This is a genomic window from Pseudomonas sp. GW821-FHT01E05 (assembly GCF_059422425.1).
Genome location: NZ_JBWKWW010000004.1, coordinates 1 through 228,553, shown reverse-complemented (window position 1 = coordinate 228,553; position 228,553 = coordinate 1). Strand labels below are relative to the sequence as shown.

General features: G+C 58.8%; 209 protein-coding genes, 2 tRNA genes and 2 pseudogenes. 121 read left to right on the top strand and 92 right to left on the bottom strand.

Translation table 11 applies throughout. The annotated features are described in order from the left end of the window. Positions 1-147 precede the first annotated feature (147 nt). Both purL and AC07W5_RS10300 read left to right on the top strand, forming a co-directional pair. Positions 148-4,044, top strand: coding sequence for a phosphoribosylformylglycinamidine synthase (purL, locus tag AC07W5_RS10305; protein WP_495023291.1), 3,897 nt, complete (start codon positions 148-150; stop codon positions 4,042-4,044). 5 nt (positions 4,045-4,049) lie between these two features. Then, positions 4,050-4,361, top strand: a complete 312-nt coding sequence (locus AC07W5_RS10300; RefSeq protein WP_495023290.1) for an NGG1p interacting factor NIF3 — start codon at positions 4,050-4,052, stop codon at positions 4,359-4,361. A 162-nt stretch (positions 4,362-4,523) separates the two neighbouring features. On the opposite strand, the gene AC07W5_RS10295 is transcribed toward AC07W5_RS10300, so the two are convergent. Both AC07W5_RS10295 and AC07W5_RS10290 read right to left on the bottom strand, forming a co-directional pair. Then, positions 4,524-5,033, bottom strand: coding sequence for a L,D-transpeptidase family protein (locus tag AC07W5_RS10295; RefSeq protein ID WP_494992495.1), 510 nt, complete (start codon positions 5,031-5,033; stop codon positions 4,524-4,526). Between the two features lie 36 nt (positions 5,034-5,069). Continuing rightward, positions 5,070-5,627 carry an NUDIX hydrolase gene (locus tag AC07W5_RS10290; RefSeq protein ID WP_494992496.1) on the bottom strand — a complete coding sequence of 186 codons (558 nt, stop codon included), beginning with the start codon at positions 5,625-5,627 and terminating at the stop codon, positions 5,070-5,072. A gap of 147 nt (positions 5,628-5,774) precedes the next feature. On the opposite strand from AC07W5_RS10290, the gene AC07W5_RS10285 reads away from it, so the two are divergent. From AC07W5_RS10285 to purT, 5 genes are all read left to right on the top strand, one after another. Next, on the top strand, positions 5,775-6,374 hold the full coding sequence (locus AC07W5_RS10285; RefSeq protein ID WP_494992497.1) for a CoA pyrophosphatase: 600 nt from the start codon (positions 5,775-5,777) through the stop codon (positions 6,372-6,374). Between the two features lie 55 nt (positions 6,375-6,429). Further along, positions 6,430-6,954: a gamma carbonic anhydrase family protein gene (locus tag AC07W5_RS10280; RefSeq protein WP_495010290.1), complete on the top strand. Its 525-nt coding sequence runs from the start codon at positions 6,430-6,432 to the stop codon at positions 6,952-6,954. Beyond that, entirely contained in the window at positions 6,951-7,166 is a 216-nt protein-coding gene (locus AC07W5_RS10275) for a DUF1289 domain-containing protein (RefSeq protein WP_494992499.1), read from the top strand. Before AC07W5_RS10280 ends, AC07W5_RS10275 begins: the two co-directional genes overlap by 4 nt. A 90-nt stretch (positions 7,167-7,256) precedes the next feature. Further along, positions 7,257-7,724 carry a preQ0 transporter gene (locus tag AC07W5_RS10270; protein ID WP_494992500.1) on the top strand — a complete coding sequence of 156 codons (468 nt, stop codon included), beginning with the start codon at positions 7,257-7,259 and terminating at the stop codon, positions 7,722-7,724. Between the two features lie 99 nt (positions 7,725-7,823). After that, entirely contained in the window at positions 7,824-9,005 is a 1,182-nt protein-coding gene (gene purT / locus AC07W5_RS10265) for a formate-dependent phosphoribosylglycinamide formyltransferase (protein ID WP_494992501.1), read from the top strand. Positions 9,006-9,091: 86 nt separating this feature from the next. Here the strand turns inward: purT and AC07W5_RS10260 are convergent, their stop codons facing one another. The 3 genes from AC07W5_RS10260 to AC07W5_RS10250 all read right to left on the bottom strand — a co-directional run bounded on the left by AC07W5_RS10260 (position 9,092) and on the right by AC07W5_RS10250 (position 12,734). Further along, positions 9,092-10,408: an MFS transporter gene (locus AC07W5_RS10260; protein ID WP_495023289.1), complete on the bottom strand. Its 1,317-nt coding sequence runs from the start codon at positions 10,406-10,408 to the stop codon at positions 9,092-9,094. A 259-nt stretch (positions 10,409-10,667) separates the two neighbouring features. Then, positions 10,668-11,909: a CNNM domain-containing protein gene (locus AC07W5_RS10255; protein WP_494992503.1), complete on the bottom strand. Its 1,242-nt coding sequence runs from the start codon at positions 11,907-11,909 to the stop codon at positions 10,668-10,670. Positions 11,910-11,921: 12 nt separating this feature from the next. Further along, on the bottom strand, positions 11,922-12,734 hold the full coding sequence (locus AC07W5_RS10250; RefSeq protein WP_494992504.1) for a cytochrome C assembly family protein: 813 nt from the start codon (positions 12,732-12,734) through the stop codon (positions 11,922-11,924). 210 nt (positions 12,735-12,944) lie between these two features. On the opposite strand from AC07W5_RS10250, the gene ffh reads away from it, so the two are divergent. From ffh to AC07W5_RS10200, 10 genes are all read left to right on the top strand, one after another. After that, positions 12,945-14,321 (top strand): signal recognition particle protein, encoded by a 1,377-nt coding sequence (gene ffh, locus AC07W5_RS10245; protein ID WP_494992505.1) that lies wholly within the window; start codon positions 12,945-12,947, stop codon positions 14,319-14,321. 250 nt (positions 14,322-14,571) lie between these two features. Beyond that, positions 14,572-14,823 (top strand): 30S ribosomal protein S16, encoded by a 252-nt coding sequence (gene rpsP, locus AC07W5_RS10240; protein WP_262114813.1) that lies wholly within the window; start codon positions 14,572-14,574, stop codon positions 14,821-14,823. Positions 14,824-14,828: 5 nt separating this feature from the next. Then, the gene (gene rimM / locus AC07W5_RS10235) at positions 14,829-15,365 is read left to right on the top strand and encodes a ribosome maturation factor RimM (RefSeq protein ID WP_494992506.1); all 537 of its coding nucleotides are present in this window, start codon (positions 14,829-14,831) and stop codon (positions 15,363-15,365) included. Further along, positions 15,347-16,120 (top strand): tRNA (guanosine(37)-N1)-methyltransferase TrmD, encoded by a 774-nt coding sequence (gene trmD / locus AC07W5_RS10230; RefSeq protein ID WP_495023288.1) that lies wholly within the window; start codon positions 15,347-15,349, stop codon positions 16,118-16,120. The genes rimM and trmD overlap by 19 nt, the downstream gene beginning before the upstream one ends. 45 nt (positions 16,121-16,165) lie before the next feature. Then, on the top strand, positions 16,166-16,516 hold the full coding sequence (gene rplS / locus AC07W5_RS10225) for a 50S ribosomal protein L19 (protein ID WP_054593850.1): 351 nt from the start codon (positions 16,166-16,168) through the stop codon (positions 16,514-16,516). Between the two features lie 208 nt (positions 16,517-16,724). Further along, positions 16,725-17,621, top strand: a complete 897-nt coding sequence (gene xerD, locus AC07W5_RS10220; RefSeq protein WP_494992508.1) for a site-specific tyrosine recombinase XerD — start codon at positions 16,725-16,727, stop codon at positions 17,619-17,621. A 274-nt stretch (positions 17,622-17,895) separates the two neighbouring features. Continuing rightward, the gene (locus AC07W5_RS10215) at positions 17,896-18,627 is read left to right on the top strand and encodes a thioredoxin fold domain-containing protein (RefSeq protein ID WP_495010294.1); all 732 of its coding nucleotides are present in this window, start codon (positions 17,896-17,898) and stop codon (positions 18,625-18,627) included. Positions 18,628-18,763: 136 nt separating this feature from the next. Then, on the top strand, positions 18,764-20,068 hold the full coding sequence (locus AC07W5_RS10210) for a homoserine dehydrogenase (RefSeq protein ID WP_494992510.1): 1,305 nt from the start codon (positions 18,764-18,766) through the stop codon (positions 20,066-20,068). A gap of 66 nt (positions 20,069-20,134) precedes the next feature. Next, entirely contained in the window at positions 20,135-21,544 is a 1,410-nt protein-coding gene (gene thrC, locus AC07W5_RS10205) for a threonine synthase (protein WP_495023287.1), read from the top strand. 254 nt (positions 21,545-21,798) lie between these two features. After that, entirely contained in the window at positions 21,799-22,086 is a 288-nt protein-coding gene (locus AC07W5_RS10200; RefSeq protein WP_495010295.1) for a DUF3509 domain-containing protein, read from the top strand. A 165-nt stretch (positions 22,087-22,251) separates the two neighbouring features. Here AC07W5_RS10200 and AC07W5_RS10195 read toward each other — a convergent pair whose 3' ends face one another. After that, the gene (locus AC07W5_RS10195) at positions 22,252-23,214 is read right to left on the bottom strand and encodes a TIGR02285 family protein (RefSeq protein ID WP_494992513.1); all 963 of its coding nucleotides are present in this window, start codon (positions 23,212-23,214) and stop codon (positions 22,252-22,254) included. After that, positions 23,195-24,394: a CaiB/BaiF CoA transferase family protein gene (locus AC07W5_RS10190; protein WP_495023286.1), complete on the bottom strand. Its 1,200-nt coding sequence runs from the start codon at positions 24,392-24,394 to the stop codon at positions 23,195-23,197. The genes AC07W5_RS10195 and AC07W5_RS10190 overlap by 20 nt, the downstream gene beginning before the upstream one ends. Positions 24,395-24,543: 149 nt before the next feature. Here AC07W5_RS10190 and AC07W5_RS10185 point away from each other — a divergent pair, with 149 nt between their 5' ends. From AC07W5_RS10185 to AC07W5_RS10175, 3 genes are all read left to right on the top strand, one after another. After that, positions 24,544-25,086, top strand: a complete 543-nt coding sequence (locus AC07W5_RS10185; RefSeq protein WP_494992515.1) for a YaeQ family protein — start codon at positions 24,544-24,546, stop codon at positions 25,084-25,086. A 66-nt stretch (positions 25,087-25,152) separates the two neighbouring features. Further along, the gene (gene recJ, locus AC07W5_RS10180; protein ID WP_495023285.1) at positions 25,153-26,862 is read left to right on the top strand and encodes a single-stranded-DNA-specific exonuclease RecJ; all 1,710 of its coding nucleotides are present in this window, start codon (positions 25,153-25,155) and stop codon (positions 26,860-26,862) included. 317 nt (positions 26,863-27,179) lie between these two features. After that, the gene (locus tag AC07W5_RS10175) at positions 27,180-28,286 is read left to right on the top strand and encodes an NADH:flavin oxidoreductase/NADH oxidase (protein ID WP_495023284.1); all 1,107 of its coding nucleotides are present in this window, start codon (positions 27,180-27,182) and stop codon (positions 28,284-28,286) included. A 192-nt stretch (positions 28,287-28,478) separates the two neighbouring features. On the opposite strand, the gene AC07W5_RS10170 is transcribed toward AC07W5_RS10175, so the two are convergent. The 12 genes from AC07W5_RS10170 to AC07W5_RS10115 form a co-directional block, all read right to left on the bottom strand. Next, complete coding sequence (locus tag AC07W5_RS10170; protein WP_495023283.1) at positions 28,479-30,098, bottom strand: glucan biosynthesis protein D; 1,620 nt, start codon at positions 30,096-30,098, stop codon at positions 28,479-28,481. Between the two features lie 180 nt (positions 30,099-30,278). After that, the gene (locus AC07W5_RS10165) at positions 30,279-30,386 is read right to left on the bottom strand and encodes a DUF418 domain-containing protein (protein ID WP_495023282.1); all 108 of its coding nucleotides are present in this window, start codon (positions 30,384-30,386) and stop codon (positions 30,279-30,281) included. A 204-nt stretch (positions 30,387-30,590) separates the two neighbouring features. Further along, on the bottom strand, positions 30,591-30,881 hold the full coding sequence (locus AC07W5_RS10160; RefSeq protein WP_495023281.1) for a type II toxin-antitoxin system RelE/ParE family toxin: 291 nt from the start codon (positions 30,879-30,881) through the stop codon (positions 30,591-30,593). Next, on the bottom strand, positions 30,844-31,107 hold the full coding sequence (locus AC07W5_RS10155; RefSeq protein WP_494992520.1) for a CopG family ribbon-helix-helix protein: 264 nt from the start codon (positions 31,105-31,107) through the stop codon (positions 30,844-30,846). Before AC07W5_RS10155 ends, AC07W5_RS10160 begins: the two co-directional genes overlap by 38 nt. A gap of 271 nt (positions 31,108-31,378) precedes the next feature. Further along, on the bottom strand, positions 31,379-32,863 hold the full coding sequence (locus AC07W5_RS10150) for an APC family permease (protein ID WP_495023280.1): 1,485 nt from the start codon (positions 32,861-32,863) through the stop codon (positions 31,379-31,381). A gap of 224 nt (positions 32,864-33,087) precedes the next feature. Then, a complete protein-coding gene (locus tag AC07W5_RS10145) occupies positions 33,088-34,512 on the bottom strand; it encodes a gamma-aminobutyraldehyde dehydrogenase (protein WP_494992522.1) in 1,425 nt (474 codons plus the stop codon). A 49-nt stretch (positions 34,513-34,561) separates the two neighbouring features. Further along, the gene (locus tag AC07W5_RS10140; protein WP_494992523.1) at positions 34,562-35,389 is read right to left on the bottom strand and encodes an ABC transporter permease; all 828 of its coding nucleotides are present in this window, start codon (positions 35,387-35,389) and stop codon (positions 34,562-34,564) included. Beyond that, entirely contained in the window at positions 35,379-36,311 is a 933-nt protein-coding gene (locus AC07W5_RS10135; protein WP_494992524.1) for an ABC transporter permease, read from the bottom strand. The genes AC07W5_RS10140 and AC07W5_RS10135 overlap by 11 nt, the downstream gene beginning before the upstream one ends. A gap of 13 nt (positions 36,312-36,324) precedes the next feature. Then, positions 36,325-37,362, bottom strand: a complete 1,038-nt coding sequence (locus AC07W5_RS10130; RefSeq protein WP_495023279.1) for an ABC transporter ATP-binding protein — start codon at positions 37,360-37,362, stop codon at positions 36,325-36,327. A 210-nt stretch (positions 37,363-37,572) separates the two neighbouring features. Further along, positions 37,573-38,724 carry a putative ABC transporter substrate-binding protein YdcS gene (gene ydcS / locus AC07W5_RS10125; RefSeq protein ID WP_494992526.1) on the bottom strand — a complete coding sequence of 384 codons (1,152 nt, stop codon included), beginning with the start codon at positions 38,722-38,724 and terminating at the stop codon, positions 37,573-37,575. Between the two features lie 87 nt (positions 38,725-38,811). Further along, on the bottom strand, positions 38,812-40,302 hold the full coding sequence (locus tag AC07W5_RS10120; protein ID WP_495010304.1) for a gamma-aminobutyraldehyde dehydrogenase: 1,491 nt from the start codon (positions 40,300-40,302) through the stop codon (positions 38,812-38,814). Between the two features lie 103 nt (positions 40,303-40,405). Next, positions 40,406-41,320 carry a LysR family transcriptional regulator gene (locus AC07W5_RS10115; protein ID WP_494992528.1) on the bottom strand — a complete coding sequence of 305 codons (915 nt, stop codon included), beginning with the start codon at positions 41,318-41,320 and terminating at the stop codon, positions 40,406-40,408. A 195-nt stretch (positions 41,321-41,515) separates the two neighbouring features. On the opposite strand from AC07W5_RS10115, the pseudogene AC07W5_RS10110 reads away from it, so the two are divergent. The 15 genes and pseudogenes from AC07W5_RS10110 to AC07W5_RS10040 all read left to right on the top strand — a co-directional run bounded on the left by AC07W5_RS10110 (position 41,516) and on the right by AC07W5_RS10040 (position 57,750). Next, positions 41,516-42,240 (top strand): annotated as a pseudogene (locus tag AC07W5_RS10110) (tellurite resistance TerB family protein). A 173-nt stretch (positions 42,241-42,413) separates the two neighbouring features. Then, on the top strand, positions 42,414-44,036 hold the full coding sequence (locus AC07W5_RS10105; RefSeq protein WP_495010305.1) for a methyl-accepting chemotaxis protein: 1,623 nt from the start codon (positions 42,414-42,416) through the stop codon (positions 44,034-44,036). After that, on the top strand, positions 44,036-44,572 hold the full coding sequence (locus tag AC07W5_RS10100) for a chemotaxis protein CheW (RefSeq protein WP_494992531.1): 537 nt from the start codon (positions 44,036-44,038) through the stop codon (positions 44,570-44,572). The genes AC07W5_RS10105 and AC07W5_RS10100 overlap by 1 nt, the downstream gene beginning before the upstream one ends. After that, positions 44,569-45,846, top strand: a complete 1,278-nt coding sequence (locus tag AC07W5_RS10095) for a CheR family methyltransferase (RefSeq protein ID WP_495023278.1) — start codon at positions 44,569-44,571, stop codon at positions 45,844-45,846. The genes AC07W5_RS10100 and AC07W5_RS10095 overlap by 4 nt, the downstream gene beginning before the upstream one ends. Continuing rightward, positions 45,843-46,523 (top strand): chemotaxis protein CheW, encoded by a 681-nt coding sequence (locus AC07W5_RS10090; protein WP_494992533.1) that lies wholly within the window; start codon positions 45,843-45,845, stop codon positions 46,521-46,523. The genes AC07W5_RS10095 and AC07W5_RS10090 overlap by 4 nt, the downstream gene beginning before the upstream one ends. After that, on the top strand, positions 46,520-48,847 hold the full coding sequence (locus AC07W5_RS10085) for a hybrid sensor histidine kinase/response regulator (RefSeq protein WP_495023277.1): 2,328 nt from the start codon (positions 46,520-46,522) through the stop codon (positions 48,845-48,847). The genes AC07W5_RS10090 and AC07W5_RS10085 overlap by 4 nt, the downstream gene beginning before the upstream one ends. Continuing rightward, positions 48,844-49,857, top strand: a complete 1,014-nt coding sequence (locus AC07W5_RS10080) for a chemotaxis response regulator protein-glutamate methylesterase (protein ID WP_495023276.1) — start codon at positions 48,844-48,846, stop codon at positions 49,855-49,857. The genes AC07W5_RS10085 and AC07W5_RS10080 overlap by 4 nt, the downstream gene beginning before the upstream one ends. Before the next feature lie 48 nt (positions 49,858-49,905). Continuing rightward, complete coding sequence (locus AC07W5_RS10075) at positions 49,906-50,907, top strand: diguanylate cyclase domain-containing protein (protein WP_494992536.1); 1,002 nt, start codon at positions 49,906-49,908, stop codon at positions 50,905-50,907. 93 nt (positions 50,908-51,000) lie between these two features. Beyond that, positions 51,001-52,096 (top strand): peptide chain release factor 2 gene (prfB, locus tag AC07W5_RS10070; protein ID WP_494992537.1). Its coding sequence is split into 2 segments (ribosomal slippage): positions 51,001-51,072 and positions 51,074-52,096, totalling 1,095 coding nucleotides; the frame shifts between segments, so codons are not numbered across the junction. Between the two features lie 126 nt (positions 52,097-52,222). After that, the gene (gene lysS, locus AC07W5_RS10065; RefSeq protein WP_494992538.1) at positions 52,223-53,725 is read left to right on the top strand and encodes a lysine--tRNA ligase; all 1,503 of its coding nucleotides are present in this window, start codon (positions 52,223-52,225) and stop codon (positions 53,723-53,725) included. A gap of 111 nt (positions 53,726-53,836) precedes the next feature. Then, positions 53,837-54,541: a TetR/AcrR family transcriptional regulator gene (locus tag AC07W5_RS10060; RefSeq protein WP_494992767.1), complete on the top strand. Its 705-nt coding sequence runs from the start codon at positions 53,837-53,839 to the stop codon at positions 54,539-54,541. Between the two features lie 27 nt (positions 54,542-54,568). Further along, on the top strand, positions 54,569-55,117 hold the full coding sequence (locus AC07W5_RS10055) for a hypothetical protein (protein ID WP_494992539.1): 549 nt from the start codon (positions 54,569-54,571) through the stop codon (positions 55,115-55,117). A 34-nt stretch (positions 55,118-55,151) separates the two neighbouring features. Then, the gene (locus AC07W5_RS10050; RefSeq protein ID WP_494992540.1) at positions 55,152-56,429 is read left to right on the top strand and encodes a flavohemoglobin expression-modulating QEGLA motif protein; all 1,278 of its coding nucleotides are present in this window, start codon (positions 55,152-55,154) and stop codon (positions 56,427-56,429) included. A gap of 83 nt (positions 56,430-56,512) precedes the next feature. Then, positions 56,513-57,427 (top strand): alpha/beta hydrolase, encoded by a 915-nt coding sequence (locus AC07W5_RS10045; protein WP_494992768.1) that lies wholly within the window; start codon positions 56,513-56,515, stop codon positions 57,425-57,427. After that, positions 57,424-57,750: a PA3694 family proteiin gene (locus AC07W5_RS10040; RefSeq protein ID WP_494992541.1), complete on the top strand. Its 327-nt coding sequence runs from the start codon at positions 57,424-57,426 to the stop codon at positions 57,748-57,750. Before AC07W5_RS10045 ends, AC07W5_RS10040 begins: the two co-directional genes overlap by 4 nt. Before the next feature lie 58 nt (positions 57,751-57,808). Here AC07W5_RS10040 and AC07W5_RS10035 read toward each other — a convergent pair whose 3' ends face one another. The 4 genes from AC07W5_RS10035 to AC07W5_RS10020 form a co-directional block, all read right to left on the bottom strand. After that, complete coding sequence (locus tag AC07W5_RS10035; protein ID WP_495010310.1) at positions 57,809-58,186, bottom strand: hypothetical protein; 378 nt, start codon at positions 58,184-58,186, stop codon at positions 57,809-57,811. 84 nt (positions 58,187-58,270) lie between these two features. Next, positions 58,271-59,080 (bottom strand): putative RNA methyltransferase, encoded by an 810-nt coding sequence (locus AC07W5_RS10030; protein WP_494992543.1) that lies wholly within the window; start codon positions 59,078-59,080, stop codon positions 58,271-58,273. Then, positions 59,080-60,231, bottom strand: coding sequence for a succinyl-diaminopimelate desuccinylase (gene dapE / locus AC07W5_RS10025; protein ID WP_494992544.1), 1,152 nt, complete (start codon positions 60,229-60,231; stop codon positions 59,080-59,082). The genes AC07W5_RS10030 and dapE overlap by 1 nt, the downstream gene beginning before the upstream one ends. Positions 60,232-60,454: 223 nt before the next feature. Beyond that, positions 60,455-63,046: a glycosyltransferase gene (locus tag AC07W5_RS10020; RefSeq protein WP_494992545.1), complete on the bottom strand. Its 2,592-nt coding sequence runs from the start codon at positions 63,044-63,046 to the stop codon at positions 60,455-60,457. A gap of 277 nt (positions 63,047-63,323) precedes the next feature. On the opposite strand from AC07W5_RS10020, the gene tcdA reads away from it, so the two are divergent. Next, positions 63,324-64,133: a tRNA cyclic N6-threonylcarbamoyladenosine(37) synthase TcdA gene (gene tcdA / locus AC07W5_RS10015; RefSeq protein WP_494992546.1), complete on the top strand. Its 810-nt coding sequence runs from the start codon at positions 63,324-63,326 to the stop codon at positions 64,131-64,133. 110 nt (positions 64,134-64,243) lie between these two features. Here tcdA and AC07W5_RS10010 read toward each other — a convergent pair whose 3' ends face one another. From AC07W5_RS10010 to map, 7 genes are all read right to left on the bottom strand, one after another. Next, entirely contained in the window at positions 64,244-64,651 is a 408-nt protein-coding gene (locus AC07W5_RS10010) for a SufE family protein (protein ID WP_494992547.1), read from the bottom strand. After that, positions 64,648-65,853 (bottom strand): aminotransferase class V-fold PLP-dependent enzyme, encoded by a 1,206-nt coding sequence (locus tag AC07W5_RS10005; RefSeq protein ID WP_495023275.1) that lies wholly within the window; start codon positions 65,851-65,853, stop codon positions 64,648-64,650. The genes AC07W5_RS10010 and AC07W5_RS10005 overlap by 4 nt, the downstream gene beginning before the upstream one ends. 77 nt (positions 65,854-65,930) lie before the next feature. After that, positions 65,931-66,965, bottom strand: a complete 1,035-nt coding sequence (gene dapD / locus AC07W5_RS10000) for a 2,3,4,5-tetrahydropyridine-2,6-dicarboxylate N-succinyltransferase (RefSeq protein WP_495023274.1) — start codon at positions 66,963-66,965, stop codon at positions 65,931-65,933. Between the two features lie 32 nt (positions 66,966-66,997). Next, positions 66,998-67,306 carry an arsenate reductase gene (locus tag AC07W5_RS09995; protein ID WP_494992550.1) on the bottom strand — a complete coding sequence of 103 codons (309 nt, stop codon included), beginning with the start codon at positions 67,304-67,306 and terminating at the stop codon, positions 66,998-67,000. A gap of 501 nt (positions 67,307-67,807) precedes the next feature. Further along, positions 67,808-69,007 carry a succinyldiaminopimelate transaminase gene (gene dapC, locus AC07W5_RS09990; protein ID WP_494992551.1) on the bottom strand — a complete coding sequence of 400 codons (1,200 nt, stop codon included), beginning with the start codon at positions 69,005-69,007 and terminating at the stop codon, positions 67,808-67,810. Between the two features lie 34 nt (positions 69,008-69,041). Continuing rightward, a complete protein-coding gene (locus AC07W5_RS09985) occupies positions 69,042-71,744 on the bottom strand; it encodes a [protein-PII] uridylyltransferase (protein ID WP_495010314.1) in 2,703 nt (900 codons plus the stop codon). A 43-nt stretch (positions 71,745-71,787) separates the two neighbouring features. Continuing rightward, complete coding sequence (gene map, locus AC07W5_RS09980) at positions 71,788-72,570, bottom strand: type I methionyl aminopeptidase (RefSeq protein ID WP_494992553.1); 783 nt, start codon at positions 72,568-72,570, stop codon at positions 71,788-71,790. A gap of 381 nt (positions 72,571-72,951) precedes the next feature. Between map and rpsB the strand changes: the two genes are divergently transcribed. From rpsB to ispD, 23 genes are all read left to right on the top strand, one after another. Next, positions 72,952-73,692, top strand: a complete 741-nt coding sequence (rpsB, locus tag AC07W5_RS09975) for a 30S ribosomal protein S2 (RefSeq protein WP_494992554.1) — start codon at positions 72,952-72,954, stop codon at positions 73,690-73,692. 203 nt (positions 73,693-73,895) lie between these two features. After that, positions 73,896-74,759 carry a translation elongation factor Ts gene (gene tsf / locus AC07W5_RS09970; protein ID WP_494992555.1) on the top strand — a complete coding sequence of 288 codons (864 nt, stop codon included), beginning with the start codon at positions 73,896-73,898 and terminating at the stop codon, positions 74,757-74,759. Between the two features lie 210 nt (positions 74,760-74,969). Continuing rightward, positions 74,970-75,713, top strand: coding sequence for a UMP kinase (pyrH, locus tag AC07W5_RS09965; protein ID WP_003172271.1), 744 nt, complete (start codon positions 74,970-74,972; stop codon positions 75,711-75,713). Beyond that, positions 75,710-76,267: a ribosome recycling factor gene (gene frr, locus AC07W5_RS09960; RefSeq protein ID WP_494992556.1), complete on the top strand. Its 558-nt coding sequence runs from the start codon at positions 75,710-75,712 to the stop codon at positions 76,265-76,267. Before pyrH ends, frr begins: the two co-directional genes overlap by 4 nt. Before the next feature lie 13 nt (positions 76,268-76,280). Then, a complete protein-coding gene (gene uppS / locus AC07W5_RS09955; RefSeq protein ID WP_494992557.1) occupies positions 76,281-77,036 on the top strand; it encodes a polyprenyl diphosphate synthase in 756 nt (251 codons plus the stop codon). Beyond that, the gene (locus tag AC07W5_RS09950; RefSeq protein WP_494992558.1) at positions 77,036-77,842 is read left to right on the top strand and encodes a phosphatidate cytidylyltransferase; all 807 of its coding nucleotides are present in this window, start codon (positions 77,036-77,038) and stop codon (positions 77,840-77,842) included. The genes uppS and AC07W5_RS09950 overlap by 1 nt, the downstream gene beginning before the upstream one ends. Further along, positions 77,839-79,029, top strand: a complete 1,191-nt coding sequence (gene ispC / locus AC07W5_RS09945) for a 1-deoxy-D-xylulose-5-phosphate reductoisomerase (protein ID WP_494992559.1) — start codon at positions 77,839-77,841, stop codon at positions 79,027-79,029. Before AC07W5_RS09950 ends, ispC begins: the two co-directional genes overlap by 4 nt. 54 nt (positions 79,030-79,083) lie before the next feature. Next, positions 79,084-80,436 carry an RIP metalloprotease RseP gene (gene rseP, locus AC07W5_RS09940; RefSeq protein WP_495023273.1) on the top strand — a complete coding sequence of 451 codons (1,353 nt, stop codon included), beginning with the start codon at positions 79,084-79,086 and terminating at the stop codon, positions 80,434-80,436. A gap of 74 nt (positions 80,437-80,510) precedes the next feature. After that, a complete protein-coding gene (bamA, locus tag AC07W5_RS09935; protein ID WP_495023272.1) occupies positions 80,511-82,889 on the top strand; it encodes an outer membrane protein assembly factor BamA in 2,379 nt (792 codons plus the stop codon). 45 nt (positions 82,890-82,934) lie between these two features. Further along, the gene (locus AC07W5_RS09930; protein WP_017130863.1) at positions 82,935-83,438 is read left to right on the top strand and encodes an OmpH/Skp family outer membrane protein; all 504 of its coding nucleotides are present in this window, start codon (positions 82,935-82,937) and stop codon (positions 83,436-83,438) included. A 3-nt stretch (positions 83,439-83,441) separates the two neighbouring features. Then, positions 83,442-84,497 carry a UDP-3-O-(3-hydroxymyristoyl)glucosamine N-acyltransferase gene (gene lpxD / locus AC07W5_RS09925; RefSeq protein WP_494992562.1) on the top strand — a complete coding sequence of 352 codons (1,056 nt, stop codon included), beginning with the start codon at positions 83,442-83,444 and terminating at the stop codon, positions 84,495-84,497. Between the two features lie 109 nt (positions 84,498-84,606). Further along, positions 84,607-85,047, top strand: coding sequence for a 3-hydroxyacyl-ACP dehydratase FabZ (gene fabZ / locus AC07W5_RS09920; protein WP_494992563.1), 441 nt, complete (start codon positions 84,607-84,609; stop codon positions 85,045-85,047). Continuing rightward, positions 85,044-85,820, top strand: a complete 777-nt coding sequence (gene lpxA / locus AC07W5_RS09915; protein ID WP_494992564.1) for an acyl-ACP--UDP-N-acetylglucosamine O-acyltransferase — start codon at positions 85,044-85,046, stop codon at positions 85,818-85,820. The genes fabZ and lpxA overlap by 4 nt, the downstream gene beginning before the upstream one ends. A 2-nt stretch (positions 85,821-85,822) precedes the next feature. Then, entirely contained in the window at positions 85,823-86,953 is a 1,131-nt protein-coding gene (gene lpxB / locus AC07W5_RS09910; RefSeq protein WP_494992565.1) for a lipid-A-disaccharide synthase, read from the top strand. An 11-nt stretch (positions 86,954-86,964) separates the two neighbouring features. Next, positions 86,965-87,591 (top strand): ribonuclease HII, encoded by a 627-nt coding sequence (rnhB, locus tag AC07W5_RS09905; RefSeq protein WP_494992769.1) that lies wholly within the window; start codon positions 86,965-86,967, stop codon positions 87,589-87,591. A 75-nt stretch (positions 87,592-87,666) separates the two neighbouring features. Next, positions 87,667-91,188 (top strand): DNA polymerase III subunit alpha, encoded by a 3,522-nt coding sequence (dnaE, locus tag AC07W5_RS09900; protein WP_494992566.1) that lies wholly within the window; start codon positions 87,667-87,669, stop codon positions 91,186-91,188. Between the two features lie 151 nt (positions 91,189-91,339). Next, complete coding sequence (locus AC07W5_RS09895) at positions 91,340-92,287, top strand: acetyl-CoA carboxylase carboxyltransferase subunit alpha (RefSeq protein WP_494992567.1); 948 nt, start codon at positions 91,340-91,342, stop codon at positions 92,285-92,287. 136 nt (positions 92,288-92,423) lie between these two features. Further along, a complete protein-coding gene (tilS, locus tag AC07W5_RS09890) occupies positions 92,424-93,737 on the top strand; it encodes a tRNA lysidine(34) synthetase TilS (RefSeq protein ID WP_495023271.1) in 1,314 nt (437 codons plus the stop codon). Between the two features lie 273 nt (positions 93,738-94,010). Next, a complete protein-coding gene (pyrG, locus tag AC07W5_RS09885; RefSeq protein WP_494992569.1) occupies positions 94,011-95,642 on the top strand; it encodes a CTP synthase in 1,632 nt (543 codons plus the stop codon). 17 nt (positions 95,643-95,659) lie between these two features. Beyond that, on the top strand, positions 95,660-96,505 hold the full coding sequence (gene kdsA, locus AC07W5_RS09880; RefSeq protein ID WP_494992570.1) for a 3-deoxy-8-phosphooctulonate synthase: 846 nt from the start codon (positions 95,660-95,662) through the stop codon (positions 96,503-96,505). Positions 96,506-96,668: 163 nt separating this feature from the next. Further along, the gene (gene eno, locus AC07W5_RS09875) at positions 96,669-97,958 is read left to right on the top strand and encodes a phosphopyruvate hydratase (protein ID WP_494992571.1); all 1,290 of its coding nucleotides are present in this window, start codon (positions 96,669-96,671) and stop codon (positions 97,956-97,958) included. 289 nt (positions 97,959-98,247) lie between these two features. Then, entirely contained in the window at positions 98,248-98,526 is a 279-nt protein-coding gene (gene ftsB, locus AC07W5_RS09870) for a cell division protein FtsB (protein WP_494992572.1), read from the top strand. After that, entirely contained in the window at positions 98,523-99,230 is a 708-nt protein-coding gene (ispD, locus tag AC07W5_RS09865) for a 2-C-methyl-D-erythritol 4-phosphate cytidylyltransferase (protein WP_494992573.1), read from the top strand. The genes ftsB and ispD overlap by 4 nt, the downstream gene beginning before the upstream one ends. Before the next feature lie 52 nt (positions 99,231-99,282). Here the strand turns inward: ispD and AC07W5_RS09860 are convergent, their stop codons facing one another. After that, positions 99,283-100,179, bottom strand: coding sequence for a LysR substrate-binding domain-containing protein (locus AC07W5_RS09860; protein WP_494992574.1), 897 nt, complete (start codon positions 100,177-100,179; stop codon positions 99,283-99,285). Between the two features lie 106 nt (positions 100,180-100,285). On the opposite strand from AC07W5_RS09860, the gene AC07W5_RS09855 reads away from it, so the two are divergent. The 8 genes from AC07W5_RS09855 to rpoS all read left to right on the top strand — a co-directional run bounded on the left by AC07W5_RS09855 (position 100,286) and on the right by rpoS (position 107,436). Next, a complete protein-coding gene (locus AC07W5_RS09855; protein ID WP_495010317.1) occupies positions 100,286-101,398 on the top strand; it encodes an S-(hydroxymethyl)glutathione dehydrogenase/class III alcohol dehydrogenase in 1,113 nt (370 codons plus the stop codon). Between the two features lie 8 nt (positions 101,399-101,406). Further along, entirely contained in the window at positions 101,407-102,252 is an 846-nt protein-coding gene (gene fghA, locus AC07W5_RS09850) for an S-formylglutathione hydrolase (RefSeq protein ID WP_494992576.1), read from the top strand. Between the two features lie 52 nt (positions 102,253-102,304). Then, entirely contained in the window at positions 102,305-102,778 is a 474-nt protein-coding gene (ispF, locus tag AC07W5_RS09845) for a 2-C-methyl-D-erythritol 2,4-cyclodiphosphate synthase (RefSeq protein ID WP_071551620.1), read from the top strand. Next, on the top strand, positions 102,775-103,833 hold the full coding sequence (gene truD, locus AC07W5_RS09840; protein ID WP_495010319.1) for a tRNA pseudouridine(13) synthase TruD: 1,059 nt from the start codon (positions 102,775-102,777) through the stop codon (positions 103,831-103,833). Before ispF ends, truD begins: the two co-directional genes overlap by 4 nt. After that, positions 103,821-104,570: a 5'/3'-nucleotidase SurE gene (gene surE / locus AC07W5_RS09835; RefSeq protein WP_494992578.1), complete on the top strand. Its 750-nt coding sequence runs from the start codon at positions 103,821-103,823 to the stop codon at positions 104,568-104,570. The genes truD and surE overlap by 13 nt, the downstream gene beginning before the upstream one ends. A 41-nt stretch (positions 104,571-104,611) precedes the next feature. Then, complete coding sequence (locus tag AC07W5_RS09830) at positions 104,612-105,247, top strand: protein-L-isoaspartate(D-aspartate) O-methyltransferase (RefSeq protein WP_494992579.1); 636 nt, start codon at positions 104,612-104,614, stop codon at positions 105,245-105,247. Positions 105,248-105,456: 209 nt separating this feature from the next. Then, entirely contained in the window at positions 105,457-106,326 is an 870-nt protein-coding gene (locus AC07W5_RS09825; protein WP_495023270.1) for a peptidoglycan DD-metalloendopeptidase family protein, read from the top strand. Positions 106,327-106,431: 105 nt separating this feature from the next. Then, entirely contained in the window at positions 106,432-107,436 is a 1,005-nt protein-coding gene (gene rpoS / locus AC07W5_RS09820) for an RNA polymerase sigma factor RpoS (protein WP_494992581.1), read from the top strand. Positions 107,437-108,001: 565 nt separating this feature from the next. On the opposite strand, the gene fdxA is transcribed toward rpoS, so the two are convergent. Next, entirely contained in the window at positions 108,002-108,325 is a 324-nt protein-coding gene (fdxA, locus tag AC07W5_RS09815; RefSeq protein ID WP_007908827.1) for a ferredoxin FdxA, read from the bottom strand. A 190-nt stretch (positions 108,326-108,515) separates the two neighbouring features. After that, on the bottom strand, positions 108,516-111,083 hold the full coding sequence (gene mutS, locus AC07W5_RS09810; protein WP_494992770.1) for a DNA mismatch repair protein MutS: 2,568 nt from the start codon (positions 111,081-111,083) through the stop codon (positions 108,516-108,518). Positions 111,084-111,134: 51 nt separating this feature from the next. Here mutS and AC07W5_RS09805 point away from each other — a divergent pair, with 51 nt between their 5' ends. The 4 genes from AC07W5_RS09805 to recX all read left to right on the top strand — a co-directional run bounded on the left by AC07W5_RS09805 (position 111,135) and on the right by recX (position 114,232). Further along, positions 111,135-111,719 (top strand): XRE family transcriptional regulator, encoded by a 585-nt coding sequence (locus AC07W5_RS09805; RefSeq protein WP_495023269.1) that lies wholly within the window; start codon positions 111,135-111,137, stop codon positions 111,717-111,719. A 400-nt stretch (positions 111,720-112,119) separates the two neighbouring features. Further along, positions 112,120-112,620: a CinA family protein gene (locus AC07W5_RS09800; protein WP_495023268.1), complete on the top strand. Its 501-nt coding sequence runs from the start codon at positions 112,120-112,122 to the stop codon at positions 112,618-112,620. A gap of 83 nt (positions 112,621-112,703) precedes the next feature. Further along, positions 112,704-113,756, top strand: coding sequence for a recombinase RecA (gene recA / locus AC07W5_RS09795; RefSeq protein WP_494992583.1), 1,053 nt, complete (start codon positions 112,704-112,706; stop codon positions 113,754-113,756). An 8-nt stretch (positions 113,757-113,764) separates the two neighbouring features. Next, positions 113,765-114,232, top strand: a complete 468-nt coding sequence (recX, locus tag AC07W5_RS09790) for a recombination regulator RecX (RefSeq protein ID WP_494992584.1) — start codon at positions 113,765-113,767, stop codon at positions 114,230-114,232. Between the two features lie 60 nt (positions 114,233-114,292). Here the strand turns inward: recX and AC07W5_RS09785 are convergent, their stop codons facing one another. Then, positions 114,293-115,411, bottom strand: coding sequence for an LOG family protein (locus AC07W5_RS09785; protein ID WP_495010321.1), 1,119 nt, complete (start codon positions 115,409-115,411; stop codon positions 114,293-114,295). Between the two features lie 507 nt (positions 115,412-115,918). On the opposite strand from AC07W5_RS09785, the gene AC07W5_RS09780 reads away from it, so the two are divergent. Next, positions 115,919-116,113, top strand: coding sequence for a hypothetical protein (locus tag AC07W5_RS09780; RefSeq protein WP_494992586.1), 195 nt, complete (start codon positions 115,919-115,921; stop codon positions 116,111-116,113). Here AC07W5_RS09780 and AC07W5_RS09775 read toward each other — a convergent pair whose 3' ends face one another. Then, positions 116,114-116,533 carry a quorum-sensing-regulated virulence factor family protein gene (locus AC07W5_RS09775; protein ID WP_494992587.1) on the bottom strand — a complete coding sequence of 140 codons (420 nt, stop codon included), beginning with the start codon at positions 116,531-116,533 and terminating at the stop codon, positions 116,114-116,116. A gap of 191 nt (positions 116,534-116,724) precedes the next feature. Here AC07W5_RS09775 and AC07W5_RS09770 point away from each other — a divergent pair, with 191 nt between their 5' ends. Beyond that, complete coding sequence (locus AC07W5_RS09770) at positions 116,725-117,435, top strand: tRNA-uridine aminocarboxypropyltransferase (RefSeq protein ID WP_495010322.1); 711 nt, start codon at positions 116,725-116,727, stop codon at positions 117,433-117,435. Positions 117,436-117,438: 3 nt separating this feature from the next. Here the strand turns inward: AC07W5_RS09770 and AC07W5_RS09765 are convergent, their stop codons facing one another. Next, on the bottom strand, positions 117,439-118,332 hold the full coding sequence (locus AC07W5_RS09765; protein ID WP_495023267.1) for a DMT family transporter: 894 nt from the start codon (positions 118,330-118,332) through the stop codon (positions 117,439-117,441). A 238-nt stretch (positions 118,333-118,570) separates the two neighbouring features. Here AC07W5_RS09765 and erdR point away from each other — a divergent pair, with 238 nt between their 5' ends. Then, entirely contained in the window at positions 118,571-119,221 is a 651-nt protein-coding gene (erdR, locus tag AC07W5_RS09760; protein WP_494992590.1) for a response regulator transcription factor ErdR, read from the top strand. 73 nt (positions 119,222-119,294) lie between these two features. Then, positions 119,295-119,657, top strand: a complete 363-nt coding sequence (locus AC07W5_RS09755; protein WP_494992591.1) for a diacylglycerol kinase — start codon at positions 119,295-119,297, stop codon at positions 119,655-119,657. Between the two features lie 7 nt (positions 119,658-119,664). Here AC07W5_RS09755 and AC07W5_RS09750 read toward each other — a convergent pair whose 3' ends face one another. Beyond that, positions 119,665-120,591: a LysR family transcriptional regulator gene (locus tag AC07W5_RS09750; protein ID WP_494992592.1), complete on the bottom strand. Its 927-nt coding sequence runs from the start codon at positions 120,589-120,591 to the stop codon at positions 119,665-119,667. A gap of 148 nt (positions 120,592-120,739) precedes the next feature. Between AC07W5_RS09750 and fpr the strand changes: the two genes are divergently transcribed. Then, the gene (fpr, locus tag AC07W5_RS09745; RefSeq protein ID WP_494992593.1) at positions 120,740-121,519 is read left to right on the top strand and encodes a ferredoxin-NADP reductase; all 780 of its coding nucleotides are present in this window, start codon (positions 120,740-120,742) and stop codon (positions 121,517-121,519) included. 113 nt (positions 121,520-121,632) lie between these two features. On the opposite strand, the gene tsaA is transcribed toward fpr, so the two are convergent. The 6 genes and pseudogenes from tsaA to rimO all read right to left on the bottom strand — a co-directional run bounded on the left by tsaA (position 121,633) and on the right by rimO (position 125,828). Beyond that, positions 121,633-122,328 (bottom strand): tRNA (N6-threonylcarbamoyladenosine(37)-N6)-methyltransferase TrmO, encoded by a 696-nt coding sequence (gene tsaA, locus AC07W5_RS09740; protein ID WP_495023418.1) that lies wholly within the window; start codon positions 122,326-122,328, stop codon positions 121,633-121,635. Between the two features lie 96 nt (positions 122,329-122,424). Further along, positions 122,425-122,513: pseudogene (locus AC07W5_RS09735) on the bottom strand (3-oxoacyl-ACP reductase); the annotation flags it as partial. 69 nt (positions 122,514-122,582) lie between these two features. Further along, a complete protein-coding gene (locus AC07W5_RS09730) occupies positions 122,583-123,044 on the bottom strand; it encodes a YehS family protein (RefSeq protein WP_494992594.1) in 462 nt (153 codons plus the stop codon). Positions 123,045-123,111: 67 nt separating this feature from the next. Next, complete coding sequence (locus tag AC07W5_RS09725) at positions 123,112-123,822, bottom strand: rRNA pseudouridine synthase (protein WP_494992595.1); 711 nt, start codon at positions 123,820-123,822, stop codon at positions 123,112-123,114. Positions 123,823-123,904: 82 nt separating this feature from the next. Further along, positions 123,905-124,378 (bottom strand): GNAT family N-acetyltransferase, encoded by a 474-nt coding sequence (locus tag AC07W5_RS09720; protein ID WP_494992596.1) that lies wholly within the window; start codon positions 124,376-124,378, stop codon positions 123,905-123,907. 115 nt (positions 124,379-124,493) lie between these two features. Then, positions 124,494-125,828, bottom strand: a complete 1,335-nt coding sequence (gene rimO, locus AC07W5_RS09715) for a 30S ribosomal protein S12 methylthiotransferase RimO (protein WP_494992597.1) — start codon at positions 125,826-125,828, stop codon at positions 124,494-124,496. Positions 125,829-126,178: 350 nt separating this feature from the next. On the opposite strand from rimO, the gene AC07W5_RS09710 reads away from it, so the two are divergent. Further along, positions 126,179-128,020, top strand: a complete 1,842-nt coding sequence (locus AC07W5_RS09710; RefSeq protein WP_494992772.1) for a potassium transporter Kup — start codon at positions 126,179-126,181, stop codon at positions 128,018-128,020. 61 nt (positions 128,021-128,081) lie between these two features. Here AC07W5_RS09710 and AC07W5_RS09705 read toward each other — a convergent pair whose 3' ends face one another. The 4 genes from AC07W5_RS09705 to AC07W5_RS09690 all read right to left on the bottom strand — a co-directional run bounded on the left by AC07W5_RS09705 (position 128,082) and on the right by AC07W5_RS09690 (position 132,693). Further along, positions 128,082-129,377, bottom strand: a complete 1,296-nt coding sequence (locus AC07W5_RS09705; protein ID WP_495010324.1) for a virulence factor family protein — start codon at positions 129,375-129,377, stop codon at positions 128,082-128,084. Further along, entirely contained in the window at positions 129,377-132,019 is a 2,643-nt protein-coding gene (mprF, locus tag AC07W5_RS09700; RefSeq protein ID WP_495010325.1) for a bifunctional lysylphosphatidylglycerol flippase/synthetase MprF, read from the bottom strand. Before mprF ends, AC07W5_RS09705 begins: the two co-directional genes overlap by 1 nt. Before the next feature lie 280 nt (positions 132,020-132,299). Continuing rightward, positions 132,300-132,376 (bottom strand) — tRNA-Met (locus AC07W5_RS09695). 240 nt (positions 132,377-132,616) lie between these two features. Beyond that, positions 132,617-132,693 (bottom strand) — tRNA-Met (locus tag AC07W5_RS09690). Between the two features lie 302 nt (positions 132,694-132,995). Between AC07W5_RS09690 and dinB the strand changes: the two genes are divergently transcribed. Further along, on the top strand, positions 132,996-134,057 hold the full coding sequence (gene dinB, locus AC07W5_RS09685) for a DNA polymerase IV (protein WP_495010326.1): 1,062 nt from the start codon (positions 132,996-132,998) through the stop codon (positions 134,055-134,057). Positions 134,058-134,209: 152 nt separating this feature from the next. Here dinB and AC07W5_RS09680 read toward each other — a convergent pair whose 3' ends face one another. The 5 genes from AC07W5_RS09680 to AC07W5_RS09660 all read right to left on the bottom strand — a co-directional run bounded on the left by AC07W5_RS09680 (position 134,210) and on the right by AC07W5_RS09660 (position 139,637). After that, a complete protein-coding gene (locus tag AC07W5_RS09680; RefSeq protein WP_494992602.1) occupies positions 134,210-135,160 on the bottom strand; it encodes a hypothetical protein in 951 nt (316 codons plus the stop codon). A 19-nt stretch (positions 135,161-135,179) separates the two neighbouring features. Further along, on the bottom strand, positions 135,180-136,895 hold the full coding sequence (locus AC07W5_RS09675) for a proline--tRNA ligase (protein ID WP_494992603.1): 1,716 nt from the start codon (positions 136,893-136,895) through the stop codon (positions 135,180-135,182). A 131-nt stretch (positions 136,896-137,026) separates the two neighbouring features. Beyond that, positions 137,027-138,664 carry an AmpG family muropeptide MFS transporter gene (locus tag AC07W5_RS09670; RefSeq protein ID WP_495023266.1) on the bottom strand — a complete coding sequence of 546 codons (1,638 nt, stop codon included), beginning with the start codon at positions 138,662-138,664 and terminating at the stop codon, positions 137,027-137,029. 42 nt (positions 138,665-138,706) lie between these two features. Beyond that, positions 138,707-139,081, bottom strand: a complete 375-nt coding sequence (locus AC07W5_RS09665; RefSeq protein WP_494992773.1) for an MGMT family protein — start codon at positions 139,079-139,081, stop codon at positions 138,707-138,709. Positions 139,082-139,427: 346 nt separating this feature from the next. Next, positions 139,428-139,637, bottom strand: a complete 210-nt coding sequence (locus AC07W5_RS09660) for a cold-shock protein (RefSeq protein ID WP_002554837.1) — start codon at positions 139,635-139,637, stop codon at positions 139,428-139,430. A gap of 353 nt (positions 139,638-139,990) precedes the next feature. Here AC07W5_RS09660 and dcd point away from each other — a divergent pair, with 353 nt between their 5' ends. Further along, positions 139,991-140,557, top strand: coding sequence for a dCTP deaminase (gene dcd, locus AC07W5_RS09655; protein WP_419116148.1), 567 nt, complete (start codon positions 139,991-139,993; stop codon positions 140,555-140,557). A gap of 107 nt (positions 140,558-140,664) precedes the next feature. After that, complete coding sequence (locus tag AC07W5_RS09650) at positions 140,665-140,874, top strand: hypothetical protein (RefSeq protein ID WP_494992605.1); 210 nt, start codon at positions 140,665-140,667, stop codon at positions 140,872-140,874. Positions 140,875-140,997: 123 nt separating this feature from the next. Here AC07W5_RS09650 and AC07W5_RS09645 read toward each other — a convergent pair whose 3' ends face one another. The 7 genes from AC07W5_RS09645 to AC07W5_RS09615 form a co-directional block, all read right to left on the bottom strand. Beyond that, on the bottom strand, positions 140,998-141,762 hold the full coding sequence (locus tag AC07W5_RS09645; protein WP_494992606.1) for an ABC transporter ATP-binding protein: 765 nt from the start codon (positions 141,760-141,762) through the stop codon (positions 140,998-141,000). A gap of 14 nt (positions 141,763-141,776) precedes the next feature. After that, entirely contained in the window at positions 141,777-142,895 is a 1,119-nt protein-coding gene (locus AC07W5_RS09640) for a succinylglutamate desuccinylase/aspartoacylase family protein (protein WP_494992607.1), read from the bottom strand. Positions 142,896-142,922: 27 nt separating this feature from the next. After that, the gene (locus AC07W5_RS09635) at positions 142,923-143,633 is read right to left on the bottom strand and encodes an ABC transporter permease (RefSeq protein ID WP_494992608.1); all 711 of its coding nucleotides are present in this window, start codon (positions 143,631-143,633) and stop codon (positions 142,923-142,925) included. Then, on the bottom strand, positions 143,630-144,358 hold the full coding sequence (locus AC07W5_RS09630; protein ID WP_494992609.1) for an ABC transporter permease: 729 nt from the start codon (positions 144,356-144,358) through the stop codon (positions 143,630-143,632). The genes AC07W5_RS09635 and AC07W5_RS09630 overlap by 4 nt, the downstream gene beginning before the upstream one ends. Positions 144,359-144,415: 57 nt before the next feature. Next, a complete protein-coding gene (locus tag AC07W5_RS09625) occupies positions 144,416-145,195 on the bottom strand; it encodes a transporter substrate-binding domain-containing protein (RefSeq protein WP_494992610.1) in 780 nt (259 codons plus the stop codon). A gap of 280 nt (positions 145,196-145,475) precedes the next feature. Further along, positions 145,476-147,926: a penicillin acylase family protein gene (locus AC07W5_RS09620; RefSeq protein ID WP_495010329.1), complete on the bottom strand. Its 2,451-nt coding sequence runs from the start codon at positions 147,924-147,926 to the stop codon at positions 145,476-145,478. Between the two features lie 146 nt (positions 147,927-148,072). Then, positions 148,073-148,717, bottom strand: coding sequence for a glutathione binding-like protein (locus tag AC07W5_RS09615; protein WP_494992612.1), 645 nt, complete (start codon positions 148,715-148,717; stop codon positions 148,073-148,075). Between the two features lie 139 nt (positions 148,718-148,856). Between AC07W5_RS09615 and AC07W5_RS09610 the strand changes: the two genes are divergently transcribed. Continuing rightward, positions 148,857-149,405, top strand: coding sequence for a cysteine hydrolase family protein (locus AC07W5_RS09610; RefSeq protein ID WP_495023265.1), 549 nt, complete (start codon positions 148,857-148,859; stop codon positions 149,403-149,405). Between the two features lie 155 nt (positions 149,406-149,560). Here the strand turns inward: AC07W5_RS09610 and AC07W5_RS09605 are convergent, their stop codons facing one another. From AC07W5_RS09605 to AC07W5_RS09590, 4 genes are all read right to left on the bottom strand, one after another. Beyond that, complete coding sequence (locus AC07W5_RS09605) at positions 149,561-149,770, bottom strand: SEC-C metal-binding domain-containing protein (protein WP_494992614.1); 210 nt, start codon at positions 149,768-149,770, stop codon at positions 149,561-149,563. 5 nt (positions 149,771-149,775) lie between these two features. Further along, positions 149,776-150,261 (bottom strand): LEA/WHy family protein, encoded by a 486-nt coding sequence (locus AC07W5_RS09600; RefSeq protein WP_494992615.1) that lies wholly within the window; start codon positions 150,259-150,261, stop codon positions 149,776-149,778. 71 nt (positions 150,262-150,332) lie between these two features. Then, positions 150,333-150,809 carry a YchJ family protein gene (locus tag AC07W5_RS09595; protein WP_494992774.1) on the bottom strand — a complete coding sequence of 159 codons (477 nt, stop codon included), beginning with the start codon at positions 150,807-150,809 and terminating at the stop codon, positions 150,333-150,335. Positions 150,810-150,813: 4 nt separating this feature from the next. Then, positions 150,814-151,311, bottom strand: coding sequence for a DUF6231 family protein (locus AC07W5_RS09590; protein WP_494992618.1), 498 nt, complete (start codon positions 151,309-151,311; stop codon positions 150,814-150,816). Positions 151,312-151,545: 234 nt separating this feature from the next. Here AC07W5_RS09590 and AC07W5_RS09585 point away from each other — a divergent pair, with 234 nt between their 5' ends. After that, positions 151,546-151,824, top strand: coding sequence for a DUF1145 domain-containing protein (locus AC07W5_RS09585; protein ID WP_494992619.1), 279 nt, complete (start codon positions 151,546-151,548; stop codon positions 151,822-151,824). Then, complete coding sequence (locus tag AC07W5_RS09580) at positions 151,817-152,575, top strand: collagen-like protein (protein ID WP_495023264.1); 759 nt, start codon at positions 151,817-151,819, stop codon at positions 152,573-152,575. The genes AC07W5_RS09585 and AC07W5_RS09580 overlap by 8 nt, the downstream gene beginning before the upstream one ends. A gap of 70 nt (positions 152,576-152,645) precedes the next feature. On the opposite strand, the gene AC07W5_RS09575 is transcribed toward AC07W5_RS09580, so the two are convergent. Further along, positions 152,646-153,110 carry a CopD family protein gene (locus AC07W5_RS09575; protein WP_494992621.1) on the bottom strand — a complete coding sequence of 155 codons (465 nt, stop codon included), beginning with the start codon at positions 153,108-153,110 and terminating at the stop codon, positions 152,646-152,648. Positions 153,111-153,209: 99 nt separating this feature from the next. Here AC07W5_RS09575 and dinG point away from each other — a divergent pair, with 99 nt between their 5' ends. The 5 genes from dinG (at position 153,210) to pdxH (ending at position 161,035) form a co-directional block, all read left to right on the top strand. Continuing rightward, positions 153,210-155,354 carry an ATP-dependent DNA helicase DinG gene (dinG, locus tag AC07W5_RS09570; protein WP_494992622.1) on the top strand — a complete coding sequence of 715 codons (2,145 nt, stop codon included), beginning with the start codon at positions 153,210-153,212 and terminating at the stop codon, positions 155,352-155,354. 94 nt (positions 155,355-155,448) lie between these two features. Further along, complete coding sequence (locus AC07W5_RS09565) at positions 155,449-157,875, top strand: beta-agarase (protein ID WP_495023263.1); 2,427 nt, start codon at positions 155,449-155,451, stop codon at positions 157,873-157,875. A gap of 160 nt (positions 157,876-158,035) precedes the next feature. After that, positions 158,036-159,181 carry a serine hydrolase domain-containing protein gene (locus AC07W5_RS09560; RefSeq protein WP_495023262.1) on the top strand — a complete coding sequence of 382 codons (1,146 nt, stop codon included), beginning with the start codon at positions 158,036-158,038 and terminating at the stop codon, positions 159,179-159,181. Between the two features lie 144 nt (positions 159,182-159,325). Next, positions 159,326-160,363 (top strand): OmpA family protein, encoded by a 1,038-nt coding sequence (locus AC07W5_RS09555; RefSeq protein ID WP_495023261.1) that lies wholly within the window; start codon positions 159,326-159,328, stop codon positions 160,361-160,363. A gap of 24 nt (positions 160,364-160,387) precedes the next feature. After that, on the top strand, positions 160,388-161,035 hold the full coding sequence (pdxH, locus tag AC07W5_RS09550) for a pyridoxamine 5'-phosphate oxidase (protein ID WP_495010334.1): 648 nt from the start codon (positions 160,388-160,390) through the stop codon (positions 161,033-161,035). A gap of 5 nt (positions 161,036-161,040) precedes the next feature. Here the strand turns inward: pdxH and AC07W5_RS09545 are convergent, their stop codons facing one another. Continuing rightward, positions 161,041-161,277: a hypothetical protein gene (locus tag AC07W5_RS09545; protein WP_494992627.1), complete on the bottom strand. Its 237-nt coding sequence runs from the start codon at positions 161,275-161,277 to the stop codon at positions 161,041-161,043. A 168-nt stretch (positions 161,278-161,445) separates the two neighbouring features. Here AC07W5_RS09545 and AC07W5_RS09540 point away from each other — a divergent pair, with 168 nt between their 5' ends. Further along, entirely contained in the window at positions 161,446-161,910 is a 465-nt protein-coding gene (locus AC07W5_RS09540; protein WP_494992628.1) for an outer membrane lipoprotein, read from the top strand. A 79-nt stretch (positions 161,911-161,989) separates the two neighbouring features. Here AC07W5_RS09540 and nhaA read toward each other — a convergent pair whose 3' ends face one another. Continuing rightward, a complete protein-coding gene (gene nhaA / locus AC07W5_RS09535; RefSeq protein ID WP_495010335.1) occupies positions 161,990-163,177 on the bottom strand; it encodes a Na+/H+ antiporter NhaA in 1,188 nt (395 codons plus the stop codon). Positions 163,178-163,500: 323 nt separating this feature from the next. Between nhaA and AC07W5_RS09530 the strand changes: the two genes are divergently transcribed. Then, positions 163,501-164,595, top strand: coding sequence for a PLP-dependent cysteine synthase family protein (locus AC07W5_RS09530; protein ID WP_495023260.1), 1,095 nt, complete (start codon positions 163,501-163,503; stop codon positions 164,593-164,595). Between the two features lie 135 nt (positions 164,596-164,730). On the opposite strand, the gene AC07W5_RS09525 is transcribed toward AC07W5_RS09530, so the two are convergent. The 3 genes from AC07W5_RS09525 to AC07W5_RS09515 all read right to left on the bottom strand — a co-directional run bounded on the left by AC07W5_RS09525 (position 164,731) and on the right by AC07W5_RS09515 (position 167,892). Then, the gene (locus AC07W5_RS09525) at positions 164,731-166,344 is read right to left on the bottom strand and encodes an NAD(P)/FAD-dependent oxidoreductase (protein ID WP_494992631.1); all 1,614 of its coding nucleotides are present in this window, start codon (positions 166,342-166,344) and stop codon (positions 164,731-164,733) included. A gap of 110 nt (positions 166,345-166,454) precedes the next feature. Then, positions 166,455-167,129, bottom strand: a complete 675-nt coding sequence (locus AC07W5_RS09520; RefSeq protein ID WP_495023259.1) for a COG3650 family protein — start codon at positions 167,127-167,129, stop codon at positions 166,455-166,457. A 163-nt stretch (positions 167,130-167,292) separates the two neighbouring features. After that, entirely contained in the window at positions 167,293-167,892 is a 600-nt protein-coding gene (locus tag AC07W5_RS09515) for a short chain dehydrogenase (protein ID WP_494992633.1), read from the bottom strand. A gap of 104 nt (positions 167,893-167,996) precedes the next feature. Here AC07W5_RS09515 and AC07W5_RS09510 point away from each other — a divergent pair, with 104 nt between their 5' ends. Next, positions 167,997-168,911 carry a LysR family transcriptional regulator gene (locus tag AC07W5_RS09510; protein ID WP_494992634.1) on the top strand — a complete coding sequence of 305 codons (915 nt, stop codon included), beginning with the start codon at positions 167,997-167,999 and terminating at the stop codon, positions 168,909-168,911. On the opposite strand, the gene AC07W5_RS09505 is transcribed toward AC07W5_RS09510, so the two are convergent. From AC07W5_RS09505 to AC07W5_RS09465, 9 genes are all read right to left on the bottom strand, one after another. Beyond that, positions 168,902-169,405 carry a DoxX family protein gene (locus tag AC07W5_RS09505; RefSeq protein ID WP_495023258.1) on the bottom strand — a complete coding sequence of 168 codons (504 nt, stop codon included), beginning with the start codon at positions 169,403-169,405 and terminating at the stop codon, positions 168,902-168,904. The genes AC07W5_RS09510 and AC07W5_RS09505 overlap by 10 nt on opposite strands. Then, on the bottom strand, positions 169,402-170,175 hold the full coding sequence (locus tag AC07W5_RS09500; RefSeq protein ID WP_495023257.1) for an HvfC/BufC N-terminal domain-containing protein: 774 nt from the start codon (positions 170,173-170,175) through the stop codon (positions 169,402-169,404). Before AC07W5_RS09500 ends, AC07W5_RS09505 begins: the two co-directional genes overlap by 4 nt. Continuing rightward, positions 170,172-171,065: an MNIO family bufferin maturase gene (gene bufB, locus AC07W5_RS09495; protein WP_495023256.1), complete on the bottom strand. Its 894-nt coding sequence runs from the start codon at positions 171,063-171,065 to the stop codon at positions 170,172-170,174. The genes AC07W5_RS09500 and bufB overlap by 4 nt, the downstream gene beginning before the upstream one ends. A gap of 22 nt (positions 171,066-171,087) precedes the next feature. Then, positions 171,088-171,396, bottom strand: a complete 309-nt coding sequence (locus AC07W5_RS09490; RefSeq protein ID WP_123428290.1) for a BufA1 family periplasmic bufferin-type metallophore — start codon at positions 171,394-171,396, stop codon at positions 171,088-171,090. 237 nt (positions 171,397-171,633) lie between these two features. Further along, positions 171,634-172,335, bottom strand: coding sequence for an ABC transporter ATP-binding protein (locus tag AC07W5_RS09485; protein WP_494992639.1), 702 nt, complete (start codon positions 172,333-172,335; stop codon positions 171,634-171,636). Then, on the bottom strand, positions 172,336-173,103 hold the full coding sequence (gene livG, locus AC07W5_RS09480) for a high-affinity branched-chain amino acid ABC transporter ATP-binding protein LivG (protein WP_494992640.1): 768 nt from the start codon (positions 173,101-173,103) through the stop codon (positions 172,336-172,338). Next, a complete protein-coding gene (locus AC07W5_RS09475) occupies positions 173,100-174,356 on the bottom strand; it encodes a high-affinity branched-chain amino acid ABC transporter permease LivM (RefSeq protein WP_494992641.1) in 1,257 nt (418 codons plus the stop codon). Before AC07W5_RS09475 ends, livG begins: the two co-directional genes overlap by 4 nt. Continuing rightward, positions 174,353-175,276 carry a high-affinity branched-chain amino acid ABC transporter permease LivH gene (livH, locus tag AC07W5_RS09470; protein ID WP_494992642.1) on the bottom strand — a complete coding sequence of 308 codons (924 nt, stop codon included), beginning with the start codon at positions 175,274-175,276 and terminating at the stop codon, positions 174,353-174,355. Before livH ends, AC07W5_RS09475 begins: the two co-directional genes overlap by 4 nt. Positions 175,277-175,503: 227 nt before the next feature. Continuing rightward, positions 175,504-176,631 (bottom strand): branched-chain amino acid ABC transporter substrate-binding protein, encoded by a 1,128-nt coding sequence (locus AC07W5_RS09465; protein WP_495010342.1) that lies wholly within the window; start codon positions 176,629-176,631, stop codon positions 175,504-175,506. 339 nt (positions 176,632-176,970) lie between these two features. Between AC07W5_RS09465 and AC07W5_RS09460 the strand changes: the two genes are divergently transcribed. Continuing rightward, the gene (locus AC07W5_RS09460; RefSeq protein WP_494992644.1) at positions 176,971-177,276 is read left to right on the top strand and encodes a DUF2288 domain-containing protein; all 306 of its coding nucleotides are present in this window, start codon (positions 176,971-176,973) and stop codon (positions 177,274-177,276) included. Between the two features lie 576 nt (positions 177,277-177,852). On the opposite strand, the gene AC07W5_RS09455 is transcribed toward AC07W5_RS09460, so the two are convergent. Then, positions 177,853-180,033, bottom strand: a complete 2,181-nt coding sequence (locus AC07W5_RS09455) for a hypothetical protein (protein ID WP_494992645.1) — start codon at positions 180,031-180,033, stop codon at positions 177,853-177,855. A gap of 197 nt (positions 180,034-180,230) precedes the next feature. Between AC07W5_RS09455 and AC07W5_RS09450 the strand changes: the two genes are divergently transcribed. Next, a complete protein-coding gene (locus tag AC07W5_RS09450) occupies positions 180,231-181,127 on the top strand; it encodes an NAD(P)-dependent oxidoreductase (RefSeq protein WP_495023255.1) in 897 nt (298 codons plus the stop codon). Here AC07W5_RS09450 and AC07W5_RS09445 read toward each other — a convergent pair. Beyond that, positions 181,018-183,306 carry a bifunctional diguanylate cyclase/phosphodiesterase gene (locus AC07W5_RS09445; RefSeq protein ID WP_495023254.1) on the bottom strand — a complete coding sequence of 763 codons (2,289 nt, stop codon included), beginning with the start codon at positions 183,304-183,306 and terminating at the stop codon, positions 181,018-181,020. The two genes, AC07W5_RS09450 and AC07W5_RS09445, sit on opposite strands and share 110 nt — an antisense overlap. A gap of 441 nt (positions 183,307-183,747) precedes the next feature. Further along, the gene (gene rapA, locus AC07W5_RS09440; RefSeq protein ID WP_495023253.1) at positions 183,748-186,594 is read right to left on the bottom strand and encodes an RNA polymerase-associated protein RapA; all 2,847 of its coding nucleotides are present in this window, start codon (positions 186,592-186,594) and stop codon (positions 183,748-183,750) included. Between the two features lie 220 nt (positions 186,595-186,814). On the opposite strand from rapA, the gene AC07W5_RS09435 reads away from it, so the two are divergent. The 3 genes from AC07W5_RS09435 to ccoM all read left to right on the top strand — a co-directional run bounded on the left by AC07W5_RS09435 (position 186,815) and on the right by ccoM (position 187,811). Then, positions 186,815-187,156, top strand: a complete 342-nt coding sequence (locus AC07W5_RS09435; RefSeq protein WP_495023252.1) for an aspartate-semialdehyde dehydrogenase — start codon at positions 186,815-186,817, stop codon at positions 187,154-187,156. Positions 187,157-187,389: 233 nt separating this feature from the next. Next, the gene (locus AC07W5_RS09430) at positions 187,390-187,551 is read left to right on the top strand and encodes a hypothetical protein (RefSeq protein WP_392886021.1); all 162 of its coding nucleotides are present in this window, start codon (positions 187,390-187,392) and stop codon (positions 187,549-187,551) included. A 143-nt stretch (positions 187,552-187,694) separates the two neighbouring features. Beyond that, on the top strand, positions 187,695-187,811 hold the full coding sequence (gene ccoM, locus AC07W5_RS09425) for a cytochrome c oxidase subunit CcoM (protein ID WP_494992650.1): 117 nt from the start codon (positions 187,695-187,697) through the stop codon (positions 187,809-187,811). A 577-nt stretch (positions 187,812-188,388) separates the two neighbouring features. Here the strand turns inward: ccoM and AC07W5_RS09420 are convergent. Then, the gene (locus tag AC07W5_RS09420) at positions 188,389-189,864 is read right to left on the bottom strand and encodes an inorganic phosphate transporter (protein WP_495023251.1); all 1,476 of its coding nucleotides are present in this window, start codon (positions 189,862-189,864) and stop codon (positions 188,389-188,391) included. A 377-nt stretch (positions 189,865-190,241) separates the two neighbouring features. Further along, positions 190,242-190,442 (bottom strand): hypothetical protein, encoded by a 201-nt coding sequence (locus AC07W5_RS09415; RefSeq protein ID WP_494992652.1) that lies wholly within the window; start codon positions 190,440-190,442, stop codon positions 190,242-190,244. 720 nt (positions 190,443-191,162) lie between these two features. Here AC07W5_RS09415 and pcaR point away from each other — a divergent pair. From pcaR to pcaC, 11 genes are all read left to right on the top strand, one after another. Continuing rightward, positions 191,163-192,005 (top strand): pca regulon transcriptional regulator PcaR, encoded by an 843-nt coding sequence (pcaR, locus tag AC07W5_RS09410; protein WP_494992653.1) that lies wholly within the window; start codon positions 191,163-191,165, stop codon positions 192,003-192,005. 307 nt (positions 192,006-192,312) lie between these two features. Continuing rightward, positions 192,313-193,659: a 4-hydroxybenzoate transporter PcaK gene (gene pcaK, locus AC07W5_RS09405; protein ID WP_494992654.1), complete on the top strand. Its 1,347-nt coding sequence runs from the start codon at positions 192,313-192,315 to the stop codon at positions 193,657-193,659. Between the two features lie 297 nt (positions 193,660-193,956). Further along, positions 193,957-194,814, top strand: coding sequence for a CoA transferase subunit A (locus AC07W5_RS09400; protein ID WP_494992655.1), 858 nt, complete (start codon positions 193,957-193,959; stop codon positions 194,812-194,814). After that, positions 194,811-195,593, top strand: a complete 783-nt coding sequence (locus AC07W5_RS09395; protein ID WP_494992776.1) for a CoA-transferase subunit beta — start codon at positions 194,811-194,813, stop codon at positions 195,591-195,593. Before AC07W5_RS09400 ends, AC07W5_RS09395 begins: the two co-directional genes overlap by 4 nt. Then, positions 195,590-196,795, top strand: a complete 1,206-nt coding sequence (gene pcaF / locus AC07W5_RS09390; protein WP_495023417.1) for a 3-oxoadipyl-CoA thiolase — start codon at positions 195,590-195,592, stop codon at positions 196,793-196,795. Before AC07W5_RS09395 ends, pcaF begins: the two co-directional genes overlap by 4 nt. A 38-nt stretch (positions 196,796-196,833) precedes the next feature. Beyond that, on the top strand, positions 196,834-197,538 hold the full coding sequence (pcaH, locus tag AC07W5_RS09385) for a protocatechuate 3,4-dioxygenase subunit beta (RefSeq protein ID WP_494992656.1): 705 nt from the start codon (positions 196,834-196,836) through the stop codon (positions 197,536-197,538). 1 nt (position 197,539) lies between these two features. Continuing rightward, complete coding sequence (gene pcaG / locus AC07W5_RS09380; protein ID WP_495023250.1) at positions 197,540-198,106, top strand: protocatechuate 3,4-dioxygenase subunit alpha; 567 nt, start codon at positions 197,540-197,542, stop codon at positions 198,104-198,106. A 183-nt stretch (positions 198,107-198,289) separates the two neighbouring features. After that, positions 198,290-199,585, top strand: a complete 1,296-nt coding sequence (locus AC07W5_RS09375; protein WP_495023249.1) for an MFS family transporter — start codon at positions 198,290-198,292, stop codon at positions 199,583-199,585. Between the two features lie 48 nt (positions 199,586-199,633). Then, positions 199,634-200,998 carry a 3-carboxy-cis,cis-muconate cycloisomerase gene (locus AC07W5_RS09370; RefSeq protein WP_494992659.1) on the top strand — a complete coding sequence of 455 codons (1,365 nt, stop codon included), beginning with the start codon at positions 199,634-199,636 and terminating at the stop codon, positions 200,996-200,998. Positions 200,999-201,009: 11 nt separating this feature from the next. After that, the gene (gene pcaD / locus AC07W5_RS09365) at positions 201,010-201,810 is read left to right on the top strand and encodes a 3-oxoadipate enol-lactonase (protein ID WP_494992660.1); all 801 of its coding nucleotides are present in this window, start codon (positions 201,010-201,012) and stop codon (positions 201,808-201,810) included. Between the two features lie 10 nt (positions 201,811-201,820). Continuing rightward, positions 201,821-202,213 (top strand): 4-carboxymuconolactone decarboxylase, encoded by a 393-nt coding sequence (gene pcaC, locus AC07W5_RS09360; protein WP_150803589.1) that lies wholly within the window; start codon positions 201,821-201,823, stop codon positions 202,211-202,213. Positions 202,214-202,342: 129 nt separating this feature from the next. Here the strand turns inward: pcaC and AC07W5_RS09355 are convergent, their stop codons facing one another. Beyond that, positions 202,343-203,605, bottom strand: coding sequence for an OprD family porin (locus AC07W5_RS09355; RefSeq protein ID WP_494992661.1), 1,263 nt, complete (start codon positions 203,603-203,605; stop codon positions 202,343-202,345). A 354-nt stretch (positions 203,606-203,959) separates the two neighbouring features. Further along, positions 203,960-204,304: a pilin assembly protein gene (locus AC07W5_RS09350; protein ID WP_494992662.1), complete on the bottom strand. Its 345-nt coding sequence runs from the start codon at positions 204,302-204,304 to the stop codon at positions 203,960-203,962. Positions 204,305-204,506: 202 nt separating this feature from the next. Here AC07W5_RS09350 and ppc point away from each other — a divergent pair, with 202 nt between their 5' ends. From ppc to AC07W5_RS09320, 6 genes are all read left to right on the top strand, one after another. After that, a complete protein-coding gene (gene ppc / locus AC07W5_RS09345) occupies positions 204,507-207,137 on the top strand; it encodes a phosphoenolpyruvate carboxylase (protein ID WP_495023248.1) in 2,631 nt (876 codons plus the stop codon). A gap of 288 nt (positions 207,138-207,425) precedes the next feature. Continuing rightward, positions 207,426-208,076, top strand: coding sequence for an adenylate kinase (gene adk / locus AC07W5_RS09340; RefSeq protein ID WP_494992664.1), 651 nt, complete (start codon positions 207,426-207,428; stop codon positions 208,074-208,076). An 88-nt stretch (positions 208,077-208,164) separates the two neighbouring features. Further along, positions 208,165-208,839: a tRNA (adenosine(37)-N6)-threonylcarbamoyltransferase complex dimerization subunit type 1 TsaB gene (gene tsaB, locus AC07W5_RS09335; protein WP_494992665.1), complete on the top strand. Its 675-nt coding sequence runs from the start codon at positions 208,165-208,167 to the stop codon at positions 208,837-208,839. A 318-nt stretch (positions 208,840-209,157) separates the two neighbouring features. Continuing rightward, the gene (locus AC07W5_RS09330) at positions 209,158-209,457 is read left to right on the top strand and encodes a hypothetical protein (RefSeq protein WP_495023247.1); all 300 of its coding nucleotides are present in this window, start codon (positions 209,158-209,160) and stop codon (positions 209,455-209,457) included. After that, a complete protein-coding gene (locus AC07W5_RS09325; protein WP_495023246.1) occupies positions 209,457-210,317 on the top strand; it encodes a DUF72 domain-containing protein in 861 nt (286 codons plus the stop codon). Before AC07W5_RS09330 ends, AC07W5_RS09325 begins: the two co-directional genes overlap by 1 nt. 32 nt (positions 210,318-210,349) lie before the next feature. Beyond that, positions 210,350-211,171: an isocitrate lyase/PEP mutase family protein gene (locus AC07W5_RS09320; protein ID WP_494992668.1), complete on the top strand. Its 822-nt coding sequence runs from the start codon at positions 210,350-210,352 to the stop codon at positions 211,169-211,171. A 49-nt stretch (positions 211,172-211,220) separates the two neighbouring features. Here AC07W5_RS09320 and AC07W5_RS09315 read toward each other — a convergent pair whose 3' ends face one another. Next, positions 211,221-211,841 (bottom strand): energy transducer TonB, encoded by a 621-nt coding sequence (locus tag AC07W5_RS09315; RefSeq protein ID WP_495023245.1) that lies wholly within the window; start codon positions 211,839-211,841, stop codon positions 211,221-211,223. 93 nt (positions 211,842-211,934) lie between these two features. Here AC07W5_RS09315 and AC07W5_RS09310 point away from each other — a divergent pair, with 93 nt between their 5' ends. Next, positions 211,935-212,717, top strand: coding sequence for a class I SAM-dependent methyltransferase (locus AC07W5_RS09310; protein WP_495023244.1), 783 nt, complete (start codon positions 211,935-211,937; stop codon positions 212,715-212,717). A gap of 136 nt (positions 212,718-212,853) precedes the next feature. Here the strand turns inward: AC07W5_RS09310 and AC07W5_RS09305 are convergent, their stop codons facing one another. After that, the gene (locus tag AC07W5_RS09305; protein ID WP_494992671.1) at positions 212,854-213,489 is read right to left on the bottom strand and encodes a TetR/AcrR family transcriptional regulator; all 636 of its coding nucleotides are present in this window, start codon (positions 213,487-213,489) and stop codon (positions 212,854-212,856) included. 94 nt (positions 213,490-213,583) lie between these two features. Between AC07W5_RS09305 and AC07W5_RS09300 the strand changes: the two genes are divergently transcribed. The 3 genes from AC07W5_RS09300 to AC07W5_RS09290 all read left to right on the top strand — a co-directional run bounded on the left by AC07W5_RS09300 (position 213,584) and on the right by AC07W5_RS09290 (position 219,350). Continuing rightward, positions 213,584-214,684, top strand: coding sequence for an efflux RND transporter periplasmic adaptor subunit (locus tag AC07W5_RS09300; RefSeq protein WP_495023243.1), 1,101 nt, complete (start codon positions 213,584-213,586; stop codon positions 214,682-214,684). Positions 214,685-214,690: 6 nt separating this feature from the next. Next, the gene (locus AC07W5_RS09295) at positions 214,691-217,762 is read left to right on the top strand and encodes an efflux RND transporter permease subunit (RefSeq protein ID WP_495023242.1); all 3,072 of its coding nucleotides are present in this window, start codon (positions 214,691-214,693) and stop codon (positions 217,760-217,762) included. 232 nt (positions 217,763-217,994) lie between these two features. Then, positions 217,995-219,350: a Fic family protein gene (locus AC07W5_RS09290; protein ID WP_495023241.1), complete on the top strand. Its 1,356-nt coding sequence runs from the start codon at positions 217,995-217,997 to the stop codon at positions 219,348-219,350. A gap of 94 nt (positions 219,351-219,444) precedes the next feature. Here AC07W5_RS09290 and AC07W5_RS09285 read toward each other — a convergent pair whose 3' ends face one another. The 4 genes from AC07W5_RS09285 to AC07W5_RS09270 form a co-directional block, all read right to left on the bottom strand. Next, positions 219,445-220,134 (bottom strand): DUF4197 domain-containing protein, encoded by a 690-nt coding sequence (locus tag AC07W5_RS09285; protein WP_495023240.1) that lies wholly within the window; start codon positions 220,132-220,134, stop codon positions 219,445-219,447. Positions 220,135-220,161: 27 nt separating this feature from the next. After that, the gene (locus AC07W5_RS09280) at positions 220,162-220,560 is read right to left on the bottom strand and encodes a YbaY family lipoprotein (protein ID WP_495023239.1); all 399 of its coding nucleotides are present in this window, start codon (positions 220,558-220,560) and stop codon (positions 220,162-220,164) included. Positions 220,561-220,610: 50 nt separating this feature from the next. Beyond that, a complete protein-coding gene (gene plsB, locus AC07W5_RS09275) occupies positions 220,611-223,115 on the bottom strand; it encodes a glycerol-3-phosphate 1-O-acyltransferase PlsB (RefSeq protein WP_495023238.1) in 2,505 nt (834 codons plus the stop codon). A 241-nt stretch (positions 223,116-223,356) separates the two neighbouring features. Next, complete coding sequence (locus AC07W5_RS09270; RefSeq protein ID WP_494992678.1) at positions 223,357-223,734, bottom strand: hypothetical protein; 378 nt, start codon at positions 223,732-223,734, stop codon at positions 223,357-223,359. Positions 223,735-224,077: 343 nt separating this feature from the next. On the opposite strand from AC07W5_RS09270, the gene AC07W5_RS09265 reads away from it, so the two are divergent. Together AC07W5_RS09265 and def are read left to right on the top strand one after the other, a co-directional pair. Further along, positions 224,078-225,022: a YihY/virulence factor BrkB family protein gene (locus AC07W5_RS09265; RefSeq protein ID WP_494992679.1), complete on the top strand. Its 945-nt coding sequence runs from the start codon at positions 224,078-224,080 to the stop codon at positions 225,020-225,022. A 2-nt stretch (positions 225,023-225,024) separates the two neighbouring features. Next, the gene (gene def, locus AC07W5_RS09260; RefSeq protein ID WP_494992680.1) at positions 225,025-225,564 is read left to right on the top strand and encodes a peptide deformylase; all 540 of its coding nucleotides are present in this window, start codon (positions 225,025-225,027) and stop codon (positions 225,562-225,564) included. A gap of 55 nt (positions 225,565-225,619) precedes the next feature. Here the strand turns inward: def and AC07W5_RS09255 are convergent, their stop codons facing one another. Beyond that, complete coding sequence (locus tag AC07W5_RS09255; RefSeq protein ID WP_495023237.1) at positions 225,620-226,069, bottom strand: GNAT family N-acetyltransferase; 450 nt, start codon at positions 226,067-226,069, stop codon at positions 225,620-225,622. A gap of 392 nt (positions 226,070-226,461) precedes the next feature. On the opposite strand from AC07W5_RS09255, the gene AC07W5_RS09250 reads away from it, so the two are divergent. Together AC07W5_RS09250 and AC07W5_RS09245 are read left to right on the top strand one after the other, a co-directional pair. Then, complete coding sequence (locus AC07W5_RS09250; RefSeq protein ID WP_495023236.1) at positions 226,462-227,403, top strand: fatty acid desaturase; 942 nt, start codon at positions 226,462-226,464, stop codon at positions 227,401-227,403. A gap of 192 nt (positions 227,404-227,595) precedes the next feature. Next, positions 227,596-228,387, top strand: coding sequence for a phosphate/phosphite/phosphonate ABC transporter substrate-binding protein (locus AC07W5_RS09245; protein ID WP_495023235.1), 792 nt, complete (start codon positions 227,596-227,598; stop codon positions 228,385-228,387). Positions 228,388-228,553 lie beyond the last annotated feature (166 nt).

Genomic DNA, 228,553 nt, shown 5'->3' with positions numbered 1-228,553 from the left:
CGCGCCTTGATAGCCATTGGTTAAAGGCGCTGGGCCACGGGCCGACGTTCGGCCAAAGGCTGGCGTGCCGTTTCGGGTGCCGTCGCGGGCGGTTTAGGCTAGAATGCACGGCCTCAAAGCACACCCCTTCCCGAGGCTGTCCCGAAGATGTTGATCCTGCGCGGCGCTCCTGCCCTTTCTGCCTTTCGCCACAGCAAACTTCTTGAGCAACTGAGCCGATGCGTCCCGGCTGTCAGTGGCTTGTATGCTGAATTCGCTCACTTCGCCGAAGTCACCGGCGTTCTGACCGGCGACGAACAGCAGGTGCTGGCGCGCCTTCTGAAGTACGGCCCAAGTGTGCCGGTACAAGAGCCGACCGGCCGTCTGTTCCTGGTGTTGCCGCGTTTCGGCACCATTTCGCCATGGTCGAGCAAGGCCAGCGACATCGCCCGCAACTGCGGCCTGGCGAAAATCCAGCGCCTGGAGCGCGGTATCGCTTTCTACGTGGCCGGTGAATTCACCGACGCGCAAGCACAGCTGATCGCCGATGCGCTGCACGACCGCATGACCCAGATCGTGCTGGAAAACCTCGAGCAGGCTGCCGGTCTGTTCAGTCACTCCGAACCCAAGCCGCTGACTGCTATTGACGTGCTGGGTGGCGGTCGCACCGCGCTGGAGAAAGCCAACGTCGAGCTGGGCCTGGCCCTGGCGGAAGACGAAATCGATTACCTGGTCAACGCCTTCGTAGGCCTTGCGCGCAACCCGCACGACATCGAACTGATGATGTTCGCCCAGGCGAACTCTGAGCACTGCCGTCACAAGATCTTCAACGCCAGTTGGGACATCGACGGCGAGAACCAGGAAAAAAGCCTGTTCGGCATGATCAAGAACACCTACGTGATGCACAGCGAAGGCGTTCTGTCGGCTTACAAGGACAACGCTTCGGTGATTGTCGGCAACGTTGCCGGCCGTTTCTTCCCGGACCCTGAAACCCGCCAGTATGGCGCGGTGCAGGAACCGGTGCACATCCTGATGAAAGTCGAGACCCACAACCACCCGACCGCGATTGCCCCGTTTCCGGGCGCCTCCACCGGTTCCGGTGGCGAGATCCGCGACGAAGGCGCCACGGGTCGCGGTGCCAAGCCAAAGGCTGGCCTGACCGGTTTCACCGTGTCCAACTTGCAGATCCCGGGCTTCGAACAACCGTGGGAAGTGCCATACGGCAAACCCGAGCGCATCGTCACCGCGCTGGACATCATGATCGAAGGCCCATTGGGCGGCGCTGCGTTCAACAACGAATTCGGCCGTCCGGCGCTGACCGGTTATTTCCGTACCTTCGAACAATCCATCACCACCCCGCATGGCGATGAAGTGCGCGGTTACCACAAGCCGATCATGTTGGCGGGTGGTATGGGCAACATCCGTGAAGAACACGTGAAGAAAGGTGAAATCGTCGTTGGCTCCAAGCTGATCGTGCTCGGCGGCCCGGCAATGCTCATCGGCCTGGGCGGCGGCGCAGCTTCTTCCATGGCCACCGGCACCAGCTCGGCAGACCTGGACTTTGCTTCGGTACAGCGCGAAAACCCGGAAATGGAACGCCGTTGCCAGGAAGTCATTGACCGTTGCTGGCAGTTGGGTGAACACAACCCGATCAGCTTTATCCACGACGTGGGGGCGGGCGGTCTGTCCAACGCCTTCCCGGAACTGGTCAACGACGGCGACCGTGGTGGCCGCTTCGAGCTGCGCAACATTCCAAACGACGAGCCGGGCATGGCCCCGCACGAGATCTGGAGTAACGAATCCCAGGAACGCTACGTTCTGGCCGTCGGCCCGGCCGACTTCGAACGCTTCAAGGCGATCTGCGAACGTGAGCGCTGCCCATTCGCCGTGGTCGGCGAAGCCACTGCCGAGCCACAGCTGACTGTCACCGACAGCCACTTCGGCAACAGCCCGGTGGACATGCCGCTCGAAGTGCTGCTGGGCAAAGCCCCGCGCATGCACCGTTCGGTCGTTCGTGAAAGCGAGCTGGGCGACGATTTCGATCCGTCGACGCTGAACATCGCCGACTGCGTCGAGCGCGTTCTGCATCACCCGGCCGTGGCCAGCAAAAGCTTTTTGATCACCATCGGCGACCGCACCATCACCGGCCTCGTGGCCCGTGATCAGATGGTCGGTCCGTGGCAGGTTCCGGTGGCCGACGTTGCCGTCACCGCCACCAGCTTCGACGTTTACACCGGTGAAGCCATGGCCATGGGCGAGCGCACTCCGCTGGCGCTGCTGGACGCTCCGGCGTCGGGCCGCATGGCCATCGGCGAAACCCTGACCAACATCGCCGCGTCGCGCATCGGCAAGATCTCCGACATCAAACTGTCGGCGAACTGGATGTCCGCAGCCGGTCACCCGGGCGAAGACGCGCGTCTGTACGACACCGTCAAAGCGGTCGGCATGGAACTGTGCCCGGAACTGGGTATCACCATTCCGGTGGGCAAGGACTCGATGTCCATGGCCACCCGCTGGAACGATAAAGGCGTGGACAAGAGTGTAACCTCGCCAATGTCGCTGATCGTGACCGGTTTTGCACCGGTGACCGACATCCGTCAGACCCTGACCCCGCAACTGCGCATGGACAAGGGCACCACCGATCTGATCCTGATCGACCTGGGCCGTGGCCAGAACCGCATGGGCGCCTCGATCCTGGCGCAGGTTCACGGCAAGCTCGGCAAGCAGGCTCCGGACGTCGACGACGCCGAGGACCTGAAAGCCTTCTTCGCGGTGATCCAGGGCCTCAACGCCGACGGTCACCTGCTGGCCTACCACGACCGTTCCGACGGTGGTCTGCTGACCAGCGCCGTGGAAATGGCCTTCGCCGGCCACTGCGGTCTGAGCCTGAACCTCGACGGTCTGGCTGAAACCTCGGCCGATATCGCTGCGATCCTGTTCAACGAAGAGCTGGGTGCCGTGATTCAGGTTCGTCAGGACGCCACTGCGGACATCCTCGCGCAGTTCAGCGCTGCCGGCCTGGGCGACTGCGTTTCGGTGATCGGTCAGCCGCTCAACAACGGCGAAGTCACCATCAGCTTCAATGGTGAAACCGTTTTTGAAGGCCAGCGTCGTCTGCTGCAACGTCAGTGGGCCGAAACCAGCTACCAGATTCAGCGTCTGCGCGACAACGCTGATTGCGCCGAGCAAGAGTTCGACGTACTGCTGGAAGAAGACAACCCGGGTCTGAGCGTCAAGCTGAGCTACGACGTGAACCAGGACATCGCTGCGCCGTACATCAAGAAAGGCATTCGTCCTCAGGTGGCGGTACTGCGTGAGCAGGGCGTCAACGGTCAGGTGGAAATGGCTGCGGCGTTCGACCGTGCCGGCTTCAACGCGATCGACGTGCACATGAGCGACATTCTTGCCGGTCGTGTCGACCTCAACGAGTTCAAAGGTCTGGTGGCGTGCGGTGGTTTTTCCTATGGCGACGTTCTCGGCGCGGGTGAGGGCTGGGCCAAGTCGGCACTGTTCAACAGCCGTGCACGGGATGCCTTCCAGGGCTTCTTCGAACGTAACGACAGCTTCACCCTCGGTGTGTGCAACGGTTGCCAGATGATGTCCAACCTGCACGAACTGATCCCGGGCAGCGAGTTCTGGCCGCACTTCGTGCGTAACCGTTCCGAGCAGTTCGAAGCCCGTGTGGCGATGGTTCAGGTGCAGGAATCGAACTCGATCTTCCTGCAAGGCATGGCCGGTTCGCGTATGCCAATCGCCATCGCCCACGGTGAAGGCCATGCTGAGTTCGAGAGCGAAGAGGCACTGCTCCAGGCCGATCTGTCCGGTTGCGTGGCGATGCGTTTCGTCGACAACCACGGCAAGGTCACTGAAAACTACCCGGCCAACCCGAACGGCTCGCCGCGCGGGATCACCGGGCTGACCAGCCGCGACGGTCGTGTGACCATCATGATGCCGCACCCTGAGCGGGTGTTCCGTGCCGTGCAGAACTCCTGGCGCTCGGAAGACTGGAACGAAGACGCGCCATGGATGCGCATGTTCCGTAACGCTCGGGTCTGGGTTAACTAAAAGCCGTGTACAAGCTCAGCTTTTTTGTGCCGCCCAGCCACGTCGACGTGGTCAAAAGCGCCGTATTCGCCGCCGGTGGCGGGCGGATCGGTGCTTATGATCAGTGTTCGTGGCAGGTGCTGGGCCAGGGCCAGTTTCGTCCACTGGACGGCAGTCAGCCGTTTCTCGGGCAAACCGGTCTGGTTGAGCAAGTGGCGGAATGGAAGGTTGAGCTGGTGGTGGCCGATGAATTGATCCACTCGGTGGTGATGGCACTCAAGCAAAGCCATCCCTATGAGACGCCGGCTTATGAAGTGTGGCGGTTGGAAGATTTCTGATCCGACGCCGTAAAATGAAAAACCCGCTGAATCGGTAACGGTCAGCGGGTTTTTTGTTGTTCGTTCTGGCGCCTCGCGGGCAAGAACCAGGCGGCTCCTGCAGTTGATCGCATTTCCCGGTAGGAGCTGGCGCAGCCTGCGATCTTTTGATCTTCTTTTAAATTACGGACGAATTTCGATCATCGTGCCGTCCGGGACCAGGCCCCAGATTTCGCGCATGTCGATGTTGCGCAAGGCAATACAGCCGTCGGTCCAGTCCAGGGTATGGAAAAGCTGCTCCGGGTAATCCAGGGTATCCGGGGTGCCGTGGATCATGATCATGCCCCCGGGCTCTACCCCTTCACGACGCGAACGCACGGAGTCGCTGACGTTTGGGTAGGAGATGTGCATGGCCAGGTTGAAGCGGTCACTGATCTTGCGCCAGTCCACCCAATAAATACCTTCCGGCGTGCGTTTATCGCCTTCCATGAGCTTCGCGCCTCTGGGCTGTTTGCCCAGGGAGATGCGATAGGTCCTGACCGGCTTGCCGCCGTTGAGCAATTGCAGTTGGCGGGCTGATTTGAGTACCAGCACTTTTTCGATGACTTTGCCATCCAGGGTTACCACCGTGGAGGCGGTGGCCTGGGAGGCAGTAACGAACAACAGGCAGAAGAGGGCAAGCAACCAGCGCATTACAGCGATATCCCTAAGAGTACGGTGTACTTTCTATTATTTAAGTGTAATCGCAGGTTGCGCGAGTGGTGGAATCGATTCGGACCGGACCGGGTAAACCTGTGTCTGTCTGTCAGCGAAGAAGCATTCTAAAGTACGCCCGACGGTGCGGAAAGCCAGCTCGGACCAAGGGATGTCGGCTTCTTCGAAAAGTCGCACTTCCAGGCTCTCTTCGCCGGCAGCAAAGTCGAGGTCCGCCAGCTCTGCGCGAAAGAACACATGCACCTGATTGATATGCGGCACGTCGATCAAGGTGTAGATGCTCAGGTTACGTACCCGCGCGCAGGCCTCCTCGCTGGTCTCGCGAATCGCGGCTTGCTCGACGGTTTCGCCGTTCTCCATGAAGCCCGCCGGCAACGTCCAGTAACCGCGTCGCGGTTCGATGGCGCGACGGCAGAGCAGTACCTGGGTGCCCCAGGTCGGCAGGCAACCGGCGACAATATTCGGGTTCTGGTAATGAATGGTCTGGCAGTGATCACAGACAAAACGCAGGCGCGAGTCGCCTTCGGGAATGCGCTGGGTAACCGGGTTGCCGCAGTGGCTGCAGAATTTCATGCTGGGTTTCCGTAAATGCTGTGCCTATCTTGGCGTGCGGGGCCCTGTGTCGGCAAGTTGTCGTTAAGCGACATGCAGTGGATCGGGGGTTGGGCGAGGGATTTCTTTGGTGCATGATGCAAAGTAGCCAACAGATCGAGATGACTCATGCTGGACGAGCTACTTCATCGCGTAAGCAATCACATTCCGCGTACGCTGGAGACTGACCGACGTTTCCCCGAAGCCGCAGTGCTGGTGCCTATCACCCGCAGTGACGAGCCAGAGCTGGTATTGACCCTGCGCGCGAGCGGGCTCTCGACCCATGGCGGCGAAGTGGCTTTTCCGGGGGGGCGGCGCGATCCGGAAGATCCCGACCTGATCTTTACCGCCCTGCGCGAAGCCGAAGAAGAAATCGGCTTGCCGCCTGGTCTGGTAGAAGTGATCGGGCCACTCAGTCCGCTGATCTCCCTGCACGGCATCAAGGTCACACCTTACGTCGGGGTGATCCCGGATTTCGTTGAGTACCGGGCCAACGATGCCGAGATTGCCGCGGTGTTCAGCGTGCCGTTGGAGTTCTTCCGCGAGGACCCACGTGAACATACCCACCGTATCGACTATCAGGGGTGCAGTTGGTATGTGCCCAGCTATCGTTTCGGTGAGTACAAGATTTGGGGGCTGACAGCGATTATGATCGTCGAGTTGATCAACCTGCTCTATGACGCAAAAATCAGCCTGCATCACCCGCCCAAAAGCTTTATCAATATTTGAAGCCATTGCTCACATGGCCTGAACCCGTGGCACCGTAAGCCTTGAGGATAACTAGATGAAATACCGCCTGGGCGACGCCCGAGTCGAAACCCATCCACAGAGCTGGGTTGCACCCAACGCCACGCTGGTGGGCAAGGTCAAACTGGAGGAGGGCGCCAACGTCTGGTTCAATGCGGTATTGCGCGGTGACAATGAACTGATCCTGATCGGCAAGAACAGCAATGTGCAAGATGGCACCGTCATGCACACCGATATGGGGTATCCGCTGACCATCGGTACCGGTGTGACCATCGGCCATAACGCCATGCTGCATGGTTGCACCGTCGGCGATTTCAGCCTGATCGGTATTAATGCAGTGATCCTTAACGGCGCGAAAATCGGCAAGAACTGCATCATCGGCGCCAATTCGCTGATTGGCGAAGGCAAGGAAATTCCCGATGGTTCGCTGGTGATGGGCTCGCCGGGCAAGGTAGTGCGCGAGTTGACCGAATCGCAGAAGAAAATGCTCGAAGCCAGCGCCGCGCACTATGTCCACAACTCCCGGCGTTACGCCCGGGATCTCGTTGAGCAGCAAGAATGAGCACGACCGAAAGACCAGTCGTCTCGCCCTGCGTGAACATTTGCGCACTCGATGAGGATGACGTCTGCACCGGCTGTCAACGCACCGTCGATGAAATCACCCGCTGGAGCCGGATGGACAACGACGAGCGCCGTAAGGTGCTGGGGTTGTGTCATGAACGGGCGAAGTCCAGCGGGTTGGTGTGGATGATCGGGGCCAAGCCGAATATCTGAACCTCGCCACGGGTTTGGTGTGACTTCCTTGGCCCAGCCCCATCGCCTGACGTACCCTGTGTGCCTTGTTTCCAGGTTCCCCTGCGCGCCATGCTCTTCCTGATCGCTTACATCGCCAGCGTCGTGCTGATCAACTACGCCTTTTCCACCGCCCCGCAGCTGGACATTATCTGGTCGGCCTGGGGCGGGTTGGTGTTCGTGTTGCGAGACATGGTGCAAACCCGTTTTGGCCACGGCGCCATTCTTGCGATGCTGGCCGCGCTGGTGCTGTCCTACGTCACTTCGGATCCGTCGATCGCGCTGGCCAGCGCGATCGCCTTCGCAGTCTCCGAATGCATTGACTGGCTGGTGTTCAGTATCACCAGGCGGCCGTTGCACGATCGCCTGTGGATAAGTTCGGCGCTGAGCATTCCGCTGGATACCGTCATCTTTTTCGGCCTGATCGGCGCACTGACTCCGGGTGTGGTTCTCACCGCTCTGGGTTCGAAATTCGCTGGCGTGACCGTCGTTTGGCTGGCCATGGCCTGGCGTTTGCGCAAGAACGCGGTCCTGGGTTAAAGCCAAACCGCCCGGTTCATGTAAAATGCCGCGCTTTCTCCCCATGGGAAGCCCGCTCAGCGTGCGACCCTCGATGATCCGCTCCTTTGAGGACCTGAGATGACCCGTATCGGAACTCCATTGTCGCCAACCGCGACCCGCGTTTTGCTGTGTGGCTGCGGTGAGCTGGGCAAAGAGGTGGTAATCGAGCTGCAACGCCTGGGCGTTGAAGTGATTGCCGTGGATCGCTACGCCAATGCGCCGGCCATGCAAGTGGCTCACCGCAGCCATGTGATCAACATGCTCGACGGTGCGGCGCTGCGTGCAGTGATCGAAGCCGAGAAGCCGCACTTCATCGTGCCGGAAATCGAAGCCATCGCCACCGCCACCCTGGTTGAGCTCGAGGCCGAAGGTTTCACGGTGATTCCAACCGCCCGTGCCGCTCAGCTGACCATGAACCGCGAAGGCATCCGTCGCCTGGCCGCTGAAGAGCTGGACCTGCCGACCTCGCCGTACCATTTCGCCGATACCGTCGAAGACTACCGCAAGGCGGTCGAAGATCTTGGCTTCCCGTGTGTGGTCAAGCCGGTGATGAGTTCGTCGGGCAAAGGCCAGAGCCTGCTACGCAGCGTCGATGACGTGCAGAAAGCCTGGGATTACGCGCAAGAAGGCGGCCGTGCCGGCAAAGGGCGGGTGATCATCGAAGGCTTTATCGACTTCGATTACGAAATCACGTTGCTGACGGTGCGTCATATCGGCGGTACCACCTTCTGCGCGCCGGTCGGCCATCGTCAGGAGAAGGGTGACTACCAGGAGTCCTGGCAGCCGCAGGCCATGAGCCCGATCGCGCTGGCTGAGTCCGAGCGTGTTGCCAAGGCCGTGACCGAGGCCTTGGGTGGCCGTGGTCTGTTCGGTGTTGAGCTGTTCATCAAGGGCGATCAGGTCTGGTTCAGCGAAGTGTCGCCACGCCCGCACGACACTGGTTTGGTGACCCTGATTTCCCAGGATCTTTCGCAGTTCGCCCTGCATGCCCGGGCAATCCTTGGTTTGCCAATCCCGTTGATCCGTCAGTTCGGCCCATCGGCCTCGGCGGTGATCCTGGTGGAAGGGCAGTCGACCCAGACTGCATTCGCCAACCTGGGCGCTGCGTTGAGCGAACCGGATACTGCCCTGCGTTTGTTCGGCAAGCCAGAAGTGAATGGCCAGCGCCGCATGGGCGTTGCCCTGGCGCGTGACGAGTCGATCGAGGCCGCAAGGGCCAAGGCGACCCGTGCTTCGCAAGCGGTTGTTGTAGAGCTGTAACCGAGTCGCGGCCATCGCGAGCAAGCTCGCTCCCACAAGGACGATGCATTTCCCTGTAGGAGCGAGCTTGCTCGCGATGCGATCTATCAGGCGACTCGATTCAAATCATTTCCTCTGGTCTCTTTCAAGCACAGCACAGCCATCAAGCTGAGCAGCGCTGCGCCTGACACATAGCCGCCGACCCAACTCAAACCGCCCATTGCCACCAGCTTCTGCGCAAAGAACGGTGCCGCCGATGCACCGACAATGCCGCCCAAATTGTAGGCTGCTGATGCGCCGGTATAACGCACATGCGTGGGAAACAGTTCCGGCAGCAAAGCGCCCATGGGTGCGAAGGTCACGCCCATCAAAAACAGCTCGATGCACAGGAACAGCGCAACACCCCAGGTCGAGCCCTGAGTCAGCAACGGCTCCATGGTAAAACCGGAAAGAACCGCCAGTACAGCGCCGACAATCAACACCGGTTTGCGCCCGTAACGGTCGCTGGCCAAGGCTGCCAGTGGTGTGGCCGCGGCCATGAACAGTACGGCGAAGCACAGCAGGCCAAGGAAGGTTTCACGGCTATAGCCGAGGGTCGAGACACCGTAACTCAGCGAGAATACTGTCGAAATATAAAACAGTGCATAGCAGACCACCATCGCAGCCGCGCCGAGCAGCATCGGCGCCCAATGCTGGCTGAACAGTTCAACGACCGGGATCCTCACCCGCTCCTGACGGGCAATGGCGTTGGCGAAAACTGGAGTTTCATGCAGTTTCAGGCGCACATAGAGGCCGACCATTACCAGTGCTGCGCTGAGCAGGAACGGAATTCGCCAGCCCCACGAGCGGAACTGTTCGTCGTTCAGGGTCATTGCCAGGGTCAGGAACAGGCCGTTGGCGGCGAGGAAACCGATCGAGGGGCCGAGCTGAGGGAACATGCCGAACCAGGCGCGTTTGCCCTTCGGTGCGTTCTCGGTGGCGAGCAGCGCCGCGCCACCCCATTCGCCGCCCAGACCAAGCCCCTGACCGAAGCGCAGCACGCACAGCAGGATCGGGGCCCAGGCGCCGATGCTGTCATAGCCGGGCAGCACGCCGATCAGCGTGGTGCAGACGCCCATCAACAGCAAGGATGCGACCAGCGTCGATTTGCGGCCGATGCGATCACCGAAGTGACCGAACAGCGCCGAACCCAGAGGTCGGGCCAGAAAGGCGATACCGAACGTGAGGAATGCCGAAAGCATTTGCGCAGTGCCGGAGGACTGCGGGAAGAACACCGGGCCGATGACCAGCGCTGCCGCAGTGGCGTAAACGTAGAAGTCGTAGAACTCGATGGCGGTGCCGATGAAGCTGGCAGTGGCCACGCGGGTGGCGGAGTTCGTCGGTTGGGCGGGTGCAGTGTCACTATACGTGGTGCTGGTAGTCATGCGGTTATCCCTGACAGTCATGTGCTCCGTTGGAGCGAATTATTATGGTCGAACACCCAGGGATGTGGGTTTTACGCAGGCGCGACTCGGGATGGGAGTCGGCGCCGGACAGGTGCAGGCAATGCGGGGCCAGAACTCGCTGAGTGCGGGTAGCACGTGGTCCGGCGGGGCTTGGGTAAGCGGGTTCGATTATAGGAAGCCGCTTATCGATCAAACAAGGAGTAGAGCAGCCTAAATACAGCTGCTAGGGAGCTGCGTTTTATAAAGACACTGGAACGGAGCCGGTGTGCCAGATCAGTACACGGCTGACGCGATTGTCTTCGGTGGCGAGGATTTCCAGGCGATAGCGGCCAATCTTCAGGCATACCGCGCTGTCCGGGATGGTTTCCAGAGCTTCGGTGACCAGCCCGTTGAGGGTTTTCGGGCCGTCGCTGGGCAAGTGCCAGCCGAGACTCTTGTTCAGATCGCGAATCGATGCAGCACCGTCGATCACCAGGCGGCCGTCGGCCTGGGGATGAATGTGTGGATTGTCGATGCGTTGCTCGCTTTCGAACTCGCCGACGATCTCTTCGAGAATATCTTCCAGAGTGACTATGCCGAGCACTTCACCGTATTCATCAACCACCATGCCCAGACGGCGCTGCTGTTTGTGGAAATTGAGTAACTGCAGCTGTAGAGGGGTGCTTTCCGGAACGAAATAAGGTTCGTGACAGGCATCCAGCAATGCGTTCTTGGTCAGGCTCGCGTCTGGCAACAAGTGGCGAATCTGGCGGGTGTTGAGCACCGCCTCGACCTGGTTGATATCGCTGTGGAACACCGGCAGCCGAGTGCGTTTGGAGAGTCGCAGCTGTTCGATGATCTCTTCGATCGGATCGTCCAGATTGATCCCGTCGACTTCGCTGCGTGGTACCAGGATGTCGTTGACCGTGATGTTGTCCAGTGCATGAATGCCGGACAACAGGTGTGGGCGGCAGGCGGCGTGTTCGTGGTTCGGTTCGTGGTCAAGGGCTGGCGGTAACTCATCATCGCTCAGTTTGACGCTGGCGGATTTGACGCTGAGCGGGCGCAGAAGCAATCGGGCGATGCTGTTCAATAGCCATGCGGCGGGATAGAGGATCTTCAGTGGCACGCCAAGCAGGGTATTGCCCAATCCAAGGATTGCTTCGGGATAACGTGTGGCGAGGGTTCGCGGCAGGTAGTCGGCGAACACCAACAGGATCGCGGTGGCACTCAGGAAGGCCAGCAACGGCCCTTTCTCTTGCCAGTAACCTACGGCTAGCAACGTGCCGATAATCACCGCCAGCACCCGGCTCAGCGTGTTGCAAAAGATCAGGCTCTCGCGCGGGAAGCTCAGTCTGGCCAGTGGCTTGTCACCCGAACGCGACGCGGTGCGCTGGGCCAGCAGATGCTGTTGAGCGATCTCGATGGCGGTAAATAGTCCCGACCATAAAACCAGCAGGGCCAGTACCGCGAGCATAGGCCCCAAGGGCAAGTTGTCCATTATGGTTGCCCGTCAGATATGCAGGATGTATTCACGGACCAGCTTGCTGCCGAAGTACGCCAGCATCAGCAGGCAGAAACCGGCAAGGGTCCAGCGAATGGCCTTGTGTCCGCGCCAGCCGAGGCGGTTACGGCCCCACAGCAGCACACTGAAGACGATCCAGGCCAGGCACGCCAGCAGGGTCTTGTGCACCAGGTGTTGGGCGAACAGGTTCTCGACAAACAGCCATCCGGAGATCAGCGACAGCGACAGCAGCGTCCAGCCAGCCCAGAGGAAACTGAACAGAAAGCTTTCCATGGTTTGCAGTGGCGGGAAATTCTTGATCAGGCCGGAGGGGTGTTTGTGCTTGAGCTGATGATCCTGCACCAGCAGCAGCAAGGCCTGGAACACCGCGATGGTGAACATGCCATAGGCCAGGATCGACAACAGAATATGTGCAAGGATTCCTGGCTCTTCATCGATTACCTGCACGGTGCCCGAAGGTGCGAACTGCGCCAGTAACACCGTCGCCATTCCTAACGGGAATAGTAATAAAAGAAGGTTTTCCACCGGGATCCGCGAGCAAGCCAGCAGGGTCAGGGCAATTACCGCTGCGGCGATCAGGCTGGCGGCGCTGAAGAAGTCCAGGCCCAGGCCGCCCGGGGTCATCAGATGGGTGAAGAGGCTGGCGCTGTGAGCCAGCACCGCGAGGATGCCGAGCGTGACCAGCAGGCGTTTGTTTGCCTTGGCGCCGTTGGCCAGCCGGGTGCCTTGATAGATAGTCGCAGCGGCGTATAGGCAGGCGGCGGCGAGGGTGGTTAGCAAGCTGGGTGACAAGGGGAGCATAAATCCTGTTAGGCAAGCCCGAAAGGAACTGAGTTTGGCATAGAACCCACATATCACGAAAGACCACGCAACCAGACGGCGAGGTGTGCGCCGGGCCCAGTCTTCGCTATAATCCGCGACCTGCCCACGCCGCAGGCTCGCCGAGCGTTCGTTTTTCACGGGCTGGGCCGCCATTACCTCGGTCTACAATAGGGCCTGAAAGGATCGCGCATGTTTGAAAACCTAACCGACCGTCTCTCGCAGACGCTGCGCCATGTCACCGGCAAGGCCAAGCTGTCCGAAGACAATATCAAAGACACCCTGCGTGAAGTGCGCATGGCGTTGCTCGAAGCCGACGTCGCCTTGCCGGTGGTCAAAGACTTCGTCCATGCGGTCAAGGAGCGCGCTGTCGGCACAGAGGTGTCGCGCAGTCTGACGCCGGGCCAGGCCTTCGTGAAGATCGTTCAGGCCGAACTCGAAAGCCTGATGGGCGCCGCCAACGAAGACCTGAACCTGAGTGCTGTGCCGCCGGCCGTAGTGCTGATGGCCGGTCTGCAAGGTGCCGGTAAAACCACCACCGCCGGTAAACTTGCGCGCTTCCTTAAAGAGCGCAAAAAGAAGAGCGTCATGGTGGTTTCGGCGGACGTCTACCGTCCGGCGGCGATCAAACAGCTGGAAATGCTCGCCGGTGAAGTCGGCGTAACCTTCTTCCCGTCTGATCTCAGCCAGAAGCCGGTGGCGATCGCTGAGGCGGCTATTAAAGAAGCCCGACTCAAATTCATCGATGTGGTGATCGTCGATACCGCCGGTCGTCTGCACATCGACGCCGAGATGATGGGCGAGATACAGGCCCTGCATGCGGCGATCAAACCTGTAGAAACACTGTTCGTGGTCGACGCCATGACCGGTCAGGACGCCGCCAACACCGCCAAGGCCTTTGGTGATGCGCTGCCGCTGACCGGTGTGATTCTGACCAAGGTCGACGGTGACGCCCGTGGCGGTGCTGCGCTGTCTGTGCGTGCGATTACCGGCAAGCCGATCAAGTTCATCGGTATGGGCGAGAAGAGCGATGCGCTCGATCCGTTCCACCCTGAGCGGATCGCTTCGCGGATCCTCGGCATGGGCGACGTGCTCAGCCTTATCGAGCAGGCCGAGCAGACCCTTGATAAAGACAAAGCCGAAAAACTGGCGAAAAAGCTCAAGAAAGGTAAAGGTTTCGATCTCGAAGACTTCCGCGATCAACTGCAACAGATGAAGAACATGGGCGGCCTCGGCGGTCTCATGGACAAACTGCCAAATATCGGTGGTGTGAATCTGGCGCAAATGGGCAATGCCCAGGGCGCAGCAGAGAAACAGTTCAAGCAAATGGAAGCCATCATCAACTCCATGACCCCGGCCGAGCGCCGTGACCCTGAGCTGATCAGTGGTTCGCGCAAACGTCGGATCGCCATGGGTTCCGGTACGCAGGTGCAGGACATCGGTCGCTTGATCAAGCAGCACAAGCAGATGCAGAAGATGATGAAAAAATTCTCCGCCAAAGGCGGAATGGCGAAAATGATGCGCGGCATGGGCGGAATGTTGCCCGGCGGCGGCATGCCGAAAATGTAAAGTTTTCGCGCCGGCAGTTATGTCGGCGCTACCCCACACGGACGTGGGATCTCCAGCAAACCCGCACTTGGCGGGAGCTGACCCGCCGTCGTTCGCGACGGCTCTATAGCAAATCTTGATGGCATGCCGATAGGCGCCGGAAAAAGACATTTGCAAAAGTCCGGATATTCCTTAGAATATGCGGCCTTTCGGGCACCTATGCCCGCTGTGCATTTAGATTTGCAGCACCGACTACAGGAACGATGTTCACATGCTAACAATCCGTCTTGCCCTTGGCGGCTCCAAAAAGCGCCCGTTTTACCACTTGACCGTGACCGACAGCCGCAACCCACGCGACGGTTCGCACAAAGAACAAGTTGGTTTCTTCAACCCGATCGCTCGTGGTCAAGAAGTCCGCCTGTCCGTGAACCAAGAGCGCGTAGCCTACTGGCTGAGCGTTGGTGCACAACCTTCTGAGCGTGTTGCTCAGTTGCTCAAGGATGCTGCTAAGGCTGCGGCCTGAGCAATATGAACGCGACGCCAGCAATCGCTGATGATTTGATCGTTATCGGCAAGATTTATTCTGTTCACGGCGTTCGCGGCGAAGTGAAGGTGTATTCCTTTACTGATCCGATTAAAAACCTGTTGGACTACAAAACCTGGACGCTGCGGCGCGAAGGCAATGTGAAACAGGTTGAGCTGGTCAGCGGACGCGGGAACGACAAGTTCCTGGTCGCAAAGCTCAAGGATCTTGATGATCGTGAAGAAGCTCGTCTTCTGGCCGGTTACGAGATCTGCGTGCCGCGCAACCTGTTCCCTGAACTGACCGACGGCGAGTACTACTGGTACCAGCTGGAAGGTCTGAAGGTTATCGACACTCACGGGCAATTGTTCGGGAAAATCGATCATCTTCTGGAAACCGGCGCCAATGATGTAATGGTGGTCAAGCCTTGCGCTGGCAGCCTGGATGATCGCGAACGCCTGTTGCCGTATACCGGGCAATGCGTGTTGGCCGTCGACCTGGCAGCGGGCGAGATGAAGGTGGAATGGGATGCGGACTTCTAAACGTGGCTAATTTGCGCGTAGAAGTGATCAGTTTGTTTCCCGAGATGTTTTCCGCCATCAGCGACTACGGCATTACCAGCCGCGCGGTGAAACAGGGGCTCTTGCAGCTGACCTGTTGGAATCCGCGAGACTACACAACGGATCGACATCACACTGTGGATGATCGCCCATTTGGCGGTGGTCCGGGCATGGTGATGAAGATCAAGCCCCTGGAAGATGCTCTGGTTCAGGCCAGGCAGGCAGCCGGGGAGGCGGCGAAGGTAATTTACCTGTCGCCCCAAGGCCGTCGATTGACTCAGTCGGCGGTACGCGAGTTGGCGAATGAGGAAGCATTAATCCTGATTGCCGGCCGCTATGAAGGCATTGACGAGCGGTTTATTGAAGCTCATGTCGATGAAGAGTGGTCGATTGGCGACTATGTACTTTCCGGTGGCGAGCTGCCGGCGATGGTCCTGATAGATGCGGTTACACGACTGCTGCCCGGAGCTTTAGGGCATGCGGACTCCGCCGAGGAAGATTCCTTTACGGATGGTTTGCTGGATTGCCCGCATTACACCCGACCGGAGGTGTATGTGGATCAGCGTGTTCCCGACGTGTTGCTAAGTGGCAACCACGCACATATCCGGCGATGGCGTTTACAGCAGTCCCTTGGCAGGACCTTTGAACGACGCGCCGATCTTCTGGAAAGCCGCTCGCTTTCTGGAGAAGAGAAGAAGCTGCTCGAGGAATACATCCGCGAGCGGGACGATAGTTAACAACGTATCGATGGTAGATCCGACGATTTACCTTAGGAGCACAGCATGACTAACAAAATCATCCTTGCACTCGAAGCAGAGCAGATGACCAAAGAGATCCCTACCTTTGCCCCGGGCGACACCATTGTCGTTCAGGTGAAAGTGAAGGAAGGCGACCGTTCGCGTCTGCAAGCGTTCGAAGGCGTTGTAATCGCCAAGCGTAACCGTGGTGTGAACAGTGCTTTCACTGTTCGTAAAATCTCCAACGGTGTTGGCGTAGAGCGTACTTTCCAGACCTACAGCCCGCAAATCGACAGCATGGCCGTTAAACGTCGCGGTGACGTACGTAAAGCCAAGCTGTACTACCTGCGCGACCTGTCCGGTAAAGCAGCTCGCATCAAGGAAAAACTGGTTTAAGTCCAGCTTCTCCGATGCGAAAAAAGCAGCCTGCGGGCTGCTTTTTTGTTGCCTGTTTTTTGCCCCCGATCCCACTGGAGATCGGCTAAAACTGTGGACTCGCTGTTGCCCTGTTCCTTGAAATGGCGTGCTATGAAAGACTAGTGATCATCACCACTGTTCGCTATTTATTTATACGCGGCCTTGAGCTTGCGAATCCTGAGTGCTCATGCCTGCCATCGATCATCCCCTGATAGACCAGTTTCTCGATGCCCTATGGTTGGAAAAGGGTCTTGCCGAAAATACCCGTGACGCCTATCGCAGTGACTTGGCACTGTTCAACGGCTGGCTGCGCGAGCAAAGCCTGGAGCTGGTCAACGCCGGTCGCGAGCTGATTCTCGATCATCTGGCCTGGCGTCTGGAGCAGGCCTATAAACCACGTTCCACAGCGCGTTTTCTCTCGGGTGTACGTGGTTTTTATCGTTACCTGCTGCGGGAAAAATTGATTGCGGTCGACCCGACGTTGCAAATTGATATGCCGCAGCTGGGCAGGCCATTGCCCAAATCCCTGTCAGAAGCGGACGTTGAGGCGCTGCTGACGGCACCGGACCTGAGTGAGGCTATCGGTCAGCGTGATCGCGCCATGCTCGAAGTGCTGTATGCCTGTGGTTTGCGCGTGACCGAGCTGATCAGCCTGACCCTGGAGCAAGTCAATCTGCGCCAGGGCGTGCTGCGGGTGATGGGCAAAGGCAGCAAGGAGCGGCTGGTGCCGATGGGCGAGGAGGCGATTGTCTGGGTCGAGCGCTACATGCGCGACGCTCGTGGCGAGCTGCTGGGCGGGCGACCTAGCGACGTGTTGTTCCCCAGCCTGAGAGGTGAACAGATGACCCGGCAAACGTTCTGGCACCGGATCAAGCACCAGGCAAAAGTCGCCGGGATCGGAAAATCCCTGTCCCCCCACACCTTGCGCCATGCCTTTGCCACCCACTTGCTCAACCATGGCGCCGATCTGCGGGTGGTGCAGATGCTGCTCGGTCACAGCGACCTGTCGACCACGCAGATCTACACTCATGTGGCGCGAGCCCGGTTGCAAGACCTGCACGCCAAACACCACCCTCGAGGATGATTGCCGGCTCTGTGTAGGCGCGAGCTTGCTCGCGATGGTCGCGAACGATAACGCGTGTTGTCTGAGTGAGCGCGTCGTCCTTGCGTTAATCGCGAGCAATCGAGCGTCGACCGGCTGCTCCTGCAAGGGGCGATTTTGATGTGTTGTCTGAGCGGCAGTCGGCCCCGCAGGCCAACTGTGGTAGGCTTTGTCGGTTTGCACAGTGGGCGGCTAAAACCCGATGTTTCAGTACCGGCGTTGTACCCGTTCCATTTGTCCGCCTTCAGGAGTTCCCATGCGTGTGACCCAGATTATTGCCGCTGCAGCCATTGCGTTGGTCAGCACCTTTGCTGTGGCCGATGACGCCGCCGAGCAAGCGATTCGCAAGAGCCTCGAAAGCCTGCATCTCGAAGTGCCCGTCGAGACCATCACTGCCAGCCCGTTGGCCGGTCTGTACGAAATCAAACTCAAGGGCAGCCGTGTGCTGTACGCCAGTGCTGATGGCCAGTTCGTCATGCAGGGTTATCTGTTCCAGCTCAAGGATGGCAAACCGGTAAACCTGACTGAAAAAGCCGAACGTTTGGGCATTTCCAGGTTGATCAACGGCATCCCCGTCGCAGAAACTGTGGTTTATCCGGCCATCGGCGAAACCAAAACGCACATTACTGTATTCACCGACACCACGTGCCCGTACTGCCACAAGCTGCACGCCGAAGTGCCTGAGCTGAACAAAATGGGCATCGAAGTGCGCTATGTTGCTTTCCCGCGTCAGGGCCTGGGCTCGCCGGGTGACGAGCAGCTGCAAGCGGTCTGGTGCTCGAAAGACAAGAAAGCGGCCATGGACAGTATGGTCGATGGCAAGGAAATCAAGGCTGCCAAGTGCGACAACCCGGTTTCCAGGCAGTTCGCTCTCGGTCAGTCTATCGGTGTGAACGGTACACCGGCCATCGTTTTGGCCGACGGCCAAGTGATACCGGGCTATCAGCCTGCGCCACAAGTCGCCAAACTGGCGTTGGGCGCGAAATAATCCTGCGTCGTCACGGTAAGCCTTTGACGATCATGGTTCGGCGACAGCAGTCGTCGTTCCGTTAAATAGAGCGCCGCGTGCTTGCGGCTGTTTTCCACGGCCGACCTTGAGTCGGCCGTTTTATGGGGAGTTCAGAGTGAATCCGGTCAAAGTAGGCATCTGTGGGTTAGGTACCGTCGGTGGCGGCACCTTCAACGTACTTCAGCGTAACGCCGAGGAGATTGCCCGCCGTGCCGGGCGTGGAATCGAAGTGGCTCAAATTGCCATGCGTACGCCTAACCCTCAGTGTGAGATTACCGGTACCCCCATTACCAACGATGTCTTCGCTGTCGCGACCAACCCTGAAATCGATATTGTCATCGAGCTGATTGGTGGTTATACCGTGGCCCGTGAGCTGGTACTCAAGGCCATCGAGAACGGCAAGCACGTGGTCACCGCGAACAAGGCACTGATTGCCGTTCACGGCAATGAAATCTTCGCCAAGGCTCGTGAGAAGGGCGTAATCGTCGCCTTCGAAGCTGCCGTGGCCGGTGGCATCCCGGTAATCAAGGCGATCCGTGAAGGCCTGTCGGCGAACCGCATCAACTGGGTCGCGGGGATCATCAACGGCACCGGTAACTTCATCCTCACCGAAATGCGTGAAAAAGGCCGGACCTTCGAAGACGTGCTGGTCGAGGCGCAGGCCCTGGGCTACGCGGAAGCTGATCCGACCTTCGACGTTGAAGGTATCGATGCGGCGCACAAGCTGACGATTCTGGCGTCCATCGCCTTCGGTATCCCGCTGCAATTCGACAAGGCCTACACAGAAGGCATCACCAGGCTGACCACTGCTGACGTGAACTACGCCGAAGCGCTGGGCTATCGCATCAAGCACCTGGGTGTGGCACGCAGCACGCCAAGCGGCATCGAGCTGCGCGTACACCCGACGCTGATCCCGGCTGATCGTCTGATCGCCAACGTCAATGGCGTGATGAACGCCGTCATGGTCAACGGCGACGCTGCGGGTTCAACGCTGTTCTATGGTGCCGGTGCTGGCATGGAGCCAACGGCTTCGTCGGTGATCGCGGATCTGGTGGACGTGGTTCGCGCCATGACCTCGGACCCGGAAAACCGCGTACCGCACCTGGCCTTCCAGCCGGACTCGCTGTCGGCCCATCCGATCCTGCCCATCGAAGCCTGCGAAAGTGCCTACTACCTGCGTATCCAGGCCAAGGACCACCCGGGCGTGCTGGCCCAGGTTGCGAGCATCCTGTCGGAGCGTGGCATCAACATCGAATCGATCATGCAAAAAGAAGTTGAAGAGCACGACGGTCTGGTACCAATGATCCTGCTGACCCACCGTGTGCTGGAGCAGCACATGAACGATGCGATCACCGCTCTGGAAGCGTTGCAGGATGTGGTCGGTCCTGTCGTGCGGATCCGGGTCGAGCACTTGAACTAAGCCGTTATTGTTCCGAGGGCTGTTTGCCAAGCCCTCGTTTGAGAACACTTTTTAGAGGAGCCAGTCATGCGTTATATCAGTACCCGCGGCCAGGCACCGGCCCTGAATTTCGAAGATGTCCTGCTGACCGGTCTGGCCAGCGATGGCGGCCTGTACGTGCCAGAAAACCTGCCACGCTTCACTCAGGAAGAAATTGCCTCCTGGGCAGGCCTGCCGTACCACGAGCTGGCATTCCGGGTGATGCGCCCGTTTGTCAGCGGTAGCATTCCGGATGTGGACTTCAAGAACATCCTTGAAGAAACCTACGGTGCCTTCTCCCACGGCGCTGTTGCGCCGTTGCGTCAGCTCAACGGTAACGAATGGGTGCTCGAGCTGTTCCACGGCCCGACGCTGGCGTTCAAGGATTTTGCTCTGCAACTGCTCGGTCGCTTGCTCGATTACGTGCTGGAGAAGCGTGGCGAGCGCGTGGTGATCCTCGGTGCCACCTCGGGTGATACCGGTTCTGCCGCCATCGAAGGGTGCCGTCGTTGCGACAACGTCGACATCTTCATTCTGCATCCGCACAACCGCGTTTCTGAAGTTCAGCGTCGGCAGATGACGACCATCTTCGGCGAGAACATTCACAACATCGCCGTTGAAGGTAACTTCGACGATTGCCAGGAAATGGTCAAGGCCAGCTTCGCCGACCAGAGCTTCCTCAAGGGCACTCGCCTGGTGGCGGTGAACTCGATCAACTGGGCGCGGATCATGGCCCAGATCGTTTACTACTTCCATGCAGCCCTGCAGCTGGGCGGCCCGGCCCGTTCGGTATCGTTCTCGGTGCCAACCGGCAACTTCGGCGATATCTTCGCTGGCTACCTGGCGCGTAACATGGGTCTGCCGATCAATCAATTGATTGTCGCTACCAACCGCAACGACATCCTGCACCGCTTCATGAGCGGCAATCAGTACGTCAAGGAAACCCTGCACGCGACCCTGTCGCCGTCGATGGACATCATGGTCTCCTCGAACTTCGAACGTCTGTTGTTCGATATGCACGGTCGCAATGGTGCGGCGCTGGCCGGCCTGATGGAGACCTTCAAGCAGGGTGGCGGTTTCAGCGTCGACGAGGATCGCTGGACTGAAACACGCAAGCTGTTCGATTCGCTGGCGGTCGACGATGAGCAAACCTGCGAAACCATTGCCGAAGTCTTCGCACAATGTGGCGAGTTGCTGGATCCGCATACCGCCATCGGCGTCAAGGCCGCGCGTGAGTGCCGCCGCAGCCTGGATATACCGATGGTGATTCTGGGGACGGCTCACCCGGTCAAGTTCCCTGAAGCCGTGGAGAAAGCTGGTGTAGGAAAAGCGCTTGAACTGCCCTCTCATCTTTCTGATTTGTTTGAACGGGATGAACGCTGCACCGTTTTGGCAAATGACTTGAAAGCCGTGCAGGCCTTTGTCAGTCAACATGGCAACCGCGGCAAGCCACTTTGATTCGCTAGACCTGTCACATATTGAAGCCCGTCTTATGACGGGCTTTTTGTTGGTGCGCCAGCAGAATCACCGGAAGGTTGACGATTCGACGTGGCTGTTTTTTCTCTGTCATCTTTTCCATGCATGCTCCATGTACTCAGGTTGACGAGGTTCGCTCTTCGTTGACGTGAAGGGCTTTCTTCTCGGGCTGGTGGTCGTTTGCAGTGGACAGGTCCTTAGGCACTTTGTTTTCGAACTATTGAGTGGTGATCGAGATGGAAAGTATCAGCCTATTGCTGGGTGAGGCTTTGAGCCCGTATCAGGTCGCACTGGGCCCCTCGGGTGCCGGTGGCGAATGCCTGGTGACGTTGAAGAATGCGGCCGGGTCCATCGTGGTCGAGCGGGCGTTCAATCAGGCTCAGTTGACCGATAAACGTTTGCTGACAGACGTAGTCGACGGCCTGCACCGTGACGTGCTGATTGCCGAGGGGCGTCTTGAGCCCAGCGTCATCGCTGCTTTGCGTAATGCCGCGCAGGACAAGGCTTTTGCCAGCAGAAATTGATTCTATTTATTTTTGAACCTTAATACCGTCTGGTAAGTCAGACTTTGTACAACGGGACCAAGCATTGTGCTCCGGTGCTTGCAGCTTGTTGTACGGGTCTTTGTAGGCCACGTTTAACCCCGAGTCGTTTCCCCACTTCTCGGGGTTTCTTTTGCCTGGCGTTTGTCATTGCTCTTGAGGGCGCTGAAAAAATGCCCTGGCGTCCTCCAGGTAATCGCGGCGCATCTCTGGATCAAGCCAAGCGGTATAAAAATCGATCAGTGTGTTCTGACGCAGGTCGCGCAAGGCTTTGTTGATGCTGGCAATGGCCTGACGGCCCTCTGCCGTATTCGAGCAACCGACATGGATCGACTGGTACTTTTCCGTATCCTTGATCGGGTAGAACTCCAGCTCAGCGGGCGATATGCCTTGCCGTTGTGCCTGGTACCGGATTTCCGGCCAGTAGCCCAATAACGCGGTCAAGCGTCCCAGGCGCTGCATTTGCAACAAGCTACCCAGCGCGTCATTGCCATAGTGCGCAGCCAATGTGTCGACCGGAGCGTGTTGCAGTTGAGCATCGATCCGTTGGCCATAGCTGCGTTCGGCAACCACTCCGAGCTTCTGGCTGCTGGCCAGAAGTGCCGTCAGATCGACCTTGCCGCCGACGATGAACGGCTCCAGGGTGGCGCGGTCTTGATGGCGCACTGCCAGACCGTTACTCAGGATCCTCAAGGCGGGAATCGAAAACTCGATCCACTGCGTGCGCTCTTTGCTCCAGAGCAATGAAGGATCGCAGGTAAATGAGGGTTCATGGAGCATTTGCATGCCGCGCGCGCGGTTGACCCGCATGATGTTGTGCTGGTATTGCGGCATGCTGGCGATCAACAGCGGCATCAGCCGATCGATGGCGCCTTGACCTTTTTCTGGTGCTTCGAGAATCGTCAACGGTGGCAGGTCGCGCAGCAGCCAGATCAGCGTCTCCTTGGCTTGAGCCGCCCTTGGTGCGGCCAATAGCCACACCAGCATCGGCAAAATCCCCAGCATGCGAAGCGTTCGCCACCAGGCGCGACGAAGCATTGCGCTGCTTGCCAGCGTCGGCCTCCGGCGAGCCAAAGACAGTGGTTTCAGCTTAGATAGCCCCGACTTCACGTAGCCGGTTGATCTGCACGGCGTCGTAGCCAAGGTCGTTCAGCACTTGCACGTTATGTTCACCGAGCGCTGGCCCGACCCATTCGGATGTGCCCGGTGTGTCCGAAAGTTTTGGCACTATCCCCGGCATCTTGAAGGCCTTGCCATCGGGTAGCTTGGCCTGCAGGAACATTTCCCGGGCCAGAAACTGCGGATCACTGAACATGTCTTCGGCGCTGAAAATCCGGCTGGCCGGTACTTCGGCCAGGTTCAATCGCTCGATCACCGCGTCCAGCGGCAGTGAGCTGACCCAGCGATCAATCACGCCGTATATTTCATCGCGGCGGCTGTCGCGACCATCGTTGCTGCTCAGGGCCGGATCGTCAGCCAGATCCTCGCGACCGATCGCCTGCATGAAACGTTTGAAGATCGCATCGCCGTTAGCGCCGATTTGCACATGTTTCCCGTCGGCGCTGGTGTGGATGGAGGAGGGCGTGATGCCAGGCATGATGTTGCCGGTGCGCTCACGGATAAACCCGAAGACGTCGAACTCCGGGACCATGCTTTCCATCATGGCGAAGATCGCCTCATACAGCGCAACGTCCACCACTTGCCCCTGACCACCATTAACCTCGCGGTGACGTAGCGCCATGAGCCCGCCAATCACGCCCCAGAGCGCGGCGATCGAATCACCGATGGAAATGCCGGTGCGCACGGGTGGCCGGTCCTCGAAGCCGGTGATGTAGCGCAGGCCGCCCATGGACTCGCCGACCGCACCGAAGCCGGGCTGATCCTTCATCGGCCCGGTCTGACCGAAGCCGGACAGGCGCACCATCACCAGTTTCGGGTTCAATGCGTGCAAAACCTCCCAGCCGAGGCCGAGTTTTTCCAGCACGCCTGGGCGGAAATTTTCGATCAGGATGTCCGCTTCACTGAGCAACTGTTTGAGAATCGCCAGACCGTCCGGGTGTTTCAGGTTCAAAGTCAGGGATTTCTTGTTGCGCGCCTGGACGAACCACCACAGCGATGTGCCTTCATAGAGCTTGCGCCATTTGCGCAACGGGTCACCGCCATCCGGGGATTCGACCTTGATCACGTCGGCGCCGAATTCGCCGCAGATGCGTGAGGCGAAAGGGCCGGCGATCAAGGTGCCGAGTTCGATGACTTTTACCCCGGCAAGAGGTTTGGCGGTGAGCGGCATGGGAAATCCTGTAGGGCAAACGGCTGAGCGGAGAGAGCGTTTTAACATAGCCCGGCCATCTGGCTAAAGGATGATGAGTCGCGGGAGTCGTTGATTAGCCTTCGCATCGGTTAGACTTGCCGCCTTTCCTCGTATCAAGAAGCGCGTTCATGGCCCAGCCGTCCACGACCTACAAATTTGAACTGAACCTTACTGACCTCGATCGTGGGGTGTATGAAAGCGTCAAACAGACCATCGCCCGTCATCCTTCGGAGACTGAAGAGCGGATGACCGTGCGCCTGTTGGCCTATGCCTTCTGGTACAACGAGCAGCTGTCCTTTGGCCGTGGTCTGTCAGAAGTAGACGAACCTGCCTTGTGGGAAAAAAGTCTGGATGACCGTGTCCTGCACTGGATCGAAGTCGGCCAGCCGGATGCCGATCGCCTGACCTGGTGCTCGCGTCGTACTGAACGCACCAGTTTGCTGGCCTATGGCAGCCTGCGTGTCTGGGAAACCAAAGTGGTCCCAGCCGTGAAAAACCTGAAAAACGTCAACATCGCCGCCGTGCCGCAAGAGATTCTGGAAGTGCTGGCCAAGGACATGCCGCGCGCTATCAAGTGGGACGTGATGATCAGCGAAGGCACGATTTTCGTGACCGATGATCGCGGCCAGCACGAAGTCCAGCTGCAGTGGCTGACGGGCGAGCGCGGCTGATTCTTCGCCGCTCGTCTGCATCATTCTGTTTCATCCCTTTTCTTGAAGAGAAGCACCCCTCGCCCCATGCGTATCGAACCCCGCCTGCTGCCCGCTACCCTGCCGTTTCTCGGTGACCTGCCGCCGCTGCTGACCCGCCTCTACGCGGCGCGTGGTGTGCAGTCCGAGGCTGAACTGGACAAGAGCCTGGCGCGTTTGATTCCCTATCAGCAGCTCAAGGGCATTGAGGTGGCGGTGGATTTGCTGGTGGTGGCACTGGAGCAGCGCCAGCGCATCCTCATCGTCGGTGACTTCGATGCTGATGGCGCGACCGCCAGCACGGTCGGCATGCTCGGATTGCGCCTGCTGGGCGCCGCCCACGTCGATTATCTGGTGCCCAATCGCTTCGAATACGGCTACGGACTGACCCCGGAAATTGTCGCGGTGGCCTTGCAGCGCGAACCACAATTGCTGATTACCGTGGACAACGGTATCTCCAGCGTCGAAGGCGTGGCGGCGGCGAAAGCGGCGGGGCTGACCGTGTTGGTCACCGATCACCACTTGCCGGGGCACGAGTTGCCTGCCGCGGACGCCATCGTCAATCCGAATCAACCGGGTTGCGAGTTCCCGAGCAAAGCGCTGGCCGGCGTCGGGGTGATTTTTTACGTATTGATGGCACTGCGCGCTCGTCTACGCAGCCTGGGTTGGTACGAGAATAGACCGCAGCCGAACATCGGTGAGTTGCTGGATCTGGTGGCGCTGGGCAGTGTGGCCGACGTGGTGCCGCTGGACGCCAACAACCGCATTCTGGTGCATCAAGGGCTTGAGCGGATTCGCGCCGGGCGTGCACGGCCGGGACTCAAGGCAATCCTTGAAGTCGCCAAGCGCGACCATTCGCGAATTACGTCCACCGACCTTGGGTTCATTATCGGCCCGCGTCTGAACGCGGCAGGGCGGCTGGATGACATGAGTCTGGGCATCGAATGCCTGCTCAGCGAAGACAACGCTTCAGCGCGGGAAATGGCGACCCAGCTCGATGAGCTGAACCAGGATCGCAAATCCATCGAGCAAGGCATGCAGCGCGAAGCCCTGGCTCAACTCAAGGACTTGCCGCTGGAGTCGATGCCGTTCGGCTTGTGTCTGTTCGAAGCCGATTGGCACCAAGGCGTCATCGGTATCCTCGCTTCGCGTATGAAAGAGCGCTACCACCGCCCGACCATCGCCTTTGCCGATGCGGGTGAAGGCATGCTCAAAGGCTCGGCGCGTTCGGTGCCGGGGTTTCATATCCGCGACGCATTGGATGCAGTGGCGGCGAAACATCCTGAGTTGATCAGCAAGTTCGGTGGCCACGCCATGGCGGCGGGGCTGTCGCTGCCGGAGCAGAACTTCCCGGCGTTTGCCGAGGCGTTCGACACCGAGGTTCGTCGGCAACTGCGTGAGGACGATTTGACCGGGCGGCTGCTGTCTGACGGTACGCTGGCAGTCGAGGAGTTCCATCTGGAACTCGCCCGCGCCTTGCGCCACGCCGGTCCTTGGGGCCAGCACTTTCCTGAACCGTTGTTCCATGGCGTGTTTCAGTTGGTCGAGCAGCGCATCGTCGGTGAGCGGCATCTCAAAGTGGTGCTCAAAAGTGAATGCGGCTCGCTGAAACTCGATGGTATTGCATTTGGCATCGATCGCGAGATCTGGCCGAACCCGACCATTCGTTGGGTCGAGCTGGCCTACAAGCTTGACCTCAACGAGTTCCGCGGGCAGGAAACCGTGCAGTTGATGATTGCCCACATCGAACCGCGGTAGTCAGATCGCAGATCGTTCCCACGCTCCGGCGTGGGAATGCAGCCCGTGACGCTCCGCGTCACAGAGGCGGACGCAGAGCGTCCATTGAGGCATTCCCACGCGGAGCGTGGGAACGATCAAATCTCCCAAATCGGGTTCTTTAGTTTTCTGAACCCTCCCTCATTCTCGGTTGTCGACTAGGCTCTAAACACTGTCTGATTGTGCCTTGTGACGTCTTCTCATTTTTTGCCCGCGGGGGCGGGTGCTGCATCCTTCTTGTCACTCGTCGACTTTTCAAACAGAACCCTGGAGCCTGACCACTGATTGAGAGGTGCCCCATGAGTCTGCTGCTTGAACCCTATACCCTTCGTCAATTGACGCTGCTCAACCGCATCGCGGTCTCGCCAATGTGCCAATACTCCTGCGTCGATGGGCTGGCCAATGACTGGCATCTTGTTCATCTCGGCAGTCGTGCCGTGGGCGGTGCCGGTCTGGTCTTTACCGAGGCCACGGCGGTGACTGCCAACGGGCGTATCACCGCTCAAGACCTTGGTCTGTGGAACGATGATCAGATCGAACCCTTGCAACGCATCACTCGTTTTATCACCGCCCAGGGCGCTGTCGCCGGTATCCAGCTGGCTCACGCCGGGCGCAAGGCCAGCACCCATCGGCCATGGCTGGGCAAGCATGGCAGCGTGAAACCGGCCGACGGCGGCTGGACTCCGGTCGGCCCATCGCCGATTGCCTTTGACCCCGAACACAGCGCACCGATACAACTGAATGAAGGACAGATCGCCGACGTCATCCAGGCCTTCGTCGATGCCGCCAAACGCGCCTTGGTCGCCGGATTCAAAGTAGTCGAAGTGCATGCTGCACACGGTTACCTGCTGCACCAGTTTCTATCGCCCTTGAGCAACCAGCGAAGCGATCAATACGGTGGCTCTTTCGAAAACCGCATTCGTCTGGTGCTGCAAGTGACCGAAGCGGTGCGCACGGTCTGGCCTGAAGAGTTACCACTGTTTGTGCGGGTGTCGGCCACCGATTGGGTCGAAGATGGCTGGAACCCGGATGAAACCGTGGAGCTGGCGCGACGTCTGAAAGCCTTGGGTGTAGACCTGATTGATGTGTCCTCGGGCGGCACCGCGGCCAACGCGGAGATTCCAACCGGGCCGGGTTACCAGACGCGCTTTGCCGAGCGTGTGCGCAAGGAATCGGGTATCGCCACCGGGACTGTCGGTTTGATCACCGAGCCCGCTCAGGCCGAGCACATTCTGCGTACCTGTCAGGCTGACATCATCCTGCTGGCTCGGGAGCTGCTACGCGATCCTTACTGGCCGCTGCATGCCGATGACGACCTGGGCGGACACAAAGCCATCTGGCCGGCGCAATACCAACGGGCGACTCACCGCGATCAGCCGATTCATGAGTCGGATTTGCGTGAATAAACGCATTTGTAAAAAGCCAAAGCCCCGGTCGCGAGACTGGGGCTTTTGCTTATCCAGCTGAACGCTTTATGGGGCTTGTTGCCGTCATCGCGAGCAAGCTCGGCTCCTACAGGTACCGCGTCATCCTTGTGGGAGCCGAGCTTGCTCGCGATGAGGTCAGTCCAGGCACCGACGATCTCAAGGCTGACCCTGTCAGGTGTATTTGCGCTTATCCGGTGCTGGCGGGAAATACTGATACAGCCAGGTCTCGCTCAACGTCCGGTCATGGGTACGAATGAACAGCCGCAACTCCACCGCAGCTACGCTATCGTCGGTGGGGTACCAGTCGAAAGTCACTCGATAGCCTTTGATGTCCGGCAACTGCAGGACGTTGAAGTCTTTGACCTGGCCGTTCGACGCTGTGACGATCGGCTCGATGGCAGTTCCTTCGGGCAGGCGATCCAGACCGCCGCCAGTAAAGTCGACAGCAAAACGCCGCGCCCAGACCTCAGGATAATGCTCGCCCGGTGCCCATCCCTCGATGAAGCCACCCATGCCCGAGCGCGTCGCATTGACCTGCGCCAGCGGTGTGCTGACGGGTGGCAGAGCGCTCCAGTAGAGTTTGTAGCCGTAGTTCAGCGAGTCGCCTGCTGCGACGGGCTGCTTGGGTGTCCAGAAGGCCACGATATTATCGAGGGTCTCGCCCGTGGTCGGGATTTCCAGCAGATCGATAGAGCCTTCACCCCAGGCAGTGGTCGGCTCGACCCATAGACTCGGACGGCGGCTGTACCAGTCCATGGTGTCCTGATAGCTGACGAACTCGTGATCGGTCTGGACCAGACCGAAACCTTTCGGGTCTTTATCGACGAAGGCATTGAATTGCAGCGTCGCCGGGTTGTTCAGTGGCCGGCAGATCCATTCGCCGTTACCGCGCCACATGGCCAGACGGTCGGAGTCATGGATTTGCGGATGAATGGTGTCGCACATGCGCCGTTCATGGGTGCCGCAGCTGAACATGCTGGTCATCGGCGCGATGCCCAACTGCTCGATGGCGGTGCGCGCATTGATATGCGCGTCGACGGCCATCACCACCTGATTGGCCTGGCAATCGATATCGAAGCGATAAGCGCCGGTTGCGCTGGGCGAGTCGAGCAAGGCGTACACCACGAATCGCGTACTGTCCTTGTCTGGTGTTTCGAACCAGAACCTGGTGAAGTCAGGAAACTCCTCTTTGCGTTTGGCGTAAGTGTCGATCGCCAGCCCACGCGCAGACAAACCGTATTGGCCACTGGCATCCACTGCACGGAAATAGCTGGCGCCGAGGAAGGACAGCACATCGTGCTTGTCCAGCTCCGGGGCCTTGAACAGCTTGAACCCGGCGAAACCCAGGTCTCCCTTGAGCTGCGAGGTGTCGACGCTGGTCTTCCGGTAGTTGAACAGTGATGGCCGGAAGTGCACTTCCCGTGCCTGGCGGGTCTTGGGGTCGACGCTGTACATGCGCACCGGTTGCTTGAAACCCATGCCGACATGGAAAAACTGCACGTCCAGTTGGCCATTCAGCTCATTCCACAGCGAATGATTGGCGTCGTACTGGATCGCGTTGAATTGCTGCGGCGCCATGTTGGCGAGGGTCGGCGGCAACACCTGCTTGGTATCCAGGTAACGATTGCCTGCCAGTTGCCTGGCTTGGGCCTTCAACGTTTCGAAGTCGAACGTCTGAGCCTCGCCATCGGCGGTGCCGGCCCAGGCGCGAGCGGCCAGCAGGCCAGTGGCCGACAGACCGGTATAGGCGGCGATGGCCATGGAGGCTTTCAGGAGATTCCTGCGGTGCATAAATAAAACCTGTCTTGGATGATCCCGCGCCGTTACTGGCTGCGTGATGAATCAGAAATTGAGGTTCGGACATGTCTTGGGCCAAACGCAACGGACGCTTAACAGATAACAAAGAGCGCCAGCCGTTCGCAATGAATTGAAAAAAACACTGAGGGCTCAGGAGCAAGCCTGCACAAATGATCAGGCAATCCGCCGCCAGGCGGGCAAGGCCATGATAGTCACAGACCGCAGCAAGCATTCAAGCGGGCCATATGGATGGCAGCGCATCCACCATGTGCTCAACCACACTTATACGGCGTACGTTACGATCACCATCAGCATGATCACAGGCGGGCCTTTGAATCAGTTGCGGCGCTGCCGGACAGCGGTTCGCGGTCATCGTTAACGTCCTTGCAGAAGATGAACCACCAGGCGTTGCAGAATGCGGAGTGGCCTGATGCAGTTACCCGGAGCAGGGATCAAGCAGCAGGCCTTTGTTCAATTCAGCCAGCATTACCAATCCTGTATTCGCTCTGTTCTCTGATGCAAAACCCGCAATACCTGAATTTGTCCGTGCATCAGGCGATAAGGAGCAATAAACGGATACTCATTTATGACGAGTTCACGCAGATCAGGCATCACGGAAGGTCTGCCTGAGCCGGGGAACAGTTCAAGTTGACCGAATAATTCCAGAATGTTTGTTATCACATCGTTGGCTGCAGAAAAGCCAATCAAGTCGCGGTAATACTCATGGATAGCATCAAGATCACTCTCCGCTTTTTCGGTCAGTACGACTTTCGGCACGGTTTGCCCACTTAGCCTTTACGGCGTCCAGATCGGTCAGTTTGCCAGCGTTGGCATCGGCTATGCCTTCGCTGATGGCTTGTAGATGCCAGGACTCGGCTTCCACATAACGAACCAGTGCACGCTTGAGATGATACTGGCGGTCGCGATCGGTCGCGGCTGCAAGCTGATCCAGTTGCTGGGCAAGGATCTCTTCGACACGAAAGGACAAAACGGGCGAGGCCATGTTGGCTCTCCTGAAAAGGTGTATACGTTGTAGACGATGTAAACACCGTAGGCCTTGCCGAGACTTCAGTCAACCGATGCTATGTGCACTGTCGTCAGCAAACCTTAGCGGGGCTGTGTCGAAAGAGAGTGACCGATATGTTGCCAAATGCTTGGGTGGTCATTCGTTCCGCCACTACCCTCCAGGCTTCATCAATCGCTGCATGGGTAAATAGGCTCCATTGCGCATCTGAGTCACCCCGGCAACCCAAACGATACCGGGGCGAAAGGAGTTACCGGCTGATTTTCCAGGCATCGCCGGCCGGGGCGGTGCCGTGGTCGTACGGCTTGCCGAGCCACATGTAGAGCAGGCCCAGGCCGATAACGATGGCGGTGCTCAGCACCATGGCGTAGTTGATGTACCACGCAGCGTCTGGCGTACGCGGCCAGGCCATGTTGATGATTGCACCGACACCGTAGACCAGCGCACCGATGTTCACCGGCAGGCCCCAGGCCCCGAGAGTGAATTTGCCGCTGGGTCTCCAGCCGCGGGCACGGGCGTAGAGGGCGGCGAGAACGATCATCTGGAACGCCAGGTAGATACCGATGGCGGCGAAGCTGACGATGGTCGCCACTGCGTCTTGCAGGAAAAAGCCCAGAGCGATGATCAGCGCCGGCAGGATACCGGACACGAACAATGCGGCGACCGGAACCTGAGTGGTCGGCGAAATCCGTTTCAGCAGGCTGCTGCCGATGACCATTTCGTCCCGGGCGTAGGAATACAGCAGGCGACTGGCCGCCGCTTGCAGGCTGATGACGCAGGAGATGAAGGAAATCATCACCACACCCATCACTACTTTCGAACCAACAGGACCGAAGGCGTTGCTCAGGATGGTGGTGACCGGGTCTTTGTCGGTGCCATTGATCACTGCTTGCATGTCCGGCACGGCGAGGATCAGTGCCAGGCAAGCGAACATCGCCGCGATGCCGCCGATGTAGATGGTCATGCGCATGGCCACCGGGATCTGCTTGCTCGGGTTCGGGGTTTCTTCGGCCACGTCGCCGCAGGCCTCGAAGCCGTAGTAGAGAAACATCCCTGCCAACGAGGCGGTGAGGAAGGCCGGCAGGTAGGAGCCGTCAACGCGGATATCAAAGGTGTTGAACAACACGCTGAGCGGTTGATGACGCTCGAATACCAGCAGGTACACCCCGACGATCACCGCGCCCACCAGCTCGCAGAGGAAGCCGAACATGGCGATACGCGCCAGCACTTTGGTGCCGCTGAGGTTGACCAGCGTGGCGAACAACGTCAGCACCAGAGCGATGATGATGTTGGTGTTGCTGCTTGGTTCAAAGCCCATCATCGCCGCCAGATAGGGGCCGGCACCGACCGCAACGGCGGCGATGGTTACGCACAGGGCGATGGAGTAGATCCAGCCGACCATCCACGCCCAGCGCTTGCCGACCAGGCGGCGGGCCCAAGGGTAAACCCCACCGGAAATCGGGAACTGTGAAACCACTTCACCGAAGATCAGGCACACCAGCAATTGCCCGCAGCCGACCAGTAAGTAGGCCCAGAACATCGGTGGCCCGCCGGCAGCCAGACACAGGCCGAACAGGGTGTAGACGCCTACCACCGGCGACAGGTAAGTGAAGCCCAGGGCGAAGTTTTCCCACAGGCTCATGCTGCGATTGAAGTTCGAGGTGTAGCCCAGTTTGCGTAGCTGCTCGGCATCGCTGTCGGCGGCTAATGCAGAGAATTCGGGTGATGCACTCATAAGGTATTTCTCCGGAAAATCGGCAGATTTCGGATGTCCGAATCCGTGGCGGGGCCATGACGGCCCAACCCGGTTCGGTGGTTATTGTTGTGGTTTCGTTGGTGTGGAACCTGGTGGTGCGTATCGCGAAGTCGTCCTTGAACTCGCGGTGACGCCATCGCGGGCAAGCCTCGCTCCTACGGGGCTGCGCAGACCTGTAGGAGCGAAGCTTGCTCGCGATGCTTTTAGTGCTTGAACATCACATGCCGCACGGTGGTGTAATCCTCCAGCCCGTACATGGACATGTCCTTGCCATAACCGGACAGCTTCTGCCCACCGTGAGGCATTTCGCTGACCAGCATGAAGTGCGTGTTGACCCAGGTGCAGCCGTACTGCAAACGCGCCGCGAGGCGGTGGGCGCGGCCGACGTCGGCGGTCCAGACCGAAGACGCCAGGCCGTAGTCCGAAGCGTTGGCCCAGCCCAGCACCTGCGCTTCGTCTGTGAATCGGGTCACTGACACCACCGGCCCAAACACCTCGCGCCGGACGATCTCGTCGTCCTGTTGGGCGTCGGCCAGCACCGTCGGTTCGAAGAAGAAGCCGTTGCCTTCCACGGCCTTGCCGCCGGTGATCAAGCGAATGTGCGGTTGTGCCAGCGCACGCTCGACAAACCCGGCCACACGGTCGCGATGCTGAGCGGTGATCAACGGCCCCAGTTCGGTTTGCGGGTCATCCTGCAAGCCGTACTTGATGGTGCTGACGGCCGCGCCGAGCTTTTCGACGAACCTGTCGTAGATGCCTTCCTGGGCATAGACGCGGCAGGCGGCGGTGCAGTCCTGCCCGGCGTTGTAGAAACCGAAGGTCCGAATGCCTTCCACCGCGGCATCGATGTCGGCGTCGTCGAAGATGATCACCGGGGCTTTGCCACCCAGTTCCATGTGCATGCGTTTGACGCTGTCGGCGGTGCTGGAAATGATGTTCGCGCCGGTGGCAATCGAGCCGGTCAAGGAGACCATGCGCACTTTCGGGTGAGTCACCAGCGGGCTGCCGACACTGGGGCCACGGCCAAAGACCAGGTTGAGCACACCGGCCGGGAAAATCTCCGAGGCCAGTTCCGCCAGACGCAATGCGGTCAGCGGCGTTTGTTCCGACGGCTTGAGCACTACGGTATTGCCGGCGGCCAGGGCCGGGGCGATTTTCCAGGCGACCATCATCAGCGGGTAGTTCCACGGCGCGATGGAGGCGATCACGCCGACCGGGTCACGGCGGATCATCGAGGTGTGGCCGGGCAGGTATTCGCCACCGGCCGTACCGCCCATGCAACGGCTGGCGCCGGCGAAGAAGCGGAACACATCGGCAATCGCCGGGATTTCGTCGTGCAGCGCCGCGCTATAGGGTTTGCCGCAATTGTCCGATTCCAGTTTGGCCAGTTCTTCGCCGTGGGCCTGGATGGCATCGGCGAGTTTGAGCAACAGCAGCGAACGCTCTTTGGGCGGGGTCTGTGACCAACCTTCGAACGCCGCATCGGCGGCACACACGGCGGCGTCGACCTGGGCTTCGCTGGCTTCGTTGATTTCCACCAGCACACGGCCCAACGCCGGGTTGAACACGGGTTGGCTGGCGCCTTCACCTTCGACCAGTTGGCCGTTGATCAGCAGTTTGGTTTGCATGGCTATGTCCTCTCTTGCAGCGAATTCATTGTTGGATTTATAAGGCCGATCATTTGCCGCCGCTCCCGGCCACGCTTTCACCGCCACGGGTCAGGTAGTAGGCGCCAAGGATCGGGAACATGGTCACGAGCATCACCAGCATCGCCACCACGTTGGTCACCGGCACATCGCGCGGGCGGCTGAGTTGGTTGAGCAGCCACAGCGGCAGGGTGCGCTCGTGGCCGGCGGTAAAAGTGGTGACGATGATTTCGTCGAACGACAGGGCGAACGCCAGCATGCCGCCGGCCAGCAACGCCGAGCCGAGGTTCGGCAGGACGATGTAGCGAAAGGTCTGCCAGCCGTCGGCGCCCAGATCCATCGAGGCTTCGATCAAGCTGTAAGAGGTGCGGCGCAAACGGGCGATGACGTTGTTGTAGACGATCACCACACAGAAGGTCGCGTGGCCGACGATGATGGTGAACATGCCCGGCTCGATGCCCAGGGTCTTGAAGGTCGCGAGCAGGGCGATACCGGTGATGATCCCCGGTAAGGCGATTGGCAGGATCAGCATCAGCGAAATGCCTTGTTTGCCGAAGAAGTCACGCCGGTACAAAGCGGCCGAAGCGAGGGTGCCGAGGACCATGGCGATCAGCGTGGCAATAGCGGCGATCTGCAGCGACAGCTTGATCGCGTCCAGCACGTCCGGTCGCAAAAAGGCCACGCTGAACCACTTCAGGGTGAAGCCCTGGGGTGGAAAGCTGAAGGCTGCGTCTTCAGTGTTGAAGGCGTATATGAAGATGATCAGGATCGGGAAGTGCAGGAACACCAACCCGCCCCAGGCGGCCAGTCGCAGGCCCAGGGAGGCTTTTTCCCCATGCTTTTCTGAATCAGAGCGCATCGAAGGCCCCCAGACGTTTGACGATGGACAGGTAAATGGCGATCAGCACGATTGGCACCAGGGTGAAGGCGGCGGCCATCGGCATGTTGCCGATGGCACCCTGCTGGGCGTACACCATGCTGCCGACGAAGTAGCCCGGCGGGCCGACCAGTTGCGGCACGATGAAGTCACCCAGGGTCAGCGAGAAGGTGAAGATCGACCCGGCCGCAATGCCCGGGATCGACAGCGGCAGGGTCACTTGCATGAAGGTCTGTCGTGGTCTGGCCCCGAGGTCGGCGGAGGCTTGCAGCAGCGATGGCGGTAGACGTTCCAGCGAGGCCTGGATCGGCAAGATCATGAACGGCAGCCAGATGTAGACGAACACCATGAAGCGTCCCAGATGCGAGGTGGACAAGGTGCTGCCGCCGACGCCGGGAATGCCGAGCACGAACTGCAACACCGGCTCCAGCCCAAAGTGTTGAACGAACCACTGCGCGACGCCGCCCTTGGCCAGCAGCAGGGTCCAGGCGTAGGCCTTGACGATGTAGCTGGCCCACATCGGCATCATCACCGCGATGTAGAAAAACGCCTTGGTCTTGCCCGTGGTGTAGCGCGCCATGTAGTAAGCAATGGGGAACGCGACGAAGGCGCTGGCGATCGATACCACGACGGCCATGCTCAGGGTGCGGGCGATGATGTCGAAGTTCGACGGCTGGAACAGCGCCGTGAAGTTCGCCAGGGTCAGGTCGGGAGTGACCGCCATGGTGAAGTCATCGAAGGTGTAGAAACCCTGCCAGAGCAAGGTCAGTAATGAACCAAGATAGATCGCGCCGAACCAGATCAGCGGCGGCACCAATAACATCGCCAGGTACAGATTGGGTCGGCGATACAGCAGGTCGGAAAACCTGCGCAAGGGTGAACCGCTGGCGGGGGAGGAGGTCATGGCCGGGCTCATGTCACACCTCGCTCGCAACGGTGTCGGTCAGGTTGGTCATGGCTTCGCGCGCCCAGCGTGCGGTGATCCGTTGCCCGGTCTGGTGCTGGGCGCAGCTGTCCAGCCATTGATTGTTGGCCTGGCTGATGTTCAGGGTCTGGCCGTTTTCCAGTTTGAGTTCGTAACGGGTGGCGCTGCCCTGGTACTGGATGTCGTGAAGCAGGCCGCTGACTTCGATTTCGTGGCTGGCCGCAGGACCGTCAGCGAAACGCACATGTTCCGGGCGAATCGAGAAGGGCTTGGTACTGCCGCTCAACTGTTGGGCCAGCTCGCCACGGATAACGTTAGAGGTGCCGACGAACTCGGCGACAAATGTGGTGGCCGGTTTCATGTAGAGGTTGCGCGGGGTGTCGACTTGCTCGATGCGGCCCTTGTTGAATACCGCCACACGGTCGGACATTGACAGTGCTTCAGTCTGATCGTGGGTGACGAAAATAAAGGTGATGCCGAGCTGGCGTTGCAGCTTCTTCAACTCCCCCTGCATTTGTTCGCGCAACTTCAGGTCGAGGGCGCCCAGGGGTTCGTCCAGCAGCAGCACCCGAGGACGATTGACCAGTGCGCGGGCCAGGGCGACTCGCTGGCGCTGACCACCGGACAGTTGCACCGGCTTGCGTTCGCCGTAACCGCCGAGGGCGACCATGTCGAGGGCTTCTTCGGCGCGCATCAGGCGTTCGGTCTTGCCGACGCCCTTGACCTTCAAGCCATAGGCCACGTTGTCCCGTACGTTCATGTGCGGGAACAGGGCGTAATCCTGGAACACGGTATTCACGTCACGCTGATACGGCGGCAGCCCGGCGGCTTCTTCGCCATGAATGCGGATCGAGCCGGCGCTTGGTTGTTCGAAACCGGCAATCAGGCGCAGGCACGTGGTTTTGCCCGAGCCGGAAGGGCCAAGCATGGAAAAGAACTCGCCGTCCTGGATGCCGATGGAAACCCGGTCAACGGCTTTCACTTCGCCGAACTGACGGGAAACGTTGGTGAACTGGACTGCAAGCGTCATGGTGCGGTGCTCCAAAAAGGCGAAAGCCGTCGCAGCGGCCCTTGCCTGGACTTCTGAGAAATCTGAATATCGATCGATCGTTCCCACGCTCCGCGTGGGAATGCCTCACCGGACGCGCAGCAATCGCTTCGGCATGTAACGCGGAGCGTCACTGGCTGCAATCCCACGCAGAGCGTGGGAACGCGTTGTCAGTAGCTACCGGAATGACTTTTAGCGACCGCCCATGATCGCGATGTAGTCCTGGGTCCAGCGGCTGTATGGCACGAACTTGCCGCCCTCGGCTTGCGGGGTTTTCCAGAAGGCGATCTTGTCGAACTGGTCGAAACCGTTGGTCTTGCACCCTTCAGCACCGAGCAACTCGCTCTCTTTGCAGGCCGCCGGAACCGCTGGCAGCGAGCCGAACCAGGCGGCTACGTCACCCTGGACCTTGGGTTGCAGGGACCAGTCCAACCACTTGTAGGCGCAATTGGTGTGCTTGGCATCGGCGTGCATCATGGTGGTGTCGGCCCATCCAGTTGCGCCTTCCTTAGGGATGGTCGAAGCGATCGGCTGTTTCTCGTTCATCAGGCCGTTGACCTGATACGGCCAGGCGCTGGAGGCCACCACGCCTTCGTTTTTGAAGTCACTCATTTGCACGGTGGTGTCATGCCAGTAGCGGTGGATCAACGGTTGCTGGGCTCGCAACAGATCAAGCACGGCTTTGTACTGGGTTTCAGTCAGTTCATAAGGGTTCTTGATGCCCAGTTCCGGTTTGCTCGACTTGAGGTACAGCGCCGCGTCGGCGATGTAGATCGGGCCGTCATAGGCCTGCACACGACCCTTGTTGGACTTGCCGTCCGGCAGGTTCTGCGCATCGAACACTACGGCCCAACTGGTGGGCGCCTGCTTGAACACAGTGGTGTTGTACATCAGCACGTTCGGGCCCCACTGATAGGGCGCGCCGTAGGTCTGCTTGTTGACCACGTACCAAGGCCCGTCCTTGAGGCGTGGATCGATGTTCTTCCAGTTCGGGATCAGCGCGGTGTTGATCGGCTGAACACGCTTGCCAGCGATCAAGCGCAAAGAGGCGTCGCCGGAAGCGGTGACTAGGTCGTAACCGCCCTTGGCCATCAGGCTGACCATTTCATCGGAGGTGCCGGCGGTTTTGACGTTGACCTTGCAGCCGGTCTCTTTCTCGAAACCGGTCACCCAGTCGTAGTTTTTGTCACTTTCACCACGTTCGATGTAGCCCGGCCAGGCCACGATATCCAGTTGTCCTTCGCCGGCGCCAACGGCTTTCAGCGGTTCGGCGGCCTGGATGCTGGCGCTGGCCAGCAGTGCGGTGGTGATTGCACTGAGCAGTGCGGTCTTGTGCACGAACATGGGGTTCCCTCTTCTTTAATTATGGTCGGGGCAGTTGGTGAACGTGGTGAAGCCAGGCCTTTTGAGGCTATTTATTGGAGTAGTGCGTTAATTCAGGTCATTGCCGTGGCGCGCCATGATGTGCCGCACCACGCTGTAATCCTGTAGCGAATCGCTGGACAGATCCTTGCCATAGCCTGAGCGTTTCAAGCCGCCGTGGGGCATTTCGCTGACCAGCATGAAATGGCTGTTGATCCAGGTGCAGCCATACTGCAAACGCGCCGCGACCTGCATCGCCTTGTCCAGATTCTGGGTCCAGACCGACGACGCCAAGCCGTACTCGGAGTCGTTGGCCCAGTCCACTGCTTGCTCCAGTGCTTCAAAGCGGGTCACGGTGACGACTGGGCCGAACACTTCACGCTGGACGATTTCATCACTCTGTTTGCAGCCGGCGAGCAGGGTCGGCTGGTAGTAGAAACCCGCGCCGGAATGCACGGCGGCGCCGGTGACGCGCTCGATGTGCGGCTGACCAAGGGCGCGTTCGACGAAGCTGGCCACGCGGTCGCGCTGACGGGTGCTGATCAGCGGGCCGATCTCGTTATCAGTGTCGCGTTTGCCGGCAAAACGCAGGCTGCTGACGGCGGCGCCAAGCTCGGCGACCAGGCGATCATGGATCCCGGCCTGGGCGTAAATCCGGCAAGCCGCGGTGCAGTCCTGCCCCGCGTTGTAGTAGCCGTAGCTGCGCACACCTTCGACTACGGCTTGAATGTCGGCGTCATTGCAGACGATCACCGGCGCTTTACCGCCGAGCTCGAGGTGGGTGCGTTTGAGGGTTTTCGCCGCGGCCTGGAGGATTTTCTGCCCGGTGACGATATCGCCGGTCAGCGAAACCATGCGTACTTTCGGGTGGCTGACCAAATGGCTGCCGACGCCTTCACCGCCGCCGCAAATGATGTTGATCACCCCGCGTGGCAGCAATTCGGCCAGCGCCGGGGCCAAGGCCAGAATCGATAGCGGTGTGTGTTCGGATGGCTTGAACACCAGGGTGTTGCCCGCCGCCAGGGCCGGAGCGATTTTCCAGGCGGCCATCATGATGGGGTAGTTCCAGGGGGCGATCGAGGCGACCACGCCAATCGGATCGCGACGGACCATGCTGGTGTAGCCCGGCAGGTATTCACCGCTGAGCTGGCCAGTCTGACAACGCACGGCGCCGGCGAAGAAACGGAACACGTCGACCGTGGCGTTCAGGTCGTCCTGACGCGCCAGGTGCAGCGGCTTGCCGCAGTTCAGCGATTCGAGGCGGGCGAGGTGATCGGCCTGTTTTTCAACGGCGTTGGCGATGGCCAACAGAATGTTCGAGCGTTGCTGCGGGGTGGTTCGCGACCAACCGGCAAAGGCGCGATGGGCAGCCAGAACGGCGCTTTCAACTTGTTCGGTACTGGCTTCGGCGATATGCGTCAGCACTTCACCCGTGGCCGGGTTGAGAATAGGTTCGACAAAACCCTGGCCTGCGACTAATTCACCATCGATCAATAAAGCGGTGAACAACGGGGTCTGCACGCCAGCCATTTTTCGGGTTCTCTTTTCTTGTGTGGCCATGGTGCTCCCCTGGGACTGGAGCCCGGCCCTCTCTTATAGATGCACAGAGACTAGTGGCCGGAGCTACGGTCGACAAATACTAAATACTGAAGGCTACGTTCGATTAAATAGATGGCTTGCGCCCGGCGTGGGGTTGCTCGCGGGCCACGGTCAGGAATGGGTCCACCAACGCGGGGCGTGCGGTGCCGCGACGCCAGGCCAGGCCGACGTCCAGGGTCTGGCTCAGGTCCGCCAGTGGCCGCGCCTCGATGATGTCGCCCTCCAGTGACCACGGGCGGTAGGTCATGTCCGGCTGAATCGACACACCAAGACCGGCCGCCACCAGGCTTCGCACCGCTTCGGTCGAGGCTGTGCGCAAGGTGATGCGTGGCTGCAACCCCGCGCTGGACCACATGCGCTGGGCGTTGCGGTCCATTTCATCGACGTTGAGCTGTATCAGCGGTTCGCGGGCGACGTCGGCGAGGTTGATGCTGTCGTGCTCCAGCAACGGGTGCTGAGCCGGCAGCCACAGGCGATGGGGCGAGTGGGTGAGCACCTCGGTTTGCAGGGCGTGGCGGTCTTCCAGGTTAGAGAGGATCAGCACCCCGACATCGATTTCACCGCTGACCAGCAAATGCTCGATATACGGGCGCTCATCCTCCATCACGCGGATTTCCACGTTCGGGTAGGCACGCTGGAAGCGGGTGAGCAAATCGGCGAGGTAGTAACCGGCCACCAGGCTGGTCACGCCGACAATCAACTGCCCGGCCACCTGGTCGGTGCTTTGTTGCAAGCTACGCTTGGCGTTGTCGACCGTGGCCAGGATCAAGTGCGCCTGGCGCAGGAACTGGTGACCCTGGTGGGTCAGGGTCATGCCCTTGGCATGTCGATTGAACAGGTTGACGCCGATTTCCTGTTCCAGTTGCTGGATTGCCAGGGTCAGTGTCGATTGGGAAATATAGACCGCCTGGGCGGCGGCCGAGATCGAGCCGGTTTCGGCCACAGCGATGAAGTGGCGGATTTGACGCAAGGTCATCATGGGGGAATTACCGGTTAGACGGTTTTATAGATTTGCTTGAGTGTATATCTTTTTAATCGATGGCCTGGTTCAGGACCGGGGCTTCGGTCAGGGCCAAGCAACATCTGGAAGCATTCTCGCCACGTGGAGGAGGGCGCTTCGATCTACGCTGTGGGCCTCAATGATCTGGTTAACCCCCGGTTTTGGAGGTGGCAAATGAATACACGCAGTTTGCTCGATCAGTTGCTCAAGTCCGGTCAGGACATATTGCAAAACAAGGCCGGCGGCACTCAGAACAAATCGGTATCGGATAACGGCGCACTGGGCAGCTTGCTCGGCGGCAGTTCGGGCGGGCTCGGCAGAGTTTGCTCTCAGGTGTTGGTGGCGGCGCGCTGGCGGCGGGCGCGATGGGGCTGTTGCTGGGAAACAAAAAAGCCCGCAAATTTGGCGGCAAGGCACTGACCTACGGCGGTCTCGCCGCGTTGGGCGTTTTGGCCTACAAGGCATACGGCAATTGGCAGGCACAGCAGGCTGGCGCACCACAGGCTGAGCCGCAAACCGTCGACCGCTTGCCGGCAGCGCAAGTTGAATTGCACAGCCAGGCGATCCTCAAGGCGCTGGTCGCTGCCGCCAAGGCCGACGGCCATGTCGATGAACGCGAGCGAGCGCTGATCGAGGGCGAATTCACCAGGCTGGACAACGATCAGGACCTGCAACGCTGGCTGCACGCCGAACTCAACAAACCCCTGGACCCGGCCGATGTCGCCCGCGCCGCCAGCACCCCGGAAATGGCCGCCGAGATGTACATCGCCAGCGTGATGCTGGTGGATGAAGAGAACTTCATGGAGAAGTCCTATCTGGATGAACTGGCGCGCCAGCTCAAGCTTGAGCCAGGCTTGAAAGCCGAACTGGAGAAACAGGTGCGCCAGGTTTCGCTGTGATCAGAGAAAGCGGGGGAATCGAAAGGATCGTCACTTTCTGCCCCACAGTAGCCATCCAGAGCAGATGCTGACTTTCTTCACCCTGGGTGAGACGTGGTGCGCAACCCACTGCTAAATGATGAGCCGCCCTCGGCTATACTCCCCTCCATTTGAATGCCCCCCGAGGATTGACTGTGAAGAACTGGACGTTGCGCCAACGCATTTTGGCGAGCTTTGCGGTAATTATCGCCATCATGTTGCTGATGGTCATGGTCTCGTTCTCCAGTCTGCTGAAGATCGAGACCAGCGAGGAAACGGTCCGAACGGACGCTGTTCCGGGGGTGTATTACAGTTCGATGATTCGCAGCGCCTGGGTCGACAGCTACGTCCTGACCCAGCAGATCGTTGGCCTCTCCGGAAATCGGGACATCAGCGCTGCTGACCAGGCGTTGTACAAGAGCTTCGAAGAGCGCTTGAAGGCGCAGATGGATAACTATCGCAAAACCGTCTTCGACTCGGACGATCGTGCCTCTTTCGACGAGTTTGAAGTGCGTCATCAAGCGTTCGATCAAACACTGAAGAACGTCATCGATCTCTATCAGCGCAAAGAATACGAACAGGCTCGCCTCGCGCTGGAGAATGAACTGACGCCTGCGTGGATCGCTGGCCGCAAGCATTTGAACGGCATGATCGACCGCAATCGTGATCAGGCGGGTAATGCCACCGGGGCTATCGGTTCCGCGGTAACCGCAGCAAAAATCAGTATGGGCGTCTCTTTACTGATCGCGGTAATCGCTGCCGGTCTGTGCGGTCTGCTGCTGATGCGCGCAATCATGGCGCCGATGAACCGGATCGTGCAGATCCTCGACATCATGCGTACGGGGGACTTGAGCAGGCGCTTGAATCTGGAGCGCAAGGACGAATTCGGTGCCGTAGAAACCGGCTTCAACGACATGATGACCGAGCTCACTTCTCTGGTTTCCCAGGCCCAGCGCTCTTCGGTGCAGGTCACTACCTCGGTCACGGAAATTGCCGCCACCTCCAAGCAGCAGCAGGCTACTGCGACAGAGACCGCTGCCACCACCACGGAAATCGGCGCCACGTCGCGAGAAATCGCTGCGACATCGCGCGATCTGGTGCGCACCATGACCGAAGTTTCTACCGCCGCCGACCAGGCTTCGGTGCTGGCCGGTTCTGGTCAGCAAGGCCTGGCCCGCATGGAAGACACCATGCACTCGGTGATGGGGGCGGCCGATCTGGTCAACGCCAAACTGGCGATCCTCAATGAGAAGGCCGGCAACATCAATCAGGTGGTGGTGACCATCGTCAAGGTCGCCGACCAGACCAACCTGCTGTCCCTCAACGCTGCGATCGAAGCCGAGAAGGCCGGTGAATATGGCCGCGGTTTCGCGGTGGTGGCTACCGAAGTACGGCGTCTGGCGGATCAGACCGCCGTGGCCACCTATGACATCGAGCAGATGGTCCGTGAGATCCAGTCGGCGGTGTCGGCGGGTGTCATGGGCATGGACAAGTTCTCCGAAGAAGTGCGCCGTGGCATGTCCGAGGTTCAACAGGTAGGCGAGCAGCTGTCGCAGATCATTCATCAGGTTCAGGCGCTGGCGCCGCGGGTGTTGATGGTCAACGAAGGCATGCAGGCCCAGGCCACCGGTGCCGAGCAGATCAACCACGCGTTGGTGCAGCTGGGCGATGCCAGCAGCCAGACGGTAGAGTCCTTGCGTCAGGCCAGCTTCGCCATCGATGAGCTGAGCCAGGTGGCGGTGGGGCTGCGTAGCGGCGTCTCGCGTTTCAAAGTCTGATGAGCGAGTTCGCGGCGAAACGCGGCGCCGGAATGACGCCGAAACATTCGTTGTTTTTGCTGTTCCGTATCGGCAACGAACGCTATGCCCTGCAGGCCATCGAGGTGGCCGAAGTGCTGCCGCGCCTGCCACTCAAGCCGATCGCGAAAGCGCCGTCCTGGGTCGCCGGGGTGTTTGCCTACCGTGGCGCGGTGGTGCCGGTGATCGACCTCAGCGCGCTGACCTTCGGCCAGCCGGCCCAAGTGCGCACCAGCACTCGCCTGGTGCTGGTGCACTATCGAGCGCAAGCGTCTGGGCCCGGGCAATTGCTCGGGCTGATTCTTGAACAGGCCACCGATACCCTGCGCTGCAATCCAGCGGACTTTAAACCGTACGGCCTGGACAATCGCCAGGCGCCTTATCTGGGGCCGGTGCGCGAAGACCAGCAAGGCTTGCTGCAATGGATTCGGGTCGATGATTTGCTCGATGCCCAGGTCCGCGCGCTGCTGTTTCCGTCGCCGCCGCTGGATCTCGCTCTGTTTGAGGAGCGCCCGTGAGCAACGACCAGCGCTTTTTCGACTTCCTCAAAGAACGCATTGGCCTGGACGTGGCGTCCGTAGGGGCGGCGCTCATTGAGCGAGCCGTCCGCCAGCGTAGCATCGCGCAGCAAGCGCAGACCGTGAATGAGTACTGGCTCACACTGCAGCAATCGCAGGATGAGCAGCAGGCGCTGATCGAAGCCGTGATCGTGCCGGAAACCTGGTTTTTTCGTTATCCGGAATCTTTCGTCGCCCTGGCCAAGTTGGCGAAGGGCCGTCTGGCCGAGATCAAGGGCATGCGTGCCTTACGGATTCTCAGCTTGCCGTGCTCTACCGGCGAAGAACCGTATTCGATTGCCATGGCCTTGCTCGATGCCGGGTTTGCGCCCCATCAGTTCAAGGTCGAAGGGCTGGATGTCAGCGCCTTGTCGGTCGAGCGCGCCAAGCGTGCGGTGTATGGCAAGAACTCCTTTCGTGGGCAACAGACCGACTTTCGCGAGCACCACTTCAGCGCGCAGGAGGAGGGCTACGTTCTCAGTGAACGGGTGCGTGAGCAGGTGCGCTTGCAGGTGGGCAACCTGCTTGATCCTGCATTGCTGGCCAATGAATCGCCCTATGACTTTGTGTTCTGCCGCAATCTGCTGATTTACTTCGACCCGCCGACTCAGCGACAGGTGCTTGACGTCATCAAGCGCCTGACCCATGTCGACGGCGTGCTGTTTATCGGCCCGGCCGAAGGCGGCCTGCTGGGGCGATTGGGCATGCATTCGATCGGCATTGCACAGTCCTTTGCTTTCAGGCATCACCGCGAGTCTGATCCCGAGCCGTTGCCTGTCTTTAACCCGATACCGTTGCCGGTGCGTCAGCCAATAAGCGATGTGGCGCAGCCGCCGCTTCGCAGCCGACCCTTTACCAGCGTTGCGCCAGTGATCAGCCCCGGCAAACCTTGTGCGGCGGTGAATGATGCAGCGGCCTTGCTCGCCAATATCGAGGCGTTGGCCAATGAAGGCAAAAGCACTGAGGCGCGAGCGGCCTGTGAGCATTACCTGCATAACCATGAGCCGGTAGCTCAAGTGTTTTATTGGTTGGGTTTGCTCTGCGATGTCGCCGGCAGCGTATTGGAGGCTCAGGGCTTCTATCGCAAGGCGCTGTATTTGCAGCCGCAACACCCTGAAACCCTGATGCACCTGGCGGCCTTGCTGGCTTCCCAAGGCGACGCCACGGGTGCCCGCCGATTGCAGGAACGCGCCGCCCGTAGCGAGCGCACCGCTGACAGTGAGCGTAAACGATGACCGGATCTGTTTCGTTGAACGTGACCCATGAGGATGCGCAGGCCATCGATGACTGCTGGAACCGGATCGGTATCCACGGTGACAAGTCCTGCCCGCTGCTGCCCGAACATATTCATTGTCGCAACTGCGCGGTGTATTCCGCTGCCGCGACCCGCCTGCTCGATCGTTATGCGTTGCAACAAGAGGATCATCGACAGTCGATTGCAGTCGAGAATGATGTCGTCACCCGTTCACTGTTGATGTTTCGCCTGGGCGAAGAGTGGTTGGGACTGGTCACCCGCTGCCTGGCGGAGGTTGCGCCGTTGCAGCCGATCCATTCTTTGCCGCACCAGCGTTCGCGAGCGTTGCTGGGCGTGGCGAATGTGCGCGGCGCCCTGGTCGCCTGCCTGTCACTGGTGGAACTGCTGGGGCTGGACGCCACCACTGGCGTTGTCTCCGGGGCGCGGGTCATGCCGCGCATGCTGATCATTGCTGCCCACGGCGGCCCGGTGGTGGTGCCGGTGGATGAGGTGGACGGGATTCATGCCATCGATGAACGCACTTTGAGCGCCGCCTCCAGTTCCGGCTCACAAACCGCTGGCAGGTACACCCGTGGCGTATTGCAGTTCAGAGGTCGCAGCTTGCGCTGGCTGGATGAAGAACAGTTGCTGTCAGCCGTGACCCGGAGCCTCACATGACCCCCGATCAAATGCGTGACTCATCGCTGCTCGAACTCTTCAGTCTGGAGGCCGAAGCGCAGACTCAAGTGCTCAGCGCCGGCTTGCTGGCACTCGAGCGCAACCCGACTCAGGCCGATCAACTGGAAGCCTGCATGCGTGCAGCGCACTCGCTCAAGGGCGCCGCGCGGATTGTCGGTGTGGATGCCGGAGTCAGCGTGGCGCATGTGATGGAGGATTGTCTGGTCAGCGCCCAGGAGGGGCGCTTGCACCTGCAACCCGAACACATCGACGCCTTGCTGCAAGGCACAGACGTTCTGATGCGCATCGCTACACCGGGTAGCGACAATGTGGGGCCGAGCGATATCGAGGCCTACGTCGCCTTGATGGGCCAGTTGCTCGATCCCGCGGCATTGACCGTCAACGTGGCACCGCCTGCCGCGCCAATCCTTGATTCGGTCATGCTGCTGATGGCTGAGCTGCAAGTTGATTTGCCCCGTGCCGGGCTTGAGTCCGAAGCGCCGTTGCTGGAGCCGGAACCGTTGCTTGCCGCGCCCATCGAAATGTCGCCTAAAGCCACGCGCGTTACCGAAGGCGGCGAACGGGTGCTGCGGGTTACCGCTGAGCGGCTGAACAGCTTGCTCGATCTGTCGAGCAAATCCTTGGTGGAAACCCAGCGACTCAAGCCTTGGCTGGCGACCATGCAGCGTCTCAAACGCATGCAAAGCAACAGTTTGCGAGCCCTGGAAAATCTCAATGTTCATCTCAAAGAGAGCGAGTTGAGCCTGCAAGCCCAGGAAGCGCTGGGCGATGCCCGGCGCATACTCGCCGAATCCCGGCAACTGTTGGCCGAGAAAACCGCCGAGCTGGATGAGTTCGGCTGGCAGGCCAGTCAACGCGCTCAAGTGCTGTATGACACGGCGCTGGCCTGTCGCATGCGGCCGTTCGCCGATGTGTTGGCCGGGCAGGTGCGGATGGTTCGTGATCTGGGTCGTAGTCTGGGTAAGCAAGTGCGGTTGGAGATCGAAGGCGACAAGACTCAGGTCGACCGTGATGTGCTTGAAAAGCTCGAAGCGCCGCTGACCCATTTGCTGCGCAATGCGGTGGATCATGGCATCGAAATGCCGGAGCAACGGTTGTTGGCGGGTAAGCCTGCCGAAGGCTTGATCCGGCTGCGCGCCTCCCACCAGGCTGGGCTATTGGTACTGGAGCTGAGCGATGACGGTAATGGAGTAGACCTCGAACACCTGCGTCGCAGCATCGTCGAGCGCCAATTGTCTCCGGCCGAAACCGCTGCCCGGTTGAGCGAAGAAGAACTGCTGACATTCCTGTTTTTGCCGGGCTTCAGCCTGCGGGACAAGGTCACCGAAGTTTCCGGGCGCGGAGTTGGACTGGACGCGGTTCAGCATATGGTCCGACAGCTTCGTGGCGCCGTGATACTGGAACAGACAGCGGGCGAGGGCAGCCGCTTTCATCTTGAAGTGCCGTTGACCCTGTCGGTGGTGCGCAGTCTGGTAGTCGAGGTGGGTGAAGAGGCTTATGCCTTCCCGCTGGCGCACATCGAACGCATGTGCGACCTGGAGCCGGACGAGATCGTACAAGTCGAAGGGCGTCAGCATTTCTGGCACGAAGGCCGGCATGTCGGTCTGGTCGCGGCCAGCCAGCTGTTGCAGCGTCCGGCGCCTCAGAGTAACGATCAAACCCTCAAAGTGGTGGTGATCCGCGAGCGCGATGCTGTGTACGCAGTGGCCGTCGAGCGCTTTATTGGCGAGCGCACGTTGGTGGTGCTGCCGCTGGATGATCGGTTGGGCAAGGTTCAGGACATTTCCGCCGGAGCGCTGCTGGACGACGGCTCCGTGGTGCTGATCGTCGACGTCGAAGACATGCTGCGTTCGGTGGACAAACTGCTCAATACTGGCCGTCTGGAGCGCATCGCCCGGCACAACCACCAGGCTGTGGAAGTCGCGCGCAAACGCATTCTGGTGGTCGACGATTCGCTGACGGTCCGCGAGTTACAGCGCAAACTGTTGCTCAATCGCGGTTACGACGTCGCCGTCGCGGTAGACGGAATGGACGGTTGGAACGCTTTGCGTGCCGAAGACTTCGATTTGCTGATCACCGACATCGATATGCCCCGAATGGACGGCATTGAATTGGTCACCCTGTTGCGTCGCGACAATCGTTTGCAGTCGCTGCCGGTCATGGTGGTTTCCTACAAGGATCGCGAAGAAGACCGGCGTCGTGGACTGGACGCCGGAGCCGACTATTATCTAGCCAAAGCCAGTTTCCATGACGACGCTTTGCTCGATGCGGTAGAGGAACTCATTGGAGGAGCCCCGGCATGAAGATCGCTATCGTCAATGACATGCCACTGGCGGTAGAGGCCTTGCGTCGCGCGCTGGCGTTCGAACCTGAGCACGATGTGGTCTGGGTCGCGAGCAATGGTGCCGAGGCGGTAAAACTCTGCGCCGGGCTGACGCCGGACCTGATCCTGATGGACTTGATCATGCCGGTGATGGATGGCGTGGAAGCAACCCGGCGGATCATGGCCGAGAGCCCGTGCGCTATCGTGATTGTTACCGGCGACCGCCAGCAGAACGTCCATCGAGTGTTCGAGGCCATGGGCCATGGCGCGCTGGATGTGGTCGACACTCCGGCTGTCGGTGCGGGTAATGCCAAAGAAGCCGCGGCGCCATTGCTGCGCAAGATCCTCAATATCGGCTGGCTGATCGGCCAGAGCGGCGGCAGCCGGACGCGCTCGGCCCCGACGTCGCTGCGCACCATGGTGCAGCGCCAAAGCCTGGTGGCCATCGGCTCTTCCGCTGGTGGCCCGGCAGCGCTGGAAGTCTTGCTCAAGGGGCTGCCCACTGATTTTTCCGCGGCCATCGTGCTGGTTCAGCACGTTGACCAGGTGTTCGCCGCCGGTATGGCCGAATGGCTGAGCAGTGCGTCCGGATTGAAGGTGCGCCTGGCGCAAGAGGGTGAGCCGCCGCAAAGCGGTACGGTGCTGTTAGCCGGCACCAACCACCATATCCGACTCTTGAAGGACGGCACACTGGCCTACACCGCCGAGCCGGTCAACGAGATCTACCGGCCGTCGATCGACGTTTTTTTTGAGAGCGTGGCCAGCTACTGGGATGGCGATGCCGTCGGCGTATTGCTGACCGGCATGGGCCGTGATGGCGCTCAGGGGCTCAAATTGATGCGCCAGCAAGGCTTCCTGACCATCGCTCAGGACCAAAACAGCAGTGCGGTGTATGGGATGCCCAAGGCAGCAGCTGCCATCGACGCAGCCGTCGAAATCCGCCCACTGAACAAGATTGCGCCACGATTGCTGGAGATATTTGCCAAATGACTGACAAAAACAGCTTTCCTGACCAGGTAGTAATTCAGGTGACCGTACATGCATGACTTGCAGCTCGACGATTTCAAAACCGATGAAAATGCCGCGATGGTGTTGTTGGTCGATGATCAGGCAATGATCGGTGAGGCTGTGCGGCGCGGGCTGGCCCATGAAGAGAATATCGATTTCCACTTCTGCGCCGACCCGCATCAGGCCATCGCTCAGGCGATCCGCATCAAGCCGACGGTGATCCTTCAGGATCTGGTCATGCCCGGTCTGGACGGCCTGAGTCTGGTACGTGAATACCGCAACCACCCGGCGACCAAGGATATTCCGATCATCGTGCTGTCGACCAAGGAGGATCCCTTGATCAAGAGCGCGGCGTTTGCCGCAGGCGCTAACGATTACCTGGTCAAGCTGCCGGACAATATCGAACTGGTCGCGCGTATCCGCTATCACTCGCGCTCTTACATGACCCTGCTGCAACGTGATGCGGCGTATCGCGCGTTGCGGGTCAGCCAGCAGCAGTTGCTCGACACCAATCTGGTGCTGCAGCGGTTAATGAACTCCGACGGCCTGACCGGGCTGTCCAATCGCCGGCATTTCGATGAATACCTCGAGCTGGAATGGCGGCGAGCCCTGCGCGATCAGACGCAACTTTCACTGTTGATGATCGATGTCGATTACTTCAAGTCCTACAACGATAACTTCGGCCATCTGGAGGGCGATGAAGCCCTGCGCAAAGTCGCCACGACCATTCGCGACGCCAGCAGTCGACCGTCCGACCTGCCAGCCCGTTATGGCGGCGAAGAATTCGTCCTGGTGCTGCCCAATACCTCGCCGGGTGGCGCGCGGCTGGTGGCCGAGAAACTGCGTCAGACTGTGGCTGCGCTGGGAATTGTGCATATCTCCCCGACCGAAGGCTCGAGCCTGACCATCAGCATCGGCCTGTCGACCATGACCCCGCAGCAGGGCACTGATTGCCGGCAACTGATCTCGGCAGCCGACAAAGGTTTGTACCTGGCGAAAAACAATGGGCGTAATCAGGTGGGGATTGAATGAAGTAGGGCCCCATCGGCCAAGCGGGCTGCCTTGACAGCCTGATTGCGTTATACTCGTCGGCTTTCAAAAGTTCGCCAACGAGTGCTGCCCGCCATGGAAATCAACCCGATCCTTAACAGTATCAAGGACCTGTCCGAGCGCTCCGAAACTATTCGGGGGTATCTTTGACTACGATCAAAAGCATGAGCGTCTGACCGAAGTCAATCGCGAGCTTGAAGATCCGAGTGTCTGGAACAACCCTGAATACGCCCAGAATCTAGGCCGCGAGCGTTCCTTGCTGGCCCAGATCGTCGATACCCTCGATGAAATGCACAGCGGTCTGGCCGATGCCAAAGACCTGTTGCTGATGTCTGCCGAGGAAGAAGACCAGGCGGCTGTAGACGACGTTGCCGCTGAAGTGGAGCGTCTGCGCGAATCCCTCGAGAAGCTCGAATTCCGCCGGATGTTCAGTGGCGAGATGGACGCCAATAACGCGTACCTGGACATTCAATCCGGTTCCGGCGGCACCGAAGCCCAGGACTGGGCCAATATCCTGCTGCGCATGTACCTGCGCTGGGCGGATAAACGCGGTTTCGAGGCGACCATCATGGAACTGTCCGCCGGTGAAGTTGCCGGGATCAAAGGCGCGACCGTGCACATCAAGGGTGAATACGCCTTTGGCTGGCTGCGTACCGAAATCGGCGTGCACCGTCTGGTGCGCAAGAGCCCATACGACTCCGGCAACCGTCGTCACACCTCGTTCTCGGCAGTTTTCGTCTCGCCGGAAATTGATGACAACATCGAAATCGACATCAACCCGTCGGATTTGCGGATCGATACCTATCGCTCCTCCGGTGCCGGTGGTCAGCACGTAAACACCACCGACTCGGCTGTACGTATTACCCACGTACCGACCAACACCGTGGTCAGTTGCCAGAACGAACGTTCCCAGCACGCCAACAAAGACACCGCGATGAAAATGTTGCGGGCGCGCTTGTACGAGCAGGAAGTGCAGAAACGCAACGCCGCCTCGCAAGCCCTGGAAGACACCAAGTCGGACATCGGCTGGGGTCACCAGATTCGCTCGTACGTGCTCGACCAGTCGCGGATCAAGGATCTTCGTACTAGCGTCGAACGCAGCGATTGCGACAAGGTGCTTGACGGTGATATCGACGAATACCTGGTGGCAAGCCTCAAGCAAGGGCTGTAAAGCAGCCATACATGATCACTGTGCAGCTGCGGTGATCATGTAGGAGCATGGGGGGACGCCTAGTCCTTGCCCGCGAACCCTGCCGCAAGGCAGGGGCAACGAACCTGTGATGGAAAATTTAAAGACATGAGCGACCTACAACTCGACCCGCAAGCCCTGCAACAGGAAGAAAACTCCCTGATCGCCCTGCGCAAGGAAAAGCTTGCTGCCGAGCGCGCCAAGGGCCAGGCCTTCCCCAACGACTTCCGCCGCGACGCCTACTGCGAAGACTTGCAGAAGAAGTACGCGGACAAGACCAAGGAAGATCTGGCAGAGGCAGCGATCCCGGTCAAGGTGGCCGGTCGTCTCATGCTCAATCGTGGTTCCTTCATGGTGATCCAGGACATGTCCGGGCGCATCCAGGTCTACGTCAACCGTAAAACCCTGTCGGAAGAAACCCTGGCCGCGGTCAAGACCTGGGACCTGGGCGACATCATTGCCGCCGAAGGCACCCTGGCCCGTTCCGGCAAAGGCGACCTGTACGTTGAAATGACCAACGTGCGCCTGCTGACCAAGTCCCTGCGCCCGCTGCCGGACAAGCACCACGGCCTGACCGATACCGAAACCCGTTATCGCCAGCGCTACGTCGACCTTATCGTCAACGAAGACGTGCGTCAGACCTTCCGCGTGCGTTCGCAAGTGATCGCGCACATCCGCAGCTTCCTGATGAAGCGCGACTTCCTCGAAGTCGAAACGCCGATGCTGCAGACCATTCCGGGCGGCGCTGCGGCCAAACCGTTCGAAACCCACCACAACGCCCTGGACCTGGACATGTACCTGCGCATCGCGCCGGAGCTGTACCTCAAGCGTCTGGTGGTCGGCGGTTTCGAGCGTGTGTTCGAGATCAACCGCAACTTCCGTAACGAAGGCGTTTCGACCCGGCACAACCCCGAGTTCACCATGCTCGAGTTCTACCAGGCCTACGCTGACTACGAAGACAACATGGACCTGACCGAAGAACTGTTCCGTGAACTGGCGCAGCTGGTTCTGGGCAGCACCGACGTGCCTTATCAGGGCAAGGTGTTCCACTTCGGCCAGCCGTTCCAGCGCATCTCGGTGTTTGCTTCGATCCTCAAGTACAACCCGGAAATCACCGCCGCGGACCTGGAAAGCATCGACACGGCCCGTGCCATCGCCAAGAAGGCCGGCGCCGACGTCAAAGGCTTCGAAGGCCTGGGCAAGCTGCAAACCATGATTTTCGAAGAGCTGGTGGAGCACAAGCTGGAACAGCCGACCTTCATCACCGAATACCCGTTCGAAGTGTCGCCGCTGGCACGTCGCAACAACACCAACCCGAACGTCACCGACCGTTTCGAGCTGTTCATCGGAGGCCGCGAAATCGCCAACGCCTACTCCGAGTTGAACGACGCGGAAGACCAGGCGGAGCGATTCCAGGCCCAGGTGGCCGACAAGGACGCCGGTGACGACGAAGCCATGCACTACGACGCCGACTTCGTTCGTGCGCTGGAATACGGCATGCCACCAACTGCCGGTGAAGGTATCGGTATCGACCGTCTGGTGATGTTGCTCACCGACGCTCCGTCGATCCGTGACGTGATCCTGTTCCCGCATATGCGGCCGCAAGCATAAGTGTTATGAATAAGAAGCCGCCTACATCAGGCGGCTTTTTATTGTCTGTGTGGAACTGACGTACTTCTAATTCATAGTGATGTGAGAGGAATATCTGTCGTGAATGGTGCAATTGCTCTAGAAGGTGCAGCTGGAATCGCCACTGCGGTCGCTGAAAGTGTTCAGTACCAGGGCCGCAAGGCCAGCCGACAGGGAAGCGAGCAGCGCCGACAGGTTATTCTCGATGCCGCGATGCGTATCGTCGTGCGTGACGGCGTGCGTGCGGTGCGTCACCGCGCAGTGGCTGCCGAGGCCGATGTGCCGTTGTCGGCGACTACTTACTATTTCAAGGATATCGATGACCTGCTCACCGATACCTTCGCTCAATATGTGGAGCGCAGTGCAGCCTACATGGCCAAATTCTGGGCCAATAGCGAGGGCTTGCTGCGCGAGATGGTCGCTTTCGGTGACGGCAGCCGGGAGTCTCGTTCACAACTGGCTGACGACATTGCCCGGTTGACCGCCGACTATGTGCAGCGCCAATTGCACAACCGCCGTGAACACTTGATGGCCGAGCAGGCATTTCGCCAGGAGGCGCTACTCAACCCGCGTCTGGCGCTGTTGGTGCGTTCGCATCAGCAAATCCTCCTACAGGGCACTTGCCATTTTTTCCAGGTATTGGGTTCCCGTGAGCCACAACAAGATGCCAAAGTGTTGACGGCTATAATCGGACGGATGGAATATCAGGGCCTGCTCAATGACGCGGAACCAGCGGCCGAGGAAGAAATGCTCGGTATCCTTACGCGTTACATGCATTTGGTGCTGGCCTCCGTGTGACGACCGCGGTGTTCAAAGGAGTGTTGAATGAAGTCCTGGCGTGAGGTCGTGATCGCCATGTCGTTTCTGCTGCTCAGTGGCTGTCTGGTGAGTGTCAAGCAGCCACTGCCGGCTGATCAGGCGGCACCTGCCGCGTTGCTCGGCAAATGGACGAGCAAGAACGTCTGGGGCGGGGCGCTCAACCTTGAGCTGAGCCGCGTCGCGACCAATCGCTACAAGGCTGTCAGCTACCCCAAAGGCGAGCCGAAACAGCGCGAGGCTTATGACTTCACCGTTTCCCGCCATGGCAGCCGCTGGTACTTGTCGGCGGCGGTGCCGGATCAATTCGGCGGCCACTTCACTATCGCCGGTTTCGAGTTGACCGATAACCATGAATTGGTGGTCTACAACCTGGACCTGGAGCAGATTCGCCAGGCGCTGGGGCAAGAGGCCTTGAGTGGCGAGCCGTTTGAAACCAAAGAAGGCGATGGTGTTCTGATCAGCAACCCGCTGGAACAGGTGTTCGCCTATCTGGATGATCCCGCCAACTCTGACGTATTCGTCGAGGCGGCGCGCTTCCAGCGTTTGGGCAAGTAAACGCGGCATAGAACGTTATCAATAGGAGTTTCGGGTGGACGATTACCAGCAGACGATACGCACTTTGTCCGATCGCATAGTGCTGGCGCAAACACCAATCCGCGTACTGGATGCGGTCAAGTGGGACGAGAACATCCGCAAAGGATTCCTCAAGGCCAAAGGCAAGGAAATGCCTGCCGTCGACCGTGACTACTACCTCAATCGCCCACTGTCGTTCGACTCCAGTGCGGTGAAGCTGGAGTTCCAGAACATCGAGCGTGACATCACCCGTCAACTGGGTCAGTTCAACCCGGTCGGGCAGATCATGCGGCGTATGTGCAAGGAATACCGCATGGTGGTGCGCATGCTCGAAGCGCGCGGCACCGAAGATTTCGGTCTGATCTCCCAAGAGCTTTATGGCGCGGCGTCCGACGCCTTCCATGCCGGTGACCCGACCCTGGCCGACCTGGGCCTGATGCTCTCCGATTATCTGAACAACATCGACGGCCGTGGCGACCTCAAGGACGAACCCAAGACCTTGACCTCCAAAGAGGCTGTCCATCTGCTGCAATGCCGCTTGAACAAAGTCTTTGGCGAAGCCGAGGACACCATTCGGGTATTCGAGTCCGACGGGATCGTCGCTGACGCGGCAGCCGGTGCCGACTACATCAAGATCCGCACCGATGCGATGTTCAACAACCGTGACGTGCGCGCTTTGGAGGTCCATGAGGGGCTGGTACACGTCGGCACCACGCTCAATGGCCTGAACCAGCCGATCTGCACCTTCCTGTCCAAGGGCCCACCGTCCTCGACCGTGACCCAGGAAGGCCTGGCGATCCTGATGGAAATCATTACCTTTGCTTCCTATCCAAGCCGCCTGCGCAAACTGACCAACCGCACCCGCGCTATTCACATGGTGGAGGAGGGGGCGGATTTCTTGCAGATCTTCGAGTTCTTCCGCGAACAAGGCTTCGAGGCGGAGCAAAGCTATAGCAATGCCAGTCGGGTGTTCCGCGGATCAGTGCCTAATGGTCTGCCATTTACCAAAGACTTGTCCTACCTCAAGGGCTTTATCATGGTTTACAACTACATTCAGTTGGCCGTGCGTAAGGGCATGCTTGAGCAAATACCCTTGTTGTTTTGTGGCAAGACCACTCTGGAAGACATGCGCACCTTGCGCCAGTTGTTGGACGAAGGCTTGATCGTACCGCCCAAGTATTTGCCGGACCAGTTTCGTGACATGAACGCTTTGTCGGCCTGGATGTGCTTCTCCAACTTCCTCAATCACTTGAGCCTGGACCGGATCGAGGCGGACTACTCGAATATCCTGTAACAACACACCATTGCATTGATCGTTCCCACGCTCTGCGTGGGAACGATCAGATGTCCCACCATTTTTTGCGAGGTTTCAAACGGATGAGAATCCTCGGCATTTTTTGTCTGTTACTGACCTTGAACGGCTGCAGCTCCTTGCTGTTCTACCCCGAACCCGGTCTGCCGTTCACTCCGCAAAAAGCCCGACTGCAATACCGCGACGTCACCCTGACCACGGCTGATGGCATCAAACTGCACGGTTGGTGGCTGCCGGCCAAGGCTGGTGTGGCGCTCAAAGGCACAGTGCTGCATCTGCACGGCAATGGCGGCAATCTGGCCTGGCACCTGGGGGGTAGTTGGTGGCTGCCGAAGGAGGGTTATCAGGTGCTGCTGGTGGACTATCGCGGCTATGGCCTGTCTGAAGGTGAGCCGCGGCTGCCGGAGATTTATCGGGACATCGACGCAGCATTCCAATGGCTGGACAAGGCCCCTGAGGTTCAAGGCAAACCGCTGGTGCTTCTCGGTCAGAGCCTCGGTGGTGCGCTGGCCGTGCACTATTTGGTCGAACATCCCGAGCGCCAGCACCAGCTCAAGGCGCTCATTCTTGACAGCGTGCCGGCCAGTTACCGTGATGTCGGGCGCTCCGCCTTGAGCACCTCCTGGCTGACCTGGCCGTTTCAGGTGCCATTGTCCTGGCTGGTGCCGGACGCTGACAGCGCAATCAACGCCATGCCGCAACTGCGCGGTGTACCGAAATTGATCTACCACAGCATCGATGATCCGATCGTGCCTCTTTCCAGCGCTATCCGTCTGTATCAAGCTGCGCCGCCGCCCAGGGTGCTGCAATTGACCCGCGGAGGTCATGTGCAGACCTTTGCCGACCCGATCTGGCGAAAAGTCATGCTGCGCTATCTGGATGACCCGCAGCATTTCAACGGCCTGCGCCGGCTGGGCGAAATCCCGAATTACCCGCTACCCCCGAATTCAGAAGTTGAACCTCCAGAGAGTCCGCAATGAGTGAAGAACGTAACGCCATCCCCCTCATCATCACCGGTATCTGCAGCATCCTCGGCACCGTGGCATGCCTGTGGTACTACGGCTACCTGCACTTCGCCAAACCGGAAGATGCGCTGCTTTTGAACGATTTCACCATGCTCAAGACGCAGCCAGGCGAGGATTACAAAATCTCCCTGGAGCCCGCTGCTGAAGTGGCGCAATGCGTTGATGGTGTGCTGGTGCTGTTCGACACCGAGCAGAAAGGCTTGACCGGCGTGTTGGTCAATAACAAGAAGAAGGCTGTGCGCTGCATGGGCCAGGAGACGCCGCAGCTGGAGCAGTGATGTTACAGTCAGCCATAAATCCGGAATCCTTAACAGATTCCGGATTTATGGCAGTGAATTACGCCGTATGCCAGGTGATCTCTTCTTCACCATCAACGCTGATGCGAATCCAGCGATCAGCCGTTTCCTCGCCTTCATCCTCAACCCAGCTACCCGGTGCGCAACGCACCTCGACGTTCAACGCGGCGAAAGCGGCGCGAGCGCAGGCGATGTCGTCGTCCCATGGGGTCTGGTCGCTATCCAGGTGCAGGCTGTTCCACTTGCCCACAGCCTTCGGCAGCCAGGTTACCGGCACGTTGCCGGCCTTGCATTTGTAAGTCTGGCCTTTCTGCACCCAGTCGGTGCAAGGGCCCAGAGCCGTGCCGAGCCAGGCCGCAATGGCCTTGTGATCAACGTCGGCGTCTTTCAGGTAAATCTCGATATCGGGTTGGCGCATGGATGTCCTCACTGCGGGTCTGAAAAATCCATTCGCGGATTTAGTCGGCCTCAAGACTAATGCTCAAGACCATAAATTAATGGGTTATTGAAGAACGAAGTAATCGTAGCGCATTGATACGCTGACCTCGAACGGCTCGGCCTGTTCGATGACATTCGCCCGGCGTTCGGCACTGGCACGCCAGCCGTGGGGCGTCATTGCCAGCAGGTTGGCGCGGTCCTGGGGCGCGACCAGGCTGAGTTTGAAGTCCAGGGTTTCACTGTGTTGCAACTGCATGCCTTCTGGTACCAGGGCCAGATGCTTGTCGTCGGCGTAATCGCGGACTTCGTCATACAGGCGCTCGCGTAATTCCATCAAGTGACCGCTGGTCGGTCCGACGCGCATCAAGCCACCACCGGGGCTGAGCAGGCGCTTGGCTTCCTGCCAGTCCAGAGGGCTGAAGACGCTGGCGAGGAACTGGCAGCTGGCATCGGCCAAAGGTACGCGGGCCATGCTGGCGATCAACCAGGTCAGCTTCGGATTGCGCCGGCAGGCGCGTTTCACTGCTTCGCGGGAGATATCCAGGGCGTAACCGTCAGCGTTGGGCAATCCTTCGGCGATTTGTGCGGTGTAGTAACCCTCACCACAACCGATATCCAGCCAGCGCTGTGGCGCACGTTCGGCGGCCAGTTCGGCAAGGCGCCTGGCCACCGGTGCGTAATGGCCGGCGTTAAGGAAATCACGGCGCGCTTCGACCATGGCCTGGTTGTCGCCGGGATCGCGGCTGTTCTTGTGCTGCACCGGCAGCAGGTTCAGGTAACCCTGGCGCGCGCGGTCGAAGCGGTGCCCGACGGGGCAGACCACTCCATTGTCGACCGCGCTCAGCGGCGCGGTGCAGATAGGGCAGGTGAGCATCAGGCGAGCAACTTGATCAGGGTCTGGTAGTAGATTTCGGTCAGTACATCGAGGTCGCTGGCGAGCACTCGCTCATTGACCTGATGGATCGTCGCGTTGACCGGGCCCAATTCGACCACTTGGGTGCCCATGGTCGCGATGAAGCGCCCGTCGGACGTGCCGCCGCTGGTGGAAGCCTTGGTTTCACGGCCGGTAATGGCCTTGATGCTGTCCGATACGGCATCGAGCAACGCGCCCGGTTCGGTGAGAAACGGCAGACCGGACAGCGCCCACTCCACGTGCCAGTCCAGGCCATGCTTGTCGAGGATATCGGCGACCCGCTGTTGCAGGCCTTCGACGGTCGACTCGGTGGAGAAACGGAAGTTGAACACGGCAACCAGATCACCCGGGATCACGTTGGTCGCACCGGTGCCGGAGTTCAGATTGGAGATCTGGAAGCTGGTAGGCGGGAAGAAGCTGTTGCCATTGTCCCAATGCTCGGCGGCAAGTTCCGCCAGTGCCGGGGCAGCGAGATGGATCGGGTTCTTCGCCAGGTGCGGGTAGGCCACGTGACCTTGCACACCGCGTACAGTGAGCCTGGCTCCGAGGGAGCCGCGACGACCGTTTTTCACCACATCACCGACCAGGGCGGTGCTCGACGGCTCGCCGACGATGCACCAGTCCAGACGTTCCTTGCGGGCAACGAGGCGCTCGATCACCGCTTTAGTGCCGTGATGAGCCGGGCCTTCTTCGTCACTGGTGATCAGGAAGGCCACCGAGCCTTTGTGATCCGGGTAGTCGCTGACAAACCGCTCGGCCGCCACGGTCATGGCGGCCAGGCTGCCTTTCATGTCGGCCGCGCCACGGCCGCAGAGCATGCCGTGTTCGTCGATCAGTGCGTCGAATGGGTCTGTCTGCCAGGCTTGCACCGGGCCGGTCGGGACCACGTCGGTGTGGCCGGCGAAGCACAGCACCGGGCCTTCGTGTTTGCCGTGGGTCGCCCAAAAGTTATCCACATCCTCGATGCGCATTGGCTCCAGCTTGAAGCCGGCATCGCCCAGGCGCTGCATCATCTGCTTCTGGCAATCGGCGTCGACCGGCGTGACGGAGGGACGGCGGATCAGGTCGATGGCCAGTTGAAGGGTCGGCGAAAGGTCGGCGTGGGCCGTCATGTAATAACTCCGAAAGCATTTGTGTGGGAGCGGGCCGGGCGGCGTTCCGCTTGCCCGCGAAGAACGATGATGAGGTTTGTCTGTTACACCGAGTCGCTTCAATCGCGGGCAAGGGCTCGGCGCCCCCCCCTGCTCCTGCGGTCGTGGGGCTGGGCGCGCAAAATGGTGGATATCTTAAAGCAAAACGGCGACCAGAGGCCGCCGTTTAGTTGTTTGCGCAGATTTAGGCGGCAGGTGCCGGCTCTGTCTCTGGCGCAGGTTTTGGCAGTGAAGACAGGAACGCCATGATCAGCGCGGCCAGATACGGCAGCGACTGCACCAGCAGCATGGTCACCCAGAAGCGCATGTCGTTGCTCGGTATGCCCTGCACCAGGAATATCCCCAGCGCCGCGCCCCACAACAGCAGCATGATGAACATCTCTTCACGGGCTTCCGAGATCGCCACCCAAAAGCCGTGGTTGTCGGCATTTTTCGGCGTACGGAAGAACGGAATACTGCTGGTGAAGAAGCCGTACAGCACCGCCTTGGCAATGGTGTGGGACAACGCCAGACCCGCCAGTGCCGCCGCGAACGCATCCTTCATGTCGACCCCGACCGCACGACGGTAGAGGAAGATGATCTTGCCGACCTTGAACACGAACAACGCCAATGGCGGGATCGCGAAAATCAACAGCGGTGGATCGACTCGTTGCGGCACGATGATCATCGCCGCCGACCACAGCAGAGCGCCGACAGTGAAGAAGATGTTCATGCCGTCCGCGACCCACGGCAACCAACCCGCGAGGAAGTGATAGCGCTGGCCACGGGTCAGTTCGGTGTCTTTACCGCGCAACAGGCTTGCGGTGTGACGCTTGATGATCTGAATCGCTCCGTAGGCCCAGCGGAAACGCTGTTTCTTGAAATCGATAAAGGTATCGGGCATCAGGCCCTTGCCGTAGCTGGTGTGGTAATACGCCGCCGACAGACCTTTTTCGAATATCCGCAGACCCAACTCGGCGTCCTCACAGATGCACCAGTCGGCCCAGCCCAGTTCTTCGAGCACCGAACGGCGGGTCATGGTCATGGTGCCGTGCTGGATGATCGCATCACGGTCGTTACGAGTGACCATGCCGATGTGGAAGAAGCCTTTGTATTCCGAGTAGCAGAGCTTCTTGAAGGTGCTTTCGTTCTGGTCGCGATAATCCTGCGGTGACTGCACCACGGCGATTTTCGGGTCGGCGAAATGCGGCACCATGTGCTTGAGCCAGTTCGGCTCGACGCAGTAATCGGAGTCGATCACCGCGATGACTTCGGCGTCCGGCGCGGTGCGCGGAATCAGGTAATTCAGCGCGCCACCCTTGAAGCCGGCCAGTGGCGCGACGTGGAAGAACTTGAAGCGCGGGCCGAGCGTCTCGCAGTAGGCCTGTACCGGTTCCCAGACTGCCGGGTCCTTGGTGTTGTTGTCGATGATCAGGACTTCGAAGTCCGGATAGTCGAGGTTGGCCAGCGCATCGAGGGTCTGTTTGACCATCTCCGGCGGCTCGTTGTAGCAGGGCACGTGGATCGAGACTTTTGGACGGTAGTCGGAATCGCCCACCACCGGCAGGAATTCGCGCCGGCGTTTTTGGGTCCAGACCGCTTCGGCCAGTTCGTGGGCCTCAGTCAACAGCACGATAAACACCCCGAGCGCACCGAGGGCGAGCAAGAAGCCTACCGTCAGGCTGAACCAGGTGCTGTATTGCTGGCTGTAGTCGTAGCCGATCCACACCAGCACCGAACCGCAAAGGAACGCGACAAAGGTCAGGAAGGTGCGGCCACGCTGACGCAGGGCCGAACCGTCGATCATCAGCAGGGTCAAGGACAACAACGCCAGGACGACCGAGCCGATGGCCAGTACTCGCCATTGCGGAATCGCAACCACCGGGCCTTCAAAGTTGAATTTCTGCTGACGCGCGGCGTTGTAAACGCCCCAATACGCACCTACCGAACCTTCGTCGCTGGCTTTCCATGGCTGGTCAAACGCTTCGATCACGAAGTAGTTGAAGCCCTGGCGGTTGAGCTTGTTCACCAGCGTGCGCAGGTAAATAGCCTGGTCAGCCGGGGTCGCATCAGCACCACCGCGCATGCGGCCGTTGCTCGGCCAGCCCACTTCGGACAGCAGCAGCGGCTTTTTCGGGAACATCTTTTTCAGGTCACGGGCACGGTCCAGGACGAACTGACCGGCCTTGTCCATCGGGATGAACTCCCAATAAGGCAGGACGTGGGCCGCGATCAGGTCGACGTGCCTGGCCAGCTCCGGATGTTCTTCCCAGACGTGCCATTGCTCGGACGTGGTGACCGGAACCTTGACGGCCGCGCGTACGCGATCAAGCAGAACGCTCAGTTCCTTGGCGGTGATTTCCTTGCGAAAGATCGCTTCGTTGCCTACGACGACGCGCACAACACTGCGTGAGCTGTTGGCGAGTGCAATGGCACGGGTGATTTCGCGCTCGTTACGCTCTTGATCCGGGCTGATCCAGATCCCCAGGGTTACCCGCAGGCCGAACTCTTCAGCCAGCTTCGGGATGTCCTCAAGCGTGCCGTCGACCGAGTAGGTACGGATGTTGTCGGTCAGCTTGCTCATGATCTCCAGATCACGACGCATTTCATCGTCGGATGGGTACTGGTCTTTCTGTGGGTACTGCCCTTGCTGGAACGGCGAGTAAGAAAAACCGGAGATCTGTTCAGGCCAGTTGGGGGCCGTGACCGGGCGATTGATCAGCGCCCAGAAACCGGTGAATAGCGCGGCGATTGCCAGAACCACCACCAGATTGAGTCCAAATTTACGCGATGACATAGAGATTTCGGGTTCCAAAGGGTGTGGAACGAAGGAACTGTTGGCAGGTGCCAAACGGCGCGCATCCTACACTGACCTTCAACTTACCGTACAGCATGTGAAGAGAAGGTCGCCGTTGGGCAACGGCTCTTCACTTAAGTTCTTATCGGCTGTTTTTGTAGCTCAAATAACCGCGCTGATTAGCCTGTTGAAGCAGGCTTGGCCACCGTTCATAGCGCAAAGGTGCTCTTGGCCAGCATCGGCCCTATAATGCGCGCCGGTTTTTGGGGTAATGGTCATGAGTACAGAAGATCCGCGGTTTGCTGGCGTTGCCCGTTTGTACGGCATCGAAGGTCTGGAGCGCTTGCGTGCGGCCCATGTGGCGATCGTCGGGGTCGGCGGAGTTGGCTCCTGGGCGGCGGAAGCTATCGCCCGTTGCGGGGTCGGTGAGATATCGCTGTTCGATCTGGACGATGTTTGTGTCAGCAACAGTAATCGTCAGTTGCACGCATTGGACAGCACCGTCGGTCAGGCCAAGGTCGAGGTGATGGCTGAGCGCTTGCGCGGGATCAACCCAGCCTGCACGGTGCATGCCGTGGCCGACTTCGTCACTCGCGAGACCATGGCCGAGTACATCACACCAGACATCGATTGCGTAATCGACTGCATCGACAGTGTCAACGCCAAGGCGGCGCTGATCGCCTGGTGCAAACGCCGCAAGATTCAGATCATCACCACCGGCGGCGCCGGGGGGCAGATCGACCCCACGCTGATTCAGGTCTGTGACCTGAACCGTACCTTCAATGACCCTCTGGCATCCAAGGTCCGCTCCACCTTGCGCCGTGATTACGGCTTCTCCCGCACAGTGACCCGCCATTACAGCGTGCCCTGCGTGTTTTCTACGGAACAACTGCGTTACCCGAAACCAGACGGCAGTATTTGCTTGCAGAAGAGTTTTGTCGGCGACGGCGTGAAACTTGACTGCGCGGGCGGTTTTGGCGCCGTGATGATGGTAACGGCGACCTTCGGCATGGTCGCCGCGACCAAGGCTGTGGACAAGATTGTTGCCGGGGTACGGCGGCCGGCGGATCGGGTCAAACCTGCCTGATAGATCGTTCCCATGCTCCGCGTGGGAATGCAGCCCGTGACGCTCTGCGTCACAAGAGCGGACGCAGCGCGTCCATTGAGGCATTCCCACGCAGAGCGTGGGAACGATCATCAGTACCCAGCCAACTCCCGCATCCTCTGCAATACGGCATTCAAGCCATTGCTGCGCGATGGTGACAACTGCCGGGCCAGGCCCAACTGGTTGAACCAGTCCGGCAAGTCTACCTGCTGCAAATCCTCTGCAGACAAACCGTTGACCCGTACCAGCAGCAACGCCACCAAGCCACGAATCAACCGCGCATCGCTGCTGGCGGTGAATTGCCAATGGTCGTCCTGCAACGTACCCAGCAACCAAACCTGACTTTCACAGCCCTGCACCCGATTGGCCTCGGTCTTTTCCACATCGCTCAAGGTCGGTAGTCGATCGCCCCACTGCATCAGCAGGCGTGCTCGCTGTTCCCATCCGGCGGCGCTCTGAAAGGTTTCCAGTGCCGTCAGCGCTTCGGCGGGCAAACTCATCGCAACAACTCCAGGGCTTGATCCAGCGCTTCAAAGAAGCGCTCCAGGTCTTCGGAGTCGTTGTACAGTGCCAACGACACCCGAATCGCTCCCGCAAGACCCAAGCCTTTGAGCAACGGCATCGCGCAATGATGGCCGGCGCGTACGGCAATTCCTTGTTCGGTCAGCAGATGCGCGAGGTCAGAGTTGTGCACGCCCTCGACGACAAAGCTGGCCAGCGCCACCTCAGGTTTGCCCAGCAGGCGAATGCCTTTGCGCGCATGCAAACCTTGCAGCAGATAGGCATGCAATGCGGCCTCATGGGCGTTGACCGCATCCAGATCGAGCCCGCTCAGGTAATCGAGGGTCGCACCGAGGCCGATCACACTGGCAATCGGTGGTGTTCCGGCTTCGAAACCGAGCGGGGCGGGTCGGAAGGAGGCGTGCCGGTAGTCCGCGTTTTGCACCATTTCGCCACCGAACTGCCAGTGGCGCAATTGGTGCAGCGCCTCACTGCGGCCGTAGAGCACGCCGAGGCCGTCCGGTCCGTAAAGCTTGTGGCTGGAAAATACATAGAAATCGCAGCCCAAAGCCTGCACATCGTGTCGCCCATGGACAACACCTTGAGCGCCATCGACCACGGTCAAGGCACCATGGGCCTTGGCCATCGCCAAAAGCGCCGGCAACGGCTGCCAGGCGCCGAGTACGTTGGACAACTGGCTGACCGCCAGCAGGCGAGTACGCGGGCCGATCAGGCTTGCCGCGGCATCGAGATCGATCAAGCCGTCGGCGTCCAATGGCAAGACGATCAGCTCAAGGTCGCGACGCAGGGCCAGCTGTTGCCAAGGCAGCAGGTTGGCGTGGTGTTCCAGGGCGCTGATGACAATTTCATCACCGGCATTGAATTGGTGTTCCAGACCATAGGCCAGGAGGTTCAGCGCGGAGGTCGCGCCGTGGGTAAAGATGATCTGCCCGCTTTCGCCTGCACTGAGCCAATGCGCGACCTTGCTGCGGCTATCTTCGAACGCCTGAGTGGCGTGGGCGCCGGGCAGGTGTTGGGCTCGATGGACATTGGCCGCGCCATTGGCGTAGTAGTGCGTCAGGGCGTCCAGCAGGGCTTGGGGTTTTTGAGTGGTGGCGGCGTTATCCAGATAGGTCTGGTCTTGCCGTTGCAATGCGGCGATGGCCGGGAAATCGGCGCGCCAGGCAGAGGGCACAAGCATGGTGGTCAAGACTCGTTTGAGCCTGTCGGATGCTGATTATAAGCGCCCGACAGGCTCCGTTGGCATCGAGTCGCTGCTTAGTTGTGAGCGTGCAGCGCTTCGTTCAGTTCGATGGCCGACTTGTGGGTTTTGCACTCCACGGCACCGGTCTCCGAATTGCGGCGGAACAACAGGTCAGGCTGGCCAGCCAGTTCACGGGCCTTGAGCACTTTGACCAGCTTGTTGTTCTCGTCCAGCAGCGCCACTTTGGTACCAGCGGTCACGTACAGGCCGGACTCGACGGTGTTGCGATCGCCCAACGGAATGCCGATACCGGCGTTGGCGCCGATCAGGCAGCCTTCGCCGACCTTGATCACGATGTTGCCGCCGCCCGACAGGGTGCCCATGGTCGAGCAACCGCCGCCCAGGTCCGAACCCTTGCCGACGAACACGCCAGCCGAAACGCGACCTTCGATCATGCCCGGGCCTTCGGTGCCGGCGTTGAAGTTGACGAAACCCTCGTGCATCACGGTAGTGCCTTCGCCGATGTAGGCGCCCAGACGAATCCGCGCGCTGTCAGCCAGCCGCACACCGCTCGGTACCACGTAGTCGGTCATTTTCGGGAACTTGTCTACCGAGAATACTTCCAGCAACTCGCCACGCAGACGGGCTTCGAGTTGATGCTCGGCGAGTTCCGCGAGGTCGATCGCACCCTGGCTGGTCCAGGCGACGTTCGGCAGCAGCGGGAAAATGCCGGCCAGGTTCAGGCCGTGAGGCTTGACCAGACGATGGGACAGCAGGTGCAGTTTGAGGTAGGCCTCAGGGGTGGAGCTCAATTGCGCGTCTTCTGCCAGCAACGTGGCGACCAGCGGCTTGTGGCTTTCGGCCAGGCGGGTCAGCAATGCGGCTTGCGCGGCGTCGATGCCTTTGAGTGCTTCAGCCAGTTGCGAAGCCTGGGCAGTGCTGAATGCGATGGCCTGATTGCCTTCGGTGTAACCCAGAATCGGGACAATAGCGGCGACCAGTTCGGCCGACGGATTGAGCAGCGGCTGGGCGTAAAACACTTCCAGCCACGCGCCTTGACGATTCTGGGTGCCGACACCGAAGGCCAGGCTGAACAGGGTAGTGGACATGGGATTACCTCTACAAAATTGAACGGGCTGGCTTACTTGAGCGCTGCCGCGTAGATATCTGGCTTGAAGCCAATCAGGGTTCTGTCACCGAGATCGAGCACCGGGCGCTTGATCATCGAAGGTTGTGCGAGCATCAGTTCGATGGCTTTCGTCTGGTCGAGATCGGCTTTGCGTTCGTCGTCGAGTTTGCGAAAGGTCGTGCCTGCGCGGTTCAACAGCACTTGCCAGCCGTGCTCATCGCACCACTGGGTCAGGTGTTCTCGGTCAATTCCGGCCGCTTTGTAATCATGGAATTCATAGCTGGCAGCGTTTTCATCGAGCCAGGTGCGCGCTTTTTTCATGGTGTCGCAAGCTTTGATGCCGAAAAGGTGCAACGTTTTGCTTGAAGCGGTCAAGGAATTGCCCCCCTTTGGAGATGCTGGAAACGAAAGGTGACGGATTATGCCACGACCGGGCAGGTTCGGCGTCGGCTGCGGCCGAGCTTTGTCGCAATGTATTACAGATTTCCGGGCCCGTTGCGGCATTGGTGCGGCGGTCAGCCAGCAGCTTAGACGACTAATGTGGCACTTCAATGGCGAACAGTTGCCAGGCGGGTGCCATTCGCATTCGATTGATTGGCAATCGCGCTTCAGAATCGCCGGTTGCGGCACGGTACCCAGCCCTTGCAATGGCGCAGCGCGCGGCCAGCCGGAGGAAGTCTCTGATGCGCTGGTTTGGCTGCTCTAGGGCGACGTGCTGCGAGAGGTGGCAGTTCAAGTCATGCTGTGACGCTATCGCGAGCAAGCTCGCTCCTGCAAAAAGCGCGATTCATTGCAGGAGCGAGCTTGCTCGCGATCGGCCGCTTACTTGCGACGCTGAATGAAGTCGCGAATCCGCTCGGCGGCTTCAACGCATTCGGCCAGCGGCGCAACCAGTGCCAAACGTACACGTCCGGCGCCTGGGTTGAAGCCTTTGACTTCACGGGACAGATACGAGCCTGGAACTACGGTTACATGTTCTTCGGCAAACAGCTGGCGGCAGAACTCGGCGTCATCGCCCTCAACATTCGGCCACAGATAGAAGCCACCATCCGGGCACTGCACATCGAGAACCGGGCTCAGAATTTCCAGCACCGCATCGAATTTTTCCCGGTACAGCGTTCGGTTGGCGCGCACGTGCTCTTCGTCGTTCCAGGCCGCGATGCTTGCGAGCTGCGTCTGAACCGGCATGGCGCAACCGTGGTAGGTGCGGTACAGCAGGAAGGCTTTGAGGATCTCGGCGTCACCGGCAACAAAGCCGGAGCGCAGGCCAGGCAGGTTGGAACGTTTGGACAGACTGTGGAATACCACGCAGCGCTTGAAGTCCTTGCGCCCCAGTGCCACGCAGGCGCTGAGCAGGCCGGGCGGTGGCGTCTGTTCATCAAAATACAGTTCGCTGTAGCACTCGTCGGCAGCGATCACGAAGTCGTACTCGTCGGCCAGAGCGATCAGCTTTTTCAGGGTTTGCAGTGGGATCAACGCGCCGGTCGGATTGCCCGGAGAGCACAGGAACAGAATCTGGCAGCGCTGCCAGACATCGGCCGTTACCGCGTCGAAATCCGGATTGAAGCCGTTTTCGTCCAGGCAAGGCAGGTAATGCGGCTTGGCCCCGGCAAGGAAGGCTGCACCTTCATAGATTTGATAGAAGGGGTTCGGGCTGACGATCAGTGCTTCATCGCTGCGGTTGACCACCGTCTGGGTGAAGGCGAACAGCGCCTCGCGCGTACCGTTGACCGGCAGAATATTACGGGCAGGGTCGAGCCAGCCGTCGGGGACGCTGAAGCGCCGTTCGCACCAATGAGCAATTGCTTCACGCAGGGCTGCAATACCCAGAGTGGTCGGGTAGACCGCCATCTGATCCAGGTTGCTGGCCAGGGCTTGGGCGACAAAGTCAGGCGAGCGATGTTTAGGCTCGCCGATGGACAGGGCAATCGGGCGTTTACCTGCTGCGGGCTGAACAGTGCCGAGCAGGGCGCGGAGTTTTTCGAACGGGTAGGGCTGCAACTGGTTCAGAGCGTTGTTCATTGCTGGCGGATCTCACTCAGGTCATGGCGCGCGACTAGAAGCTCAGGCGCGACAGTTCGATATTCGGTTCGTGGCTGACGCTCAATTGTTCAACGATGGCGTCCTGCAAGCGGCTGCACAGCTGCGGGTCGGACAACGGTTGGTTGTTTGCGTCGGTGATGAAAAATACGTCTTCCACGCGTTCGCCGAGGGTGGCGATCTTGGCGTTCTGCAGCGACAGATCGAACTCGAGGAAGATTGTCCCGATCCGTGCCAACAAGCCGGGCCGGTCCGGAGCGCTCAGCTCTAGGACAGTCACCGGACGCTGGGCGTCGTTGTGGATGGTGACCTGTGGCGGGAAAGCGAAGTGCTTGAGCTGGCGTGGCACCCGTCGCTGAATGATGGTCGGGTAGTCAGCCGGATTGCGCAGGGCTTCGGTCAGGCCGTCACGGATCTGCTTGACGCGCAGAGGGTTGTCGCCGATGGAGTCGCCATCGGTGTCGAGGACGATATACGTGTCGAGGGTGAACTGGCTGCTGGAGGTGATGACCCGGGCGTCGTGAATGTTCAGGTTGAGCTGGTCCATTGCCGCCACGGTCACAGCGAAGAAGTCGTGCTGGTCTGGCGCGTAGATGAAGATCTGCGTTCCGCCCTCGAATTCTCGCTGTGTGGTTTCCTTGATCAGCACCAAGGGGCCGCCGTCGGCGGGCTGTTGCAGGATCGCATCGCTGTGCCAGGCCACGTCGCCAGCGGTATGGCGTAGGAAGTAATCGTCGCCCAGTTGTGCCCAGAGCTGTTCGACGTCATCCGGATCGGTGCCGCTGCGTACCAGGATGTCCAGGGCAGCGCTCTGGGTCTGGCGAATCTGCTGTTCACGATCCACCGGATTTTCCAGGCCGCGGCGCAAGGCACGCTTGGTCTCGGTGTAGAGCTGACGCAGCAGGCTCGCCCGCCAGGAGTTCCACAGGGTCGGATTGGTCGCATTGATGTCGGAGACGGTCAGCACATACAGATAGTCGAGCCGGGTCTGATCGCCAACGATTTGTGCGAAATCGTGGATAACCTGCGGATCGGACAGATCCTTGCGCTGGGCGGTGGTCGACATCACCAGGTGGTTCTGCACCAGCCAGACAATCAGTCGGCTGTCCCACTGCGGCAGCTGATGGCGTGCGCAGAACGCCTCGGCATCTACTGCGCCAATGTCCGAGTGATCGCCATGCCGACCCTTGCCGATGTCGTGATACAGGCCGGCCAGGTAGATCAACTCGGGTTTTGGCAGCTTGCCCATGAGTTTGCTGGCTAGCGGGAATTTTTCGGAAGCCTGGGTGTACTGCAGTTTACGCAGGTGTTTGATCAGGTTCAGGGTATGGGCGTCAACGGTATAGATGTGGAACAGATCGTGTTGCATCTGGCCGACGATAAAGCCGAATTCCGGTAGATAGCGCCCGAGAATGCCATAACGGTTCATTCGCCGCAGATTGCGGTGGACGCCGATCTCGCACTTGAACAATTCGATGAACAGGCTGGTATTGCGGATGTCATGGCGGAATTCGTCGTCAATCAAGTGACGGTTTTCCCTCAACAAGCGGACGGTATCGGCGCGAACTCCTTTAATCTCCGGGTGCTGAGCCATCAGCAGGAAGATCTCCAGCATCGCGAATGGCGTGCGTTTGAAGACATTGACGTTGGTGACTTCGATGTAGCCGTCATGCAGCTGGAAACGCGAGTTAAGCGGCTGCGAGGGCGCTTCATCTTCTGATGCGAGAATGATTTCCTCGAAGTGCTGGATGATCAAGTCGCTGAGCTGGGCAATGCTCATGACCACCCGGTAATACTGCTGCATGAAGCTTTCGATAGCCTGCTTGGCGTCATCCCCCGCGAAGCCCAGCAACCCGGCTATCGAGCGCTGGTGATCGAACAGCAGGCGGTCCTCGGAGCGTCCGGCCAGCATGTGCAAGGCGTAACGGACCTTCCACAGAAATTCCTGGGATGAAGCCAGCAGGGTGTTCTCGCTCTCCACCAGGAAGCCCTCGCCAGCCAGTGCACGCAAGTTCAGCGTGCCGTACTGGCGGCGGGCTACCCAGAGAATTGTCTGGATATCCCGCAGGCCACCGGGCGAGCCTTTGACGTTGGGTTCCAGGTTGTATTCGGTATCGTTGTATTTGTGGTGGCGGGCCTTTTGCTCGGCACGTTTGGCCAGAAAGAAGTCCTTGCTTGGCCACATATGAGCGGTACTGGTGACCTCCAGCATGCGCTGGCGCAAACGCTCGGGGCCAGCAATGGTGCGGCTTTCCATCAGGTTGGTGATGACCGTCAGGTCGGCGCGGGCCTCTTCGGCACATTCATCCACCGAACGCACGCTTTGCCCGACTTCCAGGCCAATATCCCACAGCAACGTCAGAAAACGTTCGATGGAATCGCGGAAAGTCTCGTGATCGGCGCTGTCGAGCAGGATCAGCAGGTCGATGTCGGAGTAAGGGTGCAGCTCGCCGCGACCATAGCCGCCGACCGCGACCAGCGCGATGTCGGCGTCTTCGTTCCAGTTGAACTGCTCCCAGGCCTTTTGCAGGATGTTATCGATGAACCAGGCGCGATCCTCGATCAGTCGACGGATATCCCGACCGGCGCGAAAGCGCTCGTCGAGCGCCTCGCGGGCCTGGCGAATAGCTTTCTTGAAGGCCGCAATCGGGCTTGCCTTCAAGGCCAGTTCAGCCTGGAACTGACCGCGGTCGAAGAGTTCGGGATCCACCTGCGGCATCGATTGGCTTTCCTTTCTTTATGTAGGGGCAGAGCAGGACGGATCAGGCCGAAACGCGAGGGATAGTGTCATCGCTGCGCAGGGTGAAGATCTCGTAACCGGTGGCGGTCACCAGCAGCGTGTGTTCCCACTGCGCGGAGAGCTTGCGGTCCTTGGTGATCGCGGTCCAGCCGTCGCCCAATACTTTGGTGTCGGCGCGGCCCTGGTTGATCATTGGCTCGATGGTGAAGGTCATGCCTTCTTTCAGTTCCATTCCGGTGCCGGCACGACCGTAGTGCAGGATCTGCGGCTCTTCGTGAAACACCTTGCCGATGCCGTGGCCACAGAACTCGCGGACCACCGAGAAACCGTTTTTCTCGGCGTGTTTCTGGATGACTTCACCGATGTCGCCAAGGCGGCAGCCAGGTTTGACCAGTTCAATGGCCTTGTACATGCATTCCTGGGTGACTTGCGACAGGCGCTCGGCCCAGACAGGCACGGTGCCAACGTGGAACATCCGGCTGGTGTCGCCGTGATAGCCATCTTTGATGACGGTGACATCGATGTTCAGGGTATCGCCATCCTTGAGTGGTTTCTCGTTCGGGATGCCGTGGCAGACCACATGGTTGATCGAGGTGCAGATCGACTTCGGGAAACCCTTGTAATTGAGAGGGGCAGGGATGGCCTTCTGTTCATTGACAATATAGTCGTGGCAGATGCGGTCCAGTTCGTCCGTGGTGACGCCGGGTTTGACGTATTCGGCGATCATTTCCAGCACGTCGGCGGCCAGTTTGCCGGCGACACGCATTTTTGCGATGTCCTCTGGGGTTTTGAGGGTGACGGTCATACAGGCTCTCTAGGCGCTCAATGGCGCTATAAACACGGGAGATGGATTGCGTGACCAAATGTTGCGTCTTCGCAGCCCTAAAACACGATTCTAACAGACGGTCGGTGCAAATCATGAACGTCTTGCCATCGCTTCTCTCTATAGTAATGGTGCATTCTGATCCGATTCCAAGGTCAGGGTAAAAGCGGACGCCTGGAACGTGTGAATCCTGGTTTCGTTTTTCCCTTTCTTGTGGTATAAAATGCGCCGCTTTCCGGGGATACCTCGAAAAGTTTAAACCCACACACGCGTCGACACGATGACCTGGGTGCCTTCAGCTTGACGCTGCTGGTTGGTCATTGGGATGCGTGGAGGCCTAACCCGACTTATTAAGGAACTATCATGTCCCAAGTCAACATGCGCGATATGCTGAAGGCCGGTGTGCACTTCGGTCACCAAACCCGTTACTGGAACCCGAAAATGGGTAAGTACATTTTCGGCGCGCGGAACAAGATTCACATCATCAACCTTGAAAAAACCCTGCCAATGTTCAACGAAGCTCTGACTTTCGTAGAGCGTCTGGCCCAGGGCAAAAACAAGATTCTGTTCGTCGGCACCAAGCGTTCCGCTGGCAAGATCGTTGCTGAAGAAGCAGCACGTTGCGGTTCGCCGTACGTCGATCACCGCTGGTTGGGCGGCATGCTGACCAACTTCAAAACCATCCGTGCTTCCATCAAGCGTCTGCGTGACCTTGAAGTTCAGGCCGAAGACGGTACTTTCGCCAAGCTGACCAAGAAAGAAGCGCTGATGCGCACTCGCGATCTTGAGAAGCTGGATCGTAGCCTGGGTGGTATCAAGGACATGGGCGGTCTGCCAGACGCACTGTTCGTTATCGACGTTGATCACGAGCGCATCGCGATCACCGAAGCCAACAAGCTGGGCATCCCGGTTATCGGCGTTGTCGATACCAACAGCAGCCCGGAAGGCGTTGACTACATCATCCCAGGCAACGATGACGCAATCCGCGCCATCCAGTTGTACATGGGTGCGATGGCTGATGCTGTGATCAAAGGTCGCAACCACGTTGCTGGCGGCACCGAAGTGTTCGTCGAAGACGCTCCAGCAGCAGTAGTTGAAGGCTGAGTAGCTAGCGCTTAGCGTTTACTCAGTACGCAAAAAGGGGGCTTGGCCCCCTTTTTGCCACCTCGAAAATCGTTTGTTGAAAAATGCCCTCTGCAGTTTTTGTCATGAGCGGCGGTTAACAAGTGTTTCGGGAGTAGCGCAAGAATTGAACGCCCGTTCGGTCGGGTGGAATGGTTGAAAACCTATCCAAGAGGAATTTTGAAATGGCAGAGATTACTGCAGCGTTGGTCAAAGAACTGCGCGAGCGTACCGGCGAAGGCATGATGGACTGCAAGAAAGCCTTGACCAAGGCTGGCGGCGACATCGAAAAAGCCATTGATGACATGCGTGCTTCGGGCGCCATCAAGGCAGCCAAAAAAGCAGGCAACGTTGCTGCTGAAGGCGCAATCGCTATCAAGGACAATGGTAAAGCCGCAGTTCTGCTGGAAGTGAACTCGCAGACCGACTTCCTGGCTCTGCAAGACGACTTCAAAGTGTTCGTTGCTGCCAGCGTCGAACAGGCTTTTGCTGACAAACTGACTGATGCTGCTCCGCTGATCGAAGCGCGTGAAGCTGATCGTCTGGTTCTGGTTGGTAAAGTCGGCGAGAACGTCAACATCCGTCGTCTGGTTCGCGTTGAAGGTGACGTGGTCGGTACTTACCTGCACGGTAACAAGATCGGTGTTGCTGTCGTCCTGAAGGGCGGTAACGTTGAACTGGCTAAAGACATCGCGATGCACGTCGCGGCCAGCAACCCTGAGTTCCTGCTGCCGTCGGAAGTTTCCGCTGAAGCCATCGAACGCGAAAAAGCCGTGTTCATGAGCCTCAACGAAGACAAGATCAAAGGCAAGCCAGCCGAAATCGTTGAAAAAATGGTTGCCGGTCGTATCAGCAAGTTCCTGGCCGAAGCCAGCCTGGTCAACCAGCAGTTCGTCAAGGACCCTGAAGTGACTGTTGGCGACCTGGCCAAGAAAGGCGGCGCTGAAATCGTTTCCTTCACTCGCTTCGCGGTAGGTGAAGGCATCGAGAAGCCAGTAGACAACTTCGCTGAAGAAGTTGCTGCTCAGCTGGCTGCTGCCAAGCAGTAAGACGGTTTTTTAAACTGTCGCCCTGAAGAGGCTGCCCGCTCACGCGCGCAGCCTCTTTTCAAATGGGATGATCAATTTATTTGGCTTCCCTTCGGAACTGGCTTACAAAGCCGTGTTCCGATGGCGTTGTGATAGCGTCCAGTTAGAGTGAACGCAGGCTGCAAACAGCTTGCAAAGAATTTTTAAAATACGCCGCAGGAGAGATTCGCAATGGCTCAGCAGGGCAGTGGTTATCAGGCTCGCTATAAACGCATTCTACTCAAGCTCAGCGGCGAGGCCCTGATGGGCTCGGAAGAGTTCGGGATCGACCCCAAGGTTCTGGATCGCATGGCGCTGGAAGTCGGCCAGCTGGTCGGTATAGGCGTTCAGGTCGGTCTGGTGATTGGCGGTGGCAACCTGTTCCGTGGTGCAGCCCTGAGTGCTGCCGGGATGGATCGGGTTACCGGCGATCACATGGGGATGCTGGCCACTGTGATGAATGCCCTGGCCATGCGTGATGCGCTGGAACGTGCGAATATCTCCGCCATCGTTATGTCGGCTATTTCCATGGTTGGCGTAACCGATCACTATGATCGCCGCAAAGCCATGCGTCACCTGAACGCCAAGGAAGTCGTTATCTTCGCAGCCGGTACCGGCAACCCGTTCTTCACCACGGATTCGGCAGCCTGCCTGCGAGCGATCGAGATCGATGCTGACGTCGTGTTGAAAGCGACCAAGGTTGATGGTGTGTACACCGCTGACCCATTCAAAGACCCGCATGCCGAGAAGTTCGATCATCTGACCTACGATGAAGTGCTGGATCGCAAGCTGGGTGTGATGGATCTGACGGCCATCTGTCTGTGCCGTGATCACAAGATGCCGTTGCGCGTCTTTAACATGAACAAGCCCGGCGCCCTGCTGAATATCGTACATGGCGGCGCTGAAGGAACCCTGATCGAGGAAGGCCAACAATGATCAACGAAATCAAGAAAGACGCTAAAGATCGCATGCAGAAATCTGTGGAATCGCTGGCGCACAACTTCGGCCGTATCCGTACTGGCCAGGCGCACCCAAGCATCCTGGAGGGCGTGATGGTGCCGTACTACGGTGCTGACACCCCGATCAAGCAAGTTGCCAACATCACCGTCAAAGACGCCCGTACCCTGCAAGTTGTTGCCTTCGAGCGCAACATGCTGGGCGCCGTCGACAAGGCAATCGGCAGCGCAGGTCTGAACCTGAACCCGACCAACCTTGGTGAGCTGCTGCTGATCAGCATGCCGGCCCTGACCGAAGAAACCCGTCGCGGTTTCACCAAGCAGGCACGCGATGTGGCTGAAGATGCCCGTGTTGCCGTACGCAACATCCGTCGCGATGCAAACAGCTCGCTGAAGGATCTGGTCAAGGAAAAGGAAATCAGCGAAGACGAAGAGCGTCGTGCCACTGGCGAGATCGACGATCTGACCAAGAAGTTCGTAGCTGAAATCGACGCTAAGTTGGCGGAGAAAGAAAAAGACCTGATGGCCGTATAAGGGTCGCGTTTTCATGGAAAAGACCAAGCAGGCTGTACCGTCTTCGGTGCCGCGTCATGTCGCGATTATCATGGACGGCAATAATCGTTGGGCAAAAAAGCGCTTTATGCCGGGTATTGCCGGGCATAAAGCGGGTGTCGATGCTGTTCGTGCTGTCATCGAGGTGTGTGCCGAGGCCAAGGTCGAAGTGCTGACCTTGTTTGCCTTCTCCAGTGAGAACTGGCAGCGTCCGGCAGACGAAGTCAGTGGCTTGATGGATCTGTTCTTCAGGGCATTGCGTCGTGAGGCCAAGCGCCTCAACGACAACAACATCAGCCTGCGCATCATTGGTGACCGCTCGCGCTTCCATCCGGAGCTGCAGGCGGCCATGCGTGAAGCTGAGGCGATGACATCGGGCAGCAATCGTTTTATCCTGCAAATCGCTGCCAATTATGGTGGTCAATGGGACATTGCCCAGGCTGCCCAGCGCCTGGCGCGCGAGGTTCAGGCCGGGCATCTGCGACCTGAAGACATTACGCCCGAGTTGTTGCAAACCTGTCTGGCGACTGGCGATCTGCCCTTGCCGGACTTGTGCATTCGTACTGGCGGTGAGCACCGCATCAGCAACTTCCTGTTGTGGCAGTTGGCGTACGCCGAGCTGTATTTCTCCGACCTGTTCTGGCCGGACTTCAAACACGATGCCATGCGTTCTGCGCTGGCCGATTACGCTTCTCGTCAGCGCCGCTTCGGTAAAACGAGCGAGCAGGTCGAGGCTGGAGCCCGGGTTTAATGCTTAAGCAACGAATCATTACTGCGCTGATCCTGCTGCCAATCGCCTTGTGCGGGTTTTTCCTGCTCGAAGGTACGGGCTTTGCTTTGTTCATCGGGCTGGTGGTGACTCTGGGTGCCTGGGAATGGGCTCGATTGGCAGGTTTCACTGCTCAGTCTGCCCGGATTGTTTACGCAACCCTGGTCGCGCTGCTGCTGTTTTTCATGCATGTACTTCCCGGTCTTGCTCCATGGGTACTGGGTGCTGCTGTTCTCTGGTGGTTACTGGCGACTTTCCTGGTGCTGACTTATCCACGGACCGGTGAGTATTGGGCTAGCGCGGCAAGCAAGTTGGTGATTGGTCTGTTGATCTTGTTGCCTGCCTGGCAAGGTTTGATCCTGATCAAGCAACAACCCTTGGGTAACTGGCTGATCATGGCGGTAATGGTGCTGGTCTGGGGGGCCGATATCGGTGCCTACTTTTCCGGCCGGGCTTTTGGCAAGCGTAAACTGGCTCCGCAAGTCAGTCCGGGCAAGAGCTGGGAAGGGGTTTATGGTGGTTTACTGCTTAGCTTGCTGATCACTGCCGTTGTCGGCTTTGTTCGAGACTGGAGTGGGGTGCAGGTGCTGTTGGGGTTGCTCGGCGCGGCGATTGTCGTATCGCTCTCGGTGGTCGGCGATCTGACTGAAAGCATGTTCAAGCGTCAGTCGGGGATCAAGGACAGCAGTAACCTGCTGCCGGGCCATGGCGGTGTGCTGGATCGAATCGACAGTCTGACAGCGGCTATTCCGGTATTTGCTGTCCTTTTGTGGATGGCTGCACTGTGAGTCGCCTACAACAGATTACCGTTCTGGGGGCGACGGGTTCGATTGGCCTGAGCACCCTGGATGTCATTGCTCGTCATCCCGAGCGCTACCAAGTGTTCGCCTTGAGTGGTTTCAGTCGTTTGAGCGAGCTGCTCGCGTTGTGCGTTCGCCACATGCCGCGCTTCGCAGTCGTTCCTGAGATCGCTGCTGCACGTAGCCTGCAGGACGACTTGCGGGCTGCCGGGCTGAAAACCCGCGTCCTGGTGGGGGAGGAGGGGCTGTGTCAGATCGCGGCCGATCCTGAAGTCGATGCGGTGATGGCGGCGATCGTCGGGGCAGCGGGTTTGCGTCCGACTTTGGCGGCGGTAGAGGCCGGTAAAAAAATCCTCTTGGCTAATAAAGAGGCGCTGGTGATGTCCGGCGCGTTGTTTATGCAGGCTGTGCGCAAGAGCGGTTCGGTCCTGTTGCCAATCGACAGCGAGCACAACGCGATTTTTCAGTGCATGCCCAGTGACTTTGCTCGCGGGCTTGGCGCTGTCGGGGTTCGGCGGATTCTACTGACTGCCTCCGGTGGTCCGTTCCGGCAAACACCGTTGTCAGAGCTTGCGCAAGTTTCGCCCGAGCAGGCTTGTGCGCACCCCAATTGGTCGATGGGTCGCAAGATCTCGGTTGATTCGGCAAGCATGATGAATAAAGGCCTTGAGTTGATCGAGGCTTGCTGGTTGTTCGATGCCAGGCCTGCCCAGGTCGAAGTGGTCGTTCATCCGCAGAGCGTCATTCATTCGCTGGTCGACTATGTCGATGGCTCGGTGTTGGCGCAATTGGGCAATCCTGATATGCGTACGCCGATTGCCAACGCCCTGGCCTGGCCTGAGCGAATCGACTCCGGGGTGGCGCCTCTTGATCTGTTCTCAATCGCGCGACTGGACTTCCAGGCTCCCGATGAAGAGCGTTTTCCATGCCTGCGACTCGCGCGTCAGGCGGCGGAGGCGGGTAACAGTGCGCCCGCCACGTTGAATGCTGCAAATGAAGTGGCTGTGGCAGCCTTTCTTGATCGACGCATCCGCTACCCGGAGATCGCGAGTATCATCGAGGAAGTATTAAGCCTCGAGCCTGTGGTTGCCGTCGACGAACTCGACGCGGTGTTCTCGGCGGACGCCAAAGCCCGTACCCTGACCGAGCAATGGCTGAGTCGCCATGGGCGATAAATGTTGCGGCGGATTCGAGTGTATCGGCACTGGATAGGAATGCGGAGAAAGTAGATGAGCGCGCTCTATATGATTTTCGGCACCCTGGTTGCTCTGGGCGTGCTGGTCACCTTCCATGAATTCGGCCATTTTTGGGTGGCGCGCCGCTGTGGCGTCAAGGTTCTGCGTTTCTCTGTGGGCTTCGGTATGCCCCTGCTGCGTTGGCATGATCGCCGCGGTACGGAGTTCGTGATCGCTGCCATCCCGTTGGGTGGCTATGTGAAGATGCTCGATGAGCGCGAAGGTGAAGTGCCGGCTGATCAGCTCGATCATGCCTTCAATCGCAAGACTGTTCGCCAGCGTATCGCTATCGTCGTGGCCGGTCCTGTTGCCAACTTTCTGCTGGCTCTGGTGTTTTTCTGGGCGTTGGCGATGCTCGGCAGCGAGCAGGTGCGTCCGGTCATCGGTGCGGTTGAGGTCGGTAGTCTTGCTGCAAGGGCCGGCTTGAGCCCTGGTCAGGAAATCGTTGCGATCGATGGTGAGCCGACTTCTGGTTGGGCGGCCGTCAATCTGCAACTGGTGAGCCGATTGGGTGAAAGTGGCTCCTTGCAGTTGCTGATGCGCGAACAGGGCTCGACTGTCGACTCACCTCATGAGCTGATGCTGGATCATTGGCTTAAAGGTGTTGATGAGCCCGATCCGATTCACGCGCTGGGGATTCGCCCTTGGCGTCCAGCGTTGCCGCCGGTGCTGGCCGAGCTTGATCCCAAAGGGCCTGCGCAGGCTGCCGGCCTGAAGATGGGCGACCGTCTGCTGGCGCTCGATGGCCAGGCGTTGAGCGATTGGCAGCAAGTCGTTGATTTGGTCCGTGTACGGCCTGATACCAAAATTATGCTGCATGTTGAGCGTGATGGTGCTCAAATCGACGTCCCTGTGACCTTGGCTGTCCGTGGCAAGTCGAAAGTCGCGAGCGGTTATCTGGGGGCCGGGGTAAAGGCTGTCGATTGGCCACCAAGCATGATTCATGAGGTCAGCTTCGGTCCGCTGGCTGCGATCGGCGAGGGTGCCCGGCGGACCTGGACCATGAGTGTGCTGACCCTTGATTCACTAAAGAAAATGTTGTTCGGCGAGCTCTCGGTAAAAAACTTGAGTGGACCGATAACCATTGCTAAAGTGGCGGGCGCTTCTGCCCAGTCGGGTGTCGCTGATTTCTTGAATTTCCTTGCTTATCTGAGTATTAGCCTGGGAGTTCTCAATCTGTTGCCCATTCCTGTACTGGATGGGGGGCATTTGTTGTTTTATCTGATTGAGTGGGCGCGTGGTCGCCCCTTGTCGGATCGGGTGCAGGGTTGGGGGATACAGATCGGTATCAGTTTGGTGGTCGGGGTGATGTTGCTTGCTCTGCTCAACGATCTGGGTCGACTGTAACGCTTCGCTGAATTGCGAATCTGCCGCATTTTGCGGCAGTTTGTTTATTGCCAGTTGGAATAAGAAAGGACTTCATGAAACGTCTGCTGCTAACTGCGGTTCTCACCGTATTGATGATCGCCGAAGTTCACGCCGAGTCCTTCACTATCTCCGATATTCGCGTCAATGGCCTCCAGCGGGTGTCCGCGGGTAGCGTCTTTGGTGCCTTGCCGTTGAACGTTGGTGAACAGGCGGATGATCGTCGCCTGGCGGAATCCACTCGTGCATTGTTCAAAACCGGTTACTTTCAAGATATCCAGCTGGGCCGCGATGGCAATGTCCTGGTCATCACTGTAGTCGAGCGTCCATCTGTTGCCAGTATCGAGATCGACGGAAACAAGGCGATCTCCACTGAAGACCTGATGAAAGGCCTCAAACAATCCGGTCTGTCCGAAGGCGAGATCTTCCAGCGTGCGACCCTTGAGGGCGTGCGTAACGAACTGCAGCGTCAATATGTTGCTCAGGGCCGCTACTCGGCGACCGTCGACACCGAAGTGGTGCCGCAGCCGCGTAACCGTGTTGCCTTGAAGGTCAATATCAACGAAGGCACTGTCGCCGCTATCCAGCACATCAACGTGGTGGGTAACACGGTCTTCCCTGACGAAGATCTCGTCGACCTGTTCGAACTGAAAACCTCTAACTGGCTGTCGTTCTTCAAGAACGATGACAAGTACGCTCGTGAAAAATTGTCCGGTGACCTGGAGCGCCTGCGTTCCTACTACCTGGATCGTGGCTATATCAACATGGATATCGCTTCGACCCAGGTTTCGATCACCCCGGACAAGAAACACGTCTACATCACCGTCAACGTTAACGAAGGTGAGAAGTACAGCGTTCGTGACGTCAAGCTGAGCGGTGACTTGAAAGTGCCTGAAGACCAGGTCAAGTCGTTGCTGCTGGTACAGAAAGGTCAGGTTTTCTCGCGCAAACTGATGACCACCACGTCTGAATTGATCACCCGTCGTCTGGGTAACGAAGGCTATACCTTCGCCAACGTCAACGGCGTGCCGCAGCCCCATGAAGAAGATCACACCGTAGATATCACTTTCATGGTCGATCCTGGCAAGCGCGCATACGTGAACCGTATCAACTTCCGTGGCAATACCAAGTCGGAAGACGAAGTGCTGCGTCGTGAAATGCGTCAGATGGAAGGAGGCTGGGCGTCAACCTACCTGATCGACCAGTCCAAGACCCGTCTGGAACGTCTGGGCTTCTTCAAGGAGGTCAACGTCGAGACGCCGGCTGTACCGGGTGTCGATGACCAGGTTGACGTGAACTACGCCGTTGAAGAGCAAGCGTCCGGTTCGATCACCGCCAGCGTCGGTTTTGCTCAGAGCGCCGGTCTGATCCTCGGTGGCTCGATTACCCAGAACAACTTCCTGGGTACCGGTAACAAGGTCAGCATCGGCTTGACCCGTAGCCAGTACCAGAGCCGCTACAACTTCGGTTATGTCGACCCCTACTGGACTGCTGACGGCGTCAGCCTGGGTTACAACGCTTTCTATCGCACCACTGACTACAAAAACCTTGATGTCAACGTAGCCAACTATGCGGTAGACAGCCTGGGTGCGGGCGTCAGCGTCGGTTATCCGATCAGCGAGACTTCGCGTCTGACCTTTGGTCTGACGGCGCAGCAAGACAAGATCAATACCGGTCAGTTCACCGTTGACGAGATTTTTGACTTCGTTAACCGTGAAGGTAACCAGTACCTGAACTTCAAGGCTTCGGCCGGTTGGTCCGAGTCGACTCTGAACAAAGGCGTGCTGGCGACCCGTGGTCATTCCCAGAGCCTGGTTCTGGAAGCAACGACCCCTGGCAGCGATCTCTCGTTCTTCAAGCTCGATTACCGTGGTCAGCTGTTCCAGCCATTGACTGATAGCTACACCATGCGTCTGCACACTGAGCTGGGCTATGGTGATGGTTACGGTTCGACCAATAGCCTGCCGTTCTACGAGAACTACTTTGCAGGTGGTTTCAACTCGGTTCGCGGCTTCAAGGACAGCACTCTCGGGCCTCGCAGTACGCCGAGTCGTGGCGTTAACCCGGGAACTTCCGTCGACCCGGACCAGAATGCGCTGCCGTTTGGTGGTAACGTCCTGATTCAGGGTGGTGTAGAGGTTCTGTTCCCTCTGCCGTTCGTGAAAGATCAGCGTTCCTTGCGCACTTCGGTATTCTGGGACGTGGGTAACGTATTCGACTCGACTTGCACGCAGAGCACTAACGCCGATGGTTCGAAGTCTAAAACGCAGTGCAACGAGGTCAGTCTGAGCAATATGGCCAGTTCGGTGGGCGTTGGTGTGACATGGGTTACTGCCCTTGGTCCGTTGAGTTTCGCATTGGCAATGCCGGTCAAGAAACCGGACAGCAATGCTGAGACCCAGGTATTCCAATTCTCCCTCGGTCAGACGTTCTAATCGTCTGATCCAAGATAACGACAATGGTTTTTGTAGGAGTGCATCGTGCGTAAGTTGACTCAATTGGTTCTCCTGGCGACTGTCCTGGTAGCGACCCCGGCATTTGCCGAAATGAAAATTGCGGTACTGAACTATCAAATGGCTCTGCTGGAGTCTGACGCCGCGAAGAAATACGCTGTGGATGCCGAGAAGAAGTTCGGTCCACAACTGACCAAGCTAAAGGCTCTTGAAAGCAGCGCCAAAGGCATCCAGGACCGTTTGGTCAGTGGTGGCGACAAAATGCAGCAAGGCGAACGTGAGCGCCTTGAACTCGAGTTCAAGCAAAAGGCCCGTGACTTCCAGTTCCAGTCCAAGGAACTGAACGAAGCCAAAGCCGTTGCCGACCGTGAAATGCTGAAACAGCTCAAGCCAAAACTGGATAGCGCTGTGGAAGAAGTCATCAAGAAAGGTGCTTTTGACCTGGTCTTCGAGCGTGGCGCAGTGATCGATGTCAAACCTCAGTACGACATCACTCGCCAGGTTATCGAGCGCATGAATCAGCTGAAGTAATCCATGACTGCGACTATAAAACTCGGCCAGTTGGCCGAGTTCCTCGGCGCCACGCTACGTGGTTCCGCGGAGAAAGAAATTACTGGGCTAGCCACCTTGCAGGAGGCTGGCCCAGCTCAGTTGAGCTTTCTGGCAAATCCCCAATACCGTAAATATCTGGTCGGCAGCCAGGCCGCAGCCGTGTTGCTGAAGGCCGCTGACGCCGAAGGTTTTGCCGGTGATGCGCTGGTTGTAGCTGATCCATACCTTGCGTACGCGCGGATTTCCCATCTGTTTGATCCCAAGCCTAAAGCCAGTGCCGGTATTCATCCGACTGCGGTTGTGGCTGAGGATGCGGTGGTCGATCCGGCTGCGAGCATTGGTGCATTTGCCGTGATCGAAAGCGCCGCGCGCATTGCCGCTGGTGTCACGGTCGGCGCTCACTGCTTTGTTGGTGCTCGCTCTGAAATCGGTGAAGACGGTTGGCTGGCTCCTCGAGTGACGCTTTATCACGACGTACGGATCGGCAAACGCGTGGTGATTCAGTCCGGCGCTGTCATTGGTGGTGAAGGTTTTGGCTTCGCCAATGAAAAAGGTGTCTGGCAGAAGATTGCCCAGATCGGCGGCGTGTTGGTCGGTGACGATGTGGAGATCGGCGTGAACACTGCCATCGACCGCGGTGCGCTGGCCGATACCGTGATCGGTAATGGCGTGAAACTGGATAACCAGATTCAGATCGCCCACAACGTGCAGGTCGGTGATCACACCGCCATGGCGGCGTGCGTGGGGATCTCCGGCAGTACCAAAATCGGCAAGCACTGCATGCTCGCCGGTGGTGTCGGTCTGGTTGGGCACATCGATATTTGCGACAACGTTTTCCTGACCGGAATGACCATGGTGACTCACTCGATTACAGAGCCGGGTTCCTATTCTTCCGGTACGGCGATGCAGCCTGCTGCCGAATGGCGCAAAAGCGCGGCACGCATTCGTCAGCTCGACGATATCGCGCGACGCCTGCGGCAATTGGAAAAGCGTGTAGGTGACGTGACCCCTGGCGGTAATGCTTCATCAGATGGCTGAAACCATTTCCATATCAAGTGTGCACAGCCGCTAGACTGCCTCCTTGATTTGCTAGAGGAGTGCGCGTCAGTCGCGCGCTCCCAATCTTTACTACAGGCTTCCCCCCGAAATGATGGACATCAACGAGATTCGCGAATACCTGCCTCACCGTTACCCTTTCCTGTTGGTGGACCGGGTAGTGGATCTGGATGTTGAAGGCAAGTGCATTCGTGCCTACAAGAATGTCAGCATCAACGAACCATTCTTCAATGGTCACTTTCCGGCACATCCGATCATGCCGGGCGTGCTGATTATCGAGGCGATGGCTCAGGCTGCCGGTATCCTTGGTTTCAAGATGCTGGATGTGAAACCGGCCGATGGCACCCTTTACTATTTCGTCGGTTCCGACAAGCTGCGCTTCCGCCAGCCGGTACTGCCAGGTGATCAGTTGATTCTTGAAGCCAGGTTCTTGAGCTGCAAGCGTCAGATCTGGAAGTTTGAATGCCAGGCTTCGGTCGATGGCAAGCCGGTCTGCTCCGCCGAGATCATTTGCGCGGAACGCAAACTATGAGTTTGATTGACCCTCGCGCAATCATCGATCCGACGGCCGTTCTGGCCGACGACGTCGAGGTCGGCCCCTGGTCGATCATCGGCGCTGGTGTGGAAATCGGCGAGGGTACAGTGATCGGGCCACATGTGATTCTCAAAGGCCCGACCCGAATCGGTAAGCAAAACCGCATCTACCAGTTTTCCTCGGTAGGTGAGGACACGCCCGATCTCAAATACAAAGGTGAAGAAACACGTCTGGTGATCGGCGACCATAACGTCATCCGTGAAGGCGTAACCATTCACCGTGGGACCATTCAGGATCGTGCCGAAACGACCCTGGGCGATCACAATCTGATCATGGCCTATGCGCACATCGGCCACGACAGTGTCATCGGCAACCATTGCATTCTGGTCAACAACACCGCGTTGGCCGGTCATGTGCATGTTGAAGACTGGGCGATTCTCTCCGGCTTTACCCTGGTTCATCAGTACTGCCATATCGGCGCTCACAGCTTTTCTGGCATGGGTACCGCTATCGGCAAGGATGTTCCGGCCTACGTCACGGTGTTCGGCAACCCTGCCGAGGCGCGCAGCATGAACTTCGAAGGCATGCGCCGTCGTGGTTTCAGCGACGACGCGATCCACGCTCTGCGTCGCGCCTACAAGGTGGTTTACCGTCAAGGGCTGACTGTCGATCAGGCACTTGCCGAGCTGGCCGAGCCGTCCGCACAGTTTCCGGAAGTCGCGGTTTTCCGTGATTCTATCCAGTCTTCGACTCGCGGCATTACTCGTTAATCATGGCCACTTTGCGTGTTGCACTGGTGGCGGGCGAGGCCTCCGGCGATATCTTGGGCGCTGGCTTGATGCGCGCCCTCAAGGCACAACATCCTGCGGTTGAGTTTATCGGTGTCGGCGGACCGCTGATGCAGGCCGAAGGCTTGACTTCCTATTTCCCGATGGAGCGTCTGGCCGTCATGGGGCTGGTTGAGGTTCTGGGGCGTTTGCGTGAGCTGCTGGCTCGACGCAAAAAGCTTATTCAGACCTTGATCGCGGAGAAGCCGGACGTATTCATCGGTATCGATGCGCCGGACTTCACACTGAATATCGAACTCAAACTGCGGCAGGCCGGGATCAAGACCGTGCACTACGTTAGCCCGTCTGTCTGGGCCTGGCGTCAGAAGCGCGTGCTGAAGATTCGTGAAGGTTGCGATCTGATGCTGACGCTGTTTCCGTTCGAGGCGAAATTCTACGAAGAGAAGGGCGTGCCGGTACGTTTTGTCGGTCACTCCCTGGCCGATGCGATCCCGCTTGAGGCAGATCGCGCCGCAGTCCGTGCAGAGCTGGGGTTGCCTGATGGACCCCTGGTTGCCTTGATGCCGGGTAGTCGCGGTGGCGAGGTCGGTCGTCTGGGAGGTTTGTTTCTTGACACCGCCGAGCGTCTGCGTGCCTTGCGTCCAGGCGTGCGTTTTGTCATGCCATGCGCCAGTCCTGAGCGCCGTGTGCAGCTCGAAGAGTTGCTGGCAGGCCGCGACTTGCCGTTGACTCTGCTCGACGGACGTTCCCATCAGGCTCTCGCTGCCTGTGACGCAGTGTTGATTGCCTCCGGCACCGCGACCCTGGAAGCGCTGCTGTACAAGCGGCCGATGGTGGTCGCTTATCGCCTGGCGCCGCTGACGTTCTGGATTCTCAAGCGCATGGTAAAAAGCCCCTATATATCTCTGCCGAACTTGCTGGCGCAGCGTTTGCTGGTGCCCGAGTTGTTGCAGGACGATGCAACTGCCGAGGCGCTTGCGCAGACGGTGTTGCCATTGATCGACGGCGGCGAAGAACAAACCCGTGGTTTTGACGAGATTCATCGGACCTTGCGTCGCGATGCCTCGAATCAGGCCGCCGAAGCGGTATTGAACCTGATCGGCAAACCAGTATGAGTGGTGTAAAGATGCAAATGGGTCTGGATTTCACCTTGGTTGCCGACGCTGAAGACCTGGTTGCCGGTGTTGATGAAGTCGGACGCGGGCCTTTATGCGGTGCTGTGGTGACCGCGGCGGTGATTCTCGATCCGAATCGGCCGATTCTCGGGCTCAACGATTCGAAAAAGCTCACCGAAGCCCGTCGCGAAAAGCTTTATGACGAGATCTGTGAAAAGGCCCTGAGCTGGTGCATTGCCCGGGCTGAAGTTGAAGAAATCGACGAGCTGAATATCTTGCACGCCACCATGCTGGCCATGCAGCGCGCAGTGGAAGGGCTAAGCATCACCCCAAAACTGGCGATGATCGACGGCAACCGCTGCCCGAAGCTGGCGATGCCGGCTGAAGCGGTGGTCAAGGGTGATAGCAAGGTCCCGGCGATTGCCGCAGCTTCGATTCTGGCAAAGGTTAGCCGTGACCGTGAAATGGCTGCTTTCGAATTGATTTACCCTGGCTACGGCATTGGCGGGCACAAAGGCTACCCGACTCCCGTACATCTGGAGGCCTTGGCCCGCTTGGGTCCGACGCCGATTCACCGACGCTCGTTCGCGCCTGTGCGTCTGGCGTATGAGGCGCTGGAAGGGTTGACTGAGGTTTAGTCAACAGGCTGATGTTTTGCTCAGGGCCCGGTACAATCCGGGCCTTGTTGTCTTCACGCTTATGACAGGATCACTATGCCGGCTTCATTCGTTCACCTACGCCTGCACACTGAATATTCCCTGGTCGACGGTCTGGTGCGGATCAAACCGCTGGTCAAGACGCTGGTCGGCATGAACATGCCTGCCGTGGCAGTCACCGACCAGAACAACATGTGTTCCCTGGTCAAGTTTTACAAGGCAGCCATGGGCGCCGGGATCAAGCCGATCTGCGGTGCTGACCTGTGGCTGTCGAACAAGGATCCTGAAAACCCGCTCAGCCGCATTAGCCTGTTGGCAATGAATGGCGTCGGTTATCGCAATCTCACCGAGTTGATCTCCCGCGGCTTTATCGATGGTCAGCGCAATGGCCAGATCATCATCGAGCGCGAGTGGGTGGCCGAGGCCAGCGAAGGCTTGATCATGCTGTCGGCGGCGAAGGAGGGCGAGATCGGTATTGCTCTGCTTGGCGGCAATCCGGATGAGGCGGAGACGCTGGCCCGTGAATGGATGGCGGTGTTCCCGGATCGTTTCTATCTGGAAGTACAGCGCACCAATCGCCCGAATGACGAAGAGCAACTGCACGGTGCCGTCGCCCTGGCCGAGAAGATCGGCGCGCCATTGGTGGCAACCAACGACGTGCGCTTCCTCAAGCGCGAAGACTTCGAAGCCCACGAAACCCGCGTCTGCATCGGCGAAGGCCGCGCCCTCGACGATCCGCGCCGTTCGAAGAACTACAGCGACCAGCAGTACCTCAAAAGCGCCGATGAAATGGCTGAGTTGTTCAGCGACTTGCCTGAAGCGCTGGAAAACTCGGTCGAGATCGCCAAGCGCTGCAACATCGAAGTGAAGCTGGGCAAGCACTTCCTGCCCAACTTCCCGATTCCCGATGGCATGACCATCGATGAGTATTTCCGCAAGGTCTCGTTCGACGGCCTGGAGGAGCGGTTGTCCGTCCTGCTGCCCAAGGACACTACCGAAGATTATGAGGCCAAGCGCCAGGTCTACGTCGACCGGTTGAATTTCGAGCTGGATATCATCATCCAGATGGGTTTCCCCGGTTACTTCCTGATCGTTATGGACTTTATCCAGTGGGCCAAGAGTAACGGTGTGCCGGTCGGTCCGGGTCGAGGGTCAGGTGCCGGATCGCTGGTGGCCTACGTGCAGAAGATCACCGACCTTGACCCGTTGGAATATGACCTGCTGTTCGAGCGGTTCCTTAACCCGGAACGAGTTTCCATGCCCGACTTCGACGTCGACTTCTGCATGGATGGTCGTGATCGCGTAATTGAATATGTGGCCGAGAAATATGGTCGCAACGCGGTAAGCCAGATCATTACCTTCGGCTCCATGGCGGCGAAAGCTGTGATTCGTGACGTGGCACGGGTGCAAGGCAAGTCCTACGGCTTGGCGGATCGGCTGTCGAAGATGATTCCCTTCGAAGTCGGCATGACCCTGGAAAAAGCCTACGAGCAGGAAGAAATCCTCCGGGACTTCATCAAGATCGATGAAGAAGCCGCGGAAATCTGGGAGATGGCGCGCAAGCTTGAAGGTGTTGTGCGTAACGTGGGCAAGCACGCCGGTGGCGTGGTTATCGCACCGACCAAACTCACCGACTTCTCGCCGATCTATTGCGATGAGGAAGGCGACGGTCTGGTAACCCAGTTCGACAAGGACGACGTCGAGGCCGCCGGTCTGGTGAAGTTCGACTTCCTGGGGCTGCGGACCCTGACCATCATCGATTGGGCGCTGAAAACCATCAACCGTGACCGCGCCAAGGTCAACGAGCCGCCGCTGGATATTGCGTTTATTCCGCTGGACGACAAGCCGACCTACACGCTGCTGCAAAAAGCTGAAACCACTGCGGTGTTCCAGCTCGAATCGCGCGGCATGAAAGAGCTGATCAAAAAGCTCAAGCCCGACTGCCTGGAAGACTTGATCGCACTGGTGGCGTTGTTCCGTCCGGGCCCGCTGCAATCGGGCATGGTGGATGACTTCATCAACCGTAAGCACGGTCGCGCCGAACTCGCCTACCCGCACTCCGATTACCAGTACGAAGGCTTGAAGCCAGTATTGGCGCCGACCTACGGCATCATCCTGTATCAGGAACAGGTGATGCAGATTGCGCAGGTCATGGCCGGTTACACCCTCGGTGGTGCGGACATGCTGCGTCGAGCCATGGGTAAGAAAAAGCCCGAGGAAATGGCCAAGCAGCGCGGCGGTTTCATTGAAGGTTGCGCGACCAATAATATCGATGCCGACCTTGCCGGTAACATCTTCGACCTGGTAGAGAAATTTGCCGGTTATGGCTTCAACAAATCCCACTCGGCCGCCTATGGGCTGGTCTCGTACCAGACGGCATGGCTGAAGACTCACTATCCGGCACCGTTCATGGCCGCGGTACTTTCTGCGGATATGCACAACACCGACAAGGTCGTGACCTTGATCGAAGAAGTGCGCACCATGAAGCTGCGCCTCGACGCGCCGGATGTGAATACCTCCGAATTCAAGTTTACGGTGAACGACGAAGGCCGCATCGTTTACGGCCTCGGTGCGATCAAGGGTGTTGGTGAAGGTCCGGTGGAAGCCATCACCGAGGCGCGTCAGGAGGGGCCGTTCAAGGACCTGTTCGATTTCTGCGCCCGGGTTGACCTCAAACGCATCAACAAGCGCACGCTGGACGGTTTGATCCGCAGCGGCGCGCTGGATCGCCTCGGTCCGTACTTCCATGACGAGCCGAAAGCCTATCAGGCCGGCATCGACCAGAACCGTGCGGTATTGCTGGCGGCAATGGAGGAGGCGATCAAGGCAGCTGAACAAACCGCTCGCACCCATGACAGCGGTCATGCGGACCTGTTTGGCGGCCTGTTCGTCGAAGAAGACGCCGACGTCTACGCCAGCCACCGCAAGGCCAAGGAATTGACGCTCAAGGATCGTCTGCGCGGGGAGAAGGAAACCCTCGGCCTGTACCTCACCGGTCACCCGATCGATGAATACGAGGGTGAAATCCGACGCTTTGCCCGTCAGCGCATCATCGACCTGAAGCCGGCTCGGGATACTCAGACGGTCGCGGGCATGATCATCGCACTGCGGGTGATGAAGAACAAAAAGGGCGACAAGATGGGTTTCATTACCCTCGACGATCGCTCGGCGCGCATCGAAGCGTCGCTGTTTGCCGAGGCGTTCCACTCGGCACAGTCCTTGTTGCAGACCGATGCGATGGTGGTGGTCGAAGGTGAAGTCAGCAACGACGACTTCTCCGGCGGCCTGCGCCTGCGAGTCAAGCGGGTAATGAGCATGGAAGATGCTCGCACCAATCTGGCCGAAAGCCTGCGCCTGAAGGTGCACACCGAGGCCTTGAAAGGTGATCGGCTTCGTTGGCTGGGCGAGTTGTTCAAGCGTCATCGCGGGGCGTGCCCGATTACCGTGGAGTACACCGGCCCGGACGCCAGGGCGTTGCTGCAGTTTGGCGAAACCTGGCGAATAGACCCGGCAGACAGCTTGATTCAAGCCCTGCGTGACCAGTTCGGGCGAGACAACGTCTTCCTCCAATACCGTTGACGGTGAGGTGCCGCTCTTTGTCATTTGAGCACGCCCTGATCTCGACCAAATTTTTAATCTCGACCTGAACGCGCCTCTCCCTTAAGGTAGGGCGCGAATAGACAACTGGCCGGCCCAAGCTCTCTTGGACGTCGACCCAAGACGGACGCCTATGAACCCGAATTTTCTTGATTTCGAACAGCCGATCGCCGACCTGCAAGCCAAGATCGAAGAGTTGCGCTTGGTCGGTAATGACAATTCGCTGAATATCGGCGATGAAATCTCTCGTCTGCAAGACAAAAGCAGCACACTGACCGAGGACATCTTCGGCAAGCTGACCAGCTGGCAGATCGCGCGCCTGGCGCGTCACCCGCGTCGCCCGTATACCCTCGACTACATCGAACACATTTTCACCGAGTTCGATGAGCTGCACGGCGATCGGCACTTCTCCGACGATGCTGCCATTGTCGGTGGTGTTGCCCGTCTGGACGACCAGCCGGTGATGATCATCGGTCACCAGAAAGGCCGCGAAGTGCGCGAGAAAGTTCGCCGCAACTTTGGCATGCCACGTCCGGAAGGCTATCGTAAGGCCTGCCGTCTGATGGAAATGGCCGAACGCTTCAAGATGCCGATCCTGACCTTCATCGACACTCCGGGCGCATACCCTGGCATCGACGCTGAAGAGCGCAACCAGAGCGAAGCGATTGCCTGGAACCTGCGCGTCATGGCACGCCTGAAAACCCCAATCATTGCCACCGTGATCGGTGAGGGCGGTTCCGGTGGTGCGCTGGCGATCGGTGTCTGCGATCAGCTGAACATGCTGCAATACTCGACTTACGCGGTTATCTCTCCGGAAGGTTGCGCCTCGATTCTGTGGAAAACTGCCGAGAAGGCACCGGATGCGGCTGAAGCCATGGGCATTACTGCCGAGCGCCTCAAAGGCCTGGGTATTGTCGACAAGGTTATCAATGAGCCGCTGGGTGGTGCGCACCGTGATCCGGCTGGCGCAGCAGCGTCGATCCGTGCCGAACTCAGCTCGCAACTGGCGATGTTGAAGAAGCTGGATAACGACAAGCTGTTGGCTCGTCGCTACGAGCGTCTGATGAGCTACGGTCTCTGATTTGACGCTGATCTACTGTAGGAGCGAGCGGTGCGGCGATCCGGCTTGCCCGCGATAGAGGCGCCTCGGTCAATCTGACTGATCGCGTTATCGTTCATCGCGAGCAAGCTCGGCTCCTACAGGTTTTGGTGCGTTCATGACTCTTTGCGCAACACTTCTCAAGCAACTTGCCCCCTGGCGCAACGCCTCGACCTGGCGCATCGCCTTCTCCGGCGGACTCGACTCCACCGTTCTGCTGCATCTGCTCGTGCAACTCGCTAAAACCGAATCCCTGCCGACACTCTCTGCCATCCATGTCCATCACGGCCTTCAGGCTGTGGCCGATGCGTGGCCGGAACATTGTCAGTCGGTCTGTGATGCGTTGGGCGTGCCGCTGCAGGTGATTCGCGTCGAGGTCCGGCCCGGCGCCAGTCTTGAGCGTGCCGCCCGGGATGCGCGTTATGGCGCCTTCATCGCGGCGACCGGGGCCAATGAATTGCTGTTGACCGCTCAGCACCGCGACGATCAGGCTGAAACACTGCTTTTCCGTTTGTTGCGTGGGGCAGGGGTGAGAGGGTTGTCGGCGATGCCCGAACAGCGCCCGCTGGGGCACGGACATTTGCTGCGACCACTGCTCCATGTGTCGCGGGCCGAGTTGGAGGCTTATGCCGCTGAACATCAGTTGAACTGGATCGAAGATCCCTCGAATGATGATCGGCAGTTCTCCCGCAATTATTTGCGCCATCAGGTGTTCCCGGTACTGACCGAGCGCTGGCCACAGGCGGTGACGACCATCGCTCGTAGTGCTGCGCATCTGAGTGAGGCGCAAGGGCTGCTCGATGAGCTGGCTGAAATGGATCTCGCTAATGTCTGCACTGTCAGCGAGTTCGATTGGCTGGGATTACCGTCGCTGGCGTTGGCCCCCCTGGAAAATCTGTCGTTGGCTCGCCAGCGCAATGCCTTGAGTCACTGGCTGGCCGCGTGGACCCTTTTGCCTGATAGCGACCACTGGTCGGGCTGGCAGGCCTTGCGCGACGCTGCGGGCGATGCAAGGCCCATCTGGTGTCTGGCAGACGGAGAGTTGCATCGGGCCGCAGGGCGAATCTGGTGGCTGTCTGGCAGTTGGCTGCGAGCTCCGGAACCGGCTCCGATCTGGACGGATGCGGCCTCGGCTTTGCTGTTGCCCGATAACGGTAGGCTGAGATTCAGTGGTCAAATCCCCGAAGGGCCATTACACGTTCATTACCGTCAGGGCGGTGAAGTCATGCACCTGCCGGGGCGTGGTCACCGGGACCTGAAGCGCTTGCTCAACGAAAGCCGCCTGCCATTGTTCGCCCGTGGCAGATTGCCGCTGGTGTACCGCGGTGAGCAATTACTAGCGGTTGCGAACCTCCCTGGACTGAGCGCAAGTGCCCATGAATGTTGGCAATTGCATTGGCTGCCACCGACGAGCGATCAAGGTTTGAGCTGAAAGGGGCTTTCCGGTAGACTACGCTCCCTTCTTGATACAACTTCTGTGGATTCCCATGAATTACAGGAGTTGCCGATTACCAAGCAGTCTTTGCTGGGCGATTCTCAAAAAAATGTGTAGCGCGTACCGTATCGGTGTTCTGTGCCGATCTGTTCCAACGCAGCAATTTTTCGAAAGATGCACTGTAATTAATGCAGGTGATCGGGGGCTTCGGCCTTCCTTCGCTTTCCCCGGCGGCTCTGACCGCTTTAACGCAGACTTCTAGGGTTTTTCATGACGCGCTACATCTTCGTCACGGGCGGTGTTGTTTCTTCATTGGGGAAAGGCATTGCCTCGGCTTCATTGGCAGCCATCCTGGAGGCGCGGGGACTTAAGGTCACCATGCTCAAACTGGACCCCTACATCAACGTTGATCCGGGCACCATGAGCCCGTTCCAGCACGGTGAAGTGTTCGTCACCCACGACGGCGCCGAAACCGACCTGGACTTGGGCCACTACGAGCGGTTCATCCGCACGACCATGACCCAGAACAACAACTTCACCACCGGCCGTGTCTACGAACACGTCCTGCGCAAGGAGCGCCGTGGTGATTATCTGGGCGCAACGATCCAGGTGATTCCGCACATCACCGACGAGATCAAGCGCCGGATCATCAAGGGCGCCGGCGATGCCGACGTGGCCATGGTCGAGATCGGTGGCACCGTGGGTGACATCGAATCCCAACCGTTCCTCGAAGCGATCCGTCAATTGCGTTTCGAAGTTGGCGCCAAACGCGCGATGCTGATGCACCTGACGCTGGTACCGTACATCGCCACTGCCGGTGAAACCAAAACCAAGCCTACTCAGCATTCGGTCAAGGAGCTGCGTTCCATCGGCTTGCAGCCAGACGTGCTGGTGTGCCGTTCCGACCACCCGATCGATATCTCTTCGCGCCGCAAGATCGCGCAGTTCACCAACGTTGAAGAACGTGCGGTCATCGCGCTGGAAGACGCCGACACCATCTACAAGATCCCGGGCATTCTGCACTCCCAGGGCCTGGATGATTTCGTCGTCGAGCGTTTCGGCCTGCAATGTGCTGGTGCCGATCTGTCCGAGTGGGAAGCCGTGGTTGACGCCAAGCTCAACCCGGAGCACGAAGTCACCATCGCCATGGTCGGCAAGTACATGGAGCTGCTGGACGCCTACAAGTCGCTGATCGAAGCGATGAGTCACGCCGGTATCAGCAACCGCACCAAGGTCAACCTGCGTTACATCGATTCCGAAGACATCGAGAACCAGGGCACTGCGCTGCTTGATGGCGTCGATGCGATTCTGGTGCCAGGCGGTTTCGGTCTGCGTGGCGTGGAAGGCAAGATCACCGCCGTTCAATTCGCTCGCGAAAACAAGATTCCTTACCTGGGTATCTGCCTCGGTATGCAGGTGGCCGTGATCGAGTTCGCTCGTAACGTGCTGGGCTGGAAAGACGCCAACTCCACTGAATTCGATCGCAACAGCGGTCACCCGGTCGTTGGCTTGATCACCGAGTGGGAAGACGCCACCGGCGCAGTCGAAACCCGCACCGAAACCTCCGATCTGGGTGGCACCATGCGTCTCGGCGCTCAGGATTGCCTGCTGGAAGCCGGGTCCCTGGTCCATGACTGCTATGCCAAGGACGTCATCGTCGAGCGTCATCGTCATCGTTATGAAGTGAACAACAAGCTGCTGCCGAGCCTGATGGAAGCCGGCCTGAAAATCTCCGGTCGTTCCGGTGATGGCGCGTTGGTTGAAGTGGTTGAAGCACCGGATCACCCATGGTTCGTCGCGTGCCAGTTCCACCCTGAGTTCACCTCGACACCGCGCGACGGTCACCCGTTGTTCAGCGGCTTCGTCAAGGCTGCTTTGGTTCAGCATCAGAAGAAAGCTTGAGCCCGGAGATAAAACGCATGGCGCAGAAAATCATCCGCGTAGGCAACATCGAGATCGCCAACGATAAGCCGATGGTGCTGTTCGGCGGCATGAACGTGCTGGAAAGCCGCGACATGGCTATGCAGGTCTGTGAAGAGTACGTGCGGGTTACTGAAAAACTCGGTATCCCTTACGTGTTCAAGGCCAGCTTCGACAAGGCTAACCGCTCGTCCGTGACCTCTTATCGTGGCCCGGGCCTGGAAGAGGGGATGCGGATTTTCCAGGACGTTAAACAGGCGTTCGGTGTGCCGATCATTACTGACGTCCACGAGCCTGAACAGGCTGCGGTGGTCGCCGAGGTCTGCGACATCATCCAGCTGCCAGCCTTCCTGTCGCGGCAGACCGATCTGGTGGTGGCCATGGCCAAGACCGGCGCGGTGATCAACATCAAGAAAGCCCAGTTTCTCGCCCCTCATGAAATGAAACACATTCTGAGCAAGTGTGTAGAGGCGGGTAACGATCAGTTGATCCTCTGTGAGCGCGGTTCGAGTTTCGGCTACAACAACCTAGTTGTGGACATGCTCGGCTTCGGCATCATGAAGCAGTTCGAATACCCGGTATTTTTCGATGTGACCCACGCGCTGCAAATGCCTGGCGGTCGCTCCGATTCCGCCGGTGGTCGTCGCGCCCAGGTCACTGATCTGGCCAAGGCTGGCATGAGTCAGTCGTTGGCTGGCTTGTTCCTCGAAGCGCATCCAGATCCGGACAACGCCAAATGCGATGGCCCTTGCGCCTTGCGTCTGGACAAGCTGGAGCCATTCCTGGCCCAGCTCAAGGCTCTGGATGAACTAGTGAAGAGTTTTCCGACAGTAGAAACCGCGTAAACCTGATTTCTCCGGTAAAGTACCGCTCGATTTATCGCTCTGGCCTGCGGGCCGCACTGCTCTTGTAGGAGTACGGCTTGCCGGCGATGGTGTCCTTGTGGGCTCCTTCGCTGGCAAGCCATGCTCCCACAGCGTTCTAGTCAACTTTGGAGTGTTTACAACAATGGCAAAAATCGTCGACATCAAAGGTCGTGAAGTTCTCGACTCCCGTGGCAATCCCACCGTCGAAGCGGATGTGCTTCTCGATAACGGCATCATCGGCAGTGCATGCGCGCCGTCCGGTGCTTCCACTGGCTCGCGTGAAGCACTCGAGCTGCGTGATGGCGACAAGAGCCGTTACCTGGGCAAGGGTGTGCTCAAGGCTGTAGCCAACATCAACGGTCCGATTCGTGACCTGTTGCTGGGTAAGGATCCGGTTGACCAGCAGGCACTGGACCGCGCGATGATCGCGCTGGACGGTACCGAAAACAAGGCAACCCTGGGCGCCAATGCGATCCTCGCCGTTTCCCTGGCCGCGGCCAAGGCAGCAGCACAGGACCAGGACCTGCCTCTGTATGCGCACATCGCCAACCTGAACGGCACCCCGGGTGTTTACTCGATGCCGGTTCCGATGATGAACATCATCAACGGTGGCGAGCACGCCGATAACAACGTCGACATCCAGGAATTCATGGTTCAGCCGGTTGGCGCCAAGACTTTCGCCGATGGCCTGCGCATGGGCACCGAGATTTTCCATCACCTCAAAGCTGTGCTGAAGGCTCGTGGCCTGAGCACCGCCGTCGGTGACGAAGGTGGTTTCGCGCCGAACCTGGCGTCCAACGAAGACGCTTTGAAAGTGATCTCCGAAGCTGTGGCCAACGCTGGTTACAAGCTGGGCACCGACGTCACCCTGGCTCTGGATTGCGCTGCCAGCGAGTTCTACGAAAATGGCAAGTACGATCTGGCTGGCGAAGGCCAGGTGTTCGATGCTGCCGGTTTCGCTGACTACCTGGCCGGTCTGGCCAGCCGTTACCCGATCATCTCCATCGAAGATGGCCTGGATGAGTCCGACTGGGATGGCTGGAAAATCCTTACCGACAAGATCGGCGACAAGGTTCAACTGGTCGGCGACGACCTGTTCGTGACCAACACCAAGATCCTGAAAGAGGGCATCGACAAGAAGATCGCCAACTCGATCCTGATCAAGTTCAACCAGATCGGCACCCTGACCGAAACCCTGGAAGCCATCCAGATGGCCAAGGCTGCTGGTTACACTGCGGTGATCTCGCACCGTTCCGGCGAAACCGAAGATTCGACCATTGCCGACCTGGCTGTGGGCACCTCGGCTGGCCAGATCAAAACCGGTTCGCTGTGCCGTTCCGACCGTGTTTCCAAGTACAACCAATTGCTGCGCATCGAAGAGCAACTGGGCGCCAAGGCCAAGTACAACGGCCGCAGCGAGTTTCGCGGCTAAGCTGAAGTATCCTGCCTCGCAAATAGCTGCTCCTTTTTGACGGCGTCTGTTGCCTTCATGCAGCGTTACCTGACGACTACAGCCACTCGTCAAAAGATGAGCGTGTTTGTGAGGCGGGACACTAGATGGTAAAAAGACACCGGATTGTGTCGGAAAGAACGCTACAGCGGCTTTTTTGCCACTAATCTGACGTCTTAGAGTACGAGCCTGGTTCTTCCAGGCTTCGTGCTATTGGTCGATTCAAAATTGTTGGCATGGCTGTCTTTTTTCACTGGAAACCCGATATTCGATGCGCAGTCCCAATTGGTTGTTCCTCGTCTTGCTCTTGCTGCTGGCTGGCCTGCAGTACCGCCTGTGGGTGGGGAATGGCAGTCTGGCGCAGGTCGCCGAGCTGACCCAGCAAATTGCTGACCAGCACGCCGAAAACGAGGCACTGCTGGAGCGTAACCGCGTTCTGGATGCCGAAGTCCTTGAGTTGAAAAAAGGTATGGAGACCGTTGAAGAGCGGGCTCGCCATGAGTTGGGCATGGTCAAGGAGGGTGAAACCCTCTACCAGTTGGCCCAATGATTCAGACGCTACCGGCCTTCTGGGCCGTGATTCCTGCCGCGGGCGTTGGTGCCCGTATGGCTGCGGACCGCCCCAAGCAATATTTGCAACTGGGTGGGCGCACAATTCTCGAACACAGCCTCGGCTGTTTCCTCGACCATCCCGCCTTGAAGGGGCTGGTGGTCAGTCTTGCTATTGATGACCCCTATTGGCCGACTCTGGCTTGCGCCCATGATCCGCGAATTCAGCGGGTGGATGGCGGTCAGGAGCGCTCGGGCTCGGTACTCAACGCGTTGCTGCATTTGCATGCACAAGGCGCTGCCGACGAGGACTGGGTGTTGGTCCACGATGCCGCGCGACCGAATCTTTCTCGCGATGATTTGGACAAGCTGCTGATTGAGCTCGCGGATGATCCTGTTGGCGGGCTATTGGCTGTGCCAGCGCGCGACACCCTGAAACGTGTCGACAAACAGGGGCGGGTGGTTGAAACCGTTGATCGCAGTTTGATCTGGCAAGCCTATACACCACAGATGTTCCGTCTCGGCGCATTGCATCGGGCCTTGGCTGACAGTCTGGTGGCTGACGTGGTGATCACCGACGAGGCCTCGGCCATGGAGTGGGCAGGTTTGGCCCCACGCCTGATTGAAGGTCGCTCGGACAATATCAAGGTCACCCGTCCCGAAGACCTGGAGTGGCTACGCCTGCGCTGGGCGAATCGCCGGTAGAAGAGCTTTTCGTAGCAGCTGGCGAAGCCTGCTGCTACGGGTGGAGTTGCAACTACTCCAGATACTCCGGCCGTTTGGCCAGTCCCTCCTTCAGATAATCCACCAGCTTGCGCACCTTCGGCGACAGATGCCGTTGCTGCGGATACAACGCCCAGACGGCGGTGTTCGGTGGTTGATGAGCATCCAGCAACGACACCAGTGCGCCGCTTTTCAGGTGTTCCAGCACGTAATAGTCCGGCAGCTGACACAACCCAACGCCTTGTAGCGCAGCGTCCAGCACCGCTTGCCCACTGTTGCAGCGCCAATTGCCCTGTACCCGCTGGGAAAACTCTCTCCCGCCCTGCTCCAGTTGCCAGATGTCCGAGCTGCCGATCAAACAGTTGTGTCGGCTCAGCTCGGACAAACTGTGCGGACGACCATAACGTTCCAGATAGGACGGCGAGGCACACAAGTACATGCGCCGTGGTGCCAGGCGCGTGGCTACCAGTCGTGAGTCTTGCAGGCGGCCAAGCCGAATCGCCAGATCCAGACCTTCGTGCACCAGATCGAGCGGGCGGTTGCTCAATTCGATATCGACCCGCAATTGCGGATAAAGCCCCATGAAGCTGGTCACCAGCGGCACGATAAAGCGCTCGCCATACGCCACTGCGCAGGTCATGCGCAGCATGCCTTTGGGCTCGCTGGTCAGGTCGCCGACTGCGCGCAAGGCTTCTTCGCGTCCGTCCTGCAAGCGTTGGCAGTGTTGCAGGAAAGTTTGCCCGGCTTCGGTCAGCGTCACCCGGCGGGTACTGCGGTAGAGCAGGCGGGTTTGCAGGCGCTCTTCGAGTCGTACGATTTGTCGACTGATGTGCGAAGACGAAACCCCAAGGCGTTCGGCGGCAGCCGTGAACTGGTTGCATTCAGCGACGGCGACGAACTCATCGATGCCTTCCCAGCGGTTCTCGGACATGAGGATTATCCCTGTGTAGCAATAATGTTTTGCTTTTGGCTGGATTATTCATCGCTTGGCGGTGTTTTACACTCCCTGTCTCGTTTTTATTCGCTGGAGAGTCAGGATGATCAAGTCGCGCGCCGCCGTTGCCTTCGAGGCCAAGAAACCCCTCGAGATCGTTGAAGTCGATGTCGCCATGCCCAAGGCCGGTGAAGTCCTGTTGCGTGTGGTCGCGTCCGGCGTTTGCCATACCGACGCCTACACCCTGTCGGGTGCCGACCCGGAAGGCATATTCCCGTCGATCCTCGGCCACGAAGGTGGCGCGATTGTCGAGGCCATCGGCGAGGGTGTGACTTCGGTAGCGGTGGGCGATCACGTGATTCCGCTGTACACACCGGAATGCGGCCAGTGCAAATTCTGCAAGTCAGGCAAAACCAACCTCTGCCAAGCCATCCGTGCGACCCAGGGCAAAGGCCTGATGCCAGACGGCACAACGCGCTTCTCCTACAAAGGTCAGCCGATTTTCCACTACATGGGTACGTCGACCTTCTCCGAATACACGGTGTTGCCGGAAATCTCTGTCGCGAAGATCCCTAAAGACGCACCACTGGAAAAAGTCTGCCTGCTGGGCTGTGGCGTCACCACGGGGATCGGCGCTGTCATCAACACCGCCAAGGTCAAACCGGGCGACACCGTGGCAATCTTCGGTCTAGGTGGCATTGGCCTTTCAGCGGTCATCGGTGCGGTCAAAGCCAAAGCCGGGCGAATCATCGCCATCGACATCAACCCGGCCAAATTCGAAATCGCCAAGCAGTTGGGTGCCACCGATTGTGTGAACCCGAAAGACTTCGATCGCCCGATTCAGGACGTTATCGTCGACATGACCGATGGCGGTGTGGACTTTTCCTTCGAGTGCATCGGCAACGTGCAGCTGATGCGCGCTGCATTGGAATGCTGCCACAAAGGCTGGGGTGAGTCGGTGATCATCGGCGTTGCCGGTGCTGGCCAAGAGATTTCCACCCGTCCGTTCCAACTGGTAACCGGCCGCGTCTGGCGCGGTTCGGCGTTCGGTGGCGTGCGCGGTCGCACGGAGTTGCCAAGCTACGTCGAAATGGCCCAGACCGGCGAAATCCCGTTGGACACTTTCATTACCCACACGATGGGTCTGGAAGACATCAACAAGGCATTCGACCTGATGCATGAAGGCAAAAGCATCCGCTCTGTCATCCATTTCTGAGGTCGGTCATGAGTCTGGAGAACCTCTCATGCCAGAAGAGCTTCGGTGGCTGGCATAAACGCTACAAACATCATTCCGAAGTACTGGGCTGCGACATGGTGTTTGCCGTGTACCTGCCGCCGCAAGCGGAGCAGGGCGGCAATCTGCCGGTGTTGTACTGGTTGTCGGGATTGACCTGCACCGACGAAAACTTCATGCACAAGGCTGGTGCCATGCGCATGGCGGCCGAGCTTGGTCTGATCATCGTCGCACCGGATACCAGTCCGCGCGGCGTCGATGTGCCGGGTGATCCGGATGGCGCCTGGGATTTTGGACTGGGTGCGGGCTTTTATCTGAATGCCACGCAGGAACCTTGGGCCAGGCATTATCGGATGCATGACTACGTGGTGCAGGAGTTGCCGGCACTGGTCGAGGCGCATTTCCCGGCGTCCGACAAGCGTGGAATCAGTGGTCACTCCATGGGTGGCCACGGTGCCTTGGTGTGTGCGTTGCGCAACCCCGGGCGTTATCAGTCGGTGTCGGCTTTTGCGCCGATCAACAATCCGATGGATTGCCCTTGGGGGCAGAAGGCGTTTTCCCGCTATCTGGGTGAGGAGCGCTCGAAATGGCGCGAATGGGATGCCAGTGTGCTGATCGCCGAGGCCAGTGAAAAGCTGCCGTTACTGGTGGATCAGGGGGATCGAGATGACTTTCTGGCCACTCAGCTCAAGCCCGAAGCGCTACAGCAGGCGGCGAAACTTGCCGGCCATCCGCTGACCTTGCGTCTGCAACCAGGCTACGACCACAGCTATTTCTTCATCGCCAGCTTCATCGATGATCACTTGCGACATCACGCACACGCTCTAGGCGCCTAATGTCCGCCAAAGCAGGTAGAATCACGCCCTGACTAAATCGGGGCGTTTTTTTATGCGTATTGGCCACGGCTATGATGTGCACCGTTTCGCTGAAGGCGATTTCATCACTCTGGGCGGCGTGCGAATTGCACACAGCTTCGGGCTGCTCGCCCATTCCGACGGCGACGTCTTGCTGCACTCGTTGAGCGATGCCTTGCTCGGCGCGGCGGCGCTGGGTGATATCGGTAAACACTTCCCGGACACCGACCCGCAATTCAAAGGTGCTGACAGCCGCGTACTGTTGCGTCATGTTGTCGCACTGATTCACGCCAAGGGCTGGAAGGTCGGTAATGTCGATAACACCATCGTTGCCCAGGCGCCAAAAATGGCCCCGCATATAGAATCGATGCGCGCGCTGATTGCCGCGGATCTTCAAGTTGAGTTGGATCAAGTGAACGTGAAAGCTACCACCACCGAAAAGCTCGGCTTTGTCGGTCGCGAAGAAGGCATTGCCGTGCACTCCGTTGCCTTGTTGCTGCGCGCATGAACGAACTGCAATTGCTCGGCCCGCGTGCCTATGGCGAAGCACTGGGGACGGCGGTACTGAAAGCCACCGCTGAAGACTTTCAGGTCGACGAAGTACTGGATATTCCCTTGAGCGGCGACGGTGAACACCTGTGGTTATGGGTGGAAAAGCGCGGCCTGAACACCGAAGACGCGGCCCGGCGCATTGCCAAGGCTGCGGGTGTACCGCTTCGCACCGTGAGTTACGCGGGGTTGAAGGATCGCCAGGCGCTGACCCGACAGTGGTTCAGCCTGCAATTGCCGGGCAAGGCCGACCCCGATCTGTCGGCGGCAGAAAACGACACGCTGAAAATTCTGAAAAGCACTCGGCATAAACGCAAGTTGCAACGCGGTGCCCACGCGGCCAACGGTTTTACCCTGCGCTTGACTGAACTGGTGGGGGACAAGGCGGCTATCGACGAGCGCCTGCAACTGATCGCCAGGCAGGGCATTCCAAATTATTTCGGTGCCCAGCGCTTCGGCCATCAGGGCGGCAATGTGGTCGATGCCCGTGACTGGGCCGCTCGCAAGGCCCTGCCGGAACAGCGCAATGTGCGCTCGCGTTTACTCTCGACCGCCCGCAGTTATCTGTTCAATCAGGTGCTGGCTGCCCGTGTCGCCGATGGCAGTTGGCAGCGAGCGCAGATTGGCGATTTGCTCGCGTTCACCGATAGCCGCAGCTTTTTCCCGGCAGGCGAAGCGGAATGCAGCGACCCGCGTCTGGCGATCCTTGATCTGCACCCGACAGGGCCACAGTGGGGCGAGGGGGAGTCACCGGCGAGCGGCGCCACTCATGTTCTTGAGCAAGAAGTCGCTGCCCGCGAAGCCGATCTGCGCGATTGGTTGATTAAAGCCGGAATGAGCCATGAACGTCGCATCCTGCGGCTGCCCATTGGCGGGTTGACGTGGCATTATCCCGAGCCTGACATTCTGCAACTGGAATTCGTCCTGCCGGCCGGATGCTTCGCCACTGTATTGGTGCGCGAACTCGTCGATCTGGTGCCGGTGGGGCAGACGGACAGCCCATGCGTATTCTGATATCTAACGACGATGGGGTAACAGCACCCGGTCTCGCCGCGCTTTATGCTGCGCTGGCGGATTACACCGAGTGCGTGGTTATCGCCCCGGACCAAGACAAAAGCGGCGCCAGCAGCTCGCTGACACTCGATCGTCCGTTGCACCCGCAAACCCTGGCAAACGGCTTTATCAGCATCAACGGAACCCCCACCGATTGTGTTCATCTGGGCCTCAATGGTCTGTTGGAGCGCGAGCCGGACATGGTGGTTTCCGGGATCAACCTGGGTGCCAACCTGGGTGACGATGTGCTGTATTCCGGTACCGTCGCCGCCGCGCTGGAAGGGCGTTTTCTGGATCGGCCATCCTTCGCCTTTTCGCTGGTGTCGCGTCAGGTCGAGAACCTGTCGACCGCTGCGTACTTCGCGCGCAAACTGGTAGAGGCTCATGCCCAACTGGATTTGCCACCACGTACTGTGCTGAATGTGAATATCCCCAATCTGCCGCTCGATCACATACGTGGCATCCAGCTGACCCGTCTGGGCCATCGCGCCCGTGCTGCGGCGCCGATGAAAGTGGTCGACCCGCGAGGCAAGTCCGGTTATTGGATTGCGGCGGCAGGCGATGCCGAAGACGGCGGCCCGGGCACTGACTTTCATGCGGTGATGCAAGGTTATGTTTCGATCACCCCGTTGCAGCTCGATCGCACCTTCAATGATGCCTTCAGTAGTCTCGATGGCTGGCTGGAGGGGTTGCGTTAATGGGGCGTGAACAAGACGACCTGTTGCGTCGAGGTATCGGTATGACCTCTCAACGAACTCGCGAGCGCTTGATCCAGCGGTTGTACGAGGAGGGACTGTCCAACGCCCAGGTATTGGAAGTGATCCGCCGTACCCCGCGTCATCTATTCGTCGATGAGGCACTGGCGCACCGCGCCTATGAAGACACCGCGTTGCCGATCGGCCATAACCAGACAATTTCCCAGCCCTATATGGTGGCTCGCATGAGCGAGCTGTTGTTGGCGGCAGGTCCATTGGACAAAGTTCTGGAGATAGGCACCGGGTCCGGTTATCAGACGGCGGTCCTGTCGCAACTGGTTGAGCGTGTGTTCTCGGTCGAACGGATCAAAGTGCTGCAAGATCGCGCCAAGGAGCGCCTGGTCGAATTGAACCTGCGTAATGTAGTGTTCCGCTGGGGCGATGGCTGGGAAGGCTGGCCGGCACTGGCGCCGTACAACGGCATCATTGTTACCGCTGTTGCCACCGATGTCCCTCAGGCCTTGCTCGATCAGCTGGCTCCCGGCGGGCGCTTGGTGATTCCGGTCGGCGCGGGTGAGGATCAACATCTGATGCTGATCATTCGTGAAGAGCAGGGTTTCTCTCGGCAAGTTCTGGACGCTGTACGCTTTGTGCCTTTACTCAACGGTCCATTGGCTTGAGCTTTTGTTTAATCGCGGTGAATTCTGCTTGATAGCGTTTGTCTTACAGCGGGCTATTCATATAAACACTATTGAACGTCGGTCAGCAGTTGTGTCCTTCTCTCGATTTCGCTTTGCCAGCGGTAAAGAATGAACGGCCGGTTATACTGGCGACATTCCAGGCCTGAACAGGCAATCTTTATTATCAGCCACCACATAGGGAGCGGCGGGTGAGTCTCACAGTCATTGCGCAGCGTATGGGTATAACAAGCTTTCAGCGACTGGTGATTGGCCTTGTCTTGAGTTCCACGTTGGTTGCGTGCTCCAGCAAACCTTCGGACGGCGTGCGGGTAGTCGACGGTAATAATGCAGTGGCCCAGCGGCCGGTCGTGACCACTGGCCAGTATGTCGTTCGCCGTGGCGATACATTGTTCTCGATCGCTTTTCGCTATGGTTGGGACTACAAAGCCCTGGCGGCACGCAACAATATTGCTGAGCCTTATACAATTCATCCGGGTCAGACGATTCGCTTTGACGGCCGTTCAGGTTCCACGCCGACCACCGTTGTTACAAAACAGGATTCAACACCATCCTCTTCCCTTAAAACCACGGTAATCAGGCGTCCGGCAGGCGCTGTAGCCGGCACCACAGCCGGCACCACAGCCGGTACTGCAGCCAGTGTCGAGAGCAAGCCGGCACCGGCTCCGCTACCGCCGGCAGGGCCTGCGCCGACCGGTTGGGGGTGGCCTTCGAGCGGCATTTTGATCGGGAAATTCTCTTCAAACGGCAGTTTGAATAAAGGCATTGATATCGCCGGAGATTTGGGACAGCCTGTTTTAGCTGCGTCTGATGGGACGGTTGTTTACGCCGGGAGTGGCTTGCGGGGCTACGGCGAGTTAGTCATTATCAAACACAGCGATACCTACGTAAGTGCTTACGGCCACAACCGTAGGCTGTTGGTTCGGGAGGGGCAGCAGGTCAAAGTCGGACAGGCAATTGCCGAAATGGGGTCAACTGGTACGGACCGGGTGAAACTGCACTTTGAGATTCGCCGTCAGGGTAAACCTGTAGATCCGCTGCAATTCCTGCCACGTCGTTGATCGGTTACCAGCCTGTTCCCTCACGTAGAAGGAACAGGCTCCAGCGTTGCCAAGGATAAAGGCGTCGCTTGAGCTTGAGGTCGAACTCACCAAAGGACTATAACAATGGCTCTCAGTAAAGAAGTGCCGGAGTTTGACATCGACGATGAGGTTCTCCTGATGGAGGCCGGCGTCGCTATGGATTCGATGTCGAATGAAGGATTTGCTGCACCTTCAGTTCGTGCCAAATCCAAACACTCCGCTTCACTAAAGCAACATAAATACATTGATTACACGCGGGCGCTCGATGCGACCCAGTTGTATCTCAATGAAATCGGCTTTTCCCCATTGCTCTCCCCGGAAGAGGAAGTTCATTTTGCGCGTTTGTCGCAGAGTGGCGATCCGGCCGGGCGTAAGCGCATGATTGAAAGCAACCTGCGGCTGGTGGTGAAAATCGCCCGACGATATGTCAATCGTGGGCTGTCGCTGCTGGACCTGATCGAAGAGGGCAACCTCGGCTTGATCCGCGCAGTGGAAAAGTTTGATCCGGAACGCGGCTTCCGCTTTTCGACCTACGCAACCTGGTGGATTCGTCAGACCATCGAGCGCGCGATCATGAATCAGACCCGGACCATCCGGTTGCCAATCCATGTGGTCAAAGAGCTCAACGTCTACCTGCGGGCAGCACGTGAGCTGACTCAAAAGCTCGATCATGAACCTTCCCCTGAAGAAATCGCCAACCTGCTGGAAAAGCCGGTAGGTGAGGTCAAGCGCATGCTGGGCCTCAATGAGCGGGTTTCTTCGGTCGACGTCTCACTGGGTCCGGATTCGGATAAAACCCTGCTGGACACCCTGACTGATGACCGTCCAACCGACCCTTGCGAGTTGCTCCAGGACGATGATCTGTCGCAAAGCATTGATCAGTGGCTCTCGGAACTGACTGACAAGCAGCGAGAAGTGGTGATACGCCGCTTCGGGTTGCGCGGCCATGAGAGCAGCACTCTGGAAGATGTTGGCCTGGAGATTGGCCTGACCCGCGAGCGGGTCAGACAGATTCAGGTTGAAGGCCTCAAGCGCCTTCGAGAAATTCTTGAGAAGAACGGCCTGTCGAGTGAGTCGCTGTTCCAGTAGCTGGAACGCATTAGCTCGCAAATAAAAGCCCTGACTGGTTCGGGGCTTTTTATTTTCGAGAGAGTTGATGGGCAGAGCAGCGTCCTGTCGGTGTTTCAGGTTTAGTCTTTTGCTGGTGTAAGCCTTGGCCTACTCTTTCGTAAGTGTTCGGTTTTTTTGCTTCAGGGCAGACATCCATTAGTGTTGTTGTTTTTTTCTATTCTATTGATTTTAAAGAGATTTTTCTGACAGCTTGGTGGTGGTTTACTCACCATTTCCCCCGGGCTGTGTGATTGCTCTTGCTGGGGAACCATCTACTATCAGCGCTGTGTCAACGGATAGACACAACCATCAAGGATGATGGTCAAGGACATCGCAGGAAGCGGTTCATCAGGATGATGAAAAGGAACACAAGGACTAGGGAAAAAATGTGGGCGGGTAATACCGCCCCTTTTTTTGCCTGTCTGTAGCTGCCGCAGGTTCGGGCCGCCGATTTTTTAAGCCGCGACGCATAGCTGACAGACATCAGGCAAACCCCGAAAAGCAAAAAAGCCCACGAGGGGCCTTTTCGGGAGCGCGATGATTATCAGCGTTCGAGGTCTTTGATCTTGCCCTTCACGCCATCCCACTCTTCAGCGTCCGGCAGCGATTCTTTTTTCTCAGTGATGTTTGGCCAGATTTCGGCCAGTTCAACGTTCAACTGAATGAATTCCTGCATCTCTTCCGGGACTTCATCTTCGGAAAAAATGGCCACAGCAGGGCATTCTGGCTCACAAAGTGCGCAGTCAATGCACTCATCCGGGTGAATCACCAGGAAGTTCGGGCCTTCGTAAAAGCAGTCCACCGGACAGACTTCTACGCAGTCGGTGTACTTGCACTTGATGCAGTTGTCGGTGACGACGAAGGTCATTTCTAATTCTCTCCTCAGGCGCGGCTTGCTGCGCCCCTTCACGGTGGGGTCGCCAGGTTTGGGAGCGATAGTCTGCAGGCAGGCTAAGCCGGCAGCATCCCAAACCGCGCGAGATTCTAACAGCTTGCAGGCATCTGCGTTAGGGGCTGTTGACGTTTGGTGGCGGCTCGCCACCAAACGTCAACAGACTCTATATCCGTGTCTTTAATGTATAGAGCATTTCGAGCGCTCTACGCGGGGTCATGTCATCCAGATCGAGTTTGGCCAGCTCATCCAGCACCGGATGGGGCAGGCTGGCGAACATATCGCTCTGCTGCGGCGCTGCGGGTTTGCCTTTGGCAGGCGCTGGCACTTCGTGGGGCAGGCTGGTGGTTTCCAGCCGGCTCAAGTGCTCGCGAGCACGTACTATCACCTCGCTCGGTACGCCGGCCAGTTGCGCAACCGCCAGCCCGTAGCTCTGGCTGGCAGGGCCAGGCAGTACATGGTGGAGGAATACGATGCGCTCGTTATGCTCGGTGGCGTTGAGGTGGACGTTGGCCACCAGCGGCTGGCTTTCCGGCAATACTGTCAGCTCGAAGTAGTGGGTGGCGAACAACGTGTAGGCGCGCAGATGAGCCAATCGCTCGGCTGCCGCCCAGGCCAGGGACAGACCGTCAAAGGTACTGGTGCCGCGACCGACTTCATCCATCAACACCAGGCTGCGCTCGGTGGCGTTGTGCAAGATGTTCGCCGTTTCGCTCATTTCGACCATAAAGGTCGAACGCCCGCCAGCCAAGTCATCGCTGGAGCCGATACGGGTGAAGATGCGGTCAACCAGTGACAACTCGCAACTGGCGGCCGGCACAAAGCTGCCGATATGCGCCAGCAACACGATCAATGCGGTTTGTCGCATGTAAGTGGATTTACCGCCCATGTTCGGACCGGTGATCACCAGCATCCGGGTGCTGTCATCCAGACTCAGATCGTTGGCCACGAACGGCGTGCTCAGCACTTGTTCGACCACCGGGTGACGACCCTGAGTGATGCGCATGCAAGGCTCGCTGACGAAGCGTGGGCAGTTCAGGTCCAGGTTCAGTGCGCGTTCAGCCAGGTTGCTCAGCACGTCCAGCTCGGCCAATGCCGCAGCAGTGTCTTGCAACGGCGGCAGGCGGCCGATCAGGTTCTCGAGCAGGGCTTCGTAGAGCATCTTCTCGCGGGCCAGTGCGCGGCTCTTGGCGGACAAGGCTTTGTCTTCGAAGGCCTTGAGCTCCGGGGTGATGAAGCGCTCGGCACCTTTGAGGGTCTGGCGGCGAATGTAGTCAGCCGGTGCCTGTTCGGCCTGCTTGCTCGGCAATTCGATGAAATAGCCGTGAATCCGGTTGTAGCCGACTTTCAGGTTGGCAAGGCCCGTACGGGCTTTTTCACGGGCTTCGAGGTCGATCAGGAACTGCCCGGCGTTTTCGCTCAGCGATTGCAGTTCATCCAGCTCGGCGTCGTAACCGGTTTTCAACACGCCGCCGTCACGGATCACCGCAGGCGGGTTGTCGATGATGGCTTTTTCCAGCAGGGCCGCGAGTTCTGGATAGGTGCTGGTGGTCACGGCCAGTTGCTTGAGGTGGGGGCCCTCAAGTTCGCTCATGGCCACTTGCAGTTCCGGCAAGGCACCCAAGGCATCGCGCAGGCGCGCCAGGTCCCGAGGACGGGCGTTACGCAGGCCGATACGGGCGAGGATCCGTTCGATATCGCCGATTTCCTTGAGCTGCGGTTGCAGCTTTTCAAAGCGATAGCCGTCCAGCAGGCAGGTGATCGAGGTCTGGCGGGCCAGCAATACCTGCAAGTCACGCAGCGGACGGTTCAGCCAGCGCGTCAACAGGCGGCTGCCCATGGCGGTCTGGCAACGGTCGACCACCGATTGCAGGGTGTTGTCGCGTCCGCCGGCGAGGTTGGTATCCAGTTCCAGATTGCGGCGGCTCGCGCCGTCCAGTACGACGGTGTCGTCAAGGCGTTCGTGGCGCAGGCTGCGCAAGTGCGGCAAGGCAGTGCGCTGGGTTTCTTTGGCGTAGCTGAGCAGGCAACCCGCGGCACCGATGGCCAGGGTCAGGTTCTCGCAGCCAAAACCCTTCAGGTCCTGGGTGGAGAATTGTTGGCAGAGGCTTTTGAGCGCCGAGTCGCGCTCGAAATCCCACGGCGCGCGGCGACGTACACCACGGCGCTTTTCGGCCGGTAGATCCTTTGGCCAATCATCCGGGATCATCAGTTCGACCGGGTTGACGCGCTCCAGCTCCGCCAGCAGGTTTTCCCAGCCTTTGATTTCCAGAACCGTGAAGTTACCGCTGGTGATGTCCAGCACGGCCAGACCGAACAAGCGCTCGTCACCCAGCACCGCCGCGATCAGGTTGTCCCTGCGCTCATCGAGCAGTGCTTCATCGCTGACCGTGCCCGGAGTAATGATCCGCACCACCTGCCGGTCCACCGGACCTTTGCTGGTCGCCGGATCGCCGACTTGCTCACAGATCACCACCGACTCGCCGAGCTTTACCAGTTTCGCCAAATAACCTTCGGCCGCGTGGTAAGGAATCCCGCACATCGGAATCGCTTGTCCTGCCGACTGCCCGCGCGCGGTCAGGGTGATGTCCAGCAACCTGGCGGCTTTCTTCGCGTCTTCGTAGAAAATCTCGTAGAAGTCACCCATGCGATAGAACATCAACTGGTCGGGGTGCTGGTTCTTCAATCGCCAATATTGCTGCATCATCGGCGTGTGGCTGGACAAATCTGAAATAGCTTTATTCATCAGTGGCTTAGAGCGATTCGTTAAAAGTGAGGGGCAAAATTGGGGCCCTGCGGCCCGGCTTTTTCGCGATGGGCGCAAGGTTACCACGGGATCTCCGCCATGGAGCTTCATCGTCGAACCGGTGTGCCTCAATCCACGCTTTCACGCATTCTCAGCGGCAAGATTGTCGATCCTACGGATAAGCACATCTCGCGGATCGCCGAGTATTTTCGCGTGAGCACCGATCAATTGCGCGGGCGTGCGGATGTTGCCCCCGCCAAAGCCCCAGCGCGCGACGAGTTGCATTCAGAACTCAAGGACATAAGTCTGTGGGATGACGATACCCCCGTCGAAGACGACGAGGTGTCGATTCCCTTTCTTCGCGAGGTTGAATTGGCTGCTGGATCTGGAAGATTCGTCATCGAGGAAAGCGAGAAAGCCAGCCTGCGTTTCGGCAAGCGGAGCCTGCGGCACAATGGTGTGCAGTTCGACCGGGCCAAGTGCGTGACCGTCCGCGGCAACAGCATGCTGCCGGTGCTGCGTGATGGCGCCACGGTCGGGGTCAATGCCGCTAAATGCGCGATTGGCGATATCGTCGACGGCGACCTTGTTCACGTCTTCTGGTGGGGCATGTACGCCCGTTAACCTCACCTCTTCCAGATAGAGCCCACATTGAGCGGGCTTATTTTCGTCTGTAGAAAACCGCCTGAGCCTTTGTCCATGCAGGTCTCGATGCTTTGATGCATTTGTTGTGCATAAATAATTGAATTTGTGCAATCTGCGGCCATCGGACTTTACGAGCGGTGGGCCGCCAAGCGCATCGGGGGGCTGTGAAGTACCACCGCGTGATTCCAGTCAGGATCACTAGATGGCGTTCAGTTTCCAGAACCAATGGATTGGCAGACCAGGGGCAATGACTACGAGCCCGGCCCGCAAGGATGTGTTCAGAGCTTTCGCTCATTAACATTTTGACCGACCAGGCGTCTTGCAAGCGCGATACGCTCGTGTACGGTAGGTCTCACGCCAGCCTGATCAGGAGAGGACCATGGACGAAATCACCCAGCTTGCCGCTGAACTCGGCAGGCGTTTGCAGATTCTCAATACGCACGTCTGTACCGCCGAGTCCTGCACTGGCGGTGGGATCGCCGAGGCCATTACCCGTATCCCGGGTAGCTCGGCGTGGTTCGAAGCTGGTTATGTCACCTACTCCAATCGTCAGAAAACCCAGCAACTGAATGTGCCCGCCGAGCTGTTCGAGCAGGTGGGGGCGGTCAGTCGTGAAGTGGTCGAGGCCATGGTTCGTGGTGCTCAGGACAAAAGCCGTGCGCGTTTTGCCGTGGCCGTCAGTGGTGTGGCCGGGCCGGACGGCGGTTCGCCGCAGAAGCCGGTGGGCACCGTATGGCTGGCCTGGGGGGTCGGAGAGGCGATCAATGCCGAGTGCCGTTACTTCCCCGGTAACCGCGATGACGTTCGCCGACAAACGGTGAAGGCCGCGCTAGAGGGGTTGCTGCTGTATGCCGCGGGAGAAATCTCAAATCAGGGGTAGGCGATCCTCAAGCGCTGTGGAATAATACTGGCTACTTATACAGGTGTTGGCCGTCAGGCCTTATTGATTACGTGAGGACTTTAATGGACGACAACAAGAAGAAAGCCTTGGCTGCGGCCCTGGGTCAGATCGAACGTCAATTCGGCAAGGGTGCCGTAATGCGTATGGGCGATCACGACCGTCAGGCGATCCCGGCTATCTCCACTGGCTCTCTGGGGCTGGATATCGCACTCGGCATTGGCGGCCTGCCAAAAGGCCGTATCGTTGAAATCTACGGTCCGGAATCTTCCGGTAAAACCACACTGACTCTCTCCGTGATTGCTCAGGCACAGAAGATGGGCGCCACCTGCGCTTTCGTCGACGCCGAGCACGCACTGGATCCGGAATACGCTGGCAAACTGGGCGTCAACGTTGATGACCTGCTGGTCTCCCAGCCGGATACCGGCGAGCAAGCGCTGGAAATCACCGACATGCTGGTGCGCTCCAACGCCATCGACGTGATCGTCATCGACTCCGTGGCAGCTCTGGTGCCAAAAGCCGAGATCGAAGGCGAAATGGGCGACATGCACGTGGGCCTGCAAGCCCGTCTGATGTCCCAGGCACTGCGTAAAATCACCGGTAACATCAAGAACGCCAATTGCCTGGTTATCTTCATCAACCAGATCCGTATGAAAATCGGCGTGATGTTCGGCAGCCCGGAAACCACCACCGGTGGTAACGCGCTGAAGTTCTACGCTTCGGTTCGTCTGGATATCCGCCGTACTGGCGCGGTGAAAGAAGGTGATGAAGTCGTCGGTAGCGAAACCCGCGTCAAAGTCGTCAAGAACAAAGTGGCTCCGCCGTTCCGTCAGGCTGAGTTCCAGATTCTCTACGGCAAGGGTATCTACCTGAACGGCGAGATGATCGACCTCGGCGTACTGCATGGCTTCGTGGAAAAATCCGGAGCCTGGTATGCCTACAATGGCAGCAAGATCGGTCAGGGCAAGGCCAACTCGGCCAAGTTCCTGCAGGACAACCCGGATGTTGCCGCGGCCCTTGAGAAGCAGATCCGCGACAAGCTGCTGACGGCGACGCCGGACGTGAAAGCCAATGCGATCCGCGAGACTGCTGACGATCTGGCCGACGCTGATATCTGATCGATCCGATGAACGCCGTACTCGATACACTCGTCGCGGTGCGGCGAACCGCAATGGACCTGCTCGCGCGACGCGAGCACGGTCGAGTCGAGCTGACGCGTAAACTGCGTCAGCGCGGCGCCTCTCCTGAAATGATCGACACAGCACTTGACCGTCTGACGGAAGAGGGCCTGCTGTCCGAATCCCGTTACCTCGAAAGCTTTGTTTCCTACCGTGCCCGTTCCGGTTATGGCCCTTTGCGCATTCGCGAAGAGTTGAGCCAGCGCGGTCTGCAACGTGCCGATATTGAACTCGCCTTGCGTGAGTGTGGTATCAGTTGGCAAGAGCAACTGGAAGATACCTGGCGTCGCAAGTTTGCCGGGCATTTGCCGATAGACGCCCGCGAGCGTGCCAAACAAGGCCGCTTTCTGAGTTATCGGGGTTATTCAATGGAAATGATCGGCCGCTTGTTGAGCGGCCGTGGGACGGATGACTGACTGATATGGCTCGCCCCACTGTTTACGTTAGAGGGCGCGAACCACTGAGTTGCTTGTCGATCAAGTGACCTTGATTGGTTCCCGTGCACGTTGTTGTGTCTTGTTCTGAGCCTTGGCCCAGTTTTCCGGCAGGTTGATGAAGTCGACCAGTTCACGCAGACGACCGTGATCGCGGGCGTTGAAGGTGAACGAGAGTCGCGCCAGATGGCTGTACTGTGCTTCGTCGTGCTCCTCTCCACTGTAAGCATGCTGATGAAAGTGATCGCTCAGGCAGAGGTCGGCAAAGGCCTTCTGCATGTGCTCAAGCGCCTGCTCGCTTAGTTTATGGTTCATGCGAATCACAAACTGATGCTTCAGCCAGCGGCTGGAGTGGAAGTTGCTGTAGAACTGGTTGATTTCCTCCACGGCTTCATCGGCGCTATGCACCAGGCGAATCAGTTTCATGTCGCTGGGAAGAATGTAGCGATTGTCCTCCAGTTGATTGCGAATAAAGTCCAGAGCGCCTTGCCAGAAACTGCCGTCCGGAGCGTCCAGCAGCACCACCGGTACCAGCGGGCTTTTGCCGGTCTGGATCAGTGTCAGTACTTCCAGCGCTTCGTCCAGCGTGCCAAAGCCGCCAGGGCAAAGCACCAGGGCGTCGGCCTCTTTGACGAAAAACAGCTTGCGGGTAAAGAAAAAGTGGAATGGCAGCAGATTGGCTGTGCCTTCGACGGTTGGATTCGCATGCTGCTCAAATGGCAGTGTGATATTAAATCCAAGGCTGTGTTCGAGACCAGCGCCTTCATGGGCGGCAGCCATGATGCCTCCGCCGGCGCCGGTGATGACCATCATGTTCGAGCGAGCCAGGGTCGCACCGAGTTCCCGGGCCAGACCGTAGAGGGGGTGTTCGATCGGCGTACGTGCCGAGCCAAAGACGGTGACCTTGCGTCGACCTTTGAACTGTTCCAGCACACGGAAGGCATGCTCCAGTTCGCGCAGGGCTTGTAGGGTGATCTTGGCATTCCAGCGATTGTGGTCTTCCTGGGCCATGCGCAAGACAGTCAGCATCATGTCGCGATAAATCGGGGTATTCGGGCTATTGGGTGCAACCAGGTTGAGTTGCTCTTCGACCTTGCTGGTGAGGTCGCTACCGTTGCTTTGAAAATGACGGCTTAGGAGGTCATTCGGTTGGTAAGGCATTCAACTTCTCCTTCTGGACAGACCCCTTGGCACCGGCGAGATATTCGCTAGCGCCACGACACTCCATGTGTCGCTGTCAACCCAGACTAACGCCTGAGCATTACACCTGACTCGACAGTGCCTGAAACACTGACTGTGGCGATCGAGTCATCCATACGGGCTCTGTTTTTTCCTTGGATGAAAGAAACATTCGCACTGCAAGACGCTGTTGGGCAACCCCCTTTTCTGCCCCAAAAAAGTTAACCGGCACACTCTGAATCTAGACCCTCCAGGCGGTTTTTGCTGGCTTGATCATGTGCCCGGAAAGTCTTGGCTGGCAACAGCTTACTGCTGATTCGCAACGGGGTTTCACCGCTCGTCAGAACCTGTGCAGGGCTGTGTCAGCTCTGATTTACTAAGTTACAGCCGCAGTAAGACATCTTTGCGTCAAGGTGGGACGCAAGGCATAGGGCTGAGGGTTTGATCGCGCAATTATTGGCGAATCGGCGGGATGCAAGGAGGCTTGAAATGACCAGTGTGGTTCTGGAAATCGATACGCAGTTGTATCGGTTGTTGCAATCGGCGGCTGCGGCCAATCATCTGAGTTTTGAGGAAGAGTGTCGGCGACGTCTGGAGGGTTCTGAGCGGCGTTCGCGGTATTTGCAGGTGTTGGTGGCAGAGCTGCGCGCCGATGATCAACAGCGACGCGCAGCAGAGCAGTGATTACTTCTTCTTTTTCTGCTGTAGGCAGTCAGACTCTTTGAAGCGTTCAGAGGCTACCGGGCGATTGGTTTTATATTCAGTAAATTCGTAGCGCATGATCGCCCCCTTGGCCATCAACTTGCGATAGCTCTCGTTACGGCAGACGGTAGCGCCTAACTGGAAATACACCGCTTGTGGGTTCGCGCGCATTTTTTCTGCATGGCTTGACTGCACGCTGAGGTGGTTGATCAGCTCTTTACCTTCAACGGTGTAGCCTTGATCGAGAATGTCCTCGTTGATCGCCCGTGGGGTGCCAGCACTGCTTTGCGTGGCAACCTGTTCCAGCATCTTGCTCAGTTCGTAGTCTTGTTTGGACGCAGCCTGGGCAGTGAAGGGCAGCGCCAGCAGAAGGGCAACGGTGGGAACGATAAGGCGCAGCATGAAACTCTCCTGGTTCAGTGACTGGTGCTTCGACCCGCCACGGGACTGTGCGTTCAATGGCGGCGAATTATAGGGGGAGCAGGGGTGGACGGTACAGGCTTGCGCAGGTTGCTCTGGTAAACTGCCACGACTTTATTGGCCAACCGAGTTCTTTTCGTGTCGATTCTTTCCTCTTGCCACCTTCAGCTACCATGAGCCACGCCGTTTCCCGCTTGCGTGCCCAACGCCTGGCCCGTGCGGTCAAACCTTTTGTCGCACGTGGTTCGCGGGCGGAACGTTGCCCGGGTTGCCGAGTGATCCCCAGCCATTGCATGTGTGTGTGGCGGCCGCAGGTTTCGGCCAAATCGGCGATGTGCCTGGTAATGCATGATGTCGAACCGCTGAAACCGAGCAATACCGGCTGGCTGATTGCCGATGTCATTGCTGACACCAGCGCGTTCCCGTGGTCGCGTACGGAAGTCGAACCGGGGTTGCTGGCGCTGATTGCTGACCCGCAGTGGCAACCCTACATTGTATTTCCAGGCGAGTTTGTCGCGCCGGAGCGTGTGGTGACCGAGGTCAAGCTGGAGCAGGGCAAGCGTGCGCTGTTCATTCTGCTGGACGCCACCTGGAGCGAAGCGCGCAAAATGTTCCGCAAGAGTCCTTACCTGGAACACTTGCCGGTGCTCAGCCTGGAGCCCGAGCAGCTCTCACGCTATAAATTGCGGCGCTCCAAGCGCGACGATCACTTCTGCACCGCAGAAGTTGCTGCCTTATGCCTGGAGCTGGCCGAGGATCAACCGGCCAGTGAAGTACTGGACGCTTATCTGGATGTGTTCAGTACGCATTATCTGGCGGCGAAATATCAACAGGTGATCGACCCGAACGATGAAACCCACACACGTCTGAAACCTTTTCTCTAGCGATCATGCAATCACCAGCTCCGGCCTTTTTGGCCAGAGCTGCGCCACCAGCATCCCGATCAGCATTAACGCACAGCCGAAATAGCCACGCAGTTGCAAAGACTCATCGAGCAGCCAGGCACCGGCAATAGCTGCGAAGACAGCTTCCAGTGAGAAGATGATCGCTGCGTGCGAGGCGATTGCATCCTTTTGTGCAATCACCTGCAGTGTGTAGCCAATGCCCACTGCAACGATGCCGCCATACAGAATGGCCGGACCAGCGGCGATAATTGCGTTCCACTGCAAGGTCTCAAAGCACAACGCCAGGACCAGGCTGACCAATGAGCACGTGGCGAATTGCAGGAAGGCCAGGCGAATCGGGTCATGACGGCTGGCGAAAACCCCGACCAACACCACATGCCCACCCCAGACAATGGCTCCGGTGAGCTGTAGCCAGTCCCCTGGGGCGACCTGAAAGTTCTCGCCTACGCTGAGCAGAAACATCCCGACTACCGCCAATATTGCGCCGAACCAGGTGCCCAGCCCCGTCTTGTGGCCAATGATCAGGCCCAATAGTGGCACTACAATGACATAGAGGCCGGTGATGAAGCCGGCATTGGTCACGCTGGTGAATAACAAGCCAACTTGCTGGAGGTTGATTCCGAGAGCCAGTGCCAGGCCCATCAGCCCCCCGCCCATTAGCAGGCCGCGGGTAAGCAAGGGCTCTGGTTTGGTGTGATGGTGATTGCCACGCAGCACCAGCGGTAGCAGGCAGAGCGAGCCAAGGGCAAAGCGCAGGCCGGAATAAAGGTAAGGACCGATATGATCCATCCCTGAGGTTTGTGCGACAAATCCCGATCCCCAGATCATGGCGGTTACAAGCATCAGGACATCGGCACGCAAGGCTTGGCTTCGCATGATGGCACTCTTATTAGTTAGCCGATGACTTTGCCGCAAAGCATCCAGCTTGACCACCCCGCCTTCGCTGGGCATGCTTGGCGCCGATTAAGGCGCGACTGAAGTTTTGAACGCTGGTTTGCTGGACTCCTGGCGTTGAACGCGCCTTGCGGGTACAGCATTTTTGGCTGTCGCCTTGTGTTGCGTTGGCGAGGACTGAATTCATCAGGCCTCCCGTAAAAACAGGATCATTTGAAAAATGGCCACATACGAAATCCTGATTGCCGATGATCACCCGTTGTTTCGCAGCGCGCTGCATCAGGCGGTGACGCTGGGCCTTGGCCCCGAGGTTCGTCTGGTCGAGGTTGCGAGCATTGCGGAACTGGAAACCCGTCTGACCGAAAAGGCTGACTGGGACCTGGTGTTGCTGGATCTGAACATGCCGGGTGCTTACGGTTTTTCCGGGCTGGTGTTGTTGCGCGGCCAATATCCGCAGATCCCGGTGGTGATGGTTTCGGCACAGGAAGAGGCATCGATTATGGTGCGCTCCCGTGAGTTTGGTGCGAGCGGTTTCATTCCCAAATCCAGTTCACTGGAAGTCATTCAGCAAGCGGTGCGTAGCGTTTTGGACGGCGATGTCTGGTGGCCGCCGCAGGCTTTCGAAGCGGTTAGCGTCTCGGACGAGGCCAAAGCCGCCAGAGATGGACTGGCCAGTCTGACTCCCCAGCAGTTTCGCGTACTGACCATGGTTTGTGAGGGGTTGCTGAACAAGCAGATTGCCTACGAACTGGGCGTTTCGGAAGCGACGATCAAAGCCCACGTGACGGCGATTTTCCGCAAACTGGGGGTGCGCACCCGGACTCAGGCGGCTTTGCTCTTGCAACAACTTGAGTCAATTTCGACCCAGTAACAGCCTGTTTCTTCACGCTTTTTTAACTTTCATTGAACTAGTTTCCCCACTCATTTTTTCAGTTGTCTACTTTATGTCGCCTTTCAAAGGTCAAACGGGTCTTAAACGCATCCTCAATGCCGCCGGCTACTCTTTCGACGGCTTGCGTGCTGCCTTCAGGGGAGAAGCGGCTTTTCGTCAATTGGTGTTGCTCAACGTCATCCTGATTCCGTTAAGCCTTCTGTTCAACGTCAGTCGGGTAGAGCGGGCAATGCTGATCGCTGTGTGTCTGCTGGCATTGATTGTCGAGCTACTCAATTCGGCAGTGGAAGCGGCGATCGACCGGATTTCCCTTGATCTGCACCCCTTGTCGAAAAATGCCAAGGACATGGGTAGCGCCGCCCAACTCATCGCCCTGAGCATGATCGCCGTGGTGTGGGCCGTGATTCTGATTTAACGGCCGCTCAAGCGATCGTCGGCAGGACTATTTCGTCACTGCGCTGTACCCCGGCGGTGAAGGCGCGGCACAGTTCGAGAAACTCGCGCATGGCCGAGGTCTGGTACTTCTGTTTGTGCCAGATGAAATAGAACTGCCGCGCCAGGTCCAGATCCGGCGTTTCTACGGCCACCAGGCTGCCGCGGCGGAACGCATCGCGCAGCGCCAGTCGTGATATGCAGCCAATCCCCAGCCCCGATTCCACTGCGCGTTTGATCGCCTCAGTGTGTTCGAGTTCGAGGCGGATGTTCAGCGCGCTGCGGTGATGACGCATGGCCTGGTCGAAGGTCAGCCTTGTTCCAGAGCCTTGTTCGCGCAGAATCCAGGCCTCGTGCGTCAGTTCTTCCATGCTCGCCTGGCCGCGCTTGGCCAAGGGATGCTGGGGGGCGCAAAACACTACCAGCTCATCTTCGACCCAGCTTTGCACCTCGATATCCGGGTGGCTGCAATCGCCTTCGATCAGACCCAGATCAATTTCGTAATGGGCAACCTGTTGCACGATATTCGCAGTATTTTGTACATGGAGTTTCACCTGGCTTTCGGGATGCCGCTGCATAAAGCTGCCGATCAGCAAGGTCGCCAGGTAATTGCCGATGGTCAGCGTGGCGCCTACCGCCAGTGAGCCGAAGCTGGACTTGCCATTGAGCAGATCCTCGATCTCCTTGGCCTGATCCAGCAGGGCTACGGCCTGTGGCAGCAGTTGCCGGCCCAGGGCATTGAGGCTCAGGCGCTTGCCGGCGCGATCGAAAAGCTGGCAGCTGGATTGGCGCTCAAGCTCGGTGATTGAGGTGCTGGCGGCCGATTGGGAAAGCGCCAGTAAGCCCGCAGCACGGGACACGCTTTCCTGCTGGGCGACGGCGACGAATACTTGAAGTTGACGGAGAGTAAATCGCATATCTATATAACCGATAACCCTTATCTTAATAATCCATTTAACAGATATTGTCGCCGCCATTAGAATGCTATGCAATTGCGCTCAGCAGCTCATTTTTTGCAGAGCAGGCGCAGAGCATGCGCAGATAAATTCCCAGGAGTCCCCGTACATGAGCAACATGAACCACGAGCGTGTCCTCAGTGTTCATCACTGGAACGACACTCTGTTCAGCTTCAAGTGCACCCGCGATCCGGGCCTGCGCTTCGAGAACGGTCAGTTCGTGATGATCGGCCTGCAACAGCCCAACGGCCGCCCGCTTATGCGCGCTTACTCGATTGCAAGCCCTAACTGGGAAGAGCATCTCGAGTTCTTCAGCATCAAGGTTCCGGATGGTCCGCTGACTTCCCAGCTGCAGCACTTGAAGGAAGGCGACGAGATCATCATCAGCAAAAAACCGACTGGCACCCTGGTGCTGGACGATTTGAAGCCTGGTAAGCATTTGTACCTGCTCAGCACCGGTACCGGTCTGGCGCCGTTCATGAGCGTCATCCAGGATCCGGAAACCTACGAGCGTTTCGAAAAAGTGATCCTGTGCCACGGCGTGCGTTACGTCAACGAAGTCGCTTACCGCGAGTTCATCACCGAGCACCTGCCGCAGAACGAGTTCTTTGGCGAAGCGCTGCGTGACAAGTTGATCTACTACCCAACCGTGACCCGCGAGCCGTTCGAGAACGAAGGTCGTCTGACCGATCTGATGCGCAGCGGCAAGCTGTTCAGCGATATCGGTCTGCCGCCGATCAATGCGCAGGACGACCGCGCCATGCTGTGCGGCAGCCCGAGCATGCTCGACGAAACCAGCGAAGTGCTCAACAGCTTCGGTTTGAAGGTTTCTCCGCGTATGCGTGAGCCGGGTGACTACCTGATCGAGCGCGCGTTCGTCGAGAAGTAAGCCTTTAGCTCTTGTGACGCAGAGCGTCACCGGAGGCATTCCCACGCAGAGCGTGGGAACGATCAGCCCGAGTTGCCTGAGAAGGCAGCGCGGGCTTTTTGGTTTCTGGCGATTTATTCGGCGGGGATGACTTCCAGCACTCGGATCAGGCCGGGCTCGGGGTAATGCCAGCGCACGTCCAGATCCCAAAACTGCGCGCCGTATTCGCGTTCCGCTGTAGGAATCTGGTAAGCCGGGCGTGGGTCTTGGGCCAGGCACTGCTCGACCAGCTCAACTAAAGGCTCTTGCAGGCGCTGAGCGTGCTCGTGAGCCTGTTGCAAGGCGGAGTCCGTCCACTGCACCGGGATAAGGTCCGGCGCGGCGCTGGCGATGCTATTGGACGCCGTGTTGACGATGTCCGCATAAGGCACGTAAGGCTTGATATCGAGAATAGGGGTGCCGTCCAGCAAATCGATGCCGGAGATCCACAGGCGATTGGCCTCGACTTTGTCCAGCCTGACCACCGACTGGCCGATGCCGTTCGGGCGATGGGTGGCGCGGGTGGCGAATACACCCATGGATTTATTGCCACCCAGGCGGGGCGGGCGGACCTTGAGCCGTGGTTTGTCTTCCAGGGCTTGATGGAACAGGAACAGCAGCCAGACATGACTGACCTGCTCAAGCCCTTGCACGGCATCGCCCTGATCAAACGGCGCCACCAGTTCCAGAACGCCGCGAGCGGCAGGAGCCAGTTGCGGTTGGCGCGGAATCGCGAATTTCTCCTTGAAGCAGGAGCGCACGAAACCGATGGGGGAAACGCTGTAGGTCATGGTCTGGATCGAGGCGGGGGTGAGGGTGGGCATCATAACCCGAGCGACCTCTGGATCGGTGGTGACTGACAGAGCGCTATGGCCCCGCCGCCAATCTCAGAGACTGAACTCACCATCGAGTGGATGATGTTCCCGGTCATGTAAGCCCCGGCGGTGCTTACCAGGCTGATGGCCAGTGGAGCCATTATTGTGCAGCGCAATGAGCAATCATAAGGATTCAGGTGGCTCAGAGTCGCCACCTGAAACCAGGGTAATCAGCCGCGAACGCGCAGGGTCAGGCCTTTCAGGAAGTTGCGTAGCAGTTGATCACCGCAGGTGCGGTAGTTGGTGTGGCCGAATTTGCGGAACAACGCACTCAACTCGGGTTTGGATACCGGGAACTCGGCGGCCTTGAGGATCGCGTGCATGTCGTCTTCCTTCAGTTCGAAGGCCACCCGCAGTTTCTTCAGGATGATGTTGTTGGTCACCGGCAGCTCGATTGGCTGTAGAGGACGGCTTTCGTCCTTTCCACGCTTGAAGATCACCAGGCCGTCGAGGAAATGCGCCATGACCTCGTCCGGGCAGAATACGTAGCCTTCTTCCTCGTCTTTCTTGAGGTAGGTTACGAGGTCTTCTTTACTGACTTCGAAACCGGTGAGCTTGATGATCTCGACGACCTTGTTGTCGCTGATGTCGAGCATGTAGCGCACGCTGCGCAGTACGTCGTTATGAATCATGTGTGCAGTCCTGATCATTCAGCTGTGGGCGCCGCAGGGAGCTGCGACGCCAAAGTGTGTGGCAGCCTTAGAACTTCTCTTTGGCCGACAGGTAGCGCCATTGGCCCATCGGTACTTTGCCGATGGAAACCCCGCCGATGCGGATGCGGCGGATGGCAACGACCTTGAGGCCGACGGCCTGGCAGAGCAGAGCGATGACACCCGGCTGGGGGTTTTTCATCGCGAAGCGCAGGCGGTTTTCGTTTTGCCAGCTGGCTTTGACCGCCGGCAGTTCCTTGCCCTTGTAGCTCAGGCCGTGGTTCAGGCGGTTGAGCCCGTGGGCGACCATCTCGCCCTCGACCTCGACCACATACTCTTGCTCGATCTTGCCGGCATCGGCCGTGAGTTTGCGCAGGATCTTCCAGTCCTGGGTGAATACCAGCAGCCCGCTGGCGTTGGCTTGCAGGTCGGGGCTGGCGGTCAGGCGCAGGAAATGCCCCTTGAGTGGGCGTTTGCTGAAGCGGTGTTCTTCACTCAGGGTTTCAGGGCCGATCAATTGCATGGCGCTTTCTGCATCCATACCCGCCGGCGCGTGCAGCAGGATGGTCACCGGCTCCGGTGCAGTGGCCTTGGCTTCGGGGTCGAGCTCGACTTTTTGCGTGTCGACCTTGAACTGCGGCTCATCGATGACTTCGCCGTCCACCGTTACCCAGCCGCCCTCGATGAACAGCTCAGCCTCCCGACGGGAACAGCCGACGAGTTCGATCAGGCGTTTGGAGAGACGAATCGGGTCAGTCATGACAGGGGCCGTAACAAAAGAGGGCGCCCATTGTACCTGCCTGGCGCCGGTTAATCGCGGGTCCATTTAAAGCGTGTGTTTTTTAGCCGCGCCGGGCCCGCTGATTTGCCTGTTTGAGGCGCATATGCAGTAGCGGATAGGGCTGGCCCATGCCGTCGTGATCCGAGCGTCCTATGACTTCGAAGCCCTGTTTGAAATAAAAGCCCAAGGCTTGGGGGTTTTGTTCGTTGACGTCCAGTTCATCGGCGTTGAGGTGTTCCAGTGCATAGCGCAGCAGTTGTTTGCCCAGGCCCTCGCCACGGTGTTCGGGGGCGATAAAGAGCATTTCGATCTTGCCCGCCGCGACACCGGCGAACCCGGTGATGTTCTGGCGTCGGTCGCGGGTGCAGATCAGCATGACGGCATCCAGATAGCGGGTGAGCACCAGGTTTTTCAGCAGGTCGATGTAACTGTCCGGCAAAAAGTCATGAGTAGCACGCACCGATGCCTCCCAGACCCGGGTCAGTTCTTCGTAGTCGCTGTGTTTCGGTGTGTGGATGACCGAATGATGGCGCATGCCCGCCTGCCCCTTGTGCTGTGTGTGAGGTGAAATCCTTTTGCTGAACAAAACGATAGACGTAAAAAAGCCCCGCATCCCGTGAAGAGAGCAGGGCTTTTCGTATTTTTTGCGTTTAGATCTGTTCAGCCCACAGGTCGTATTCGTCGGCATCGGTCACTTTGCACCAGACCTTGTCGCCTGGCTTGAGGTTGCTGCCGTTGTCGATGAACACGTTGCCGTCGATTTCCGGGGCATCGAAGAAGCAACGGCCGACCGCGCCTTGCTCGTCGACTTCATCGACCAGTACTTCGATTTCACGGCCGACGCGCATTTGCAGGCGCGCCGAGCTGATGGCCTGCTGGTGCGCCATGAAGCGCTCCCAACGGTCTTGTTTGACGTCATCCGGTACCACGTCCAGATTCAGGTCGTTGGCCGGTGCGCCTTCAACTGGCGAGTACTGGAAGCAGCCGACGCGATCGAGCTGGGCTTCGGTCAGCCAGTCGAGCAGGTACTGGAAGTCTTCTTCGGTTTCGCCGGGGAAACCGACGATGAAGGTCGAACGGATGATCAGGTCCGGGCAGATCACGCGCCAGTTCTTGATGCGTGCCAGGGTCTTGTCTTCGAAGGCCGGGCGTTTCATCGCCTTCAGCACTTTCGGGCTGGCGTGCTGGAACGGGATGTCCAGGTACGGCAGGATTTTTCCGGCGGCCATCAGCGGGATCAGCTCATCGACGTGCGGGTACGGGTAAACATAGTGCAGGCGAACCCAGACGCCGAGGCTGCTCAGCGCTTCGCACAGTTCAGTCATGCGGGTTTTCACCGGTGCGCCGTTCCAGAAGCCGGTGCGATATTTGACGTCGACACCGTAGGCGCTGGTGTCCTGAGAAATCACCAGCAGCTCTTTGACGCCGGATTTGACCAGGCGCTGGGCTTCGTCGAGCACATCACCGACCGGACGGCTGACCAGTTTGCCGCGCATCGAGGGAATGATGCAGAAGCTGCAGCTGTGGTTGCAGCCTTCGGATATCTTCAGGTAGGCGTAGTGACGCGGAGTCAGCTTGATGCCTTGCGGCGGTACCAGGTCGATCAGCGGGTTATGATCCTGACGCGGCGGCACGACGTCGTGTACAGCGTTGACCACTTGCTCGTATTGCTGCGGACCGGTCACCGCAAGCACGCTTGGGTGAACGTTGCGGATATTGCCTTCTTCTACGCCCATGCAACCGGTAACGATGACTTTGCCGTTTTCCTTGATGGCTTCACCAATGACTTCCAGGGACTCGGCCTTGGCCGAGTCGATGAAGCCGCAGGTATTGACCACCACGACATCGGCGTCCTGATACGTGGACACGACGTCATAGCCTTCCATGCGCAGTTGGGTAAGGATGCGCTCGGAGTCGACCAGTGCTTTCGGGCAACCCAGGGATACGAAGCCAACTTTGGGGTTGGCTGGCGTTGTGGTGGACATGTCTAACCTCGGTGTTTTGTGACGCCTCCAGCCGTGAGCGGCAAGGCGACGGACGGGCGCTTGGCGCGCCTCTGATCAAAAAGTGCGCAATTCTAGCGATGGGCAGCGCACTTGACCAGCTTTATGCAGGGAAATGCGACGACTGCTGCGCTATGCTTCGCCGCGTCGCGCGATAGAGAGTTTTTACGGTCGACAAATCGACTGTAACGATAAGAAAAACAGCGCATGCTGCACGGCAAAGCATAGTGCTTCTTTCAAAGAAGTCCGGGTCTGAGTAGTAGGAGTGGTTGATGGGTCAGGCAAGTAGTCAGGCGGTGGGCTCTGAGCATTCCGGGGCGAGGCCCTTGGGAATGTTGGTGGCGGCGGTCGGGGTAGTTTACGGCGATATCGGCACCAGCCCCTTGTACACCCTCAAAGAGGTGTTTTCCGGCGGTTATGGGGTTGCGGTCAGTCATGACGGAGTATTGGGGATTCTGGCGCTGATTTTCTGGTCGCTGATCTGGGTGGTCTCGATCAAATACGTGCTGTTCATTCTGCGGGCTGACAACCAGGGCGAGGGTGGGATTATGGCCCTTACTGCGCTGGCCCGGAGCGCGGCTGCGCCCTATCCGCGGCTGCGGATGGTGCTGGTGATTCTCGGTCTGATCGGCGCCTCGCTGTTCTACGGCGACAGCATGATCACCCCGGCGATCTCGGTGTTGTCAGCAGTCGAAGGTCTGGAACTGGCATTCGATGGGCTCGAACGCTGGGTTGTGCCGCTGTCACTGATCATATTGGTCGGATTGTTCCTGATCCAGAAGCACGGCACGGACCGAATCGGCAAGCTGTTCGGGCCGGTGATGGTGTTGTGGTTCGTCCTGTTGGGTGTGCTGGGCGTTCATGGCATCGTCCAGCATCCCGAAGTGCTCCATGCGCTCAATCCGGCGTGGGGCGTGCGCTTCTTCAGCGTTCATCCGGGCGTGGGCCTGGCGATTCTGGGAGCGGTGGTACTGGCCCTGACCGGTGCTGAAGCCTTGTATGCGGACATGGGCCACTTCGGTCGCAAGCCGATCGCTCGTGCCTGGTTCGCCCTTGTGCTGCCGGCGCTGGTGCTGAACTACTTCGGCCAGGGCGCATTGCTGCTGGAAAACCCGGAAGCGGCGCGGAACCCGTTCTACCTGCTGGCACCGGGTTGGGCGCTGATTCCGTTGGTGATCCTGTCGACCCTGGCCACGGTGATTGCTTCCCAGGCGGTTATCTCCGGCGCGTTCTCCCTGACCCTTCAGGCGATCCAGCTGGGTTACATACCGCGCATGCACATCCAGTACACCTCCAGCGCTGAAAAAGGCCAGATCTATATCGGTGCGGTGAACTGGGCGCTGATGGTCGGGGTGATCCTGCTGGTGCTCGGCTTCGGGTCTTCCAGTGCGCTGGCTTCGGCCTACGGCGTGGCAGTGACCGGGACCATGTTGATCACCAGTATTCTGGTCGCGGCGGTGATGCTGTTGCTGTGGAAATGGCCGCCGATCTTGACGGTACCGATCCTGATCGGCTTCCTGCTGGTGGACGGGCTGTTCTTCGCCGCCAACGTGCCGAAAATCATTCAGGGCGGTGCCTTTCCGGTATTGGCGGGGATTGTGCTGTTCATCCTGATGACCACCTGGAAGCGCGGCAAGCAGTTGCTGGTGGATCGTCTGGACGAAGGTGGCCTGCCGTTGCCGATATTTATCAGCAGTATCAGTGTGCAGCCGCCCCATCGCGTGCAAGGTACGGCGGTTTTCCTCACGGCCCGGGCGGATGCGGTACCTCATGCCTTATTGCACAACCTGTTGCATAACCAGGTGCTGCATGAGCAGGTAGTGTTGCTGACTGTGCAGAACGAGGACACTCCGCGAGTTCCTGCGCAACGGCGTTTCGAGGTGGAGTCTTATGGTCAGGGGTTCTTCCGGGTGATCCTGCACTTCGGCTTTATCGACGAACCGGATGTGCCAGAAGCCCTGAAGCTGTGCCATCTCGATGAGCTGGACTTCAGCCCGATGCGCACCACCTACTTCCTCAGCCGTGAGACGGTCATCGCTTCCAAGCTTGAAGGCATGGCCCGTTGGCGTGAAGGGTTGTTCGCTTTCATGCTGAAGAACGCCAACGGTAACCTGCGGTTCTTCAAGTTGCCGGTGAACCGGGTGATCGAACTGGGTACTCAGGTCGAAATGTAAGCCCCCCAAAAAAAGCCCCCGTTGCCTTGCGGCAGCGGGGGCTTTTTTGTGGGCGATCAGATCACTCTTCAGCGACCTTGGTCTTGCCCTGACGCTTCTCGATCGCATCGACCAGGCGTTGAGCCAGGGCCGGGTAGTTTTCGTCGAAGTGGTGGCCACCAGGCAGTTTCATGGCTTCACCCACTGCGGTCTTCTCGGTGCAACCGCTTTCGTCGACTTCTTCTGCGCCATAGATGCATACCACTTTGTCTGCTGGCAGCTTGGCCATTTCCGGGCCGGTGGCGGCTTCTTTGCCGGCGTTGCCCAACCAGCCTTCGACCTGGATTTCGAAGCTGCCGGTGCGGGCGAAGGCCAGCAGGATAATAACGTCAACCCTTTGCTGCTCGGCTTCTGGCAGACGGTTGTAAATGGCCGGCAATACGTCGGCGCCGAAGGAGTAACCGGTCAGTACGAAGCGTTTGGTGCCCCATTTCTGGCGATAGTGCTGCATCAGTTCGGCGAGGTCAGTGGCGCTTTGCTCCGGGCTCTTGTGCTGCCAGTAGTAGCGCAGGGTGTCGATGCCGACCACCGGGTAGCCAATCTTGGCCATTTCGCCGGCCACATCACGGTCCAGGTCGCGCCAGCCGCCGTCACCCGACAGGAACAGGGTCACCGTGTCTTTTGCCTGGCCGGCGGGTACTTCGACCACCGGGATATTCAGCCCGCCATTGCCCTTGTCTGAACCGACGAGGATCTTGCGTAACTCATTGTTCAGGACTTGCGGCAAGTGGATATCGTAGTCGCTGATACTGGTTTCGGCGTTGGGTTGATCGCGGACAAAGCCTGCGCTTGTGTCGTCAGGGTTGTCGTTCCAGGCCACCAGCCAGTGACCGTGAGCTGCGGTTTTGGGCAGCAGATGGGTGCAGCCGGGCTTTTCCAGTGCCAGGTCCACGGACACGGCCTGGGCCTTGTCATTGGTTTGCTCGGACAGCCAGCGCCAGGCCAGAATTGCTCCAGGGCCGATACCGCTGACCAGGGTGGCTGGACCGTTGAGTTGTTTCATGGCCGACTGCAGTGCGCTGCCCTGCAACGTGCAGTCGGCAGGCAGGATGACTTGAACAATCTGCGCAGCACCGCCACGGCCCAGGGTCAGCAGTTGTGCATCGCTGAGCTTTTGTTCATCGGTCACTGCCACGACCACTTGCGCGCGCGCAGTGGTACCAGGAACGACGCGAGTCATTGTCGAGCCATCGGCTTGTGCCAGGTGTTCAAGTGTCGGCTCTGGCGCTGGGCGGTTCCAGAACCAATAGCCGCCACCGAGGAGCAGGGCAAGCGCCACCAGAGTGGCCAGTAAATACCGCCAGGAGCGTTGAATCATCAGCGTTTCACCAATCCAGTCAAGCCGCCCGCAATCAGGGCGGCGGTATCGGCCAGCGCCACCAGCGGATCGAGTCCGGCGGGCACGGCCATGTAACGGGGTTCCCAGTCAGGCTGGAACTTGTCTTTGAAGCGACGCAAACCCTGGAAGTTGTAGAGTTGCTCGCCACGGCTGAACACCATCGAGCCGAGGCGCTGAGTCAGTGGTGCGCCACGACGGGGTTGAAGCCCCGACAATGGGACCATGCCCAGGCTGAAACGTGCATATCCATGACTTTTATAATGTTGAATCAGGCCGACCATCATGAACTCCATGGTCAGTTTGGGCGCATCTGGATGGGCGCGCATCAGGTCGAGGCTGGCCAGTTCATGGCCGTAAGTCTCAAGCAGGTTGGAAAACGCTACCGGGCGCCCTTCGAAACGGATAATCGCAACGCGAAAATGCTTGATGTAATCATCACTGAAACGGCCAAGGGAAAACCCTTTCTCGCGCACGTTCTTGCCGGTCAGCCAGGCATCGGAGATGACTTTCAATTCATCCATGGGGGCTTGACCCGGCTCGTGGATTTCCAGCGACAGGCCGTCCCGTGTGCCACGGTTCCAAGTGTAACGCAGGTCCTTCATCTCTTTGCCCTTGGCTTCGAGATCAAAGCGCTGCAGATCGACCCGGGCTTCCTCACCGAGTTTGATTGCCGACAGACCGATGTCCATGTAATACGGCAGGTTTTCTGCGCGCACCTGATAGAACACCGGGCGGGCGTGATGGACGTCGCAAAGGTCGCGGAATTGCCAGATCATCTCGGCCCGTTGCTGGGTCGGGCCAATCGGGTCGTACAACGCTACCAGGCTGCGACCGCGACGGGCGTACATCAGGAATGCGTCGTTGTTGGGATGAAAGAGCAACGCCTTGTCACCGGTCAAGGCCAGGCCGCCGTCCGGTTGGGCTGAGGACATAAGGATTTTTACCGCCTTGTCGAGCTCTTCGGCGGTCGGTAGATGGATCACCGGGCGTGCAGTGCGTAGCAGCCAGGTCAGCGACACTACCACCAGCAGCACCGCGGCGCCGAGTAACGAGCGCAAACCGCGCGGAGCATCGGCGTCGAGGGTGAACTGCCACCAGAGTTGATGACTGTAGGGCACGTCCTGATAGGCAAACAGTAACAGCCAGGTCGATGCGCCAAGTACGCAGAGGCTGGCGACCAGATAAAGTGGTGAAAACGGTAACTCGGTCAGGCGGCTCGGGCGATAAAACGAACGCCTGAACACGCCGAGCAGGCAGGCGATCAGTGTCAGAAGACAAGCTTCTTCCCAGTCGAAGCCTTTGAGCAGTGAAAGCAGAGCACCGACCAGCAACATCACCATAGTCAGCATCCATGCTGCGGACAGGCGGCGTCGCAGCCCCTGTGCCAGGAGCAGGCACAGTACGCCGATCAGGCTGGCACCGAAATGTGAGGCATCGATCAAACGGTCCGGGACCAGGAAGTCGATGGCTTCGAGACGGGTATCGATTTCCGGTGTAGCACCGGAAAACAGCAGAACCATGCCGGACAGGAACACCAGCACCGCGAGGATTGGCGCAGCAAGGCCCGAGGCTACCCGCAGCGATTGGCGAGACTGGAACAGCCGTTGTGCTTCGCTGATCAGCAATAACAGGCAGGCCACCAGCAGTGGCAGAACCACGTAGATCAGGCGATACAGCAGCAGGGCTGCCGCCAGTGGCGCGGCACCGAGCTTGTCGGCGAAGGCTGCCAGCAAAATGGCTTCAAACACCCCGACGCCGCCGGGCACATGGCTGAGTACACCGGCAGCCAGCGCCAACAGGTAGATCAGTACGAAGGCGCCGAAGGGTGGCGCTTCAGGTAGCAATAGATAGAGCACGGTGGCGGCAGCGGCCACATCCAGCGCCGTGATCACCAGCTGCAGGAGGGTCAGGCGGCGGCTTGGCAGGCGCAGGGTGCGGCGCCCGACACGGACCAGCAAGTTGTCCGGGGATGGTTGTTCCGGTAGACGGCGACGGTAGATGCCGATCGCCAGTACCGCCCCGAGAAACAGCACTGTGAGGGCAATCCCGGCCAGCAGGGATTCGGACAGGTGCAGCGCAGCAGCGGCTGCTGGCAGGTTGCTGAGCGTCGCCAGGGCTGCCAGTGGTGGTAGGGCGCAACCCAGTGAAAGGCTGGCGAACAGCGTCATGTGGGCGACGTCAGAGGCCCCCAGGCCAAAGCGTGCATACAAGCGGTAACGCACCGAACCGCCGGAGAGCAGCGAAAGGCCAATGGCATTGCCGATGGCGAACGCGGTGAATCCCCCCAGGGCCAGCGTGCGCGGCGGCAATTTCACGCCGGCATAACGGCTGGCTGACCACTCATAGCCCAGCAAAATGATGAAGCCAGCAATGGTCGCCCCTAATGCACCGAGCAAGGCCGGCTTCGGCACTTCCAGGATTGAGTCGTGCAGGGCATACAGATCGAGTTCGCTCAGCAGGTGGCGACAGGCAATCAGCGCGATCGAGAATAGCAGCAGAGTGACTGCCAGGCCGATGGGTTGACGGTATTTGCTCAACAGCTCCAGCCAGCGCAGGCGAGTGGCTGTAATCGGTTGGGTCGCTGTGACGGTGTCTTGTGGATCAGACGAGTTGGCGCGCATCAATCACCTCTTGGATTGTGCGCGACAGGATGGGGGTATCCAGCCAAGTTACCAATCCCTATGAAAAAAATAATTTCAAATATTAACGCGTCTCATCGTAACTGGACGACTGCGCGCAACCAGCAGTAGAGAGTATTGTCTGCGACTCAGCATAGCCTGCGCCGAGATGATTCCGATTGACCGTCGACAGCGCGGCACACATTGCCAGATCATTGTTGCGAAAGGGCATTTTCGACAGATACAAAAAAGGCCACTCTTTCGAGCAGCCTTTTTTGATGTTTGGTTGCGGGAGCCGGATTTGAACCGACGACCTTCGGGTTATGAGCCCGACGAGCTACCAGACTGCTCCATCCCGCGTCTGTGTGGCGGCATTCTACAGGCGATCGCTTGAGTGTCAACCGTTAATAGTCTATTGGGTCAAATAAGCGCAAATAAGTGGCGAACGGTCGGTTGGGTGGGGTAAGTGCCAGAAGCGCAAAGGGTTTTCCTTTTGCACTGTTTTCAGCCGCTGACGGGAGAGGTGCTGCCAGAGGATGGGGTTGTAAAAATCGACGCGCACAAAAAAGGCCACTCTTTCGAGTAGCCTTTTTTGATGTTTGGTTGCGGGAGCCGGATTTGAACCGACGACCTTCGGGTTATGAGCCCGACGAGCTACCAGACTGCTCCATCCCGCGTCTGTGTGTCGGCATTCTACAGCGGATCGCTGGGCTGTCAACCTGCAATTCTAAAAAATCTCTTTTTGTTCAATCGCTTAGCTTGTCAGGAGGGCAGCCTGACAAGCCTTGAGGGCTTGCTGCGTAAGGCTTTCAGCTCTATTGGTATACCTGTTTTGATTGATAAAATAAATCCATTGAGGGTTTTTCCTACGTATACAGGCGAAGATTCAAAAGCACTGGTGCTATATACAGGTGTCAGTGAGATACTGCCGATTCGTTTCACCTTTGCCTCTTTTGCTCTCAATGAACACTGCCTATATATGACGCAGCGCAAAATCATCCACATCGACTGTGATTGTTTCTATGCCGCGATCGAGATGCGCGACGACCCGCGTCTGGCCAGCAAGCCACTGGCTGTCGGTGGTTCGGCGGAGCGGCGTGGGGTGATTGCCACTTGTAACTACGAGGCGCGGGCTTATGGGGTGCGTTCGGCAATGTCTTCCCGGCATGCCTTGAAGCTGTGCCCGGATCTGGTGATCGTCAAGCCGCGTATGGATGCATATAAAGAGGCTTCGAAAGAGATTCAGGCGATCTTTCGCGATTACACCGACCTGATCGAGCCCTTATCGCTGGATGAGGCGTATCTCGATGTTTCCGATAGTCCGCACTTTGCCGGCAGCGCCACGCGCATTGCGCAAGATATCCGCCGACGTGTCTCCAACCAGTTGCATATCACCGTCTCGGCCGGTGTGGCGCCGAACAAGTTTCTCGCCAAGATCGCCAGTGACTGGAAAAAGCCCAACGGCTTGTTTGTGATTACCCCGGATCAGGTTGAGGATTTTGTTTCCGCCTTACCGGTCAGCAAGCTGCACGGGGTGGGGAAGGTCACGGCGGACAAGTTGGGAAGGCTCGGCATCGTCAATTGCCTGGAGCTTCGAGACTGGAGCAAGTTGGCGCTGGTGCGCGAATTTGGCAGTTTTGGTGAGCGGCTGTGGGGGCTGGCTCGTGGAATCGATGATCGGCTGGTGCAGAACGATAACCGGCGTCAGTCCGTCAGTGTCGAGAATACCTACGATGTGGACCTGCCCGATCTGGCCAGTTGCCTGGAAAAATTACCAGAGTTATTGGAAACCCTGACCGCCCGCATGGCGAGGATTGACAGCAGTTATCGACCGGGCAAGCCCTTCGTCAAAGTGAAGTTCCATGACTTTACCCAGACCACTCTGGAGCAGGCCGGGGCAGGGCGGGATCTGGAGGGGTATCAGCAACTGCTGACCCAGGCCTTCAATCGGGGCGTCAAGCCGGTGCGGTTACTGGGGATTGGCGTGCGTTTGCAGGATCTGCGTGGCGGGCATGAGCAGCTGGAGTTGTTTAGCCGCTAGGCGTTTGTAGCAGCTGTCGAGCTTGCGAGGCTGCGTTCGGCGGCGAAGCAGTCGTAAAACCTGCGATAGCGGTTTAACGGAACAACCGCATGCATCAGGCTACGACCGCTTCGCGGCCGAACGCAGCCTCGCGGGCTCGGCAGCTGCTACAGTCACACCCCGGGATCTGCCACCAGTCGCCCGGCATCTTTGGTCAGTGACTTGAGGAATTCACGCTGCAATTCAGGATCGTTGCGGGTCAATTCGATCAGGCTCTGTTCCAGTTCGCTGGCTTCTTCTTCAAGGCCCAACTCCGACAGGCGTTTTACCCGGTGTACCCACTGGCTGACGTCGTCATCTTCGAGGTCATCGAAGATCAGGTTGTGAGCTTCCAGCATCTTGCCGCGCAGGGTGCTGCTGATGGTCAGGGATGAGTTGGAATGCACGTCATTCTGAGCATCTTCGACGCTGATCTGCAGCTTACTGATGTGGTTCAGGTCCTGTTCTGAAAACGGACTGTCCAGCAGGTTCAGGCGCAGTACGCCGTTGCGATCAGTGCTCAGCTCAAAGGTATGAGTGCCGGCCTTGACCTCCACCGGCCGCTCGCTCCACGGCAGGCTCGAATATTCCAGGCGTTTGTCACGCTGGGTTTCGTCGATTCCGGCCAGGTTTTGTTGCGCTCGACCATGGGATTGAATGTTCATGAACGGGTTGAGCCCGGCAAGGCCATAGCTGATCCAGTCTTTGGTCATGCTGTCTGGCAAGTTGCCCAAGGCGAACACGTTGACAATATTCGCACCGACGCCAGCGACCAACGCCACGGCGCCCAGCGGGATCTCGTAGATCTCCCGCCAGGGCTGGTAAGGCGTGTAGCGATCATAGCGACGGGCAACTTCGAACTCGGTGACTTCGAAGGTCTTCTGCTCGTGGATCCGTACTCGGCGTTGCGGCAGTTCAAGCACCTTAGGCTCGCCGACATCGATCTGCAGGCTGTGCTCGAGCAATTTGCGCTCGATGCGTTCCTCGTGCTCGCTGTGTTGTGACATCTGATTGGCACAGCCACTGACCAGCAGGGTGCCGCACAGGGCGGCACCACCGAGGCCTAAGGTGTTTCGCTTGAACATGACTTCTCTTGATCTGGTTTCAGCGACGGATACGGGCTTGGAGGAAGGACAGCACCTCGGCGACCGGAAGCGCTTGCGGCTCGGCCTCGGTGCGGCTCTTGTATTCCAGGTTGCCTTCGGCGAGACCGCGGTCACTGACCACGATCCGGTGTGGAATGCCGATCAGTTCCATGTCTGCGAACTTGATACCAGGGCTGGTTTTCTTGTCGCGGTCGTCCAGCAGCACTTCGAAGCCGGCAGCAGTCAGCTCGGCATAAAGCTTGTCGGTAGCTTCGCGAACCAGTTCGGTTTCGTAGCGCAGAGGTACCAGAGCGATCTGGAACGGTGCGAGGCTGTCGCCCCAGATGATTCCGCGTTCGTCGTTGTTCTGCTCGATGGCAGCGGCAACCACGCGCGAAACGCCAATGCCGTAGCAACCCATGGTCAGGGTTACAGGCTTGCCGTTTTCACCGAGAACCTGGCACTTCATCGCTTCGCTGTACTTGGTGCCTAGCTGGAAGATGTGTCCGACTTCGATGCCGCGTTTGATTTCCAGCGTGCCTTTGCCGTCCGGGCTTGGATCGCCGCTCACGACATTGCGCAGGTCGGCCACGGCCGGAACCGGCAGATCGCGCTCCCAATTGACGCCGAAGTAGTGCTTGTCATCGATGTTGGCACCGATACCGAAGTCGCTCATCAGCTCGACTGAGCGGTCGATGATGATCGGCAATGGCAGGTTCAGTGGGCCGAGGGAGCCGGCGCCGGCGCCAATGGCATCGCGCAGTTCGGCGTCGGAAGCCATGACCAGCGGGCTGGCAACGCCTGGCTGGTTGGCGGCCTTGATTTCGTTCAGTTCGTGATCGCCGCGAATGATCAGCGCGATCAGCTTGCCTTTTTCTTCAGCGTGAACCACCAGGGTCTTGATGGTCTTTTCAATCGGCAGATTGAAGCCTTCGACCAGTTGCGCGATGGTTTTGGTGTTTGGCGTATCGACCAGGCGCAGCTCTTCGCCTGGCGCAGGGCGCGAGGTTTCGCGAGGAACGGCTTCAGCCTTCTCGATGTTCGCCGCGTAGTCGGAACCATTGCTGAAGACAATATCGTCTTCACCGGACTCGGCCAGTACGTGGAACTCGTGGGAGCCAGCGCCGCCGATGGAGCCGTTATCGGCTTCTACCGGGCGGAAATTCAGCCCCAGGCGGGTGAACACGTTGCAGTACGCCTGATGCATGCGGTCGTAAGTGACCTGCAAGGATGCCTGGTCCGCGTGAAAGGAGTAGGCGTCCTTCATGATGAATTCGCGGCCGCGCATCAAGCCGAAGCGTGGGCGGGTCTCGTCACGGAATTTGGTCTGGATCTGGTACAGGTTGATCGGCAGCTGCTTGTAGCTGCTGAGCTCGTTACGGGCCAGGTCGGTGATCACTTCTTCGTGGGTCGGGCCGGCGCAGAAGTCGCGACCGTGACGATCCTTGAAGCGCAGCAGCTCAGGGCCGTACTCTTCCCAACGGCCGGATTCCTGCCACAGCTCAGCCGGCTGGGTGCTCGGCATCAACACTTCAAGAGCGCCTGCAGCGTTCATCTCTTCGCGAACGATGGCTTCAACCTTGCGCATAACCCGCAAGCCCATGGGCAGCCAGGTGTACAGGCCGGAGGCCAGTTTGCGGATCATGCCGGCGCGCAGCATCAGCTGATGGCTGATCACAACCGCGTCGGAAGGCGTTTCTTTCTGTGTGGCGAGCAAATATTGACTGGTGCGCATGGTTGGCCGTTGTCGGTTGCTAATGACTAGAAATGACTGAGCATTGTACGGGTGAGATCTGTTTGCGTACAGGATTGCAGCCGGGCGTACCGGGGGAGGGTGGCGAAAGCCGGCAACCCCCCGGGGGGCTCCTAAGATTCTTTGCTGATTTCGCTGATTTCGCTGGCTTTGTTGGCTTCGCCAACTTCGCTGACTTTACTGGTGTCGCTAACGTCGTTAGCCGCGGCCGCGGCCGCGGCTGCGGCTGCCGCAGCGGCCTCGCGGGCGCGGCGGGCCTCCTGAAACCAGTGCAGGGCGATCAACAATACGGTCGGGATGCCAAGCAGGGTGGTGATCAGGAAAAAGTTGTGATAGCCGAATTTCTCCACCATCACCCCGGAGTAGCCGCCGATCAGGCGTGGCAGCAAGAGCATGATCGAACTGAGCAGGGCGTATTGAGTGGCGGAGAATTTCAGGTTGGTCAGGCTCGACAGGTAAGCGACAAATGCTGAAGTGGCCATGCCTGAGCTGAAGTTGTCCAGCGAGATGGTGAAGATCAGCATCTGCAGGTTGGCGCCCATGTCTGCGAGCATCACGAACAGCAGGTTGGTGGCTGCCGAAGCTACGCCGCCGATGAGCAGGATCGGCAGGATTCCGAAGCGCACGATCAGTAAGCCGCCCATCCCGGCGCCGACCAGGGTCATAATCAGGCCGAAAATCTTGCTGACTCCGGCGATCTGATCTTTGGTGAATCCCAGATCGATGTAGAACACGTTGGCCATCACCCCCATGACCGTGTCGGACATCCGATAGGTGGCGATCAGCCCCAGCAGCAGGAAGGCCTGCCAGCGATAGCGCAAGATAAAGTCGTTGACCGGTGTCAGTACTGGCGCCAGGCCGCGTCTACCCATGGCCGAGAGGCACAGGCTGGTCAGGATGATATAGAGGATCGCCCGCAGGAAGGCGCGATCTTCCAATAGCAGATCCAGCAGGCTGACACCGTTGAACAGCACGCTGGCGAAGTCGGTGTTGTAAAGCTGGGTAAACATCGCCGGTACGGAGATCAGCAGGATGATCAGCACGAATACCGACACCAGTTGATGCACAAAGCTGTAGCGCCCGGCCGACAGCTGAGTACGCAGCGGCACGGGGGGTTCACGCATAAGGAGCGTGGTGAGCAGTGCCGGGATCATCAACACACCGAACAGGACGTAGGTGCCGGTCCAGGCCGCATGTTTGTAGTTGAAACCCGTGGAGCCGAAGCCTTCGGCAAAGAACAGTGCACCGGCGGTCGCCAGCAGTACGGCAACTCGATAACCGGACATGTACGCGGCGGCCAGCGCGGCCTGGCGGCTGTCTTCGGCAATTTCCAGGCGATAGGCGTCGATAGCAATGTCTTGGGTGGCGGAGGCGAAGGCGACGATCACCGCAATGGCTATCAGCCAGGACAGGTGTTTTTGCGGGTCGCAGAAGCCCATGCTGATCAGTCCGAGGATGATCAGTGATTGAGCGAGGACCAGCCACGAGCGACGACGCCCGAGTTTACCGAGCAGCGGCAGGCGCCATTGGTCGAGCAGCGGCGACCATACCCATTTAAAGGCATAGGCCAAGCCGATCAGGCTTGCGTAGCCAATGGTTTCGCGGGCTACACCAGCTTCGCGCAGCCAGACCGAAAGCGTCGAGAACACCAGCATGTAAGGCATGCCGGCGGCGAAACCAAGCAGCAACAGTACGAGCGTCGAGGGGCTGGCATAGGCGGCGAGTGCGTCGCGCCAGGTTTTTGGGGGCATGGGCTGGAGTCTGCCTCAGATTGCGGAAACAAAGCGCGCACTCTAACCGCTGTGCTCTACCGGACGCCAGCCATGACGCTGAATATCAACACGATTGTTCAGGATGCTGATGCCTTCCATGCGCAAGCGCGTACGTTGTTCATCCCCTGAAGCGCTGCCGGCAGGCAGGCTGATACGCCCGCCAGCACCGAGAACACGATGCCAGGGCAGCTTGGTGTCGCCGGGCAATTGGCTGAGTGTGCGACCGACCCAGCGTGCGGCACGGCCCAGCCCGGCCAGTTCGGCCAATTGGCCATAACTCACCACTTTGCCCTCCGGGACTTGGGCAAGTGTGAGGTAGAGAGCCGTGCGTCGGATTTGTGCAGGGCTTTCACTCTCGTCGGGAGATTCAGTCACGTTCGTGCTTCCTGAAGGAATTCGCGAGTTCGCCTGTAAGACATATCCCTGATAGGTCGATGAGAATTTAACTCGGTTGTGATGCTTGGGTCAGTCCTGGCTAAGGCTTTTGTCCATGGGGTGTCCGGTTTTTTTCGCAAGCTCGGGCCCTGTGTTCGCTTATGTTGTCCAGAGCCCTGCTGTGCCTCGTTGTCATCAGTTTGAACGGGGCGCGTCACACCGCTTTTTTGGTGTCGCCTGATAACACTGGCGTTCTATCGTTCGAAAGCTGGGGGGTAAACCTTTTTCAGAGCATCTTCAGGGCAAAACAGACGGGCACAAAAAAGCCCCGCTTTTGAGGGCGGGGCTTTTGCTGTATCAGGACAAGTTAGATAACTTGAACTTCTTCAGCTTGCATGCCTTTCTGACCGCGGGTAGCGATGAAAGAAACCTGTTGGCCTTCTTTCAGGCTTTTGAAGCCGTCGGACTGGATAGCTTTGAAGTGTACGAACAGGTCGTCACCGGATTGTGGAGTGATGAAGCCGAAGCCTTTTTCATCGTTGAACCACTTAACGGTACCAGTTTGGCGATTAGACATGGTGTATCTCCTTGGACAAAGTTAACTGCGACTCAGGAAAAGCCCTGGCCGAGACTGAGTGCAAAGAGCAGGAAAAATTCTTGGAGATGGTTGGATCGAAATTCAACATATCGTGTAGAGATTCTCAGTGACACAAGCAACACAGTGGCGCCACCTTAACCCTTTTTCCGGAACGTGCCAATGGTCTTTATGAAGGTTTCTTTATTTTCGTGACTGACGGTGCTGCGTACGGGATCCGGGCCTGCGCTATTGCCGGGATCAGCGAGAAAAGCGCCCCGGACTTTGAACCCGGCGGCGCGCCCCGGTAAGATGCCGGACAGAATTTTTCCACCTCGCTATTCAGGACACCCGCCATGAGCATCAAATCGGACAAGTGGATTCGCCGCATGGCGCAAGAGCACGGCATGATCGAGCCCTTTGTGGAGCGTCAGGTGCGCGGCGAAGGCGCTGACCGGGTGATTTCCTTCGGCGTATCGAGCTACGGCTATGACGTGCGTTGCGCGGATGAATTCAAGGTATTCACCAACATCAACTCGGCGACCGTTGATCCGAAAAACTTCGATGAGAAGAGTTTCGTCGACGTCAAAAGCGATGTGTGCATCATTCCGCCAAACTCTTTCGCGCTGGCCCGGACTGTCGAGTTTTTCCGCATTCCACGTAACGTATTGACCATCTGCCTGGGGAAAAGCACCTACGCCCGTTGCGGCATCATCGTCAATGTCACGCCGCTTGAGCCGGAGTGGGAAGGCCATGTGACCCTGGAGTTCTCCAACACAACGACCTTGCCAGCGAAGATCTACGCCAATGAAGGTGTGGCGCAGATGCTGTTTTTCGAGTCCGACGAAGAGTGCGAAGTGTCTTACAAAGACCGTGGCGGCAAATATCAGGGCCAGCTTGGTGTCACCCTGCCGCGTACCTGATTCAGTCATCTGACGAACAGTTGGAATTCTTGAGCGAGCAGGTACTCTATTGAGAGTACTGCTTCGGTTCGCGCAACGCGAGTCGGGCCATCGCTCAGGAGCGCCCTATGAAAATCGATCCGCGTATAAGTGCTGAGCTGGCGAGGCTTGAGCCCAATCAGGTCGGCATGCTTGCCTGGTCATTGCTGGCGCATCCGTCGGTCAACATGGCGGGCGGCATTCCTGGTCAACCCGACCCGGACACCCCGAACGAACAGCCTACCGAACCCGGTGAGCCCACCCTGCCGGATGAGCCACCTCCCGCTCCCGTAGCTTGATATCTCTCGCCAGAGAACTTTGCAGGAGCCGAGCTTGCTCGCGATAGAGACGCCTCGGTCAAGCTGACCGACCGCGTTATCGTTCATCGCGAGCAAGCTCGGCTCCTGCAAGAGGCCGGGGGGTTATTTCAGGTTACCGCTGAGAAACTGCTTCAACCGCTCGCTTTTCGGATTGCCCAGCACCTCATCCGGCGTGCCTTCTTCCTCCACCAGACCCTGGTGAAGAAACAGCACCTGGCTCGACACCTTGCGGGCGAAGCTCATTTCATGGGTGACCATGATCATGGTCCGGCCTTCTTCGGCCAGGCCCTGGATCACCTTGAGCACTTCGCCCACCAGTTCCGGGTCAAGGGCCGAGGTCGGTTCGTCGAACAGCATGACTTCCGGCTCCATGGCCAGGGCCCGAGCTATGGCCACGCGCTGTTGCTGACCGCCGGAGAGGAACGCCGGGTATTGATCGGCGACCCGGGCGGCCAGGCCGACCTTGTCCAGGTAACGGCGGGCACGATCCTCTGCGTCTTTCTTGCTGACACCCAGCACCCGACGCGGGGCCATGGTGATGTTTTCCAGCACCGTCATGTGGCTCCACAGGTTGAAGTGCTGGAACACCATCGCCAGACGGGTGCGGATCCGTTGCAGTTCGGCCTCGTCGGCTACACGCATGCCATGCCGGTCTTTGATCATGCGGATCGACTGGCCGTCCAGGCTCATGGCACCGTCGTTGGGTTGCTCAAGAAAGTTGATGCAGCGCAAAAAGGTACTTTTGCCCGAGCCGCTGGCGCCGATCAAGCTGATCACATCACCGGTTTTGGCTTTCAGCGAGACGCCTTTGAGCACTTCATTGTCGCCATAGCATTTATGCAGGCCTTCAATGGTCAGTTTGTACATGGGGGCATGCATCCTTAAGGCGAAAGTAGGTAGCCGCTGCGATAGGCTTCGCGGCCAGCGACATGGGCGATCACCATGCCAGCGGTGGCCATGCGCCGCAACGAGCGGGCGTAAAGCAGCCCGGCGTTGTTGCAATGAATGGGCGTGACGCGGTCGTTGATCGGGTCGATGATCTCGGCGACCAGTTGCCCTGCCTCAAGGAACTCACCCGGCAGCGCGGCAAACACCAACAGACCGCCGACGGGTGTTGTTACTGGCTCGACGCCTGCCAGCGGAGTGGCCGGGTAGGGCAGCTCTGGCAGAGGCGCCGGTTCGCCGGCGATGGCGCCGAATTGCGTCAGGTAGTCGATAAGTGCCTGGCAATCCAGGCTGGCCAGCCCGTGATTGACATCACCCTGACCGCGCAGCTCGACGGTGACTGAAAAACTGCCCAGCGGAATCTCGAAATGCTCAGCGAAGCGTTCTTGCAGCTGCCACCAGAGCAGGGTGAAGCATTCATCGAAGGACTGCCCGCCCGAGTCGGTGGCCAGCAGGCAAGCTTGGGCGCCGATGTAGCGCGCCAACGGTTCGACCTGCGGCCAGGCTTCAGGAGTGGTGTACAGGTGGGCGACGGCTTCGAAATCGCAATGCAGGTCCAGCACCATGTCAGCATCGCAAGCCAGTCGTTGCAGGGTCAGGCGTTGGGATTGCAATTGAGTGCTGGCGGTTTGCCGGGCCAAAGCCTTGCGCAGACTGGTGCGAACCAGCCTGATGTTATGGTGAGGGTCATCGCTGAGCTGGCCTTCGATTTCGTTACCGACTTCTTCACTCAGGTCGACGAACCAGCGGTTGAAGTTCTGTCCGCTTTCCAGCTCATAGCGGCCCATCGGCACGTCCATCAGTACTTGCTCCAGGCCGACCGGGTTGGCCACAGGCACCAACACGATTTCGCTGCGCAGGCGGCCTTGAGCTTCCAGTTCGGCCAGGCGCAGCTTGAGGTGCCAGGCCACCAGCATGCCTGGCAGTTCGTCCGCGTGAAGAGACGACTGGATGTAGATCTTGCCTTCGGCCTGCTGCGGGCCGAAGTGGAAACTGTGAATCTGTCGTGCTGTGCCCGGCAGCGGGGCAAGCAAGTCATGAATCTGGTGGCGCATTGGCTCTTGTTTCCTGAAACAGAAGTCCTAGTGGGTCGGCCCGAGGAAGGCCAGCCATCGGCGTTCGGCGAGGCGGAACAAACCGACCAGCGCAAAGGTGACGCTCAGGTAGATCAGCGCGGCAATGCCGAACGATTGAAAGGTCAAAAAGGTCGCCGAGTTGGCGTCCCGCGCAATTTTCAATACATCCGGAACGGTCGCGGTAAAGGCCACGGTAGTCGAGTGCAGCATCAGGATCACTTCGTTGCTGTAGTAGGGCAACGAGCGGCGCAGGGCCGAGGGCATGATCACATAGGCATACAGTTTCCAGCCGCTCAGGCCATAGGCTTTGGCCGCTTCTACTTCACCGTGGGCCATGCTGCGAATCGCCCCGGCAAAAATCTCCGTGGTGTAGGCGCAGGTATTGAGGGCAAAGGCCAGGATGGTGCAGTTCATCGCATCGCGAAAGAACGCATCGAGCACCGGCTGCGCACGCACTGCGGCGAGGCTGTAGATCCCGGTGTAGCAGATCAGCAGCTGGATATAGAGCGGCGTACCGCGGAACAGATAGGTGTAGAACTGCACCGGCCAGCGGACGTAAAGCTTGGGTGAAACCCGGGCGATGGACAGTGGGATCGACACCAGGAAACCAATGAAGATCGAGGCGCTGAGCAGCCACATCGTCATGGCCAAGCCGGTGATGTGGTAGCCGTCGCTATAGAGAAAGGGCTTCCAGTAATCCTGCAGGAGTTCGATCATCGCACGGCCTCCCGGGAGCCCGCCGCGTAACGCCGTTCGAGCCAGCGCAGGACGACGTTCGAAGCGCTGGTTATCAGCAAATAAATCAGTGCCGCCAGCACCAGGAAGTAGAACAGTTGATAGGTGCTTTTGCCGGCATCCTGAGCCGCCTTGACCAGGTCGGCGAGGCCGATGATCGACACCAGCGCGGTGGCCTTGAGCATCACCATCCAGTTATTGCCGATACCCGGCAGGGCGAAGCGCATCATTTGCGGGAACACCACGTAGCGAAAGCGCTGGCCGCGTTTCAAGCCGTAGGCGGTTGCGGCTTCCATCTGCCCGCGCGGCACGGCGAGAATCGCGCCGCGGAAGGTCTCGGTGAAGTACGCACCGTAGATGAAGCCCAGGGTAATGACCCCGGCGCTGAACGGATTGATCTCGATGTATTCCCAGTCCAGCGCTACGGTGAGACTGGTCAGCCAGGTTTGCAGGCTGTAGAAAATCAGCAGCATCAGCACCAGGTCCGGCACTCCGCGAATCAGCGTGGTGTAGAACTGCGCCGGAATCCGCAACAGCTTGACGCTTGAAAGCTTGGCACTGGCGCCGATCAGGCCGAGCAGAACGCTCACCAGCAGCGACAACACCGATAATTTGATGGTCATCCAGGTGCCTTGCAACAGCAGGGGGCCGAAACCCTTCAGGCTGAAGGCGGAAAGCCCAAGGGTCTGCAACAGTTCTTCGAACATGGATCCAGCCTTTGACAGTCAGAAAAGCGCCCACCTTTTCGAGGTGGGCGCCGGGCATTATTTGCCGCTGTACAGATTCATATCGCCGAAGTGTTTCTTCTGAATGGTGGCGTAGGTGCCATCGTCGTGTAACGCTTTGATACCTTTATCGAGTAGAGCCTTGAGCTCTTTGTTACCTTTCGAGATACCGACAGCAGTTTTGGATGGCAACAAAGGATCGTTGACCGGCTTGCTGACTTCGTAGTTAGCACCTTGTGGCGACTTCAAAAAGCCCAATTCAGCTTGCAGCATGTCCTGGATCGAGGCATCGAGACGGCCAGATGTCAAGTCAGCATAGACCTGGTCCTGGTTGGCATAGGCCTGAGTGGTGACGCCAGCCTTGTCCAGCACAGCCTTGGCGTAGGCTTCCTGGATGGTGCCTTGCTCGTAGCCGACCTTTTTGCCTTTGAGCGAGGCAACATCGGAGATGCCAGAGCCTTTCTTGTACACCAGTGCGGTAGGGCCGGAGAACAGCTCACTGGAGAAATCGATGACTTTCTCGCGGGCCTCGGTAACGGTCATCGACGAGATCACACCGTCGAATTTATTGGCTTTAAGGCCAGGGACCATGCCGTCGAAATCGCTTTCGACCCATTTGCACTTAACCTTCAGTTCGGCGCAGATCGCATTGCCCAGATCGATATCAAAGCCCACCAGGCTACCGTCAGCCGCTTTGGACTCGAACGGCGCGTAGGAAGGGTCAACACCAAAACGCAGCTCTTTGTATTCTTTGGCCAGCGCGGAGCCGGCAGCCATGCACAACGCCAGTGCAGAAAGGGTCAGCAATGCTTTTTTCATTATTCAATCCCTAAAAACCAATATGAGCGCTTGTGGCGCATTAGTACTGTTACTGGAAAGCGTAAGACCTATTAAAAGTAGCAATTTCCGAACCATAGTCCCGAACAAGTGTTTTAAAAGGCCGTTTTCGGGGATAGAGGGGCAATGGTCGTGCCCGAAAACGGGCGCTGAAAATATTATGCACCATCGTGGTGCTTGAGCGCCTGAGCATCAGTTACATCCCTCCTCACCTTAGCCCTCTCCCAGAGGGAGAGGGATGGATCGTGTGAGCGCTAAATCCTTACTTGCCCGGCACCAATGTCAGCCGTGTATTGCCGTAGACCTTGTCGAAGTTCTGCGGCTGCATCGGGAAGCTCATGTATTGGCCCTTGAGCGACGAATCGATACCGTCGATGTAATGCGGGCTGGCCGGGTTACCGGATTGGCCGGTGCTGTTGAGGCCCATCATCGGTTCCGCCTGACCGAAATCGACGATGAAACGCATGGCCGGGATCAACGTGGTATTGAAGTCCTGTCCCCAATGGTAGGCGGCAGTGTTCAACGTGGTGTGATCGCCGCCCGCCGGCATTGGACCGCGCACGGTTTGGCCGCTGGCGTTTTTCCACTCGTAGCGGTGCAGTTTGCCCCACTGCCAGGCTTTGTGATCGGCGCCCATCTGGCTGTCACCGGCGGTCATCGCCGCCGCGAGGCTGCGGGCGAGGATAGTCGGTTTGTCTTCCTTTTGCGGCGTGCGGGTGTCGTCCCAGAATGGACTGTCTTCGCGACCGAGCAGGTGGTCGGCTTGAGCCGAGTAGGACAGATTGCCGTTGGCGACGAAGGCTTTCCAGACCGGGCTGGACTCCGGGCCCAATTCGTCGAGGAAGATTTGCTTGGTGCTCTCTTGCAGGAACAATTCGTAGATCGCCGCATCAGCCGAGGTCGGGCTGAGTTTGCCGTCGAACGCCATTAAGTGGCTGTAGGCCTCGCGAGCCTTGTTACGTTCAGCTTCGGGAAGCGCGTCGATGGCCTGTTTGAGCGGCTGGGACATGCCCGGCGCTTCGAACATCTTCTTCAGTTTGGCGGCGAAGGTGGTGGTCTGGTCGTACTGCATGGCGATCATACTGCGGGTGTCGTGCTTGCCGGCACCTGCCAGTTCGGCGATGCGTTCGCCGCGCTCCGGGTAGTACCAGGAGTTGGACAACTGCATGCCATAGCCGTGAGGAATGATCCGTTGGTTGGCGGTGCCGAGCCAGCCTTGAGCCGGGTTCTGGTCATAGGGATGCAGCATCGGGTCGGCATAACCGTCCCAGTCGTAGCGACCTTCCCAGCCTGGCGATGGCAGCAAACCCTCACCTTCGCGGCGGTTCGGGAAACGGCCGGTGACTTGCCAGCCGATATTGCTCGCATCGGCGAACACCATATTCAGGGCAATGGCGCGGATCTCACGGCTGGCGTCGGAGGCTTTTTCGACGTTCTGCGCACGGGACAAATCGAAGAACGCATCCAGGCTCTTGTCGTCCTTGAGGTCCGGCATTTGCAGCGCCAGGCCATAACCACTGCTCAGGGTCGTGCCTGGCGTGCTGTTGAGCAGCGGGCCGTGGCGGGTTTCGTACACGACTTCGCGAATCGGTCGCTGACCTTTGACGAAGTAGGTTTCGTTACGAACGATTGCCGGCTGCCATTTGCCACCGACTTCGTAATAGAGCGCATTGCCCTGGCGTTTGAGTTTTTCGAGGAACAGGTCCTGATTGTCACCCATGAGCATGGTCATGCTCCACGCGACCTTGCCGTTGAAACCGGCGATGATGGCCGGGATCCCGGCGACTGACACGCCAGCGGCCTGGTATTTCGGCGCGCGCAGCTGCACGTAATTCCACAGCGAGGGCACGGCGATCGGCAGCTGGCTGTCACTGGCGAGCAGGCTTTTACCACTGCGGCTGCGCTGTGGCGCGATAGCCCAGTTGCTTGAAGCCGTGACGCTCAGCAGGTTCAGGTCGGAGAGTTGACCGGTGACTTTGGTGATGTCGGCCAGGCCCGGGATTTGTCCGTCGAGGTTCAGGCCCTTGAGCTTTTCGGCTTCGGCGAAAGGCAGTGGTTCATCTGGATAGGATGGGGTCAGCCAGGCGAGCTTGTCGGCACCGACTTTCTGTGCCAGTACCAGCGAGGAAATTTCTTCCTGCAGGTTCGCCGATTGGCTGAAGTTCAGCAGGCAAAAGATCAGTGCCGAATCTTCCGGTTTCCAGTATTCGGGTTTGTAGCCTGAGGCGGCCAGGTCTGGCGGCAGTTTGTCGCGGTAGCGGAACAGGTAAGCATTGACGCCACGTGCATAGACTTCGAAGAAACGTTTGATACGCGGCGAAGCGGCGTTATAGAGCTCGCCGGCGCTTTTCTTCAGATTGACCGCACGCATGAAACGGTCGGCTTCCAGCACGTCGGGGCCGGACATCTCGGCCAGACGGCCCTGAGCCAGCAAGCGCATGGTAACCATCTGGGTGATGCGATCACTGGCGTGCACGTAACCCAGGGTGAACAGCGCGTCGTGGAAGCTGCTGCTCTCGATCAGCGGCATGCCCATGGCATTGCGGCGCACCGAAACGTTCTGCGCCAGCCCTTTGAGCGGCTGCACGCCAGAAGTGGGTGGCAGGGTGTCCTGAGTGTTCCAGGTCTGACAACCGGTCAGGCTTAGAACACCGGCCACTGCTGCGGCAACGCCGAGCCGGGGAAGGAAATGTGTGAAGGCTGGCGAGGCCATGGCAAAGCTCCTGCGGAGGGTAGTGCTGATAAAGGCGCTACGTTAGTGAGCAGGAGGATGCCGCGCAAGAAGGGCGCGGATCTTATTTCAAGATTTGTCTGATAAATGATCGTTCCCACGCTCCTGCGTGGGAACGATCCCGGTCCTCAGGATTTAGGTGGATTGATCCGCGCCGCAATAGCATACGCGCGCGCGGTCGCCGGGCGATCCTGGATGTGGTTGAACCAGCGCTGCACATTGGGGAAGTCTTCCAGGTTCTGGCTTTGCCACTTGTGCGAGACGATCCAGGGGTAGATTGCCATGTCGGCAATGCTGTATTCGGATCCGGCGACGAAGTTGCGGTCGGCCAGTTGCTTGTCGAGGACACCGTACAGCCGGGCGGTTTCGTCGATATAGCGCTTGATCGCGTAGGGGATTTTTTCCGGGGCGAACTGGCTGAAGTGATGATTCTGCCCGGCCATCGGCCCCAGACCGCCCATTTGCCAGAACAGCCATTGCAGGGTTTGCTGCCGACCGCGCAGGTCCTTGGGCAGGAACTTCCCGGTTTTTTCTGCCAGGTACAACAGAATCGCCCCAGACTCGAACAACGCCTGCGGAGCGCCGCCATCAGCAGGTTGCTGGTCGACAATGGCCGGAATCTTATTGTTAGGGGAGACTTTCAGGAATTCGGGTTTGAACTGCTCATCCTTGCTTATATTCACCGCATGCACGTTGTACGGCAGGCCGGCCTCTTCCAGAAACAGCGAGATTTTGTGGCCGTTGGGGGTGGTCCAGTAATACAGGTCGATCATGGAGTTCTCCAGGTGAGGGGTGTCTACGGACAGCAAACTCCGGCATTAGGTCGTCCTGTTTGCTTTCGATGGCTTGCCTGCAGGAGGAGGTGATGTTGAAGTGCGGGAATTTCAATGACCCCGCAGGAGAAAAGTCGGCATGGAGCTCAAGGCTAGCGCGGCGCTGATTCTGATCGATCAGCAAAAAGGCATTCATCACCCCAGGCTCGGGCGGCGCAACAACCCGCACGCCGAGGACCGGATGGCTGAGTTGCTGGCTCATTGGCGCTGTACTGCGCGGCCGGTGATTCATGTACAACATTTGTCCCGTTCACCAGACTCGGTGTTCTGGCCGGAGCAGTCAGGTGTCGAGTTTCAGGAGCGATTTGTGCCATTGCCAGGCGAACAGTTGATCCAGAAACAAGTGCCGGATGCGTTTTGCGGGACGGCTTTAGAGACGGTCTTGCGTGAGGCAGGGATAGAACAACTGATCATTGTCGGTGTGGCGACCCATAATTCGGTCGAGTCCACTGCGCGCACGGCTGGCAATCTGGGGTTTCAAACCTGGGTCGTGGAAGACGCGTGTTACACCTTCGACAAGGCCGATTATTTTGGCAAGGTGCATTCAGCCGAGCAAGTGCATGCAATGTCGCTGGGCAATCTGCATGGCGAGTACGCCACCGTCGTCAGCGTGGCGCAGATCCTGTAGGAGCGAGCTTGCTCGCGATGAACGATGACGCTGTAAGCCTGATACACCGCGGCGGCTCTGTCGCGGGCAAGCCCTGCTCCTGTGTGACAGAGATTCCTGTATGGGCTTGCTCGCGATGGCGATTTAACAAACGAAGAAAGTATCCGCCCGGAGCATCAAGCGCCGTGGCATTTCTTGAATTTTTTGCTGCTGCCACATGGGCAAGGGTCGTTGCGGCCGACGTCTTTCAACGCATTGCGCACAGGCTCCTGGTGGGCGTGACCGCAATTGGGGCCGTGAACATGACCATGGTCGTGATCATGGTGGTCGTGGTGATCATGATCGTGGTTGCAGTCAGGGCCATGGACATGGGGTTCTTGGGTCATTGAGGTCACTCCGGAATAAAATCGGCGGGAATTATCTCGCCATTACGCGCCAGGTGCACGTCATAGCCGATGAATAATCCGGTTTCCAGTTCACCTTCCAGCCGATAAGGGATGGGGCGCTCCGGTTTTCGCAGGAGTTTTACCACCTCGCGCACCTGCGGCCAGAGGTTGGTGCGGATCGGAACCTTGAAATAGCCGCTGCTTTTCGGCTCCACGGTGAACCACTCTGAATACTCACCGTCGGCCAGGAGAATCTGGCCCAAGTGAATCCGGTAAACCAGGCCGCGCACAATCAGGCTGGAGTCGTTGGGGTTGTCAATGCGAAAGTGCAGACGAAATTTTTGCTCTAGAAGCTTGGCCCTGACCACTTCAACCTTGATCAGGTGAACCTGAGGATCGAGCCTGTCGTCGCTAAACCAGGATGCGCAGCCGGAAAGCGTCAGCACCATGAGCAGACCAATTGTCCTTATTGTTCGAAACTCAGTGACCATGAAATTACTCCCTGTGAGACCCCAGTCCAGCAATCGGTGCGGCGGGGTTGGGGGGTGGTCCACTTTGAAACTTAGCTGACTGTGTAACTTGAACAGCACTTCTTGAATTTCTGACCGCTGGCGCAGGGACAAGCGTCGTTGCGCCCGGCCTTGAGCTGCACGGTGGGGTCGATGAAGTACCAGTGGCCGCTGTTCTGCACGAACGAGGAGCGTTCGCGGTGGCTGTGTTCACCGGTGCTGTCGTGCCAGCGCGCGGTAAAGGTCACGAAAGCGTGTTCGGGTTGGCCACCAAATACCTCGGAGCTTTCCACGTCTAAACCCAACCAGGTGCTTTGGGCGCTCCAGTCACTGATCGATTGACGATCCAGGCCTGCCTGCTGCGCGGGCAGGGTGGTCGCTACCAGATAGTCCACCAGGCCCAGTACATAAGCGCTGTAGCGCGAGCGCATCAAGGCCTCGGCGCAGGGGGCGGGGTGGCCTGCATGATAATGGCCGCAGCAGGCATCCAGCAGGTTGCCGCTACCGCACGGACAAATCGAGGTACTCATCGCATTACCACCAATATTTGCCGAAATTTTCCGGATTGGCCCAGAACCGGGCATTCAGCCAGTCGGGCACTTGTTTGTATTCAAGCAGATCGTAGGTGAACAGAGTCAGCACCTGCTCGTTGCGCTGGAAGCGTTCGCTGGCTTGCAGCGCCAGGGAGAAAAAGTCGGTTTCCTGCCAGCCACAAGCTGAAAGATCCGCCAGTACGGCGATGCGGCTGGCATTGAGGTTGCGAATCCCGCCAAGCAGATTCAGGCCATCGCGCTTGGGCAAATGCTCCAGGCAATCGACTGCCAGTGCCAGGTCGAAGCGGCGCGCCGCCAGTTCTGCTGGCAGAGGGCCGGGCGCGGCTTGTGCCACACACGTGTCCGGATGCGCCAGCCGGAATGCTTCCAGCGCCGGGAAATCGCTGGCGCCGATCAGTAACAGATGCTGCGGCGCATAGCGATCGAGCAAAGCGGCAAGGGCTTGCTGGGGTGTGCGCGAAGAAATACCTGCGGTCATCGAAGATCCTCAATCAGAACTGCAAAGACTAGCGCGCCCGAACGCCGGGGCCTAGTGGCCTGTGTGGTTAGTTCTGTCAGTCAACTTCGGCGCCACAAGCCCCAATCCTGCGTTGCTGTTCCTCGTCTGGCCGCCGGCCTCCTGCGTTCAGGAAGAATTTTCATCGCCCTCTGGCTTATCCTTCGTGGAAGTCGGTACTGTGCACGCAAAGAATAATTCACAACGGGGGAGCGTATGAAGGTGTTATGGGGGCTGGGGAAATTTTTGACCTTGCTGTTCTGGCTCGTGGTGGTGGTCAACCTGCTCAACCCATTGATCAAACCGTTCCATCTATTGGTCAATCTGGCCGGTAGCCTGTTGCTGCTGACGCATCTTCTGGAACTGGTGCTGTTCAATGGCAGCCTGAAAGGTCGTGTCCATCCCTGGCGTGATCGCTTACAGATTCTGCTGGTTGGCATTTTTCATCTGCAAACCGTCCCGGCTCCGGCCAGCCTGGAGGCCAATCATGCGTAATCTCTGTCTGCTGGCCGCTTTGGTCAGCCCTCTGACCTATGCCCAAGTGGTAACGGTCGAAACCAATACCATGATGCGTTTGCCGAACACCACCAGTGCCCTGCAACTGGAGCGGCTGGATGTCGCCGATTACGGCACCCTGCTGATTCCCTCCAACGTGACCGAAGTGACGGTCGGCGAACTGCATCTGGGACGCGAAGCGCGAATCGCCATCGTACCCGGTGAGCAAAGCCTGCAGTTGAAGGTCAGCCATGCCCAATTGGGCAGTGGCAGCCAGATTACATCCCGTGGTGCGCCGGGTACTTACCTTAAGGCAGCCAAGCCTGGGCGTAACCTCAATCTGCGGATCAACTCGCTGAATGCTCAAGAGTTGTCAGTGGATGCGCGCGGCGGTGCCGGTGCGCCGGGTTACTTCGGCCTGGATGGCGCCAATGGTCAGGCCCCTGGTTGTGCCTGGGGGCAGGCCGGTCGCGGCGCCGATGGCGATAACGGCGGCGATGGTCATCCCGGGGCCGCCGGTGCGCAAGTACGCGTGGAGTTGCCCAAGGACTATCCGGGTGCGCAGATCAAGGTCCTGGTCGACGGTGGCGCCGGAGGATTGGCCGGCGCCGCTGGCAAGCCAGGCGCGGGCGGCAAGTCCAAAGGCTGCTTTGTTTACCGGACCGATGGCGGTCAGAGCGGACGTCCCGGCGTTGAAGGCCAACCAGGGCCTGCCGGTAACGCGGGATCGGTAACGGTGCAGCGGTTGTAGCGATGTTATTGAGAATCTGATCGTTCCCTCACTCTGCGTGGGAACGATCAAAGCAGAGATTGTGTTGGTCTTAAAACGTCGGCCTTGCCGACGCTACCGCCACCAGCAGCAACCCAATAATCAAATTGATCCCCACCAAACGGCGAATCCTTCCCAGGGTTGCAGCCCCCATCGGCCAATCTTCGGCCAACACCGCTTTACGCAGTTCCGGCAGCTGCAATGCCTGGATGCGGATAAACAGCGCCGTCATGACCAGGTACAAGCCCATCATCACCTGCACATAACGCGGTGCGGTTTCAAAGCCGTTGAAACGCAAGTGGATCAGGCCAACACCGCTGATCGGCAAAAGTACTACCGCGACCCAGACCCACACAAAAAAACGTTGAAACACTTCTACCCACAGCTTCAATCGCGCTGGACCTTCAAGTGCCGCTATTGCGGCGGGGCGCAGGACTATCCAGGCGAAAAACATGCCGCCGACCCAGACCAGGGCCGTCAATACATGCAGGGTGTAGACAAGGGCAAAGGGTGTCATTGTGGTACTCCGTTCTGCGCAGGATGAATTAGCGGGTTATGATAGCGGCCGATTCGAACCACTGAAAATTTATCCAGCGTTTCCCGCGCCCCGAAGACCATGATCAGCAACGAACTCAAATCCCAGATCCAGGGCGCTTACTCGCGTTTTCTCGAAGCCAAGAGCCTCAAGCCGCGTTATGGCCAGCGCCTGATGATCGCCGAAATTGCCAAAGTCCTCGGCGACATCGATACCGATGACGAAGGCCGGCGCAGTGGCGACCCCGCAGTCGTGGCCGTCGAGGCTGGCACCGGTACCGGGAAAACCGTGGCCTACAGCCTGGCTGCGATTCCTGCCGCCAAGGCCGCGGGCAAACGCCTGGTGATTGCCACCGCGACCGTCGCGTTGCAAGAGCAGATCGTCTACAAGGATTTGCCGGACCTGATGCGCAACAGCGGGCTTAACTTCACCTTCGCCCTGGCCAAGGGGCGGGGCCGCTACATGTGTCTGTCCAAGCTCGACATGTTGCTGCAGGAAGGCCATGCGCAAACTGCCACGGCGCAGCTTTTCGAGGAAGAAGGCTTCAAGATCGAGGTCGATGAGGCCAGTCAGAAGCTGTTCACCAGCATGATCGAAAAGCTCGCCGGCAATAAATGGGACGGTGATCGAGACAGCTGGCCCACCGCTCTGGAAGATCAGGACTGGGCGCGGCTGACCACCGATCACAGCCAGTGCACCAATCGTCATTGCCCGAACTTCGGCCAGTGCGCCTTTTACAAGGCCCGCGAAGGCATGGGCAAGGTCGATGTGATCGTCACCAACCACGATATGGTGCTGGCCGATCTGGCCCTGGGCGGCGGTGCAGTGCTGCCGGATCCGCGCGACACGGTCTACGTGTTCGACGAAGGTCACCACCTGCCAGACAAGGCCATCGGCCACTTCGCCCATTACACCCGTCTGCGCTCCACGGCTGACTGGCTGGAGCAGACCGCCAAGAATCTCACCAAGCTGCTGGCCCAGCATCCACTGCCTGGCGACCTGGGCAAACTGATCGAGCAGGTGCCGGAATTGGCGCGCGAGATCAAGACACAGCAACAGTTCATGTTCACTGCCTGCGAGCAAGTGGCCGACTTCAAACCCGGCGAAGACGTGGAAGGTCGCGAACGGCCACGCCATCGTTTCGTCGCTGGAGTCATCCCCGAGCACATGCGTGAAATGGGTATCGAGCTGAAGAAGGGTTTTGCGCGCCTGACCGACGTTTTCACCCGGCTCACCGAGTTGCTTAAAGAGGGTATGGATGGCGAGGTCAACATCGGTATCGCCAGTAATCAGGCGGAAGAATGGTACCCATTGTTCGGTAGTTTGCTGTCCCGATCCCAAGGCAATTGGGAGCTGTGGACAGCATTCACTGTCGAAGACCCGGATGACAACCCGCCGATGGCCCGTTGGCTGACCCTGGCCGAAAGCGGCTCGTTGTTCGATATCGAGGTCAACGCAAGCCCCATCCTTGCGGCAGAAATGCTCCGGCGCAACCTGTGGAACGTCGCCTACGGCGCGTTGGTGACCTCGGCCACCTTGACCGCGCTGGGTACTTTCGATCGCTTCCGCATGCGTGCCGGTTTGCCGAAAAAAGCCGTGACGGCGGTGGTGCCAAGCCCCTTCCATCATGCCGACGCCGGGGTGCTGCGAGTTCCGGACCTGCGCGCCGACCCTCGGGACGCCCCTGCACACACGGCGGCTATCATCCGCGATCTGCCGGCCCTGGTCGAAGGCTCGCGTGGCACCCTGGTGCTGTTCTCGTCGCGTAAACAGATGCAGGACGTGTTCGACGGCCTGGACCGCGACTGGCGTAAACAAGTGTTCATTCAAGGCAACCTGTCGAAGCAGGAAACCCTGAACAAGCACAAGGCGCGGGTTGATGGCGGCGATTCCAGCGTGCTGTTCGGGCTCGCCAGTTTCGCCGAGGGTGTGGACTTGCCCGGGGCCTATTGCGAGCACGTGGTGATTGCCAAGATCCCGTTCTCGGTGCCGGATGATCCGGTCGAAGCGGCGCTGGCCGAATGGATCGAGGCTCGGGGCGGCAATCCCTTCATGGAAATTTCCGTACCCGACGCTTCGCTGAAGTTGGTCCAGGCCTGCGGCCGGCTGCTGCGTACCGAGGAAGATCGCGGCACCATCACCTTGCTCGACCGACGACTGGTCACGCAACGCTACGGTAAAGCGATTCTCAATGCGCTGCCGCCGTTCCGCCGGGAAATTTCTTGAGGCACGGTGGTTGAAAACGCCCGCCGCGTTGTCTATCTCGTGTCACTGATTCCACACAGGCCATTCACTGGTCGTTAGGGAGAACCTCGTTCCTATGATTCGCCGCTCGCTGCCCGCCATTTTTGCTCTGTTGTTCGCTGCGCCGCTGCTGGCTGCGCCCGCCGGACAACAGACGCTGTTCAACTTTGTCCGCCCCGCCGACGTGGTGCAGGTGGCGACTGAAGATGCCAGCCTGCCGCAATCCAATGCGGAGCAAACGGCTGAAGGCGAAGTGCTGCGCCGGGTGACCTTCAACCCGGCTGCTCGGCCGAGCCTGCGCCTGACACCGCAAACCGGTGCCTGGGACTGGTCACAGTCGAGCGTCGTGAGCTTGCGGATCCAGAGCGCCATGAACTGGGCGCTGACCCTCTACGTGAAAATCCAGAGTAACGACGGCAAGACCCTGGTCAGCCGCATCGACTTGCCGGCTGGCCCGGCACAAACCCTGTTAGTGCCATTGCAGGCCAGCTCCCCACTGAGCCAGGGCATGAAAGCCGGGCCACCGATGCCGATGACGATCGATGGCCAGCGGGTCTTGCTCGCCAGCAGTGAAGGCGAGCTGGATCGTAGCCAGGTAGTGTCGGTCACGCTGTCGATGGATAAGCCGAAAGTAGCGCAGAGCATCATGCTCGAGCGTTTTGGCGTGCAGGACAGTGATGCAATGGTCAAGGCTGCCTACGGCTCGCTGGTCGACGCTTATGGTCAGTTCACTCGGGCCAAATGGCCGGAGAAAGTCAGCAGCGATGAGCAATTGAAAGCCGCTGCCGGCAAAGAGCAACAGCAGCTCAAAACCTGGCTTGCCGAGCGCGAGCGCTCGTCCCTGGATACATTCGGTGGCTGGAACAAAGGCCCTGCGTTCAACGCGAGCGGCTTTTTCCGCACCGAAAAACGTGATGGACGCTGGTATCTGGTGACCCCGGAAGGTCACCCGTTCTATTCCCTGGGAGTCAACGCGGTCACCGCCGATACCAACCAGACGTATGTTGCCGGACGTGAATGGATGTTCGGCGCGCTGCCCAACGCCGATGAGCCATTGGCCAGCTACTACGGTGAAGGTGATAACCGGGGGGGTAACGGTGCCGACAAGGGCCGTGGGTTCAATGCCGGTCGCTGGTATGACTTCTATGGCGCCAATCTTCAGCGTACTTACGGTCAGCCCTGCGCTGTCACTCGTGAGACCAAGGCTGGGGGCGCAGCAGCCGCCAAAGTGGACGCGGTAGAAAAAACTGCCGAAGAAAACACGGTCGAGAAGCCGGTCAGCGTGCCGTGCGTGCCCCAGACCCTCGACGAGAAACGCTGGGCCAGCCACACCCTTGATCGCCTGCGGGCCTGGGGGTTCAACACCATCGGCAACTGGAGCGCCCCGACGCTGGGCCTCAGTGAACGTGTGCCCTACACCCTGCCGTTGTCGATTGTTGGCGACTACGCCAGCATCAGTACCGGCACCGACTGGTGGGGCGCAATGCCAGACCCGTTCGATCCGCGTTTTGCCATGGCCACCGAACGTGCTGTGGCCATTGCTGCCCGCGATCACCGGGATGACCCGTGGCTGATTGGCTATTTTGCCGATAACGAGCTGGCCTGGGCCGGTCCCGGCAATGATCCCAAGGCCCGTTATGCGTTGGCTTACGGCACCTTGCGCATGACCACCGACGTGCCGGCCAAACGTGCGTTCCTCAAGCAATTGCGCGACAAATACCGCAATCAGGCGGGCTTGTCGAAAGCCTGGGGTATCGATCTGCCGGCTTGGGAATTGATGGAAGACCCGGGCTTCGAACCGCCGTTGCCAAGCCCGGAACACCCGGAAATCGAAGCTGACTTCAAATACTTCCAGAAAGTCTTCGCTGATACCTACTTCAAGACCATTTCCGACTCGCTGAAGTGGCATGCACCGAATCATCTGTTGCTGGGTGGCCGTTTTGCCATCAGCACTCCGGAAGCCGTTGAATCCTGCGCGCAGTATTGCGACGTATTGAGCTTCAACATGTACACGCTGCAACCCCAGGACGGTTATGACTTCGCTGCATTGCGTGCTCTGGACAAGCCGGTGCTGATCACCGAATTCAACTTCGGTTCGCGGGATCGCGGTCCGTTCTGGGGGGGCGTGACGGAACTTGCGAAAGAAGAGGATCGAGGTCCGGCCTATGCCAATTTCCTCAAACAAGCAGTGTCCGAGCCATCGATTGTCGGTGTGCACTGGTTCCAGTACCTCGATCAACCGGTGACCGGCCGCCTGCAGGATGGTGAAAACGGCCATTTCGGGCTGGTAGGCATTACCGACATACCGTTTCAGGGCTTCGTCGACAGCGTGCGCAAGAGCAACCTGCAGGCGGTCGATCAACTGGGTAAAGAGGCCGAGAAGGCCAAAGCCGATGCCGATAAGGCAGCGTCCCATGAAGGCGAAGGCAGCAAGAAAGGCAACAAGGGCAAAGGTGCGGGGCAGGGAGGGCACAGCGGTGGGCATTCCGGGAATGGTCAATAACGGCGGAGGTCTACCTGCGAGATGGCGTCCTGACCGACGCTGCAGATTTCAAATCCAGCTCGTATAAGGGCGATCAGCCAGACTGACCCGGTTCCCAAATCCGTCAAGGGCTGGAACAATGCGTGCCACTATGTAAAGCGATTGTCTGAGGGAGTTGCGGGTGCAGATTCAGGGTCATTACGAGCTTAAATTCGAAGCCGTGCGCGAAGCGTTTGCCGCACTCTTCGATGATCCCCAGGAGCGCGGCGCGGCGCTGTGCATTCAGATCGGCGGGCAGACCGTGGTCGACCTGTGGGCGGGTACCGCAGACAAGGACGGCACCGAGGCCTGGCACAGCGACACCATCGCCAATCTGTTCTCTTGCACCAAGACCTTTACCGCAGTCACCGCGTTGCAATTGGTCGCTGAAGGCAAGTTGCAACTGGATGCACCGGTCGCCAGGTACTGGCCCGAGTTCGCTGCCGCCGGCAAAGAATCGGTCACCCTGCGCCACCTGCTCTGTCATCAGGCAGGCTTGCCGGCGTTGCGCGAGTTGCTGGCGCCCGAAGCCCTTTACAACTGGCAGACCATGGTCGATGCCCTGGCCGCTGAAGCGCCTTGGTGGACGCCTGGAGAAGGCCATGGTTATGCGGCGATCACCTACGGCTGGCTGGTCGGTGAGCTGTTGCGTCGTGCCGACGGACGCGGTCCGGGAGAGTCCATCGTGGCGCGGGTTGCGCGGCCGCTGGGGCTGGATTTTCATGTGGGCCTGGCAGACGAAGAATTCCACCGTGTCGCGCATATCGCTCGAGGCAAAGGCAATGTCGGCGACGCCGCGGCCCAGCGCTTGCTGCAAGTAACCATGCGCGAGCCAACGGCCATGACCACTCGGGCCTTCACCAATCCGCCGTCGATCATGACCAGCACCAACAAACCGGAATGGCGGCGCATGCAGCAACCTGCGGCCAATGGCCATGGTAATGCCCGTAGCCTGGCAGGATTTTACAGTGGCTTGCTCGACGGAAGCCTGCTGGAGGCTGAAATGCTCAACGAACTGACCCGCGAGCACAGCATCGGACCGGACAAGACTTTATTGACCCAGACCCGTTTTGGCCTGGGCTGCATGCTCGATCAACCGGATGTACCCAACGCGACTTACGGCCTCGGCTCGCGGGCCTTCGGTCATCCGGGGGCTGGAGGCTCCATTGGTTTTGCTGACCCAGAGCACGATGTGTCCTTCGGTTTTGTGACAAATACCTTGGGGCCGTACGTGTTGATGGATCCGCGCGCGCAAAAGCTTGTGCGGGTTTTGGCCGATTGCCTGTAAAAGGATTGTTGTATGGCATTATTTTGATAAAACATGCCTGAAAAAGCAGCAGAGCGGAACCCTGTGGCTTTTCTAGTTTCAAAGCGTCTGCTTAAACGGGTCGTAGAGACCAACAGCTTTTTATCTCATTTTGTGGATATCCCGATGTCATCGAACAAATCTTTAGCCTTGGCACTGTGCCTCAGCATTACCGGTTGCGCACAAACCCCACAAAATGAAGCAGACGGGGGGCACTGGTGGTCATTCGGTTCAGGTTCCGACAAGGTCGCGAGTAAAGAAACTGACAAGTCAGGGTCCAAAGCAGTAACGGCCGCGACAGCCGAGAAGAGCAAAGCGGTGACCACCGCAGCGGCTTCAACGCAAACCCCGCCAGTCGCCAAGGCTGAGACCGAAAGTCACTGGTGGTGGCCGTTTGGCGACCATCCTGAGCAGCCTAAAGATCTCAGCAAGGCGGTAGTGAAAGACGTCCCGATGCCGGATCCGAAAATCACTCAGGCCTGGCTGGACGACTATGAGCCACGCTTGCGTGTCGCCATCAAGGGCAGCAATTTGCAATTGGAGCGCCGCGACAACGTGCTGGTAGTGGTGGTGCCGGTGGACGAGTCTTTCAACGCGAAGCGTCCTTCGATGTTGCTGCCGGTAACCCTTGGCCCGTTCACCCGGGTAGCCAAAGTGGTTGAAGGTGATCCGAAGACTGCCGTTCTGATACTTGGCCATGGTGATACCACGAGCGCTGCTGCGGAGACTCAGCAGTTGAGCAAGGATCGCGCACAATCCGTTGCGGCGATTTTCAGCCTCAGTGGTTTGCACAGCGATCGCCTGATGTTGCGTGGCATGGGTGGGCTAATGCCGCGTGCTGCCAATGACAGTGCCCGGGGCCGCGCCTTGAACCGCCGTGTGGAAATCATGCTGACGCAACGCACCACCATGCTGGCGTTGCTGAGCAAGTACAGCCAGTCGACCCCGCCAGCGGCAGAAATGGTCGCTGTGCCGGATGCCAAGCCTGCAGTTCCAGCCGTCACCGCGAAAAAAGGCGCTTCATCGAAGAAGTCCGCAGCGTCCAAAAAGGCTGCATCGGCGAAGAAATCAGCAGCCAAGAAAGGATCCGCGAAAAAAGCGGCTCCAGCCAAAGCTGCTGCGCCGGCGAAGACTGCCGCACCGGCTGATCAGACCAAGAACTGATTCTTTAAGCAGAAGGAAAGCGCCATGACCCAAAGTCTGGCTGATATGCGCCGCGACTACACCCGCGATGGTTTGACCGAGGCCCACGCTCCGGCTGAGCCTTTCGCATTGTTCCATCAGTGGTTCGCTGAGGCGGTGAAAACCGAACAGCCGCCGGTCGAGGCGAACGCAATGACCCTGGCCACCGTCGATGAGGACGGCCGGCCGCATTGCCGCATTCTCCTGCTCAAGGGGCTGGACGAGCAGGGCTTTACCTTCTTCACCAACTACGATAGTGCCAAGGGGCAGCAATTGGCGGTTCGCCCGTTCGCTGCCATGACATTTTTCTGGCCGACTCTGGAGCGCCAGGTGCGCATTGAGGGGCGGGTAGTCAAGGTCACGCCGCAGGAGTCCGATGCGTATTACCAGGTGCGCCCGCTGGGCAGTCGCCTCGGTGCGTGGGCCTCACCGCAGAGCCAGGTGATTGCCGATCGCAAGGAGCTGGAAGGTTTGCTCAAGACTACCGAACAGCGCTTTAGCGACACTCAGCCCAATTGCCCGGAACATTGGGGCGGGTATCGCTTGTTGCCGGAACGTATCGAATTCTGGCAAGGCCGTGCGAGTCGTCTGCATGATCGGCTCAACTACCGTCTGCAAGGCAGCGACTGGGCACGCGAACGTCTGGCGCCTTAAGTGGTCTACTGATCGGGATAGCTTGCTGCGGCGGCCTGGAGCCAACGCGGCAAGTCCCGGCGTTTGATTTTATGCTCCTGGGCGCGAGCCAGCTGTTGCAGCATGAAGGTTCTTTTCTGCTCGTCGCCATTTGCCAGAGCCAACGCCAGGTCGCGATCCATCCAGCGTTTGATCCGTACGTATAGCCACCAGTGGAAGTACAGTCCGGCAACGGTGGTGACGACAATAATGAAGTAGTCCATGGAAATCCTTTAGCCAGCAGCGCAGATTTTGAAAATTGACGCTACGGTGTGATGGGTTTTCAGGCACGCCTGTACTGCGCCTGAATGCGGCAAATTTTATCCGGGTGATGCAGTGACAGGCGTCAATCTGCGGAGTTTAATGAATACCTGTCCTTTGGAGTTGATGCTATGCGTAAGACTGTTCTGCTGGTTGCTTCTTTCACCACGATGGCGATGTTGCTCGGCGGCTGCCAGTCCAGCCTGACTGGTGACTCTTACTCCCGTGACGAAGCGCGTCGGGTGCAGACGATTCGCATGGGTACCATTGAATCCTTGCGTCCGGTGAAAATCGAAGGCACCAAGAGCCCGGTCGGCACTGCCGCCGGTGCGGTCGTTGGTGGTATTGGCGGTAGCTCTGTCGGCCACGGTAAAGGCAGCGCCGTTGCCGCCGTGGTCGGTGCAGTTGCCGGTGGCCTGCTGGGTTCGGCCGCCGAAGAAGGCCTGACCCGCACTCAGGGCGTGGAAATCACTGTTCGCGAAGACGACGGCAGCATGCGTGCCTACGTGCAGCAGGTTCAGGAAAACGAGGTTTTCCGGGTCGGCGAGCGTGTTCGTATCTCGATGGTTGGTGGCACCAGCCGCGTTTCCCATTAAGCATTACCCGCTAAAAACAAAACCCCGGCCAGGCAACTGGTCGGGGTTTTGTGTTTTCAGCCTTTGCAGCCCTCGACGCTCAGGATTGAAGCGAGGGGTTCTTGCGACTGGCCGCCGCCGTCACGGCATAACCCATCAGCGCCGCAAGTATGGAGCCGGTGAGGATGCCCATGCGGTCCATCCCGGCGTAATCGCTGCTGCCCGGCACAAATGCCAAGGACCCGACAAAGAGACTCATGGTGAAGCCGATCCCGCAGAGAATCGCCACACCGAACACCTGACCCCAGTTTGCACCGGTCGGCAGGGCCGCAATGCCGATCCTGACCGCCAGCCAGGTCAGGCCGAAGACGCCGATGGTTTTGCCCAGGAGCAAGCCAGTGGCGATGCCCATCGGCACATGGTGGGTGAAGCTTTCGAGATTGACGCCAGCCAGCGATACCCCGGCGTTGGCGAAGGCGAACAGCGGCAGGATGCCGAACGCGACCCACGGATGCAGCGCGTGCTCCAGGCTCAGCAACGGTGAAGGTTCGGCGTTTTTGGTGCGCAGCGGAATGCAGAATGCCAGGGTCACCCCGGCCAGGGTCGCGTGGACACCACTCTTGAGTACACAGACCCAGAGGATCAGGCCGATGATCATATACGGCCCGAGCTTCACTACCCCTAGCCGGTTCATCGCCACCAGGGCCACCAGGCATGCCGCGGCCAGCATCAGCGACAGCGTGGACAGTGCGCCCGAGTAGAAGATCGCGATGACGATAATCGCCCCGAGGTCGTCGATGATCGCCAGGGTCATCAGGAACAGTTTCAGCGAGACCGGCACGCGTTTGCCCAGCAGGGCGAGTACACCAAGGGCGAAGGCGATGTCGGTGGCCATTGGAATGGCCCAGCCACCCAGCGCCGTCGGGTTGTCTTTGTTGAGGAACCAGTAGATCAGCGCCGGGACGACCATACCGCCGATAGCTGCAGCGCCCGGCAGGACGATCTGCGAAGGTTTCGACAGATGACCTTCGAGGACCTCGCGTTTGACTTCCAGACCAATCAGCAGGAAGAACATCGCCATCAGTCCGTCGTTGATCCACAGCAGCAATGGCTTGGCGATTTTCAATGCGCCGATCTGGGCGACCACAGGTGTGTCCAGCAGGCCGTTGTAAAGCCAGGACAGCGGTGAGTTGTTGATGATCAAAGCCAGAGCTGCAGCAGCAATCAATAACAGACCGCTGGCAGCTTCCAACTGAAAGAAACGTGTGAAAGTGCTACGCAGAGGCAAGGTCACTCTCCATCAATAGTTCAAAAGGCAGGACACCCTAACCTGTACGGTTGGTTGTTAAAACAAAAGTTATATTCTTTTTTGTTATATGCGCTGAACAGGCGTTTTATTGGCCTGGAGCCTGGCAGTTGTGTATCTAATTGCGTCATGACTGCACCTGTGCGGTAGGCAGGAAATTTCCTAAGCTTATCGACAGGGTCGAGACAGGGTCCGAACTGTTACCTGTTGTCACCGCCAGGTTTTCCCTGAGCCCCGATCACCAGAGCCGGGTGCATTTCATCTTCAGGCGCCATGCACGGCGCTCGATCCAGCGAGAAAAGACCATGAGCGACAACCGACAGTGGGCCCGAGAAGCCATCCGGATCATCGAAGCGGACTTTCAACGCAGTGCCGATACTCATTTGATTCCTTTGCCCCTCCCAGGCTTGCCGGGCATCGAGCTGTACTTCAAGGATGAGTCCAGTCACCCCACCGGCAGCCTCAAACATCGTCTGGCGCGCTCGTTGTTCCTCTATGCGTTGTGTAACGGCTGGCTCAAGCCGGGCGCACCGGTAATCGAGGCGTCCAGTGGTTCGACGGCGATTTCCGAGGCGTATTTCGCGCGCCTGCTGGGCTTGCCATTCATTGCCGTGATGCCTGCCACCACGTCCCAGGAAAAGATCGCGCAAATCGCTTTCTACGGCGGAAAAAGCCATTTGGTGCAGGACCCGACGCAGATCTACGCCGAGTCAGAACGTCTGGCCAGCGAGAGCGGTGGCCACTTCATCGACCAGTTCACCTACGCCGAGCGCGCCACTGACTGGCGGGCGAACAACAACATTGCCGAGTCGATATTCCAGCAATTGCGTTTCGAGCGTTACCCGGAGCCGAGCTGGCTGATTTCAAGCCCCGGCACGGGCGGCACGACGGCGACTCTCGGGCGCTATGTGCGTTATCGCCAACACTGCACCCGCGTACTTTGCGCCGACGCCGAGCGTTCGGTGTTTTTCGACTATTACCAGACCGGCGACGCCAGCCTGCGCCTGGACTGCGGTTCGCGAATCGAAGGCATCGGTCGGCCACGGGTCGAGGCGTCGTTCCTGCCCAAGGTGATCGATGCCATGGTCAAAGTGCCGGACGCCTTGTCCCTGGCGGCCATGCATTACCTGGCGCAGCGCCTGGGACGGCGTGTCGGCGGTTCCAGCGGCACCAACCTGATTGGCGCTGTGATGGCAGCACAGCACATGGTTGCAGCGGCGGAATCCGGGTCGATCGTGGCGATACTGTGTGATGGCGGCGAGCGCTATGCGACGACTTACTACGATCAGAATTGGCTGAAGGCTCAGGGGTATGAGTTGAGTGGCTTGATCGAGGCGGTCACGGCGAGTGTCGAGCATGGTGAAGCGTTGCCGGCCAGCGTATTGCGCGCGGGGATCTGACAAGGCCGGACTGATCGTTCCTGCGCTCTGCGTGGGAATGCCGCTATGGACGCTCTGCGTCCGCCCTTAGGTGACGCAGAGCGTCACCGGATGCATTCCCACGCGGGAGCGTGGGAACGATCCGTTCTACGAGGGTTAAGCCTCGATCCCGAGGATATTGCGCGCCACCGCTTCGGCGATCCGAATCCCGTCGACACCCGCCGACAGAATCCCGCCGGCATAGCCTGCACCTTCGCCGGCCGGGAACAGGCCTTTGACGTTCAAACTCTGCATCGACTCGTTACGAGTGATACGCAGCGGCGACGAGGTGCGGGTCTCGATCCCGGTCAGCACGGCGTCATGCAGGGAGTAACCCTTGATCTGTTTCTCGAACGCCGGCAAGGCTTCGCGAATGGCTTCGATGGCGAAGTCCGGTAATGCCAGCGCCAGATCACCCAATGCCACACCTGGCTTATAGGACGGCTCGACGCTGCCCAGAGCCGTGGACGGCTTGCCTGCGATGAAGTCGCCGACCAGTTGCGCCGGGGCTTCGTAGTTGCTGCCGCCGAGGGTGAAGGCGTGGGACTCAAGACGCTCCTGCAACTCGATACCGGCCAGCGGGCCGCCTGGGTAATCCACTTCAGGGGTGATACCGACCACTATCCCGGAGTTGGCGTTGCGCTCGTTGCGCGAGTACTGGCTCATGCCGTTGGTGACGACCCGATTCGGCTCGGACGTTGCAGCCACCACCGTGCCGCCTGGGCACATGCAGAAGCTGTAGACCGAGCGACCATTGCTGGCGTGGTGCACCAGCTTGTAGTCGGCGGCGCCGAGTTTTGGGTGACCGGCATACTTGCCAAGGCGTGCACTGTCGATCAGCGATTGCGGGTGTTCAATACGGAAACCCACCGAGAACGGCTTGGCTTCCATGTACACACCGCGGCCGTGAAGCATGCGGAAGGTGTCCCGGGCGCTATGGCCAAGGGCCAGGATTACATGGCTGGAGTGGATCTGTTCACCACTGGCCAGTTCCACGCCAGTGAGCTGGCCGTCCTCGATCAGCACATCGGTAACCCGTTGCTGAAAACGTATTTCGCCGCCCATGGCTTCGATCTGATGACGCATGTTTTCGACTACGCCGGTCAGACGGAAGGTACCGATATGCGGTTTGCTGACGTAGAGGATTTCTTCCGGCGCACCGGCCTTGACGAACTCGTGCAGAACCTTGCGGCCGTGGTGTTTCGGATCCTTGATCTGGCTGTAAAGCTTGCCGTCGGAGAAGGTTCCCGCGCCACCCTCACCGAATTGCACGTTGGACTCGGGGTTGAGTACGTTTTTGCGCCACAGACCCCAGGTATCCTTGGTGCGCTGACGAACTTCAGTGCCACGTTCAAGAATGATTGGCTTGAAGCCCATCTGCGCCAGCAGCAGCCCGGCGAAAATTCCGCACGGCCCGAAGCCGACCACAATCGGCCGCTCGCTCAGGTCCTGAGGGGCCTGGCCGACGGCTTTGTAGCTGACATCCGGCGCCGGGTTGACGTTACGGTCATCGGCGAACTTGTGCAGCAGCTTCGCCTCATCATGCACGCGCAGGTCGATGGTGTAGATGAAGCAGAGTTCGGAAGACTTCTTGCGCGCGTCGTAGCTGCGCTTGAACAAGGTGAAGTCGAGCAGGTCATCACTGGCGATGCCCAGGCGCTGCACGATGGCAGGCCGCAGGTCTTCTTCGGGATGGTCGATGGGCAGCTTGAGTTCGGTGATTCGTAACATGACGGGATCCGGTTCGCGGGGCGCACAAATGCGCCAAAGGCGTTTCACAAACCGGCGATTATAAGCCTCAAAGGGGCGTTCCAGTGAGGCTAAAACAGCAGCTCGTCGAATCAGTCGTTACGCGAACCACCAAAATACGCGCAGCCACGTTCTACCTGGCCATTGACCCGCAGCTCGGCGCTCATGAATTGAACGCTGCCATGGGTGCTGTCGACGCAGCGCTGTGGCGAGATCCAGAGTTCAACGTGTTGGTCATTGGCTTCGCTACTGAGGTTGAAACGCCCATCACCGAGTTGTTCTTCCAGAAATGGCAACGCCAGCGCTGGCTGGCCGGCGCGCTCGATCACCATGCCCTTGGTATTGACCTTGACGTTCCAGTCGGGCGTGTTGCCGCTGGCGCGCAGGATCAGCCGCTGGAAGTTGGGGTCTTCGCAGGTCGCGCCCGAGCGTTCGATGCGGTATAGCTGCTGCACGTCGAGCCGGGCGCCAGCATCCGATGATTTGTCAGCGGCAACCCGGCCACGCACATCAGCGAAAATCTTGTGCTGCGTGCCCGCCAGCGTAGCGGCTTCTTGCAGGACGCTGGTGCTGCCGGTGTCATTGACGACATACAGTTTGTTTTCCCGGCACGGCTGAAACATCAGTTTGCCGTTGGCCATACTGAGTTCACCCTGCATGCGGGTCAGGCCCGCCGTGGACGGTTTCTCAGGTTGGCTCTGGAGCAGCTGGCAACCGGCGAACAGAGGCAACAGGGCAAGCATCACTATGGAACGGGCAACACGCATCGAGTGGTCTCCTGACAAGTGCCGCCACGTTACTCAGGCATAGCGCACATCACAAGCCTGGCTTGGCATGAAGTCCGATACACCCGCGAATCCGCGGGTGTACCTGCTTTTATAGACGCGGCCGAAGGTTCGGGCCGCGTTCGGACGATTGTTTGGGGGACCATTACCCCACGTGGTAGGTCTGGCCGGTCTGCAAGCCTTCGACACTTTTGGCGTAGGCCAGCGCCACATCGGCGGCTGGAACCGGTTTGAATCCGCGGAAGTACGGCGCGTAGCTGCCCATGGCTTCGACCAGTACGTTCGGGCTGACCGAGTTGATGCGCAGTCCACGCGGCAATTCGATAGCCGCTGAGCGCACGAAACTGTCGAGGGCACCGTTGACCATGGCTGCCGAGCTGCCGGTACGAATCGGATCGTGGCTGAGGATGCCGGTGGTGAAGGTGAATGAGGCACCGTCATTGGCGAAGTCTCGGCCGATCAGCAGCAGGTTGACCTGGCCCATCAGTTTGTCTTGCAGGCCAAGGGCGAAGTCTTTTTCGGTCATGTTGGCCAGCGGCACGAAGTTGACGCTACCAGCGGCACAGATCAGCGCATCGAAGTTACCGGTCTTTTCGAACAGTTTGTGGATTGATGCGCTGTCACTGATGTCGACCTGGAAATCACCGCTCTTGCGGCCGATGCGGATGACTTCGTGGCGCGGTGCCAGTTCGCGATCAATGGCTGAGCCCACGGTACCGCTGGCGCCAATCAGTAGAATTTTCATCGTGCTGTTCCTCAAAGGGTTGGACGAAGTTTCAGTTTAGTGTGGTTTTTTCCGTTGATAAGCGCGCTAATGGGCAACCTTTGGTTTTCAAATGGAAACAATCCATGAGCGAAATGGATGATCTGGCGGCGTTTGCGGTGTTGATCGAGGCCGGTAGTTTCACTCTGGCAGCGCAGCAATTGGGGTGTAGCAAAGGGCAGCTGTCCAAGCGCATCAGCCTGTTGGAGGCACGATTCAGCGTGGTGCTGCTGCAGCGAACAACACGGCGCTTGAGCCTGACAGCGGCGGGTGCGGCGCTGTTGCCGCAAGCTCAGGCACTGGTGATTCAGGTAGAGCGCGCGCGTCAGGCCCTGGCACGTTTGAAGGACGATATGGCGGGGCCCGTGCGAATGACGGTGCCGGTGTCGTTGGGGGAGACTTTTTTCGATGGGCTGCTGCTGGAGTTTTCCCGGGAATATCCTGAGGTACAGATCGAACTTGATCTGAACAACAGCTATCACGATCTGTCACGGGATGGCTTCGATCTGGCGATTCGTTCAGACGTGGCCAATGACCAGCGGCTGGTGGCCAAGCCGCTGCTGGCCTGGCACGAGATGACCTGTGCCAGCCCGGCTTATCTTGAACAGTTCGGCGAGCCGCAGACACCCTCGCAGCTGGCCGATCATCGCTGCCTGCTCAACAGTCATTACAGCGGCCGGGAAGAGTGGCTCTATCACCAGCAACATGAACTGTTGCGGGTGCGCGTCTCGGGGCCGTTCGCCAGCAACCACTACAACCTGTTGAAGAAGGCCGCGCTGGCCCATGCGGGGATCGCGCGCCTGCCTTCTTACTTGCTGCAGACGGAGCTGGCCGATGGCCGTTTGCGCTGGCTGTTGCGCGACTATCAGACCCGCAGCATGCCGATGTATCTGGTGCACCCGTATCAGGGCGGCCTGCCCAAGCGCACGCAGGTGTTGGCCGACTACCTGATAGGTTGGTTCAAGCGCAGTGGTGAAGCGCTGGACCGGCTTCAACGATAACGTTTGGCGATCAGCTGATCGATCGACAGCACGCCCGGACCTCCGGCCATCAGGTACAGCAGAATCGCTGCCCAGGTGCCGTGAGTCGGGTAGGCGTCCGGGTAGACAAAGGTTTGGATGGTCAGGGTCATGCCCAGCAGCGCCAGGGCCGAGAAGCGTGTGGCGAAGCCGACGAGGATCAGGATCGGGAAGAAGTGTTCGGCGAAGGCCGCCATGTGCGCCGCCAGTTCCGGTGACAGCAGCGGAACGTGGTATTCGCTTTGGAACAACGGAATCGTCGAGTCCGCCAGGCGCGGTGTGCCCAGCTCAAAGGTGCCGGAAATCAGGTCCACGGCAAAACCCTCGACCTTGGTCTGGCCGGACTTCCAGAACACCGCCGCGATAGAAAAACGCGCAACGAAGGCGACCAGGCTGTGGGGGATCATGCCGAGCAGTTCGATGATCCGTTCAATCAGGCGGGCGATGGCATTCGGGTGTTCAGCGTGGGTGTTCATGGCGATACCTTGTCGTCTTCCAAGTGGGTGATGGCGTTGTGGCGGATCAGCAGTGCCAGGCACTGGCTCAGGTCGAACGCCGATGCAACGTCGAAGGCATCGGCCACGGCCTGCCCCAAAGGACAGTTGCTTTGCAGACGGTGGATGAAGGTCGCTGTGCCGACATCGATGGCGAAAACCTCGACTTGCAGGCCGTTACGCAGCACCAGGGCACTTTGCGCGTGATACGGCTCAAGGTTCTGGGGCGGTGCGTCAGTCTGATGGGCCGCCCACAACGCAACCACGGCGTACGCCGAGTCCAGCATGAAGATTGAGGGATGCAAATGAATGCGTAGCGCTGCGAGGCTTTCGGGGGCGCCCATGGCTGCTGCAACCTGTGCAGGCTCGACGGTATCGGCATCCGCCGCGTGATAGGCCATCACCCGCAAGCGCTCCAGGCGTGCGACATCCGCCAGATAAGGCACCGAAGCGGCTGGGGCAAAGTGTTCGATGAAGTCGGCAAAGTCGCTGCCGTAGTCGTTGATCAACGGACTGGTCGGCGCAAATGTCTGCACATAGTGCTGGGCCATCGCCCGAAAGAACTCATCCCCGACCAGTTGCAAGACCACCGGATAACTGTCTGCCAAGGCGTTGATCAGCGAGCTCTGCACGTTGTTGCGGTACACCGCGAAGCGGCTATCCGGGTCAGCGCCGTTGGCGCTGAGCAACCCGTCAGGGCAGGGGCGTTGAGGATCAAGCAGGGCGGCGGCGAAATCGGCTTGAGTGCTCATCGGCGAACCTCGGAGTAACCCAGCAGCTCATCGGCCTGACGGGCCTCGGCGCACAGCACGGAAAACGCAGGTACCTGATTGTCGCGCTCAATCAGCGTGGCAACCGGGCCAATGCGCTCCAGAGCGTGCGCGTACAACGTCCACACAGCGTTATCGATAGGGGCGCCGTGATCGTCGATCAGCAGGCGGTCGCCGAGGCTGTCGGTGTCTTCGGCAAACCCGGCCAGATGAATCTCGCCCACTGCGTGCAGCGGCAGTGCGTCGATGTAGGCCAACGGATCGCGTTGGTGATTGATGCAGGAGACGTAGACGTTGTTCACATCCAGCAGCAAGCCGCAGCCGGTGCGGCGGATGACTTCAGCGATGAAACGTGTTTCTTCCATGCTGGAGCGCTGGAATTGCAGATACGTCGCCGGATTTTCCAGCAGCATGGGGCGTTTCAGGTGGTGCTGGACCTGGTCGATATGCTCGCAGACACGATTCAGAGTCGGTTCGTCATAGGCCAGCGGCAGCAGGTCATTGAGAAACACCGGGCCGTGGCTCGACCAGGCCAGGTGTTCGGAAAAGGACTGGGGTTGATAGCGCTCGATCAGTTTGGCGAGGCGGTCGAGGTGCTCGGTGTTCAATGAACCTTCAGCGCCAATCGACAGGCCGACGCCATGCAGCGACAGCGGGTACTGCTCGCGGATCAATCCCAGGTAGTGATGAAACGGGCCGCCGGCGACCATGTAGTTTTCAGCGTGGACTTCGAAGAAACCGATGTCCGGGCGAATACCGAGTACTTCACCGAAGTGCCCGGTCTTGAGCCCCAGCCCCGCGCGGGGCGGGAGTTCGGACGCCAATGCCTGAGTGTGAGGATGTACGCTGTGCAGCAATGAAGTGGTCATCATCAACACTCAGGCAGAGGTGGGGTTACGACTTGGCTTTGTAGGCGGCCAGTTGACCGAAGCCGGTCGGTGAGGTCGGGCTGGCGGTCTTCTCGCAAGTGCCTTTAGGTACCAGTTTGAAGTGGTTGCTCTCGTAGTCGACTTTCGAGGTGCCGGCACAGGTGGTGCCAGCGCCTGCGGCGCAATCGTTTTTACCTTTCATGGCGACGCCAAAGCATTTTTCCATGTCGGTGGCTGCGGCATGGGCGGTGGTCGGCAGAGCCGCGATGCTCAGGGCAGAACCCATGGCCAGGGCGAGGGCGGCGGCGGACAGGGTGCGAGTGGTAGCAGTCATGATGTCTCTCCAGTAGTGGGCTTGGTCAAGGAAGCGTTTGCGCTTACTTACCCTAGTAGAGCCAGGTCATTCGGGTTCGTTACAGCGCGGCAAAAAATAATTGGTTCACACAAAAAAATGTGGGAGCGAGCTTGCTCGCGATGAGGGCCTGACAGTCAACATTGACGTTGCCTGACAGTCCGCCATCGCGAGCAAGCTCGCTCCCACATAGGCCGTTGTTTATGATTGCAGCAATGCTTAGCCGCCCAGATAGGCTTCGCGCACTTTTGGATCAGTCAGCAACGCTTCACCGGTACCTTGCATCACCACCCGGCCGTTTTCCAGTACGTAGGCGCGGTCGGCGATCTTCAACGCCTGGTTGGCGTTCTGTTCCACCAGGAACACCGTCACGCCATCGCGGCGCAGCTGTTCGATGATGTCGAAGATCTGCTGGATGATGATTGGCGCCAGACCCAGCGACGGCTCATCGAGCAGCAGCAGCTTGGGCTTGCTCATCAGTGCACGGCCGATGGCGAGCATCTGCTGTTCGCCACCGGACATGGTGCCACCGCGCTGCATAAAGCGTTCCTTGAGTCGCGGGAACAGGCCCAGGACCTTGTCCATCTGCTCCTGGTAATCGCCCTTGTCGGTGAAAAAACCGCCCATGGAGAGGTTTTCTTCCACCGTCAGACGGGCAAACACCCGGCGACCTTCCGGGACCACTGCGATGCTTTTACGCATGATATGTGAGGAGTCCTGGCCGACCAGTTCTTCGCCCATGTAGCGAATGCTGCCGCTATGGGCTTGCGGCGAACCGCACAGGGTCATCAGCAGGGTGGATTTGCCGGCGCCGTTGGCACCGATCAAGGTCACAATCTCGCCCTGGCGGACTTCGACGTTGACGTTGTGCAGGGCCTGGATCTTGCCATAGAAGGTGGAAACGTTATCGAACTGCAGCATTTACGCTTCCCCCAGGTAGGCTTTGATCACTTCAGGGTTGTCCCGGATCTGGTCCGGTGTACCGTTGGCCAGAGGCGTGCCCTGGTTGATCACGAAAATGTGGTCGGAGATGCTCATGACCAGTTTCATGTCGTGTTCGATCAGCAGCACGGTCACGTCATGTTCTTCACGCAGGGTGCCGATCAGCGCCTTGAGGTCGTCGGTTTCCCGCGGGTTGAGGCCGGCGGCCGGTTCGTCGAGCATGAGGATGCTTGGACGGGTCATCATGCAGCGGGCGATTTCCAGACGGCGCTGCTGACCATACGCCAGGGTGCCGGCCGGCCGGTTGGCGAACTCCTTGAGGTTGACCTTGTCGAGCCAGAACTCGGCGTATTCCATGGCCTCGCGTTCGCTGCGGCGAAACGCTGGCGTCTTGAACAGACCCGCCAGGAAGTTGGTATTCAGGTGCCGGTGCTGAGCAATCAGCAGGTTTTCCACGGCGGTCATTTCCTTGAACAACCGCACGTTCTGGAAGGTCCGCACCACGCCTTTACCGGCGATCTTGTGGCCGGGCAGGCCTTCGATCGCTTCACCGTTGAGCCGGATGGTGCCGGCGGTTGGCTGGTAGAAACCGGTCAGGCAGTTGAACACGGTGGTCTTGCCGGCGCCGTTGGGGCCGATCATCGACACCACCTGCTTCTCTTTCACGCTCAGGGCTACGCCATTGACTGCCAACAATCCGCCAAAGCGCATGCTCAGGCCATCTACTTTCAGAATCTCTCTGCTCATTTACGCAGCTCCATGTGAGGACGTTGCATGGGCAGCAGGCCTTGTGGACGCCAGATCATCATCAGCACCATCAAGGCGCCGAACATCAACATGCGGTATTCGCTGAAGTCACGCATCAGCTCGGGCAACAGGATCATCACGACAGCCGCGAGGACCACGCCCAATTGCGAGCCCATGCCGCCCAATACCACGATGGCGAGGATGGTGGCCGATTCGATGAAGGTGAATGACTCCGGCGTGACCAGACCCTGACGTGCGGCGAAGAAGCTGCCAGCAAAACCGGCGAAGCAGGCACCGAGGGTGAAGGCCGACAGCTTGATCACGGTCGGGTTCAGGCCCAGGGCACGGCAGGCGATTTCGTCTTCACGCAGCGCTTCCCAGGCACGGCCGATCGGCATGCGCAGCAGGCGGTTGATCACGAACAGCGCGAACAGCGCCAGCAACAACGCAACCAGGTAGAGGAAAACCACCTTGCTGACCGGGTTGTAAGTCAGGCCGAAGAACTCGTGGAAGGTCTGCATGCCTTCAGCGGCCGTTCTTTCGAAGCTCAGGCCGAACAGCGTCGGCTTGGGAATGTTGCTGATGCCGTTCGGTCCGCCAGTGAGGCCCGTCAGGTTACGCAGGAACAGACGGATGATCTCGCCAAAGCCCAAGGTCACGATCGCCAGATAGTCACCGCGCAGACGCAGCACCGGAAAGCCCAGCAAGAAGCCGAAGGTCGCAGACATCAGTCCGGCGATGGGCAGGCAGATCCAGAAATTCAGACCGTAGTAGTGCGACAGCAGCGCATAGCTGTAGGCGCCCACGGCGTAGAAACCGACGTAGCCCAGATCGAGCAGCCCCGCCAGACCGACCACGATGTTCAGGCCCAGGCCGAGCAGCACATAGATCAGGATCAGCGTGGCGATATCCACCGCTCCGCGCGAGCCGAAGAACGGCCACACCAGTGCAACGGCAATCAACGCCATGATGAACCAGCGCTGGGTGCTGGGCAGGGTCAGGAAGTGGCTCGCGCTGGCCGGGATCAACTTACCTTTGGGCACGGACCGCATGGCGGCCGTGTATTGGCGGTCGAACAGCACGCGCAGGAACATCAGCACCGAGCAGGCGGCGATGATGATCAGCGTGGAGGTAGTGGCACCCTGCACTTCGAGGTTGATGCCGGCGATGGACAGTTTCAGACCGAGTACCGGATAGGCCACGGCCCAGACCAGCAGGGCGCTGAACAGCGCCTGTTTAAGATTCCTGATCATACTTTCTCAACCTCCGGACGGCCCAGCAGGCCGGTTGGCCGGAATAACAACACTAGAACCAGAAGGCCGAAAGCCACCACGTCCTTGTACTGGTCACCGAACACATCGGCGCCGAATGCTTCGGCTACCCCCAGCACCAGACCACCGAGCATGGCGCCCGGAATGCTGCCGATGCCGCCCAGAACTGCCGCGGTAAAGGCCTTGAGGCCCACCAGGAATCCGGAGTTCGGGTTGATCACGCCATACTGCATGCTCAGCAGTACAGCCGCCACGGCGGCCAGGGCCGCACCGATGACGAAGGTCAGGGCGATGATGTTGTTGGTGTTGATGCCCAGCAGGTTGGCCATCTTGATGTCTTCGGCACAGGCCCGGCAGGCCCGACCCAGACGTGAACGCGAGATGAACGCGGTGAGGCAGAGCATCACCACCAGGGTCACGATGAACACCAGGATCTGCATGTAGGAGATCAGCACTTCCTGTGCACCGCCCGGACCGAAGCTGAAGCTGCCTGGAATCAGGTTGGGGATCGATTTGTCCTTGGAGTCCTGCGAGAGCAGTACGGAGTTTTGCAGGAAGATCGACATGCCGATGGCCGAGATCAGCGGGATCAACCGGTTACTGCCCCGTAGAGGGCGGTAGGCGATCCGTTCGATGCTGTAGCCGTAGGCACTGGTTACAACGATGGTCGCCAGGAAGGCGGCGGTCATCAACAGCGGCAGAGAATGGATACCCAGCATGGCCAGTCCGGCAAGGACGATGAAGGCCACGTAGGAACCAATCATGTAGACCTCGCCATGGGCGAAGTTAATCATTCCAATAATGCCGTAAACCATTGTGTAGCCAATGGCTATCAAGGCATAGGTGCTGCCAATGGTCAGACCATTAACCAGCTGTTGGAAGAAGTGATAGATCTCAGGCATTACAACGCTCCTAAAAACCTGATACGCATTTCACTGGTGGAGTCATGTTCCGGCCCGGGCTGTGTGGTCTGTGGCCACCTTCGCACGAACGTTTGCCAGCGAACCGCTGGTGACGGTTTTAAGATTTTCAGGTAAGTCAGCTCCCGGATCGCGGGACCCTGACCCATTAACCTCGTAAAACAAAGCCCACTGCTTGCGCAGTGGGCTCTATTACTCAGGGAGCCAGGTTACTGAGGCGAAACTTCAGTTTTAGGTTTGCCGAAGTGCCACTGGTAGACCACGAACTTGAAGTTCTTCAGGTCGCCCTTGTCGTCGAACGACAGGTCGCCGGTCGGAGTCTTGAAGGTGCCGGCGCGGATAGCGGCGGCCACTTTGGCAGTGTCTTCGCTCTTCGCTGCCTTGATGCCTTCAGCGATCACTTCAACTGCCGAGTAGGCCGGGAACACGAACGGACCGGTCGGGTCCTGCTTCTTGGCGGCGAACGCGTCAACCAGCGCCTTGTTGGCCGGGTCCTGGTCGAAAGACTTCGGCAAGGTCACCAGCAGGCCTTCGGAAGCGTCCTGGGCGATTTGCGAGATGGAGTCGTTGCCGACGCCTTCCGGCCCCATGAACTTGGCGTTCAGGCCTTTTTCCTTGGACTGACGCAGGATCAGGCCCAGTTCCGGGTGGTAGCCGCCGTAGTAGACGAAGTCGACGTTGGCTTGCTTGAGCTTCTGGATGATCGAGGAGAAGTCCTTGTCACCGGCGTTGAGGCCTTCGAACACGGCAACCTTGACGCCTTTGCCTTCGAGGGTTTTCTTCACGGCGGTGGCGATGCCTTCACCGTACTGCTGTTTGTCGTGCAGCACGGCAACGATTTTCGGCTTGATGTGGTCGGCGATGTAGTTGCCGGCGGCAGGGCCCTGGGCACTGTCCAGACCGATGGTGCGGAACACCAGTTTATAACCACGGGTGGTGATGTCCGGGTTGGTGGCGGCCGGGGTGATCATGATCACGCCTTCGTCTTCGTAGATGTCCGAAGCCGGTTGAGTGGAGCTGGAGCACAGGTGGCCGACAACGAATTTCACACCATCGTTGACCACTTTGTTGGCGACGGCCACGGCTTGTTTAGGGTCGCACGCGTCGTCGTATTCCTTGGCTTCGAGCATCTTGCCGTCGACACCGCCCTTGGCGTTGATCTGCTCGATGGCCATTTTGGCACCGATGAACTGCATGTCGCCGTATTGAGTGACCGGGCCGGTTTTAGGGCCGGCGATGCCGATCTTGATGGTGTCAGCTGCGAACGAATGGCTGGCAACCCCGGCCAGAACCATAGCGGCAAACAGTCTGGAAATCTGCTTAGTAGCCTTATTCATAGTGCTCCACTCTTGCTGTTGTAGTTTTTATAGTCCTGGCGGCCATAGCTGCAGAACCGGATTAGATAGTTTGAGTATCTCTCCGGAAATGCCCCCGGCAACTGTACCGGTACAGTGTAGAGCGCCGGTCATTCGCTTGGAAAGCTGGCTGCTGGGGGCAAAACCCGGGTGTGTCGCTTAATTGACAGAAAAAGACAGAATTGCGGCGGGGATTTTGCCTGAATTGAGCGGCAATCCTTGGCATTCCTGAACTTTTCGATCAGTCACTCATTTGCAACTGGGTTTTTCTGCCTGGTCACCGGCGTTATCATTGCGCCGATTTTTTTCCTGGTGAGACCCATGACTCAAGAACCTAGCACCCTCTATGCCAAACTGCTTGGAGAAACCGCATCGATTACCTGGAAGGAGCTTGAGCCGTTCTTTGCCAAGGGTGCCCTATTGTGGGTCGATACCTCTCTGGATTTGATCGCAGTTGCAGAGGCGGTGGCCGAGAATCAGGCCGAGAAAGTGGCTGCCTGGTTGACCAGTGATGTGCTTGCGAAGGTCTCTGCGTCGCGGGCCCAGGATCTTCTGGAGCGCGATCCACAGTTGTGGGCAGTGGTCGTTTCGCCCTGGATTTTGATCCAGGAAAGGGCACGGCCCTGAATGATCGCACCAGATTGGTGCTGTCATTCTGAGCGTAAAAGTGTGTAGGTGAGTAACCGCGATCTGAGTGATGGCACGGTGCCGTAGAGAAACGCCCCATCTGATCGAGGCTGGCGATAAAAATACTGAGGGGCGGAACAGTTGGCGGAACAAAGCCAGTGTCGCTTAATTGTTTCAGGTTGTGAGCAACTGGCAAAGCATGCCGGTCGCAGACATTGAGCGTCGTCGGATTGCCCATGGGGGGCGAATCGACCGTTTGCCGATCAATGTATAAAAGTGCAGTCGTATAGCCGAGCATCGCCAGAATCCCTCAGTCTTTTGTCTTTGTTTTTATTGGGGAGGACTGTAGAAAAAGCCGGCAAATACTGGCGCTGGGCGGCGAATGGGGCAATGGTCAAAGCCCTCAATCTGGTTGACTGGTTTGGCCAAAGTGCGAGTGAGTGTGCCTGTAGAGATCGTTCCCACGCTCTGCGCGGGAACGCCTCATTGGACGCTCCGCGTCCGTCTCAGCGGTGACGCAGAGCGTCACGGTATGCATTCCCACGCGGGAGCGCGGGAACGATCAACCGCGCGATTTCAGTTAGCTGTCTTGCCCGTATGGTTATTCAGAGAAATAACCTTGGTCTTGCCGATGCGATGGCGATAGATCTCGCGCAGGTACTTGATGGCCTTTTTCACGCAATCGCGAGACAGGCGGATGTCATTGATCGAGACGAACTTGTCCTTGTCGTTGATCAGCTCGCGGTACTTTTTCTCATACATCGGCTTGATCGCGTACCAGTTGGTATCGAGGATTTTTGCCGGGTTTTCGAATTCGTTGAGCAGATCGTCGATGAGGTCTTCGTCGAACGCTTCATTGATGATGAAGTCGAGGATCGAGTTGTCCAGCGTGTCATCGAAACGGTACGGATTACGCGCAAAGCACCGCTTGATGAAGGCCACGATCAAGGTCAGGAAGTCGTCGGAGAGGCACGGGCTCTTGGCGATCAACGTGGTCAGCGACAAGTTGGCCGAGGCACCGATCACCAGGGCATAACGCTTGAGCGTGGTGTTGGGGAACAGGCTGTTGAGGTGGGTCTTCAACCGGTTCAGATCCATGTACGACAGCTTGTAATCCTTGGGCAAGGATACGATCGATACCACCGAGGAGCAGTTCTTGAAGAAGTGCAGATCGTGCAGCGCCGCAGCGTCGTAACCCGAATTCTTGTACTGCTCCAGCGACGCGCGATAGCGCTTGGATTCAATCGGCAGCAGGCTGATGCCTTCGATGGCCTGGGTAACCTTGTTGAAGTGCGGCAAGTCGATGGAGCGGAAGAACAGGTCGTCGATGTTCAGACGTTGCGGCTCTTTCTCGAAGACTTTGAATTTGTCGCTCGACGGCGCCGGGGATTCCGGTACCACGGATTCCGCGTAGGCAATGGCCACCGGGCCGGCCAGACTCATGAACAGATCGTTGGCGTCCAGGCGAATGGTTTCGCCAATGTCGATACCGGCCCGACGGAAGTAGTTCTGGTCGTAGTCGGTGGTCACGGCCTGGGCGGTGAGAATGTTGAAAATCTGCTGAGAGATGTACTGGTTGGCGTGCTTTTCCATGGCATTGACATCAATGTTCTGGATGTTGCCGTCATCGCTTTCCTCGGCGTAACGCATGATGTCGTTGGAGATCAGCATCATTGCGTTCCACGGACGGATCCGGCCCATGACGCTGGCTTCACTGCTGTCTTCATTGTCGAAGTTGTAGGAGAAGTCCCATTCCTCCGACAGGTATTTGCAAAGCAAACGACCGGCGTTGATGTGCAGCGCTTCGGACATTTCACTACGGTGATCGGAAATGTTCGGCAGTACGCAAATGCCGCTGGTGAAGATCGGTTCGAATACGAAGGAGTGGCCGCTCTTGCTGTCATGTTCGTCCACCGGTTTGGTGTCGAACGTCTTGTTCATGTACGAGTATTGCTGGGCCAGGCCGAACTCCGAGGCCATGCCCGAGCCCGTACCTCCGCCTGCGCTGAAGATCGAGAAGTACAGGCGCGACTGGTTGGCCTTGATCCCGCAAGAGTCGATCAGGTAGGAGTGGATCATTTTCCAGTCGGGGCTTGAAAAGCGCTGGGTGTCCTTGTTGAGGATGATCTTCGCCAGGTACTGACCGAGGATCGGTGCGTTACCGGCACCGCCTGCGTGGACTTCCGAAAGGTCCATGATTTTCATTTTGCTGTAGTCGCGCAGGAATCCGCTTTTTTCGCCTTTACGGGAAAAACGGATGCGACCGGCAATGTCTTTGTCCAGGTCGCCCAGCATGACCAATGGCTCGACCAGAAACACCGGTTTGGTGGCTTTGTTCGGGCCCAGGCGCAGGTTGTTACGGATCCACTGCGCAGGGCTGTAGCCCTTGTCGGCGTAAGGCTTGTCTTCGTTGTTGAATTCGTTCAGGTAGAACTTGCGGGCGTTGTACACCAGCTCCGCTACGTCCAGAGCAATGTTCGATCCGCAGCGGCCCAGGCCGATCAGGCAGACCGAAGGAAATTCCTGTTCACGGCGCAGTTCATTGTCGTCTTCAAGGTGCGGTGCACGCGGGAACACCATGTCGCGCAGGCCATCGAGGTTGTCGAGGATGCGATCGGTATTGGTCTCGGTGTAGTACAGGTACTGTTGGCTCGCGAGGGGACGCGGGCTGGTCAATGGTTTCGACCCTGAGGGTTTATCCGGGGATATGAGCGTCAATTCGGATATATCGTTGGCAGGGTTGTTTTTAGAAGTCATTGTGCGCCACGTACTTGGACTGGTCGGCTCGGTGACGAGATGTCATCGAGCCATCACGGAATGGGATCTTGCGACTTTACAGTGCGACTTTGACCCGAGCGATAGGGTTCAACCTTAGGTACGCCAGGGGGAATCCTTTCCTGAATCATGTTGAATCGGCCAATATTCGGCGTTCTTTAATTGGGCAGGAGTAATTTATGAGTGCTGAGTTACCTTCCCTGGCGTTTGCCGGCATCGGTTTGATGGGCTTGCCGATGTGCCGACGATTGTTGGCAGCGGGCTATCCGCTGACAGTGTGGAACCGCAATCCGCAAAAATGCGCGCCGCTGGTCGAGGCCGGAGCGCAGCAAGTCTCCACACCTGCTGAACTGTGCCAGCAGGCCGATGTGGTGATGCTGTGCCTGGCCGATACGGCCGTGGTGCGAGAGGTGGTGTTCGGCACGGCTGGCGTGGCACAGGGGGCAATGGCCGGGAAATTGCTGGTGGACTTCTCCAGTCTGGAGCCGACCGCCACCCGGGAAATGGCCGCACAGTTGCTGAGCGCGACGGGCATGAGCTGGCTGGATGCGCCGGTCTCGGGCGGTACCTCGGGGGCCGAGTCAGGCAGCCTGGCGATCATGGTCGGTGGCGATGCGGCGGATCTTGAGCGCGTGCGGCCAATCCTCTCGAGCCTGGGGCAGCGGGTCACTCACATGGGCGCTGTTGGCGCGGGTCAGGTGACCAAGGCTTGCAATCAGATGATTGTCGCGTGCAATGCGCTGGTGATCGCTGAGGTAGTGGCCCTGGCGGAGCGCTCGGGTGTCGATGCAAGGTTGATCGTCGAGGCGTTGGCCGGTGGTTTTGCCGATTCCAGACCGCTGCAGATCCTTGCCCCGCAAATGGCTGAAAGCCGTTTCGAACCGGTGAAATGGCACGTGCGCACATTACTCAAGGACCTGGACACGGCAGTGAAATTTTCCCGCGAGCAGGGTTCGGCAACGCCCATCAGCGGACTGGCTGCACAGCTGATGCGCCTGCATGGTGGCCAAGGCTATCTGGAAAAAGATCCCGCGACGTTAGTCCATCTGTACCGCGAGCAACGTTCAGAAGATTGAGGGTGGCCGGACAGTGGTGTTTACGCTGGTTGATTTCGTTTAGCACCGGGCCCAACTCATCCAGCGCAATCGGGCGGCTCACTAGGTAGCCTTGAACGAAATCGCAACCGTAATGGTTGAGGAATTCGTATTGCTGCTCGGTTTCGACACCTTCGGTGACCACCTGCAAATGCAGGGTATGGGCCATGACGATAATGGCCTGGACGATCTCCATGTCCTGGGTCGACTCAGGGATGTCCTGGATGAAGGAACGGTCGATTTTCAAGGTGTTCAGCGGTAAGCGCTTGAGATAGGCCAGGGACGAATAACCCGTGCCGAAATCGTCGATCGACAGCGAGACGCCGAGGGCGCGAATCTGGTGCAGCAGCACCTGCGTGTTGGCGATACTGCCCATCAGGGCGTTTTCGGTGACCTCCAGTTCCAGCTGTTGCGGGGCAACGCCGGCGGCTCGTAACGCACTTTCGATTTCATCGACGAGTTCTTCGCGGGCCAGGTTCAGGGCCGAGCAGTTCACGGCGATTTTCAGCTCTTCACAGCCATGCCTGGAAAGCGTACTCAAGTCCTTGCAGGCTTTGCGCAGGACCCAATTGTCCAGCTCAGCGATCAGTCCGTTGGCTTGGGCAATGCCTATGAACCGATCGGGCGCCAACAAGCCGTACACCGGATGTTGCCAGCGAACCAGCGCCTCAAGCTTGGTGACCTGACCGCTTTTGAGGTCAAGTATCGGTTGGTAGTAAAGCGTCAGTCCGGAGTCATCGCGCAGTGCGTTGCGCAGCTCTTCTTCGAGTTGCAGTTCGAGGGTGGCCTTGGTTTTCAGGTTGGAACTGAAGAAGTGCAAGCCATTGCGGCCGTTGCCTTTGGATTGGTACAGCGCCAGGTCAGCATTTTTCAGTAGCTCCTCGCAGGTCTTTCCATCGTCGGGAAACAGGCTGATACCGATGCTGGTGGTCATGACCATGCGCCGCCCGGCCAACTCGATGGGCTCCTTCATTTTTTGCATGATGCGTTGTGCCATGTGCCGTGCTTCATCGCGATTGTGAAGGCTGATCAGGATGCAGAATTCGTCACCGCCAAAGCGTGCAACCACATCGTCATGGCTGCGGGTCGCGTTTTTGATGTGGCTGGCGATGACTTTCAGCAACTCGTCGCCGGCGTCATGACCGAGGCTGTCGTTGATGCGCTTGAAGTGATCGATATCCAGAAAGATCACCGCCAGCATGCCGCCGCCGGTGCTTTTCTCGATGATTTTCTCGGCGAAGATCTGGTTGAAACCGCGGCGATTGATCAGGTTGGTCAAGGGGTCGTAATGGGCCACTTGCTGCAACGACATGCGAGCCTGATCCAGTTGGCTGAGCAGCGCGTTGACCCGGCAAAGGTCGTGCTCCTTGTTTTGCAGTTTTTTGTCGGCAAGTGCGGCGCTGATACTGCTGCCGGTGATCAGCAGGGTGATGACGGCAACAGTCAGGCCCAGCTGCATGTGGTTGTTGTCGATGGAGAGTTGCTGGAGAGCCCCGACGGGCAGCACGAGGGACAGTGACCACATGCCTGTGTAGTGCATGCAGACGATTCCGGCTCCCAGGAGCAGGCTGGCGGTGCATTTGAGCAATTGGTGGAGCATGCCGCTGCCATTGCGCAGATAACGCGAGAGCAACAAGGCTGCGAGGCTGGCGCCAATGGCGATCACGATGGATAAGCCAAACAGCGTGGGTTGGTAGTAGGCAGTCGCATTCGAGTTCATCGCTGCCATGCCTGTGTAGTGCATGGTGCTGATCCCCAGGCCCATCCACACCGACGCTTGCACGTACTGCCTGATACGCAGGTGCGCGTGACTGAGGGTATTCATCGCCAGCAACGATGCAATCAAGGCGATCAGTAGCGAGAAAAGGGTAATCGGCAGATCGTAATGGATTTCAATCGGTGCCTGGAACGCCAGCATGCTGATGAAGTGTGTGGCCCAGATACCACCGGCCAGACAGCATGTTCCGACCCCCCGCCAGAGTCGTTGGGAGGCGGGTTTTTCCACGTGGCCAACCCGTTCGGCCACGTCCACAACGGCGAAGCTGGCCGCACATGCGACCAGGTAAGCGAACAGCACCAGAAAGGGGTTATGAGTGCAATTAAGTACTACCTGTCCACTCTCTGGAAGCTCGGCAATAAAATGCAAACCAAGCCAATCCATAGCATGCCCCGTCACTGTGTCATCCCGCGTGAGTGCCATAGCCACTGGCGAATGCCTGGAGTATAGAGGGCGTGCACAGACCGCAAGCGGTAGTGGCACATTAATGTCAATGATTTTGTAATGGGCTCAAGAGCGTTTAGGAATAAGCCGGTGCGAGGCCTGCGCGGCAGAAGCCGTTCCGGTTTCCCAGGTGCGGGTTGATCGGCCGATTCGCCGGGTGCTGGCGATCCCGACCTTTCTTTGGCTGGTGTCTTAGATCGTTCCCACGCTCCTGCGTGGGAATGCCGCCATGGACGCTCTGCGTCCGCTTTGGGGGTGACGCAGAGCGTCACGAGATGCATTCCCACGCAGAGCGTGGGAACGATCTACGGACGGTTTTTTACTGGTAATAAAAAGGCCCGCATTACGCGAGCCTGTTTTTTCGGGGGAGAAGAGGGCTAATTAGCCCGCCACCAACACCCGAATCGCTTCCAGACGCAATGCCGCTTTGTCGAGCATGGCCAGGCCTTGCTCGCGTTGCCGGCGCAGGGCGACCAGCTCGCTGTCGCGCACAGTCGGGTTGACCGCTTGCAACGCGGTCAGACGCGCCAGTTCTTCGTCGGTATCGGCAGCCAGACGACGTTGCGCTTCAGCAACCCGTTCGGCGTGGCGAGGCGTGATCTTCTCTTCGCCAGCGTTGATCCTTGGCGTCAGCTGATCGCGCTGGGCCTGGACAAACTTGTTGGCGCTGGCTCGTGGCACGCTTTCCAACTGGTCGTTCAAGGTCTCGAAGGAAACCCGGGTCGACAAGTCATTGCCATTGGTATCGAGCAGGCAGCGCAGGGCGGCCGGGGGCAGGTAACGACCCAGTTGCAGCGAGCGTGGAGCAACCACTTCGCTGACGTAGAGCAGTTCCAGCAACACGGTGCCTGGTTTGAGCGCCTTGTTCTTGATCAGCGCGACAGCGGTGTTGCCCATCGAACCGGACAGCACCAGGTCCATGCCACCTTGCACCATCGGGTGTTCCCAGGTAATGAACTGCATGTCTTCGCGAGACAGCGCCTGGTTGCGGTCGTAGGTGATGGTCACGCCTTCGTCGTCGCCCAGCGGGAAGCTGGCGTCGAGCATTTTTTCGCTTGGTTTGAGGATCAGGGCGTTTTCCGAATGGTCTTCGCTGTCGATGCCAAAGGCGTCGAACAGGGTTTCCATGTAGATCGGCAGGGCGAACTGATCGTCCTGTTCGAAGATCGCCTCGACCAGCGCATCACCTTCGCCGGCGCCACCGGAGTTGAGCTCCAGCAAACGGTCGCGACCGGTGTGCAGCTCGCTTTCCAGATGCTCACGGGCTGCGCGCGCTTCGTCGATCAGGACTTGCCATTCGCCGTCATCGGCGCTTTCGAGCAGCGGCAGCAGGCGCGGGCCGAACTGATGCTGCAGGGCGTTGCCGGTCGGGCAGGTATTGAGGAAGGCATTCAGCGCTTCGTGGTACCACTGGAACAAGCGCTCTTGCGGACTGGTTTCCAGGTATGGCACGTGCAGCTCGATGACGTGTTTCTGGCCGATCCGGTCCAGACGGCCGATCCGCTGTTCCAGCAGGTCCGGGTGCGACGGCAGATCGAACAGAACCAAATGATGGGAGAACTGGAAGTTGCGGCCTTCACTGCCTATTTCCGAACAGATCAGTACCTGAGCGCCGAACTCTTCATCGGCGAAGTAGGCCGCAGCGCGGTCACGCTCCAGGATATTCATGCCTTCGTGGAAGACCGTGGCCGGAATGCCGGAGCGCACGCGCAGGGCGTCTTCCAGGTCCATTGCGGTTTCGGCATGGGCGCAAATCACCAGTACTTTGGTGCGCTTGAGCATCTTCAACGTGTCGATCAGCCATTCGACCCGCGGGTCGAAGCGCCACCAGCGCTCTTCTTCGTTGGCGTCCGGCTGGGCCTGGAAGCTGACTTCCGGGTACAGCTCGGCGTGTTCGCCCAGCGGCAGCTCGAGGTATTCGTCCGGGCACGGTAGCGGGTATGGATGCAGCTTGCGCTCCGGGAAGCCCTGTACGGCGGCGCGGGTATTGCGAAACAGTACGCGGCCGGTGCCGTGGCGGTCCAGCAGCTCACGGACCAGACGGGCGCTGGCTTCAGCGTCTCCATCGTTGACGGCAGCGAGCAGGGCTTCACCTTCGTCGCCGAGGAATCCTTGAATGGTTTTGTGCGCGGCCGGGGACAAACGGCCATGATCCAGCAGCTCCTGAACGGCTTCGGCCACCGGGCGATAGTTATCGCTTTCGGCGCGGAACGCGTTCAGGTCATGGAAGCGGTTCGGATCGAGCAGGCGCAGACGAGCAAAGTGGCTGTCCTGACCCAGCTGCTCCGGGGTTGCGGTGAGCAGCAAAATGCCGGGAATGACTTCAGCCAGTTGCTCGACCAGTGCGTACTCCGGGCTGACCTGGTCTTCGTGCCAGACCAGATGGTGGGCTTCGTCGACTACCATCAGGTCCCAGCCGGCAGCGAACAGCGCGTCCTGAGCCTTCTCGTCGTCAACCAGCCACTCCAGCGCCACCAGCGCCAGTTGAGTGTCTTCGAACGGGTTGGCAGCATCGCTTTCGATAAAGCGTTCAGCATCGAACAGCGCAACCTGCAGGTTGAAGCGGCGTCGCATTTCCACCAGCCACTGGTGCTGAAGGTTTTCCGGAACCAGGATCAGCACACGATTGGCGCGGCCCGAGAGCAGTTGACGATGGATCACCAGACCGGCTTCGATGGTCTTGCCCAGGCCTACTTCGTCGGCCAGCAGAACCCGCGGCGCGATACGGTCAGCGACTTCACGGGCGATGTGCAGCTGGTGCGCGATCGGTTGCGCACGCACGCCACCCAGGCCCCAGAGCGACGATTGCAGCTGGCGACTGGTGTGTTCGAGGGTGTGGTAACGCAGGGAGAACCACGCCAGCGGGTCGATTTGCCCGGCGAACAGCCGGTCGCTGGCCAGGCGGAACTGGATGAAGTTCGACAGTTGGGTTTCCGGCAGGGTAACCACTTCGTTCTGCGCGTTGAGCCCGTGGTAGACCAGCAGGCCGTCGAGGTCGTCGACTTCGCGCACGGTCATTTTCCAGCCTTCGAAGTGAGTGATCATGTCACCCGGCGAGAACCTCACGCGAGTGAGGGGCGCATTCCGAAGCGCATACTGACGAGTGTCGCCAGTGGCCGGATAGAGCACGGTCAGCAAGCGACCGTCCTGTGCCAGAACGGTGCCTAAACCTAGCTCGGCTTCGCTGTCACTAATCCAGCGTTGCCCCGGTTGATACTGCTGCGCCATGCTGCCTGACTCCCGCCTTGAAAAAGCCGACTATCTTAACGGATCGACGCCTTCAGAGCCAAAGGACTCTCATAAAAACTAATAAGCGTGGAAGGTAGCGCATTAAGGCATTCGCCGAGATGCAGGGCATGAGTGGCGACGACCGGGTCACAAGTTTGCGACCGATGGCTCAAGTCGTTACCCCGGCGGCCGACAGCCTGCTGACAGGAGACTATTAATTATGCTGCCACCGATGCTCCCCTTGAGTGCCGTGCCGATCACCTCTCAACAGGATCCTGTCCGGCCCAGACCGGATATTGCGCCTGTCGTGCCGGTGGAACCGAGCTCCAGTGAAAGCACCATCGACCTGCCGAAGCGCGATGCCGAGCATTCAGCTGTGTTGTTGCGCGAAGAACAGCGGCGCCAGCAAGAGCGAAACAAGCGCCGCCGTGAAGCCGAAGAAGATTCTGACGAGCACTTGGCGGTGCCTGGCAATGAACTGAATGCGGACAACACCGTCCCTGTAGTGCCGTTGATGGACGAACAACCGCGTCAGGGTTTGTGGGTGGATGTCGAGGTTTGACCTGTTGCGCTTGCAGAGCAATCTGCCATTGATCATCCCGCTCGCCTGCCTGATATCGCAGGCGCGGGTCGAAAACATCTTGTCGACACATCTATTATTGAGCTCATGTCAATCTCTCGACTGGTCAGCGCCCGCATCACACCGCATTATTGGCAGACCCCGGCGTGCAGTGCGGTTATTGCGTCACTGCTGCGCCTGAATTCGACCGACAGCCAGACGATGCAATCAACGCCATGAGCCAAGACGACAAGCTGATAGACCTGAACTCCGAACGTGCCAAACGCGTGCATGACCTCAATGAAAAGCGTCTGAACGAAGTGCGCCAGGCATTCGAGCAGGCCATGCCGTTGGGAAAACCCAAGAAAAAGCCAAAAAACAAACCGAAGAAGCGTTGAAACACCCAGCATCCATTGATGCAGGTCATTTATTTCCCTCCTTTACGCCCTGTTTCGGGCGCTATTGATCCCGGTCAATTTTCTCCTGCGCCCGATTGGTTAACTTAGCCCCATCGCAACAGGGCAAGTGCAGGAGGCCAGTCATGTTTTTCGACAATGTAGTGATCGCCGGAGTGTCGACAGTCGGCCTCATGGTTCTGTTTTTTGCCGGTTTTGGATTTTTCATCTGGAAAGACGCACATAAGCGCAAAAAGCCTTAAGTCTTTCCGGTACACGAGCACGCAAGGCATTTTGGGCGACTTCGGTCGCCCTTTTTTTTTGTGCGCGATACACCGATCAATGTAGGAGCCGAGCTTGCTCGCGGCGGCCTGACAGCCGGTCTGGCTCTTGCTGGTGTACATATCCATTTCTGCGGTAACAGCCACTTAGGGTTCCGCCCTTACGGCGGGTCACTTTGGAAAATCCGGAGTGCCGGCCCAGTCCAAAGTAACCAAAGCGCTCTTGCCCCTTTCGTTCGGTGCCTCGCCTAGGCTCGGCATACCCTCGCTCCGGTCCTGCTCCGTGGGTCCGCCGCCATCGGCCATCCATGGCCGGGGGCGGCTAACCCGGCATCCATGCCGGGTTGCCCACTGCGCAGAACCTCCTCTCGGCCTCTCGAGGGGGCGGTGCATCAAGATCAAAAGCGAGGCGGCCTGCCGGCCGGCCTGATCTCAAATGCACGCGCTCCCCTGTAGGAGCTGCCGCAGGCTGCGATTTTTCAGGGCTGAACACATTCCCATCGGCATAAAAAAAGGTGCGACCCAAATGGATCGCACCTTTTTTGCAGCAGGTTGAAATTCAGCTGCCGAGGACTTTCGAGGCCAGCCAGAACAAACCGGCCGACAGGGCCACCGTCGCAGGCAGGGTCAGGACCCAGGCCAGCAGGATGGTCTTCACCATTCCGCTTTGCAGACCGCTCTTGTTGGCGACCATGGTCCCGGCAACCCCTGAGGACAGCACATGGGTAGTCGACACTGGCAAGGCGAAGATGTTGGCCATGCCGATGGCGCAGGCAGTGGTGATTTGCGCCGACATGCCCTGGGCATAGGTCATGCCTTGCTTGCCGATCTTCTCACCAATGGTCAGCACCACACGTTTCCAGCCGATCATGGTGCCCAGGCCCAAGGCCAGTGCAACCGCGAGAATCACCCAGAAAGGTGCGTACTCGGTGGTGGCGGTCAGGTCTTTACGCAGTTTGTCCAGGTCGGCTTTTTCACGGGCATCGAGGCTCGGCAACTTGCCGACTTTCTTCGCCGTATCGTCCAGGCAAAGCAGGTAGCGGCGTACTTCGATGCGGCTTTCGGCCGGCAGCGAGTGATAGTCAGCGACACCTTTGAGAGTGCTCAGGAGGGCGGAAATGGTCGGTTCGGTCTGTTGCGGGTTGCAGCGGAATTCCCCCGGCAAGTCGTCTTTAACGCTTTTGCCCAGCGCCAGGAATTCCCCCAGAGAATCGCTGTTGCGCTGATAGAACTGGCTCAGGTGCAAAGTCGCGTCACGGGTGCGTTCGATCTGGTAAGTGGTGCTGCCCAGATCGAGAACGAACTGGCTCGGAACGATGCCGATCAGCACCAGCATGATCAGGCCTATGCCTTTTTGACCATCGTTGGAGCCGTGCACAAAACTTACAGCCATCGCGGAAACGACCAGTACCAGACGGTTCCAGAACGGCGGATGCTTCTTGTCATCGATCTGGCGGCGTTGCTCCGGGGTCTTGTGCATCTTTGACAGCGGACGCCACCATTTCAGACCTACCAGCACCAGGCCGGCCACGATGAAGCCGGCTACGGGCGAAAACACTAGCGATGAGCCGATATCAATCGCTTTCTGCCAGTTCACGCCATCCGCCAGCGGGATATCGTTGAGCAGTGCGTTTGCCACGCCCACACCGAGGATCGAACCGATCAGGGTATGCGAGCTGGAGGCCGGGATACCGAAGTACCAGGTGCCCAGGTTCCAGGTAATGGCGGCGGCGAGCAACGAGAACACCATCGCCAGCCCGTGGCCGGTGTTCACATTGATCAACAGCTCCACCGGCAGTAAGTGGACGATTGCATAGGCCACGCCGACCCCGCCCAGCAATACACCGAAGAAGTTGAACACACCGGAAAAGAATACTGCCAGATGGGGCGGCATGGCTTTGGTGTAGATGACAGTGGCCACCGCGTTAGCGGTGTCATGAAAGCCGTTGATGAACTCGAAGGCGAGGACAAAGGCCAGGGCGAGCAAGAGGCTCACAAGCACCCAAGCATCCAGTCCGCTGAATAAATCGATCATGAAGGTTTTCTGACCCGGTCGTAAGGGGGCGCGATTATGCCAGAAAACACTGGTAATCAATGCACTAGCTGCTCATCGGTAACATTCTTCAACGAATTAGTGTGTAGGAGGACCCTAAAACCGTGGTTTTTGCAGGGCTAGGCAAGCCATTGATTTTGTTGGCGATGATCGAATGGCTGGAGGTTTTCTTGAGTCAGTGAGAAGCCGAAAAAGTTATATGAAATTTCAGCTGGAGGGCTAGCCATGAGCCATTTGCCTCATCCGGTTGGGTTGAGGTGGCAACCGCTTGCTTGTAGCGAGCAGTATAGGGGCGACGATCCGGCCAGCTTTTATCTGGCAGGGACGTGACCAGCCCTGAAGGATTCAAGCCTGAGCGGTCATCGCTCTTCGGCTTTGAGTTCCTTTTCCATTTTCTGCAGTTCTTGAGTAAACGCCTGGTCGAGAATGCTGGCGCGTTTACGCCATGGCTTGCGTTCTGGTTCAGGCTGGGCGGCGTAGGTGGTGACCTCCCCGCCGTAAACATCCTTGTAACGTTGTTCCTGGCGCTCAAGTTCCGCGCGCAGTTCGTCTTTCGTCACATTGTTACCTAATCGAGTTGAGATAAATTCTGGTGATACGCAATACAACGTTGATGTTTATCAAATCGTGTCACAGATCCGGCCAATAAAGGTCTCGGCTTTGGCAGCGATCCGCTAAACAGCGTCCTTGTTGCATGCGGCCACGGCACCAGAGAAGAACAGCTGCCGTGAAACAGTTTTCTTTTTTTTTTTTTGCAAGCGCCGCGGCTGATATTTGAATGAGCCGCCAGGCGGTTGCTACAGGATACGCCATGGGACCGTGCGTAGCCTGATGATTGAATCCGATGGCGTAGAGAAACCGCGCGCCACACAGGATGCATTATAACGGTCGATCTGAATAACACTATCGCCAAGAAGTTAAAAACCGTCAACTTTGTATGATGGTTTTGTTACTGGGAAGTTTTATCGGCAAGTGGACTCTTTGCTGGCGCAGTGTTGCTTTCTGTTTTCTGACGACAACAAAACGTACAAGTTGTAAGGGGGGGGCAAGAAGCTGGCTTCCAGGGGGGATGCCGGCTCATCCAGAAAGTGTGAGCTCCTGTAAATCAGCGGTTCCCGGCATGACTGTGCCTGAGAAGAAATCCGTCGCTTCGGCGATAGGGTGCAATTGCGATTATCGATTGATGGTTCGATAATCGCCCAACGTTGACTGCCCGTAGCTTGTATATGCACTGCGCAGCAGCCTGTAATAGAAGCCGATCCAGGTGAAAAGGACCTGAAATGAACGATCAATTGCGCAATTCTTTCGCTTCAGTGGCCCCGCCAATCGTTGCCTCACCGGCCAAGCGGATCCAGGCATTTACCGGCGACCCGGATTTCATGACCTCACTGGCGCGTGGTCTGGCTGTGGTGCAGGCCTTCCAGGAGCGCAAACGCCATCTGACCATTGCCCAGATCAGCCATCGCACGGAAATTCCCCGGGCGGCGGTGCGCCGTTGTCTGCATACCTTGATCAAGCTCGGTTATGCGACCACCGATGGGCGCACCTATTCGCTGTTGCCCAAGGTGCTGACCCTGGGCCACGCCTACCTGTCCTCGACGCCGCTGGCGGTTTCGGCCCAGCCTTATCTGGACCGCATGAGCGAGCAGCTTCATGAGGCCTGCAACATGGCCACGCTGGAGGGCGATGATATTTTGTATATCGCCCGCTCGGCGACGACTCAACGACTCATCTCCGTTGATCTGTCGGTGGGCGGACGTCTGCCGGCCTACTGTACCTCCATGGGACGGATCCTGCTGGCAGCGCTGGACGACGCTTCGCTCCACGACTATCTCGATCATGCCGAGTTGCAAGCCAAGACCAGTCGCACCTTGCACACCCCCGAAGCGCTGTTCGAATGCCTGCAACAGGTCCGTCAGCAAGGCTGGTGCATCGTCGATCAGGAGCTCGAGCAGGGCCTGCGTTCCATCGCCGTACCGGTGTACGACGCTTCCGGGCAAGTACTTGCCGCGTTGAACGTCAGCACCCACGCCGGACGCGTGAGCCGCAATGAGCTCGAACAGCGTTTTCTGCCTGGCCTGCTGAGCGCCAGTCGCGATCTGAGCGCGCAGTTGTTTGCCTAGGTTCTACAGGTCCGTATCTGTGCGTTTACCGAACAGATACGGGTTTGGCGAATTGACGCTGTTTCCCTTGCTTCATTAATGTCGCGGCAGCGTCATCCGGCGTTGTTGGTCATCTGCCATCAGCCGGGCGACGACCCAATAATAATGAAGAGGCCACCCCCGCCATGAGCACTTTCTCCGCCTGCCGTTGCCTGCACCGGTTCTGCCTTCGAGCCCGGGTCGCCTGACTCCGGTATTGCTCCATTTGTGAAATCGCTGACCGTTGTCGGCATCTGTTCGCCTGCGCATCCTGTGTGGAATAAAAATAATGAATCAGCCTCAGTCTGCTGTAGGGAACTGCCTTGATGTGCAGTCCTTTATCAATACCCAACCGCTGTCTCGCTACCAGTGGCGGGTGGTGATCCTGTGTTTTCTGATTGTCTTTCTCGATGGCCTGGACACCGCGGCCATGGGCTTCATTGCGCCAGCGCTGTCGCAGGATTGGGGGATCGATCGCGCCAGCCTCGGCCCGGTGATGAGCGCTGCACTGATCGGCATGGTCTTCGGCGCTCTGGGCTCCGGCCCGCTGGCCGACCGCTTTGGTCGCAAAGTCGTTCTGGTGGGGGCGGTGCTGTTGTTCGGCGTGTTCAGTCTCGCATCGGCCTACAGCAGCAATGTTGACCAACTGTTGATACTGCGCTTTTTGACCGGGTTGGGATTGGGCGCGGGTATGCCGAATGCCACCACGCTACTGTCCGAATACACCCCCGAGCGGCACAAGTCGCTGTTGGTCACCAGCATGTTTTGCGGGTTCAACCTGGGCATGGCCGGTGGCGGTTTCATTTCGGCGAAACTGATTCCGGCGTTCGGCTGGCACAGCCTGCTGATGCTCGGCGGGATTTTGCCGTTAATTCTGACCGTGGTCCTGTTGCTCTGGCTGCCGGAGTCAGCGCGGTATCTGGTGGTGCGTAATCGCGGTACCGACAAAGTCCGCAACGCGCTGGCGCCAATCGATCCGGCCACCGTCGCTCAGGCCGCCAGCTTCAGCGTGCCAGAACAGAAAACCGTGAAAGCCCGCAATGTGTTCGCGGTGATTTTTTCCGGTACCTACAGCACTGGAACCTTGCTCTTATGGCTGACCTATTTCATGGGGCTGGTCATTGTCTATCTGTTGACCAGTTGGCTACCGACGCTGATGCGTGACAGCGGCGCGAGTATGGAGCAGGCCGCGTTCATCGGTGCGTTGTTCCAGTTCGGCGGAGTGCTCAGCGCGGTTGTCGTGGGCTGGGCGATGGACCGCTTCAACCCGCACAAAGTCATCGGCATTTTCTACTTGTTGGCCGGGGTCTTTGCCTACGCTGTTGGGCAGAGCCTGGGCAACATCGCACTGTTGGCGACCCTGGTGCTGGTCGCCGGCATGTGCGTCAACGGTGCCCAATCGGCGATGCCGTCGCTGGCAGCGCGCTTCTATCCGACCCAGGGTCGGGCGACCGGTGTGTCGTGGATGCTCGGTATCGGTCGTTTTGGCGCAATTCTCGGTGCCTGGATGGGCGCGACGCTGTTGGGCCTGGGCTGGAACTTCGAACAAGTGCTGACCGCACTGGTGATTCCGGCGGCGTTGGCGACGACGGCGGTGGTGATCAAGGGCATGGTCAGTCATGCAGATGCGACCTGACTGCAGGGTTTTTCAGATCGTTCCCACGCTCTGCGTGGGAATGTCGCCATGGACGCTCTGCGTCCGCCGTTATGTGACGCAGAGCGTCACGGGATGCATTCCCACGCAGAGCGTGGGAACGATCAATCTGATCAAACGCGTAACCGATAGCTAGGCAACAATATGTTCGATTATCGAACGCTTAGTCGATTATCGGATTGTTTGGCGTTTTTTAGAGGCTTAATCTTCAGTCACTCCGGCGCTGCTCATCGCGCCTTTTCTTCCACGTCGGTTTACTGAATTCGGGAGTCCACCCCCATGGCTGAAATCCTTTCGCTGCACGAAGCGGTGAAGCAATTCGTCAACGACGGCGATACCGTCGCGCTCGAAGGCTTCACTCACCTGATTCCAACGGCGGCAGGTCATGAAATCATTCGCCAGGGCAAGAAAGACCTGACCCTGGTGCGGATGACGCCTGACCTGATCTACGACCAGTTGATTGGGGCCGGTTGTGCTCGCAAGCTGATTTTCTCCTGGGGTGGTAACCCGGGCGTCGGTTCTCTGCATCGGTTGCGTGACGCGGTCGAGAAGCAGTGGCCGCATGCGCTGGAAATCGAAGAACACAGTCACGCCGACCTTGCCAATGCCTACGTTGCTGGCGCCTCCGGCCTGCCGTTCGCGGTATTACGGGCCTACGCCGGTTCCGACTTGCCGAAGGTCAACCCGCTGATTAAAAGCGTGACCTGCCCGTTCACCGGAGAAGTGCTGGCGGCGGTGCCTTCGGTGCGCCCGGACATCACGGTGATCCATGCCCAGAAAGCCGACCGTAAAGGCAACGTCCTGCTCTGGGGCATCCTCGGCGTGCAGAAAGAAGCGGCACTGGCGGCCAAACGCTGCATCGTCACCGTCGAAGAAATCGTCGACGACCTGAAGGCACCGATGAATGCCTGTGTCTTGCCGACTTGGGCCCTGAGCGCTGTGTGCCACGTGCCAGGCGGCGCACATCCGTCCTACGCCCACGGTTACAGCGAGCGTGACAACCGTTTCTACCAGGCTTGGGACCCGATTGCCCGCGACCGTGAAACCTTCACCGCCTGGATCAACGAATACATCCATGGCAGCGCTGACTTCAGCGAATTCCAGGCCAAACTGGCCCGCGCTTCGGAGGCTAAATAATGGCTTACACCACCAATGAAATGATGACCGTCGCCGCCGCCCGCCGTTTGAAGAACGGCTCTGTGTGCTTCGTCGGCATCGGTCTGCCTTCCAAAGCAGCCAACCTGGCGCGGTTGACCTCCTCGCCGGACGTGGTGCTGATCTACGAGTCTGGCCCGATTGGCGCTAAACCCACTGTACTGCCGCTGTCCATCGGTGATGGCGAGCTGGCGGAAACCGCTGATACCGTCGTGCCGACCGGTGAGATTTTTCGCTATTGGTTGCAGGGTGGGCGCATCGACGTTGGCTTTCTCGGTGCCGCGCAGGTTGACCGCTTCGGCAACATCAACACCACCGTGGTGGGCGACTATCACCAGCCAAAAGTCCGCCTGCCCGGTGCTGGCGGTGCGCCAGAAATCGCCGGTTCCGCGAAAAGCGTGCTGATCATCCTCAAGCAATCGGCCCGTTCGTTTGTCGACAAACTCGACTTCATTACCTCGGTCGGCCATGGCGAAGGCGGCGATTCGCGCAAACGCCTCGGCTTGCCGGGCGCCGGGCCGGTGGGGATCATTACCGACCTGTGCATCATGGAACCGGAAGCTGTCAGCCACGAATTCGTGGTCACCGCACTGCACCCTGGCGTGACCCGTGAGCAGGTGATCGCGGCTACCGGTTGGGCCATTCGCTTCGCCGATCAGGTTGAACACACCGCCGAACCGACCGAGGTCGAGCTGACCGCCTTGCGCGATCTTGAAGCGCGTACCGCAGCCGCCCACGGCCAAGCACCGGGAGAAGCCTGATGCGCGAAGTCTTTATCTGTGACGCGATCCGTACCCCCATCGGCCGTTTCGGTGGTGGTCTGTCGGCCGTGCGCGCTGACGACCTGGCCGCCGTGCCGATCAAGGCGTTGATGGAACGCAACCCCTCGGTGGACTGGAGCGCGGTGGACGAAGTGTTTCTCGGCTGCGCCAACCAGGCTGGCGAAGACAACCGCAACGTCGCGCGCATGGCCTTGCTGTTGGCCGGTTTGCCGGAGAGTATTCCGGGCGTGACGCTCAACCGTCTCTGCGCTTCGGGCATGGACGCCATCGGTACGGCCTTTCGGGCGATTGCCAGTGGCGAGATGGAGTTGGCGATTGCCGGTGGCGTCGAGTCAATGTCCCGCGCACCGTTCGTCATGGGCAAGGCTGATGCGGCCTTCTCGCGCAACATGAAGCTGGAGGACACCACCATCGGCTGGCGCTTTATCAACCCGTTGATGAAGGCCCAATACGGCGTCGATGCGATGCCGCAGACCGGCGACAATGTCGCCGATGATTACCGGGTTTCCCGCGCCGATCAGGACGCCTTCGCCCTGCGCAGTCAGCAACGTACCGCGGCGGCACAAGCCGCCGGATTCTTCGCTGAAGAAATCGTCCCGGTGCGTATTGCCCACAAGAAGGGCGAGACTGTGGTCGAGCAGGACGAGCACCCACGTGCCGACACCTCGCTGGAAACCCTGAGCAAACTCAAACCGGTGAACGGTCCGGATAAAACCGTCACCGCGGGCAACGCTTCGGGCGTCAATGACGGTGCGGCGGCATTGATTCTGGCCTCGGCGGAAGCCGTGAAGAAACATGGCCTGACTGCTCGGGCCCGGGTGTTGGGCATGGCCAGTGCCGGTGTCGCACCACGGGTAATGGGCATCGGCCCGGTGCCGGCGGTGCGCAAATTGACCGAGCGCCTGGGTCTGGCCGTCAGCGATTTTGACGTGATCGAGCTCAATGAAGCCTTCGCCAGCCAGGGTTTGGCGGTGTTGCGTGAACTGGGTCTGGCCGATGACGCTGCGCAGGTCAACCCGAACGGCGGTGCTATCGCTTTGGGCCATCCGTTGGGCATGACCGGTGCGCGATTGGTGCTGACCGCTTTGCATCATCTGGAAAAGACTGGCGGCAAAAAAGGCCTGGCGACCATGTGTGTCGGCGTGGGGCAGGGTCTGGCCTTGGCGATCGAGCGCGTTTGACAGGTCGCTGCTGACTTACAAGAAAAGAGGAATGATCGATGACTGACAAGCCTGGTTACCGTCGCCCCCAAGCGGGCACCCAGCCGGAGTATCTGCACCCGGCTTACAAATCCACCAACAGTCGCTCGCCGTCCAAACCGTTGGTGTTTTTGCCTCATTCGTTGTCGGAAATCACCGGCCCGACTATCGGTGCTGATTACCTGCAAGACCAGGATAACGACCTCACCGCCCAGCACCAGGGCGAGCCACTGGGTGAGCGGATCATCATTCACGGCCGCGTACTGGATGAAGATGGCCTGCCGGTGCCAGGGATCTTGCTGGAAATCTGGCAGGCCAATGCCGCCGGTCGCTACAACCATGAGCGCGATCTGCACGATGCACCGCTGGACCCGAACTTCACCGGCACCGGACGCACCGTCACCGACGCGGATGGCTGGTACCAGTTCCAGACCATCAAGCCTGGCGCCTACCCTTGGGGCAACCACCACAACGCGTGGCGCCCGGCGCATATCCATTTTTCGCTGTTCGGCCCGAGCATCCTCACCCGCCTGGTGACCCAGATGTATTTCCCCGGCGATCCGCTGCTGGCCTATGACCCGATCTACAACTGCGTACCCGATACCCGCGCCAAAGAGCGCTTGATCGCCAGCTTCGACCTGGAAAAAACCATCCCTTCCTATGCCCTCGGTTATCGCTGGGACATCGTTTTGCGCGGCCGCGAAGCCACGCCGATGGAGAAATAAGATGACGCTCAATGCGACCACTTCACACACCGTCGGCCCGTACTACCACATCGGTCTGACCTGGCTGAACCGTGAGGACATGACGACGCCCGAGACATTGGGCGAGCGCGTGGCGATCACCGGGCAGGTCGTCGATGGCAATGGCGACTTCGTCAATGACGCGATGCTGGAAGTCTGGCAAGCCAACGCTGCCGGCAAGTACGACCATGTCGAAGACGATCAGGACAAAGCCCTGGACCCGAATTTCGGAGGTTTTGGCCGGGTGCCGGTGGATGCCGAAGGGCGCTTCCGTTTCACCACCATCAAACCAGGCACGGTACCGGGCCTCAATGGCACGACCCAGGCGCCGCATCTGGTGGTGCTGGTGTTCGCTCGCGGGCTGGTCAAACACTTGCTGACGCGCATCTACTTCGACGGCGAACCGGCCAACGCAGCCGACCCGCTGCTCGAATGTGTCCCGGCAGAGCGTCGCCGTACGCTGCTGGCCAAGGCGGATGCGTCAGGCACTTATCAGTGGAACGTGATCCTGCAGGGGACGGATGCCGAGACGGTGTTTTTCGATTACTGAGTGATCGTTCCCACGCTCTGCGTGGGAATGCCGCCATGGACGCTCTGCGTCCGCTCTTGTAACGCAGAGCGTCACGGGAATGCATTCCCACGCGCGAGCGTGGGAACGATCTCTCAGCCAATACGGAATGGGGCTGTTGCAAAGTATGTCTAGACTCACACTGTCCCCAAAGAGTGAAAAACCATGACAACAATGACTAGCTACTACACGGGCGAAGAACGCAACAAAAGGATCTTTGCGATCATCGGTGCCTCTTCCGGTAACCTGGTCGAATGGTTCGACTTCTATGTCTACGCTTTTTGCGCGATCTATTTCGCTCCGGCATTTTTCCCGTCTGACGACCCCACGGTGCAGTTGCTCAATACCGCTGGCGTGTTTGCCGCCGGGTTCCTGATGCGTCCTATCGGTGGCTGGCTGTTCGGTCGAGTGGCTGACAAGCACGGGCGCAAGAATTCCCTGATGATCTCGGTGCTGATGATGTGTGCCGGTTCATTGGTCATCGCTTTTCTGCCGACTTATCACTCGATCGGCGCCTGGGCGCCAGCGTTGCTGCTGGTGGCTCGGTTGTTTCAGGGGTTGTCGGTGGGCGGTGAATACGGCACCACCGCGACCTATATGAGTGAAGTCGCGCTCAAGGGACAGCGCGGCTTCTTCGCGTCATTTCAGTATGTGACCTTGATCGGCGGACAACTGTTGGCGGTCTCGGTGCTGGTGATCCTGCAGCAGATCCTCAACGAAGACGAACTGCGCGCCTACGGCTGGCGGATTCCGTTCGTGATCGGTGCGATTGCGGCGCTGATTTCTCTATTCCTGCGTCGCTCGTTGAAAGAGACCACCAGCAAGGAAATACGCGAAGACAAGGACGCTGGCAGCATCGCCGCGTTGTTCCGCAATCACACAGCGGCTTTTATTACAGTGCTCGGTTACACCGCCGGTGGCTCGCTGATTTTCTACACCTTCACGACCTATATGCAGAAGTACCTGGTCAACACCGCCGGTATGCAAGTCAAGACGGCCAGTTACATCATGACCGGCGCGCTCTTCCTTTATATGTGCATGCAGCCGTTTTTCGGCATGCTCGCCGATAAAATCGGCCGGCGTAACTCGATGCTCTGGTTCGGCGCGCTGGGCACGCTGTTCACCGTGCCGATTCTGTTGACCCTGAAGACTGTCACCAACCCGTTCCTGGCCTTTGTGCTGATCACCCTGGCGTTGTCGATTGTGAGTTTCTACACCTCCATCAGCGGATTGGTTAAAGCCGAAATGTTCCCGACCCAGGTTCGGGCGTTGGGAGTAGGGCTGGCGTATGCAGTGGCGAACGCGATTTTCGGTGGCTCGGCGGAATACGTTGCCCTGGGGTTGAAAACCATGGGCATGGAAAACACCTTCTACTGGTATGTCACGTTGATGATGGCGGTGGCCTTCCTGTTCAGTTTGCGCCTGCCGAAACAGGCGGCTTATTTGCATCACGATCTTTGATCTGTCTGCGTGTGCCCGTTTCGGGGGCACGCCTCGAAGGGATTGTCTATGAGTGAACGACCGAGCAATCAATTGTTCGATGCCTATTTCACTGCCCGCGATATGCGTGAAGTGTTCTGCGATCAAGGCCGGGTTCAGGCCATGCTCGATTTCGAAGCCGCATTGGCCCGGGCCGAGGCGCGGGTTGGACTGATTCCTCAGTCCGCTGTCGCGCCGATTGAAGCGGCGTGCCGCGCTGAACATTACGACTTCTTCGCACTGGGAGAGGCGATTGCCACCGCGGGGAATTCGGCGATCCCGCTGGTCAAGGCATTGGGAAAACAGATCGCCGCCCATGACGCCGATGCTGAGCGTTATGTGCATTTGGGTGCCACCAGTCAGGACGTGATGGACACCGGTTTAGTGTTGCAACTGCGCAGCGGCTTGCAGCTGATTGACCGCGAATTGGCGCTACTCGGCGAAATCCTGGTGGCCCAGGCCGAACGTTATGTGGCCACACCGCTGGCTGGGCGCACTTGGCTGCAACACGCGACGCCGGTGACCCTGGGCATGAAAATCGCCGGTTGGCTGGGGGCCGTGACCCGTAGCCGGCAACGATTGCAGGAACTCAAGCCGCGCCTGCTGGTGCTGCAATTCGGCGGTGCTTCCGGGACCCTCGCGGCCTTGGGTGAGCAGGCCATGCCGATTGCCGAGGCGCTTGCGCAAGAGCTGCAGCTGACGCTACCGGAACAGCCTTGGCACACCCAGCGCGATCGTCTGGTGGAGTTCGGGGCGGTGCTGGGGCTGATCGCTGGCAGTTTGGGCAAGCTCGGTCGCGATATCAGTCTGTTGATGCAGACCGAGGCTGGCGAAGTGTTCGAACCGGCGGCGCCGGGCAAGGGCGGTTCATCGACCATGCCGCACAAACGCAATCCGGTGGGGGCTGCGGTGCTGATCGGTGCCGCGACTCGCGTGCCGGGTTTACTGGCGACGCTGTTCAGCGCAATGCCCCAGGAACATGAGCGCAGCCTGGGGCTGTGGCATGCCGAATGGGAAACCCTGCCGGAAATTTGCTGCCTGGTATCCGGTGCCTTGCAGCAAGCCTTGCTGGTGGCCGAAGGGTTGGAGGTCGATGCCAGGCGAATGGCGAAAAACCTCGACCTGACTCAGGGCCTGGTGCTGGCCGAAGCGGTGAGTATCGTCCTCGCCCAGCGTGTGGGCCGCGATAAGGCTCACCATCTGCTTGAACAATGCTGCAAGCGGGCGGTAGCCGAGCAGCGTCATTTGCGCGCGGTGCTCGGCGATGAGCCGCAAGTGACCGCTGAGCTCTCGGCCGATGAACTTGATCGTCTGCTGGACCCTGCCCATTACCTCGGTCAGGCCCGTACCTGGGTCGAGCGAGCGGTGGCTGAACATTTTGCTTTGAGTGCCTGAAGGAGACTGCTGTGGGATTCGTACAACTCGCCGATGGCGAACTGAACTACCAACTCGATGGCCCGGAAGATGCGCCGGTGCTGGTGCTGTCCAACTCGCTGGGCACCGATCTGCACATGTGGGACATCCAGATCCCGGCCTTTGCCGAGCATTTCCGGGTGCTGCGTTTCGACACCCGCGGCCACGGTCGTTCGCTGGTCACGCCAGGGCCTTACAGCATCGAACTATTGGGCCATGATGTGTTGGCGCTGCTGGATGCGTTGCATATCGAGCGTGCGCATTTCTGTGGTTTGTCCATGGGCGGGCTGATTGGCCAGTGGCTGGGGATCAATGCCGGTGAGCGTCTGCGCAAACTGGTGGTGTGCAACACCGCAGCGAAAATCGGTGATCCTTCGGTGTGGAACCCACGGATCGAAACCGTGCTGCGCGACGGCCCGGCGGCGATGGTTGCTTTGCGCGATGCCTCGATTGCCCGCTGGTTCACTCCTGACTTCGCTGAGGCTAATGCGCAGCAGGCCAAACAGATCACCGACATGCTCGCCGCCACTTCACCGCAAGGCTATGCAGCCAACTGCGCGGCGGTGCGGGATGCCGATTTCCGCGAGCAGTTGTCGTCGATCAAGGTACCGACGCTGGTGATTTGCGGCACTGAAGATGCGGTTACGCCGCCGTCGGGCGGGCACTTTATTCAAGAGCAGGTGCAGGCTGCCGAATACGCCGAGTTCTATGCCGCGCACCTGTCCAACGTCCAGGCTGGCGCTGCGTTCAGTGACCGGGTATTGGCCTTTCTATTGGCCGAAAAGCGTATCTGAGGAGCTGCTCGTGGACGAGAAACAACGTTATGACGAAGGCCTGCAAGTGCGTCGCGCGGTCCTCGGCGATGCCCATGTCGACCGTAGCCTGAATGCGCTGACAGAGTTCAACTCGGAGTTTCAGGAAATGATCACCCGCCATGCCTGGGGTGATATCTGGACCCGCCCGGGCCTGCCTCGGCATACCCGCAGTCTGATCACCATCGCGATGCTGATCGGTATGAATCGCAATGAAGAACTCAAGCTGCATCTACGCGCCGCCGCGAGCAACGGCGTGACCCGCGCCGAGATCAAGGAAGTGCTGATGCAGAGCGCTATCTATTGCGGCATTCCAGCCGCCAACGCGACTTTTCATCTGGCTGAATCGGTGTGGGATGAGTTGGGGGTTGAATCGCGGGAATAGCCCGGGATTTGATTGAGCGGTAAATCGCTATCGCGGGCGAGCCTCGCTCCTACATGATCGGCATCGACACACGCCTGTGTGAACGAATCCCTGTAGGAGCGAGGCTTGCCCGCGATAGCGTTTTGGGTCTTACAGCAGACTGATCGGGTAGCTGACGATCACTCGGTTCTCGTCGAACTCGTTGTTACTGAAGTCGCGACGGATGGTCGAGTTGCGCCATTTGAGGTTAAGGCTTTTCAGGGCTCCACTTTGCACGGTATAGCCCAGTTCGGTCTCGCGACCCCATTCCTTGCCATCGGTGATGGTCCCGGTATGCACATTGTCGCCGCTGATGTAGCGGTTCATCAGGGTCAGGCCGGGCACGCCGAGGGCGGCGAAGTTGTAGTCGTGGCGCAGCTGCCAGGACTTTTCCTTGGCGTTGTCGTAGCTTGAGTTGTAGCTGTCGTTGGCCAGGGTGCCGCCGCTGGTGCCGTTGACCCGCATCCAGGCGTTGTCGCCGGTGACTTTCTGCAGGCCGACATAGAAGGTGTTGCCGCCGTACTTGGCCGAGAACAGTCCGGACCAGGTCTTGTTGTCCAGATCGCCGGCCCGGGCGCTGCCGTCCTCCTTGCCATAGAAGAAGCCCAGGTTGGCCCCCAGGGTCCAGTCGCCCAAGGGCTGAGTGTGCACCAGGTTGAGGTATTGCTGGCTGTAAATGTCCTTGAGTTCGGCGTTCCACAGACCGATCTGGGTGCGTTTTTCATTGAAGGCGTATTCGGCGCCCTCAAAGTTGAAGCGGTCGGAAGTGAATGCCGCTTTGCCGGTCATCGACATGTTGCTCATGCTGCTGTCGTCACGCGGACTGTTGGCGCGGAACTGGCCGCCGTAGAGGGTCAGGCCGTCGATTTCCTTCGAGGTGATCTGACCACCACGGAACGTCTGGGGCAACGAACGACCATCGTCCGAACGCAGGATCGGCAAGACCGGCATCCATTCGCCGACTTTCAGTTCGGTCTGGGAAAGCTTCGCCTTGAAGGCCACGCCCAGGCGGCCAAAGTCATCGGCCGGGCGGCCATCGTGATCGAGCGGCAGCAACTGCGTACCGCCGGTGCCGCGGCCGCCGTCGAGTTTCAGCGAGTACAGGCCGAGCACGTCCATGCCGAAACCGACGGTGCCCCGGGTGAACCCGGACTTGGCATCGAGGATGAAGCTCTGAGTCCACTCTTGGGCCATGCCCTGAGTCTTGGTCGGGTTGGTGAAGTTGCGATTGATGTAGAAATTGCGCAGGTTCAGGTTGACCTTGGCGTCTTCGAGAAAGCCGGATTCCTCGGCCATGACCGGCAATGCCGCGCTCGCCAGCGCTATGGCCAGCAGAGCGTGAGGAGTGGCTGGGAGGGAGGTGAATGGCTTCATGTGATCGGGCTCTCTAATTGTTAGGGGTGAAGCAGGGCGCTGCCGCAACGTCGGGTAGCAGACAAAAGTGTCGAACTGAAGGAACGGGTGGGGTGGATCAGCCAGAGCGGGCAGGGCGCAGGGTCATGGTGTCAAACCTGTTGTTATTGGTTTTTGTAGGTGCGGGGGAATGGTGCGTTGGATGGTTAGAGCGATTCAATTGGCTGTGGCGGGTTTTGGGCGATAATCGAACGGAAGAAAAATGGGCGCCAAGGCATAAAAATCCGGAATCCTCATGGGTGTCCGGATTTTTTGTTGTTCCCCCGGAACGGGTTCAGAAGTACCGACTTTCTCGACGGGGAAGGGGCGGCGTAATCAGTGTTTTTGCTTGTCTGTCCGCGCGGACAAATCGTGCAAATGGCGCTTTGATAACGCGAGGAAACGGGGGGTAGGGCCGATGTCTTCGTAGAGCGGATCACCTTCTTCGTCGGTGGCGACTACATGCGAGCCTTTGACGTAGGGAAAGCTCGCTTCGAGTTCTTCCAGCGCGGCGCCGATCAGTTCACCGAGCAGTTCTTCGGGTTGCCGTTTGGGGTACATCTCGGTAATCGCCGCCAGGCGTGCGGCGGCTTCTACGTCCAGACGGATCGTGTAGCCGGTCTTGGTCAAGCGACCTTTGGCATTTTCTTCCCAATGTTGGGCGAGCTCACGGATTTTCATAGCGACCTCTATGATCACCTGCTCGTGGCAGGCAGTGATGAGTGACCGGCGAGGGCCGGTGATCAGCCGTTGTACGGCATACATTCAGACTAGCTCTATCGCGCAATGTTTGAAGTCGATTCGTCGCAGGCTTGTAAGAACGTGGCGCGAGCGGCACTCTTGAGCCTTCCGAGCCGCCCCGAGTCTGCTGGAGAACACGTAGATGACCGATATTGATGCGCGCTTGCGCGAAGATGTTCACCTGTTGGGTGAGCTGTTGGGCAACACTATCCGTGAACAGTACGGGGAGGGGTTTCTCGACAAGATCGAGCAAATTCGCAAGGGGGCCAAGGCGGATCGCCGTGGCTCGGCGGACGCCGAACTGAGCGCCAGCCTGAACCAGTTGAGCGAGGACGAGTTGCTGCCGGTGGCGCGCGCGTTCAATCAGTTTCTGAACCTGGCCAACATTGCCGAGCAGTATCAGTTGATCCATCGGCGCGACGAGTCGCAACCGGCACCGTTCGAGTCGAGGGTGTTGCCAGAGTTGCTCGCACGTTTGCGCGCAGAAGGGCATGGCGCCGAGTCGCTGGCCCGACAGTTGGGGCGACTGGAAATCGAACTGGTGTTGACCGCGCATCCGACCGAAGTCGCGCGGCGCACCCTGATCCAGAAGTACGATGCCATCGCAGCCCAACTGGCGGCGCAGGATCACCGCGATCTGACCACCGCCGAGCGCGAGCAGATTCATCAGCGCTTGCAGCGGTTGATCGCCGAAGCCTGGCACACCGAAGAAATCCGCCGCACCCGACCGACCCCGGTAGATGAGGCCAAGTGGGGTTTTGCGGTGATCGAGCATTCGCTGTGGCAGGCGATCCCCAACTACATGCGCAAGGCTGACCAGGCGTTGCATGCTGCCACGGGCTTGCGTTTGCCGCTGGAAGCAGCGCCGATTCGCTTCGCGTCGTGGATGGGCGGCGACCGTGACGGCAACCCGAATGTCACGGCGCCGGTCACCCGCGAGGTGCTGCTGTTGTCGCGCTGGATGGCCGCCGACCTGTACCTGCGCGATATCGATCACCTGGCCGCCGAGCTGTCGATGCAGCAGGCCAGCGACGAATTACGCGCCAGGGCCGGGGAGAGTGCAGAACCTTATCGCGCGGTGCTCAAACAGTTGCGTGAGCGCCTGCGGGCGACCCGCAATTGGGCGCACGCGTCCCTGAACGGTGCGTCGGTGGCGGGCACCGACGTCTTGCAAAACAACCGTGACCTGCTCGACCCGCTGGAACTCTGCTATCAGTCGCTGCATGAGTGCGGCATGGGCGTGATAGCCGATGGTCCGTTGCTCGATTGCTTGCGCCGGGCCGTGACCTTCGGGTTGTTCCTGGTGCGTCTGGACGTGCGCCAGGACTCCTCGCGGCATTCGGCGGCCATGACCGAAATCACCGACTACCTCGGGCTGGGGCGTTATGGCGACTGGGGCGAGGAGGAGCGCGTCGCCTTCTTGATGCGTGAACTGAGCAATCGGCGGCCATTGCTGCCGGCGCATTTCAAACCCTCGGGCGAGACGGCCGAGGTGCTGGCGACCTGCCGGGAAATCGCTGCCGCGCCTGCGGCCTCCCTTGGCTCCTATGTGATCTCCATGGCAGGCGCCGCGTCCGACGTGCTCGCGGTACAACTGCTGCTCAAAGAGGCCGGAGTGTTGCGGCCGATGCGTGTGGTGCCGTTGTTCGAAACCCTCGCTGACCTGGATAACGCCGGCCCGGTGATCGAGAAGCTGTTGCTCCTGCCGGGCTACCGCTCGCGGTTGCAGGGACCGCAGGAGGTGATGATCGGCTACTCCGATTCGGCCAAGGATGCCGGCACTACGGCGGCGGCCTGGGCGCAATATCGCGCGCAGGAGCGGCTGGTGGACATCTGCCGCGAGCAGCAAGTCGAGCTGTTGCTGTTTCATGGTCGTGGCGGCACCGTGGGGCGCGGCGGTGGCCCGGCCCATGCGGCGATTCTGTCGCAACCGCCGGGGTCGGTGGCCGGGCGTTTCCGCACCACCGAGCAAGGTGAAATGATTCGTTTCAAGTTCGGTTTGCCAGACATCGCCGAGCAGAACCTCAATCTATACCTGGCTGCGGTACTGGAAGCCACCTTATTACCACCTCCGCCACCAGAACCGGCCTGGCGGGTGTTGATGGACGAATTGGCGGCAGATGGGGTCAGTGCCTATCGCGCAGTGGTGCGGGACAATCCCCAGTTCGTCGAGTATTTCCGCCAGTCGACACCGGAACAGGAGTTGGGCCGTTTGCCATTGGGCAGTCGTCCGGCTAAACGTCGCGCGGGGGGGATCGAAAGTTTGCGGGCGATCCCGTGGATCTTCGGCTGGACCCAGACGCGCTTGATGCTTCCTGCCTGGCTGGGTTGGGAAGCGGCCTTGAGCAAAGCCCTGGAGCGTGGTGAAGGCGATCTGCTGGCGCAGATGCGTGAGCAGTGGCCATTCTTCCGCACGCGCATCGATATGCTGGAGATGGTCCTGGCCAAGGCCGACGCGGATATCGCCCGTTCTTATGACGAGCGATTGGTCGAGCCGCAATTGCTGCCTTTGGGGGCGCATTTACGCGACCTATTGTCGCAGGCCTGTGGCGTGGTGTTGGGTTTGACCGGCCAGTCGCAGCTACTTGCACATAGCCCTGAGACCCTTGAGTTCATCCGTCTGCGCAACACTTACCTGGACCCACTGCATCTATTACAGGCTGAATTGCTGGCGCGTTCCCGGCAACAGGACGCGGTGCAGGGCAGCCCGGTGGAGCAGGCGTTGCTGGTGTCTGTGGCGGGGATTGCCGCTGGTTTGCGCAATACCGGCTAAGGTTTTTTCGGCTGTGTCAGTGACTTGGCGCGTCACCCTGGCGCTCGCTTCGAGAGGAGTGAGCGCTGCTGCCAGGCGACAGTTTGTTATTGGGTTGCGACTTGGTACACCTCCTCGAAAGGGCAACATGAGCGTGGGTTGTTGCTACTTTCGGCGGCTTGTGTGGTCCGTGCCTGCTGTGTATCTTGATCAGCCTTTGGCCGTTTGGGCGGTCACGACCCTATTTTTGGGATTGGCCCCACGAGGCGAATCCGACGTTATCTAAATAAAAAATTGAGGAGCACATCGATGCGCGTAATTCTGCTGGGAGCTCCCGGGGCCGGTAAGGGTACTCAGGCTAAGTTCATCACCGAAAAATTCGGCATCCCGCAAATCTCCACCGGCGACATGCTGCGTGCTGCCGTCAAAGCCGGCACCGAGCTGGGCCTGATCGCCAAGAGCGTGATGGACAGCGGCGGCCTGGTGTCCGATGACCTGATCATCAATCTGGTCAAAGAGCGCATCAGTCAGGCTGACTGTGCCAACGGTTTCCTGTTCGACGGCTTCCCGCGCACCATTCCGCAGGCCGAAGCACTGGTCAAGGCCGGTGTCGAGCTGGATCACGTGGTTGAAATCGCCGTCGATGACGAAGAAATCGTTCAGCGTATCGCCGGTCGTCGTGTACACGAGGCCAGCGGCCGCGTTTACCACACCGTCTACAACCCGCCGAAAGTGGCTGGCATAGACGACGTCACTGGCGAAGAGCTGGTGCAGCGCAAAGACGACACTGAAGAAACCGTGCGTCATCGTCTGTCGGTCTACCATGCCCAGACCAAGCCGCTGGTGGACTTCTACCAGAAGCTCGCCGACGCTCAAGGCAAGCCGAAGTACAGCCACATCGCTGGCGTTGGCTCCGTTGAAGCGATCACTGGCAAGGTGCTTGAAGCGCTGAGCCGATAAGTCTGATTTTGCTTTACGTTCAACGGCCCGCTTGCGGGCCGTTGTTGTTTATACTGGCGCACTTTTTTTCACTCTGACGGAAACATCGATGAGCACCTTGCTGGCCCTGGACACCGCGACTGAAGCTTGCTCCGTTGCCTTGCTGCATGACGGCAAGGTCACGAGCCATTACGAGGTGATCCCGCGTCTGCATGCGCAGAAGCTTTTGCCGATGATCAGGGATCTGCTGGCCGAGGCGGGGACTACTTTGCAGGCGGTCGACGCAATTGCTTTTGGCCGTGGGCCGGGTGCGTTTACCGGTGTGCGGATCGCCATCGGCGTGGTTCAGGGCCTGGCCTTTGCTCTGGAGCGTCCGGTGTTGCCGGTCTCGAATCTGGCGGTGTTGGCTCAACGTGCATTTCGCGAGCATGGCGCAAGCCAGGTCGCTGCGGCCATCGATGCACGAATGGATGAGGTGTATTGGGGCTGCTACCGCGAAACGGCCGGCGAAATGCGCCTGGTCGGCGCTGAAGCGGTACTGCCACCCGAGGTGGCAGCCTTGCCGGCCGATGCCAATGGCGAGTGGTTTGGCGCGGGTACCGGTTGGGGTTATGCCGAGCGGATTGCGGTTAGCCTGACGGGGCAGGACGCGAGCATGCTGCCTCATGCCGAAGATTTGTTGACCCTGGCTCGTTTTGCCTGGGAGCGTGGTGAAGCGATTCCTGCTGACCAGGCGCAGCCGGTGTATCTGCGCGATAAAGTGGCGACGCCGAAAGCGCGGTAACAGCCAATAGGGTGGGCAAACTGTGCGATTTGTAGCAGCTGCCGCCAGGCTGCGTCCGGCCGCGCAGCGCTCGTAAATCCTGCTTCCACGGTTAACCTGAAAAACCGCGGTGCCTGATTTTACGAGCGCTGCGCGGCTGGACGCAGGCTTCGCCAGCTGCTACAGGGGATGTGTGAGCCTGCCAATCGTCAGGTTTGCCCAGCAATTTGCTCCCGCGTTTAAACCTTTTGCATTTTCTGTGCTCTAGTTATCACCAAGGCATTTGCTTAGTCGGCTAGGTGCCGCTAAATTGCCATCACTGATACCGAGCATGCATTTATGCGTATAGACGGCATTTCATCTCAGTCCTACCCCATCAAGCGCAAGCCTCGCAAAGGCAATGTGGTGGTGGACGACTCCCTTGAGGATGGCGAGATTGAACTTCAGTCCGATACGCCGCTCAGCGCACGCCCCCAAGCGTCGGCTGGTCGTACCAGCAATCTTCCCGCCCGCCAGCAAGACATGATTTTCCATCGCGCCATGAGCAAAAGCGTTGCCACAGCCTTGGCCAGCTACCTGACCACTGCCGGCTATGTCGAGTGGGACATGGAAGTGCTGGGGCTCGATCTGCACATTTGATGCTGCTCCCTTATTACCTCGGTTGTCCTTCCTGGAGCGAAAACGCCTGGCGTGAGTACCTGTACCCGCAAAGCGCACGGCCGACGGAGTTTCTCGGTTTGTATTCCCAAGTGTTCAACGCCGTGGAAGGCAACACCACCTTCTATGCGCGTCCCGCTGTCACGACGGTGCAGCGCTGGGCCGAGACCATGCCCGAGCACTTTCGCTTCACCGCCAAATTCCCGGGAGATATCAGCCACGGCGGCGACCTGCGCGAGCAATTGACCGCCGCCGAAAGTTTCCTGCAATTGCTCAGCCCACTCGGTGCGCGCGTCTCACCGCTCTGGCTGCAATTGCCGGCAAGCTTTACACCGCAGCGTCTGGCGGAACTGGCCGGTTTTATCGATGGCCTGGAACGACCGCTGGCGGTTGAAGTACGGCATCGGGAGTTTTTCGCCAAAGGCGATGCCGAACGGATGCTCAACCGGCTTTTGCTCGACCGTGGCGTCGAGCGCATTTGCCTCGATCCGCGAGCCTTGTTCAGTTGCACCTCGAGCGATCCGTCGGTGCTGCATGCACAATCGAAAAAGCCCCAGGTGCCGCCACGTCCGGCAGCCTTCACCCAGTTCCCGCAGGTTCGCTTTATCGGTCATCCCGAGCTTGAGGCTAACGATCCGTTCCTGCTGCCATGGGTGGAGAAAATCGCGGTCTGGATCGAAGAGGGGCGCACGCCCTACATCTTTCTGCACACTGCCGATAATCGCCTGGCCGCCGAACTGGCGCGGCGTTTTCACACAAAGCTAATGGCACGTTTGCCTGGCTTGCCGGCGTTGCCTGAGCTATACAGAGAGCCCGCCGCGGAGCAACTCGGCTTGCTCTGAGGTGGACCAATCCCCTCTTCAGGAGCGAGCAAATGGATGCGCAAACCCTTCGTGCCCAGACTTTCAAGGCACTTCATGAGCGTGACAGCGCTTTCGTGATTCCCAATCCATGGGACGCCGGTTCGGCAAAAATGCTCGCCAGTCTTGGCTATACGGCCTTGGCGACCACCAGTGCCGGTTTTGCATTTTCTCGAGGCCGTCCGGACGGTGCGTTGTCCCTGGACGACACCCTTGAAAACGTCCAGGCGATTGTTGGCGCAACGGATCTCCCGGTCGCGGTCGACCTGGAAAATGGCTTCTCCGACAGCCCTAAGGGTTGCGCCGAGACGATCCTGCGCGCGGCGGCTGCCGGTGTGGTCGGTGGCTCGATTGAAGATGCCACGGGCCATGAGGACGATCCCATCTATTCCTTTGTACATGCTGTCGAGCGGATCGAAGCGTCGGTTGCGGCGGCGCGCAGTCTGCCATTCCCGTTCATGCTGACGGCCCGCGCGGAGAACCTCTTGCATGGCAAGCTTGACCTGCCAGACACCATTCGCCGCTTGCAGGCATTCGCCGAAGCAGGAGCCGATGTGCTTTATGCCCCGGGGCTGCGCACGCAAGAAGAGATCCTTGCAGTGGTCCGGGCCGTGGCGCCCAAACCGGTCAATGTGTTGATGTCCGGTGGTGTCCATCTCACGGTGGCGCAGCTGAGCGACATGGGGGTCAAACGTATCAGTGTCGGTTCTGCGCTGGCGCGTGCGGCCTATGGCGCGTTTTATACCGCCGCTCAGGAAGTTCACGGACGCGGTACCTTTGACTTTGCCGACCATGCCATGCCGTTCGGGCAGATCAATCAACTGTTCAAAGGCTGATTAGCCAGCAGTTGTCGTGCAGTTTCTGACAGTGTCCGGGGCTTGAGTTTCAGGCGGCCAGGCGCAGGTTTTGCAGGATCAGCGGGCGTGCCCAGCCGTTATCGAAGTCGAATTGTTTCTGTTGTTCGGCAAGTTCTGCTGGCAGATACGGGATCGCCGGTTTGTCCAGCAGGTCGAGCTCGAACTCGGCAATCGGCAGGTGCAGCGGGCGGGGTTGCGGCGCCGGGCCGGGTTCGGGCAGTGGTTGGCCGGCGTTCAGCACGATTGGGCGAACCCAACCGCTCTCGAAGTCCTGTTGCTTTTGTTGCGCGGCGATTTCTTCCGGTGGGAACGGGATGGCCGGCTTGTCCGCCAGGTCCATTTCGAACTCGGCAATCGGCAGGAACAACGGCTCTGGCGGGTGGATCCGGGTGTCCTGAACATCGCAATGACGTTGCGTAACGATCTGCGTGAGCAGATCAGTGCCACCGCTTGGCTCGATCGGGCCATCAACCGCAACCAACGTTTTTTCGCCAGCAACACTCGTCGCATCGCCCACCTGGTCGGCTAATGCCCGGGCAAAGAAATCCTGCCACAGGTGACTGACGCCGCTCAGTGCTTGGGAGTTGCGCAGGCTGTAGTCGCCGTAGGGCGAGATAAAGCCTGTGATTGTGCTTTGAATGTCTGACATTTCTCTCGGTCGACGCTCAGCTCTGGCAAAATACCTGATAGTTCTTTTATCGGCAGTTTTTGCCGATCATTAATTTTTTGAGCGTGTTTCCCCATGAGTGAGCAACCAGCGGCCTGCCGCATCAAAGTCCAGGCGCTAGCCGGAGCGTCTGCCGCGCAAGCGGAGCAATGGGCCGAGCGACTCGGTTTGCCATTGCTGATGGACGATGCCGAGTTCGCATTACAGGTCACCGAGCAGGGCTTGCAGCTGCAACAGCTCGGTCCGGATGCACCGGGACCGGTACGGGTGGACTTCGTTGAGGGCGGTGCTGCCCATCGGCGGCTGTATGGCGGCGGCAGTGGCCAGATGATCGCCAAGGCAGTCGGTGTAGCCCAAGGCGTGCGCCCGCGGGTGCTGGATGCCACGGCAGGGCTTGGCAAGGATGCATTTGTGCTGGCCAGTCTGGGGTGCGAAATGAGTCTGATCGAGCGCCAGCCATTGATCGGCGCGTTACTGGAAGATGGTCTGGCCCGTGGGCTTCAGGACTTTGAGGTGGCGCCTATTGTCTCGCGCATGCACTTGCTCAAAGGCAACTCGATCGAGGTCATGCGCAACTGGGAAGGGGAGCCGCCGCAGGTGATCTATCTGGACCCGATGTTCCCGCATCGTGAGAAAACTGCGCTGGTGAAGAAGGAAATGCGTTTGTTCCGACCGCTGGTCGGCGATGATCCTGATGCGCCGGCCTTGCTTGAAGCCGCATTGGCGCTGGCCAGCCACCGAGTCGTCGTCAAGCGCCCGCGCAAGGCGCCTTGCATTGAGGGGCCGAAGCCCAGCCATGCGCTGGACGGTAAATCCAGCCGCTACGATATCTATCCGAAGAAAGCGCTCAAGGCGTAGGCGCCTGCTGATCGTTCCCACGCTCCTGCGTGGGAACGCCTCACTGGACGCTCTTGAATGTGACGCGCAGCGTCACGGGCGGCATTCCCACGCAGAGCGTGGGAACGATCATCAGCAGGCGACAAAGAACTCTTGCTCAAACCCGATAAGCCCGCATAAACAACTCCACCACTTCCCGCACATGCGCCTCGGCGGCTTCATCGCTCAGGGGCGCGCCGCAGCCGTAGAGCAGGCGAAAATTCGCTGCGCCCTTGAGCAGACAGAAAAAATGCTCGGCGGCGTTGAGTGGTTTATCGATGCTCAAAGCGCCGACCTGATCGATCTTCGTCAATAGCCGTTCCATGCCCTGCAGCATGCGCTGCGGTCCGGCCTCGAAAAAAATCTGCGAGAGCTTCGGGTCCTGGCTGCCCAGGGCCATGATCAAACGGTGCAGGTTCACCGATTCGTCGCTGTTGATCAGCAAGTGAAAGCGGCGCGCGATGTTCAGCAGCACATTTTCGATTGGCATGCCGTCCGGCAGCTCGAAGAACAGCGTCGGCAGTTGCTCCTCGCACTTGGCCACCACGGCTGCGGAGAACAGCGTCTCCTTGTCGTTGAAGTGGCTGTAGACCGTGAGTTTCGATACACCGGCCGCTGCCGCGACCGCATCCATGCTGGTGTTCGCATAGCCATTGCTCAGAAACAGATTTTTCGCCGCATCGAGGATGGCCTGGCGCTTTGCCAGGTCTTTAGGGCGGCCGGGACCGCTGGGTGCAGCAAGAGTGTTAGACATTCTTCGCTTTTAATACTGGACTGGTGAGTTTGCTATTAATAACATACTGGTCAGTATAATTATTCAGAGCACCATTAGCGAAAGGTCCTTCACCATGTTCCGCCATGCCTTGTCCCTCGCGTTGCCAGTCAGTCTGGCCTTTTTGTTGTCTGCGTGCGGTCATGAAGAGCCAGCGCAAATCACCGTGCGTCCGGCCATGGTGGTTCAGCCAGAGCCTTCGGCCCAGGCAATGGACAGTTATCCCGGTGAAGTCCGCGCGCGTTACGAGCCGGATCTGGCGTTCCGTATCGGCGGCAAAGTCAGCCGACGACTGGTCGAAGAGGGTGAGCGGGTCAAGGCCAACCAGCCATTGGCAGAGCTCGATCCCCAGGACGTGCGCCTGCAACTGGAAGCGACTCGTGCGCAACTCGCAGCAGCCGAGGCCAATCTGAACCTGGTGCACGCCGAACGTGACCGTTACAAGACCTTGATGGACCGGCAGATGGTCAGCCGCTCGCAGTACGACAATTCAGAAAACCTGTACCGCGCTGGCGTTGCACGGCTCAAGCAGGTCAAGGCCGAGTTTGATGTTTCCAACAATCAGGCCAGCTACGCCGTACTGCGTGCACCACAGGATGGCGTGGTCGCCAGGCGCGCGGTCGAGGTCGGGCAAGTGGTGTCGGCCGGGCAGACGGTCTTCACGCTGGCCGCCGATGGCGAGCGGGAAGTGCTGATCAGCCTGCCGGAACAGAACGTTGGCCGCTTCAAGGTCGGTGAGGACGTTTCGGTGGAGCTGTGGACGCAACCGGGTCAGCAATTCGCCGGGCGTATTCGCGAACTGTCACCGGCCGCCGATCCAAAGTCCCGGACCTTTGCCGCCCGCATCACCTTCACCGCCGGTAAAGTTGCGGCCGAACTCGGCCAGAGTGCCCGGGTATTCATTCAGGCCGCGGGTGTCGTGCCGCTGTCGGTGCCGCTCTCGGCACTCACCGCAGAAAACGGCGCGACCTACGTCTGGGTCGTCGGCGCCAACAATACCCTCAAGCGTGCTCCGGTACGGGTTGGTGCATTCGGCGAAAAAACCGTGCCGGTCCTTGAAGGCCTGAACGCCAATGATTGGGTGGTGGCGGCGGGTGTGCACGTGCTTCACGAGGGCCAGCAAGTGCGTCCGGTGGATCGCTCCAATCGCGTGGTGAATCTGGCGGTCAAGGAGTAGTCCCCGATGGGTTTCAATCTTTCCGAATGGGCGCTGCGCAATCGCCAGATCGTGCTGTTCCTGATGCTGTTGCTGGCAGTCGTCGGCGCGTTGTCCTACACCAAGCTGGGCCAGAGCGAAGACCCGCCGTTCACCTTCAAGGCCATGGTGATTCGCACCAACTGGCCGGGTGCTACGGCTCAGGAAGTGTCGCGGCAAGTCACCGAGCGCATTGAAAAGAAGCTGATGGAAACCGGTGAGTACGAACGGATTGTCTCGTTCTCCCGCCCAGGCGAATCCCAGGTGACCTTCATGGCCCGGGACTCGATGCATTCCGCGCAGATCCCCGAGCTGTGGTACCAGGTCCGCAAAAAAATCAGCGATATCCGCCAGACCTTGCCGCCGGGTGTTCAGGGGCCGTTTTTCAACGATGAATTCGGCACCACCTTCGGCAATATCTACGCCTTGACCGGCAACGGTTTCGATTACGCGGTGCTCAAGGACTATGCCGATCGCGTCCAGATCCAGCTGCAACGGGTCAAGGATGTCGGCAAGGTCGATCTGTTGGGGCGCCAGGACGAGAAGATCTGGATCGAGCTGTCCAACGTCAAGCTGGCCACCCTCGGGCTGCCATTGGCCGCCGTACAGCAAGCCCTGGAAGAACAGAACGCGGTGTCCACCGCAGGCTTCTTCGAGACCTCAAGCGAACGCTTGCAATTGCGGGTCTCGGGGAGTTTTCAGACAGTACAAGAAATCAAGAACTTCCCGATCCGGGTCGGCGATCGCACATTCCATATCTCCGACGTCGCCGATGTTCACCGTGGCTTCAACGAGCCTGCGGCGCCGCGTATGCGCTTTATGGGCGACGACGCCATCGGCCTTGCTGTAGCGATGAAGGACGGCGGTGACATTCTGGTGTTGGGCAAGGCGCTGGAAGTCGAGTTTGCCCGCATCCAGAAGAATCTCCCGGCCGGAATGGAGTTGCGTAAAGTTTCCGATCAGCCGGCCGCGGTGAAAACCAGCGTCGGCGAATTCGTTCAGGTGTTGATCGAAGCGCTGGCGATTGTGTTGCTGGTGAGCTTCTTCTCCCTCGGTGTGCGCACCGGCATGGTGGTCGCCCTGGCGATTCCGCTGGTGCTGGCGATGACCTTCGCCACCATGTATTACCTGGGGATCGGCCTGCACAAGATTTCCCTTGGTGCGCTGGTACTGGCGTTGGGCTTGCTGGTGGACGACGCGATCATCGCCGTGGAAATGATGGCGATCAAAATGGAACAGGGCTACGACCGGCTCAAGGCCGCCAGCTATGCCTGGACCAGCACCGCGTTCCCGATGCTCACTGGTACGTTGATCACCGCCGCCGGGTTTCTGCCGATTGCCACTGCACAGTCGGGCACTGGCGAATACACCCGTTCGATCTTCCAGGTAGTGACCATCGCATTGCTGGCGTCGTGGATTGCCGCCGTGGTGTTCGTACCTTATCTCGGCGAAAAACTGCTGCCGGACCTTGCGAAGATTCATGCCGCCAAACACGGTACGGGCGGCGCTCATCCAGACCCTTATGGCACGCCGTTCTATCAACGGGTACGGCGGCTGGTGGAATGGTGCGTGCGTCGGCGCAAAACCGTCATTGGCCTGACCATCGTGCTGTTCGTGGCATCGGTGGTGCTGTTTCGCTTCGTGCCGCAACAGTTCTTTCCGGCGTCCGGGCGACTGGAGTTGATGGTCGACCTGAAGCTGGCCGAAGGTGCCTCGCTGAGCAACACCGCCGATCAGGTCAAGCGTCTGGAAGGCCTGCTCAAGGACCGCGCCGGCATCGACAACTATGTGGCCTATGTCGGCACCGGTTCGCCGCGTTTCTATCTGCCGCTGGATCAGCAACTGCCGGCGGCGAGCTTTGCGCAATTTGTCGTGCTGGCCAAGTCCATTGAGGATCGCGAAAGCCTGCGCAGCTGGCTGATTGAAACCCTCAACGAAAAATTCCCGGCCCTGCGTTCACGGGTCACGCGACTGGAGAACGGTCCTCCGGTTGGTTACCCGGTGCAGTTCCGGGTTACCGGCGAGCACATCGAAGAAGTCCGTGCGCTGGCGCGCAAAGTCGCGGCCAAGGTGCGTGAGAATCCCCATGTGGTCAACGTGCATCTGGACTGGGAAGAGCCGAGCAAGGTCATCTACTTGAACATCGATCAGGAGCGCGCACGGGCGTTGGGCGTTAGCACGGCGAACCTGTCGAAGTTTCTGCAAAGCTCGCTCACAGGTGTAAGCGTCAGCCAGTACCGCGAAGACAACGAGTTGATCGAGATTCTGTTGCGCGGCACGCCGCGTGAACGCACCGAACTGACCTTGCTACCAAGTCTCGCGGTGCCGACCGATAACGGTAAAAGCGTGGCCCTGTCGCAGATCGCGACGCTGGAATATGGCTTCGAAGAAGGCATTATCTGGCACCGCAACCGCTTGCCGAACGTGACGGTGCGTGCCGACATCTACGGGCAGGAGCAGCCAGCGAGCCTGGTCCAGCAAATTCTGCCGATCCTGGAACCGATTCGGGCGCAACTGCCGGACGGTTACTTGCTGGATGTCGGCGGAACGGTCGAAGACTCGGCCCGTGGGCAGAACTCGGTCAAGGCCGGCGTACCGTTGTTCGTTGTCGTAGTGCTGACCTTGCTGATGCTGCAACTGCGCAGTTTCTCCCGCACCGCGATGGTGTTTCTCACCGCACCGCTGGGGTTGATTGGCGTCACGTTGTTCCTGTTGGTGTTCCGCCAGCCGTTCGGTTTCGTGGCGATGCTCGGCACCATCGCGCTGTCCGGGATGATCATGCGTAACTCGGTCATTCTGGTGGACCAGATCGAACAGGACATCGCTGCCGGACTGCGGCCATGGCAAGCGATCATCGAGGCCACAGTGCGACGCTTCCGGCCAATCGTACTGACTGCACTGGCCGCCGTATTGGCGATGATCCCGCTGTCACGCAGCGTGTTCTTCGGACCGATGGCGGTGGCGATCATGGGCGGGCTGATTGTGGCCACAGCGCTGACGCTGCTGTTTTTGCCGGCGCTGTATGCGGCGTGGTTCAGGGTGAAGAAAGAGCAGGTCTGATCAAGCGGCACACATTGTGATCATTCCCACGCTCTGCGTGGGAATGCTGCCATGGACGCTCCGCGTCCGCTCTGTATGTGACGCAGAGCGTCACGGGATGCATTCCCGCGCGGGAGTGGGAACGATCAATGCTTGATTCTGTGTTTTCATTGTCTCAATTTTTATAAATATTGAGACAGTGTTGTGTTTGTGCTGTACTCAGAACTCAGTTTTTGGTGTTTTTGAGACAGTAATGGTCAAAAGTCCTCCCGCAAACCCGGACAGCGTTTTCGATCTGTTGGGGACCTCGCCCTACAAAGAAAAACTGCCTGACTATCTGGCATTGCTCAAGCCGCTGGATGATCAGGGGCGATACCTGCCGTTTGACGAGCTGCGTTATCGCTGGGCGCCAGGCCTTGATGCAACGTTGTGCTGGGCACTTGTCAAGAAAGCCCGCTCTGCTCAATATTCCAGCCTTCTGCCGTTGGGTGAACCCACCCAATGGGGCAAGTTCATTCTGACGCCGCTAGCGCACAAGACTCTTTCGACTGTCGACCGCCACGCGAGCACCGCTGCTCTGGAGTACATGACCAGCAGGATCGGTGAGCGAGCGCATTTCAACTATTTGCTCAATGATTTAATCGAAGACGAGGCCATCAGCAGCAGCCAGCTGGAAGGCGCGGCGACTACTACGTTGGTTGCCAAAGATATGCTCAAGCGCAACCGACTGCCGCGTACCCCGGATGAGCGGATGGTTATCGGCAACTACAAGATGATGATCTTTGCCTGGGACAAACGTCATGAGCCGCTGAGTGTCGAGCTGATCGCGCAGCTGCACCGGGTCGGTGTCGAGGGCATCGACGACGGACAATACTCACCGGGCGCATTCAGGGTCAATGACGAGGTTGTCGTTCAGGACGGCGAAGGCAATACGGTCCATACACCGCCACCGGCAGCGGGTATTCAGGCCAGGCTCCACACATTGTCGAATTGGATCAATCAATCCCACAATGACCCCACGCGCAACGATTACCTTCATCCGCTGATCAAGGGGATTGCCCTGCATTTTGCCCTCGGTTACGAACACCCTTTTCGTGATGGCAATGGCCGTGTGGCGCGGGCGTTGTTTTATTGGTTCATGTTCAAGAATGACTTCTCGGCATTCCGCTACATCTCCATCAGCATTCTGTTACGTAATGCGCCGGTGAAATATGGCCGGTCTTATTTGCATACCGAAACGGATGATCTGGATCTGACCTATTTCATCGACTACCAGTGCTCGGTGATTGTCCGTGCAGTGACCGGATTCACATCGGCTTATCAGAAGAGTCTGGCGTATGCCGAAGGGTTTGATCGATGGCTGGAGGAGTCCGGGCTTTTCAAGCAATTGAGCGAAAAACAACGGACTGTGTTTCAGGTGGCCAAAAGCGGTATGGCCAAGGAGTTCACGGCAGTGAATGTGAAGGAAAATCTGGATTGCTCGTACAACACGGCTTCGGCCACGCTGAATGGATTGGTAGAACTGAAAATTTTCGAGAAAAAGAAGCGGGGGCGAGAGTGGGCTTTCTTTCTGCGTGACACGCAGGACATCAAAAAGGCTTGGGCGTAGGCGCTGGCGAAGGTTGCGATCTTTTCGAGGTTTGAAGATCAAAAGATCGCAGGCCGCGCCAGCACCTACGGGCCGCGTAATCGCTCTTCGCTTTCTACAACGAACCAAACACCTTCTTCGCCAGACTGGTGGCCGCTGCCGCCGGGTTCTGGCGGATGGCGGCTTCTTGCTTGCCGATCATTTCGAACAGGCCATTGAGTGCCTGCTCCGTTACATAACCTTCGATATTGGCATTTTTCGCGTCGAGCACACCGAGGGTCGCGGCTTGGCCGGCGAAGGAGTTGTATTGTTTGGCCAGGCCGACCTGATCGGTTGCATGCTTGACGATTGGCAGGAACTTGACGCGAATTTGCTCGCGGCTGGTTTTGCTCAGGTATTGGGTCGCCGAATCCTTGCCGCCGCTGAGAATGCTTTTGGCATCGTCAACGCTCATCTTCTTCACGGCATCGACCAGCAACGCCTGGGCTTGCGGTACCGCAGCTTCAGCCGCTTTGTTCATGCTGGCTTCCAGTTCGTCGACCTGGGCACCCATGCCGAACTGCTTCATTTTCTTGGCAACCTTGCCCAGGTTGCCCGGCAACTCGATCTTCACGTCCGGGTTGTTGCTGAAACCGCCCGGAGTGCCCAGTTGTTTGACGGCGATCTGTGCGCCTTGGGTTAATGCATCCTTGAGCCCACCGGTGGCGTCTTTTTGCGAAAGATCACTCAGAGACAAGGCCAGCGCACTGGCGGAAATCAACAAGCCCGCACACAGGCCGGCGAAGCGAAGGGAAGGACGGAGCATGGCAGCTTCCTTAATCAAGAGAGGGAATTAACGTACTGCGTCGACGCGAATTTTCAACGGCTGTAGATCTTTGCCATTGAGTTGCACGCTGTGGTGTTCGGTTGTAATGAACCTTAGCTTGCCATCCACTTCAATGCGCGCACTGACCGAGTAGCGATGACCGGGTTTGACTTGCACCGGGTCATAGCTGAGGTGGAAGGGCAGAGGCACCTGGCCTTTGATCGGGCCACGCTGTTCGTCCACTACAACGGCAGGTGCGTCGGCGAGGGAAACATCCTGCAGGCTGACGCTCAGGATCGCCGTTGGCGGCAGGGCGATGCGTTGCAGGTAGAACACTTCGCCGTCGAGGCTGGCTTTGGGGGACGGATGCAGGGTCTGGCAGGCTCCGAGCAGGGCAGTGATGGCAAGTAAAGAGAATTTTTTCATCGGGATCTCCATATCGATGGCGCCAGAAGAAGACTGGCGCCTGAAACAATCTAGTCGGTTTGCTGCGGGGCATCGACCTGATCGGCCGCATCTTCACTGCGATGCAACGCTACCTGACGAATCGACAAGCGAATCTCCGCCGGCAATACACGCTTGGCCGCGCCTTCGGCCAGTTCGCCGAGCAGTTCGTGATAGCTCAGTTTGCCGGCCTCATCGCGACGTAGTACGTCGAGATCCAGCAGCGTTTGAATGAAGTGACGGAACAGGCTCTTGTCGAAGAATTCCGGCGCATTCAGGCCATGCAGGATCGACAGGCGCTGGGCCATGACGGTGCACAGGTCTTCCAGTTCTTCGGCGCTGATGCTGTTCTGGCCGCTGTTGAGCAGCAGCGAGATGGCCATGTAGAAGCGTTGCAGGGTCTGGGCGATGCTCCTGGACAACAAGGTCAGCAGCACAAAATGTCGCGAACTCGGTGCCGGGCGCAGATACAGCTCTTTCTCGAAGCGCAATAGACCTTGCTCGACGAACGCTTCCAGCCACTGATCGATCACTGCGTCCAGCTCTTCCAGCGACCAGCGGATGAACAGCTCCGATTGCAGGTACGGATACAGCGCGCGGGTGTAGCGCAGGATCTGCTCGCGACTCATGCGCGAGCTGCTCTGGAAGAAGCTCGCCAGCAGCGCCGGCAGGGCGAAGATATGCAGCACGTTGTTGCGGTAGTAGGTCATCAGGACGGCATTCTGCTCGTCCAGATAAAGGATCTTGCCCAAGGCGTCGCTCTGCTCGGAAAGCAGGTCCATGTCTTTCACATGCTTGATCAGCGCCCGGCCATCGCCTTGCGGCAACGTGGTATGCGGTGAATACGGCACGCGACGCAGCAGCGCCAGATAGAGGTCGAGAACCCGGGCCATAGCGCGGTCGTCGAGGGCCAGCCGGCTGGTGGAAAGCAGCGCCAACGCCACCAGATTGACCGGGTTGATCGCTGCCGCTTCGTTCAAATGCCGGGCCACACGCTCGCCAAGACGGTTGGTGGTTTCGTTCAGCCAGGCCGGACGGAACTGCGGACCCAACTCCTGGGAGCGCCAGTCCGGTTGTTCCTGGTCGAGGAATTCGGCCAGTTTGATCGGTTCGCCAAAGTTGACCGCAACCTGGCCGAATCGCTGCTTGAGCGCGCCGATGACCTTGAAGATGTCGAAGATCGATTCTTTTTTCTTGGTCGCTCCGCGCAACTCACCGAGGTAGGTCCGGCCTTCGAGAACCCGCTCGTAACCGATGTACACCGGGATGAAGACAATCGGCATCCGCGACGAACGCAGAAAGCTGCGCAGGGTGATGGCGAGCATCCCGGTCTTGGGTTGCAGCATGCGCCCGGTACGCGAACGCCCGCCTTCGACGAAGTACTCCACCGGAAAACCTTTGGTGAAGAGGGTGTGCAGGTATTCGTTGAACACTGAGGTGTAGAGCGGGTTGCCCTTGAAGGTGCGGCGCATGAAAAACGCCCCGCCACGGCGCAGCAGGCCGCCGATCACCGGCATGTTCAGGTTGATCCCGGCGGCGACGTGCGGCGGGGTCAGGCCGTTGCGAAACAGCAGATAGGACAGCAGCAGATAGTCGATATGGCTGCGGTGGCACGGCACATAGATCACTTCGTGACCCTGGGCGACGGCTTGCACGCCTTCGATGTGGTTGACCTTGATGCCGTCGTAGATCTTGTTCCAGAACCAGCTCAGCACTACTTCGAGAAAGCGGATCGCGGTAAAGGTGTAGTCCGAAGCGATTTCATTGCCATAGTGCAGCGCTTGAGCCTTGGCTTTCTCCGGGGAGATGTTCTCGCGTTCGGCTTCTTCGAGGATCGCCTGCTTGACCAACGGCTGATTCAGCAGGCCTTTGACCAGATTGCGCCGGTGGGAAATGTCCGGGCCGATCACCGCCGCTTTCAGGTTGCGAAAGTGCACCCGCAGGATGCGCTGGGCCATGCGCACGGTGCGCTCGTGGCCTTTATTGTGTTCGATCAGTTCGCGCAGATGGATGGGCGCGGAGAACTGCACGCGGGTCTTGCGTCCCAGAATCATGATGCTCAACAGGCGGCGCAGACGCCCGGTGACGGCCCAGCTGTCGGCGAACAGCAGCTTCCAGGGGCTCGATTCGCTGTCCGGGGATTGGCCCCAGAATACGCTGACCGGGATGATTTGCGCGTCTTGTGCGGCGTTCTGACTCAAGGCGCTGACCAGTCGGGTCAGTACCGGCGGCGCGCCGCGCTTGTCCTGGCGGCCAAGCCAGTCGGGTTCCGGCGTCAGGTAGAAGAATGCGGCAGGTTCCAGCAGATTGCCCACCGATGCCGGCAACACCGGGCGCGGCAGACCGGCCTTGCCGCATTCAGTGTCGAGCACGGCCAGATCGGTCAGCGATGGGTTTTGCAGGACGTAGAACACCGGACGACTGCGGTCGAGTTTGAGGGTGAAGGACGACTGATTGATCGTCTCCGAGCGAACCCAGAGGTACAACAGTCGGCGCAAGGCGCCAAACACAAGACGGCGGAACGGGGAGCGGGTCATACGGCTTCTGCATGAGTTAAAAAAACCGAGCAGGTGCTCGGGGTCGGTAGTGTGCCGTATTCACCGAAAATCGGCAAAAAAGCGGGAAAGCAAACTTCAATCGAGGGTTTTTATACCGGTCTTGCACTTGATCCCGTTTACCGCAGTATCCGGATCCTGTGTGACAGGCATAAAAAAATCCGGAATCTTTGGCGGATTCCGGATTTTTCGGTGGCTTGTATGGCGTTGGAAACTTTGACGGTTACAGCAAAAACTTCGCGAAATTCACGCCTGTACCGGCCGGGCGCACGTCTTCAAGGAAGGCGTCCTTGTCGGCGCTCAACTCCAGGCTCACGGTAGATTTGCGTTTGCCCTGGTTGCGCACCACCAGGCCTTCCATTTTCTCGCGCAGGAACACCGTCGGCACTTTCAAGTGCAGCAACTGATCGGTGCTCGGGGTGTGCAGCAACAAGTGAATCCACTCGTACTGACCGATGGCCAGGCGGCTGAGGGGAATATCGAACCACCAGATGTTCTTGTTGCGGTTCAGTTCGGTGAAGTGGCAGTTATTGACGCCCAGCACGGCACCGCCGAGTTCCTGGTTTCTGCGGGCAATGGCCTGCGCTTTATTGAGTTTCATAACATTCCTACGGGTTGGATCTTCAGCGCCACGGCCTGAATACGTTGCGCATTCTCGGGGGTTGAGGGGTAAACATAAAGCCAAACCTGCGCACGGCGATGAAATGACGTAATGAAAACAGATGAAACTCTGCGCAATGGCTGCGGGTCAATCTTTACGCCATGACGCTTGGCCTCTGTTTCTAGTGGTAGAAATACCTTGAGTAGCGCCGGCGATGTTTGTGTCGGGCATTGGCGGTCAAACAACGAATTTGTTTCGAAGCGGTCAACTAAGCTACTTTGATGTAGAAAATGGCCTCTGAGTCGCCACCGACTTCAACCCTTATGCGGCGAAAGGAGACGCTATGATTTTTCCGGATTTGAAAGGCTTGCCCCTGCATCGCGTGATGATGCGCACGGTGACGGAGTTCATTAACGACGAGATGTCGACTTATGCTTCGGCACTTGCCTATCAGATGCTGTTCTCGATGTTTCCCTTCCTGCTGTTTCTCATCGCCCTGATCGGTTTCCTGCACCTGCCGGACTTCTTCTCCTGGCTGCGTCTGCAATCGGAACTGGTGCTGCCGCCCCAGGCCCTTGAACAAGTGAACCCGGTGATCGACCAGCTCCAGCAATCCAAGGGCGGGCTGCTCTCGGTGGGTATCGTGATCGCGCTGTGGACTGCGTCCGCCGGCGTGCGGCTGATGATGAGCGCCATGAACGCCGCTTACGACGTGGTCGAAGGGCGCCCGATATGGAAGCGCTTCCCGCTGTCGATTTTCTACACCATCGGCATCGCCGGGATGCTCCTGGTCGCCGCCGCGTTGATGGTCATGGGCCCGAAAGTGATGGGCTGGCTGGCGGGGCAAATCGGCATGGAGGACTTTGTCGTCACAATCTGGACCATTCTGCGCTGGCCGTTGGTCGTCTTGCTGCTGATGGTCTCCGTGGCATTGATGTATTACGCCATGCCGGACGTGAAACAGAAATTCCGCTTGATCACCCCGGGATCGGTGCTGGCGGTGGTGGTGTGGATCATCGCCTCTCTGGGTTTTGGCTATTACGTGAAAACCTTCACCGATTACAACGCCATGTATGGCAGTATCGGTGCGATCATCGTGTTGCTGCTGTACTTCTATATTTCTGCGGCGGTGCTGTTGCTCGGCGCGGAAATGAACGCGACGATCGATCACATGTCGACCCAAGGCAAGCAACCTGGCGAGAAGGACTTCAACGGGGACGACGAAAAACAACACGTTTCGGGATTGGGACGGGATCACTCGCTCAAGCCGACCACTGACGAAGCCTGAACATGATCCGTGAAATTCTGAAAATGGGTGATGAGCGCCTGCTGCGCATTGCCCCGCCGGTGCCGTCCGGGATGTTCGACAGCCCGGAACTCTGGCAGTTGATCGATGACATGTTCCAGACCATGGAACATGTGGGTGGCGTTGGCCTGGCCGCGCCGCAGATTGGCGTCGACCTGCAACTGGTGATCTTCGGCTTCGAGCACAGTGAACGCTATCCGGAGGCGGAAGCCGTACCGCAGACCATTCTGATCAATCCGCTGATTACACCCTTGGGTCCGATGCTCGAAGAAGGCTTCGAAGGCTGTCTGTCGGTGCCGGGTTTACGCGGTGCGGTGGAACGTTATCAACAGATTCGCTATGAAGGTTTCGACCCCAAGGGTGAGCCGATCGTGCGCATCGCCTCAGGTTTCCATGCGCGTGTCGTGCAACACGAATGCGATCACCTGGTCGGCCGGTTGTACCCATCGCGAATCAGCGATTTCAGCAAGTTTGGTTTTATCGAGGTGATGTTCCCGGATATGGATCCTGCAGCGGACGAGTAGGAGCGAGCGGTGCGGCGATCCGACTTGCCCGCGATGGGCGCTACGCTTATCTCGGCTATTCCCCGGATTGACGAAGCACAACATCAGTCGATCCGACTCCGAACCAACCCATGGCGATCAGGGGTTTGCTGCGAGCGTAGCGAGCCAGACGATCGGTCAGGGACTGCGGCAGCTGCGGACCCAGGGAAAATCCCAGCCCCTCGTAGAACGGTTGCAGATCCGGATGGCAGAACAGCCAGACCGGCCCATCGACGTGCGCCATGGCATGTTCGACCAACCGCGTGGCAATCCTTTGGCCCCGGCCTGCCGGATCGACAAACAACCCGGTCAACCAATGCCCTTGGGCAACCGCTGTCAGGCACAACCCAGCGATGATTTGCCCCCGCCTGGCTACCCATAATTGCCCTTCGCTGGCAGCGCGCATCGGCGAATTGTGCGTTCGATAGAACTTGTTCAGCAGAGGGCGCAGCGGCTCGGCAAGCAGGCTGAAATGTAGGTCTGGCATGGCTTGAGATAAGGTCTATGAAAAGCTATGAAGGGCGCAGAAGGGTAAAAAATTATAAATCGCTGAAATAAAACGCTGCTGCGCAATAGGTGTTATACCTCATGTTACATCCCATATGAGTGGAGCGTGCATCATGGCCAAAGGCATGGAATCAAAGAAAGCAGCAAAGAAAAAACCAGCAAAAACCGCCGATGAAAAACGCGCAGACAAAAGAGCCAAGAAGGTCGGCGTGTTCGGCCACTGAGCCATCTTCAACGGAGCCCGGCAATCGGGCTCCGCTTTCACTTCTAAGTAAATAACCAATCGATCTACAAGATTTCCCTGCGCTAATGCACAGAAGGGGATGAAGCCGACGTTCGTCTGTTGGCTGGGTCCCTGCTCTGAGCCAAGCCATGTCCAATTATCTTGATCTCGCCCAACAAAAAGAAATCGATACCCTGCGTCTTAGCCTGACAGGGCGGACGGAATGGCCGACCTGGCTGTTGCTGGTTGGCGTCTACGGCGCCTGGTTTGGCGTGCTGCTGGCCAGCCCGGCGCTGGGGTTGTGGCTGAGCACAGCGCTGCTGATTCCCATCGTGGTGCTGTGGATGTCGGTGCAGCACGAACTGTTGCATGGGCATCCAACGCGTTTTACCTGGCTGAATAAAATTCTCGGTTATGCGCCGTTGGCGGTCTGGTATCCCTACACGCTGTACCGCGACAGCCATTTGCTGCACCACCGTGACGAAGACCTGACGTTGCCCGGTCGCGACCCGGAAAGCCGTTACCTGAGCCGACACCAATGGCAGGCCAGCTCGCAGTTCGAGCGTAGCCTGCACTGGCTGAACAAGACCGTGCTCGGTCGTCTGTTATTGGGAGCACCGCTGGCATTGCTGGCGCTGGCGAGGGAAGAGTTGCAGCGCTTGCGTCGAGGCCAGCGAGAGGCTTGGCTGATGTGGCTGACCCATGGCGCGCTGACCCTGCTGATGCTGGGTTTCATCGCCCGTTACAGCGTGGTGCCGGTCTGGCATTACCTGTTGCTGATCAGCGTGCCGGCGTTGTCGGTGGCGATGATCCGTTCCTGCTATGAACACCGTCCGTATGCGCAAGCCGAGCAACGCACGGTGATCAATGAAGCGGCGTGGCCCTGGACCTGGCTGTTTCTCAATCTGAATCTGCATCTGGTGCATCACGACCTGCCGGGGTTGCCCTGGTATTACTTGCCCAGGGTGTACCGTGCCCGGCGCGCACAATGGTTGGCGCGCAGTGGCGGATTTCTGGTGCGAGGTTATGGTGAGCTGTTTCGTCGACATGGGCTGGCGGCGGTAGACAGCCCGGAGCATCCGTTTGATTGATTTTGATTGCGAGACGCAAATCTCCCGTAGCAGCTGGCGAAGCCTGCGTTCGGCCGCGCAGCGGTCGTAAAATGGACTATCACATTTTTCAGAAAAACCGAGCTGTTCGATATGCGACCGCTGCGCGGCCGGACGCAGCCTGGCGGCAGCTGCTACCGGATGCTGTGCCGCATTGGAAATAGGAGCCTGACAATGCCCACCTGCTACGCAGAACTACCGATGTACGTCGCACCCGAGCAGGTGCGCCAGGCCAACGAACAATGGCTGACCCGTATTCTGGAACGGCTCGGCGTTGCCCGTCGCAGTGCCGAAGGTCTGGAGCTGATGCAGCTCTGGCTCGCCCCGCAATTGCTGTTGACCCAAACCTGTGGTTATCCGCTGATGACTGCTTTGCGCGGGCGGGTTCGGGTTATTGGCCGACCTTGCTTTGACCTGCCGGACAGCTGCGACGGCAACCATTGCAGCCTGCTGCTGACCCGTGCCGATGAGCCGCGCCAGACCTTGCCGGAGCTGTTTGGCAGTCATGGCGTGATCAATGGCGAGGACTCCAACAGCGGCATGAACCTGCTGCGCCACCGGCTTGCACCGCTGCAACAGGACGGCCGGTTTTTCTCCCGTGTCTCCATCAGCGGCAGCCACCGTGAGAGCTTACGCTGGTTGCGTGAGTGCAAGGCTGATCTGGCGGCCATCGACAGTGTCACCTTTGCCTATCTGGCGCGTTATGCCGAAGAAGACGTCTCGGGATTGCGGGTGGTGGCGCGCAGTGCGTTCAGCCCGACCTTGCCGTATATCGGTGTCGCAGGGCTGACTGATGAACAGGCCGAGCGGATTCGTGAAGTGATGAATCTGACTTTGCGGGAGTTGCCCGACGTGGCTGAAACCCTTGGGTTGCGGGAAGTGTTGCCGGCATCTGAAGGCGACTACCAGGTTCTTCTCGACTATCAGCAAGAGGCTGAAGAGCTTGGTCTGGCTCGCCTGCGTTGATTGTTTTGAGATTTTTCGCGGGCAAGTCGGATCGCCGCCCGCTCGCTCCTACAAAAGCAGCGCCAATCCCCATCATGGTGTGATTGACCTGTAGGAGCGAGCGGGCGGCGATCCGACTGGCCCGCGATGACGATGGATCAGGCGATAAACATCTCACGTCCTTAAA

Excerpts from the sequence above, each read along its gene's own strand:
- purL (WP_495023291.1), top strand. The coding sequence starts at position 148 with ATGTTGATCCTGCGCGGCGCTCCTGCCCTTTCTGCCTTTCGCCACAGC.
- AC07W5_RS10295 (WP_494992495.1), bottom strand. The coding sequence starts at position 5,033 with ATGCGCTGGTTGCTTGCCCTCTTCTGCCTGTTGTTCGTTACTGCCTCC.
- AC07W5_RS10290 (WP_494992496.1), bottom strand. The coding sequence starts at position 5,627 with ATGAAATTCTGCAGCCACTGCGGCAACCCGGTTACCCAGCGCATTCCC.
- AC07W5_RS10285 (WP_494992497.1), top strand. The coding sequence starts at position 5,775 with ATGCTGGACGAGCTACTTCATCGCGTAAGCAATCACATTCCGCGTACG.
- AC07W5_RS10280 (WP_495010290.1), top strand. The coding sequence starts at position 6,430 with ATGAAATACCGCCTGGGCGACGCCCGAGTCGAAACCCATCCACAGAGC.
- AC07W5_RS10275 (WP_494992499.1), top strand. The coding sequence starts at position 6,951 with ATGAGCACGACCGAAAGACCAGTCGTCTCGCCCTGCGTGAACATTTGC.
- AC07W5_RS10270 (WP_494992500.1), top strand. The coding sequence starts at position 7,257 with ATGCTCTTCCTGATCGCTTACATCGCCAGCGTCGTGCTGATCAACTAC.
- purT (WP_494992501.1), top strand. The coding sequence starts at position 7,824 with ATGACCCGTATCGGAACTCCATTGTCGCCAACCGCGACCCGCGTTTTG.
- AC07W5_RS10260 (WP_495023289.1), bottom strand. The coding sequence starts at position 10,408 with ATGACTACCAGCACCACGTATAGTGACACTGCACCCGCCCAACCGACG.
- AC07W5_RS10255 (WP_494992503.1), bottom strand. The coding sequence starts at position 11,909 with ATGGACAACTTGCCCTTGGGGCCTATGCTCGCGGTACTGGCCCTGCTG.
- AC07W5_RS10250 (WP_494992504.1), bottom strand. The coding sequence starts at position 12,734 with ATGCTCCCCTTGTCACCCAGCTTGCTAACCACCCTCGCCGCCGCCTGC.
- ffh (WP_494992505.1), top strand. The coding sequence starts at position 12,945 with ATGTTTGAAAACCTAACCGACCGTCTCTCGCAGACGCTGCGCCATGTC.
- rpsP (WP_262114813.1), top strand. The coding sequence starts at position 14,572 with ATGCTAACAATCCGTCTTGCCCTTGGCGGCTCCAAAAAGCGCCCGTTT.
- rimM (WP_494992506.1), top strand. The coding sequence starts at position 14,829 with ATGAACGCGACGCCAGCAATCGCTGATGATTTGATCGTTATCGGCAAG.
- trmD (WP_495023288.1), top strand. The coding sequence starts at position 15,347 with ATGGGATGCGGACTTCTAAACGTGGCTAATTTGCGCGTAGAAGTGATC.
- rplS (WP_054593850.1), top strand. The coding sequence starts at position 16,166 with ATGACTAACAAAATCATCCTTGCACTCGAAGCAGAGCAGATGACCAAA.
- xerD (WP_494992508.1), top strand. The coding sequence starts at position 16,725 with ATGCCTGCCATCGATCATCCCCTGATAGACCAGTTTCTCGATGCCCTA.
- AC07W5_RS10215 (WP_495010294.1), top strand. The coding sequence starts at position 17,896 with ATGCGTGTGACCCAGATTATTGCCGCTGCAGCCATTGCGTTGGTCAGC.
- thrC (WP_495023287.1), top strand. The coding sequence starts at position 20,135 with ATGCGTTATATCAGTACCCGCGGCCAGGCACCGGCCCTGAATTTCGAA.
- AC07W5_RS10200 (WP_495010295.1), top strand. The coding sequence starts at position 21,799 with ATGGAAAGTATCAGCCTATTGCTGGGTGAGGCTTTGAGCCCGTATCAG.
- AC07W5_RS10190 (WP_495023286.1), bottom strand. The coding sequence starts at position 24,394 with ATGCCGCTCACCGCCAAACCTCTTGCCGGGGTAAAAGTCATCGAACTC.
- AC07W5_RS10185 (WP_494992515.1), top strand. The coding sequence starts at position 24,544 with ATGGCCCAGCCGTCCACGACCTACAAATTTGAACTGAACCTTACTGAC.
- recJ (WP_495023285.1), top strand. The coding sequence starts at position 25,153 with ATGCGTATCGAACCCCGCCTGCTGCCCGCTACCCTGCCGTTTCTCGGT.
- AC07W5_RS10175 (WP_495023284.1), top strand. The coding sequence starts at position 27,180 with ATGAGTCTGCTGCTTGAACCCTATACCCTTCGTCAATTGACGCTGCTC.
- AC07W5_RS10170 (WP_495023283.1), bottom strand. The coding sequence starts at position 30,098 with ATGCACCGCAGGAATCTCCTGAAAGCCTCCATGGCCATCGCCGCCTAT.
- AC07W5_RS10155 (WP_494992520.1), bottom strand. The coding sequence starts at position 31,107 with ATGGCCTCGCCCGTTTTGTCCTTTCGTGTCGAAGAGATCCTTGCCCAG.
- AC07W5_RS10150 (WP_495023280.1), bottom strand. The coding sequence starts at position 32,863 with ATGAGTGCATCACCCGAATTCTCTGCATTAGCCGCCGACAGCGATGCC.
- AC07W5_RS10145 (WP_494992522.1), bottom strand. The coding sequence starts at position 34,512 with ATGCAAACCAAACTGCTGATCAACGGCCAACTGGTCGAAGGTGAAGGC.
- AC07W5_RS10140 (WP_494992523.1), bottom strand. The coding sequence starts at position 35,389 with ATGCGCTCTGATTCAGAAAAGCATGGGGAAAAAGCCTCCCTGGGCCTG.
- AC07W5_RS10135 (WP_494992524.1), bottom strand. The coding sequence starts at position 36,311 with ATGACCTCCTCCCCCGCCAGCGGTTCACCCTTGCGCAGGTTTTCCGAC.
- AC07W5_RS10130 (WP_495023279.1), bottom strand. The coding sequence starts at position 37,362 with ATGACGCTTGCAGTCCAGTTCACCAACGTTTCCCGTCAGTTCGGCGAA.
- ydcS (WP_494992526.1), bottom strand. The coding sequence starts at position 38,724 with ATGTTCGTGCACAAGACCGCACTGCTCAGTGCAATCACCACCGCACTG.
- AC07W5_RS10120 (WP_495010304.1), bottom strand. The coding sequence starts at position 40,302 with ATGGCCACACAAGAAAAGAGAACCCGAAAAATGGCTGGCGTGCAGACC.
- AC07W5_RS10115 (WP_494992528.1), bottom strand. The coding sequence starts at position 41,320 with ATGATGACCTTGCGTCAAATCCGCCACTTCATCGCTGTGGCCGAAACC.
- AC07W5_RS10100 (WP_494992531.1), top strand. The coding sequence starts at position 44,036 with ATGAGCGAGTTCGCGGCGAAACGCGGCGCCGGAATGACGCCGAAACAT.
- AC07W5_RS10090 (WP_494992533.1), top strand. The coding sequence starts at position 45,843 with ATGACCGGATCTGTTTCGTTGAACGTGACCCATGAGGATGCGCAGGCC.
- AC07W5_RS10085 (WP_495023277.1), top strand. The coding sequence starts at position 46,520 with ATGACCCCCGATCAAATGCGTGACTCATCGCTGCTCGAACTCTTCAGT.
- AC07W5_RS10080 (WP_495023276.1), top strand. The coding sequence starts at position 48,844 with ATGAAGATCGCTATCGTCAATGACATGCCACTGGCGGTAGAGGCCTTG.
- AC07W5_RS10075 (WP_494992536.1), top strand. The coding sequence starts at position 49,906 with ATGCATGACTTGCAGCTCGACGATTTCAAAACCGATGAAAATGCCGCG.
- lysS (WP_494992538.1), top strand. The coding sequence starts at position 52,223 with ATGAGCGACCTACAACTCGACCCGCAAGCCCTGCAACAGGAAGAAAAC.
- AC07W5_RS10055 (WP_494992539.1), top strand. The coding sequence starts at position 54,569 with ATGAAGTCCTGGCGTGAGGTCGTGATCGCCATGTCGTTTCTGCTGCTC.
- AC07W5_RS10045 (WP_494992768.1), top strand. The coding sequence starts at position 56,513 with ATGAGAATCCTCGGCATTTTTTGTCTGTTACTGACCTTGAACGGCTGC.
- AC07W5_RS10040 (WP_494992541.1), top strand. The coding sequence starts at position 57,424 with ATGAGTGAAGAACGTAACGCCATCCCCCTCATCATCACCGGTATCTGC.
- AC07W5_RS10035 (WP_495010310.1), bottom strand. The coding sequence starts at position 58,186 with ATGCGCCAACCCGATATCGAGATTTACCTGAAAGACGCCGACGTTGAT.
- AC07W5_RS10030 (WP_494992543.1), bottom strand. The coding sequence starts at position 59,080 with ATGCTCACCTGCCCTATCTGCACCGCGCCGCTGAGCGCGGTCGACAAT.
- dapE (WP_494992544.1), bottom strand. The coding sequence starts at position 60,231 with ATGACGGCCCACGCCGACCTTTCGCCGACCCTTCAACTGGCCATCGAC.
- AC07W5_RS10020 (WP_494992545.1), bottom strand. The coding sequence starts at position 63,046 with ATGTCATCGCGTAAATTTGGACTCAATCTGGTGGTGGTTCTGGCAATC.
- tcdA (WP_494992546.1), top strand. The coding sequence starts at position 63,324 with ATGAGTACAGAAGATCCGCGGTTTGCTGGCGTTGCCCGTTTGTACGGC.
- AC07W5_RS10010 (WP_494992547.1), bottom strand. The coding sequence starts at position 64,651 with ATGAGTTTGCCCGCCGAAGCGCTGACGGCACTGGAAACCTTTCAGAGC.
- AC07W5_RS10005 (WP_495023275.1), bottom strand. The coding sequence starts at position 65,853 with ATGCTTGTGCCCTCTGCCTGGCGCGCCGATTTCCCGGCCATCGCCGCA.
- dapD (WP_495023274.1), bottom strand. The coding sequence starts at position 66,965 with ATGTCCACTACCCTGTTCAGCCTGGCCTTCGGTGTCGGCACCCAGAAT.
- AC07W5_RS09995 (WP_494992550.1), bottom strand. The coding sequence starts at position 67,306 with ATGAAAAAAGCGCGCACCTGGCTCGATGAAAACGCTGCCAGCTATGAA.
- dapC (WP_494992551.1), bottom strand. The coding sequence starts at position 69,007 with ATGAACAACGCTCTGAACCAGTTGCAGCCCTACCCGTTCGAAAAACTC.
- AC07W5_RS09985 (WP_495010314.1), bottom strand. The coding sequence starts at position 71,744 with ATGCCGCAGGTGGATCCCGAACTCTTCGACCGCGGTCAGTTCCAGGCT.
- map (WP_494992553.1), bottom strand. The coding sequence starts at position 72,570 with ATGACCGTCACCCTCAAAACCCCAGAGGACATCGCAAAAATGCGTGTC.
- rpsB (WP_494992554.1), top strand. The coding sequence starts at position 72,952 with ATGTCCCAAGTCAACATGCGCGATATGCTGAAGGCCGGTGTGCACTTC.
- tsf (WP_494992555.1), top strand. The coding sequence starts at position 73,896 with ATGGCAGAGATTACTGCAGCGTTGGTCAAAGAACTGCGCGAGCGTACC.
- pyrH (WP_003172271.1), top strand. The coding sequence starts at position 74,970 with ATGGCTCAGCAGGGCAGTGGTTATCAGGCTCGCTATAAACGCATTCTA.
- frr (WP_494992556.1), top strand. The coding sequence starts at position 75,710 with ATGATCAACGAAATCAAGAAAGACGCTAAAGATCGCATGCAGAAATCT.
- uppS (WP_494992557.1), top strand. The coding sequence starts at position 76,281 with ATGGAAAAGACCAAGCAGGCTGTACCGTCTTCGGTGCCGCGTCATGTC.
- AC07W5_RS09950 (WP_494992558.1), top strand. The coding sequence starts at position 77,036 with ATGCTTAAGCAACGAATCATTACTGCGCTGATCCTGCTGCCAATCGCC.
- rseP (WP_495023273.1), top strand. The coding sequence starts at position 79,084 with ATGAGCGCGCTCTATATGATTTTCGGCACCCTGGTTGCTCTGGGCGTG.
- bamA (WP_495023272.1), top strand. The coding sequence starts at position 80,511 with ATGAAACGTCTGCTGCTAACTGCGGTTCTCACCGTATTGATGATCGCC.
- lpxD (WP_494992562.1), top strand. The coding sequence starts at position 83,442 with ATGACTGCGACTATAAAACTCGGCCAGTTGGCCGAGTTCCTCGGCGCC.
- fabZ (WP_494992563.1), top strand. The coding sequence starts at position 84,607 with ATGATGGACATCAACGAGATTCGCGAATACCTGCCTCACCGTTACCCT.
- lpxA (WP_494992564.1), top strand. The coding sequence starts at position 85,044 with ATGAGTTTGATTGACCCTCGCGCAATCATCGATCCGACGGCCGTTCTG.
- lpxB (WP_494992565.1), top strand. The coding sequence starts at position 85,823 with ATGGCCACTTTGCGTGTTGCACTGGTGGCGGGCGAGGCCTCCGGCGAT.
- rnhB (WP_494992769.1), top strand. The coding sequence starts at position 86,965 with ATGCAAATGGGTCTGGATTTCACCTTGGTTGCCGACGCTGAAGACCTG.
- dnaE (WP_494992566.1), top strand. The coding sequence starts at position 87,667 with ATGCCGGCTTCATTCGTTCACCTACGCCTGCACACTGAATATTCCCTG.
- AC07W5_RS09895 (WP_494992567.1), top strand. The coding sequence starts at position 91,340 with ATGAACCCGAATTTTCTTGATTTCGAACAGCCGATCGCCGACCTGCAA.
- tilS (WP_495023271.1), top strand. The coding sequence starts at position 92,424 with ATGACTCTTTGCGCAACACTTCTCAAGCAACTTGCCCCCTGGCGCAAC.
- pyrG (WP_494992569.1), top strand. The coding sequence starts at position 94,011 with ATGACGCGCTACATCTTCGTCACGGGCGGTGTTGTTTCTTCATTGGGG.
- kdsA (WP_494992570.1), top strand. The coding sequence starts at position 95,660 with ATGGCGCAGAAAATCATCCGCGTAGGCAACATCGAGATCGCCAACGAT.
- eno (WP_494992571.1), top strand. The coding sequence starts at position 96,669 with ATGGCAAAAATCGTCGACATCAAAGGTCGTGAAGTTCTCGACTCCCGT.
- ftsB (WP_494992572.1), top strand. The coding sequence starts at position 98,248 with ATGCGCAGTCCCAATTGGTTGTTCCTCGTCTTGCTCTTGCTGCTGGCT.
- ispD (WP_494992573.1), top strand. The coding sequence starts at position 98,523 with ATGATTCAGACGCTACCGGCCTTCTGGGCCGTGATTCCTGCCGCGGGC.
- AC07W5_RS09860 (WP_494992574.1), bottom strand. The coding sequence starts at position 100,179 with ATGTCCGAGAACCGCTGGGAAGGCATCGATGAGTTCGTCGCCGTCGCT.
- AC07W5_RS09855 (WP_495010317.1), top strand. The coding sequence starts at position 100,286 with ATGATCAAGTCGCGCGCCGCCGTTGCCTTCGAGGCCAAGAAACCCCTC.
- fghA (WP_494992576.1), top strand. The coding sequence starts at position 101,407 with ATGAGTCTGGAGAACCTCTCATGCCAGAAGAGCTTCGGTGGCTGGCAT.
- ispF (WP_071551620.1), top strand. The coding sequence starts at position 102,305 with ATGCGTATTGGCCACGGCTATGATGTGCACCGTTTCGCTGAAGGCGAT.
- truD (WP_495010319.1), top strand. The coding sequence starts at position 102,775 with ATGAACGAACTGCAATTGCTCGGCCCGCGTGCCTATGGCGAAGCACTG.
- surE (WP_494992578.1), top strand. The coding sequence starts at position 103,821 with ATGCGTATTCTGATATCTAACGACGATGGGGTAACAGCACCCGGTCTC.
- AC07W5_RS09830 (WP_494992579.1), top strand. The coding sequence starts at position 104,612 with ATGACCTCTCAACGAACTCGCGAGCGCTTGATCCAGCGGTTGTACGAG.
- rpoS (WP_494992581.1), top strand. The coding sequence starts at position 106,432 with ATGGCTCTCAGTAAAGAAGTGCCGGAGTTTGACATCGACGATGAGGTT.
- fdxA (WP_007908827.1), bottom strand. The coding sequence starts at position 108,325 with ATGACCTTCGTCGTCACCGACAACTGCATCAAGTGCAAGTACACCGAC.
- AC07W5_RS09800 (WP_495023268.1), top strand. The coding sequence starts at position 112,120 with ATGGACGAAATCACCCAGCTTGCCGCTGAACTCGGCAGGCGTTTGCAG.
- recA (WP_494992583.1), top strand. The coding sequence starts at position 112,704 with ATGGACGACAACAAGAAGAAAGCCTTGGCTGCGGCCCTGGGTCAGATC.
- recX (WP_494992584.1), top strand. The coding sequence starts at position 113,765 with ATGAACGCCGTACTCGATACACTCGTCGCGGTGCGGCGAACCGCAATG.
- AC07W5_RS09785 (WP_495010321.1), bottom strand. The coding sequence starts at position 115,411 with ATGCCTTACCAACCGAATGACCTCCTAAGCCGTCATTTTCAAAGCAAC.
- AC07W5_RS09780 (WP_494992586.1), top strand. The coding sequence starts at position 115,919 with ATGACCAGTGTGGTTCTGGAAATCGATACGCAGTTGTATCGGTTGTTG.
- AC07W5_RS09775 (WP_494992587.1), bottom strand. The coding sequence starts at position 116,533 with ATGCTGCGCCTTATCGTTCCCACCGTTGCCCTTCTGCTGGCGCTGCCC.
- AC07W5_RS09770 (WP_495010322.1), top strand. The coding sequence starts at position 116,725 with ATGAGCCACGCCGTTTCCCGCTTGCGTGCCCAACGCCTGGCCCGTGCG.
- AC07W5_RS09765 (WP_495023267.1), bottom strand. The coding sequence starts at position 118,332 with ATGCGAAGCCAAGCCTTGCGTGCCGATGTCCTGATGCTTGTAACCGCC.
- erdR (WP_494992590.1), top strand. The coding sequence starts at position 118,571 with ATGGCCACATACGAAATCCTGATTGCCGATGATCACCCGTTGTTTCGC.
- AC07W5_RS09755 (WP_494992591.1), top strand. The coding sequence starts at position 119,295 with ATGTCGCCTTTCAAAGGTCAAACGGGTCTTAAACGCATCCTCAATGCC.
- AC07W5_RS09750 (WP_494992592.1), bottom strand. The coding sequence starts at position 120,591 with ATGCGATTTACTCTCCGTCAACTTCAAGTATTCGTCGCCGTCGCCCAG.
- fpr (WP_494992593.1), top strand. The coding sequence starts at position 120,740 with ATGAGCAACATGAACCACGAGCGTGTCCTCAGTGTTCATCACTGGAAC.
- tsaA (WP_495023418.1), bottom strand. The coding sequence starts at position 122,328 with ATGACCTACAGCGTTTCCCCCATCGGTTTCGTGCGCTCCTGCTTCAAG.
- AC07W5_RS09730 (WP_494992594.1), bottom strand. The coding sequence starts at position 123,044 with ATGATTCATAACGACGTACTGCGCAGCGTGCGCTACATGCTCGACATC.
- AC07W5_RS09725 (WP_494992595.1), bottom strand. The coding sequence starts at position 123,822 with ATGACTGACCCGATTCGTCTCTCCAAACGCCTGATCGAACTCGTCGGC.
- AC07W5_RS09720 (WP_494992596.1), bottom strand. The coding sequence starts at position 124,378 with ATGCGCCATCATTCGGTCATCCACACACCGAAACACAGCGACTACGAA.
- rimO (WP_494992597.1), bottom strand. The coding sequence starts at position 125,828 with ATGTCCACCACAACGCCAGCCAACCCCAAAGTTGGCTTCGTATCCCTG.
- AC07W5_RS09710 (WP_494992772.1), top strand. The coding sequence starts at position 126,179 with ATGTTGGTGGCGGCGGTCGGGGTAGTTTACGGCGATATCGGCACCAGC.
- AC07W5_RS09705 (WP_495010324.1), bottom strand. The coding sequence starts at position 129,377 with ATGATTCAACGCTCCTGGCGGTATTTACTGGCCACTCTGGTGGCGCTT.
- mprF (WP_495010325.1), bottom strand. The coding sequence starts at position 132,019 with ATGCGCGCCAACTCGTCTGATCCACAAGACACCGTCACAGCGACCCAA.
- dinB (WP_495010326.1), top strand. The coding sequence starts at position 132,996 with ATGACGCAGCGCAAAATCATCCACATCGACTGTGATTGTTTCTATGCC.
- AC07W5_RS09680 (WP_494992602.1), bottom strand. The coding sequence starts at position 135,160 with ATGTTCAAGCGAAACACCTTAGGCCTCGGTGGTGCCGCCCTGTGCGGC.
- AC07W5_RS09675 (WP_494992603.1), bottom strand. The coding sequence starts at position 136,895 with ATGCGCACCAGTCAATATTTGCTCGCCACACAGAAAGAAACGCCTTCC.
- AC07W5_RS09670 (WP_495023266.1), bottom strand. The coding sequence starts at position 138,664 with ATGCCCCCAAAAACCTGGCGCGACGCACTCGCCGCCTATGCCAGCCCC.
- AC07W5_RS09660 (WP_002554837.1), bottom strand. The coding sequence starts at position 139,637 with ATGTCTAATCGCCAAACTGGTACCGTTAAGTGGTTCAACGATGAAAAA.
- dcd (WP_419116148.1), top strand. The coding sequence starts at position 139,991 with ATGAGCATCAAATCGGACAAGTGGATTCGCCGCATGGCGCAAGAGCAC.
- AC07W5_RS09650 (WP_494992605.1), top strand. The coding sequence starts at position 140,665 with ATGAAAATCGATCCGCGTATAAGTGCTGAGCTGGCGAGGCTTGAGCCC.
- AC07W5_RS09645 (WP_494992606.1), bottom strand. The coding sequence starts at position 141,762 with ATGTACAAACTGACCATTGAAGGCCTGCATAAATGCTATGGCGACAAT.
- AC07W5_RS09640 (WP_494992607.1), bottom strand. The coding sequence starts at position 142,895 with ATGCGCCACCAGATTCATGACTTGCTTGCCCCGCTGCCGGGCACAGCA.
- AC07W5_RS09635 (WP_494992608.1), bottom strand. The coding sequence starts at position 143,633 with ATGATCGAACTCCTGCAGGATTACTGGAAGCCCTTTCTCTATAGCGAC.
- AC07W5_RS09630 (WP_494992609.1), bottom strand. The coding sequence starts at position 144,358 with ATGTTCGAAGAACTGTTGCAGACCCTTGGGCTTTCCGCCTTCAGCCTG.
- AC07W5_RS09625 (WP_494992610.1), bottom strand. The coding sequence starts at position 145,195 with ATGAAAAAAGCATTGCTGACCCTTTCTGCACTGGCGTTGTGCATGGCT.
- AC07W5_RS09620 (WP_495010329.1), bottom strand. The coding sequence starts at position 147,926 with ATGGCCTCGCCAGCCTTCACACATTTCCTTCCCCGGCTCGGCGTTGCC.
- AC07W5_RS09615 (WP_494992612.1), bottom strand. The coding sequence starts at position 148,717 with ATGATCGACCTGTATTACTGGACCACCCCCAACGGCCACAAAATCTCG.
- AC07W5_RS09610 (WP_495023265.1), top strand. The coding sequence starts at position 148,857 with ATGGAGCTCAAGGCTAGCGCGGCGCTGATTCTGATCGATCAGCAAAAA.
- AC07W5_RS09605 (WP_494992614.1), bottom strand. The coding sequence starts at position 149,770 with ATGACCCAAGAACCCCATGTCCATGGCCCTGACTGCAACCACGATCAT.
- AC07W5_RS09600 (WP_494992615.1), bottom strand. The coding sequence starts at position 150,261 with ATGGTCACTGAGTTTCGAACAATAAGGACAATTGGTCTGCTCATGGTG.
- AC07W5_RS09595 (WP_494992774.1), bottom strand. The coding sequence starts at position 150,809 with ATGAGTACCTCGATTTGTCCGTGCGGTAGCGGCAACCTGCTGGATGCC.
- AC07W5_RS09590 (WP_494992618.1), bottom strand. The coding sequence starts at position 151,311 with ATGACCGCAGGTATTTCTTCGCGCACACCCCAGCAAGCCCTTGCCGCT.
- AC07W5_RS09585 (WP_494992619.1), top strand. The coding sequence starts at position 151,546 with ATGAAGGTGTTATGGGGGCTGGGGAAATTTTTGACCTTGCTGTTCTGG.
- AC07W5_RS09580 (WP_495023264.1), top strand. The coding sequence starts at position 151,817 with ATGCGTAATCTCTGTCTGCTGGCCGCTTTGGTCAGCCCTCTGACCTAT.
- AC07W5_RS09575 (WP_494992621.1), bottom strand. The coding sequence starts at position 153,110 with ATGACACCCTTTGCCCTTGTCTACACCCTGCATGTATTGACGGCCCTG.
- dinG (WP_494992622.1), top strand. The coding sequence starts at position 153,210 with ATGATCAGCAACGAACTCAAATCCCAGATCCAGGGCGCTTACTCGCGT.
- AC07W5_RS09565 (WP_495023263.1), top strand. The coding sequence starts at position 155,449 with ATGATTCGCCGCTCGCTGCCCGCCATTTTTGCTCTGTTGTTCGCTGCG.
- AC07W5_RS09555 (WP_495023261.1), top strand. The coding sequence starts at position 159,326 with ATGTCATCGAACAAATCTTTAGCCTTGGCACTGTGCCTCAGCATTACC.
- pdxH (WP_495010334.1), top strand. The coding sequence starts at position 160,388 with ATGACCCAAAGTCTGGCTGATATGCGCCGCGACTACACCCGCGATGGT.
- AC07W5_RS09545 (WP_494992627.1), bottom strand. The coding sequence starts at position 161,277 with ATGGACTACTTCATTATTGTCGTCACCACCGTTGCCGGACTGTACTTC.
- AC07W5_RS09540 (WP_494992628.1), top strand. The coding sequence starts at position 161,446 with ATGCGTAAGACTGTTCTGCTGGTTGCTTCTTTCACCACGATGGCGATG.
- AC07W5_RS09530 (WP_495023260.1), top strand. The coding sequence starts at position 163,501 with ATGAGCGACAACCGACAGTGGGCCCGAGAAGCCATCCGGATCATCGAA.
- AC07W5_RS09525 (WP_494992631.1), bottom strand. The coding sequence starts at position 166,344 with ATGTTACGAATCACCGAACTCAAGCTGCCCATCGACCATCCCGAAGAA.
- AC07W5_RS09520 (WP_495023259.1), bottom strand. The coding sequence starts at position 167,129 with ATGCGTGTTGCCCGTTCCATAGTGATGCTTGCCCTGTTGCCTCTGTTC.
- AC07W5_RS09515 (WP_494992633.1), bottom strand. The coding sequence starts at position 167,892 with ATGAAAATTCTACTGATTGGCGCCAGCGGTACCGTGGGCTCAGCCATT.
- AC07W5_RS09510 (WP_494992634.1), top strand. The coding sequence starts at position 167,997 with ATGAGCGAAATGGATGATCTGGCGGCGTTTGCGGTGTTGATCGAGGCC.
- AC07W5_RS09505 (WP_495023258.1), bottom strand. The coding sequence starts at position 169,405 with ATGAACACCCACGCTGAACACCCGAATGCCATCGCCCGCCTGATTGAA.
- AC07W5_RS09500 (WP_495023257.1), bottom strand. The coding sequence starts at position 170,175 with ATGAGCACTCAAGCCGATTTCGCCGCCGCCCTGCTTGATCCTCAACGC.
- bufB (WP_495023256.1), bottom strand. The coding sequence starts at position 171,065 with ATGATGACCACTTCATTGCTGCACAGCGTACATCCTCACACTCAGGCA.
- AC07W5_RS09490 (WP_123428290.1), bottom strand. The coding sequence starts at position 171,396 with ATGACTGCTACCACTCGCACCCTGTCCGCCGCCGCCCTCGCCCTGGCC.
- AC07W5_RS09485 (WP_494992639.1), bottom strand. The coding sequence starts at position 172,335 with ATGCTGCAGTTCGATAACGTTTCCACCTTCTATGGCAAGATCCAGGCC.
- livG (WP_494992640.1), bottom strand. The coding sequence starts at position 173,103 with ATGAGCAGAGAGATTCTGAAAGTAGATGGCCTGAGCATGCGCTTTGGC.
- AC07W5_RS09475 (WP_494992641.1), bottom strand. The coding sequence starts at position 174,356 with ATGATCAGGAATCTTAAACAGGCGCTGTTCAGCGCCCTGCTGGTCTGG.
- livH (WP_494992642.1), bottom strand. The coding sequence starts at position 175,276 with ATGCCTGAGATCTATCACTTCTTCCAACAGCTGGTTAATGGTCTGACC.
- AC07W5_RS09465 (WP_495010342.1), bottom strand. The coding sequence starts at position 176,631 with ATGAATAAGGCTACTAAGCAGATTTCCAGACTGTTTGCCGCTATGGTT.
- AC07W5_RS09460 (WP_494992644.1), top strand. The coding sequence starts at position 176,971 with ATGACTCAAGAACCTAGCACCCTCTATGCCAAACTGCTTGGAGAAACC.
- AC07W5_RS09455 (WP_494992645.1), bottom strand. The coding sequence starts at position 180,033 with ATGACTTCTAAAAACAACCCTGCCAACGATATATCCGAATTGACGCTC.
- AC07W5_RS09450 (WP_495023255.1), top strand. The coding sequence starts at position 180,231 with ATGAGTGCTGAGTTACCTTCCCTGGCGTTTGCCGGCATCGGTTTGATG.
- AC07W5_RS09445 (WP_495023254.1), bottom strand. The coding sequence starts at position 183,306 with ATGGATTGGCTTGGTTTGCATTTTATTGCCGAGCTTCCAGAGAGTGGA.
- rapA (WP_495023253.1), bottom strand. The coding sequence starts at position 186,594 with ATGGCGCAGCAGTATCAACCGGGGCAACGCTGGATTAGTGACAGCGAA.
- AC07W5_RS09435 (WP_495023252.1), top strand. The coding sequence starts at position 186,815 with ATGCTGCCACCGATGCTCCCCTTGAGTGCCGTGCCGATCACCTCTCAA.
- AC07W5_RS09430 (WP_392886021.1), top strand. The coding sequence starts at position 187,390 with ATGAGCCAAGACGACAAGCTGATAGACCTGAACTCCGAACGTGCCAAA.
- ccoM (WP_494992650.1), top strand. The coding sequence starts at position 187,695 with ATGTTTTTCGACAATGTAGTGATCGCCGGAGTGTCGACAGTCGGCCTC.
- AC07W5_RS09420 (WP_495023251.1), bottom strand. The coding sequence starts at position 189,864 with ATGATCGATTTATTCAGCGGACTGGATGCTTGGGTGCTTGTGAGCCTC.
- pcaR (WP_494992653.1), top strand. The coding sequence starts at position 191,163 with ATGAACGATCAATTGCGCAATTCTTTCGCTTCAGTGGCCCCGCCAATC.
- pcaK (WP_494992654.1), top strand. The coding sequence starts at position 192,313 with ATGAATCAGCCTCAGTCTGCTGTAGGGAACTGCCTTGATGTGCAGTCC.
- AC07W5_RS09400 (WP_494992655.1), top strand. The coding sequence starts at position 193,957 with ATGGCTGAAATCCTTTCGCTGCACGAAGCGGTGAAGCAATTCGTCAAC.
- pcaH (WP_494992656.1), top strand. The coding sequence starts at position 196,834 with ATGACTGACAAGCCTGGTTACCGTCGCCCCCAAGCGGGCACCCAGCCG.
- pcaG (WP_495023250.1), top strand. The coding sequence starts at position 197,540 with ATGACGCTCAATGCGACCACTTCACACACCGTCGGCCCGTACTACCAC.
- AC07W5_RS09375 (WP_495023249.1), top strand. The coding sequence starts at position 198,290 with ATGACAACAATGACTAGCTACTACACGGGCGAAGAACGCAACAAAAGG.
- AC07W5_RS09370 (WP_494992659.1), top strand. The coding sequence starts at position 199,634 with ATGAGTGAACGACCGAGCAATCAATTGTTCGATGCCTATTTCACTGCC.
- AC07W5_RS09355 (WP_494992661.1), bottom strand. The coding sequence starts at position 203,605 with ATGAAGCCATTCACCTCCCTCCCAGCCACTCCTCACGCTCTGCTGGCC.
- AC07W5_RS09350 (WP_494992662.1), bottom strand. The coding sequence starts at position 204,304 with ATGAAAATCCGTGAGCTCGCCCAACATTGGGAAGAAAATGCCAAAGGT.
- ppc (WP_495023248.1), top strand. The coding sequence starts at position 204,507 with ATGACCGATATTGATGCGCGCTTGCGCGAAGATGTTCACCTGTTGGGT.
- adk (WP_494992664.1), top strand. The coding sequence starts at position 207,426 with ATGCGCGTAATTCTGCTGGGAGCTCCCGGGGCCGGTAAGGGTACTCAG.
- tsaB (WP_494992665.1), top strand. The coding sequence starts at position 208,165 with ATGAGCACCTTGCTGGCCCTGGACACCGCGACTGAAGCTTGCTCCGTT.
- AC07W5_RS09330 (WP_495023247.1), top strand. The coding sequence starts at position 209,158 with ATGCGTATAGACGGCATTTCATCTCAGTCCTACCCCATCAAGCGCAAG.
- AC07W5_RS09325 (WP_495023246.1), top strand. The coding sequence starts at position 209,457 with ATGCTGCTCCCTTATTACCTCGGTTGTCCTTCCTGGAGCGAAAACGCC.
- AC07W5_RS09320 (WP_494992668.1), top strand. The coding sequence starts at position 210,350 with ATGGATGCGCAAACCCTTCGTGCCCAGACTTTCAAGGCACTTCATGAG.
- AC07W5_RS09315 (WP_495023245.1), bottom strand. The coding sequence starts at position 211,841 with ATGTCAGACATTCAAAGCACAATCACAGGCTTTATCTCGCCCTACGGC.
- AC07W5_RS09310 (WP_495023244.1), top strand. The coding sequence starts at position 211,935 with ATGAGTGAGCAACCAGCGGCCTGCCGCATCAAAGTCCAGGCGCTAGCC.
- AC07W5_RS09305 (WP_494992671.1), bottom strand. The coding sequence starts at position 213,489 with ATGTCTAACACTCTTGCTGCACCCAGCGGTCCCGGCCGCCCTAAAGAC.
- AC07W5_RS09300 (WP_495023243.1), top strand. The coding sequence starts at position 213,584 with ATGTTCCGCCATGCCTTGTCCCTCGCGTTGCCAGTCAGTCTGGCCTTT.
- AC07W5_RS09295 (WP_495023242.1), top strand. The coding sequence starts at position 214,691 with ATGGGTTTCAATCTTTCCGAATGGGCGCTGCGCAATCGCCAGATCGTG.
- AC07W5_RS09290 (WP_495023241.1), top strand. The coding sequence starts at position 217,995 with ATGGTCAAAAGTCCTCCCGCAAACCCGGACAGCGTTTTCGATCTGTTG.
- AC07W5_RS09285 (WP_495023240.1), bottom strand. The coding sequence starts at position 220,134 with ATGCTCCGTCCTTCCCTTCGCTTCGCCGGCCTGTGTGCGGGCTTGTTG.
- AC07W5_RS09280 (WP_495023239.1), bottom strand. The coding sequence starts at position 220,560 with ATGAAAAAATTCTCTTTACTTGCCATCACTGCCCTGCTCGGAGCCTGC.
- plsB (WP_495023238.1), bottom strand. The coding sequence starts at position 223,115 with ATGACCCGCTCCCCGTTCCGCCGTCTTGTGTTTGGCGCCTTGCGCCGA.
- AC07W5_RS09270 (WP_494992678.1), bottom strand. The coding sequence starts at position 223,734 with ATGAAACTCAATAAAGCGCAGGCCATTGCCCGCAGAAACCAGGAACTC.
- AC07W5_RS09265 (WP_494992679.1), top strand. The coding sequence starts at position 224,078 with ATGATTTTTCCGGATTTGAAAGGCTTGCCCCTGCATCGCGTGATGATG.
- def (WP_494992680.1), top strand. The coding sequence starts at position 225,025 with ATGATCCGTGAAATTCTGAAAATGGGTGATGAGCGCCTGCTGCGCATT.
- AC07W5_RS09255 (WP_495023237.1), bottom strand. The coding sequence starts at position 226,069 with ATGCCAGACCTACATTTCAGCCTGCTTGCCGAGCCGCTGCGCCCTCTG.
- AC07W5_RS09250 (WP_495023236.1), top strand. The coding sequence starts at position 226,462 with ATGTCCAATTATCTTGATCTCGCCCAACAAAAAGAAATCGATACCCTG.
- AC07W5_RS09245 (WP_495023235.1), top strand. The coding sequence starts at position 227,596 with ATGCCCACCTGCTACGCAGAACTACCGATGTACGTCGCACCCGAGCAG.